This is a genomic window from Pseudarthrobacter sp. MDT1-40-2 (assembly GCF_059383595.1).
In genome coordinates, this window is record NZ_JBWZCL010000003.1 from 226832 (window position 1) to 394857 (window position 168026).

Genomic DNA, 168026 nt, shown 5'->3' on the forward strand with positions numbered 1-168026 from the left:
CCCGGACATCCCGCCCTGCTGGCGGAGGGTGCTGAAGTCCTGCCGGCCGGTCAGCAGTTTGTGGACATAGGACTGATGGCCCGTGTCAAAGACGATGCTGTCCCGGGGGGAGTCGAAGATGCGGTGGACTGCCATGGTGAGCTCGACGACGCCGAGGTTGGGTCCAAGATGGCCGCCGGTCTGCGAGACGTTGCTGATCAGGAAAGACCGGATCTCCGCGGCCAGCTGGTCAAGCTGCTCACGGGACAACTCGCTCAGGTCCTGCGGGTTCCGGATGGTATCCAGGATTCCCAATGGCCCTCCTTCGGATGGTAGACATGCCTATTAACTCTAACGCCTAGGATCGCCCTGGAACGTCAAGGCCCCGGCTGGTCCATGACCAGCCGGGGCCTTGAGGCGCAATGCGCGGGAAGGATATCCGCTAGTTGGCGGAAATCTGGCGCAGGACATACTGCAGGATTCCACCGTTGCGGTAGTAGTCCGCTTCGCCCGGGGTATCGATGCGCAGCACGGCATCGAAGGACTTGACGGAGCCGTCCTCCGCTGTGGCGGTAACCTTCAGCGTCTTCGGCGTGACGCCTTCATTGAGGGCTGTCACGCCCTCGACAGCGAATGTTTCCGTGCCGGTAAGGCCAATGGTTGCTGCGGACTCGCCAGCCGGGAACTGCAGGGGCAGGACGCCCATGCCGATCAGGTTGGAGCGGTGGATACGCTCGTAGCTTTCGGCCAGGACAGCCTTGACGCCCAGGAGCGCGGTTCCCTTGGCGGCCCAGTCACGCGAGGAACCGGAACCATATTCCTTGCCCGCCAGGACCACCAGCGGAGTGCCGGCTGCCTGGTAGTTCTGCGCGGCGTCGTAGACATATGCCTGCGGGCCGTCAGCCTGGGTGAAGTCACGGGTGAACCCGCCCTCCACACCGTCAAGCAACTGGTTCTTGATACGGATGTTCGCGAACGTACCACGGATCATGACCTCGTGGTTGCCTCGGCGTGAACCGTAGGAGTTGAAGTCCTTACGCTCCACGCCGTTGGCCAGCAGATACTGGCCGGCAGGGGTGTCGGACTTGAACGAACCGGCCGGGGAGATGTGGTCCGTGGTGACCGAATCACCCAGCTTCAGCAGGACCCGGGCGCCCTCAATGTCCGTAACGGGAGACGGCGTGGCCTGCATGCCCTCGAAGTATGGGGGCTTCCGGACGTACGTAGAGTTCGGGTCCCAGGCGAAGGTATCGCCTGCGGGGGTATCGAGCGCCTTCCAGCGGTCGTCGCCGTCGAAAACGCCCTCATAGCCGCGGGCGAACATTTCCTTGTCGATCGAGGAATCGATGACCTGCTGGACCTCTACCGGGTTAGGCCAGATGTCCCTGAGGAAAACGTCGTTGCCGGCATCGTCCTTGCCCAGGGGATCCGTCTCGAAGTCGAAGTCCATGGTACCCGCCAGGGCGTAGGCGATAACCAGCGGCGGCGAGGCCAGGTAGTTCATCTTCACGTCCGGGTTGATCCGGCCTTCGAAGTTGCGGTTGCCTGACAGCACTGCGGCGACCGAAAGGTCGTTGGCCTGGACGGCCTCGGAGATTTCGGCATCCAGCGGGCCGGAGTTACCGATGCAGGTAGCACAGCCGTAGCCAACGATATAGAAGCCAAGCTTCTCCAGGTACGGAGTCAGGCCCGACTTCTCGTAGTAGTCGGTGACAACCTTGGAGCCGGGAGCAACGGAGGTCTTGACCCATGGCTTGGATGTCAGGCCTTTGTCCACGGCGTTGCGGGCCAGCAGTGCGGCGGCCAGCATCACAGACGGGTTGGACGTGTTGGTGCAGGACGTGATGGAAGCGATGGCAACTGCCCCGTGGTCCAACTCGAACTCGCGGCCGTCTTCCGTGGTGACCTTGACGGCGTTGGAAATCCGGCCGGCTGCACCGTGCGCCGCAGAATAGATCGGCGGCTCGCGGTCCGTGTCCGTCACGTGGGTGTCGGACTGCGTGAAGGAGGGCGGGTCCGAGGCCGGGAAGGTCTCCTCGAGGGACTCGTCCAATGTGCCGGCGTCGGCATCGTGGGCAACGTAGTTGCGGAGGTCGTGCCGGAACTGGTCCTTGGCCTCGGTGAGCACGATGCGGTCCTGGGGACGCTTCGGGCCGGAGATCGAGGGAACCACGGTAGACAGGTCCAGTTCAATGAACTCTGAGAAGCGCAGTTCGCGGGAGGGGTCGTGCCAGAGTCCCTGTTCCTTGGCGTAGGCCTCGACCAGTGCGACGTTCTCGTCGGAACGGCCGGTAAGCCGCAGGTACTCGAGGGTGACGTCATCGATGGGGAACATTGCAGCCGTTGAACCGAATTCCGGGCTCATATTGCCGATCGTGGCGCGGTTAGCCAGCGGCACGGCAGCGACGCCTTCACCATAGAACTCAACGAACTTGCCTACCACACCGTGTTTGCGCAGCATCTCTGTGATGGTCAGGACGACGTCGGTAGCGGTAGCACCGGCAGGGATGGAGCCGCTGAGCTTGAAGCCAACAACGCGCGGGATCAGCATGGAAACCGGCTGGCCCAGCATGGCAGCCTCGGCTTCGATGCCGCCAACGCCCCAGCCCAGCACACCGAGGCCGTTGACCATGGTGGTGTGTGAGTCGGTGCCGACGCAGGTGTCCGGGTACGCCCGGACGACGCCGTCGATTTCGCGGGTCATGACGGTGCGGGCCAGGTACTCAATGTTTACCTGGTGCACAATGCCCGTTCCCGGAGGAACAACCTTGAAGTCATCAAAGGCGGTCTGGCCCCAGCGAAGGAACTGGTAGCGCTCACCATTGCGCTGGTATTCGATCTCCATGTTGCGTTCCAGTGCGCCGGCGTTGCCGAATGCATCGATCTGGACGGAGTGGTCGATGACCATTTCTGCCGGTGCCAACGGGTTCACCCGGGTAGGATCGCCGCCCAGTTCCTTAACAGCCTCACGCATGGTGGCGAGGTCGACGACACAGGGAACACCCGTAAAGTCCTGCATGATCACGCGGGCCGGCGTGAACTGGATTTCTGTATCTGGCTGGGCGTTGGGGTCCCAGCCGGCCAAGGCGCGTACGTGATCGGCAGTGATGTTCGCGCCGTCCTCGGTCCTCAACAGGTTTTCAAGCAATACCTTGAGGCTGAACGGAAGGTTTTCTGCACCTTCAACGGAGTTCAACCGGAAAATTTCGTATTCGGTTCCGGCTACATTAAGTTTGCCTTTTGAACCGAAGCTGTCCACAGTGCTCATCGCAGGACTCCTCTCGCAACAGTTTTATCTTTGTCGCGCGGTTGTCCGCTAGCTAGTTAGGACTGCCTAATTAGCGGTTCCGGGCATATTGCTTGCCATCAGCTGTGATGGCGGACGCGACAGGACTACTGGGCCCATAGTAGTGGCTTCAGGCCCGGGGAGTCAGCAGCGCCACCGTTTCCAGGTGGTGGGTGTTCGGGTACAGATCGAAGGCTCGGAGCCCGGCCAGCTGCCAGCCACCCTGCCGGAAGTAACCCAGATCACGTGCGAACGACGCCGGATCGCAGGACACATACGCAATGGCCCGCGGCTTCGACTCCATCAACTGGTGCACCACCGCCTTGCCGGCTCCTGCGCGGGGCGGATCCAGCACCACCGCATCGAAGGCATAAGGCTTTTGCCGCAGTACCTTCTCCACTCGCCCCTGGACAATGCTCACCTGCGGCGCCCCGTGCAGGTTCTTGCGCGCGTCGCGGCTGCCGCCGGGCGACCCCTCTACGGACAGGACGGCGCCGGTCTCGCCCACGAGGTCAGCCAGCCTTGCTGTGAACAGGCCGGCCCCTGCGTATAGGTCAGCAACACTGCTCCCGGGCTGGAGGTAGCCGCCGTCGCCAAGGAAATCAGTTACCGCGCCCACCAGGGTCTCGGGGCCGTTCCGGTGAATCTGCCAGAATCCTGCGCCGGTGACCCGGTATGTGTGGCCCACTGCGGACTCCTGGACCCATGTGCGGCCACGGAGCTGCAGGGTTTCGGAGGTCTCGGGATCAAAGGTGGCAACCGATACGTCCTCGGGCAACTGCGCGAGGATGGCGGCCAGGCGTTTGGCCTTGGTGCCGGCGGCCGGCTCCAGCAGAATCAACGGCCGGGACCCGTTTGCCGGTGCAGCGACCTCAACGCGTTCGATGCCCTGAAGGTCCACGTCCCACAGCCGCAGGTTGTTGATGGCACTCACCGCAAGCGGCATCTCCCGCACCGCATAAACCTCGTTGGAGCGGTGGGCGTGCATCCCCAGGCGTCCGCCCCGGGTGACGGAGAAACTGGCGCGGGTACGCCAGCCGAGGCCGGCTGCGGCCCCCGGGTCCTGCAAAGGAACCTCTTCAACTTCAACATCGCGTTCGACGGCGGACTCCAGTCCGCCGAGCCGCTTCAGCTGTTCAGCCAGCACAGCGGACTTGAGCGCGCGTTGCCGCGCGGGGGCAATGTGGCCAAACTCGGCCCCGCCCACCGGTGGATGGCCGTTGGCCCAGGCGCGTCTTGAATCTGCGGTATGCCAGAAGTGATCCACGCGGTCCGGGGATGCCTCAAGAACCTCCACGACATCGCCTCGCCAGAACCGGGCCGACGGCCCGGCCTCGGTCAGGCGCACCCGGACCCGCTCCCCCGGAATGCCATGGCGGACAAAAATCACCCTGCCGTCGAGGCGGGCAACGCAGTGACCGCCGTGGGCTACCGGGCCCACTTCCAGCTCCAGTTCCATGATCTCCTCGGGAGACGATCCCGGGCCTGCCTCCTGCCCGGACTCGACGACGGATGATGTGCTGGTGCTGGTAGTGCTGTTGATGTCTCTCCCAGATGGTGTCATCGCAGGTCCTGCAGGTTCTTGGCTTCTTCGGACGATTTTAGCTGCCACGGCACGCTGGCCACCATCACACCGGGTTCAAAGTGCAGCCTGGTCTTGATCCGGAGGGCCGTCTGGTTGTGGACCAGTTGCTCCCACCATTTGCCCACCACGTACTCGGGAATGTAAACCACAATCAGGTCCCGCGGGGAGTCCCGCCGCATGTTGGTGATGTACTCCATGATCGGCGTCACGGTCTCGCGGTACGGGCTGTCCAGGACGGTGAGCGGCACCGGGATGTCGAGCTTTTCCCAGTCAGCAACGGTATGCGCGGTTTCTTCGGCATTGATATCCACGGTGATTGCGTCAAGCCGGGAAGGCCGGGAGGCGCGGGCATAAGCCAGGGCCCGAAGCACCGGCTTCCGGACGTGGGAGACCAGCAGCACCGCGTGGACCCTGGTGGGCAGGGCCCGGGGCGAGGAATCCTCGTCCACCGCCAACTCCCTGGCCACGTTGTCGTAATGGGCCCGGATGCTCCACATGATCAGGAACAGGATGAACATTGCAAGCAGAGCGAGCCAGGCACCCTGCTCAAACTTTGTGATCAGGACGATGACCAGTACCAGTGCGGTCATGCCGAAACCGACCATGTTGATCGTCCGCGACTTAACCATCCGCCGCCGGAGGTTCCGGTCCTTGGCAAGCTTCAGTTCGCGTCCCCAGTGCCGCACCATGCCCAGTTGGCTGGCCGTAAACGAGATGAAGACGCCAACGATGTACAGCTGGATGAGCTTGGTGACATCGGCGTCAAAGGCAAGAATCAGCACCAGCGCACCCGCCGCCAACGCCAGGACGCCGTTGCTGAAAGCCAGCCTGTCCCCCCTGGTACGCAGCTGGCGCGGAAGGTAGCCGTCCTGGGCCAGAATCGAACCCAGAACCGGGAATCCGTTAAAGGCGGTATTGGACGCGAACACCAGGATGGTTCCGGTGGCAGCCACCACAATGTAGAAGGGAATGGATCCAGGGCCGAAGATCGTCTGGGCAATCTGGCTGATGGCAGGGTTCTGGATGTAATCCGCAGGGAGCGGACTGCCGTTCAGCAGGAATTCGGTGGCGGGATCCAGGACAATGTGGACCTTGGTTGCATTAGCCAGGTAGATGATACCCGCGAGCATGGTGGCGCCAATGACTCCCAGCAGCAGCAGGGTCGTGGCGGCATTCTTGCTCTTGGGAGGCTTGAAGTTCGGTACACCGTTGCTGATCGCTTCGACACCGGTGAGCGCTGCGGCCCCGGAGGAGAAGGCCCGCAGCAGGAGGAAGGCTCCGGCCAGACCGACAAGCCCTTCATCGAAGCCGGCAGCCGGAACGATCTCAAAAGCAGCCGAAGGAGCCTGGCCTAATTGCCCCGTGGCGGCCTGAAAGACGCCCACAGCGGTCATGCCCAGGATGGAGGCCATGAAGATGTAGGCAGGAACCGCGAACACGCTACCTGCTTCCTTGACGCCGCGCAGGTTTACCAACGCCAAAATGACGACTCCGACCGAGGCGATCAGGGCCTGCTGGCCGTGCAGCGCCGGCACAGCGGTAGTCAGGTAGGACGCAGCCGAAGACATGGAAACCGCGACGGTCAGGACGTAGTCCACCAGCAGCGCCGAGGCAACAGTCAGTCCGGCATGCTTGCCCAGGTTGACGCTGGCAATTTCATAGTCCCCGCCGCCGGATGGGTAGGCATGGACGTTCTGCCGGTAGGACGCCACTACGGTCAGCAGCACGACCATCACGGCAAGACCGACCCACGGGGAGAAGGCGACAGCGCTGACCCCCGCCAGTGCCAGGGTCAGCAGGATTTCATCAGGCGCATACGCAACAGAAGACAAGGCGTCGGAGGCAAAGACCGGCAACGCGATCCTCTTGGGTAGCAGAGTATGGGCGAGGCGGTCATTTCTGACAGGCCTTCCCACCAGCACCCTCTTCGCCGCATTGAATATTGTCAGCACTCCACAAAGTTAGTCGCATTCGCCTCCGATGTCATGACGGCGATCAGGACTGTTGCTGCGGAAGGTGTCCGCGCACTGCCGGTAGAGTTCTGACTGCAGCAGGTGGGAACAACAGATTGAGGAGATTGGCGTGGCGCACTTCGTGATCATGGGTTGCGGTCGTGTGGGCGCAACCCTGGCGCATACCCTGGAAGAAGCCGGGCATTCCGTGGCGATCATCGATCAGGATGACCGGGCATTCCGCAGGCTCCGTCAGGGCTTCACCGGACGCAAAGTGACGGGTGTCGGCTTCGACCGCGAAACACTCAAACAGGCGGGCGTTACCGAAGCGTATGCCTTCGCCGCCGTTTCCAGCGGCGACAACTCCAACATCCTGGCCACCCGCGTGGCCCGCGAAACTTTCCATGTTCCACATGTGGTGGCACGCATCTACGATCCCGGCCGGGCTGAAATCTACCAGCGCCTGGGCATCCCCACCGTGGCTGCCGTCCGCTGGAGCGCAGACCAGGTTCTCCGCCGCATCCTGCCTGAACAGCATCTCGCCGGTGAGTACCGTGAGCCCTCCGGGCGGCTGGTGCTCACCGAAATAGATCTTGATCCGGCATGGATCGGGCAGGGCATCGGCACGATCGAGAAAGTCGCCGATGTCCGTATCGCTTACCTGACCCGGTTCGGCGAGGGTATTTTGCCCTCCGCTGCCGCCATTTACCAGGAAGGCGATACCGTGCACGCCATGCTGTCCCTGGACCGGGTCTCCGAAGTGGCCCATGTCCTGGCTAAACCGCCCGTCAAGGAGCTGTAGTGAAAGTCGTTATTGTCGGGGCCGGCAGTGTGGGCTCATCGATTGCCAGGGAGTTGCTTGCGCACAAGCATGACATTCTCCTGATCGATCTCAAGCCCGAGGTCATAGGCCGCAGCGGGCTCCGGGGCGCGCACTGGCTGGTGGGCGACGCCTGTGAACTGAGCACCCTGCAAGGCGCCAGGCTTGAGGATGCCGACGTCGTGGTTTCGGCCACCGGTGACGACAAGGTCAACCTGGTGGTATCGCTCCTGGCCAAAACAGAGTTCGGCGTGGGCCGCACGGTTGGCCGGGTCAACAACCCCAAGAACGACTGGATGTTCAATGACTCCTGGGGCGTTGACGTCGCGGTCAATACACCTCAATTAATGACCGCGCTCGTGGAGGAAGCCGTGGAGATCGGTGACCTCGTCAGGCTGCTGACCCTCCAGACCGGGGTCGCTTCACTGGTGGAGTTCACCGTGCCGCATGACTCGCACGTCATCGGTTCAACGGTGGGTGACATCCAATGGCCTGAAGACGCCACTTTGGTGGCAATCCTCCGCGATCACGCGCCCATCACCCCCAGCCGTGATGACGTCATCGACGGCGGCGACGAACTGTTCTTCGTGACCACCATCGCAGCAGAGGACGACCTCCGGGCGTTGCTGTCACCGGATTCGGCCGAAGCCGGAGCTACAGGCGCGCCTGCTCAGGCTTCAGTGGATGATGCGTTCGACGACGGCTTCGAAGGCTGATCGCCGGCGGGCACGGCAGGCACCGGCCGGGTCAGCAACCAGGCTACCCAAACGCCCAGAATGTACAACGGCGCACCCATGAGCAGTCTGGTTGTGGCCAGGGCAGTCAGTCCCTCGGATCCCATCAGGTAGAGCGGTACCTGCACGATCAGTCGAAGTGCCAGGACCAGGACAATTACCCAGGTTCCCAGCCGGTAAGCCCTTAACCGGGCTGGATCCTTGCGCCAGTCAAGTCCTTCGTTACGGATGAAACCGAACAGCAATCCGGCGATCGGCCAGCGCAGGGCAATCGAAGCAACCATGGCCGCAATGTAGGCGGCGTTGGTGATGAATCCCGGGAGATAGAAATCCTCTGCCTTACCCGTGGTATTGGCGAGCCAGGCCGAAATGCCCACACCCACGATCCCAGCCAGTGCCTGGGTCAGCGGTCGTCGTTGGATCAGCCTCACAACCGTGAATACCGCTGCCGAAGCCAGCGCGGCCACGAGCGAGACGGGTAGGTCGCGCCAGATGGTGAAGACAACCAGGAATACCAGGCCCGGAAGGATGCTCTCGGCGATTCCCTGGATGCCGCCGGCGCTCTTGAGGACGTCAACCTTGCCGTCACTGGACCGGTGGAGCCCGGCCTTCGCGGCGTAGCTGCCCGCAACGGCACCCAGGCTGTCCGGCCGTTGATCTGGCCGGTCCTGCTGCTCGGGATTCATTCTCGCTCCTGTTTGGACAATATTTCGTAGCGTGGATTGAACATGGTGGCCTTGCCCTGGCTGCGGGTCAGCATTCCCTCAAGCTTGATTTCGGTGCCCGCTACCAGCCCGGGTATGCGGCGCCTGCCCAGCCAGATGACCTGGAGCCGTTGGCGCTCGGACCGATGGGCGATGCCCGGGTCCGACACCATGGCGGTAAAGGCCGCAACGCCGCCGGACGGTGCGTACGTCACCGAATCGATGTTGCCACGGCATACCACCCGGCCACGTTCGGGCAGGTCGTTAATCACCAGAACGTTGGCGTTGGCCGGAGGCCGCCGCGCATCGCCGGGTTCAGCCAATGTGAGTGGTCTCCGGCCCGCGTTCAGGCTTATGGAGTTCCGGCTGCTGTGGTTGTGGTGGCTGTGCCGATGTGTCCTTGGGAAGGCGCAGCGGCAGCAGGTCGCGAGGCGGCATGGGGCTGTCGCCCCGGATCACCACGACGCGGCGGAACAGTTCCTCCAGCTCTTGTGCAGCGTCACGTTCCATGGCTGCAGAACCGCCCAGCACACCGCGGAGGAACCAGCGCGGCCCATCGACGCCAATGAAGCGGGCCACCCGGTAGCCCTGGCTGCCGTCGGCAGCAGCCGCAGGCAGTTTTGCCACCAGTTCGGTGCCGAAACCACCCTGGATTTCTTCAACCTGCCCGCCTTGGCTCCCTACAGACTGTCCGATCTGTTCCCGGATGTCGTCCCACAGCCCTTCAGTCTTCGGAGCAGCAAAAGCCTGCAACTGCAGGCTTGAACCGTTCAGATCCAAAGTTACTGCGATGACCCGCTGCGTCTTTTCCTCGATTTCGAGTCGGAGCTGAAGTCCTTCGCTCGGCGCAATGAGGAGGGCGCCCAGATCAACGTAGCCCTCACGGCTGGTGATTTCAGAAATGTCAAAGGGGCCCGTAGTACTGCGGGCGTCATCAGTTCCTGCGGTGGCCGGGGCAGTGGCCTCCGGTTCCAGGGCGGCACCCGCCTCAGCGGAATCCGCCTCAGGGAATTCCGTCTCAGCCTGCTGTTCGTTCCTGGATTTTTTGCCTAGTCCAAAAACCATGGGTCGTCTCCTTCATTGGGATGGTGCGGGCCTTGGCGCTGATGGAAAGCGGCCCGGCCCACCACGGTGCGCTGTGCCGGGGATTCAAGCTCCCGGCGTCGTGAATCCACCGGTTGAACCGAAGCCACCGGCGCCACGGACGGATCCGCTCAATTCGTTCACAGGGACAAACTGCGCATGCTCCACACGCTGGATGACCATTTGGGCTATTCTATCGCCGCGGCGCAGCTGGATGGCGTCCTTGCGATCGGTGTTCAGGAGCGTCACGGCGATTTCTCCGCGGTAACCGGCGTCGACGGTTCCGGGTGCGTTGACCACGGTCAGTCCATGCTTGGTGGCCAGCCCGGAGCGAGGGTGGATGAGCGCCACGAAACCCTCCGGCAAGGCGATGGCCACGCCGGTCGGCACCAGTTTCCGTTCGCCGGGCTCGAGATGGACGTCCGCTGTGCAGCGAAGATCGGCCCCGGCGTCGCCGGGATGGGCGTAGGAAGGAGGTTCAAGGCCACTGTCCAGCATTTTCAGCTGGACCTGGAGGGTGGCTTGGGAGAGTCCTGGAAGTTCAGTCACAGTTCCTCACTCTAACGCGGCGGCGTTGCCGCGGCCTAGCCGTCCTCCACAGGAGCAGGCGCCCGAAGATGAAATGACGGGTCAAAGGTGAAAAGCTGGGGTATGCCTGATTCCAGTCCCACATCCCCCCTGCCTAGCGGTGCCTCGCCGGACCCGAAGCACGGGCAGCCCGTTTTTGACGAGAAGCTACTGCCGTCCCTCTGGATCTGGCTGTTTGCCTTAGGGTTCTCCGGCGCTGGAATCCTGGTGTTCGCGCCCATCAGCCCCACCGCGGGATTCATCGCCGCAGGCGTCCTGCTGGTCATTGTGTCCACGCTGCTGCTGCTCTCTACGCCGCGGATCATTGTCACGGACACAGAATTGACCGTGGGCCGGGCAACGATCAGCCGTAACTTCATTTCCGGGGCGAGCGCTCATCGCGGACCGGACGCCACCCGTGAGCGGGGCACGGGCCTGAACGCCTTGGCTTATCTGTGCATCCGGGGATGGATTGACCCGGTGGTCCGGATAGAACTCTCTGACCCGGCAGACCGCACCCCTTACTGGCTGGCCTCAACACGACGGCCAGAGGAACTGGTCAAAGCGCTCCAGACCTTCCCCGCGAAGTAACTGCTGGACACGTCACTACAGGCTCAGCCTTCACACTCGGCGCAAAACAGCTGGCCGCCCGACTCGCGTACCAGCTGCGAACGGTGATGAACCAGGAAACACGAAGCACATGTGAACTCGTCAGGCTGGGGCGGGAGAATCCGAACCAGCAACTCTTCGCCGGACAAATCCGCGCCCGGCAGCTCGTAGCCACCGGCCAGATCGGTTTCGTCCTCTTCCACCACTGCAGTGGGCTTGTCGATGCGGGCGGACTTGAGCTCCTCGAGTGAATCCGAAGCGAGGTCCTCTTCTGATCTGCGTTGAGCGTCGTAGTCTGTCGCCATGGCGTACTGGTCACTCTCCGTATGTGCCGTTGAACGGGTACTGCCTCAACACAACGCCCGGCGACGCCCTTTTGTGCCCACGCTCCCCTAGAAACAGATGGATTCACCCTGATTTGCCCGGAATTTCGCGGCGCGCCCTTTCCCCTAAGCGATAAACCCCCTGCCAGATGGCAGAGTTTCGAGTGAAAGTAATGCCAGGGTGGAGGATTTGTATGCAGGATCTACGGCTTGTAGGCGTGCACGACGACGGGACTCACCTCCTGTTGACCGGGCCCGGCGGCGAGATGTTCCGGCTGCCGATCGATGAAGCACTGCGATCGGCCAGCCGTCAGGTGCCCAAACCGGCCGGTGGGACGCCGGTGGCTTTGTCGCCCCGCGATATCCAGGCCCGTATCCGTGCCGGGGCCACCGCTTCGGAGGTGGCGGATCTGGCAGGGATTCCGCTGGCCAAGGTAGAGCGTTATGAGGGGCCTGTCCTTGCCGAGCGTGACTATGTTGCCCGGCAGGCACGCAAGATCGAGGTAGCGGCGCCCTCCCCCGGCCACGAAGCGTACCGTGCCGCCTTTGGCGACCATCCCGCCACTTTGGATGACATGGTTTCGCATCGGCTCAGGGCCCACGGTATCGAGGAATCCGCCGTCGAGTGGGATTCCTGGCGGCGCCCGGACGGTTTCTGGACGGTCGTTGCCCGCTTTGAGATCAGTACTGCCCGGCCCGCCGGAATCGGCGAAGAGCCGCCGGCCATGTGGACGTTCAGCCCTGCACGCAAGACCCTGCAGAACGCGAACCGCTGGGCACAGCAACTCAGCGAACTGGAACCCCTCGATGGACCCGTTCCTGCACGCCGGCTGACTGCCGTGACTGACCGGCCCTTTGACTTCGAAGCCGAGGCGCAAGCCCCGGCCGAGCCTTCCGCAACGACGCCCTCCGCTGTAACCGGCCCGGAAGCCGATGGCCTCCTGGATCTCCTCCGTTCCCGGCGCGGCCAGCGCCTGGGAGTGGACGAGGACGGCGACGACACCCTTGCCCTGTTGCTGAGCCAGGGTGTTCCGGCAGCCCATCCGCGGCCGTCGGAAGTGCCGGACGAGCCACGCCCCGCAGGAGATGGTCAGCACAGTGATGATCACGAAACGCCTGCCGCCCACGGGGACACCCGCGATGGCCGGCGTAAGGACGGACGGCCATCCATGATGGCGCGGCTAAGCCTCATCCCGCCGTTGCGGGAGAATATCACCGGTGCAGCAGAATCTCCGGACCGCGAAGACCCGCTGGCACTGCACGACGGCGTCAGCACCGAAACTCGTGAGGTCACCATTACGCCGTCCCCGGCAAAGTCCCCAGGAAACGGTTCTACGGGAAACGGTTCTACGGGCAACACTTCAGGGGGCACCGGTGCAAGCGAAGGCTCCGGCGCGGGCCTCGACGAGCTGCTTGGCGGCGGACAAAGGCGGCGGAACACAGAGCCCGCCTACCCCAGCCCGCACGATCCAGGCCCGGCCCCAACTCCTGAGCGGCCCGCAAAGGCTAAACGGTCAAGCGTCCCCACCTGGGATGAGATCGTTTTCGGTACCCGGGGCGATTAACCCCGCCAGTGGCACGCGTCCACGTCGAAGGGTAGCAACTGGTCCTGTTCGGCCATGATCCTTGCCCCGTGGGCGGTAACGCGCCGCATGTAGTGACGCCGGCACAGGGTCTCATAACCCACCATGGGACCCTGGCCGGGTTCGTGCCCGTCAGGCCCGGGATCGGCGCCCATGTCGACGTCGCCCACCACCACCTGGGCACCCTCAACCACCATGGCTCCATCAATTGTCCGGGCATTATGCGTAGCCCGGCGGCCGCACCAGCAGAGCGCTTCAACCTGAAGCACCTGGACCCGGTCCGCGAGCTCAATGAGACGCTGCGAACCCGGGAAGAGCCTGGTCCTGAAGTCAGCTGTGATACCAAAAGCGAAGACATCGATCTCCACCTCATCGACCAGCCGGGCCAGCTGTTCAACCTGTCCGGGTGAGTAGAACTGGGCTTCGTCGCAAATCAGGTAGTCCACCTGCTGGCCGCGCATACGCCGGGTCATCACCTCATCCCAGAAGTCCGTGTGGTCCAGGACTTCGTTGGCATCGGTCTCGAGTCCCAGTCGGCTGGAAATACGCGATCCACCGGCGCGGTCGTTCCGGCTGAACCGGACGCCGCCACGTCCGCGGGCCCGATGGTTGTAGTCCATTTGCAGCGCCAAGGTGGATTTGCCGCAATCCATGGTTCCTGAGAAGAACACCAGCTCAGCCACGGCGCGACGCCTTTCCCTGGGCAGTGAAGCAAAGCAACGGCACTTCCCGCTCAGCCCGGGTCAGTGAGCCATGCTGACCGATGACATCCAAGGCAGCAGGGCGCACGCGCCGGGTGTCGTAAAGGGCAATACCTTCCCGGGCGGCAACCATGAGATCGCCGATCCTCTCCCCCACGCCGTCGCGGACTTCTCCGAAAAGTCCCGCGCGCACAGCCTCCTCCCGGGTAAAGACCCATGCCCTGTCGCCGAACCGGGACTGCCAGCTCCGGAAGAGCCGCTCCCGTGTGTCACTCCCGGCGTCGGGCTCCAGGTAGAGATGGACCATCCTGGGCTCGCCGGCTGTATGCCGGACTCCCTCTATCAGGGCCGGGTCAGCCGAGTAATCGATGCGTTGTGATTCGGGCACGTCGATCATCCCGTGGTCTGCGGTCAGGACTATGGTGGTTCCCGCCGGCAACCCTGTGTTGAGCCGCTTCACGGTGGCGTCGAGTTCCTCCAGCTGGTGCTCCCACTGCTCGGACGCGGAGCCATGCCGATGCCCGGCTTTGTCCAGCTCATTCAAGTAGTAATACATGAGGGTGGGGCCCTCGCCTGACATGGCCTCGGCGGCCGCCGCAGTGCGGGCGTGGGGCGTCACAGCTGAAACGAACCGGCCACCGCGCAAGGCCGCACGGGTCATGGGAGAGTCGGCGAACTGTGGCAGGCTCACGGTGACCACATCCACAGTTCCGGCAACGTCCTCAAGAATGGTCGGGAACGGCTGCCAGGCCGCCGGATCGACGCCGTCGTCCCAGTTGCCCAGCATGTTTACCACCCGGTCCTGGGCCGGATCCAGCACGTCGTAGCCCACCAGTCCGTGCTGCCCCGGCGGGCGTCCGGTCCCCAGGCTGGCAAGCGAGGCGGCAGTGGTGGAAGGAAAAGCGGAATCCAGCCACACCGGGACGGCTCCCTGGCCCGCCTGGACCACGGAGCGCAAAAATGGTGTGTGCGCAGCCTTTTTCTTGAGCAGGCTCCGTCCCAGGCCGTCAGCCAGCACGACGCAGACTCTCGAAGACGCGGGGAAGGCCAGGTGGTTTGAATAGCCGGCAACACCCAGACTAGCGGCGGCGCTGCCAAGAACCTCAGCAATGGACTGGCGGCCGTACGCGGGCGGCTGTGGAAGGCGGATGGATTCGCTGGTCAGCTCAGGCAGCATGTCAGCGCTGGTGGCCGCGGCCAAGCCGGCTGCCAAAGACCCCTCGAGGCCATGTGGGCAGGGCTTTCGCAGGATGGCCAACCACGCTCGAGGGCCCGGCCGTGCCGGTGTTGACCGCCCTCAAGGCCCGGGCAAAGAGCTTGGCCTCCTGGACTGCCTGCAGGCCGTCGGCTTCGGCACTGATGCGGAGCACAATGTCTTCCTGGGCAATGGTGCCGGTGTAGCCGTGGTCCGCCTCGCACTGCGGATCCCCGCAACTGGCCGGGCCCATATCCAGCCGCTGGCCCCCGGACCAGGCAATCGACAGGGTCACTTCACGTACGGGATCCGACGGCTTGTAGTTGTGTGGCTGTGTGTACATGTAACTGAGCACTACGGACCGGATCTGCGCCACCGGTACGGACTCGGTGGAAACCTGCGCCACCATCTGCTCGCCGGCTTCGTCAAGTTGCTGGTCGTCCACATGCGTGATCACCAGCATGTCGTCGGTCAGCACCAGCACGGTAATGTGGCGGCGCACCTCGGCACGGTCAAAGTGAGTCTCCAGGTGCACCAGATGGGCAACACAGTCCCGTCCATCCAGGGCATCTTCCACGACGTCGGCCACCAGCCGGGGGTAGAAACCCGCCTTCTGCAATGCGGCGTCGAGGCTTTGCCCTTGGGCGCCATGGCTGTGCGTGCCCTGCTGGCGTCCGGCCGGCCGGCCACTGCTCTCCGGTTGCGCCTGCGTTTGCTGCTGGGGCGCGGGTTGCGGCTTTGGCTGCGACGATGAGGGCTGTGGGGTCATGTCCCCATTTTCACAGATCAACCGGACACTTGCTAACTGCCGGCATCCTAGCCGAGCATGGCCCGGCGCGCGCTGTCCGTGCGCTGGGCCGGATTGGCGATCCGTACATCGGCGGCAAGGATCGACAGTCCAGCGGGACCGCAGAGAACCGGGTTGAATTCCACCAGCGCGATTTCGGGATGGTTGTCCTTGAGGAGCGACAGTCGCGCTGCCAGGTCCTCGAGGGCTCCGACATCGGCCGGCGGAAGGCCCTGGTAAGCAAACAGTTTCCGGGAAGCGCGCGGGGCACGGATGAATTCCCTGAGGTCGTCCGTGGTTAAAGGCGGCACCCGGTGGGCCCAGTCATCCAGCAGGTTTACTGCGTCTCCCGACAGACCAAAAGAAACGACAGGGCCCAGGAGCGGATCTTCGATGGCGCGCATGGTGCAGGCCTGCCCCACAGGAGCCATCGCCTGCACTTCCAGGGCGGCAGCACCGTAGCCGGCCAGTGCCCGGCGCATCTGGGCCAGGTTGCGCCGCAGGGAGTCGGCATCCTGGATGTCCAGCCTTACTCCGCCCAGGTCGAGGCGATGGCGAAGGGCCGGGTCTGTGGTCTTCAGGACTACTGGCCAGCCAAGGCGGTCTGCCGCTGCAACGGCCTCGTCATCCGTTTCAAAGCGCGCCGAAGGCAGCACCGAGATCCCGTAATGACCCAGCAGGGTCGCTGCCGCCTCCTCGTCGAGGGCTTTGAGCTGTTCACCGTGCACGTCCCGGAGCAGGACTTCCAGCCCGGCACGGACGGCGTCGGCATCGCAGCCCTCAGGCTCAACGAAGGCTCCGCGGTCGCGCCTGGCCCACTCCGCGTACCAGACGACGGCGGCAAGCGCGCTCACAGCCGCACCCGAGTTGGCGTAGCACGGAACGCCCGGGCTCCTGCCGTCCTGATTCTTCCCGCCTGCCAGCCCCTCAACATAGACGGAAGGGTCCATAATCCCGGCAAAAACCGCGATCACCGGTTTACCGGCTTCAGCAGCACACCCGGCCAGGATGCCGGCGATGTCTTCGACAGTCAGCCCCCGCGCGGGAAGCAGGGTGACCACCGCGGAGTCCACCGAGTCCTCAGCGAGAATGCCAGCCAACTGCTGACGGAGAACCGGAAGCGCAATCGACATGCCGGCGTCGAGGTCCAGGTCCGTAACCGTCCGCTCCACCACCAAACCATTGGCAGCGGCACTATCCGCAACCACCATGCCCAAGGCGTAGGAATTGCTGACCACCGCCACCCGGGGGCCTGCCGGCAGTGGTGCTGCGGACACAATCTGGCTGACATCCATCAGGGCTTCGATAGTCTGCACCCGGATCACTCCGGACTGGCGCAGCATTGCGTCAAGGGCGCCCACTGGCGCCTGGGTGGTGCGGACGGCATGGCCGCGGGGAAGCTGCAGGCCCATGGTGTCTGACTTGGCAACAATCACCGGTTTGGTCCGCGCCAGCCTGCGGGCCAGTCGGGAAAACTTGCGCGGGTTGCCGATGGACTCAAGATAAAGGGCGACGGCGTCGGTATCGGAATCGTCCTCCCAGTACTGCATCAGATCATTACCGGAAACGTCTGCCCGGTTGCCCGCAGACACGAACGTTGACACTCCCACCCGGCGGCGGCTGCAGGCGGCATACAAGGAAACGCCGATGGCCGCAGACTGGCTGAATGCCCCGAGGCCGCCGCGGTTGGGCAGGTACGGTGCCATTGATGCGTTCAGCGAGATGTCCGGGTGCGTGTTGATCATGCCCAGCGAGGCCGGTCCGATCACCCGCATGCCGTTGGCCCTTGCCTTGCGCACCAGCTCCCGCTGCCGCAGCAGCCCGCGCTCGCCGTCGTCAGCGAACCCTGAGGTGGCGATCAAAAGGCCCTTAACGCCTGCAGCTGCGCAGTCGTCCACTACGGAAGACACTTCCTCATACGGTACCGCGATAATCGCCAGCTGGACGGGTTCCGGAATCTCTGACAACCGGGCGTAGGAGAGCATGCCGGCAAGTTCCAGGGCTTCCGGATTCACGGCGTAGACGGGGCCCTTAAACCCGCCTTCAATCAGGTGTTCGAGGAGCTGGTAACCAAGCTTTCCCCACGTCCGGCTGGCCCCGATCACCGCAACGGACGATGGCGCCAGCAAACCCCGCACGCTGCGCGCCTCCGCCCGGTGCTCACGGGACTCCATCACGGCACGGGATTTTTCTGTGGGGTCGATATTGAATTCGAGGCTGACGACGCCGTCGTCGAAATGCCTTTTGACGTCATAACCGGCATCGGAAAAAACCATCAGCATCTTACGGTTTTCGGGGAGGACCTCGGCTGTGAAGCGCCGGATGCCGTTTTCCCTCGCTGCCGCCGCCAGGTGTTCGAGCAGGATGGAACCGATGCCGCGGCCCTGGTGCACATCCGCAATGTTAAAGGCCACCTCTGCCTCAGTCGGATCATCGAGGCGGTCATAACGGCCAATCCCGATGATCGCCCCGCCGATGGTGATAACGAACGCAACGCGGTCACGGAAGTCCACTTCGGTGAACCGTTTGAGTTCCTTACTGCTCAGCCGTGCTTTGAGGGCAAAGAAACGCATGTAAATTGAGTTCTGGGACTGCCCGGTATGGAAGGCCTGGACGGCGTCCACATCCGTTGGGTGAATAGGCCTCAGATGGGCTGTACCGCCATCGCGGAGAACGACATCGGCTTCCCAGTATTCCGGATATACGCCGTCCGCGGGCTGTTCCACCATAGGCTTAGCCTAGCCAAAAAACTCCCGTGCACACCCCCTAAGGATCCATCAGCCCTATGGCCCGCCGCCAAAGCCCCGCCCCTGCCAGTGATCCCGGCGAGGATTACAGCGAAAGAATCGTTGACATCGACGTCACGTCCGAGATGGAGGGCTCCTTCCTGGAGTACGCCTACTCGGTGATCTATTCGCGCGCCTTGCCGGATGCCCGCGACGGCCTGAAGCCGGTACAGCGCCGCATCCTCTACATGATGAGCGAAATGGGGCTGCGACCGGACCGCGGGCACGTCAAGAGTGCCCGCGTAGTCGGCGAGGTCATGGGCAAGCTGCACCCGCACGGCGACACTGCCATCTATGACGCCATGGTCCGGATGGCGCAGGACTTTTCGCTGCGGCTGCCGCTGATCGATGGCCACGGCAACTTCGGGTCTCTCGACGACGGTCCTGCCGCACCGCGGTACACCGAGGCCCGGATGGCTGCCGCGGCCCTCACCCTGACAGACCACCTCGACGAAGACGTCGTTGATTTCGTTCCCAACTACGACAACCAGCTCACCCAGCCCGAGGTCCTGCCGGCTGCTTTCCCCAACCTGCTGGTTAACGGCGCCACGGGCATCGCCGTCGGCATGGCCACCAACATGGCGCCACACAACCTGGGTGAGGTAGTGGCAGCTGCCCGGCACCTGATCGCGAACCCTGACGCCACCCTGGACGACATCATGAAGTTCGTGCCGGGGCCGGACCTTCCCACCGGCGGCAGGATAGTGGGCCTGGACGGTGTGCGTGACGCCTATGCAACAGGCCGCGGTTCGTTCAAGACCCGGGCCAAGGTGGAGATCGAACAGCTCTCCGCCCGCCGCACAGGGCTCGTGGTGACAGAGCTGCCCTACATGGTGGGTCCTGAAAAGGTCATCGAAAAGATCAAAGACGCAGTCAACGGCAAAAAGCTGGCCGGAATCAGCGACGTCGTGGACCTGACGGACCGCAAGCACGGGCTGCGCCTGGTCATTGAACTCAAGAACGGCTTCAACCCGCAGGCCGTCCTCCAGCAGCTGTACCGCTACACGCCGATGGAGGATTCGTTCGGCATCAACAACGTCACCCTCGTGGACGGGCAGCCGCAGACACTGGGGCTGCTGCCGCTGCTCACCGTCTACGTTGACCACCGGATTGACGTGGTCCGGCGCCGGACCGTGTTCCGGCTGGGCAAGAAGAAGGACCGCCTGCACCTGGTGGAGGGCCTACTCATCGCCATCGTGGACATCGACGAGGTCATCCAGATCATCCGGTCTTCGGACGAAGCATCCGCGGCGCGGGTGCGCCTGATGTCCATCTACGACCTCACCGAAATCCAGGCCAACTACATCCTGGAACTGCGGCTCCGCCAGCTCACCAAGTATTCCCGCATTGAATTGGAGAAGGAACAGGACGAACTGCGCCGTGAGATTGCCGAGCTCGAGGCAATCCTGGCCTCCGAGGAACGTCTCCGCGGCCTGGTCTCGGCCGAGCTGGGCGAGCTCGCTGACAAATACGCCACGCCGCGCCGCACCGTGCTGCTTGAATCCGAGGCTGTGTCCCCCACTGTCGCCGCTGCGCTCGCAGGCGCCAACGGCAATGGCAAAGTCAAAGCCGTCCCGCTGGCCCTCGAAGTTGCCGACGATCCCTGCTGGGCCATCCTGACAGCCTCAGGACAGATTGCCCGCACCCTGGCTTTGGAACCCCTCACCGAATCGGGCCCCCGTACCCGCCATGACGTCTTCCGCTCGGTGATTCCGACGTCGGCACGGGGCGAGATCGGGGCCGTCACCTCCAAGGGGAGGATGCTTCGCCTGCAGGTGGTGGACATGCCCGTGTTGCCCACTGTTTCCGGGCTGCCCAACATGGCCGGCGGCGTGGCGGCCAAGGACTTCCTCACGCTGCTCAAGGGCGAGACCCTGGTGGCATTTGCACCGCTGGACCAGGTTTTGGCCTTGGGTACTGTGCAGGGCGTGGTGAAGCGGGTCCAGCCCGACTACCCCTTGAACCGGGAAGACTGGGAGATCATTGCCCTGAAGGACAAGGACTCGCTGGTGGGCGTGGTCCCGGCGGCGCCCGACAATTCCGAGCTGGTTTTTGTGACGCAGCAGGCGCAGCTGCTGCGTTTCCCGGCTTCGGCCGTCCGGCCGCAAGGCCGCACCGCGGGCGGTATGGCGGGCATCAAACTGGCACCGGGCGATGCCGTGCTGTTTTTCGGTGCGGTTGCAGCCGAGGACCCCGCCGCCGTCGTCGTCACCATTGCCGGAACCACCGGCGCCCTGCCGGGCACGGCTCCCGGCACGGCCAAGGTGACGGCCTTCGACGAATACCCAGCGAAGGGCCGCGCCACCGCCGGGGTCCGTGCGCACCGCTTCCTCAAAGGCGAAGACACCCTGCTGCTGGGCTGGGCAGGCCACGGACCAGCCAAAGCATCCTCAGCGGCGGGCGTGGCGCGTTCGCTGCCACAGGAATACGGCAGGCGCGATGGCTCGGGGATTCCCCTGTCTCAGGCTATCGACGCCATCGGTCCCGCCATGGCCTGGCCTGAGCATGTGGCCGAAGAAACCCCGGCTGTTCAGGAAACAATCATTTAGCGCACCGCATGGGAGGTGCCGGGAGGCCGGTCACCTCCCATAGACTGCATCCATGCCGATTATTCCTGATGTGAAGGACTGGACGTGGGTGCTGTCCGAGCGGTGCCCCGATTGCTCCTTCGATCCTGCCACCGTTACGCCCGCTACCGTGCCCGGAACCGTCCGCAGTGTGCTGCCCAGGTGGAGGTCGGCCCTCCGGCGCCCCGACGTAGCCGAGCGGCCCGATGACAGCACCTGGTCAACCCTTGAATACGCGTGCCATGTGCGGGACGTCTTCAGCATCTTCGACCAGCGGTTGAACCTGATGCTCAGCAGCGACAACGCTGAGTTCGAGAACTGGGACCAGGATGCCGCGGCTGTAGAAGCGGATTACCGTACAGCGGATCCTGCGGAGGTCAGCGCGCAGCTCACGGCCGAAGGTGAACAGATCGCCGAAGACTTTGCCCGCGTGCGGGAAAGCGACTGGAACCGCAAAGGCCTCCGGAGCAACGGCTCGGAGTTCACGGTGCTGACCTTCTCACGCTACTTCCTGCACGACGTCGTTCATCACCTTCATGACGTCAAAGGCTGAAGCAGTTTTTCCCAGCTCGCGCTTTGGTTGACGGGCGTGTACCCCATTGCCAGGTACAGGGCCAACGCGCCCGTGGGGTTCGCCGAGTCCACGTCAAGGGAGGCCACGTCCATGCCATCCGCTGCGAAGCGGCGCATCACGTCAGCCAACAAGGCCTGTGCAATGCCGCGTCCACGATATGCCCGCCGGACCCCCAGGAGCTCGGTGTAGCCTTCCTTGAATCCGCGCTCCGTGGCGCTGTCCGGATCGAAGCTCGCCACCTGATACCCGGCTACTTCGCCCGTGGCCTTATCAAGCACCACCGTGGTCCAGTCCGGCCTGGCGAACGGGTGTTCCAGCGTGAAACGCCATGATTGCTCGTCCCGCGGCTCACTCCCCCAGTGGTCGCGGAACGCATCGTTGTGCGCGAGCCGGGCGGCCTCATGCAGCGCCGGGTCCATCAACACCAGTTCAAGCCCATCCTCCAGCGGCACCTCGGGAGCAGGGACACTCACAGGCCTGTGCATCTCGTTGTACCAGCGCACCTGTTGGTAGCCCAAACGCCGCAGGAGTGCAGTCCGTCGCTCCAGCCTTTGCTCGTTGAAAATCCGCAGCCTGGGCAACGCCGCGGTTCCACCGGCAGATTCATTGGCCAGCGCGTCCGCGGCGAAGCGGGCTCGAGTCATGGCCTCTTGCCAGGCCACGATGGCGGTGCCGACGCCCTTCCGCTGCCACTGCGGATCCACGCAGCCCATGGCCTGGGCCTTATCGCCGTGTGGATTCTTGCTGATGCGGCCATAGGCACGCGGCACTCCGGAATCGTCAATGCCCAACACCGTGTGGGTCCGGGGATCATTGTTGCTGTTCTCCAGCACCTGCTCCAGGTCTCCGGCTTTTTCGAACCAGGCAGGATGCTCGACGGCGGCGGTGCGGGCGATCAGCGCAGCCCAGGAGTCCAGGTCCGCGGCCGATGCTGCCCGCCAGTGGAGCCCGGTCACCGGATCCGGCAGCTGGACCGCCACAGGGCGCGTTGATTCGGTCAGCCGATTGCTTGAGGAAGACATGGCAACAGGCTACTGACGGCCGGCCCCCGCTGCCAGCAGCGCCGTGCCGTGGCCTGCCTGGCTCGGCTCGGCGGAGCTTTCCCGGTCCTGTCCCGGCAGCTCCAGCCGGGAGTCGTCAGGATGTATGTCAACAACGTTGTGCGTCACCATCACCACCGTGACGTCCCGTAGCCCCGTCCGCAGCTGGGCCAGCAGCTCCCGGGCCGCGGCCGCGTCCAGGTGGGCTGTTGGCTCGTCCAGCAACAGCACCGGCGCACCGGTGAGCAGTGTCCGCGCCATGGCGAGCCGCTGCCGCTCCCCGCCGCTCAGGAAAGAACCGCCGGGACCGATCCTCGCGTCCAGCCCTTCCGGGACAGCGGCAAGCAGCGGTCCAAGTCCGACGGCGTCCAGTGCCGCCAGGAGCTCACTGTCTGTGGGTTTCCGGTCGGCGGGACGGGCGAGGAGCAGGTTGCCGCGAACCGTGGAATCGAAGAGATGGGCGTCCTGCGGGCACCAGGCCGCCGCCCCCGTGACCCGTGCCGTGCCGTCGTACACCGGCAGGAAGCCGAGCAACACGGACAGCAGCGTGGATTTTCCGGAACCGGATGGTCCGGAAACCACCAGCCAGCGGCCGGGATCCCCCTGGGCGGTAAGGCCACTGAACACCGGGCTGCCGCCGGGCCAGGCCGCAGCGACGTTCTCCAGCTCCAGGCCGGGAAGGCCGAGCAGACGATCGGGAACAGCCACGATACCGTCGCCCTGGCCGTCATCACCGGCCGCAGCTGAAAGGGCACCAGTTCGGCCAAGGCGCTGCAGGACCATTGCCAGGGCCGGTGCCTGCCGGACGGCGGACACCACCGCTGCATAGGGCTCTATGAGTGCCAGCTGCATCAATACGACAGCCGCCGCCAGCCCCGGGACCAATCCGTCCTCCACGGCCGGGGCGGCCAGCACACCCGAGGCCAACGCGGCCAATGTGCATGCCAGGACAGTGGTGGCCTGGCCGATCCCTTCGGCCCAGGCCGAACGCTGGGCAGCTGCCGTTGCCGCCCTGTCGCGGGCGCGCAGTTCGTCGAGCACGGCCGGTGCGAGGCCATTGGCGGACAGTTCGGCCCTGGCATCCAGCGCCAAGGTGATCCGGCGCAACACCAGCGAGCGCAATTGCTGCTCGGCCTGCGCCGCCTTGCGGTCTGCCGCAAGGGCAAGGACCGGGGATACCACGAGGCAAACGAGGGCGCAGATAACCACTGCAGGAACTGCCGGGGGCAACAGAACCGCCGTAGCCACAACGGCGGCTCCCGCGACGATAACCGCCGCAAGGGGTGGCAGGATCACCCGGGGCAGCAGTTCCCTCAGGGTGTCGACGTCGTCAACTACGGTTCCGAGGACATTGCCGCCCCGCAGCAGCCGCCTGAGCTGCAGCGCCCTCCGGCTCAGCGATTCCCACAGTGAGCCGCGAAGCCGGGTCATCCCGGCGAAGACGGCATCGTGTGTCAGCAGGCGTTCCCAGTAGCGCAGCACGGCCCGGCCGATGCCGAAGAACCGTACACCTACGATGGCACCAAGCAGGTACAGGATGGGCGGTTGCTCGCTGGCCCGGATGATGAGCCACCCGGACAATGCGGAAAGAGCTACCGCAAACAGCGCGGCCAGGGCGCCTACGATGCAGGCACCTGCGAGACGTGGCCATACCGGACCCAGGACCCCGGCAAGCGCACGGAAGGTTCCGGGTGGCAGCGGCGCTGACCCCGTATCCGGTGTCACCGCCGTTCCTGCCGGGTTGGAGGGGCGGGCTGCCGGGTGGTTGGCCTGAATGTTGCCATGGCCCGTGCCTGACACCGGCACATCCGCCACTGCTCCGGTTCCGGACGCCGTTACGGGCCCGGTGCCGGGGCCCGCCCCAATGATCACCACGTGGTCCGCGAGCGCACTCGTGTCCGGGTCATGGGCAACGAGGATCACGGTAACCGAATCCGGCAGCGCGATGATGGCGGAGCGCACTGCACCGGCGCTCACGGCATCAAGATGCGTGGTGGGTTCGTCAAGCAACAGGACAGTGGCACCGGCCTGGAGCCGGGCCAGTCCGCGGGCAACGGCAACCCGACGCAGTTCCCCGGGGCTGAGCTCGGACGGGTGCTTTGCCGCCAGATGCGAGGCGGAAACCCTGTCCAGCAGTTCAAGCGCCAGCTGCCCGGCCTCGCCGCTCTCCCACCCCTTTTCTTGTCCTTTTCCTTGCGCCTTTTCTTGCACAGGCACCCAGCCGGGATTGCGGCCGAGGTACAGGAGGACTTCCCCGAGCACGGTCTCTTCGAGCATCACCGGGTGCTGCGGAACCCAGGCGACACCGGCGTCCGGGACACCGGATACCCTGCCGGCCACCGAGGCTCCGGAGCCGTTGCGGATGGTGCCCGCCAGGACGCCAAGAACAGTGCTCTTTCCCGTGCCGCTGGGTCCGGCAAGGGCCGTAATCCGGCCGGCGGGGGCGTGGAAATTGACGGGCCCGACGGCGGCGGCCTCCCGGCCCGTGTACCTCACCAACAGGCCGGACACGTGGACGCCCGGAGCATCGTTCCCCACGCCTGCGGCGGCTTCGGCTGCTGCCGAACCGGCCCCGGCAGGGGTGGCTGCCGAACGCACGCCGCTGCCGGCGTCCGGCTCGCCGGTTCCGTCCAGCACGTCGTTGGCCGACGCAAGTGCCGCGCGGCCGTCGTCACTGGCGTGGTGGGCGGTGCCCAGTTCACGCAGGGGCAGGTAGCAGTCGGGGGCAAGGATGAGTGCCAGCAGCCCGGCCTCCAGCGCCATATCCCCGGCCACAAGCCGCACGCCGATGAAGACGGCCACCACAGCTACGGAGATCGTGGCGATGAGCTCAAGCGCCAGTGCCGAAAGGAACGCCGTGCGCAGGGTACCCATGGTCCGGTGCCGGTATTGCTCGGAGATTTCCTCGAGGGCCGCCCGCTGCTCACTCGCACGGCCAAGGCCCACCAGGACCGGGAGCCCCTTGGCCAGTTCGAGAATGTGGCCCGACAGCCGGCGCAGGGTCGCCTGGGCTTCACCGACCCTGTCCTCGGTGTACCGTCCGATCAGGATCATAAAGACTGGCACCAGGGGCACCGTCAACACAATCACTACGGCGCTGACCCAGTCGGCGAAGAGAATTCTGGCTCCGAGCAACAAGGGGACGGTGGCGCAGTTGATCAGGGCAGGAAGGAACTGGGTGTAGTAATTATCCAGGGCGTCCAGGCCACGTGTTGCCAGGACGGCCACGCCACCGTCGTTCATGGGCGTGCCGGTTCCCACCGCTGCCTGCGGATCCAGCGCGTGGTGCAAGAGACGGGAACGGAGCTCTTCCTTAACCCCAAAGGCTGCCCGCCGGGCCGCAACGCCCTGGGCCCACACTAACGCGGCCCGGAGCATCGCCCCCGCCACCCCCCACACCAGTTCCTCGCGCCAACCGGTAACGCCGCCGGCAAGTCCCGCCAGCATGGCGGCTACGGCCTGTGCCATGAGCACCAGGGCCAGGGCCTTCAGGGCCGCCAGGAAGCCCAGCCAATAGAGGGCACCACGCGTGGCCGTTCCGTTTGGAAACGCCGGCCTCACGGTTGGTCACTGCTCCTGGCGGCAGCCTCGTCGCTGACCAGCACCCTGGCGGCGATCGCCGGAAGGAACCCGTGTGCCGCCGGAATGTGGTCCGCGCTGACGCGGCGGCGGAACACCCAATAGGTCCAGGACTGGTACGCGATGACCAGGGGCAGCCCCACTGCCGCCACGATGCTCATCAGGCCCAGGGTGTAATCCGATGCCGAGGCGTTGTAGATGGTCAGATCGAATTCCGGGCTGATGGTCGACGGCAGCACTACAGGAAAGGCTGCGCCGAAAATGGCTGCGCTGCCCAGCAGCAGGAATGCACCGAGGCCCATAAAGGCCCGGCCTTCATTTCCCCGCCGCGCCGAGCGCCAGGAACAGGCGGCACAGGCGGCCGCCAGGGCGACGGCGAGGGTTGTCCAGATGTTGCCCGTCAGCAACTGGACAGCCAGGGCCCATCCGACCAGCGGCAGCAGAAGGAACGGCAGCAGCCGGGCAAACCAGAGCCGGGCGCGGTGCCGCACGTCGCCGTCGGTCTTCAGTGCAAGGAAGGCGAGGGCGTGCACCAGGGCGAAGCCCACCACGGCCAGCCCGCCCAAAACTGCGTACCAGCTGAACCAGGCGAGCGGGCCACCCTGCCGGTCACCGTTGGCGTTCAGCGGCAACCCGGTTGTGGTGAGGGCGAGGGCGGCGCCCACGCCGAAGGCTGCGAGGAATGAGCCAACAGCTATCGCCCAGTCCCAGCGGTTGCGCCACTGGACCGAATCCACCTTGCCGCGGTATTCGAAGGCCACGGCGCGGAAGATCAGGGCAACCAGCACCACCAGCAGCGGCCCGTACAAGGCGGAGAAGAGGGATGCGTACCAGAACGGGAAGGCAGCGAACGTGGCTCCGGCGGCCGTGAGCAGCCATACCTCATTGCCGTCCCAGACCGGACCGATGGTATTGAGCAGAACCCGGCGTTCTGTATTGTCCCGGGCGAAGGTCTTCATCAGCATCCCCACTCCCAGATCAAACCCTTCGAGGAAGAGGTAACCGGTCCACAGGACGGCGATCGCGATGAACCAGATAGTGGGCAGGAGTTCCATCAGTAGCTTCCCTTGCTCCTAGTAAGCGAAAGCCAGGACGTCATCCCGGTTCCGGTCGTCTTCGTCAGTGTCGCCGTCGTTGCTGTCACCGTCACGGCCCGATGGCGCATGAGCGAGTTCCGGCATCCCGGCAACCACGCCGCCGCGGATGTACTTGACCAGCAGCTTGACCTCAACCACCAGCAACAGCGCGTAGATGGCTGTCAGGACTACCAGCGAGGTGAGGAGCTCGCCGGCGCTTACTCCAGGCGAAACCGCGGCCGCCGTGAACATAAACACCTGGTCGATTCCGTTGAGGTCGGGATTGGGTGCCACCACAAAGGGCTGGCGGCCCATCTCCGTGAATATCCAACCGGCGGCATTGGCGCCAAACGGGGCCAGGATGCCCAGGACAGCCAGCCGCATCAGCCACTGTGATTCCGGGACGGTGCCCTTGCGGGTGATCCACAGGGCTGCCAGGGCGGCGGCCGCCGCCAGGCCACCGAAGCCGATCATCATTCGGAAGCCCCAGTACGTCACTTCCATAACAGGCACGTAGTCGATCTCCTGGCCGGCCCGCTCGCCGTACATGGGATCGTCGGGCAGGTTGGTGCCGTAGTTGGCCTTGTAATCCTCCACGAGGCTGTTGACGCCCCGGATTTCCGTGGTGAAGTCACCCTTGGCCAGATAGGACAGAATGCCGGGGACTTCGATCAGGGCAACGATCTCGTCGCAGTTCTGGGACCCCAGGTTTCCAACGCTCAGCACGGAGAATCCGGTTCCGTCGTGGCAGGCAGCCTCGGCCGCAGCCATCTTCATGGGCTGCTGTTCGAACATCAGCTTGCCTTGGAGGTCACCGGTAAGCGCGGTGCCGGCGAAGGAGATCATGGCCACGACGGCGCCGATCCGCAACGAGCGAATCCAGACCGTGTGGTCTGCCCGGTCGCGGCCCGGGATATCGCTGGTACCAGGCACTGCCTTGCCGTCCGGTCCGATGGTGTCGATGCCGTCCTTGCGGCGTCGCCACAGGTGGTACCAGGCGATGCCCAACAGGAATCCGCCGGCCACGGCCAGGGCGCCAAAGAGAGTGTGCGGGACGGCCACCAGAGCTGTGTTGTTCGTGAACACTGCCCAGGCGTCGACCATCACCGGACGCCCGTCGATCAGCTCGACGCCGACCGGATGCTGCATCCAGCTGTTCGCAACGATAATGAAGTACGCCGAGAAGATGGAGCCGACTACGGCGATCCACAGGCAAGCGAGGTGAACTGCCGGCTTCAACTGCTTCCAGCCGAAGATCCACAGGCCCAGGAACGTGGATTCCACGAAGAACGCCAGCAAGGCTTCAAGGGCCAGAGGCGCGCCAAACACGTCCCCGACGAACCGGCTGTACTCACTCCAGGCCATTCCGAACTGGAATTCCTGGACGATCCCTGTCGCCACGCCCATGATGAAGTTGATCAGGAACAGCTTGCCCCAGAACTTGGTCATCCGCAGGAATTCGGGTTTCCCCGTGCGGTGCCACAGAGTCTGCATGATGGCCACGAGGAGGCCCAGGCCGATGGTGAGGGGCACCATCATGAAGTGGTACACCGTGGTGATACCGAACTGCCACCGCGCAATTTCCAAGGCTTCCAAGCGGGTCCCCTAATGTTGCTCTCCGAGTCGGATGAACTTCTACGCATTGTAGAACTTCCGTCTTCTACAGAGTGTAGAACAGATGGCCGGGGGTGTAAACCGTCGCAGAGCACACGCGCCGCCCTCCTCTGCGCCACGCCGCACCGTTCGTTCTACCTGATGTAGAAAGCCTGGCGGAAAAAGGGTAACTTTAGTTCCAGGTCACGATTATTTGATACCGGACGCTGACAGCACCGGTGCACGGATTGTAAGGATTTGATGAATGGCGAGTCTCGGCGAACTGGAACGGGCGGTTATGGACCTGCTCTGGGCAGGCCAGGAAGCAGCCACGGCCAACACCCTGCGCGACAGGCTGGCCCAAAGCACTGAAGCGGCGGCAGGCACCGCCGGCCACGAGGGCAAGGAACTGGCAGTCACCACTGTTCTTACGGTCCTTTCAAGGCTTGAGAAAAAAGGCCTTGTGGAGCGTGAGCGCGGTATGCGCCCGCACCGTTACCAGGCTGTTTCGAGCCGGGAGGATCACACAGCCGAACTGATGCACGAGGTCCTGGGCTCAGCGCCCGACCGCGAAGCCGTTCTGGCACGGTTCATCGGCTCGGTCAGCCCGAGCGAAGCGGAAAGCCTGCGCAAACTGCTCGGTCGCGACTAAGGCTCCATGTTCTGGGCCTCGTACCTGCTGGCCGCCCTGGCGGTAATACTGGCCTGGCCGGTACCGGTACTCCTGTCCAGGGCACAATGGCCTGCCCGCTCGCCGTTTACGGCAATGATCCTCTGGCAGGCGGTAGGGCTGGCCGGCGGCCTCTCCATGATCGGCGCGATGCTCGTCTATGGCCTGGAGCCGCTGGGTGACAACCTGGTGGCCGGGCTACGGGGCCTGGCTTCCATGGTGCTTTTCAATGCACCTATCACGGCACTTGGCTTCTGGCACCTGTTTGCACTATCCGCTGCCGCGCTCCTGACGGCACACCTGGTGTTTACGCTCCTTCTCACGTACATCAGGATCCAGCGCCAGCGCAAGCGCCACCGTGAACTCCTGGAACTGCTGGCTTCCCCGTCGCCCGGGCGTGCCGGCACCATGGTCATCAGCCACGATTCACCAGTGGCCTACTGCCTTCCCGGCGGAGCGCGGTCCATCACTGTTCTCTCCGACGGATTGATGTCAGCCTTGGAGCCCGACGAACTGCGCGCCGTGTTGTGCCACGAAAATGCCCACCTGGTTCAGCGCCATCACCTGCTGTTATGGGTGTTCGCCGCATGGCGTCAGGCACTCCCCTGGCTGCCCACGACGCTCCTCGCCCAGCAGGCTGTCAACTCGCTGATCGAAATGCTGGCAGACGATGTTGCGCTGAAGGAAGTCAGCCGTCAGACACTCATTAAGGCCATTGCGATAGTGGCTGCCGGCCCGGAAGGCAACCCGGCCATGCAGCCGCCGGCAGCAGTGGCCGGCCGGGCAACCGGCGCGCCAGGGATGAACGGACTGGACGCAAATTCTGCCGCCGGCTCTGTCTCAGCCCGCACCACGGCGTCGCGCGTCAGCAGGCTGCTCTTAACCCAGCCTCCGCTGCCCCGCTGGGTGACAGCTGCCGTCCTGGCGCTCAGCGCCCTGCTCCTTGCCGTGCCGACTGCCCTGCTGATCGTCCCCGGCCTGTTGGGGTAGCTGGTCCCGCCCTCGGCTAGGCGTCGATGCGTTCCCGGTCGAGGCTGGATGCTCCGGCGATGATGAAGTCCTTGCGCGGAGCCACGTCAGAGCCCATCAGCAGGTCGAAGACCGCCTCTGCCTGCTGGGCGTTTTCGATATTGACCTTGCGCAGGGTCCGGTGCCGGGGATCCATGGTGGTCTCGGCCAACTGTTCGGCATCCATTTCGCCCAGGCCCTTGTAGCGCTGGATGGGTTCCTTGTAGCGCTTGCCCTCCTTGGCAAGTCTTGCCAGGAGCGTATGAAGTTCAGCTTCGGAGTAGGTGTAGACCATCTCATTGGCCTTCTGGCCGGCGTTGATGACCTCCACCCGGTGTAGTGGAGGGACGGCGGCGAAGACCCGGCCGTCCTCGACCATGGGCCGCATGTACCTGAAAAAAAGCGTCAGGAGCAACGTTCGGATGTGGGCGCCGTCAACGTCGGCGTCAGTCATCAGGATGACCTTCCCGTAACGGGCTGCCTCGAGGGCGAAGCTCCTGCCTGAACCGGCGCCAACCACCTGGATAAGAGCGGCACATTCAGCGTTGGAGAGCATGTCCCCCACAGAAGCCTTCTGTACGTTGAGGATCTTGCCACGAATGGGAAGCAGGGCCTGGAAGTCCGAGGACCGGGCCAGTTTCGCCGTACCGAGCGCCGAATCACCCTCAACGATGAAGAGCTCTGAACGGCTGACGTCGTCGGTTCTGCAGTCGGCCAGTTTGGTGGGCATGGAGGACGTCTCGAGGGCGTTTTTCCGGCGCTGGGTCTCCTTATGGACCCGGGCAGAGATGCGGGACTTCATCTCGCTGACGATCTTCTCCAGCAGCAGCGCAGCCTGGGCTTTGTCGTTACGGTTGGCAGAATTCAGCCGGGCCGTAATTTCCTTCTCCACCACCCTCGCGACGATCGCCCGAACCGCCGACGTACCCAGAATTTCCTTCGTCTGGCCCTCGAACTGTGGCTCGGCCAGGCGGACCGTCAGGACGGCCGTCAGCCCGGCGAAAATATCATCCTTCTCGATTTTGTCGTTGCCTGCCTTGAGCTTGCGGGCGTTGCTTTCCACGGCCTTGCGGAACGTCTTGACCAGGGCTTGTTCAAAACCGGCCTGATGCGTTCCACCCTTGGGGGTGGCAATGATATTGACGAAACTGCGCAGTGTGGTGTCGTAACCGATCCCCCAGCGCAAAGCAACGTCCACCTCGCAGTCCCGCTCAATCTCGGCAAGCTGGCTGTGGCCCTTCTCGTCGATGATGGGAACTGTTTCCTTGAACTTGCCTGAACCGTGGAGACGCCACACATCAGTCACGGCCGCGTCGATGGCAAGGAACTCAGCAAACTCGGAGATGCCGCCGTCGTGGTGGAAGATCTCTTCATGAGGCCCCGACTCCCCTGGCGTTCCGGGAATTTTCCGCTCGTCCCGGACGGTCAGCTTGAGCCCGGGGACCAGAAAGGAGGTCTGGCGTGCCCGGGCTGCCAATTCCTCGTAGGAAAACTTGGCATCCTGGGTAAAAATCTGCCGGTCCGCCCAGTAGCGGATCCGCGTTCCGGTCACCCCACGCTTTGCTTTACCAATGACATCCAGGACCGAATCATCGACAAAGGCGGTGAAGGGCGCGGCCGGGTCGGAGCGGGTTCCGGTGTCTTTGAAGCGGCCGGGCTCGCCGCGGCGGAAGGACATTTTGTACGTCTTGCCGCCCCTGTCCACCTCGACGTCCAGCCTGGCCGAGAGCGCGTTTACAACGGAGGCGCCAACACCGTGGAGGCCGCCGGAAGCGGCGTAGGAGCCGCCACCGAACTTTCCGCCGGCATGCAGTTTCGTGAAGACAACCTCAACGCCGGTAAGCCCGGTCTTGGGTTCCACGTCGATGGGGATGCCGCGGCCGTCGTCGTGGATTTCAACGGAATTATCCGCGTGCAGGATGATCTTGATGTCGTGGCCGAAACCGGCCAGGGCCTCATCAACCGCGTTGTCGATGATTTCCCAAAGGCAGTGCATCAATCCGCGGGAGTCAGTGGAACCGATATACATGCCGGGCCGTTTGCGCACGGCCTCAAGGCCCTCCAGGACCGAGAGGTGCCTGGCGGTGTAATCAGAACTTGGTGCCACGGGTGATGCGCTCCTTTAAGGCCGGGGTGGATACTGGACGGCTTCCGGCTTGCTGGACGGTCAAAGTGCCGGGAGTCCCGCCCGCGAGGGCTCTTCCTAGGGTAGTCGTCCGGGCGGACATCCTCTGACTGCAACGCCTGCAGTGCCGGAGAACAACTTTGACCGTTACCGAGGTGTGATACGCGGACAGCGAAAGTCACCCATCCTTGGCCTTGTTTGGCCTCGAATGCTGGTTATATAGAGGTACAGATCTACTTAGGAGGCCGACATGACAGCAGCAGTAGCGGATCGAACGCTCAACGCACTTGACCGGTGCGATCGTTGTGGAGCTCAGGCATATGTCCGCGTTGTACTCGAGTCCTCCGGCGGGGAGCTGCTGTTTTGCGGCCACCACGCCCGTGCAGTCGAAGCAACGCTCAAGCCGTTGAGCTCAGACTGGCACGACGAAACCGGGCGTCTCCACGAGAAGGCTCCGGTACCGGTCGACTAGACCCATAAGCCAAAAAGAAAAAGCAGGGTTCCTCCACGGAGGGACCCTGCTTTTTGCATGGTGCGGCAGATGCCACAGAACGCGCCCACAGCAAAGCTGCCGTGGGATCGCTCCCGACGGCGCCTTTGTTGTAGCTGACCCGAAGTGAACCGGGCCGAACGCTTAATCCAGGTAGTCGCGCAGCACCTGCGAACGTGACGGGTGACGCAGCTTGGACATGGTCTTGGATTCGATCTGGCGGATTCGCTCACGCGTAACGCCGTAGACTTTTCCGATTTCGTCTAAAGTCTTAGGCTGCCCGTCGGTGAGGCCGAACCGCATGGCCACAACGCCGGCCTCGCGCTCCGACAACGTGTCCAGGACGGAGTGGAGCTGTTCCTGCAACAACGTGAAGCTGACGGCGTCCGCCGGCACCACGGCTTCGGAGTCCTCGATGAGATCGCCAAATTCCGAATCGCCGTCCTCACCCAGAGGCGTGTGCAGCGAGATCGGTTCGCGGCCATACTTCTGGACCTCGACGACTTTCTCCGGAGTCATGTCCAATTCCAGGGCCAGCTCTTCCGGCGACGGCTCCCGGCCAAGGTCCTGAAGCATCTGGCGCTGGACACGGGCCAGCTTATTGATGACCTCCACCATGTGCACCGGGATACGGATGGTGCGTGCCTGGTCAGCCATGGCACGGGTGATGGCCTGGCGGATCCACCACGTTGCGTACGTGGAGAACTTGAAGCCCTTGGTGTAGTCGAACTTCTCCACCGCGCGGATAAGGCCCAGGTTGCCTTCCTGGATCAGGTCCAGGAAGAGCATCCCACGGCCCGTGTAGCGCTTGGCCAGCGAGACGACCAGGCGCAGGTTGGCTTCCAGCAGGTGATTCTTGGCGCGCTTGCCGTCGTGGATGATGAACTCAAGCTCGCGCTTGAACTTCGGGTCCATGGAACCGTCGTCCTTGGCGATTTTCTCCTCGGCAAAGAGGCCCGCCTCGATGCGAAGGGCAAGATCGACTTCCTGCTCTGCGTTCAGCAGGGCCACCTTGCCGATCTGCTTCAGGTAATCCTTGACGGGGTCGGCCGTTGCGCCGGCGGACATGACCTGCTGGACAGGAGCGTCGTCGTCGTCCGCGTCTGAATAGACGAAACCCGAGCCGGTGGCTGCGGCATCCGTCTTGGCAGCGGGGGCCTCGCCGTCCTCAACGAGTTCGGCCGGGTCGACATCGATATCCTGATCGTCGTCAACGTCAGCATCCTGCGAGGATTTTCCGGCAGCTTCGGCGGCAGCCTTGGCGCCGGGCTTGGGTCCACGCTTTTTGGGGGCAGGCTTGGCGTCAGTGGCTGAGCCTTCGCCGGCGGCATCACGAACAGCCTTATTGGCTGCCCTGGTGGCGGCACGCTTGGCGTTGGTAGCGGCCTGCTTCTCCTCAGGGGTCAGCTCAGCCATGTCGGCGGGGTCCTTCTTCGCGGAAGACGGGGTCACAGAAAACCTTTCTAGCGGCGGTCTGTGGAATCGCCATACGGGCAACACCACTATGACCCTGTCAAGTCCGTGATGAACATCAGATGCAATCGCGGCTTGCAGAGTCTGTTAACTCAACCACCGGAAAGGGCGCTTTGTTCCCGATTAAGGAATTCCAGCGGCACCTGATTCACGGACCCAACCGGGTCTCGGCATCCATTGTCTCATGGTTTTGCCGATAGGCACCGACTGCCCAACCCACTCACCGGAAAACCTTGTGCCCGGCCGCCACCTGCCGGGATGCCTTGCTGTCACCTTGCGATGCCCGCGGGGGATCTCCGCATAACGTCAGGCGGCGTCCGCACCAAACTTCTGCCAGGCCGATTGCGGGTTACCAGCCCAACCGCAAAGCGTTCCCCGGCTAATCATCTCGTGCAGAAGTTCCGCCAGCCTGTACTCCGGAACGAACTCCAAAGCCTGCCGGAGGAAGGCTGCGGCGAAGGAACCCCGGCCGCGGCACCAGGCGATCCACCCCCGACCTGTCGACGCCGCGGCGCCGGCCGAACCCCCGCCATGGTCCATTAGGCGCTGCAGCACACGATCCAGGGCGTTCAGGCTTTTCCAGTGAGGTTTGGCCGGGGCCAGCCCAAGCAGAACCTCGCCATAGCCCGGGATGGTCGGCGCCTCAGGGTCGGCAGGGTCTGGGACATGGTCGCCAGGGTCTGGAACGGCCATACTTGCATCGGCAGCAGACAGAGCAGAACTGCCCGCGCCGGCGTCCCGCCAACCGGCATATGCTGACGCGGTTGCGACCCCCGGCAACCCGACCGACAAGGCAGGGTCATCCCGAGCGGGGTCAAAAATTGCAAACCGTTCTGCCCCGTCCAAAGCAACGGCCCGGCCCGCCGCACACATCACCAGGACCGCGTCACGCCAGGCGGGAACACGCAACACCGCGCGGAGATAAGCCATTTGCTCCTGGTCCAGCCCACCCGACGCCGCCAGATGCAACGCGTACTCCCATGCATCCAACACCAGGACAAACTGGGAACGGCTGGCCGAGCGGCCGGACAGCCTGCCGAACCAGCCGTCCTCCAGCGGGTCCGTATAGTGCATGGAAGACGAAGGTGAGGGCGCTTGCGGGACAGGAGCCGATCCCACGCTGCTGCCCCGGTAAATGAGTTCGGCGTTCAGCCGGCTGTCCCGGATTTCTTGCAGGTCCCTGCCAGGCCAGGGGCAACAGCCTGTGTCCCCACACAACGCGTCCCGCCAATACCGGTTACCGACATACCACGCATCACGGACTCCAAGACCTACTCCCGCCAGCTCTTGTCCCAGTGCCGCCAGCAGCGGCCCGTGTTCACGTGGCAGGTCTTCCCACTCTTTTCCGCTGAATACGGCCAGCACCACGCCGTCAGCCTTGCTGTCAGCCTCCAAATAGCACCTCACAGCGGCGGCGTACTGCATCAGGTCCGCCGGCTGGGTGCTGCGCGGCAGGTCCACGCGCAGGGTGGCGCTGATCCGGTTCCTCTGGAGCGTGATGGCCACCAGGCTGTCTTCTGGCCAGTAGCCCAGCGAATGCGGAATATAGCCCAGAATGTCTTCGGGGCCACTGACTGAAATCGATGCGGAAGCTGTCATGTATCCAGCGTGGTCCACGTCGTCAGGCATCTACAGCAACGGATCCGGCTATGTGGATAAGGAGTGAACCTACATGAGTGTGGAGGAACAGTCTCCTGGATCCCGGGCCCTGCTGTGCGTGGTGGGCTAGTCGGGTGCAGCGCCGGTGTGCCGGCTGGCCAACCGCGCCCGGCGCCGTGCGGCCAGCGTCTTCAATAGTGGCGGAACGTTGACTCCCTGCGCTGCCATCTGGCGGCGCACTTTCCGGCGGGACGCCAGAATGGCGAAAGCTCCAAAGCCCAACAGCAGGAACTGGACGCTGAGTGCGATCCTGAACGGGTCCAAACCATAGAGAGCACCGTTGGAATAGCCAGTGGAGTACAGGAAGTCAAGGACCAGGCCAACCAGGAAGATGCAGATGAGGGCGGCACAGAAACCGCCCACGTTCACGATTCCGGTAGCTGTGCCCATCCGGTGGGCGGGGTTGAACGTCCTTGCGAAGTCGAACCCGATCATGGAACCCGGTCCGCCGATGGCCAGGACCACCACCAGGCCAACAAGCATCCATAGCGGAGCCCTGCCGGGCATCAGCAACACCGTGGCCCAGGCAGCGGCCGTAGCCCCGGCAATCAACAGCACCAGGGTTGACCTTCGCAGCGGATGCCGGGAAACGAATCGGCCAATAAAAGGACCCACCACAATTCCCGTTGCCACGAAGAGTGCCATCAACAAGGCGACTGCGGTGGGTTCCAGGCCCTGGCCGGAGATCAGGAAAGGGTACCCCCATGTCATGGCGAACACGGTGCCGCTGAACTGGATGGTGAAGTGGCTCCACATACCCAGCCGGGTACCCGGCTGGTGCCAGGCCCGCTTGAGTGCGGCTCCCGTCGCCCGCAGGCCTTGCACCGATTCAGCGCGGACAGTTCCAGCGGGCATGTCCCGCAGCAGCACGATCACCAGAACCGCCGCTACACCTGACATCCCGGCCAGCATCAGGAACGCCGGGTTCCAGCCTGCAGAATGCAGCACCATAGCAAACGGCACCACGCTGATTAACTGGCCCAACTGGCCGGACATGCCCGTCAGCTGGGTGATCAGCGGCACCCGGCCGGGCGCAAACCACAGCGGAATGAGCCGGATCACCGAAATAAAAGTCATGGCGTCGCCGGCCCCCACCAGGACCCTGCCCAGAACGCCGCCCGGGATGCTCTCAGCGAACGCCAGCTGCAGCTGGCCGGCCGCCATGAGCACCGCCCCGCCCGCGATCATGATCCGTGAGCCGAAGCGGTCTACGAGCACGCCCACGGGTATCTGCAATCCGGCGTAAACCAGCAGCTGCAACACCGTAAAGAAGGAGATGGCCGAGGCGCTGGCGTTGAACCGCTCCGTAGCCTCCAGCCCCACCACACCAAAAGACGTCCGCTGAGTTACCGCCACCAGGTACGACACAACTCCGATGGTCCAGATCAGCCAGGCGCGGGGTGCAGTCACTCCCTTATTATGCCGAACCGCCTGCCCCTCCCGCCGACGGCGAGGGCTGGCAGGCCCGGCACGGCAGGTTACTGCCCGGGGTTCTCCCGCGCCAGGTAAGCTTCGACGGCCGCGCCCAGAGCATCCGCGTTAGGCAGTTCGTCGTTTTCGTCGGCAAGCAGTGAGCGCCGGACGGTACCTTCGGCCTTCTCGTCATAACGAACTTCAAGCCGCTCCACCACCTGCTGCACATCGACGGAAGCGTTCACCTGCTCGGCAATCTGGCGTCCCACCTCGCGTCCGGCCTCGCGCAGCCGGTCGGTGGGCAGCATCAGGGATGCAGCTGCCCCCAGGTATTCCAGGCCGGCCACCGCAGCAGTGGGGTACTCGGCGTCGGCAAGGTAGTGCGGAACGTGGATCACGTAGCCGGCCACATTGCGTCCCGCTTCGATGAGGCGAAGTTCCAGGATGTGCCCCACGGCGGCAGGTACTTCAACCGTGGGCTTCCATGCCGAAATGCCTTCGATCAGTTCGGGCCTGTTGCCGTGCACGGTCACCCCTACCGGGCGCGTGTGCGGGACCGGCATTGGGATGGAGTGGATCCACGTCACCAGGTTGACGTCCAGCTTTTCCACGAGTCCGACAACTGCACGGGCGAAGCGTTCCCACTGAAGGTCAGGTTCAAACCCGGCAAGCAGGAGGAACGGTTTGCCGAGGCCGTCGAGCAGCCGGTACAGGGCCAACCGGGGCGCCTGATAGTCCTCGATGTGGTCCTCCACAAAGGAGATATGCGGCCGGCGCGACCGGTAGTCAATGAGCTGGTCGGCATCGAAGACGGCAACCGGCTCCGAATCCAGGACGTCGAGCAGTTCGGTATTGATCTGGCGGACAACGTGGCCGGCGTCGGCGAACCCGGTGAACCCCATCACGAGGTTCAGTCCGCGGAGCTCCGGGCTGTGCAGCAACCCATAGTTGCCCGCATAGAGAGCGTCAGGGTCCAACAGGGAACCGGAAATCCGTTCAAGCACGGCACGATCCTTTCGTATAAATTGAGCGCTACAGGGCGTTTAAGATCTACAACGCAAGAGGCCCGCGGGACATTCCTGCCTACGTGATGTCGCAGTCCCGGCCACGGGATTTCCGGGATACGTCCGGCTGCCAGCCAAATCATCCGTGCCGCGCTACGATCGGAAGTGGCCTGCACGGCTGCGCACAGCATTTTTCGGATACTCATCCGGTGGACGTTGCGCCGGTGCGGCCGGACAGCACGGCCTGGCGCAAAACATGCAGCCTTGCCCGGTACATCCCAGAGAATCGAGGACCGAACCCATGGTCAAGAATACTGAAATCAACCTTACTGCTCTCTCCCGCGAGCTGAAGAAGGCAGCTGCCGACGCCGTTGTCGTTGGGGTTGGAAAGGGATCGGATGGTCCGGTTCTGCTGGAGAATCCGCTCAGTGCCAAGGCAGCGGAAACACTGGCCGCCTCGTTCACAGCGCTGGGCGTCACCGGGGCGGCCGATCAGCTGATGCGCCTCCCTGGCCTGCCCGAAACCGGCAATGCCGTCCTGGTGCTGGTGGGCACAGGGGCAGTGGAGGCAAACGGGGCCGTCTCCGGTGAGGCCCTGCGCAGGGCAGCCGGTTCTGCAGTGCGGCAACTTGCCGGCCTGGGGACAGTAGTCCTGGCACTCCCGACGGCGGCACTCGCCGACGTCGCTGCAGTCGCCGAAGGTGCGGCAATGGGCGCCTACTCCTTCACCGAATTCCGATCCGCCCAGGACGGCCTCAAGGATCCGGTCCGCAACGTGGCAATTTTCACCGAGCTGGCCGCGGATAAAGGCCTGCCGGCCGTCCTTCGCCGGGCCCGCGTGGTTGGAAAAACAGTCAACGCCACCCGAACCCTGGTCAATCAGCCGCCCAGCCACCTCTACCCCGAGTCATTTGCTGATGCTGCCCGGGAACTCGCCAAAGGCCTCCCCGTGAAGGTGACCGTCTGGGACGAGAAACGCCTCGAAAAGGAAGGCTTCGGCGGCATCATGGGCGTGGGCAAGGGCTCCACCCGCCAGCCGCGCCTGGTCAAGGTCGAATACGCCCCCTCGAAAGCAACTCAGAAGATCGCCCTCGTCGGCAAGGGCATCACCTTCGACACCGGCGGAATCTCGCTTAAGCCTGCCCTGGGCATGGGCGACATGAAGAGCGATATGGCCGGTGCCGCCGTCGTGCTTAATACTGTCCTGGCCATCGCTGAACTGGGGCTGCCGCTCAAAGCTACGGCCTGGCTGTGCATCGCCGAGAACATGCCGTCGGGAGCGGCTTCCCGCCCTTCCGACGTACTGACCATGTTCGGTGGCAAAACCGTTGAAGTCCTTAATACAGATGCCGAGGGGCGCCTGGTCATGGCAGACGGAATCGTGGCCGCAGGCCAGGAATCCCCGGACGTCATCATTGATGTCGCCACCCTCACGGGAGCACAGTTGATCGCCCTGGGAAACCGGACGGCCGGCATCATGGGAGCAGACTCTGTGACTGCGCCGCTGAAGGCTGCCGCCGACCGCGCCGGCGAGCTTGTCTGGCCCATGCCCCTGCCCGAGGAGCTCCGCCCCAGCCTGGACTCACAGGTTGCCGATCTGGCGAATATCGGCGAACGCCACGGCGGGATGATGACCGCCGCCGTCTTCCTTCAGGAATTTGTGGGCAAGGGCAGGAACGGCGAACAGATTCCCTGGGCGCACATCGACATTGCCGGCCCGGCCTTCAATAACGGCAGCCCCTACGGCTACACACCCAAGCAGGGAACCGGCTGCACGGTGCGTACTCTCCTTGCCTACGCCGAGGACCGCGTAGCGTCCGCATAGGCTCTTCGCCATGGTGTGGCGCGGCCTTGGGACGGCGTCTTGTAGAAAAAGATCCGTTCGCCACAAGGCCGCGTGACACTGGACACAAGCGCTCCACAAACAGGGTGGCAAGGTGGAGCATGGATTAGTGGTTCGCTAAGGTGAACTTTGGTAGTCACAAATGCAAGGGAAATCAGCCTGCTGGCATAATCACGGCAGGAGAGTTTCAAGACCAGATGATGCGTACTCTCGCGTCATCATTCACGCGAGGGAGCGTCTAAGTGGCCGATCAGGCAACTGCGCAAGAATTCGACATCCTGGTACTTGGTGGCGGCAGCGGCGGATACGCCGCCGCCCTGCGTGCCGTCCAGCTGGGCTTCACCGTTGGCCTTGTAGAAAAGGCGAAACTTGGTGGAACCTGCCTGCACAACGGCTGCATCCCCACCAAGGCACTCCTGCATTCGGCAGAGCTGGCCGACCACGCCCGTGATTCCGCCAAGTACGGCATCAATGTCACCCTGGACAGCATCGACATCAACGCCGTCAATGCGTACAAGGACGGCATCATCGCCGGCAAGTTCCGGGGCCTGCAGGGACTCATCAAATCCAAGGGCATCACCGTCATCGAGGGTGAGGGCAGGCTGCAGGGCACCGATACCGTTGTAGTCAACGGCACCGCCTACAAGGGCAAGAACATCATCCTGGCAACAGGCTCCTACTCCCGTTCCCTGCCGGGCCTCGAAATCGGTGGCAAGGTCATCACCTCCGATGAAGCTCTGAAGATGGACTCCATCCCCAAGAGCGCCATCATCCTTGGCGGCGGCGTCATCGGCGTCGAGTTCGCTTCGGTCTGGAAGTCCTTTGGCGTGGACGTCACCATCATCGAGGGCCTCCCGTCGCTGGTGCCGAACGAAGATGCCACCATTGTGAAGAGCCTGGAGCGCGCCTTCAAGAAGCGCGGCATCAAGTTCTCCACCGGGATTTTCTTCCAGGGTGTTGAGCAGAACGACGACGGCGTCAAGGTCACCCTCGTGGACGGCCAGACGTTTGAAGCCGACCTGCTCCTGGTGGCAGTTGGCCGCGGTCCCGCCACCGCGAACCTCGGCTTTGAGGAAGCAGGAGTCACCATTGACCGCGGCTTCGTCATCACCAATGAGCGCCTGCACACCGGAGTTGCCAATATCTACGCCGTGGGTGACATCGTCCCCGGCGTCCAGCTTGCGCACCGGGGATTCCAGCAGGGCATCTTCGTTGCAGAAGAGATCGCCGGACTCAAGCCGGTCATTGTCGAAGACGTCAACATCCCCAAGGTCACCTACTGCGACCCCGAGATCGCGACAGTCGGCTACACCGAAAAGGCAGCCAAGGCGAAGTTCGGCGAGGACCAGATCCAAACGCAGGAATACAACCTTGCCGGTAACGGCAAGAGCTCCATCCTGGGCACCAGCGGCCTGGTCAAGCTCGTACGCCAGAAGGACGGTCCTGTTGTCGGCGTCCACATGATCGGCGCCCGCATGGGTGAGCAGATCGGCGAGGCCCAGCTGATCGTGAACTGGGAAGCCTACCCCGAGGATGTGGCCCAGTTGCTGCACGCCCACCCCACCCAGAACGAGTCCCTCGGCGAGGCCCACCTCGCGCTGGCGGGCAAAGCCCTGCACGGCTGATTTTCCGCAAGACCCCTGGGCTTAGTGCATCCGGCCTGATCCGCCGGGTGCACTAAGCTCAAATCCAGGCAGCAACCATCCGCACTAAACATCAATAAGGAGAACGGGGACGACATGTCTGAATCCGTTAACTTGCCCGCCCTCGGTGAGAGCGTCACCGAAGGAACCGTCACCCGCTGGCTCAAGCAGGTAGGTGACCGGGTGGAAGTGGACGAGCCGCTGCTCGAAGTCTCCACTGACAAGGTCGACACCGAAATCCCCTCTCCCATCGCTGGCGTGATCGAAGAGATCCTCGTCGCTGAAGACGAGACCGCAGAAGTTGGCGCCCCCCTGGTTCGGATCGGCGACGGCTCCGGCAACGGTTCAGCACCCGCCGACGAGGCTCCGGCGGCCCAGGAAGCTGCCCCTGCTGAGGAAGCTCCCGCCGCTCCGGCAGACAATGCCCCTGCCCCCGCAGATGAACCGGCAGCCGAAACACCTGCCGCAGAGGCACCTGCCGCGGAGGCACCTGCCGCAGCCGGAGGGGAAGGCCACGAAGTCACCCTCCCCGCTCTCGGCGAAAGCGTCACCGAGGGCACCGTCACCCGGTGGCTGAAGGCCGTGGGTGATTCCGTCGAGGTCGACGAACCACTGCTCGAGGTGTCCACGGATAAGGTCGACACCGAAATCCCGTCGCCGGTCGCCGGCACCCTCCAGGAAATCCGCGTCAACGAGGACGAGACCGCTGAAGTCGGTTCTGTCCTTGCTGTTATCGGTTCCGGCGCGGCTCCCGCACCGGCCAAGGAAGAAGCACCCGCACCGGCCGCAGCTCCCGCGCCCGCACCCGCCAAGGAAGAGGCACCTGCCCCGGCTCCGGCTGCTGCAGCACCCGCCGCAGCTCCCGCACCCGCCAAGGAAGCGGCGCCCGCCCCGGCTGCTGCAGCTGCGCCGGCAAAGGAAGAAGCACCCGCTGCTGCTGGTGGTAGCGAATCCAGCTATGTGACTCCGCTGGTCCGCAAGCTGGCCAACCAGCAGGGCGTCGACATTGCCTCCGTCACCGGCACCGGTGTTGGTGGCCGCATCCGCAAGCAGGACATTGTCGCTGCTGCGGAAGCAAAGGCTGCCGCTGCGAAGGCTACGGCGGCTTCCGCCGCTCCCGCGGCCTCCGCCTCGGCTGCTCCTGCCGCACCTGCACCGGCAGTTTCCTCGTTGCGGGGTACTGTCCAGAAGGCGCCCCGCATCCGTCAGGTCATCGCCCGCCGCATGCGCGAGTCGCTGGACATCTCCACGCAGCTGACGCAGGTGCACGAAGTGGACATGACCAAGGTGGCCAAGCTCCGTGCCCGTGCCAAGAACTCCTTCCAGGCACAGAACGGCAACAAGCTCACCTTCCTGCCGTTCATCGCCAAGGCGGTCGCCGAGGCCCTCAAGCAGCACCCCAAGCTCAACGCGGCGTACGACGAGGACAAGCAGGAGATCACCTACCACAACGCCGAGCACCTCGCGATTGCCGTCGACACTGACAAGGGCCTCCTGGTTCCGGTCATCAACGACGCCGGGAACCTGAACCTGGCTGGGCTCGCCGCTAAAATCGCCGACGTCGCCAGCCGCACCCGCGACGGCAAGATCGGCCCGGACGAGCTGTCCGGCGGTACCTTCAGCATCACGAACATCGGATCGGTCGGCGCACTGTTCGACACCCCGATCATCAACCAGCCGCAGGTGGCCATCCTGGGCACCGGTGCCATCGTCAAGCGTGCTGTGGTGGTCTCCGATGAGAACGGCGACGATTCGATTGCCGTCCGCTCCATGATGTACCTGTCCCTCACGTATGACCACCGCCTGGTCGATGGTGCGGATGCCGGCCGGTTCCTGCAGACGCTGAAGGCCCGCCTTGAGGTCGGCGCCTTCGAGGCAGACCTGGGCCTGTAACCCGCGTCCTCCGGCTATGCCGGGCGGCACCCAACGCCGGATATTTGCGATTCAGTTCGCGAACATCCGGCGTTTTGCCGTTTCCCCTGAAAGACCCACGCCGCGCCAGCCTTCTGCTACGCGTCGTAGAAAGCTTCTGGCTAAGCTGTGAACATGACCATTCTCTACAACATCCTGGTGTTCCTCCACGTCGTCGGCGCAGCCATGATCGTGGGTTACTGGATCGCAACCCTGAAAGAACCTACTGTGCATCCGCGTCAACGCGACGGTGCCTTCCTGCAGTTGTTGACCGGCATCGCCATGATGGGAATCATCCCCGTGATGCCCGACGCCGACCCCAACTACTTTAAACTGGGCATCAAATTCGCGATCGCCGCAGCAGTAGCCGTCCTTGCCGTCATCGCGACACGCAAGATCAAGAAGGGCGAGCCAGTCTCCACCGGGCTGGCCCACGGCGTAGGCGGACTTGCATTGATCAACATCGCCATCGCCACCATCTGGAATTAGTCCACGGGAACAACCGGTAGGCTGCGTCGGCCGAAAGCCTGCGGGTCACAATCCACTGAGAGCGGACAGCCCGTGCGTGGGCCTGCAGGAGTGCCTAGGATTGAACCCGGCGGGCCCGGCAGCAGCCTGGCCTGACATTATCGATAGACAAGACTTGAGGAGTGGACATGGCAGCAACACGCACCGCACACACTGTTTGGAACGGCGACCTGATGGCCGGTTCCGGAGCCACCACACTGGACAGCTCCGGCCTCGGAACCTACGAGGTCACCTGGAAGGCCCGCACCGAGGCTTCCGAAGGCAAAACCAGCCCGGAAGAGCTGATCGCCGCCGCCCACTCCGCCTGCTTCTCGATGGCATTCAGCCACGCCCTGGCACAGGCCGGCCACGCCCCGGAAGAAGTGAACACCAAGGCTGATGTCACGTTCGTTCCTGGCACGGGCATCACTGGCAGCCACCTCACCATGTCGGCCCGGGTTCCCGGATTGTCGGAAGACGAATTCCAGAAGATCGCCAACGAAGCAAAGACTGGCTGCCCTGTTTCCGGTGCACTGGCCAGCATCGAGATCACCTTGGACGCCACGCTTCAGTCCTAGCTTTTCGCAACAATGCAAAAGGCCCTGGCTGCAGTCGTTTCGACGGCGGCCGGGGCCTTTCGCATGCCTTGGTTGTTCAACCTCAGCCCTCAGCAGGTGAGAGGACTACCTGCGGGCCGGCAAGGGCGCAGGCTTGAGCTGCCGGTAGCCAACACGCGCCGGGGGCCTGTCCGTGGGAAGCTCCTCGATCATCTCCTTCAGCGAAGAGATTGCGTGTTCAAGTTGGGGGTCCCTGCCGGCTGCATACGCATGCGGTGGGAACAGCACTTCAATATCCGGTTCGACTCCGTAATTCTCCACCTGCCAGCCCACGCCTCCGGAGAACCAGGTAGCGTAACGCGGCTGGGTCACTCCGGTACCGTCGGCGAGCGAGAAGCGGTTGTCGATGCCCACCACGCCACCCCACGTACGGGTACCAATGACAGGACCGATCCCCCGCAGCTTGGCAACCTGAGTGATGATGTCGCCGTCGGATCCTGCGAATTCATCGGCAAGGATGATGACAGGACCGCGGGGCGCATGGTGGGGATAGGTGCGCGGCCGCTCGCCACGGGGCATGCTCCATCCGGTGACCTTCCGGCCAATGAGTTCAGCGACAAGCTGTGAAGTGTGTCCCCCGCGGTTGCGGCGGACATCCACGATCAGGCCGTCCAGGGCTGTCTCGGTGTCAAGATCGCGGTGCAGTTGCGCCCAGCCGTTGGCCATCATGTCAGGCACATGCAGGTAACCGAACGCACCCTTGGACGCTTCGCGGACAGTCCTGCGGTTGGCAGATACCCAATCCTGGTAACGAAGGCGTTCCTCGTCCCCGATCGGGACCACTGCAACGCGGCGTTGGTCTCCGGCGCCTTCGCCATGCAGCGGTCCGTTGCGCACCGTCAGTTCCACGGCCTTACCGGCGGCACCTGCCAGCAGCATGGCCGGTGTTACCCCGGGGCCCAGGGGCTGGCCGTCAATGGCAAGCAGGACGTCCCCGGCGCGGACATCCACTCCCGGGCGGGTCAGCGGCGAGGTCGCGAGCGGGTCCGAGGACTCCCCCGCCAGGATCCGCGTGATTTCCCAGCCGGAGTCCGTCTGCGCGAGGTCTGCGCCGAGCCTGCCCTGCGGACTGCTTCCATTCTCTTTTACCGGGCCAGGCCGGACGTAGGCGTGGGATGTGCCCAGTTCACCATGGAGTTCCCACAACAGGTCCGTCAGGTCGTCATGGGAGCCCAACCGTTCTACTACGGGCCGGTAGCGGTCCCTGATGCCTGTCCAATCCTGCCCAGCCATATCTTCGGTCCAGAAGAAGTCCCGTTGGAGCCGCCAGGCTTCGTCGAATGCCTGGCCCCAGACACTTAGCGGGTCCAGCTGAACCCTGATCCTGCCAAGGTCCACCGTGACGGCCTGGCCCGAGTCCTCGTCAGCCTTGGTCGTGGAGGGCACCACAGTGACCTTCTGCTCGTGGATCACCACCAGCTTCTTTCCGTCCCCGGACAGACGGTAACTGCCTGCGGAGTCCACAAGGGTGGTCTTCTTGCGCTTTTCCAGGTCAAAACGGACCAACGACGGCGGCGCGTCCTTGTCCTCCTGCGTGGCCCGGCCGTCGCCGGTCACCCCGGCCAGGGCCTGGTCCAGCCATAGAAGGCCACCGTCCACTGCCCGCAGTGCAGAATAATTGCCCTGCGCCACCGGGACGGTGATAACCCGGTGTGCGAGGCCTTCGGCGTCCACGACGGTTTTGGCGGCACCCTTTGCAGGTTGACCGGAGACCGGCGTGCCGGCGTCGGTTGTGTTGGCGATGGGCTCCTGGTCAGCTTCCGTCGGGTGGACGGCTGGGCCGAACGGCGACGGCGTACCTGCAGCGAGGGCCACCAGGTACGGCTTAATGGGACTGGGGAAGGACAGATCGAAGGAGTGCCCGTCATAAACCGGGTCGAAGCTTCGGTTGGACAGGAACGCCAGGAATTTACCGTCGGGGGTGAAGGAAGGCGACCGGTCACCAAAGCGGCCATCAGTGACATCGATGATGTCCCGGGCCGCGGCATTCACGGCGGCCAGCCGGAGTTTGCTGCGGGACCCGAAGGATGTCACCGGTTCAGACCAGCCCAACCAGTGCGAATCCGGCGACCATGCGAGGTCGGTGACACTTCCCTCCCCAATGCTGCTGAGCAGCGAGATGGTGCCGGACGTCGTGTCTGCCAGGTAGACGGCACCGAACGGGGTTCCCAGTGCCAGCCATCGGCCGTCGGGGCTGGCTTCCATTGAGCTGGCGCGCACCGGCTGAGGGAAATCGAGCCGGAGCGGCTGGGCAACGGGGACGTGAGCCTCCGCTGCTTCTTCAGGGGCAACGTCGGCTCCTTCGCTCCCCTGCCGGGAGTCGTCCTGCGGATGCACGGTGTCGACGGCGGCCGAAGCTGCAGAGGATGCCGGGACGGGGCGGGGCAATTGCTGTTCCTGCGATACCTCCGGCTGCCCGGGTTTCTCTGCCTGGATGCCGGGTTCGGCTTGTCCGTCCGCTGAGGCTACGGATGACAGGCGGTCAACCGGTGCAGCGTCGGGGATTGCGGCAAAGAGATCCCGCACATAAAGTGCTTCCTCGCCGCCGTGGTCAGCGAGGTAGGCGATGCGGCCACCCGCAAGCGGTCGGGGCAACCTGCCGCGTACACCGGGCGTGCCCTCGATGACCCGGGAGGGTCCGTCTTTATGGCGCAGCCAGTGAATGGTTCCGTGCGCTTCCACAGCACTCGCATCGCCTTTGGCATCCGGAATCACCGAGCCGAGGTGCTTGGCAGCCTGGAGCATGGCAGGCCGGCGTGACTGCGAGGCCGAACCTAAAGTGACCGCCAGCGGCTCTGCTTCCGAGTCGAGGTTCTTAAGGATCCAGAGTTCCCCTGCGGATTCGAACACAATCCTCCGGCCGTCCGTGGACGCGTGCCGGACATAGAAGTCCTGGTGGTCCGTGTGCCGGCGAAGGTCCGAGCCGTTGGGCAGGACGGAGTACAGGTTTCCATAGCCCTCGTGGTCGGATAGGAAGGCAATGCGGCCGGAAACCCACATGGGGTCCGTCAGGTTGCCGTCCAACTCCGGCACCAGCCGCTCGAATTCCCCGTTGCCGTCAGCATCGATCCATAGCTTCCCCGCAGTTCCGCCACGGTACCGCTTCCACCAGGCCGGTTCCCGGGACAGAACGCTGGAGAGAACCACAGGGCGTTCGTCGCCAATTTCCGGTCCGAAGGCCACGCACTCCACCGGGCCGAATGGCAACTCTTCCGCCCAGCCGCCGTCCAATGGCACGCGGTAAGCGTGCGTATGCCGGCTCTCTGCCTGGCGGAAGGCGCTGGTCACGACGGCGTCACCGGAGGGCGTAAAACCCTTGACCCGGGTGCTCGCGTGGCCGAAGTAGGTCAGCTGCCGGTAGCCGCCACCGTCGACGTCGGACGTCACCACCTCCGGAGCGGTACCCTGCACCACTGTCCAGACCAGCCGCTTGCCGTCCGGACTGAACCGCGGATTCCTGGCGGGGAGCTGCAGAGCCGAAACGCGCCAGGCCCGGCCGCCTGCCAAGGGTGCCAGCCAGACGTCGTCCTCGGCCACGAAAGTGACCAGATCGCCATGCAAATGCGGAAATCGGAAGTAGCTCGAAGAGGTCATCGTTCGATCATAGTCAACGCGGATATCGGACTTAACGCAGCGCCCCGGTGGCACAGGCATGGTGAGATGGATCATGCATATTGTGATCTCAGGCGCCTCGGGCTTCCTCGGCAAAGAATTGCAGCGCACCCTGCGGGAATCCGGACACACCGTTGCCGCGCTGGTACGCAGGAGTCCGGCCAATGCCGCGGAGATCCGATGGGATCCGGCGCGCCACGAGCTGGATCCCGCGGCTCTCGCCACGGTAGATGCGGTGATCAACCTGTCCGGGGCAGGCATCGGCGACCGGCCCTGGACGCATAAGCGCAAGGCTGAACTGTTCAATTCCCGGCTGGATGCCACCAGAACCTTGACTGCGGCGATGGCACGCATGGATACGCCCCCTGGCGTCTTCCTCAGCCAGTCCGCCTCCGGGTACTACGGGGATGCCGGAGACGCCGTTCTGCGTGAGGACCACCCGAGCGGCAACGGCCTCCTGCCCCGATTATGTGAGGAATGGGAGGCGGCGGCGCTTCAGGCGCCTCCTGGGGTAAGGGTGGTAACTCCCCGGACAGGCGTAGTGCTGAGTCCTGCAGGAGGCGCGCTGGCGAGGCTTCTGCCCCTGATGCGGCTGGGGCTGGGCGGCCCGCTCGGGGATGGACGCCAATACTGGCCCTGGATCACTTTACCGGACCTGACTGCTGCCTTTACGTTCCTGTTGACGGCTGAGCTACGGGGTCCGGTCAACGTGTGCGGACCGAAAGCTGCGGACCTCAACACGCTGATCCACGGGCTCGGCAAGGCCCTGCACCGGCCCACGGTTGCCAAGGTGCCGGCCTTCGTCCTGAAGCTCGTGATGGACGGGCTGGCATCTGAGTTGCTCCTGGCCAGCCAGCGGATGGAGCCCGCGGCGCTGGCGGAAGCCGGATTCCGGTGGCAGCACCAGGACATCGAGGCAGCGACGGAGTGGGTGGCTGCCGGAATCCGAAGGAAGTAGGCGCCGGGAGGGACAGGCTTTCCGCAAATCAGCCGGGAAGGATCCCGGAAATCCGCCAGCGCCCGTCGGACCGTTCGAGCTGGACCGTCAATCTCTTGGAGGAGGTGGCAGCACGCTCAGCCCCCTCTTCTCCTGCCGTCGTCAGTTCCCGATAGGCAGTGGTGGCTGAATCGACTCCCACCAGGGCACGGCTTTCCGTGCCCCCGGGCCGGACGGCAACGCCGCGCAGTTCCATGGAAAAGCCTGCCAGCACCTGCCCTGAAGCCTGGAGACCTTCCATGATGCGGGCGTCCGCAGTCCCGGCGGGCGAGCCTGCCACGTTGACCTGGTCCAAGAGTTCCGGTCTGCCCTCACGGAAGGCTTCAGAACGCAGCCAGGCCAGGCCGAGGACCGCCAGGGCAGGGTCAGGTGAGCGAAGCTGCACCTCAACGCCCGCCGGAATACCTTTGCCGTCATCTCTCTGGTCCGCGGAATCCTGGCTGCCGGCGGCAGCCGGGGAGGTGGCCGGAGATGCGGGCCGGGCAACGGGGCCCCCGTGGAGCAATTCGTCCGGCCCATTCGGCACGCGGCCGAGTGCCCAGAAGACAACTGCCGCAACAAGACCGACAGCCAAAGCCGCTAATACACCGGTCACGACAATCCGCGGCAGCCTGGCGTGCGGGCTCCGGCCCTTTACTGCACCCGCTGCCCGGCGGGGAGTGCTGCTGACGCCTGGAGCGCGGGTGTCGGCACGACGGCGTTGTTTTACATTCCCTGGCGTGCGCAACCACGTCAGGCGCCGCCGCCACGCCTGAAGCTTCCCGCGCAGACTCCCTGGAGTGGAGTCGGGCAACCGACGCCGGGTCAGCAGTTCCGGGATGACGCTGGGGTGCACCGACGTGGACAGTCCGACGGCGGCGGGCGCGGCGCTCCTGTAGACCGCTGTCGCGAAGCCGGCCGCCGTGGGACGCTGGCGCCGGTCCTCATTGAGGCCGGATTCCAGGGCGGACGCCAGGGCACCAGGAACCTCAGGATGGATCAGGGGCAGCGGCGGGCGGTCGCGCGTAGCCGGCGGAACCTCGCCCGTCAGGCAAAACCAGCCAAGAGCGGCGAGGGAGTAGAGGTCCCGCTCCGGCTGCAGGCCTATCCGCATACTGTCCACCGGGGACGGGTCGCAGAACCCGGGGGTTCCCGCACGCGCGGCAGAAGCGGGATCTCCCACCATGCGCGCTATGCCGACGTCGGCCAGCAGGGGTTTGCCCTCAGCTGAGAACAGGACATTGCCGGGAGAAACGTCTGCATGGGTAAACCCGTTGGCATGCAGGTAAGCCAGCGCCTGCGCCAGGGGGGTCAGGACAGTGACCGTTTCGCCCACGGTGAGCCGGCCGCGGGCTGCCACCAGCTGTGCGAGTGACCCGCCGGCTGCGAAGTCAAGCAGGATTCCGAGCTGCTGGGCATCACCCCCACCCAGCCGGACGACGTCGTGCGCCTTGACCAGATGCGGGTGGTCCAGAACGGACAGGATCCGGATTTCACGGCGCACGTCCTCTTCAGACAGTCCAGCTGCCGGTTCCCCGGTCAGGGCAGGCCTGGAATGACCCTGTTGATAAAAGCATTTCAAGGCAAAGCGGCGGCCCGTCTTTGGTGCCTCCACAAGCCAGACGTCTGCGCTGCCGCCCCGGCCGAGTTTCCGCCCCACCGAGTATCCCGGTACCTCGGGAGGAGTGGTGTCCTGTAGTCCGCCTGTGTTCATGCTTAACAATTACCTGACGTGTTGATCTGCCGCAGAAGTTATCCACAGGCGGTCATATGCGGTCAGGAATGCGAGCTTGGACACTAAACCGGTCACGACACCGGCCGGGGACTAAGCTGGTGGGCATGACTCTCGAGTTTAAGCAGTTGGGTCTTGCCCCCGATTACGTCGACTACCCGCGTGCTTGGGATATACAGCGCGAACTCCACGACGCCGTGGTCGCAGGCAAGGCGCCGAGCACAGTCCTGTTCTTGGAACACTCCGCCGTATACACGGCGGGTAAGCGCACGGAAGACCACGAACGGCCTTTTGATGGGACGCCGGTAGTCGCCGTTGACCGCGGCGGGAAGCTCACGTGGCACGGCCCTGGGCAACTGGTGGGATATCCGATCATCAAACTAAAAAACCCTGCCGGCATTCGCGACTACGTCGAACGCCTCGAGGCAGTGATGATCGCGGTGCTCGCAGACTATGGCATCACCGCCGAACGCATCAAAGGACGGGCGGGCGTCTGGATCAATGCCGATGACCGCGGCCCGGCGCGGAAGATCGCGGCTATTGGTATTAGGGTTTCCGAGGGCGTGACCATGCACGGCTTCGCCATCAACTGCAACAACGATCTCGCGCCCTACGCCCAAATTATCGCGTGCGGCATCACCGACGCCGGTGTCACCACGATTTCCCAGGAGACCGGCCGCAATGTGGCCCCGGCAGACCTGGTTTTCCGCATCACCGAGGAACTGCGCAAGAATGAAGACGCCCTAGTCGCCACCCATGAAGGAGCACTGCTGTGACACTGGCACCAGAAGGCCGAAAAATGCTGCGGATCGAGCAGCGGAACGCGGCCGTACCGGTGGAGCGGAAACCGGAGTGGATCAAGGCCAAAGTCCAGATGGGCCCTGAATTCGTAAACCTGAAGAACCTGGTAAAGAAGGAAGGCCTGCACACCGTATGTGAAGAGGCCGGATGCCCCAACATCTTCGAGTGCTGGGAAGACAAGGAAGCCACCTTCCTGATCGGCGGCTCCGAGTGTACGCGCCGCTGTGACTTCTGCCAGATCGATACAGGCAAACCATCACCGGTGGACATGTTCGAACCCACCAAAGTTGCACGTTCGGTCCAATCCATGCAGCTGCGCTACGCCACTGTCACCGGCGTAGCCCGTGATGACCTCGCGGACGAAGGCGTCTGGCTCTACGCCGAGACCGTGCGTAAGATCCACGAGCTCAACCCCGGTACCGGCGTCGAACTGCTGATTCCGGATTTCTCCGGCAAGCCGGAACACATCGAGGCAATCTGCGATTCGAAACCCGAAGTCTTTGCCCACAACGTGGAGACAGTACCCAGAATCTTCAAGCGGATCCGGCCGGCCTTCCGGTACGAGCGCTCCCTGGATGTCATCACCCAGGGCCGCAACCTGGGCATGGTGACCAAGTCCAACCTGATCCTGGGCATGGGCGAGACCCGCGAAGAAATCTCGGAGGCGCTTCGGGATCTTCATGAGGCAGGCTGTGACCTCATCACCATCACGCAGTACCTGCGTCCGTCCGAACGCCACCTGCCCGTGGACCGCTGGGTCAAGCCGCAGGAGTTCGTCGAACTGCAGGAGGAAGCGGACGCCATCGGCTTCCTCGGCGTGATGAGCGGTCCTCTGGTCCGTTCGTCCTACCGCGCCGGCCGCCTGTGGGCCACCGCAATGCGGAAGAAGGGCTGGGAGATCCCCGCGCACCTGGCCCACATCGAAAGTTCAGGCAGCACCCGCCAGGAAGCAAGCTCGCTGATCGCGGCACATTCCTAGGCTTTACCATTATTTTGCACGGCCTGGGGCCGGGCGTCGGGACTTCCCTGCGTCCGGCCCCCTGCCGTGAATCACGTAGAATTAGGGCACTATGGCTAAATCCCCAGATTCCAGCAGCGGCGCCTCTGCGCCCGCCGAAAAAACCAAGCGCGGCCTCTTTTCCCGGAAGCCCAAAGAGGCAAAGGTCAAGAAGCCGAGCCGGGTAAAGCAGATCGTCGAGGTCTTCCAGATGACCCGCCGGCATGATCCCATGGTTCCGTGGCTGATGCTGCTGGTATTCCTGGGCATCGTGGCAATCGGCCTGGTCGTCGGCCTCCTGCTCGAGAACTGGATCACCGGCCTCCTCATCGCAGTTCCGCTGGGCCTGCTTGGCGCCACGCTGATTCTTTCCCGGCGGGCTGAACGTGCCGCCTTCGCGAGGATTGAAGGACAGCCGGGAGCGTCCGGCGCCGCCTTGGGAACTCTCCGCCGCGGCTGGATCACCGAAGAACAGCCGGTCGCGGTAAATCCGCGCACACAGGATGCCGTGTTCCGCGCCATCGGCCGTCCCGGCGTCGTACTGATCAGCGAAGGCCCCACCCACCGGGTGAGGCCCCTGCTCGATGCCGAGCGCAAACGCCTCAGCCGCATCCTTCCAAACGTCACCATCCACGTCATCGAAACCGGCCGCGGTGAGGGTCAGGTCCCCATCAGCCAGGTAGCCAAGAAGATGGGCAAGCTCAAGAAAGAGCTGACCAAGGTGGAGGTCAGTGCTGTGTCGAAGCGGATTTCCTCCCTGGGAACCAAGCTGCCAATCCCCAAGGGCATCGACCCCTACAAGGTCCGGCCCAGCCGCGGGCGCTGACCCTCAGCCGCTGCCGTTCCCCGGTCTGAGGGAGCAGCGAAGACGCCACTAAGAACCGCCCCGGCCCCTGGCTCTATGTCAGGGAACCGGGGCGGTTCTTTGTGTCCTGGCGTGCCGCCAAATCAAAGGTACTGGTTTGAGAGGTAGGAAAGATCAGCGGCGAAGGAGCAGCGTGTTCATAGCCTTGTCGTGCAGGCCACGGTGATCGGGATCGAAGATAACGGCAGGAATCACCAGGCAGATCAGGACCGCCCGCACCAGTCCTGCCAACAGGCCGGGAGTACCGCCACCGGCCCGCACCACATGGATTCCCACGATCCGGTGCCCGATGCTGTAGCCCAGCGTGCCCACCAGAAGTGTTTGTTCAATGGCAAAGATAGCCAAAGTGGCCCAGGAGTTCCCGGCAAAGACAAAGTTGCTGATCAGCAGCGCCACCCCCCAGTCCAGCACCAGGGCAACGATCCTGCGTCCTGCGCGGGCTATGGATCCGGGACCCGATTCCGGCAGTCCCAGCCGCTCACCGGGGTATTTTGATATGCCGGAGGTATCCGGTCCGCTGAGCCAGGAACCAATGTCTTTGCGATCTACCACCATCTAAGCTTACCGACTCACCACGGTTCACACTGTGGAAGCGGTTAGACCACAGTGTGGACACCGGGTACGGTTTCATAGCAAGGCATTCTGTAACCTCCCCGAAACAAAGCGGACATGGACGGGAAATCCCATATCCCTAGGGTGGTACAAGTTGCAAGCGGCCAGATGACCGGAAGCTATCGTTTTCCCGGTTTCCGGATTGCGCTGGACCAGCTGGCTCTCAGCCAGAGATTCAATATGCATAAGGAGCATAGATGTTCAAGACTGCGGACGAAGTCCTCGAGTTCATCAAGAACGAAGACATTAAATTTGTCGATATCCGCTTCACCGACCTCCCCGGCGTCCAGCAGCACTTCAATGTGCCCGCCAAGAGCGTCGACGCCGACTTCTTCATCAACGGCCAGCTTTTCGACGGTTCCTCCATCCGCGGCTTCCAGGGCATTGCAGAGTCCGACATGCAGCTGATTCCTGATGTCACCACGGCATTCCTGGACACCTTTCGCATGGAGAAGACCCTCGCGCTGAACTTCTCGATCGTCAACCCCCGCACGGGCGATCCGTACCACCGCGACCCCCGTGGCGTTGCCGAGAAGGCCGAAGCGTACCTCGCCTCGACCGGCATCGCCGACACCGCGTTCTTCGCTCCCGAAGCAGAGTTCTTCGTGTTCGACAACGTTCAGTACCAGTCCTCCCCGCAGGGCAGCTTCTACAAGATCGACTCCGAAGAAGCACACTGGAACACCGGGCGTGAAGAAGAGGGTGGAAACCTCGGCTACAAGACTCCGGTCAAGGGTGGCTACTTCCCGGTTTCCCCCACGGACAAGCAGGCCGACCTTCGCGACGCCATGTGTGTTGCCCTGGACGAGGCCGGCCTTGAGGTCGAGCGCAGCCACCACGAAGTCGGCTCCGCCGGCCAGGCTGAGATCAACTACAAGTTCACCACCCTGACCCACGCTGCCGATGACCTGCAGAAGTTCAAGTACGTCATCAAGAACACTGCTGACGCCTGGGGTAAGTCGGTTACCTTCATGCCGAAGCCGGTCTTCGGTGACAACGGCTCCGGCATGCACTGCCACCAGTCCCTGTGGAACGGCAGCGAGCCGCTGTTCTACGACGAAAAGGGCTATGCCGGCCTGTCCGACACCGCCCGCTGGTACATCGGCGGCCTGCTGAAGCACTCGTCTGCTGTTCTTGCCTTCACCAACCCGACGGTGAACTCGTACCGCCGCCTGGTCAAGGGCTTCGAGGCCCCGGTTAACATGGTCTACTCGCAGGGCAACCGCTCTGCCGGTATCCGTATCCCGATCACGGGTTCCAACCCGAAGGCCAAGCGCATCGAGTTCCGCGCACCGGACCCCTCCTCAAACCCGTACCTGGCCTTCGCTGCCCAGCTGATGGCCGGCATCGACGGCATCCGCAACCGCATCGAACCCCCGGCGCCGATCGATAAGGATCTCTACGAGCTCCCCTACGAAGAAGCCAAGGACATCCCCAAGGCTCCGGGCACCCTGGAAGAGGCACTTGAGGCACTCCGCGAGGACAATGAGTTCCTGCAGGCCGGCGGCGTCTTCACCCAGGACCTGATCGACACCTGGATCGAGTACAAGTACGAGAACGAGATCCGGCCGCTGTCGCTGCGCCCGAACCCGTACGAGTTTGAGCTCTACTACGGCGTCTAGCCGGAATACGCGGCTGGAAGCGGTCATACCCCGCTGACAGTCCTAAACAGGCTGCATCAACAAGGCCGGTCCAGTTCAGAACTGGACCGGCCTTTTTGCGCCCCGGAGCGGGGCTGGCTCAGTCGCTCCGTTTGCTTGGCTGCTCCCCGTGTCCGGAAGGTTCCTGCCCATCTGCAGGCTGGTCCCGGTAAACCTTTCGAGGCATCTTGCCCTCAAGGTCAGCAGGTACGGGAGGGTCCTTCTCATCATCAGTAGACATGGCCCAAGCATAAGGCGCCAGCAAGGTTCGCCGGGTGCCACAGGCTGGGCCCGTTCCGGCCGCTCCCCTTAAAAGGGCCGGTACATAACCCGCTGCGGGCCGGCACGTCCGCCCAGGTACTCGCCGACGTCGGAGAACCCGGCGCGGAGGTATGCGGCCTTGCCTGCCGGGTTGCGTGAGTTGACGGAAAGGACCACGCCCGACTCGCGGCTCTCGGAGCGCCGGCTGAGGTTCCTGGCCGCCCTGACCGCAGCAACAGTTGCGGCAGTGCCCAACCCCTCGCCTTGCCGCCGGCGGTCAATCAGGAAACCGCGGAGCAGCCAGGCAGAATCGTCATCGTGCCAGCCCGCGAGGGTGGCAGCCGCGCGCTGCAGCGTCAGGACTCCGACGGCGGCACCACCGTTCTCGATCACGTGCGGATAGCGCGTCGCGTCTTCAAGGGCAGCCATGACCATACGCAGCGGCTCCCCTACAAAGTCCAGCTGGCCTGGTGCCAGTTCCAGCTCCGCCACTGCACCGAGCTGGATGTCCCTGGCATCGGAATCGAGGTCCTTGAGGGGAATGAGCCAGACGGTGGAATCCATTAGTTCAGCTTATGTCCGCAGACCATGTGAAGGACCATCCAGCACCAAGCTACCGGCCGTAGAACACCCTTTCGAAAACTCCCCGCGCCCGCCGGCTGATCCTGAGGTAGTCCTCTTCCAGGACGGCTGCCTGCCCGGGTTCATAACCGCACCAGCGGGCCACAGCTTCGAGGTCGCGGCGCGAGGACGGCAGCAGGTCAGATGCCCGGCCCGTCCAAATGACGTTCGCGGACCTGATGCGGCTTGCCAGCCGCCACGCGGTGCTGAGCAGCGCCGCCTCCTCAGGCTCCAGCAGCCCCAACTCAGCGGCGGCGGCCAAGGCCTGGACCGTTGACGCCGTCTGCAGTTCAGGGTGCCGTGCGGCGTGCTGGAGCTGCAGCAGCTGCACCAGCCATTCGACATCGCTCAGGCCGCCCCGGCCCAGCTTTACATGGCGTGCAGGATCGGCGCCGCGCGGCAGCCGCTCGGCCTCCACCCGTGCCTTCACCCTGCGGACTTCCCGGACATCCTGCTCACTCACGGACTCCGGATACCGGATCGGATTGATGACGTCCATGAAAGCCTGGGCCAGGGCGTCGTTGCCCGCCATGGGACGGGCACGCAGCAGGGCCTGGGCTTCCCAGATCAGCGACCAGCGACGGTAGTACTCGGCAAAGGAGTCGAGGGACCTGACCATGGCGCCATTCTTGCCTTCGGGGCGGAGATCGGCGTCCACCTGCAGGACCCGCTCGGCCTGGATGGCAGGCTTGAGCGGCTGCGTCAACAGGCTGGACAACTTTCCCACTATGCGAACGGCCTGTTGCTGGGCTTCTTCCTCACTGAAGCCAGGCAGTGCCCTGTGCACGTAGATAACATCGGCATCCGAGCCGTAGCCGATCTCCCGGCCGCCCTGGCGGCCCATGGCCACCACCACCACCGACGTCTTCAACGGCTCACGCGCTGACACCACGTTTTCGGCGACGCGGAGGGCACCCAGCACGGCTGCCCGGTCCGCATCAGAAAGCGCCTGGCCGACCTGGTCCTGGTTAAGCAGGCCGGCCGAATCGGCAATTGCCGTTCGCAGGATTTCCCGGCGTCTGATCAGCCGGATCAGCCGCATGGCACTTTCCGGATCAGAATGCCGGGACATCTTGGCGGTGATTTCCTGCCACTGGGCCTCGTAGCTGATGGGTGTCAGTTCTTTGTCCGAGCCCAACCAGGCCACCGATTCCGGTGACACCTCCATCAAGTCCGCTATGAGCCGGGAGTTGGACAGCACATGGCACAGCCTTTCGGCCGCGGCTGACGAATCACGGAGCAGGCCCAGGTACCAATGCGTGGTTCCCAGCGCCTCACTGACCCGGCGGAAGCCAAGCAATCCCGCGTCAGGATCCACGCCTTCGGCCAGCCAGTCCAACAAGACCGGCAGCAGCTGGCGCTGCAAGGCCGCGCGCCTGCTCACGCCGCTGGTCAGTGCCTGGATGTGTCGCATGGCTCCTTGCGGGTCGCGGTAGCCCAGTGCCGCCAGGCGCCCTTCGGCAGCTTCCGGACTCAGCCGGGCGTCTTCGGTGCTCAACTTCGCGGCGGTATTCAGCAGCGGGCGGTAGAAGATACGCTCGTGGAGTTCACGGACGGAGCGTTTGGTTTTGTGCCAGGCGCCCATCAGTGCGTCCGGGTGCGGCCGCTCCGTCGAAAACGGTCCCAGCACCGCTTTGGCCAACGAGCGCAGGGCGTCATCGCGAACCGGCATCAAGTGCGTACGCCGCAACTGGAACAACTGGATCCGGTGTTCCAGGAGCCGGAGATAGCGGTAAGCACGGTCAAAATTCGTGGCGTCCGCCCGGCCGATGTAGCCGCCGGCCGATAGCGCGGCGATGGCTGACGTTGTGTCCCGGACCCGGAGTGTTTCATCCGATTTGCCGTGGACCAGCTGCAGCAGCTGGACGGTGAATTCGACGTCCCGCAGCCCGCCGCGGCCAAGTTTGATTTGCCGCTGCTCCTCCGCGGCAGGGATATGTTCCGTCACCCGGCGGCGCATTGCCTGGACCGACTCCACGAAGCCGTCACGGCCTGCCGAGCTCCATATCAGGGGCGCTACGGCCTCTTCATACCGCTTCCCCAGGGCAACGTCGCCGGCGATCGTTCTGGCCTTCAGCAAGGCCTGGAACTCCCAGCTTTCGGCCCACCGCGCGTAGTAGCTCTGATGCGACGCCAGCGTCCGCACCAGCGGCCCGGACTTTCCTTCCGGACGAAGGTTGGCGTCCACTTCCCAGAGCCCGGGCTCCCGCCCCACTGCCGAGATGGCCCGGGAGATTCCGCTGGCCAGTGCCGTGCCAATAGTGGAGGCGTGCGCATCCTCCAGTCCGCCGTCGTCAATCACGTAGATAACATCGACGTCGGAAATATAGTTCAGTTCCCGGGCCCCGCACTTACCCATACCAATCACCGCAAGTCCAACAGCGGCAACGTCCGCGGCACCGAACTGGTCAGCCACCTCGGCCCGGGCCACGGCGAGGGCAGCCTCGATCGCCGCCCCTGCGAGGTCAGCCAATTCGGCGCCGGCAAAGGGCAGGAAGTCCAAGGGGTCAGCCGCGCACATGTCCTTCACCGCCAGGTCCACCACGCCGCGCCGGTAAGCCGCTCGCAGCGCAACGTAAGCGTCCGGTCCGGCCAATGCCGCCACTGGCCGGGGAGAACGGGGATCAGCCTGCACGGACCTCAAGAGCCGGGTCCGCAGGTCCTCCGGATCGGCACCCGAGGGCTCCGGGCTGGGCCGGACATCGAAGGCATTAAGGTGCTCCGGGTGTCGGATGAGGAACTCCCCCAACGCCTCAGAGGCACCCAGCACCCGGTACAGGGGCTCGCTTCGCTCAGGACCTGCCACAGCCAGTTCCCGGAGCGCCGGGTGCTTCTCGATCAGGCGGACCAGCGACTGCAGGGCGACGTCCGGGTTGGCCGCCATCTGCAAGCCTTCGAACAAACGGTCCTGGTCAAGGCCATCGAGCTCGCGGGCGGCCAGGAAGCGTTCACCTTTTTCAAGGTCGCTGAAGCCGGTTGCGATCAGGCGTCGAGCAAAACTCACGGGGCGGGCTTACAGGATGCCGAGATTGCGCTGCAACTCGTAGGGCGTGACCTGGAGCCGGTAGTCCTGCCATTCTGCGCGCTTGTTGCGCAGGAAGTGCTCGTAAACCTGCTCGCCCAAGATCTGCGGCATAAGCTCGGAGTCTTCCATGGCGCGGATGGCGTCGTGCAGGCTGGCCGGAAGGGGATCATGTCCCATGGCACGGCGTTCGGCCGAGCTGAGCGACCACACATCGTCTTCCGCAGCTGCGGGCAGTTCGTAACCTTCTTCGATTCCCTTGAGGCCTGCACCAAGCAGTACTGCGTAGGCCAGGTAGGGATTTGCGGCAGAGTCGATGCCGCGGTATTCGATCCGGGCCGACTGGCCCTTGCCCGGCTTGTACAGCGGAACCCGGACCAGCGCCGAACGGTTGTTGTGGCCCCAGCTGAGGTAGCTGGGGGCCTCGCCGCCGCCCCACAGGCGCTTGTACGAATTGACGAACTGGTTGGTCACCGCGGTGAATTCCGGCGCATGCTTGAGGACGCCGGCGATGAACTGCTTGGCCGTCTTGGACAGCTGGTACTCCGCGCCGGCTTCATAGAAGGCATTGGTGTCGCCTTCGAAGAGCGAGAAGTGCGTGTGCATGCCCGAGCCCGGGTGGGCCGTAAACGGCTTGGGCATGAAGGTGGCGTAGGTGCCCTGCTGGAGCGCTACTTCCTTGATGACGGTGCGGAACGTCATGATGTTGTCAGCTGTCTGCAGCGCATCAGCGTACCGAAGATCAATTTCGTTCTGGCCGGGACCGGCTTCATGGTGGCTGAACTCCACGGAGATTCCGACTGACTCCAGCATGGTGACCGCGGTGCGGCGGAAGTCCTGGGCAACGCCACCCGGGACATGGTCGAAGTAGCCGCCCTCATCTACCGGGATGGGCGAACCATCCGGGCCCGGCTGCTGGGACTTGAGCAGGTAGAACTCGATCTCAGGGTGTGTGTAGCAGGTGAAGCCCATGTCCGCGGCCTTCGCCAGCGTGCGCTTGAGAACGTTGCGGGGATCGGCGGCGGAGGGCTCGCCGTCCGGGGTAAGAATGTCGCAGAACATCCTGGAGGTCTGTTCGGTTTCGCCCCGCCAGGGCAGAATCTGGAAGGTGGCCGGGTCCGGCTGCGCCAGCATGTCCGATTCAAAGACACGCGCCAGTCCTTCAATGGCCGATCCGTCAAAGCCCAGGCCTTCCTCGAAAGCGCCTTCCACCTCAGCCGGCGCCAGGGCGACGGACTTGAGGGAGCCGACCACATCGGTGAACCACAGGCGTACAAAACGTACGTCGCGCTCTTCGATTGTGCGCAGAACAAACTCTTGCTGGCGGTCCATGGTGGCCTCTCTCGCGTCTACAGTCATGCCCCGGGTCCGTCATGAGAAAGCCGGCAGCAGTTCACGAATCACTTTACTAAGCTTCGCACCGAATGCGGGCACGCAAACGCCGCCCGGTGGATATGGAAGGACACCCGGCATTACGCTCTAGCCATGTCCACAAGCAATAATCCTGAGTCCAGCGCGTCCACCGAAGTACCCGCACCTTATGGCAGCGGTCCGGCCGGACCGGCTGCGGCGGCGCCACCGGCGGACGCCCCTAAAGCACCTGCACGGGTGCGGACGCACCACCTCCAGCAGGCCAAGGACAACGGCCGGCGCTTTGCGATGCTGACGGCGTACGAGCAGTACACGGCCGAGATCTTTGACCAGGCCGGCGTGGAGGTGTTGCTGATCGGCGACTCCGCGTCGAACAACGTCTTCGGCAATGACACCAGCATTCCGGTCACCGTGGACGAACTGCTCCCCCTGTGCCGCGCCGTTGCGAGGTCCGCCCGCCGCGCGCTCATTGTCGCCGACCTGCCTTTTGGCAGCTACGAGGTTTCCCCGCAACAGGCCGTGGCCACCGGAGTCCGCTTCCTGAAGGAAGGCCTGGCCCACGCCGTCAAGATCGAGGGTGGCCGGTTCTATGCGGAGACCGTCCGGGCCATGGTGCAGGCCGGGATCCCCGTCATGGCCCACATTGGCTTTACGCCGCAAAGCGAACATTCCCTGGGCGGGTACCGGGTCCAGGGACGGGGCGGGGACGCACAGCGACTCATTGACGACGCCGTCGCCCTGGCAGATGCCGGGGCCTTCAGTGTGCTGATGGAAATGGTTCCAACAGAGACTGCGGCCGCCGTCGACGCCGCTGTCCGCGTCCCCACAGTGGGCATCGGCGCCGGAAACGCTACAACAGGCCAGGTGCTGGTGTGGCAGGACATGGCTGGCCTGCGCGGAGGGAAGATGGCCAAATTCGTCAAGCAGTACGCCGACATCCGCTCCACCCTGCGCGATGCGGCCACGGCTTATGCAGATGACGTCCGCTCCGGCCAGTTCCCCGGACCGGAACACTCCTTTTAAACGGCCGCAGCCGGGGCCGCCTCAGTCGTCCTCGTCCTGCTTGTCCCAGGCGTCGTTGCGCGCCCGCACCTTCTCCATCGCGTGCTCGGCTTCCTGGCGGGTCTTGTAGGGCCCAATCAGCTGGCTCCAGTCTGACAGGGAGTCTTCCTCGACTTCATGTGTGTTGACGTTGTACCAGTACTCGGTCATTGCTCTGCCTTCAGTTATAGGTGTTACGCACCGCCTTATATGATCAATCTATGCCTTCCCTTGCCTCGACCGCACCCCCCGGTACGCTGACCCGCGGGACCGTGAACCCGCAACTGCCGGTGCCGGCATCCATCCCCCGTCCTGAGTATGTGGGTAAGCCTGCCCCGGCGAAATTCACCGGCTCCGAGGTCAAGTCCGCCGAGACGATCGAAAAGATCCGGATCGCAAGCAGGATCGCGGCACAGGCAATCGTGGAAGTGGGTAAGCACATCAGGCCCGGCGTCACCACGGACTCCCTCGATCGTGTGGGCCACGAATTCCTGCTGGACCACAAGGCTTACCCGTCCACACTGGGCTACCGGGGCTTTCCGAAGTCGCTGTGTTCGTCACTTAACGAAGTTATCTGCCACGGAATCCCGGACTCCACGGTGATCCAGGACGGCGACATCATCAACATCGACATCACCGCGTTTATCAATGGCGTCCATGGCGACACCAACTACACCTTCCTGGTCGGTGACGTTGACGAGGAGTCCCGGCTGCTGGTCGAGCGCACCCGGGAGTCGCTGAACCGTGCCATCAAGGCGGTTGCCCCGGGCCGTGAGATCAATGTCATCGGCCGGGCGATCCAGTCTTACGCGAAGCGCTTCGGTTATGGAGTAGTGCGCGACTTTACCGGCCACGGAGTCGGTGAAGCCTTCCACACCGGGCTGATCATCCCGCATTATGATGCCGCTCCCGCTTACAACACGGTAATTGAGGCCGGCATGGTGTTTACCATTGAACCCATGCTGACCCTCGGTACCATCGAGTGGGACATGTGGCCGGACGACTGGACAGTGGTCACCAAGGACCGCAAACGGACAGCGCAGTTTGAGCACACGCTGCTGGTCACCGAGTCCGGCGCCGAGATCCTTACCCTCCCCTGATCCCTGCGGGAAACCGCCAGCATCGCCACCCTTGCCCACCCCTGCCACGAACGGAAACACATTGGCCAAGAAGGATGAAAAGTCCCATAAAAACTCCCCGCTGATCGGCATCGACATTGGCGGTACGGGGATCAAGGGCGGCATCGTCGACCTCAAGAAGGGCAAGCTGCTCGGCGAACGTTTCCGCGTACCTACACCGCAGCCGGCCACCCCTGAGGCAGTAGCAGACGTTGTGGCCCAGGTGGTTGCCGAACTCGCCCTGCGCGATGACGCACCCGACCCCCAGGCTCCGGTGGGCGTCACCTTCCCCGGCATCATCCAGCACGGCGTGGTCCTCTCCGCGGCCAATGTGGACAAGTCCTGGTTGAACACGGACATCGACGCCCTCTTCACCAAACGCCTGGGACGGCCGGTGGAAGTAATTAACGACGCCGATGCCGCCGGCCTTGCAGAGGCCCGCTACGGCGCGGGTAAAGGTGTGGACGGTACGGTCCTGGTGATCACGCTGGGCACCGGAATCGGCTCTGCCTTCATTTTCGACGGACGGCTGGTTCCCAACGCCGAATTGGGCCACCTGGAGATCGACGGTTTCGACGCCGAAAGCAAAGCCTCAGCCGTCGCCCGCGAACGCGATGGCCTGACTTGGGATGAGTACAGCGTGCTCCTGCAGCGCTACTTCTCGCACGTGGAATTCCTGTTCTCCCCGGAGCTCTTTATTGTGGGCGGCGGCATCTCCAAGCGGGCTGACGAATACCTGCCCAACCTCAGGCTTCGGACGCCGATCGTACCGGCTGAGCTGAAGAATGAAGCTGGAATCGTCGGCGCAGCCCTCGAGATCGCTGTTAAGCACAAACTCAGCAAGTGACGCTCCGCACAATGGGCCCCTCTGGCCCTTCTGAATCATCGACAGCAAACGTACCGACCGTGGCGATCGTCACGGGCGCCAGCCGCGGCATCGGCGCTGCCATCGCCGAGCGGCTAGCTGCTGCGGGCCACGTGGTAGTGGTGAACTATTCCGCCGATGCCGAAGGCGCCCGATCCGTGGTGGGCCGGATAACCCACGACGGCGGGACGGCAGTGGCTGCGCAGGCCGACGTCAGTGATCCGGCCGCCGTGAGGGAGCTCTTCAGCCTTGCCGGATCGCTGGGCCAAGTGACCGCCGTCGTTAATAACGCCGGTATTACCGGGAACCTGATCGGGCCTTTGGTGGACGTACCCGCAGAAACCGTGCAGCGCGTCCTTGACGTGAACGTGACGGGCATGGTGTACATGTGCCAGGAGGCCGTCAGGAGGCTCAGCACGCAGCACGGCGGTCAGGGAGGGTCCATCATCAACATCTCCTCCACCGCCACCAAGGCGGGGTCGCCCGGTACCTGGGTGCACTACGCAGCGTCCAAGGGTGCCGTGGACGTGCTCACGTGGGGGCTGGCTGCCGAGGTTGCCCGGGAGGGTATCCGGATAAACGCAGTGGCACCCGGCAGCACCAACACGGGGCTGCATGCCGCCGCCGGGATGCCCGACAGGGTGGAACGGCTCAATCCAACAATACCGATGGGCCGGGGCGCCGAGCCGGACGAGGTTGCCGCTGCCGTGATGTGGTTAATGTCCGCTGACGCCGGTTACATCACTGGCGCCGTTCTTCCCGTCTCCGGAGGGCGCTGACGACTTCCGGCGCATGCCGGACGGTGGCCGGTGGCGGCTGCGGCTTCCCCTCCGCTGCCGCCACCGGGATTTAGAGGGCGCTTTTCTCCGGGTTCCGCGGCGCCGCGGACTCAGGTCCGGATTCGGCCTCGTGCCGGAGGATGGCGATGGCCGTTTCAAAATCCTCAAGGGATTCGAACGCCTGGTAAACGCTCGCAAAACGCAGGTACGCCACCTTATCCAGCTTCTGCAGGGGGCCGAGGATCACCAGGCCGACTTCATGGGCATCAATTTCGGCTGCGCCCGAGGCACGGATGTTCTCTTCGACTTCCTGGGCCAGCAGGGCAAGATCATCCTCGCTGACAGGCCGGCCCTGGCAGGCTTTACGGACACCGTTGATGACCTTGCTGCGGCTGAACGGTTCGCCAACGCCTGATCGCTTGATCACCGACAGACTGGTGGTTTCAACGGTGGTGAACCTGCGGCCGCACTCCGGACACTGCCTGCGCCTGCGAATGGACGAGCCATCATCCGCCATCCGGCTGTCCACCACGCGGGAATCGGGATTGCGGCAGAAGGGACAGTACATTCGTGATTCCCCGTTCCGACAGAAGACTTTTCCGGATGCAATTTTACAACTACATGTTGCGGAATAACAAGCCTGTAATTACTACATGTAGTAGTCAGGTCAGGTCTATTGTGGCCCGGCAGCGTCGAAGCGGACAGCGACGGCATCGCCATGGGCCGGCAGCCCCTCGGCCTTGGCCAGGCTGACAATGTGCCCGCCGACCTTCCGAAGCGCGTCCGCGCTGTAATTGATGACCTGGATGGCGCGGAGGAAGGTGGTGACGTTCAGCCCGGAGGAGAACGCTGCCGTTCCGCTGGTAGGAAGCACATGGTTGGACCCGGCGCAGTAGTCACCCAGGCTGACGGGACTGTAGTCGCCAATAAAGATGGCACCGGCGTTGCGTACCCGGGCGGCAACGGCCGCGGCGTCAGCAGTCATGATCTCAAGGTGTTCCGCTGCATAGGCGTCACAGGCGGCGATTCCCTGGTCCAGGTCGTCAACCAGCACAACACCGGACTGGGCCCCCGACAACGCGGTCCGCACCCTCTCCGCGTGCCGGGTGGAGCCTGCCTGGCGTTCCAGTTCGGTCCTGACCGCCGCTGCGAGGTCTTCAGAGTCGGTGATAAGTACCGAGGCCGCGCCCGGATCGTGCTCGGCCTGGCTGATGAGGTCCGCAGCGACCAGGTCAGCCCGCGCACCGGAATCGGCAAGAATGGCAATCTCAGTGGTACCGGCCTCAGAGTCGATCCCCACAGTGCCTTTGACCAGCCGCTTGGCAGTGGCCACAAAAATGTTGCCCGGCCCGGTCACTACATCCACGGGCTCGATGGCCGGCCCGGACTCGTCCGCCGGAACGCCGTAGGCAAAGGTGGCGATTGCCTGCGCCCCGCCAATCGCATAGACCTCCCTGATGCCCAAGAGTGCAGCGGCTGCGAGGATTGTGGGGTGCGGCAGTCCGCCGAAATCTTTCTGCGGAGGCGATGCCAGTGCAATGGAAGGCACACCCGCAGCCAGTGCCGGCACCACGTTCATCACCACTGACGATGCCAAGGGCGCCAAGCCGCCGGGAACGTACAGGCCCACCCTGGAAACCGGGACCCAGTTCTGACTGACCACGGCACCGTCGCCAAAATCAACGTCCACGTTACGGGGCCGCTGCCGGTCCGCAAATTCGCGCGCCCTCCGGATCGACTCTTCCAGCGCATTGCGGACGTCGGCAGGCGCAGCGGCCAGGGCTTCCGCGAGGGCAGCTTCCGGAACCCGCGGGTGAAGCTGCTCCACGCCGTCGAAAGTACTGGCAAGCCGACGGAGCCCGGAGAGTCCCTCGCTGCGGACGGTCGAGATGATGCCCAGGACAGCTTCCTCGGCATCTGCCGTGGTTTCCTGCCGGACACGGGGTACCGCGGCCCGCATTTGAGCCAGTCCCAGGCTCTTGCCCCGAAGGTCAATGGTACGGAAGGTCAAGGTGGATTCAGGCTGTCCTGCGGAAACGTCAGAAGAAAGGCTCACCCAAGCCATTTTACCCATCCGCGCCGTGGTTGGTGGATGCAGGGCGCCCGACGCGGCTGAGCAGGCTCGTCACGAATGTTGCTATAGCCGTGGCCGCGGGCCACACCAGGAGGACCGGGAGGGACCGCAGGGAAAAAGCGATGCTTGCATTGGCTGTTGCATCCAGCGGCTCCCCCCACCACGCCGCTGCCAGCATCCCCGTACGCCATGCGATGACAGCTCCCAGGAGCCCGCCGGCCAGCGCAAAGGCGAACTTCAGCTGGCTGAACCGCACTATCTTTCCGGCAAGCACAAGGCCGGAGAGGCATCCGGCAAAAAGGAACAATCCCGCAAGCGTCAGGTCGCGGGGCAGCCAGGCGGCGGTGTCCAGCCCGGTGGCCAGGGCCGGGTCACCCCCGGTTACCACGTTCAACCCCGCAGGCGCCAGAATCCACCACAACGGACCAATAGCCACTCCAGCCACCGCGGACCAGGCCAGCCACCGCCAGGGAAGACCTGATCGCTTCCCGTGCCGGTGGTTCGCCGGCTCCGGGTCAACACTGTTGTGGAGTTGAGTCATGGAACAAACCTTAACAAACCTGCCGACCCATGCCCGCCACGACGTCCCGGGTAACCAAGTACCGCCGGGCCCTTAACGGTCATAGGCTTGGTGCCAGACTTAAGAGCAGGGATACGGATAGGCAGGGAGTTCAAACGGTGGCGCCAGACCAGCCGGCCTACGGGGTGATGTTCCGGGAGATGTTCCGCCGCCATGCGGCCGGGGTGGCCATCATCACGGCCAACTTAAACGGCAAGCCGTTCGGATTCACGGCAACATCGGTGGCCTCACTGTCCGCCGAACCACCCCGGTTCACGTTTAACATGGCGCGGAGCTCCAGTTCCTGGCCGGCTGTGGCAAATTCAAGCTACATCGGCGTCCATATGCTGGGCCTGGAAAACCGCGGACTGGCCGACAGATTTGCCAGGACCCGGGACCGTTTCGAAGGAGACCACTGGGCCGAGGGTCCGCACGGCGTCCCCATCCTGAAGGACGTAGCGGGCTGGCTGGTGGGCAAGATCCAGATGCGGATGTCGTTCGAAAACAATGCAGTAATTGTGGTTGAAGTGGTCGACGGCGAGGTGGGTGGCAGCGGTTCCCCGCTGCTCTACCACTCCGGGGGCTACAGTCAGCCGGTGCCGCTCGACTACGAAATTTAGCTGTCCAGGCAGGCCGGGCCGAGCAACACCTTCAGGTCTCCGAACAGTGACGGCGTGGGGTTAACCCGCAGGTGGACCGGCAGCGCCATGACCTCGATCCGCGAATCCCCCATCAGGTTCAGGCGGACCTCGGAATTGCCGCGGTGGTTCTTCAGGACATCTCCCAGCTCCGTAACCACCATCTCAGTGGCCTTATGGGTGGGCATGGTGATCACTACCGGGCCGTTCGTCCCCTCGGTAAGGTCCGGTACGGACAGTTCCATGCAGTTCAACGTCACGGCTCCATCGTCGCGGCGCTGGAGCCGTCCTTTGACCACCACAATCAGGTCTTCAGCAAGCACTGAGGCGATGGGCCCGTACACCTGGCCGAAGAACATCACTTCGATGGAACCGCCCAGATCCTCAATTTCTGCCCTGGCGTAGGCGTTGCCGCTGGCCTTCGCAATCCTGCGGCTGAGGGAAGTGATCATCCCCGAGATGGTCACGATGGCACCGTCGTGAGGGCCGTCGTCGGCGATCAGTGACGTGATTGACTGATCGGCGTGCTGGCTCAACACCCCTTCCAGCCCCTGCAACGGGTGGTCCGAGACGTAGAGTCCCAGCATGTCCCGCTCGAAGGACAGCTTGTCCTTCTTTTCCCACTCGGGAAGGTCAGGAATCTCGATGCTCAACGAAGCCTGGGATTCCGCCTCCTCGAAGCCGGCAAAGAGATCGAACTGGCCGATTGCCTCGTTGCGCTTGAGCGTGATCACGGAATCGATGGCTTCTTCATGGATCATCACCAGGGAGCGGCGATGGTGGTTCAGCGAGTCGAAAGCGCCCGCCTTGATCAAGGACTCGATGGTCCGCTTGTTGCAGACCACAGCCGGGACTTTCATCAGGAAGTCCTTGAATGAGGTGTATGCACCCTCTTCTTCACGGGCGGCCACCATAGCTTGAACCACGTTTGAGCCCACGTTGCGGATGGCCCCCATGCCGAAGCGGATGTCGTTGCCAACAGGGGTAAAGTTCAGCGACGATTCGTTGACGTCCGGCGGCAGCACCGTAATACCCATCCGGCGGCACTCGTTGAGGTAGATCGCTGACTTGTCCTTGTCGTCACCGACGGAAGTCAGCAGTGCAGCCATGTACTCCGGGGCATAGTGGGCCTTCAGATACGCGGTCCAATAGGAAATCACGCCGTAAGCGGCGGAGTGGGCCTTGTTGAAGGCGTAGTCGGAGAAAGGAAGCAGGATGTCCCAGAGCGTCTTGACCGCTTCCATCGAGTAGCCGTTGTCCTGCATGCCCTGGGAGAAGCCGGCGAACTGCTTGTCCAGCTCGGATTTCTTCTTCTTACCCATGGCGCGGCGCAGGATGTCGGCCTGGCCCAGGGAGTACCCGGCCAGTTTCTGGGCTACGGCCATGACCTGTTCCTGGTACACGATCAGACCGTATGTACCGCCCAGGATCTCTGCCAGCGGTTCCTTAAGCTCCGGGTGAATTGGAATGACTTCCTGGATCCCGTTCTTGCGCAGCGCGTAGTCCGTATGGGCATTGGCGCCCATGGGTCCGGGGCGGTAGAGGGCCAGGACGGCGGAAATGTCTTCGAAGTTGTCAGGCTTCATCAGCTTGAGCAGCGAACGCATCGGACCGCCGTCGAGCTGGAAAACGCCCAGGGTGTCGCCACGTGCCAGGAGCTCGTATGATGCTTTGTCGTCCAGCGCCAGGGAGTCCAGATCCAGGTCATGGCCGCGGTTGAGCTTGATGTTTTCCAGGGCGTCCGAAATGATCGTCAGGTTTCGAAGGCCCAGGAAGTCCATTTTGATGAGGCCAAGGCCTTCACAGGTGGGGTAGTCGAACTGCGTGATCACCTGGCCGTCCTGGATGCGGCGCATGATCGGAATGACGTCGATGATGGGATCCGAAGACATGATGACACCGGCTGCGTGGACACCCCACTGCCGCTTCAGGCCTTCAATGCCAAGGGCCGTCTCGAAGACCTTGGCAGCTTCCGGATCAGTGCTGATCAGTTGGCGGAAATCACCGGCTTCGCCGTACCGCTTGGAGTCGGGGTTCTGGATGTCCGCCAGGGGAATGTCCTTGGCCATGACCGCCGGCGGCAGTGCCTTGGTCAACTGCTCGCCCATGCTGAACGGGTAGCCCAGCACGCGGGAGGAGTCTTTCAGCGCCTGCTTGGTCTTGATGGTGCCGTAGGTAACGATCATGGCGACGCGCTCATCACCATATTTGCGCGTTACATAGTCGATCACCTCGGAGCGCCGCCGGTCATCGAAGTCGACGTCGAAGTCGGGCATGGACACGCGGTCCGGGTTCAGGAAGCGCTCAAAGATGAGGCCGTGTTCCAGGGGATCAAGGTCCGTGATGCGCATGGCGTAGGCCACCATGGAACCGGCACCGGAGCCACGCCCGGGACCTACCCGGATGCCGTTGTTCTTGGCCCAGTTGATGAAGTCGGCCACCACCAGGAAGTAGCCCGGGAAACCCATGGACGTGATCACTTCAAGTTCGTAGTCTGCCTGCGTGCGCACCTTGTCCGGAACACCGCCGGGGTAGCGCACGGCCAGTCCCCTGGCCACCTCCTTGACCAGCCAGGACGTCTCATCTTCACCGGGCGGGCAGGGGAACCTGGGCATGTAGTTCGCCCCGGTGTTGAAGGAGACTTCACAACGTTCGGCGATCAGAAGGGTGTTGTCGCAGGCGTCGGGATGATCGCGGAAGAGTTCGCGCATTTCCTGTGGAGACTTCAGGTAGTAGCCACTGCCGGAGAACGCGAAGCGCGAACCGCCGTTGTCATACGTAGGTTCCAGGAGCGTTGAGCCTGACTGGATGGCCAGCAGCGCCTCGTGGGCCTTCGCGTCATGCTCATGGGTGTAGTGGAGGTCGTTGGTGGCCACCAGCGGCAGATTGAGTTCCTTGGCCAGCCGGAGGAGATCCCCGGTAACCCGGCGTTCGATATCCAGGCCGTGGTCCATTAGCTCGCAGAAATAGTTCTCTGCGCCGAAGATGTCCCTGAATTCTGCCGCTGCCTCCAGGGCTTCCCGGTATTGGCCCAGCCGCAGGCGCGTCTGGACTTCACCGGACGGGCAGCCGGTGGTGGCGATCAGGCCCTCCGAATACGTGTTCAGCAATTCCCGGTCAAGACGGGGCCACTTGCCGAACACCGCGTCCAGGGAAGCGATGGAGGAGGCCCGGAAGAGGTTGCGCATGCCGGTGTTGTTGTAGCTCAGCAGCGTCATGTGGGTGTAGGAACCACCGCCGGAGATGTCGTCCTTGCGCTGGTGTTCTTCACCCCAGCGCACACGGCTCTTGTCCGTTCGGGCGGTCCCCGGAGTGACGTAGGCTTCGACGCCGATAATGGGCTTGATGCCCTGGTCCGTGGCGCGTTTCCAGAAATCAAAGGCACCAAACAGGTAGCCGTGGTCTGTGGTTGCCAGCGCAGGCATCCCCAGGCGCTCAGTCTCGTTGAACAACTCCCCCAGCCGGGCGGCGCCGTCCAGCATGGAGTATTCGGTGTGGTTGTGGAGATGGACAAACGAGGCATTGCTGGAAGTCACCGGGACAGTCTACCGGTCGCTTGCAGCCCCTGCGGGTAGGACACGTAAGACCCGGCGGTCAGGCCTGGCCGCTTTCCAGGAGCTCCAGCGCATACCTTAGATCAGCGGGATATTCGCTGGTTACCTGCACGGGCTCGCCGCTGCGGGGGTGGGCGAAGGTGAGGCTGCGCGCGTGCAGCCACTGACGGGTCAGGCCAAGATTGGCCGCCAGCCGCGGATCGGCGCCGTAGGTCAGATCACCTGCACATGGATGGCGAAGCGCCGAAAAATGGACCCGGATCTGATGGGTACGGCCCGTTTCCAGATGCACTTCCACCAGGGTGGCTTTGCCGAAAGCTTCCAGTACCTCGTAGTGCGTGACGGACGGACGGCCGTCTTCGATCACCGCAAAGCGCCAATCGTGGCCGGGGTGGCGGCCGATCGGGGCATCGATGGTGCCCTCGAGCGGATCCGGGAGTCCCTGGACCACGGCGTGGTAAACCTTCTCCACGGTGCGCTCCTTGAAGGCGCGCTTGAGAACTGTATAGGCGTGCTCGGTTTTGGCCACCACCATAACCCCGGACGTCCCAACGTCCAGCCGGTGCACGATGCCGGCCCGCTCCGATGCCCCGGAGGTGGAGATCCGGTAGCCGAGGCCCGCAAGCCCGCCCACCACAGTGGGGCCAACCCAGCCCGGCGACGGGTGGGCTGCTACCCCCACCGGCTTATCAATGACGACAAAGTCCTCGTCATCGAACAGGACGTTCAGGCCTTCCACAACTTCCTCCACAACATTCAGCGGGTCCGGGCGTTCCGGAATGGTGACCTGCAGTACGGTTCCTTCCTGGAGCCTTGCCGACTTTCCCACCGGACGGCCGGCATCCAGGACGTTCCCTTCGGCCAGCAGGACTGCGGCGGCAGAACGGGAGATCCCCAGCAGCCCGGCTACAGCGGCATCGGCACGCAGTCCGGAGTGGCCGGCGTCGACGATGTATTCCTCACTCATGGCCGGCTTCCTTGGCTGGATCCTGTCCTACACCATCAAGCGGTATCCCTCTGAGGGTCAGCAGACAGATGATGACCACCGCGGACACCACAGCGGAATCGGCAATGTTGAAGATGGCGAAGTTGGGCAGCTGGATGAAATCCACCACGTGCCCCATGCCGAAGGACGGTTCCCGGAAAAGCCGGTCGGTCAAGTTGCCCAGCGCTCCGCCCAGCAGTAGCCCAAGAGCCAGGGCCCACCACTTTGACCCCAACTTCCGGACCTGGAACAGAATGGTCACGGAGACGGTGGCCATCACGATGGTGAACACCCAGGTGATGTTCTCGCCAATCGAAAAAGCTGCGCCCGAATTACGGATGAAGTACCAGTGCAGCAGTGGCGGCAGGACCGGGATCTGCTCGCCTTCGACCATATTGGCCGTCACCCAAAGCTTGGTGAGCTGGTCAAAGACGTAGGCGAAGACGGCAAAGCCCGCAAAAAGGCTAATGAGGACCTTCCGCTGAGGCCGTCGGGCGGCGGATGTTGATGGGGCGTCGTCGACGGTGTCGTCTGTCATGGTGCTTTCATTCGGCGTAAAACCTGAAGGACTGGAACGGCGAGGTAAAACTGAAGGCCGGCGGCCGAGGAATCCTCAGCCGCCGGCCTTCAGAATACTTGCTGGTGAATCAGTTGGCGTCGCTGGACTCAGGGGCAGCAACGGAACCGCGTGCGTCAAGGTCGCGCAGTTGGCCTTCGATGTAGGCCTTGAGGCGTGAGCGGTAGTCACGCTCGAAGCCGCGAAGCTGCTCCACCTTGCGCTCCAGGACCGACCGCTGCTGTTCCAGGGCGCCGAGGATTTTGCGGGACTTCTCCTGTGCATCGTTGACCAGGCTGCTCGCTTCGATCTGCGCCTCGGCGATGATCTTGTCCTTAAGCTCCTGGCCATCGGCAACGTGGCGGTCGTGCATCTGCTGTGCCATAGCGAGCAGGCCTGCAGCGGACTCAGCCGAAACCGAACCGGCCGCTGCCGTGGCGGGCGCCTGCGCGGAAACAGCTGCAACCGGCTCCACTTCCTTCTTTTCCGCCTTGGGAGCGGGCTCAGCCTTGGCTTCCTGCTGCTTCTCCGGCTTGGCGGGAGCGGGTACGCTCTCAACAACCGGTGATGCTGCCGTGGTGTTAGCGCTGGTACCGGAACCGGCTTCGGCGAGCTTCTTGCGAAGTTCGTCGTTTTCCTGGTTCAGGCGCCGCAGTTCGACGACGATTTCGTCCAGGAAGTCGTCAACCTCGTCCTGATCGTAGCCTTCGCGAAACTTGGTCGGCTGAAAGCGCTTGTTGACAACGTCTTCTGGCGTCAAAGCCATCTGGTCACCTCTTGGTCTAGTTAGTCAGTAGGGCCTTCCGGCCGTCCAAAACTACGGTACCTAAATATCGTGTGCTTACTCTAATTCAACACCGTAGTGTCAAACCCGGGTTTTTCCGGAAATTTACGCCAGGCCCCGCGTGATGCCCATCGCGATACTGACCGCGATGAACAGCAACAGGAAGCCCAGATCCAGGCTGATTCCACCCAGTCGCAGCGGCGGGATCAGGCGTCGCAGGACTTTCAAGGGCGGGTCAGTGATGGAGTACACCGTATGCGCCGTGACAAGAGACACGCCCCGTGGCCTCCATTCGCGGGCAAACATCTGCACCCAGTCAAATACCAGGCGGATAATCAGCGCCACGAAGAACAACAACAAAGCAATGTAGACAAGCCCGAAGACTAAACCCATGACTTAACCCATAACTCCGTGTTGATCGCGGACAGACCTGCTGCCCTGGTGGTGGTGTTTCTATTCCAGCACGGATGCCAGACAGTTTCCTGCCTGGCATCCGCGGTGGAAAGCTATCAGGTTCAGCTCTGGTTAAAGAAGCTTGCCTGCGTCTCGCTGACCTTTTTGTCATCGCCGATAACTTCAATGTACGACGGCGACAGCAGGAAAACCTTATTCGTGACGCGTTCGATGCTGCCCCGGAGGCCAAACACGAGGCCGGCAGAGAAATCGACCAGCCGCTTAGCGTCTGACTCCCCCATATCCGTCACGTTCATGATGACGGGAATGCCGTCCCGGAAACTCTCGCCGATCAGCTTGGCATCGTTGTACGAACGCGGGTGGATCGTCGTGATCTGGCGCAATCCGCCAGTCTCTTCGCGGCTGGAGGCCGCACGTTTGATAGGAGTCACAGGTGCGCGGTATTCCTCTTCGGCGGCATGGGATGATTCGCGGACGACCTCGCGAACAGGCGCCGGTGCACGGCGTTCCTCGCGGTCATGTTCCATCGATTCGTCCCCGTCCTTCTGGTGGGTGTGGATCTCGGACTCGTAATGCTCATCGCCATCGGCGAGCCCAAGATAGATCATTGTCTTGCGCAGAGCGCCGGCCATGGTCGACTCCTAATCGTGTCCGAAGGCGGGCCTGCCCATGTGTAGGCAACCGGAGCCCGGCCATTCACTTCCAATACCACGACGCTACCCCACGGCCGGACGCGATCCGAGAATATCGGACCCTATCCTCAGGTGTGTCGCCCCGAACCGCATGGCTGATTCGAGGTCCTGGCTCATGCCGGCGGAAATACCTGCGGCGCCCGGGTGTTCGGACTGCAACCGCGCAGAAATCCCGGCAAGTCTTTCGAACGCTGCATCGGCGGGTGCCCCCAGGGGAGCCACTGCCATCACTCCTGCCAGGCGAAGCAGCGGGGATGAGGAAATGCGCTCTGCCAACTCCGGAACAACATGCGGCGCAGCACCGCCACGCTGCAGATTTCCCGGGTCACGGGCCCGATCATCGGAGCCTTCGTCGAGGTTCACCTGGATGAAGCACTCCAAGGGGGCCCGGCCACTGCGCTCAACCTCGGCCGTCATGGCCTTGTCCAGCGCGCCGGCCAACTGAAGGCGGTCCACCGAGTGGACGGAATGTGCATACTTCACCACAGATTTGGCCTTATTGCTCTGCAGTTGCCCAATAAAATGCCAACGAACCGGACCGGTGATGTCAGGGAACCCGGAAACGTCCGCGGCCTTGGCAGCAGCCTCCTGGTCGCGGTTCTCACCGAAATCGTGGATACCCAGCGAAGCCAGCAGGCTTACATCGGCGGCCGGATGGAACTTCGTCACGACGATCAGCTGCGGGGCCGGCCCGTCGCGGAGGGCGGCCGCAGCCGCAATGCGGCCCTGAACGGCGGCGAGTTTCCTGGCAAGCTGCTCACGGCGGTCCACATCAGGAACACCTTCAGCCATGACTCCACACCAGCCCCGCAAATCGTCCGGCCTGCTGGTTACGGCGGTAGGAGTAAAGCTTCGGTGTTTCAAGAGTGCAGGGCCCCGAGTACTTGATGTCGATGCCGGCAGCTTCCAGTTGGCTCCGGACCCCCTGTGGCAAGTCAAGGGCAGGTGTCCCCCAGCTTGTCTCGGAGGCGGTCCCGGGCACGGCCTGATCCACTTCGGCCTGCATGGCAGGAGGAACCTCGTAGCAACGCCCGCAAATAGATGGGCCAAGCCACGCACTGATCCGCCCTGCCCCTGCTCTGCGCATCTGCACAACTGTGCGCGGGATAACGCCAGCGGCGAGGCCGGGCCGGCCGGCATGGGCGGCGGCCAGAACCGCCGGCCCTGACGTGGTCTCGCCCACCATGATTACCGGGACGCAGTCGGCCACCATCACGGCGAGCGGGACCGCAGAGCTCACCATGGCATCCACAGCAGGCGCGGGGCCGGCAGGTCCGTCCAGCACCGCAACGTCAGCACCGTGAACCTGGTTCATGAACTGGAAACGGCGGGGTGAGATTCCAGCGGCCAACTCAACGGCAGCACGACGCCGGGCAACATCCGCCGCGTCGTCTCCAACGTGCAGCGCGAGGTTCCCAGCGCCGGTGTCAGTGAAAGCGACCGAAACCCCAGGCAGGGCTTCGCTACGCCACAAGAACAAGTGGTGCCTACTTCAGGAAGTCAGGGACATCCAGGTCGTCCGAGTTGCTGCCCGAAAGGTCTGGCTCAACGACTGCGGGAAGGTCGACGTCGAATCCTGAGTCTGCGGGAACGGCTGCCGGACGCTGCTGTCCCCAATTGCTTAGGCCCGCGGCACCCATTCCGGCGTGCACTGGCTGAACCTGCGACAAACGCGAATCAGCCTGCTGGGAAGGAGGTGCGGCAGGTGCGGCAGGACGCTGCGGAGCCGACTGCGGCAGCGACTGGTCCATGGACGGCGACGTGGCTTTGACGTCATCAAATCCGGCGGCGATGACGGTGACACGGGCTTCGTCGCCCAGCGCATCATCGATGACGGCGCCGAAGATGATGTTGGCCTCGGGGTGCGCAACTTCCTGGACCAGTCGTGCGGCCTCGTTGATCTCGAAGAGGCCAAGGTCCGAACCACCCTGGATGGAGAGCAGCACGCCGTGGGCGCCGTCGATGGATGCCTCCAGGAGCGGCGAGGCGATGGCGAGCTCGGCGGCCTTCACCGCGCGGTCCTCACCGCGGGCGGAGCCAATGCCCATCAAAGCCGAACCGGCACCCTGCATGACTGACTTAACGTCGGCAAAGTCGAGGTTGATCAAGCCGGGAGTGGTGATGAGGTCCGTGATGCCCTGCACGCCGGACAGCAGGACCTGGTCCGCTGAACGGAAGGCGTCCAGGACGGAGACGTTGCGGTCGCTGATGGACAGCAAGCGGTCGTTGGGGATGACGATGAGGGTATCGACTTCGTCCCGGAGCGCGTCGATGCCGGCCTCGGCGGAACCGGCGCGGCGGCGGCCCTCGAAGGTGAAGGGACGTGTGACGACGCCGATGGTCAGCGCGCCCAGAGAACGTGCGATCCGTGCGACGACGGGGGCACCGCCGGTTCCCGTGCCACCACCTTCGCCTGCGGTAACGAACACCATGTCAGCCCCGCGGATGACTTCCTCGATCTCATCGGCATGGTCTTCCGCGGCCTGCTTACCCACCTCCGGGTTGGCGCCGGCCCCGAGGCCCCTGGTGAGTTCCCGGCCAACGTCAAGCTTGACGTCGGCGTCACTCATAAGGAGGGCCTGGGCGTCGGTGTTGATGGCGATGAACTCGACTCCGCGGAGGCCAACCTCGATCATCCGGTTGACTGCGTTCACGCCACCGCCGCCGATGCCGACGACCTTGATGACGGCCAAGTAATTCTGCGGTGCTGCCACGTTACGTGTCCCTTGTTCGTGTCCTGTTGCGAAATCTGCTGGAGTCGAGCTTGAAGCCAGCAACCTTAACCCTCGACCTGAAGGTTACAGTTATGTCAAGTAACTCTTGTCTGTGACGCTATTTCCTATGCTTCCCACATTCAATAACCGCCCCCGCGTGTCGTGGTAATCCACAGTATTTTCGCCGCTTAGCGGGTTACGGGGTTGCGGGGCGCGCTGACATCGTAGATCCTCACTGGATTCTCCGGGTCCACCGGGACCTGCAGCAGCGCCTGCAATACCTTGGCCTTCAGCTCGCGCTCCTCCGCGTTGCCCCAGACCACCGTCTGCCCGTCGATGAGTTTGAGCTCCACGGCGTCCACCGACTGGGCTGTTGCATTCGAGAGCCGGGCGAGGATTTCCGGGGGCAAGGCGCCCAACACCGCCGCCGTTGCCTGGAACAGCTCCTGTCCAATGGCTCCGGCGCCGCCATCGATCACAGGGAGGGCCGTTGACGCCGGGTCCGCGATGGTGGCCAGCTGGACGCCATCAACATCAACCATCAGGTACTGCTCCCCCTGCTTGACCAGCGCCACCGGCACCCGCTCCTGGATTTTCACCACCAACTCGGACGGCGGCCGTGCCTGCACGCTGACGTCCTTCACCTGGACCAGCGGCACAAGAAGCGCCTTTACCTCAGCCTCTGCCACCTGCGGCAACGGAACGCCCTGCACCGGCTGGAGTGCCGCCTGGACCTGATCGGCAGTGAGCAGCTGGGTGCCGGAGACCGTGACCGTCCGGATAGCCAGGACCGGCGAAAACACAGCAGCAGCAATAATTCCGGCCGTCAAGGCCGCTGCAATGCACGCTGCCAGAAGGATGTTGCGACGCAGCCGCTTTCCCCGGGGTTCAGGAAAGGCGAGGATGCTTGCTCCTGCCGGACTCCCCGGCACTTTGCTGCTGACGGTGGAATCGGGCGGGCCGGGAAGATCCCTCGACGCCGAAATAACACCGGTGCCAGCGGATTTCCCGGCGGTACCGGTGGAGCTTCGAGTACCGGAACTGTCGCCGTCCGGGCCGGCGTACTTGTCCCGCGGAACGGGCGGTTTCCGTCCGCTAGCCATCCAGCGCCTCCACGATCAGTGGCCCGTAAGAGGTGACGTCGCCCGCGCCAACCGTCAGGACAATGTCACCGTCGACGGCGACAACTGCAACTGCGTTGACGGCATCCCCGGCGCTCACCAGCCGGCCGCCCGCGCCGAGGCGCCGGGTGATCAGTTCACTGCTCACCCCCGGAATCGGGTCCTCCCGGGCGGGATAGATGTCCAACACCAGGGACGAATCCGCAAGCTTCAACGCCTCCGCGAATTCATCAGCAAATTCCCTCGTCCGTGAAAACAGGTGCGGCTGGAACAGGACATGGACCTTGTTGTTCCCCGCCACACTCCGGGCGGCCGCAATAGCCGCCCGGACTTCGGTGGGGTGGTGTGCGTAGTCGTCGTAAACCCGAACACCCCGGGCAGCGCCCTTGAACTCGAACCTGCGCGAGGCGCCGGAGAACTGCTCGAGGGCGGCGGCAGCAGCGTTCAGGGGTACACCAAGCTCCAGGGCAACTGCCACCGCTGCTGCGGCGTTGAGGGCATTGTGCCGCCCCGGCACTTGCAGCTTGAGCGGGTAGCGTGCTTCACCTGCACTGACCCACACCTGCCCCGGGCCGCCGTCATCAATTCTCACGTCAGCGTCCTGGCCTGTCCCATAGCGGACCACACGGCTACTTCCCCGGGCGGCCGTCCGGGAGGCCAGGGCTTCTGCCCCGGCGTCATCAGCACAGGCAATGAGCGTCCCGTCCGCGGGAAGGAGCTCACTGAATTTGTCGAAGGATGCGTAAACGGCCTCCGCCGTGCCGTAGTGGTCCAGATGGTCGGGCTCAACATTCGTCACGACGGCGATCTGCGGCCGGTAGTTCAGGAAGGAACCATCCGACTCATCGGCTTCGGCAACAAAAATGTCCGTGGTACCGTCAGCAGCGTTTACGCCGAGTGCCGGGACGTTGGCACCGATGGCGAACGACGGATCCAGTCCGGCGCCGCGGAGCAGCACGGTGATCATGGACGTAGTGGTGGACTTGCCATGCGTACCGGCAACGGCAACTACTGTATCGGTGGACATCACAGCGGCCAGGGCCTCCGAACGGTGCAACACCGTGAGGCCGGCTTCCCGCGCGGCCGACAGTTCAGGGTTGTCCTGCCGGATGGCCGAACCCGCTACTACCGTCGTGGCATCACCAAGGTTCGCAGCATCGTATCCAACGGTGATCCGGGCACCCGCCGCGGCGAGCTCTGTCATGACAGGCAGGTCCTTGGCGTCCGATCCGCTGACGGGCACCCCCCTGGCCACCATGATGCGGGCTACCGCGGACATCCCCACGCCACCTACGCCGATGAAGTGGATCCGGCCCAGGGAACTGATGCCGTCTGAGGCTGGTGTTGTCATGCTGATACCGCTTCCAGGACAAGATCAGCCATCCGCTGATCAGCGTTTCGGATTCCTAAGGTGTAGGCCGCGCTGCTCATCGCCTTAAGCCGGGCTGAATCCCGGAGCAGGGGCAGCAGTGACGCCTGGACCCACCCGGGCGTGAACTCCCGGTCCGCCACGAGTACAGCTCCGCCTGCGCGAACCAGTCCCCCGGCATTGAGGGCCTGCTCGCCGTTGCCGATAGGCAGCGGAACCAGGACAGCGGGAAGGCCCACTGCGGCCACCTCGCTGACCGTGGCTGCGCCCGCCCGGGCCAGCAGCAGGTCAGCCGCGGCATAGACCTGTTCCATGCCGTCCACATATTCAATTTGGTGATAGTTGGCTGCCGCCAGCAAGGAGCCGTCCCCGGCAAGCACAGCCTTGCCGCGACCCGTGATGTGGAGGGTTTGGATTCCGGCGGCGGCAAGTGCCGGCAGGGACGCAGCAATGGTCCTGTTGATCGATTGCGCGCCGGATGAGCCGCCGGTCACGATCAAGGTGGGAAGATCCGGGGCCAGGCCCAGTGACTCGCGGGCTGCCGCCTGGGCAGCTGTCCTGTCGAGGCCGGATACGCGCGTACGCATGGGCATGCCAACGTGCCGGGCCCCACGCAGGGGCGTACCCTCGAATGCAACGCCGACATGCGTGGCAAACAGGGCCCCCACCCGGTTTGCCAGGCCTGGCCGGGCGTTGGCCTCGTGGACGACGATGGGAATCCGTCTTTTCCGGGCTGCCAGGTACATCGGGGTACAGACGTAGCCGCCCACGCCCACCAGGACATCGGCCGCTGCCTCATCAAGAATCGCACCGGCCTGCCTGACAGCTCCGGCCATCCTGCCCGGCAGGCGCAGCAGGTCGATGGAAGGGCGCCGTGGAAACGGCACGCGGTCGATGGTCTGCAGCGGCAGACCGGCCGCCGGGACCAGACGCGTCTCCATGCCGGCGGCCGTGCCAACGGCCACAAGGCGGACGTCGGTCCGGGCAGACTGCAGGGCGGCTGCGATGGCAAGCAGGGGGCTGATATGTCCTGCGGTGCCCCCGCCTGCGAGGACGATGGACGGTGCTGTGGAAGTCATGGAAATTACTTACGCTTTCTTGCGGCGGATTGTTTCGCGGGCCCGGTCCCTGCAACTGCTGCGCTGCCAAACCCCAGGAGGCGCTTTGAACGGATCACTGGATCCATCTGTTCCCTGGCGAGCGATAGGACCACACCAATGGCGCACAGCGACATCAGCAACGCCGACCCGCCGTAGGAGATAAAGGGCAGCGGCACGCCGATCACCGGCATCAGGCCGGTCACCACCGCCATGTTGACGGTGGCCTGGCCGAGGAGCCACACCATGATGGTGCCGGCGAGGACGCGGTGGAAGGGGTCCTGCTGGGCCACCACCACGCGGTAGATGGCGGCACCAAGGATGGCAAACAGGATCAGTACGACGCCGGTACCCACCAGGCCGAGTTCCTCACCGATGATGGCGAAAATGAAGTCGTTGTGGGCTTCAGGAATCCAACTGTACTTCTGCCGGCTCTGTCCAAGTCCTACGCCGAACCAGCCTCCCGATGCCAGGCCGTAGAGGCCGTGCATTGCCTGATAGTTGGCGTCTGTATCGGTGGCGTCCTCGCCTGTCCACCAGGAGGTGATGCGGCGCACGCGGTTGGCGTTGGTCAGCGCCATCACCAAAACCCCGACGATCGCTGCGATGGCTGCTATACCGAAGAAGTACAGCCTGACTCCGGCGAAGAACAGCGCCGCGGCGGCAACCATGACAATGATCATGACGGTTCCGAGGTCTTTCCCCGCAAGTACCAGGCCAATGATAATTCCGGCAACGGGAACGACCGGGATGAAGGCGTGCCATCCGCGCTCCACGAGCCGGCCCTTCCGCGCCAATACGGTGGCCATCCACAGTGCCAGGGCCAGCTTCGCCGCTTCCGAAGGCTGGAACGTGAATCCCTCGACTTCAATCCAGTTCTTGTTTCCGTTAACGTCTTTACCGATCAGCAACACCAGGACCAGGAGCGCGCACGCCAAACCAATGGCCGGCCAGGCAAGTCGCTTCAGCCAGGTGACATTGATGCGGGACAGGATAAACATCACTGCCAGGCCGACGATTGCGAAGATTCCCTGTTTGATGGCATCACCGTAGGGAGATTCACCGGCAGCAATGGATTCGACGCTGGAGGCGGACAGCACCATCATGATGCCGATCGCGGTGAGGGCGATCGTTGAACCGAGGATCAGGTAGTAAGTGGAGCCATTCCGGGAGGTACCCGTACCTTCCAGTGCAGCCCAGAAATTCCGGTACCACTCCATCGGGTTCACCGCCATGGCCCGTTTTGTGGGAGTGCTTGCCATCGTCACTCCTCGCCGGTGTGGGCCTGCCCTTCCACCAGCTCGCGGACAGCTTCGATGAAGGCGTCACCACGGTGAGCATAGGAAGAGAATTGATCCATTGATGCAGCCGCCGGGGCCATCAGGACGACGTCCCCTGGTGCGGCAAGCTGCGCTGCTGCCGCCACGGCCCGGGACATCACCGCTTCACCGGATTCCTCGGGACCTGTTGCCGTAGCGCGGTCTCCGCCCGTCGTGGCAGTCTGCATATTTTCAGTCTGGCCCGCCGAAGCCGTGATCACCGGGACATCAGGCGCGTGTCTCCGAAGCGCCTCCTGCAGCGGGGCCGGGTCCGTGCCCAGCAGGACAACGCCCTTCAACCGGCCGGAGTGGTCCCGCACCAGGTCCTCATAGCTCACGCCCTTGGAGAGTCCACCGGCAATCCAGACCACGCCGCTGAAAGAAGCCAACGAGGCTGCAGCAGCGTGCGGATTGGTGGCCTTGGAGTCGTTGACCCAGAGGACGTCGTTCATCCTGGCGACGGGCTGGATACGGTGATCACCGGGGAGGTAGCTGCGGATCCCCTGCCTGACGGCGTCCGGAGCGACCCCGTAGGCGCGCACGAGGGCGGCAGCAGCAAGGGCATTGGCCACCATGTGCCGCGGGGCTACCCTGCCCAGGTCCGGGATGGAGGCAAGCTCGGCTGCACTGTCCTTGCGCTGTTCAATGAAGGCGCGGTCCACCAGGAGGTCTTCGACGAGACCCAGCATGCTGACCGCGGGAGTGAGCGTCGTGAAGCCTACCGCCCGGCAGCCCTCGACGACGTCGGCGTTTTCCACCATCCGTTCGGTTTCAATCTGCTCCGCGTTGTAGATGCAGGCCTTCTGGGTATGTTCGTAAACCTTCGCCTTGTCCGCCAGGTACGAACCATAGGAACCGTGCCAGTCCACGTGGTCTTCGGCGACGTTCAGGCAAACGCTGGCCACGGGAGACAGGGAATGCGCCCAGTGGAGCTGGAAGCTGGACAGTTCCACCGCGAGGACGTCGTACTCCACGGGGTCGCGCAAAGCGTCGAGGATTGGCGTGCCCACGTTTCCTACCGCTATCGCCTTCAGGCCGGCGGCCTGAAGCATGGATTCGGTGAGGCCCACAGTAGTGGTCTTGCCATTGGTTCCCGTGATGCAAAGCCAGTCGGCGGTCTTACGGCCGGCCCGTTCGCGAACGCGCCAGGCCAGCTCCACATCTCCCCACACCGGAATATGCCTGCGCGCTGCGGAGGCGAGCAGGGCCTGGTCAGGACGCCACCCTGGCGAGGTCACGATCAGTTCAGGCCACTCGCCGTCGACCTTTGGGACAGACTGGACGGCATCCTCGCCGAGGAGGACATCCGCGGCACCCACAATGCGCAGGGTGTCTGCCTGGGCTTTGGCCCGTTCGGTAGTGGCCGCGTCCGCCACCACTACCCTGGCACCCAGTTCAATGAGGGTGTCGGCGGCGGCGAACCCGGAAACACCGATGCCCGTGACCACTACTTTCAGCCCTGCCCAGTCGGCGTCCCAACTGGTGAGGTTATTCAGTCTATCGATGATGGCGGAGTTCACAGGAGGACGACCCATTCGGCGTAGAAGATGCCCAGTCCCATGGCAACGAACAGGCCACCGAGGATCCAGAACCTGACCACTACGGTGACCTCGGCCCAGCCTTTAAGTTCGAAGTGGTGCTGCAAGGGCGCCATCTTGAAGAAGCGCTTGCCACCAGTTGCTTTGAAGTAGCCCACCTGGATGATGACGGAAAGGGTGATCAGGACAAACAGGCCACCGATGAACCCGAGCAGCAGTTCGGTGCGCGAAAGGATGGCAAATCCGGCCACTGCCCCGCCAATAGCCAGTGAGCCTGTGTCACCCATGAAAATCTTGGCCGGCGAGGTGTTCCACCACAGGAATCCAACGAGTGCAGCGCTGATGATGGCTGCCAGCAGCGCCAGGTCCAGGGGATCCCGCACCGTGTAACAGCCACCACCTGCCTGGCGGGGTGAGCCACAGGCCTGGTTGCTCTGCCAGATTCCCATCAGGGTGTAGGCGCCGAAGACCATGACCGAGGCACCGGCGGCAAGGCCGTCCAACCCGTCGGTCAGGTTCACGCCGTTGGTGGCTGCCGTGACGATCAGGTTGGACCACAGGACAAACAGAATGGCGCCCAGCACCGTGCCGCCAAAGGCAAGGTCCAGCCATGGAATATCGCGGACCAGGGATATCCGGGTTGACGCGGGCGTCAGGCCGTCCTCATCGGGAAAGTTCAGCGCCAGGACGGCGAAGATGATGCCCACCGCCCCCTGCAGGATCAGTTTGGCCTTGGCGTTCAGGCCCAGGCTGCGCTGCCGGGAAATCTTGATGAAGTCGTCCAGGAACCCCACCAGGCCCATACCGACCATCAGGAACAGGAGGATCAACGCCGAGACTGATGGTCCGGGAGAGCTCGGATTAATCATCCACATGATCACGTGCGTCAGTCCGTAACCCAGCAGGACAGCGCCAACCACCACGGTTCCGCCCATGGTGGGTGTACCGCGCTTGGTGTGGTGGGAGGTGGGTCCGTCATCCCTGATGAACTGGCCGTAGCTTTTGCGCACCAGGAGCCGGATGAACAGCGGGGTTCCTACCAGTGCCAGGAGCAAAGCCAGCCCGGCGCCAATCAAAAGTGCAATCACAGCAGGGCGCTCCCGTCGTGGGCTGTAGCTTCGGCGTGTGGAGGTAATGCTATCCGATCGCCCAAATGCCTCAGGCCGATGTCGCGGGATGATTTGAACAGGACAAGGTCCCCCGGGAGCAGTTCTGCTGACAGGATCTGGTAGGCCTCGTCAAGGGTTTCGGCGAAGATGCATTCGTCGCCCCAGGAACCTTCCTGGACTGCGGAGACATAGAGGGCCCGGGCTTCCCGGCCCACTACCAGGAGGCGTGAGATATTCAGCCGGACCACCTGTGTGCCCACAGCAGTGTGCTCCCGGATGGAGTCCTCCCCCAGTTCCAGCATGGCGCCGAGGACTGCCCAGGTGCGGCGTCCCTGGCCCAGATCCGCCAGGGTACGCAGTGCGGCCCTCATCGATTCAGGGTTGGCGTTATAGGCGTCGTTGATGACGGTCACGCCGTCGGCACGCTCCGTGCGCTCCATCCGCCAACGACTGGCGGTCCCCTGGCTGCTCAGTGCAGTGGCGATCCGGTCTGCAGGAACCCCCGCTGCGTGCGCGGCGGCAGCGGCGGCCAGGAGGTTGGCTACGTGATGGACGCCGATCAGCTGACTCGCCACGGCCACCGATTCGACGGCGCCCGGCACGAAGAGCTCAAAAACCGGATTGCCGGCCTCGTTTGTATCAACGGCAGCAGCCCGCAGGACGGCGTTGTCCTGAACCACGTTTTTCCGTTCCGCATCCTGGATTGCAGTGAACCCCAGCACCTTCGCCCGGGTGCGCGATGCCATGGCCGCCACTCGCTGGTCATCGAGGTTCAGCACCGCCGTACCGTCTTCGGCAAGGGCTTCGACCAACTCACCCTTTGCCTTGGCAATGTTTTCGACGCCGCCGAACTCGCCGGAGTGGGCGGAGCCAACGCCCAGAACCACTCCAATGTCAGGGGCCACCATTCCGGCCAGGTATCTGATGTGCCCGATTCGTGTAGCTCCCATTTCGATCACCAGGTAGCGGGTGTCCGCGTCTGCCGCCAAAACAGTCAGCGGGACGCCAACTTCGCCGTTATAGGAGCCCTGGGGAGCCACGGTTGGACCCTCCGCGGAGAACAGGCCGGCCAGGAGGTCCTTGGTGGTGGTCTTCCCTGCGGATCCCGTAATGCCGATCACCGTGAAGTCCGCGCCTGCTGCGGCGCGCTCCGCCCGGATGCGTCGAACGGCTTCGCGGGCAAGGTCGCCCATGGCCAGCACGGCATCAGGCACGATCACTGCGGGGTAATCACTGCCATCAGGCGACGGGACAGGCCGCTCGGCGAGCGTCAGTACTGCTCCACGCTCGAAGGCGGCGGCGGTAAAATCATGCCCGTCCGCGTGCTCGCCGGGCTTGGCCACGTACAACGCGCCAGCGCCCGCTTCCCGCGAGTCGGTCACAATCGACGTCGGCACAACGGCCGGGTCTGCAGTGAGGCGGCCATGGGTGATATCGGCGATTTCCGCCGCAGTAAATGCAATCATCTCGGTTTAGGACTCTATCCGCTCGTCTTGGAGAACGTTGAATCCCCTGGCTGTCAAGGCAGCCCGCAGCTCAACTCTGTCGTCGAGGGCCAGGTTGACTCCTTTGACTTCCTGCCACACCTCATGCCCTCGGCCGGCCACCAGGATCGTGTCAAGAGGGCCTGCCAGCTCCACGGCCCGACGTATGGCTTCTGCGCGCGGGAAAATGTCCAGGATCACGCATCCGAGGTTCTGCTCGTCCCGTGCCTTGATGGCACCGGCGAGGACGTCGGCGCGGATTGCTGCGGCATCCTCGTCGTGCGGATCATCGTCTGTGACAATCACAACGTCCGCGCCCTCGGCTGCAATGGCACCCATGCCGGGCCGCTTTCCCTGGTCCCGCTGGCCGGTGGCGCCAAAGACAACAATCAGCTTCCCTTCGGCGGCGGGCGGACGCACGGCTTCCAGGGCCCGGGCAAGGGCGTCGGGGTTGTGCGCAAAATCGACGACGGCGGCGGGCCGGGTTGCCACCAGCTGCATCCGTCCGGGGACGGCAACCATAAAGGGATCATGGGTGTCCAGCGTCCGCTGGAGCTCATCCGGAGCCACACCGGAGGCCAGGACCATCAGGGTGGCGAGGGCGGCGTTGGAGACGTTAAAGGCCCCCGGAAGGCCGCAGTGGACTGTGACTTCCACCCCGTCCGGCCCACTCAGGGTGAACTCCGTACCCAGGTCCCTGGGCCGCTGGGTCGAGACAGTCCAGTCAGCGGCAGTCGTTGCCCCGGAACCTGTGGCAAGTGTCACTACAGGTATCACGGCCTGGCCTGCCAGTTGCCTTCCCCAGGCATCATCCACGGTGACAACGGCCGTCCGCGCCCTGGCCGGAGTGAACAGCTCCGCCTTGGTACGGAAGTACTCCTCCAGCGTTCCGTGCAGGTCGAGGTGATCCTGCGTCAGGTTGGTAAATCCGGCAACATCGAAGGTCACTGCGTCCACGCGATGGAATTGCAGCGCGTGCGAAGAAACTTCCATCGACGCTGCATCGAGGCCGCGTTCCCGCATCAACGCCAGGAGGGCATGAACGTCCGGCGACTCCGGCGTGGTGAGGAGGCTGGGGATCGGGGCGGCTCCTGCCAGGATTTCGATCGTGCCGATCAACCCCGGCCTCTTCCCCAGTGCGCGAAGGAGAGAGTTGATGAAGTACGTCGTAGTGGTCTTGCCATTTGTACCGGTGACCGCGAACAGCCGGAGGTCACTTCCGCTGGACTGGCCGCGGTAAATCCGGGCAGCGAGCCGGCCGACATCACGGCGTGGTTCACTGGCCACCACCACCGGCACCTTCATGCCTTCATCCAGCGCAAGGATGCGTGCACCGGCGTCGTCAGTCAGAACGGCGGCGGCACCCCGCTCCACTGCCTGCGCCACAAAGTCGGCTCCATGACGCGAAGCGCCCTGCAGGGCCACATAGAGGTCACCTGGCTGCACCGTGCGGGAGTTCAGGGAAATACCGGTAACGGCAGCGGCACCGGTGGCGCCAGCCAGTTCCACGCCGACGACAGCGGCCAGTTCAGCCAGCGGGACAGGGCGGACCGATGAAGGCCGGAAGGCGGAACCGCCCTCGCCCTCAGGCGCTGGGGCTTTCGCCGCTTCCGGGGACGGGCCACGTCCGTTGGTGCCGGGCATTACTGGTTCTGACAAAAGGGTCTCCGATGGCGCTAGTCATACTTCCCTGCCTGCGGGGTAGTCCCCGCAGGCAGGTCATGCTGGATAAAAACGAACCTTGTGCCCGGCAAGCGGAAGCGGGCATAGCCGGCTTGGCAGGCCCGGCCCCGCCTACTCGGCGAACTGCGGGAGCCGCACTGGTTCTCCGGTGGACGGCTGGACGTTGTGGGTCCGCAGTACCTGGCTCATCACTGACCGGAACACCGGCCCCAGTGAGAAGGTTGTTAATTTGGGCTGTGGCCGTTGCACCACTACCTCAACAATAAACTGTGGGTCGTCCATGGGAGCCATCCCCACAATTGACGACGTAAACCCGCAGAACCCCAAGCCGTTGTCGCACGGGGATTCAGCGGTTCCCGTTTTAGCGCCCACGCGGTAACCATCGATGGCCGCGTCCTTGATGCGGCCTTCGGTAACGGCGCTCTCCAGCATGTCCTGGACCTGCTGGGCCGTTTCGTTGGATACCACCTGCTGCGCAGGCTTGGCCTCTACCTTTTCCTCGGTCCCATCAGGGCCAATGTAGCTGTCTATCAACCTGGGCTGAAGCATGACGCCGTTATTCCCAATGGACTGATAGGCGCGGACAGTCTGCAAGGTTGACTGGGAAACACCCTGCCCGAACATCACCGTCAGTTCCTGCCGCTCATCCCACTGTTCCCATGAGCTGAGGATGCCTGAGGCCTGGGAGGGTAGCCCAATGTCTGGAGCGTCGCCTATGCCAAACTTCTTGAGCCAGTTATAACGCTGCTCCTTGGTCAGGGCCTGGCCGGCTGCCACGGTACCGGTGTTCATGGAGTAACCCAGAATGCCCGCCAGTGTCCTCGTCTCCGGGCCGTGTTCGAAAGAGTCACCGATAGTCTGCCCGTTGAAGTTCATTTCGTGGGAAGGCAGTGAGTATTCGGACAACGGCGTCGCTTTGCCCTCCTCGATCAGCGCTGCAAGGGTCATCATCTTTTCCACTGATCCGGGCTCATAGGCGGCTGTGACCGACCGGACGCCACGGTCTTTGGCATCCACGGCACCAGGATTGTTCGGGTCCGGAGCGTTGGTGTCTGCCATCGCAATAATGTTGCCGGTCTTGATCTCTGTGACAACAAGTGAGGCCCACTCTGCACCCAGCGCTTCCTTCTGCGTCTGGATCGCCTGCTGGGCAAAATACTGGAGATCCGCGCTCAAGGTCAGTTTGACGTCCTTGCCGTCCACTGCCGGCGTCAGTTCGTCGATGCCCACCGGGATCCGGAGGCCGTCGGCGCCGATCTCAAAGAGCCGTTCACCGTCCTTGCCTCGAAGCACCTCATCCTGGGTCTGCTCCAGGCCGGCCTGGCCGGTTCCGTCTACAAGGAAACCAACAATGCCGCCGGCTACGGACCCGTTGGGATAGACGCGCTTACTGACGCCTTCAGTGACCAGGCCCGGTATACGAAGCTTGGAAATCCGGGCTTCCACGTCCGGCTCCACGTCCTTGGCGAGGATGGTGTAGCGGGACTCCCCTGTCACTGCCTGGCGGACGTCCTCCACTTTCAACCCCAGGAGTGCTGCCAGCTCCCCGATGCCCTGGTCACGACTGACCTCCACCAGCTCGCCATTGTCGTTGAGCCTGTAGAACGAGTCATTTTCAGTGTTACGGAGTTGGTCCACTACTACGTTGTAGCGGATCACGCTGTTCGCCAGCACGGTTCCATCGGCGTCCAATATGCTGCCCCGTTCGGCCAGGAGCACGGCAGGCTGCAGGCGGTTCTTCAACGCAGCTTCAGCCATCCCACCCACGTCCAGCCCCTGCACCATGAACAACCTTCCACCCACCACGAGGAGGAGGACCAGCATTATTCCCAGTCCCATGCGCAGGCGACCACTGGCCCCCGGAGGCTGGGGCCGACCATTGGAACGGGCGCGGGCTTTGCGTTGTCCGGCCTTGGATCCGGTTGCAGTTCCGGCCTTGCCCAGCGGTCTGGCCTGCCCCGCGGTGGCGGACAGCCGCGGCTTCTTTCCTGATGCTCCAGGTTTGCCGGTATCTTGCGCCACGATTATCCCTTGCTGCCTGGTGGGGCCGATCGTTGGTTACTGTCCTGGAGTCCGCTGTTCCGGTTCCGGCACCGAACCGCCGTTCAATTCGACAGCTGGCGCCGGCGCCGCAGGGGGCTGACCTTCTGGCGCGGCTCCTGTCCCCGCTGCAGTACCCGCTGCCGGCACCTCCGGAGATTCCGGAGCGGTGTCGGCGGGTTCCGACGCCTCAGCCGGGGCCCGGTTCTCCAGGGGCTCACCCGAAGTGGCGGGCGGTACGACGCTGAGTTGTCCGGCGACGGCCGGAGCAGGGATGACTGCCCCGCCCGGAACACCGGACGCTGCCGGAGTGGCCTTTCCGGTGACCTTAAGCGTGGAAAGGTCGATCTGACCCTTACTTGGGGAGGCAACCATACCCAACTGGGTGGCCTTGGCAGCCAGGTTCTGTGGAGCTTCAAAGTTCTGCACCTGCTGTGCCAGTTCCTGATTTTCCTTCGTCAGGGTGGACTGCGTGCTTTTGAGTTGAACCAGGCTGTACTGCGCTGAGGAGACCTGGATGTTCAGGACGAGAACGGTCACCAGGGCAAGCGCCAACAGAGCAAAGCACATCACCACAAAAGGTGTGCGGCGCTTCCGTGGCACCGACCGGACAACGGAGAGCGGGGTACGCTCCCGGCGGCGACCCGGGTCCAGGCTGCGGGTGCTGCCGCCTGGAGACAGGGGCAAGTTTGGTGCTGCTGCTGAGCTCATGCGGACCTCCCGGGCTTGATCCGTTCGACTGCGCGCAGCCGGGCTGACGCGGCACGAGGGTTCTCTTCGATTTCTGCCGCAGTGGGCACCTCAGTTCCCTTGGTCAGGGTTTTCAGATGCGGTTTGTGTTCCTCCAGTTCCACCGGAAAGCCCAGCGGTGCGGAGGACTTGGAACCGGCCTGGAAGACGGACTTAACAATCTTGTCTTCCAGTGAGTGATACGACATCACCACTACGCGTCCGCCGAGCGCCGTCGCAGCGACCGCAGCGGGCACGGCCCGCTGAAGGACATCCAGTTCTTCATTGACCTCGATGCGAAGGGCCTGGAAGGTCCTTTTGGCCGGATGCCCGCCGGACTTGGCGGCACCGGCGGGAACGACGGCCCGAATGACGTCCACCAGTTGGCCGGTGGTAGTAAATGGCTGTGAGACGCGGGCAGAGACTATCCGGTTGGCAATCCGGCCCGCGAACTTCTCCTCGCCCCACGTTCGGATAATCCGCACCAGGTCTTCTTCGCTGTAGTTGTTAACCACGTCCGCTGCAGTCTGCCCCCGGCTGGTGTCCATGCGCATGTCCAGCGGTGCGTCGAAGGAGTATGCGAAGCCACGCTCGCGCTCGTCGAGTTGCAGTGAGGACACGCCAAGGTCCATCAGGACGCCGTGGACTTCAGCAAAGCCAAGATCGTCCAGTACGGCTTCGATTTCGTCGTAAATGGCGTGGACCAGGTCCGTCCGTTCCTGGTAAGGAGCCAGCCTGGCTCCTGCCAGCGCAAGGGCTTCTTCGTCGCGGTCAATGCCGATCAGGTGCAGGTCCGGGAAGCGCTGGAGCATGGCCTCGGAGTGGCCGCCCATACCGAGCGTCGCGTCGATCGCTACGGGCGTCTCGCCCCGTTTCCGTGCAGCCTCGAACCCGGGAGCCAGCAGATTGATGCACCGGTCCCGCAGGACCGGTACATGGCGTTCGGACGTTGGCTTGGGCTGGTCTGTCATGCCTTCGTCCTCCTGTCGACTCGGTGAAGTGGAATTCTGGACACTGAGCTGGTTCTTAAACCGGATCCCCATCCGCGCCTATCCCCTGCGTCCGCCTGGCTCCGGGGAAGTGAGTCAGGTGGAGCGTTGGATGGGCGGCTGGAGATCCCATTCAAGAACCCTCCGGCGGGCTGCTTCCGGTGATCACAGGATTCCCGGAATAGCGTCGTCGGTTTCGGAGAAGGCAGTTTCCTGCTCCGCGAGGTACTGGCTCCAGGCTTGGGCATCCCAGATCTCAGCGCGCGTTCCGGCTCCGATAACGGCCAGCTCGCGCCCCAATCCTGCGTACTCCCTTAGCGCGGGCGGAATGGTTATCCGCCCCTGCCTGTCGGGTACCTCGTCAGAGGCTCCAGAAAGAAAGACGCGGATGTAGTCACGGGCCTGCCGGGAAGAGATGGGCGCCTCCCGCATTTGCTCGTGTACCCGCGAGAATTCCTTCTCGCTGAAGACGTAGATGCAACGCTCCTGGCCCCTGGTGAGGACCAGACCGGCCGCAAGTTCCTCGCGAAACTTGGCCGGCAGGATAATCCGCCCCTTCTCATCAAGCCGCGGCGAATGAGTGCCCAGAAACACTGGCCCACCGCCCGTCTGATGTTAGGGATTGCACTCCTGCGCTGCCACTACCCTCTTATGTCCTCCACATTACTCCACTTTCCTCCCCAGTCAACGCGACACGGGGCAGATGGCTGCGGGAAGACGCAACAAATCCGCGCAGGCACTGGGCAAACGTCGGTGGTGGGAAGTGGAGGGCCGGGGCGCCCCTCCTCGACGCCTAGGAACCTGAGAGTGCCAAAGGGCCCGTTAAATGGCGAAGGACCCGCCGGAGCGGGTCATTCGATGCCTGTCAACAAGAAGGGCGGGATGCCCAGGGAGGAAAGTGGAGCGTCGGCCTAGGGTTCGCCGCGGCGCCTTTCATCCCAGCGTTCTTCGAGGCTGCTCATAAACGAGCTGCGCTGCTTGGCACCTTTGGCAGAGCGTCCAGCACCCTTACCGGATTTGCCGGCTGAGCTGCGGAGGGTGGCAAAATAAACGCCTGCGCCCATGATGATGAAACCGAGGACCCCCACAAAAATGTTTTGTATGGTCACGCCGACGAGCAACAACAAGATTCCGGCCAAGGCACAGAACACACCCATAATGATGTGCCGCGTTGACCAAGAGCGCGCAGGATCGGATCCCATGGAGCTGGCAAACTTGGGATCGTCCTCATGCAGTTGCTTCTCGAGCTGTTCCAGCAACTTCTGTTCGTGCTCCGAGAGCGGCATCACGACCTCCTTAATGTAGGCCAACGTCCGGCCAGGCCCAGCAAATACTTCCGCTTCCTTAACGCCCGGTCACCCGACTTGGTTCCCCTTCGCCGTCACTGGCGAAGAAACCGCAGACGCCCGGACCCCAAAGCAGCAGCCACTATTGCGATAGCTCCTGAACCATGTCCAAACGTTCGAAAATCTATGTACAAATAAGGATAGTTTGTCCGGGCCGGAACTGAAAGACACCTGGGATTTCGGCTGGCTGGGATTTCACCTGGAAGAGTCAGCCCGATTCCCCGGGAGTGTCCAGCAATCTGGCCGGAAGGACGGATTTGTTGCCAAAACGTCGGGTGACTTCATCAAGTGCTTCCTCGGCCGCACGCCAGTTGTCATCCCGCCGATCAAGGCTGAGTTGGAGCGCTGTGAGCGATTTGGGCTCAAGCTGCTCCGCACGCACCCCTACCAGCCGGACAGCCAGGGGACGCGCGCCCAGGCCGGCCAGCAACTGGACGGCCACTTCATAGACCAGCTGTGCGCTGTCAATGGGTGTGGGAACCGTCCGGCTCCGCGTAACAGTCGAAAAGTCGGAGTAGCGGAGCTTCAGGGCCACGGTCCTTGCCAGCATCCCGGAATTACGCAGCCTCGACGCGGTGCGGTGCGCGAGCCGAAGCAACTCGCGGTGGAGGAGGACGTCGTCAAAGGTGTCAGTGGTAAACGTCTCTTCCGCCCCAATGCTCTTTTCTTCCCTGACGGGGGTTACCGGCCGGGAGTCGATCCCCCAGGCGAGGCGGTGGATGTGTTCACCGGTGGCTCCGAGGGATCTCTTAAGGGACGACGCCGGTGTGGCAGCGACATCCGCGACGGTCCTGATCCCCATCCGCGCCAGCACCTGGGCGGTCTTTTCACCAACACCCCAAAGCGCTCCCACCGGGAGGGAGTGCAGGTATGGAACGGTTTCTTCGGGCTCGATCACCAGCAGCCCGTCCGGCTTGCAGCGGGTTGAGGCAATCTTCGCCACGAACTTGTTGACGGCTATTCCTACCGAAGCGGTGATCCCTAGTTCGCTGGACACCCGGCGGCGGATGAGGGCGCCGATCTCCGCAGGAGGACCAAGCCGGCGGATGGCGCCGCTGACGTCCAGGAAGGCTTCATCCACGCTCAACGGCTCGACCAGGTCCGTAATGGATTCAAAGAGCGCCATCAACTGAGCGGAGACCTCGTAATAGAGGCCGTGGCGGGGTTCGATCACGAGGGCCTGCGGGCACATCCGGACCGCTACTGCCATCGGCATCGCCGATTTCACGCCCGAAGAACGCGCTTCATACGAGGCGGACAGCACCACCGAGCGTTCGCCGGGAAACCCCACAATGATGGGTTTGCCGCGCAGCTCCGGGCGGCTGCGAAGTTCAACCGATACGAAGAACGCATCCATATCCACGTGCAGAATGGCACTGCGGCGGCCCGGCCCGGCCGGCGTCGATGGCAGGCCGACACCATTCTCCTGCACCCTGCCGATCTTTCCGCTTCTGTCCCTATCCACGCGCACGCTGCAATCCTATGTTGGGGGACTGACTAAACTGGAGGCAGTATCCCGTTTTTCAACGTCCGTTTTACAACTCCAGGAGGAACTGCCCTGTGACGACTATTGGTATGAAGGCGCCGCTTCGCGTGGTGCTGCTCGCCACGGGGGCCGTCCTGGCGCTAACCGCCTGCACGTCCGGCGGCCCGGTTCAATCATCCCCTCCGGCCCCGTCCGCCACAACGTCAGTGGACCCGCTGCCCACCCCGACCGCAGAGAAGGAGGACGGCGGACAACCCACTGCTTCCGCAACAGTGGGGACCGTCGTCGAAGGTTTCCCGACCGCCCTGCTGCCGCTGATGCCTGGGGCAACCGTCGTTTCCAGCAGCTTCGACAAGTCATCGGTCCCTGCCAACGCGGCACTGGTGGCCAGCATCCCGGGGCAGCCTGCCGCCGTCGTCGAGTTCTACACTGCGGCCATCGGCGGGCAGGGCTTTACGGCCGTCCCCGGAGAGTCGGTCGGAAGCGTGACGTCAAAGGACTTTATCCGCGGCACCAACGAGACCATCAACCTGTCTGTGGTCGAAGCCGGCGGCACGTCTACCTTCACCCTCGGCGCGAACGTCGCGCCTGAGTCCATCAAGTGACGGCGGCCGAACAGCTCCTTGTTGAGCAAGCGGACTACGTCGCAGCAGTGGCAGCCAGGCTGCGCGGGTTCCTGGCAGGCCGCCACGAGATTATGGCTGCCATCTCCCCCGACATCGATCCCATCATGGATTCCATTTCCAACCTGGTCACCGGGGGCAAGCGGCTTCGAGCCCTGATGTGCTACTGGGGATGGCGGGGTGCCGGCGGCAGCGCCGACGCAGAGGAAATTGTCACTGCGGGTGCGGCCCTGGAACTCTTCCAGGCTGCGGCATTGATTCACGACGACATCATTGACCGTTCGGATACCCGCCGCGGTGGCCCCAGTGTCCATCGGCGGTTCGGGCACCTGCATCAGGAACAGGGATGGGCGCTGGACGGTGAACGGTTTGGCCAGGCAGCCGGAATTCTTGCCGGCGATCTGTGCCTGTCTTTCAGCGAAGAGGCTTTTACCGACATCGGCCCCAGGGCCGCCTCAGGGAGCCGTGCGCGGTTGATTTTCAACCTCATGCGGGCAGAGGTCATGGCCGGGCAATATCTTGACATCCTGGAAGAAGTGGCCGGACCGGTCCGCGACAGGGCGCAGGCCGTGACACGCGCGCAGTCGATCATCCGCTTCAAATCCGCCAAGTATTCCACGGAACACCCGCTGGCGCTGGGCGGTGCGCTGGCCGGTGCACATGACGACCTTCTCCGTGGCTACTCAGCCTTTGCCCTGCCATTAGGCGAAGCTTTCCAGCTGCGGGACGATGTCCTGGGAGTCTTCGGCGACCCCGTCACCACCGGCAAGCCTGCTGGTGATGATCTGCGGGAAGGCAAGCGCACGGTTCTTGTTGCCCTCGCCCTGGAGCAGGCCAACCCAACGGAGTCGGCGTTCATCGACCAGAAACTGGGTAGCCCTGAGCTTGATGCAACAGATGTGGAAGAGATCCGCCGGATTATCATGGACTGCGGCGCACTGCGAGCGACAGAGCTGCTCATCAGCCAGTTTGCCGATTCAGCACTGACGGCCCTGGCGGAAATGCCGGTGGATGAATTTTCCCGTACCGCACTGCGGAAGTTAGCAGAGGCTTCCGTCAGCCGCGCTTCCTGAGCGGCGGCCGGCCCGTCAGAGCCGGGCCGGCTTCCGTGGGTTCGCGATGCTGGGCCGGCCGGACGGCGAAGCTGCTACCAGGCCAGCGTTTGCGCGCGGCGTCGGATTTCAGTCTTGCGGCCCTCACGAAGGGCATCAATGGGCCTTCCACGCAGAGATTCGTCAGGCGTGAACAACCAGCTGATGAGGTCTTCGTCTGAATATCCGGCGTCGGATAACACCACGATGGTGCCCCTAAGGCTGTCCACCACTTCACCATCCTGGATGAAGGCGGCCGGAACTTTACGGATATTCCTGTCGCCAACGCGCAGAGCCGCGAGGGACCGCTCATCCAACAGGCTGTGAACCCGGGTGATGGAAACATTCAGGAGTTCGGCGACATCTGGCAGGGGCAGCCACTCGCCCACGAGGCTTTCGATATTACTCACGACACAAGGTTGCCATGCGCCCTGCCCGGGCGCCTAGTCGGAGCCCGGCGGGGGCCCTGCCAAAGCCCGACACACCGCCTGATCAGGAATTTCTCCCTTAAGCCGATTTCTTGTGCTAGCGGTAAATTCGTGAGACATTCGCACTAATCACTTTAACAACTTCAGTAACATGAGTAACAGCAGTACCCCCAAGCCGCACCCCGAAGATACCCGAGTCATCAACACGTGCCAGCAGCAGCCCGGCCGAGAAGAGGAACCTCCTTCCATGACCCCGTCACGTCTGCCCCAACAGCCGAACCGTCCACGTCTGCCCATCATGGCCGCGGCTACCGCTGCCCTTCCCGCCGTGATGCTTTCCTCCCTGGCGCTGGCTCAGCCCGCCCAGGCCCAGTCACCTGCCCGATCCCTGCCCGCCTCGCTCGATGCGGCAATTAAGGCGCAGACCCAGGCCGCAAGAGCAAAGACGACAATTCCCGCCTCGGCCGTCTCTTCTGCCCTTCCCAAGTCCTTCCTGCCGGCCGCGCCCTCCACCCCTTCTCAGTACACGGTGGTCCGCGGAGATACAGTGACGGCCATCGCCGCGAAATTCGGCCTGAACACAGCAGAAGTACTGTCCCTGAACAATCTCTCGCCCAACACGCTGATCTATCCGGGCCAGAAGATCAAGCTCACCGGCCAGCCCGGATCATCGGCGACTGCACCAACAGCCGCCGCCACGGCAGCGCCGGCGCCGGCCGGGACCGCCAGCTACACCGTCCGCGCCGGCGATACCCTGAGTGGCATCGCTGCCCGGCACGGGGTGTCCTTGTCCGACCTCTTGAGCTGGAACCAGCTCTCACCCGCGAAGTTCATCCACCCGGGCCAGCAGATCAAGGTATCCAGCCAGCCGGGCGCGCCAGCACCCGCACCGGCACCGGCACCAACTGCCGCACCGGCGCCCGCGCCAGCCCCCGCCCCCGCTGGGGCTGCCAGCTACTCCGTCCGCGCCGGCGACACACTGTCCGGCATCGCCGCTAAGCATGGCGTGTCCCTGTCTGACCTGCTGAGCTGGAACCAGCTCTCCGCCACGAAGGTCATCCACCCGGGCCAGCAGATCAAGGTCTCGGCTTCCGGCGCCGCCGCCGCCCCGCTTCAGCCGGCGTCCACCGTAGCGCCGCTGGTTCCCAGTTCCTTCCTGGGCTTCGAGTACCCCGCAGCAGTAGTGAGTTCGGCGAACGAGAACAAGGCACTCCTTAATGCCTCACCGGTTCCCAGCCGGGACGAGATGCGGGCTATCGTCGCCAACACAGCCCGCTCCATGGGTGTCGATCCCGCGCTGGCCCTGGCCTTTGCCTTCCAGGAATCGGGCTTCAACCAGCGCGCCGTTTCGCCGGCTAACGCCATCGGCACCATGCAGGTGATTCCGAGTTCCGGGGAATGGGCCTCGGACATGGTGGGCCGCCGCTTGAACCTGCTCGATCCCCACGACAACGCCACAGCCGGAGTTGCCATTATCAGCAGGCTGCTGGCCACGAGCAACGGCATGGAAAATGCGATCGCCGGCTACTACCAGGGGCAGTACTCGGTCAGCAAAAACGGCATGTACGACGACACGAAGGCCTACGTGGCAGCCATCCTGGCGCACCAGAAGAACTTCCAGTAACCGTCGGCGCGGGCAGCCTGGTGCAAAGGTTGATCGGCCCGTCCATCCCGGCCGGCCGGTGCAGCGGAACAATAACGATACGGTCCGGGCCCGTCTGTCGGCTGGGGCCCTGATCCAGTCAGGATTAGGATCGTAAGGTGCAGGAAAACCTCTATGACGCCCTGGTGGGAACGGCAGTGGATCATCGCTATGCTATCCGCTCCCGCATTGCCCGCGGCGGCATGTCCACTGTCTACCTGGCCACGGACCTCCGACTTGACCGTGACGTTGCGCTAAAGGTTCTGCACCCGCATCTGGCCCACGACCAGAACTTCCTGGACCGGCTGGGGCGTGAAGCGAAGGCGGCCGCGAGGTTGTCCCACCCCCACGTTGTTGGAATGCTTGACCAGGGTTATGACGGCAACACGGGGTACCTGGTCATGGAGTACATTGACGGCCACACCCTGCGTGACGTGATCACCGAAAAAGGCGGGCTGACCACCCGGCTGGCACTCGCGCTGATAAGCCCTGTTGTCGAAGGGCTGGGAGCTGCCCATCTGGCCGGTCTTATTCACCGGGACGTCAAGCCGGAGAATGTACTCATCGCCAAGGACGGCCGGATCAAGATAGGCGACTTCGGCTTGTCCCGCGCTGCTACCACATCCACCAGCACGGGCGCGCTGCTGGGCACCGTTGCCTACATTTCCCCTGAGCTGGTGCTCGGCAAGCCGGCAGATGCGCGCAGCGATATCTACTCTGCGGGCATCATGCTGTACGAAATGCTCACAGGCCGGCAGCCCTTCCAGGGCGATGTCCCCATCCAGGTGGCGTACCAGCATGTCAACGGCGTGGTCCCGCCGCCGTCGCAGCTGGTGCCGGGGCTGGCCGCAGACGTTGACGAGCTGGTTCAGTGGTGCACGGCTAACGATCCGGAAAACCGGCCGGTAGACGGACTGGCCCTCTTCGAGGAGCTCAGCCACATCCGCACGCGCTTGACAGACGAGGAACTCGACGCCCGACCTGCCGCCGCGACGGCCGGCCATCAGGTACCCAAACCTGTCCAGCCACCAAGCCACGCCCTGCCCCCGGCTCCATCCAGGCCGCCCGGAACGGAACCCCGGCAACACACTGAAGTCATTTCTGCCACCAGCAATCCCACGGCTGTCTTCCCCTCCAATGCCCTGAGGGCAGGCGCCCCCTACCTCCCCCGGGAGTACCCCACAGCACAGATCGAGTCTGTTCACGGGCAATCCGGGAGGCCGGGTGTATCCGGGCCACAAGTGCCGCCATCCGACATGGGTGGAGGCAGTGGCTGGCCCGGCCCATACGCAGGTCAAGCGCCGGAGGCTCCGGCCCCCCGCCCGCCCCTGGGCAAACGCGCGCAAAAGAAGGCTGCCCGGGAAGAGGACAAGGCCCGCGCCAAAGCAGCCGTCACGCCGGTGCGGAACCTCCGCGAAGGAAACCCCCGCCGTCGTGGGGTGCTTTGGATTATTGTCCTGATCCTGGTGACCGCACTGGCTACTGGAGCAGGTTGGTTCTTCGGAATGGGACCCGGCTCTCCTGGCGTCATCCCCCAACTGGTCAACAAAACAGAGGACGCCGCCAAGCTGGAGCTTACCGAAGCAGGCTTCCAGTACAGCACCGCCCGCGCCTTTGACGACGCCGTACCCTTGGGTCACGTTATCGGCACGGAACCGCCAGGGGGTACTGAAATCCGGCGCTTCGAACTGATCTCCCTGATTGTCTCCCGGGGCCCGCAGCTGTTCCCGCTTGAAGATCTGGCCGGCGGCTCGCTGGATGAGGCAAAATCCGCGCTGAACAGCATGGGAATGGCGCTGGGGCCTGTTACCGAGGTCTTCGATGAGACGGTGCCTGCGGGGACCGTCCTGAGCCAGGACCCGGCCCCCGCTACCGAAGTCCGCCGCGGGACTCCCATTGCCCTGACGGTTTCCAAGGGACCGGAACCCATCGCAGTCCCGGTCGTGACGGGCATGGAGAAGGACGCTGCAGAGGACGCCATCGAGGCAGTTGGCCTTGAAGCCGAGGTAGTGGACGAGGTCAACGACCCTAACGTGCCCAAGGACAGCGTGGTGGCGCAGGCACCGGCCAACGGCACCCTGGTGCGTGGTGGAACAGTGGAACTGACCATCTCCAAGGGACCGAAAATGGTGAAGGTGCCAAATTTCGTGGGCAAGCAGGCCAACGTGGCCGCGGCCGAGCTCAGGGAACTGGGCTTCGACGTCAGAATCAACGAGGTCCTGGGCGGATTGTTCGGCACTGTCCGCGCCCAGGAACCCGGAGATAAGGAACTCCCCGAGGGCTCGGTCATTACCCTGACAGTGGTTTAGATTCCTTAACAAAACTGCGCCTGCCGCTTCCGGAGTCCGGGAGCGGCAGGCGCAGTTTTTCACGCTGTCTTCGGTGGCTACTTCTTGGAAAGCGCCCCTGCAACCAGGAAGGCCATCTCAAGGGACTGCATGTGGTTGAGCCGCGGATCGCATACCGATTCGTAGCGGTCCAGGAAAGCATCCTGGTCGATGGGGTCGGCGCCGCCAAGGCACTCGGCAACATCGTCACCGGTCATCTCGACGTGCAGGCCGCCGGGCACCGTTCCCAGTGCCTGATGCACTTCGAAGAAGCCTCGCACCTCGTCAATGACATCGTCGAAATTCCGGGTCTTGTAGCCGTTCGGCGACGTGACGGTGTTGCCATGCATGGGATCGGTAACCCAGAGGACCTTGGCGCCGGAGGCTGTGACCTTTTCGACGACGGCGGGCAGTTTCTCGCGGATGTTACCGGCACCCATCCGCGTGATGAAGGTCAGGCGGCCAGGTTCGCGGTTGGGATCAAGCTTGTCGATGAGGCGCAGTGCGTCGTCTCCGCTGGTTCCGGGGCCCAGCTTGACGCCGATCGGGTTGCGTACCCGGGACAGGAAGTCCACGTGTGCGTGGTCCAGTTCGCGGGTGCGTTCACCGATCCAGAGGAAGTGCGCCGACGTGTCATACGGCAGGCCTGTCCGCGAGTCGATGCGGGTGAGGGCGCGCTCGTAGTCCAGGAGCAGGGCTTCATGGCTGGCGAAGAACTCGACCCTCTTGAGGGCCTCGAAGTCAGCGCCACAGGAGTCCATGAACGTGATGGCACGGTCGATCTCGCGGGCCAGGGATTCGTAGCGTGCATGGGCAGGGTTTTCCGTGAATCCCTTGTTCCAGTGGTGGACCAAGCGGAGGTCTGCAAAACCACCCTGCGTGAAGGCACGGATCAGGTTCAGCGTGGAAGCGGATGTGTGGTAGGCGCGGAGCATGCGGGAGGCATCGTGGCCGCGGGATTCAGGGGTGAACTCGTAGCCGTTGACAATGTCCCCGCGGTACGCCGGCAAGGTGACACCTTCGCGGGTCTCGTCGTTGGAGGAGCGCGGCTTGGCGAACTGCCCGGCCATCCGTCCCATCTTGATGACGGGCATGGCCGCCCCGTACGTGAGCACTACCGCCATCTGGAGGATCGTGCGGACGCGGGCGCTGATCTTGTCAGCCGTGGCGGCCTCAAATGTTTCGGCACAGTCTCCGCCCTGGAGCAGGAACGCTTTGCCCTGCGCGGCAGCGGCGAGGCGGTCACGAAGGATGTCCACTTCACCGGCGAACACCAATGGCGGCACCACCGATAGTTCACGCACCGAGGCGTCAAAAACCGCTTTGTCCTGCCAGTTGGGCTGCTGCGAAATGGGCAGATCACGCCAGTGATCAAGCCCCGGATAGTCTGCGGCGCCGCTCTGGGCGGTACTGGACAGGGAAAAGACAGGTTTTGCGGATAGCTCAGTCACCATACAAGAGTAGTATCCTCCGGCAGGATCTGCGTACAGGCGCCGTCATCAGGGGTACCCTGGCGTCACACTCAGCTGCCGGCGTCGGGCGTTTTTGGCGGGTCGGCGATGTCTCCGGAGTCAGGGCCGGAGCCGTGGTCCGGGCTGGCAGGACCGGCCCCGCTTAGCCGAAGCTTGACGACGGCGGCGTACTCGTCCACGTATTCCTGGCCGGAGAGGCGCATCAGCCGGGACATGATCTGGTCAGTCACCTCGCGTTGCACTGCACGGTCCTCCGACTGGCCATGGTACTGGCTGAAGTCCAGCGGTTCACCGAAAATCATGCCAATCCTGCGGATGTTAGGCAGCCTCTTGCCGATGGGCTGGACCTTGTCAGTGCCGATCATGGCTACCGGGATTACCGGAACCCCGGCTTCCAGAGCCAGCTTGGCCACGCCGACCTTGCCGCGGTAAAGGCGGGCATCCGGGCTGCGCGTTCCTTCGGGGTAGATTCCCAGCAGGCCGCCGTTGCGCAGCACGTCCATGCCGGCGTTGAGCGAGACGGCCGAAGCGGCTCCTCCCGAGCGGTCCATGGGCAACTGGTTGGTCAGGCGAAAGAACATCGCCGTGAGGCCGCCCTTGATGCCGGTCCCCGTGAAGTACTCGGACTTGGCGAGGAAAACCACTGGCCGCCGCACCATCAACGGCATAAAAATGGAGTCCGAAAAAGACAAGTGGTTTGACGCCAGGATTGCCGCGCCATGCTCCGGAATGTTATCCAGGCCCTTGACCCATGGCCTGAAAAGCACCTTGAGGACCGGCCCGAGGAAGATCCTTTTCATGACCCAATAAAACACGCGATGCACCTCTCCGGACGGCAGCAGCCCGGCTCAACAGGCCGCTGGGCGGGAATCCACTGCCACCCTACTCTAGTGAGAATTGCATCGAACAGTGACACGATGGAGCCATGACGGAAAGCAGCGAGCAGCGAACCCGGGCCGGGTTCAGCTACCCCGGCCATGGCGCCAATGCTTCGATCGGTGTTGCCGTTTGCCACGGCTTTACGGGCAGCCCCCTGAGCATCCTGCCCTGGGCTGAACACCTGGCCGGCCAGGGCTTCGCAGTTTCCGTCCCGCTGCTGCCGGGCCACGGAACCAACTGGCAGGAGCTGGCCGGCTCACGCTGGCGCGATTGGCACCTCACCTTCGAAGAGGCCTACCTGGAACTGGCCGCCACCACACGGACGACCTTCGTGGCCGGGCTGTCGATGGGCGGCGCCATTGCCCTTTTAACGGCCTCACGCCATCCGGTAGCCGGGGTATCAATCGTGAATCCGGGCCTGAGCTTTTATGACAGACGGGTCCGGATGATCGGCGTCCTCAAGCACTTCCAGCGGACCACCATGCCCATCGTGGAAGAGAATGTCACCGCGGCGCCCACTGATGACGGCGACTACTCACGTACTCCGCTGGCCGCGGTCCACGAGCTGAAAAAGCTGTTTGGTGCCGCCACGCGTGCCCTCCGCAGCGTCACAGCGCCCGTGCAGGTATTCCGATCCATGACCGACGTCGTGGTACCTCCCACCTCCCTTGCCATCCTTCAGCGCAGACTTCCAATGCCACCAACGGTCACCGATCTTCCCGCCAGCGGACACGTGGCAACCCTGGACGCTGATGCCGCCACGATTTTCGCCGGTTCAGTAGATTTCTTCCTTAAGCAGGCCGGTCGTGGTACCCAACCTTCAACGGTCAATAAAACCGAGTCTTATGTCCAGGAATCAACGAAGGAAACCCGGTGAAAGTAATTCCTGACCATAGCCCCTTCAGCAGTGCCTTTCGGGGCGAGGGTCCCACCGTGGGCGTTGTACTGTCCCATGGCTTTACCGGAAGCCCGCACGGGCTCAGAAACTGGGCCACCGCGCTGGCCGACGCCGGATTCGCTGTGCGGATGCCGCTGCTCCCCGGCCACGGCACCACGTGGCAGGAACTCGCCCGGACAAACTGGCGGCAGTGGCATGAGGCCGTGGACAACGCGTACCTGGAACTCGACGCCGAATGCGGGCAGGTGTTTTCGGCCGGGCTCTCCATGGGAGGGGCCCTGGCCCTCCGGCTGGCCGCCACCCGGCCGGTTGCGGGCGTATTGCTTGTCAACCCGGCGCTGCGGATCGATGATCCCCGGTCCTCCTTGTCGGGGCTGCTGAAATTCGTCCTGCGGAGCACACCCGCCATCGCCAACGACATCATGAAGGAGGGAATCGACGAAGGCGCGTATCCCCGGACGCCTGTAGCGGCGGCACACCAGCTGCACCTGATGTTCAAGGACACGGTCCGGCTGCTGCCCAGAATCGCGGCGCCCGTTCGGGTTTTCCGGTCCACCGTGGACCACGTTGTCTCGGACGCCTCCTTGAACCTGCTCCGCGACCGCCTTACCGGAGCGTCGTTGGACGTAAGCTACTTGGAAAACAGCTACCACGTGGCCACCCTGGACAACGATGCCGCCAGCATCTTTACCGGCTCCGTGGACTTCATTCGTCGCCAGGCCGCAACCGGCCAGGCAACACTTCCGGAAGGCACGGCAGGATGAACAGACCGGATCCAGGATCACCTGATCAGGGCGCCAACCAGGACGACGCCGTCTGGCTGGATCTGGTATCGCGGCTGCAGGGAGAGCCGCAGACTCCGCCGCATGAGCAGGATGCCTCGGCGGCGTCCGGTACGGAACAGGCAGCTGGAACACCAGAACCACCGTCTGCGGGGCCTTTGCCGCCAGACGCCGCCACCAGTGGGCGCCGGCCCGGATTCGCCGACTTCGATCCACTGGGCCTCGCTGGTTCTGCCCGCCGTGAGCCGTCCGCCGCGGAGCGTGCCCAGGCAGCCGGATCTATGGGCTCCGTTGGGCCAGGGCCGCGTGACTATGAAACCGATGACGCCGGGGACGAATTCGTGCCGGAAGATCCACCCAGCCTCGCCGGGACAGAGCCGCTGACCATGCTGGCCTGGCTCGGGGCGCTGGGCGGACCGATCACGTTGCTGCTGTTCGCGATGTTCTGGCGTGCGGCGCCGCTCCTGGCGATCCTGGGTGTTATTGCGGCTTTCGTTGCTGCCGTTGGCTACCTGATCATGAGGCTGCCCCAAGACAAAAACGACTCCGACGACGGCGCCCGCGTCTAGAAGTGTCAGCGCCGGCTGCGGCTGCTGACACGGGAAAGGTCGGCCGCGCCGATCAGTCCGGCGCTCGGCCCAAGTGCCGCACGTTCGATCGTGGCGGCCGGCCGGAAACCACGCCCCGTAAGGTTGCGCGCGAAGGCTCTCCGCGCAGGTTCCAGCAAAAGCTCGCCGGCCGAGCAGAGCCCGCCGCCGATGACGAACATTCCGGGGTCGAGGGCGGCTGCCAGGTTTGCCAGGCCCAGCCCCAGCCATTCGCCGACGTCTTCGACCAGTTCAATGCAGGCGGCATCCCCGGCAAGCGCAAGCTCGGTCACGACGGCACCCGTGATCCGTTCCGGATCGCCTTGGACTGCGGCCAGGAGCTCCTTGGCGATCGGCGAGTTGGCTTCCGCCAGCGCCCTCGCTTCGCGGCCCAGGGCGTTACCGGAAGCGTATTGCTCCCAGCAACCACGGTTTCCGCATTGGCAGCGGTGGCCGCCGGGCATCATGATCTGATGGCCGAACTCCCCCGCGACGCCATACATGCCCCGCTCGACCCTGCCGTCCATCACCATGGCGCCGCCGATTCCCGTTCCAAGCGTGATGCATACCAGACGGCGCTGCCCCTGGCCGCGGCCGAACCGCCATTCGGCCCAGGCGGCAGCGTCGGCATCGTTACTGATGAACACAGGACGCCTCAGGAGCCGCTGGAGGTTTGCCCGCAACGGTTCATTCCGCCACGCCAGATGGGGGCTGAAAAGGACAGTCCCGCCGTCGACGTCCATCCATCCCGCAGCGCCGATCCCTACGGTACCCACCCTGTACTGCGATGCCAGTTCCCCAACGAGCTCCACGATCACGTTTTCAACCGCCCGCGGGTCGTTCCCAGGCGTGGACCTCCGGGCCCCGCAGAGGATCCTGCCGCTGGCGTCGACGACTCCTGCGGCCACCTTGGTGCCGCCGATGTCGATGCCGATGGCCAGGCCGCGCCGCCCCAGCCGGAGACGGGGACCTGACGGTCGGCTCCCGGCGAGCGGGGACACTGCAAGGGGCGCGGGAAGGCGGGACTTCCGCCGCCAGCCGCCGGGGCGGAGATTTGTTCCGGGGTCCTCCCCGGGAAGCGTGGCGCTCATAGTTCTTCAGTCTAGGCCGCGCGCTGCCCGAATCCGCAGGTCAGGGCGTTGACCTGCTTGTTACTGGCCAGTAGCTTTTAAGTCTGCACATGCGCTGCACCTGCGTACTAGTCTTAGACCAGTAGTCGCAAGGGCAGTCTGATATCAAAGGAGCTACAGTGCGCGAATCCAGTGTTCCGCCCCTGGTTGTTGTCCCGCCGGAGACGAACATCACTGACCTGGTGGTCAAGCAGGCCGAAAAAGCCAGCAACCCTGCCCTTTTCTCCAAGATTGGTTCTTCCGGCACGTGGGAAGACATCCGCGCCCGTGATTTCCTGGCGGACGTTTCGGCGCTTGCCAAAGGCCTGATGGCCAGCGGTGTAGGCCCGGGCGACCGCGTAGGCATCATGTCAAGGACCCGCTATGAATGGGCGCTGGTGGACTTCGCGATCTGGTTCGCGGGCGGCATCTCGGTACCCATCTATGAAACCTCGTCGCCCTCGCAGGTCGCCTGGAACCTTGGTGACTCCGGTGCCGTCGCTGCTTTCGGTGAGACCGCCCACCACGAGAACATCATCCGCCAGGCGGCAACCTCTGAAGGGCTTTCCGCACTGCAGCACGTGTGGCAGCTGGAAGGCGCCGGACTTGACGCATTGCGCCAGGCGGGCACGGGTATCGACGATGCGGAACTGGAAGCACGGCGCAGTGCGGCCAACCTCGCCGACGTCGCAACCATCATCTACACCTCGGGGACCACCGGCCGGCCCAAGGGTTGCGAACTCACCCACGGCAACTTCGTCGAACTGTCCGAGAACGCCCTTGAGATCATTGGCGAGATCGTTAATGAGAACGCCAAAACCATTATGTTCCTGCCCCTCGCGCACGTTTTTGCCCGGTTCATTTCTGTCCTCGCCGTGGCCGGAGGAGCTACCGTGGCCCACACACCGGACATCAAGAACCTTTTGGCGGACCTGCAGAGTTACCAGCCCACCTTCATCCTGGCGGTGCCACGGGTTTTCGAGAAGGTTTACAACTCGGCATTGACCAAAGCGGAGGACGGCGGCAAGGGAGCCATCTTCCACAGGGCGGCGGACACCGCCATCGCCTACTCCAAGGCGCGCGAGTCCGGCCGGATCGGCCTTGGTCTTAAGCTCAAGCATGCTTTGTTCGACAAACTCGTCTACGGGAAGCTACGTGCCGCCATGGGCGGCAATGTGGCACATGCGGTCTCCGGCGGCGGCCCCCTGGGTGAACGGCTTGGCCACTTCTTCCAAGGCATCGGACTGCAGATCCTTGAAGGTTACGGGCTCACCGAAACCACAGCGCCCGTCTCGGTCAACACTCCGTCCCGGATCCGGATCGGCACCGTGGGCAAGCCGCTGCCCGGTAACTCGGTAAGAATTGACGACGACGGCGAGATCCTGGCCAAGGGCGTCTGCGTGATGAAGGGCTACTACAAGCGCGAAGACCTCACCTCGGAAACCTTTACTGACGGTTGGTTCAGGACCGGGGACATCGGGCAGTTGGACGACGAAGGCTTCCTGCGCATCACCGGCCGCAAAAAGGAAATCATTGTCACTGCCAGCGGCAAGAATGTAGTCCCCGCACTGCTGGAAGATCAGATCCGCGCCGACGCATTGGTTTCCCAGGTGCTGGTGGTGGGTGACAACCGTCCGTTCATCGGCGCGCTGGTCACCCTTGATCCGGAGGCACTCCCCGGCTGGCTTCAGCGCCATGGCCAACCTGCGGACACCACCATGGACCAGGCAGCGGAAAACGCCGTCGTGAAGGCCGCCGTACAGGAACTCATCACCAAGGCCAACGACTCGGTCTCCCAGGCCGAGGCCATAAAGTCCTTCCGGATTGTGCCGTCCGACTTCACCGAGGCGTCCGGTCACCTGACGCCATCGATGAAGGTCAAGCGCGCACAGGTGGCCAAGGATTTCGAAGCGGTCATCGAAGAGATGTACGCGGCGCCGCGGGTCTAGAATCCCGCACCTGGCAGGCTAACAACACATAAAACAGGAGGCCCAACCGGTGCAAACCGGTTGGGCCTCCTGTTTTAGTTGCCTTTGTTACTCCACGACGAGCAGCAGGTCGCCGCCCTGCACCTGCTCGATTTCCGCGACCGCGAGCCGGGAAACCTTGCCGCCCACCGGCGTCGTGATGGACGCTTCCATCTTCATGGCTTCGATGGTGGCGACTGTATCGCCGGGGTTGACTTCGTCGCCCGGACGTACGGTGAGCGTTACGGCACCGGCAAACGGCGCCGCCACGTGGCCCTTGTTGGTCGGGTCTGCCTTTTCTGCAGCCTTGACGTTGCTGTCCACCGACTGGTCGCGGACCACGACGGGACGCGACTGGCCGTTGAGCTTGCACATCACGGTGCGCATACCCTTCTCATCCGGCTCGGAGACGGCTTCCAGTTCAGCAATCAGGCGCACGCCACGCTCGAGCTGGATGACGTGCTCCTGGCCAAGCTGCAGGCCGTACAGGTAATCCCGGGTGTCCAGAACCGAGACGTTGCCGTAGGTTTCCTGGCTCTTCTCGTAGTCCTTGGTGGGGCCCGCAAACAGCAGTCGGTTCAAGGTCCGCTGCCGCGTCTTCGAATCCCCCGCCAGGGCTTCGCTGTCTTCCTGGCTCAGCTCGGCGTCGCGCACCTTGACGGTACGCCCCTGCAGGGCCTTGGTGCGGAACGGCTCAGGCCAGCCTCCAGGAGGATCACCCAGTTCGCCGGACAGGAACCCGATCACAGAGTCCGGGATGTCGTAGTTCTGCGGATTTTCCTCGAAGTCGGCGGGATCTGCGTCCAGGCCCACCAGGTGCAGGGCGAGGTCGCCCACCACCTTGGAGGACGGTGTGACCTTGACCAGGCGCCCCAGGATCCGGTCCGCCGCGGTGTACATGTCCTCAATCGCCTCGAACCGTTCGCCCAGGCCCAGCGCCATCGCCTGCTGGCGCAGGTTGGACAGCTGACCGCCGGGGATCTCGTGCTGGTAGACGCGGCCTGTGGGGCCTGGCAGTCCGGACTCGAAGGGAGCGTAGACCCGGCGCACTGCTTCCCAGTAGGGCTCCATGGAACTGACTGCGGCCAGGCTGAGGCCAGTGTCACGCGGGGTGTGTTCGAGCGCGGCCACGAGGGCCGAGGCCGATGGCTGGCTGGTGGTTCCAGCCAGCGAAGCGGCAGCGACGTCCACTGCGTCAACACCTGCGTCGACCGCTGCAAGCAGCGTGGCGAGCTGTCCGCCTGCTGTGTCGTGGGTGTGCAGGTGCACCGGGAGGTCGAACCGCTCGCGGAGAGCAGCAACAAGCTTGGCGGCTGCGGCGGGGCGCAGGAGCCCTGCCATGTCCTTGATGGCCAGGATGTGTGCCCCGGCGTCGACGATCTTCTGCGCCAGTTCCAGGTAGTAGTCCAGTGTGTAGAGCTGCTCTGCCGGATCCAGCATGTCGCTGGTGTAGCACAGTGCCACCTCGGCCACGGCAGTTCCGGTTGCTCGAACGGCGCGGATTGCCGGGGCCATCTGGTTGACGTCGTTGAGGGCATCAAAGATGCGGAAGATGTCGATGCCGGTAGCTGCAGCCTCATTGACGAAGGCTTCGGTGACTTCCTCCGGGTACGGCGTGTAGCCCACGGTGTTGCGGCCGCGCAGCAGCATCTGCAGGCACACGTTGGGCATGGCCTTCCGCAAGGCGGCCAGCCGGTCCCAGGGGTCCTCGCCCAGGAACCGCAGTGCGACGTCGTAGGTGGCGCCGCCCCATGCTTCCACTGACAACAGTTCGGGCAGGAGGCTGGATACGGCCGGACCTGCCGCCAAAAGGTCCCGGGTGCGGACCCGGGTGGCCAGCAGGGACTGGTGGGCGTCACGGAATGTGGTGTCCGTGACTGCGACAGCGGTCTGTTCGCGCAGTGCCCGGGCAAACCCTTCCGGACCGAGGTCCAGGAGCCGCTGGCGCGATCCCGACGGCGGTGTTCCTTCGGGCAGTGCCGGCAGCTTTTGGGCGGGATCGGTCATGACCTTGAGTTCGCCGTTGGGCTTGTTAACGGTGACCTCTGCAAGCCAGGTCAGCAGCTTGGTGCCTCGGTCAGCGGAGACCCGGGACTTAAGCAGCTCCGGGCGCTCATCAATGAAGGAGGTGGCGATATTGCCGGCAATGAATTCGGCATCATCAAGGACCGCCTGCAGGAACGAGATGTTCGTGGACACACCGCGGATGCGGAACTCAGCCAGGGCGCGGCGTGCGCGGGCTACGGCTGCAGGGTAATCGCGTCCACGGCACGTCAGCTTCACCAGCATGGAGTCGAAGTGCGGGCTGATCTCGGCACCAGAGTAGACGGTGCCGCCGTCGAGCCTTACACCCGCGCCGCCTGCGGAACGGTAACCGGTGATCTTTCCAACATCGGGGCGGAACCCGTTGGCGGGATCCTCGGTGGTGATGCGGGACTGCAACGCAGCGCCGCGAAGCTGCACGGTGTCCTGGGACAGGCCGAGGTCTGCCAGCGTCTCCCCAGAGGCAATCCGCAGCTGGGCCTGCACCAGGTCGACGTCGGTGACTTCCTCGGTGACTGTGTGCTCCACCTGGATGCGGGGATTCATCTCGATGAAGACGTGCTGGCCTGCCCGCTCGCCCACCGTGTCCACGAGGAACTCCACGGTACCGGCGTTGACGTAATTAAGGGCCTTCGCAAACTTGACGGCGTCACGGTACAGCGCCTGCCGGATGCCTTCGTCCAGATTGGGTGCCGGCGCAATTTCGATGACCTTCTGGTGGCGGCGCTGGATGGAACAGTCGCGCTCGAACAAGTGCATGACATTGCCCTCGGCGTCGGCCAGGATCTGCACTTCGATGTGCCGCGGGCGGAGCACTGCCTGCTCAAGGAACATGGTGGGATCACCAAAGGCCGCATCCGCCTCACGCATGGCGGCTTGCAGAGCGTCGGGGAGGGCCTCACGGGTGTCAACACGGCGCATCCCACGGCCACCGCCGCCGGCTACAGCCTTGGCGAAGATGGGGAAGCCGATTTCATCAGCCGCGGCAATGAGCTCGTCCAGGTCCTTGGAGGGCGCACTGGACTTCAGGACGGGCACGCCGGCGGCCTTGGCTGCTGCCAGGGCGGATACCTTGTTTCCGGCCAGTTCCAGGACCTCCGCGGGTGGTCCGACAAAGGTGATTCCCGCCGCCGCGGCGGCCCGCGCCAGATCCGGATTCTCGGATAGGAAGCCGTAGCCGGGGTAGATTGCGTCAGCGCCGGCTTCCTTGGCCACCCGCACCACTTCGTCCACGTCCAGGTAGGCGCGGACCGGGTGTCCCTCTTTACCGATCAGATAGGCCTCGTCGGCCTTCTGGCGGTGAATGGAGTTCCTGTCCTCATGCGGAAACACGGCGACCGTCTTGGCGCCCAGTTCATAGCCGGCGCGAAAGGCGCGGATTGCAATTTCGCCACGGTTGGCCACCAGAATTTTAGAAAACATGCTGCTCCTGCATCATTGCGGGTGGATCGGTAAGTGGTCACAGTGTCTAAGACCGCTGCCAACAAACACAAATACTTGTGGTCACCGTCACATCCACAACCGTCATGTGCACAGCACAATCCGGACATGCGTCGCGGTGGCCTCACCAGTCTGCCATGCCGGGCCTGCCGAAGCGCCAATTCGCTGACACGTCAACATATGATGGGGGATGCGGGGATCCGAATTGCCTTCGGTAATCTATCGGTAGTCCTGCCCCAACTCGGCATCCGGCGTTAGGTCTTGGTTTTCACGTGCAAGTAGTCAGCATCAGCAGCCTCAAGGGCGGAGTCGGTAAAACGTCCGTCACCACTGGATTGGCGTCAGCGGCGCTGGCCGCGAACATACCCACCCTGGTGGTGGACCTTGATCCGCATGCCGACGCGACCACTGCTCTCGGCGTCCAAAGCAACGGCCATCTGGACATCGGTCGAATGCTCAAAAACCCCCGCCGGGCCCGCCTCGCGGACAACGTCGCTCCCAGCGGCTGGGTGGCCGGCGCTGCGGCGAAGGGAAACGCCGGCCCGGTCCTCGATGTTGCAGTCGGTTCCGCCTTCACCGGTATCTACGACCGGCCCGACCTGGGCAAGCGCGACCTCCGCCGGCTGTCCACAATTCTGTCCGGAGCAGAGCACTACCAGCTGATCCTGATCGACTGCCCGCCCTCCCTTAATGGACTGACCCGGATGGCGTGGTCCGCCAGCGACAAAGTGGCGCTGGTGGCCGAGCCCGGCCTCTTCTCAGTTGCGGGCACCGAACGCACCATGCGGGCCATCCAGCTGTTCCGGCAGGAATTTGCACCGGGCCTTTCCCCCGCCGGCATCGTGGCCAACCGGGTCCGTACCGGGTCATCGGAGCACGCTTTCAGGCTCTCGGAAATGGAAACGATGTTTGGCGGCATGCTGCTGGAGCCCCGCATTCCGGAGCAGGCCAACTGGCAGCAGATCCAGGGCGCTGCCCATCCGGTCCACAGCTGGCCCGGAGACTCGGCCAAGAACGCTGCCGCTCTGTTTGACACTCTCCTGGCGAACATCATGGGCGCTGGCCGGGCGTCCCGCCGGGCGCAGCGCTAGGACAACTACTGCGGACATGAAAAAGGTGGGACGTCCTGACCGGACTCCCACCTTTTCGGCGTTTCCCCGCAGTTGGGGAGCCGCCGGCGTCGTCAGCTGATCTTGCGTGCAGCGCGCCGTTTGCTCAATTCGTCGTCGGGAAAGGACTGCTCCGCTGCATGTTCGCTGGGCAGCGAGGCGAGGCTCCCTTCCACTTCCCGCCAGACCCGGCCGACTGCAATTCCAAAAACGCCCTGGCCGCCTTGGACGAGGTCGATGACTTCGTCCGCCGATGTGCACTCGTACACGCTGGCACCGTCGCTCATCAGGGTAATCTGGGCCAGGTCCTCCACGCCACGCTCGCGCAGGTGTTCGACGGCGGTACGGATCTGCTGAAGCGAGACGCCGGTGTCGAGAAGGCGCTTGACGACCTTCAGGACCAGGATGTCCCGGAAACCATAGAGCCGCTGGGAGCCGGAACCGGCTGCACCGCGGACGGCAGGTTCCACCAGGCCCGTCCGTGCCCAGTAGTCCAGCTGCCGGTAAGTAATTCCCGCCGCCTTACAGGCAGTGGGACCCCGGTATCCGGCGTCTTCGTCCAGAACCGGAAGGTCTTCGGTAAACAGCAGCCCCTGGGCCCCGCTCACGGGCGCAGCCTTGCCAGCCTTCGTAGGCTGCTTGAGCTGGCCTGAATCGCCTTTGGGACTCACCTGGATCCTCCTTGTCCTAAGCTCCCCGGGGATTCCAAACAGCCACCGGCCCGCGATAAAGGCCATGCATGTAATTCCGCAGAGAACGCACTTTCCAGTGTGACTTGCGGGACCGCTGTAAGCAATGGGAACTTGATACTTCGACGTTAGGCGTGCTGCGCCCCAAGGTCAAAGATCTAGGCACCATCTGCAGGGCGTGTCGAAACTTTCAGGCTCAACTTTAACCTTAACGTGACCTAACCGTCGAAGTCTTCCGGCTCAACATCGTCCAGGAACTCGCGGAAGCGCCGCAGTTCGCCTTCTTCATCCACGCTGGGTGAGGGCTCAGCGTCTTCGCCCTCGTCGTGCTCGGTGATCCGTACCCCTGCCTCGTCCATGACGGCGTCAGCACACCAGATCCGGCATTTCGCACGCAGCGCCACAGCGAGTGCATCTGATGCGCGGGAGCTGACAGTAGTGCCATTCTCAAACTGCAGTTGGCCATAGAAGATGTTGTCTTCCACAGCCACAATGTTGACGCTGACGACCGAATGCCCCAACGACTCCACGACGTCCACAAGGAGGTCGTGCGTCATGGGACGCGGCGGGGTGATGCCCTGCTGCGCCAAGGCGATGGCGCTGGCTTCAGGAGTACCGATCCAAATGGGTACGTGGCGTTCTCCGTGGAGTTCACGAAGCAGCACCAACGGCTGGTTCGACGGCAGTTCGATCCGGACTCCGACTATCTCGACTTCGATCATCACAGTTCCATGCGTGAGATGTGGTCCTGCACCAGGGCGCGGTGCAGGGTGAGGCACAAGTCGCTGATCTCGCGGGCCGCCTCTGCTGCCCGCGCCTGTGAGGCCGCGTCTTTACGGGAGGCCAACGGTGCAACAACGCGTTCCACCAGGCCGAACTCCCGTTCCGCGGCAGCCTGGAACGGCCGCAAGTGCCGCGGTTCCAAGCCATGGCTTTCCAGCTGGACGCATGCTTTGGCGACCTGGAGCGAATGTTCATCAAACAAGCCACCGGTGTGGCCGATCAGGCCGAAGCTCAACAGCGACTGCAGGAGCGGAACGCTGGCGCCGGATTCGGCACGCAGCTGTTCTTCGCTGAGCTTGCGGCCCCGGTTCTTGAGTTCTGCCGCAAGCTCATCCGAGACGATCCGTGGAGACACCACCACGCCCGGCGGAAGGTTTTCCGGCCGTTCGCCGCGGTCGATGGCATCCAGGTAATCCTTGATGACTTTGAGCGGCAGATACTGGTCCCGTTGCAGTGCAAGGACAAAACGCAGGCGTTCAACATCGCCGTCAGAGTACTGCCGGTAACCCGCCGGCGTGCGGCGCGGGTTGATCAGGCCCTTTTCCTCAAGGAACCTGATTTTTGAGGCCGACATACCGGGAAAATCATCGCTGAGCTGAGCGAGGACTTCCCCAATGTTCAGGACCTGGGGACCGCGCCGGTCCGGCTGCGCCATTGCCACAGGCGGGCCCCGTGATCAGGAACGGCCTGCTGCGCGGGCAGGACTCAGGTAGAAGGTGAGGCGGAATTTACCGATCTGGACTTCGCTGCTTGAGCGCAATTCAACCTTGTCCACGCGATCGTGGTTAACGTAAGTACCGTTCAGGCTTCCGGTGTCCACCACATCGAAGCTGCGTGCGGTCCGGCGAAACTCCACGTGCCTACGCGACACCGTGACGTCGTCGAGGAAGATGTCGGCATCCGGGTGCCTGCCTGCCGTGGTGACATCGGAATCCAGCAGGAACCGGGCCCCCTTATTGGGACCGCTGTGGGCAACCAGCAAGGCGGAACCGGCGGGCAGCGCCTCAACAGCCGCACGCTCCTCCAGGGAAAGCTGCGGCGCGATCGCCGGCTCATCCGTTACAGGCGGGAGATGGATCGAAGTGGTCTCCGAAGATGTTTCTGCGCCTGCGCCTTCACGACCATTGGCAGAGTTCACATCGTGGCCAACCATGGGTTCCTCCTCTTCCGCTGCAGCGCCTGCTCCTGCAATCAACACTTACCTCCGGACCGGCAATCACGCCCCTGACGTGCGGCTATGCGAAACAAAGCCGCTCGCCGTCATTGCGTCGGGACGCGAAAACCCGGTTAGCTTCAGCCTACCTGCTGTTCGTACTCCGATGCACTGAGGAGGGTGTTTACGGCGTCCGCTTCTGCCAATCGGACTTCCAGGAGCCAGCCATCGCCGTACGAATCGGTATTGATCAGGGCTGAATCCGTGTCCAGGGACTCGTTGCGGGCCACCACTTCCCCACTGACGGGCGCGTAGATGTCGCTGACGCTTTTGGTCGACTCGACCTCGCCGATGACCTCCCCGGCCCTGACGGCAGTGCCCGGCTCAGGCATCTGGGCGTAGACGACGTCACCCAGGGCATCCTGTGCGAAATCGGTGATGCCGATGCGGACAACGCCGTCTGCCGTGGGTTCCGAGACCCATTCATGCTCGGCGGTGTAGTACAGGTCTTCGGGAATGTTGCTCATCAGGGGCCTTCCATAGGGTCAATCAGCAATGTCACCGGGGCCAGAACAACAAGCCGCCGGTGAAAGTATAGGCACATCCGCTTACGCCTCAAGGGGTTCTGTCATGATGGTGCCATGACAGAACCTACACAGGCACAGCCGGTGAAAAAGACCAACTGGGCGGCCCGGATCATCTTCGGTGTGGTGACACTGGTAATCCTCGTCCTGGCGTACTTCATCCTCGCCGCTGTCCTGCCGGTCTGGTGGGCCACGACGATCGGCAACCAAGTGCAGGGTGATCTCGCAGCCGGGGTGTGGATGGGCATGTTCTATGGCTTCGTTTTCACACTGCTGCCGCTCATGATTGCCTGGCAGGCGACGCACAGAAAGGTCTCCTGGGCCTGGAAGCTCGTGCTGATCCTGCTGGCAGTGGTTATGGCGTCGCCCAACCTCCTCACCGCCGCGATCCTCATCAGTAATTCCGAACCGGCCCACAACGGCCAGCGGATCCTGGGCACCGAGGCCACATGGTTTCCCATCTGGACCCAGATCTCAGCCGTGGCCGCTGCAGTGGCCTTTGTTGCCGGCGTCGTGCTGTGGAGGATCTGGCGGCAGCGGGGCCGCAAGATCAAGGCGTTCAAAAAAGCCGAGGCGGAGCGCACCCTCGCCGCGAAGAACACCGAACGGGACGCGCAGGATACGACAACGACAACGTCACCAGCCAAGGCACGCGAAGGCGCCGACGACCATGCCGGCGGCTCCGGTCCGCGCCACTGATCGGTAAGAGTGTGATCCATGCCTGAACTGCCAGAAGTCGCCGCGCTTGCTTCCTACCTGAACAACCGGCTCAAGGGAGTTGGCATCAGCAAGGTGCAGGTCGCCTCCATCGCGGCCCTCAAAACAGCCGATCCGCCGTATTACGCGTTGGAAGGCCGGACGGCCACCGGGGTGAGCCGTTTTGGAAAGTTCGTCTGTATCGAGGCGGACGGACTGAACTTCGTCTTCCACCTGGCCCGCGCCGGTTGGGCCAGGGTTCTCGAATCGCCGTCTACTGCGCCGCTCAAGCTGGGCAAAGGGCCGATTGCCGCGCGGCTGCGCTTCCACCCGGCCGACGGCGGGACCGACTGGGGATTGGACCTCACTGAAGCCGGAACGCATAAGGGGCTCGCACTTTACGTGGTGAACGATCCCCAGGATGTTCCCGGGATTGCCGCGCTGGGGCCCGATCCGTTCGCAGACGGATTCGATCTGGACACCTTCGCCGGCATTCTGGCAGCAGGCGGCCAGCAGATCAAAGGTGTGCTCCGCAATCAAAGCCTCATCGCCGGAATAGGCAATGCCTACAGTGACGAGATATTGCACGCCGCCCGGCTCTCCCCGTTCGCCGTCGCCAACAAACTTGACGCAGTGGCAGTCCGCACCTTGTACGAGGCCATGCACGATGTCCTGGGAGCAGCCATCCTCGAGGCCAGCGGCAAACCTCCCAGCCAGCTCAAGGACTCCAAACGCGGCCACATGCGCGTCCACGGCCGCGCGGGCCAGCCCTGCCCGGTATGTGGAGACACTGTGCGGGAGGTGTCCTTTGCGGATTCGGCACTGCAGTACTGCCCCACCTGCCAGACCCACGGCAAGATCCTGGCGGACCGGCGGACTTCAAAGTTCCTGAAGTAAACCAGGGCGCGCCGGCGTCACCATCCATCGGAGACTCCGGCGTGCACTTCCGAGCCGGTGACCTTCCGGAGGAAAGCGACCTGTTCCACCATGGCCTGCCTGGCCTGTAGCGTGTCCAGGGCAAGTTGGTACTCATGGCCCACCGTGTCCGGCGTGGTTTCGGCGTCGAAGAAAAGGGTGGTCACGTCCACTCCCGCAGCGCTCAGCGCAGCCACCCATTCCTGGTTCTGCTTAAGTAGCGGATCCGCAGGCCCGGTTGAGATGAACGACGGCGGGTAGTTCCCTTCCACGTGCTCCGGCAGCGCGGCGTAGAGGAAATGGTCGTCTTCGAGGAACGACTTGGTCCCGGAGTAGGACCACATCACCGTGCGCATGAAGAATCCGAACGACTCGTTGTCGTACTTCACGGCAGTGGGATCATAGGGGCCGCTGAACAGGACCGTGCCGAGTAGCTGGTCAGGGGCGATCGCTGCCGGCAGACCTGCCGCGGACGCGTAGTCCGGCTGGGCGATTGCCATCGCCGTCTGGGCCGCGATGTGGGCGCCTGCAGAGTCGCCCGCAAGCACAATGCGGTCCGGGTCGACGTGGAACTCGTCCGCGTGCTCCAGGACGTGCGCGATTGCCTGATCGACCTGTTGCACCGGGCGCGGGTAGGTGGCCTCAGGTGCGTGGGTGTATTCGACGTTCACCACGGTGAACCCGTGCGAGGCCAGCACGGGGAGGTAAGTGCGCAACGGTTCCTTTTGCCCGGCGATGAACGCTCCGCCATGCACCCAGAACACCACGGGCAGTGCGGCGCCAGCATCGTCCGGGCGGAAGACGTCCAGCCGACCCTCGGTGGAGGTTTCGTCGTACACCACGTCCAGGTCTGAGTGGATGCCGTCCGGCACGTACTTCGCTGCGGCTTCGGCGTTAGCGAGGCCGGCAGGATCAGGCGCCGAACGCAGCAGCCAAACGCTGGGCCAGGGGCTGACATTCCAGAAAATCACGCCCGCAACGATGAGGACGACGATGACGCCGCCGATCCATGCGAGAACACGCCCCATTCGTTTCACGCCGTCTGCCCTTTCTGATTGACGGACCAGCTGCAGGATCGTTGATTCCGCACCAAGACTAAAGCCTGAGCCCGCCCGCCGGGAGTCAAATTGCTGATGTTGGGGCAGACTGGTGGCGTGAGCGAAAACAGGTGGGTGCTGCACGTGGACCTCGACCAGTTCATTGCGGCGGTCGAAGTGCTCAGGCGGCCGGAGCTTGCGGGCAAGCCGATCATTGTCGGCGGCCGGGGCGATCCCACGGAACGGGCTGTAGTGTCAACGGCGTCCTACGAAGCCAGGGCGTTCGGCGTCGGGTCCGGAATGCCTTTACGCATTGCCGCCAGGAAAGTGCCTGACGCTGTGATCCTTCCTGTGGACCAGGAGGCGTACCTCGCCGCGTCCGAGACGGTCATGGCCACCCTGCGCGCGCAGCCCGGGGCCACGGTGCAGGTGCTGGGGTGGGATGAAGCCTTTGTCGGGACTGCAACAGAGGACCCGGAAGCCTATGCACGGCAGCTGCAGGCAGCGGTCCTGGAACGAACCCAACTGCACTGCAGCGTGGGAATCGGGGACACCCTGGTGCGGGCCAAGGTAGCCACCGGTTTCGGCAAGCCGGCCGGAGTCTTCCGGCTCACAGCCGGGAACTGGCTCGACGTTATGGGCAGCCGGCCCACCAAGGAGCTGTGGGGTGTGGGAAACAAAGTGTCAGGCCGGCTGGCCAAGCTCGGCATAAACACAGTTGCCGAGCTTGCCGCGTCCAACCCCCAGGACCTGGTCCCGGAATTCGGGCCTAAAATGGGCCCCTGGTACGCGGAGCTCGGACGCGGGGACGGCGCCAGCATAGTGGACGACACCCCCTGGGTTGCCCGCGGGCACAGCCGGGAGACCACCTTCCAACAGGACCTGACCGAGCCCGCCCAGGTGGAGGACGCCGTCAAGGAACTGGCAGCGCGTGTCCTGGAGGACGTTGTGGCCGAGGGCCGGCCCGTGATCGGGCTGACCCTCAAGGTCCGGTACGCGCCGTTTGTCACTAAAACCCACGCGCGGAAGATTGCCCGGACCTTCGACCGGAGCGAAATCCTCGCACAGGCCCTGGACCTCACAGCCGCGATCGAAGCGGACCGTCCCATCCGGCTCCTGGGGCTGCGTGCCGAAATGGCAATGCCCGAGGACGCCCGCAAGGGACACACGCCAACGCGCGGCGGCTGGTGACGCAACAGTGCCGCTGCGGCCGCTTGGCCTCGGCAGGAGCGTAGGAGCGGACGTCACACAACGCCATGGCATCCGGATCCGGAGAGGCAACGCCCTACCCTAGTCAGGTGACTTTGACTAAACTCCGTACCGCCGCCGCGAGCTCACTCGCCGCCGCGGGTCTGCTCATTACTCTGGCCGCCTGTTCCGCGCCAGCCACCAGCCAGCCATCCGATTCTGCCGCCCCGACCACCGCGTCGTCCGCCTCCTCCGCCGCTGCCTCCGAGCCATGCGCCGGCGTGCTGGTCTCTGTTGATTCCAGTGCCCTGAAGCAGGGCGGCACCGACTCCGCGCCCGTCTGCGTGCCGGTGGATGCCACCACCCCCGCGTCCAAGGTGCTGGCCGAGGCCAAGGTGGAAACTGAAGGCACCACCGCCTACCCCACAGAGCTGGTATGCCGGGTCAACGGCGTCCCCGCTGCCGACGTCGACATCGCCCACAAGGGCGGCACCTACCGCGAGGAATGCAAGGAAATGCCCGCGGCCTTCGCCTACTGGTCGATCTGGGTGAAGCCCGCCGCCGGCGAATGGGGTTATGCCCAGGAAGGCCTTGCCACCCTGCAGGTTTCCCCGGGCGACAGCCTGGAACTGCTCTACACGGTTGACGGCGCGCCGGCCGCACCGACGGCGTGACCTTTCGGCCCGCGCCGTTACGCGCAGCGGCGGCTCTCGCCGTCGTCTTCATCGCGGCGCGGGTCATCTACCGCATCCTTTTCAACGGGGCGGGCGTGGGTGACACGCTCCTGCTCAACCTGCCGCCGGTGCGGTTGCCCGGGCCCTTCGCCCATGTGGCGGTCCTCGGCCCGGTAACGGCAGAAGGACTGGGGCAGGCCGCACTGTCCGCCCTGCCGATTGCCGGCATGATCCTGGGCTTTGGCCTGCTCAACTCCGTGGTGGACGTGGCCCGCGGCTTTGTGGTCATGGCCCGCGGCGGTCCCCTGCAGGGCATCGCCCGGATGCTCGTGGTGGCCTGGGCGGCGTTGCCCGCACTGTATGACGCTGTGCGTGCTGTGCGCCTGGCCTTTCGATTGCGCGGCGAACGGTTCGGACCCCGGGCTCTTGTTCCCGTGTTGGAGCGCACCCTGGAACACGCCGCCCGGGTGGCCGCGGCCTTGGAATTGCGCGGCTTTGGCAGCCGGACATCACAACAATCCGACGGCGGCCTGCGCCTCACGCACGCCAGCTCAGCGCCGCTTCTGGTCCGGAATGCACAATTCCGGATCGCCGATGCGCAAGTGCGCGTAGCAGAGTTTGCGCCGCCGCCCGGCTCAGTTTCGGTCATCACAGGCGCCACGGGGTCCGGCAAATCCACGATCCTGAGAGGACTCGCCGGCCTGCTCTCCCACGTGGACGGTGGAGAGCTCGCTGGCACGGTGCGCGTTGCAGGAATGGACCGGGCCATTACGCCGCCGCGTGATACCGCCCGCTTCGTCGGCGTCGTCTTACAGAATCCCCGCGCCGCGTTTGCCACTACCCGGGTCCGCGACGAAATCGGCCTCGCGCTCGAACTGCGCGGCGTGACGCCTGCGGCCAGAAAGGCCCGGGTATCGGAGGTCGCAGAGCGTATCGGTGTCACGGCGCTGCTGGACCGCGATGTCAGTACCCTCTCGGCTGGTGAGGCAACACTCGTGGCGATCGCTGCTGCCGTAGTGCAACATCCGGTGCTGCTCCTTGTTGATGAACCGCTGGCCGACCTTGACACCGCAGCGCGCGAACGCGTTATCTCCGTGCTCAGCGCCCTCGCCCGGGAAGCCGGTGTTTGCGTCATCGTGGCGGAGCACCGGGCCGAAGCCCTGGTGGCCGTTGCTGACGCCTGGTGGAGCATCGACGACGGCGCCCTGGTACCAGGCGCCGCCCCATCCGTTTCGGTTCCCGTGGCTGCCCATCCGACGCCGGGACGGCCAGCGGAACACGCGCCCGTGCTGGCCGCAGCAAATCTTTCCGTAGACCGCAAGGGGAAGCCACTGGTGCACGACGCATCCGTGACACTGCACAAAGGTGAAGTGGTGGCACTGGTGGGGCCTAATGGCGCCGGAAAATCATCCCTGCTGGTGGCACTGGCACTTGACGGCGGCCGCGTAGCCCTCGTCCCGGACGCTTCCGACGACCTCTTCACCCGGGACACCGTCGCGGCAGAGCTCCGCGCCGCAGACCGACGGCAGGCACGCGCGTCCCGGCGCCTTGATCGACTGGCTGCAGAATCCGAGCCTGCTGAAGCACGCCTTGCCCGCCTGCGCGGAGGCGGCGGGATGCCCATTGGACAGGAGCATCCCCGGGACCTTTCTGCCGGCGAGCGCCGGATCCTTGCCATCGCGCTGCAGACCATCGACGATCCGGAAGTGCTCCTGATCGATGAACCCACCCGGGGACTGGATCCTGCGGCGCGCACGGCAGTCTCGGCGGCGCTGCTGGCCGCAGCTGACGCCGGCGCGGCGGTCCTGATCGCCACCCACGATCTCGATTTTGCGCACAGCCTGGGCGCCCGCATCCTTCCCATGCGCGACGGCGTCGCCCCCGCGGCTGTGCCCGCGGCTGCCGATGCAGCACCGGTCCACGCGTCACTACCCCTGAATACTTCACGCTGGCAGGTAGACAGTTCACGCTGGCAGGCCGCAGACGCTGTGGCACCACAACAAACAGTCGACCGCGAGGACGTTTCAGTTACTAAGCCGCGCAGGATCCGACTACCCCGGACTGCGGAACTGCTTGTGCTGGCGGCAGCGAACCTGCTGGCTCTGGGTGCCTTCTGCTGGCCACTGCTGGCGGCGGCGCTCCCGCAGGACGCCGCCGCGGCAGTCCCCTACGTGGCATTGGCTATCGCTCCCCTTGCCGCCGTCGCCATCGCCGTATCGCTGGACGGCTCTGTCCGCTCCGCGCACACCGTGGCGTTGCTCGGCGTCCTGGCCGCAGTCGGTTCGGCGGTGCGGGTGGCGAGTACCGGCGTCGGGGGCGTTGAAGCGGTGTTCATTCTGCTGATCCTGGCCGGCCGTGCCTATGGTGCCCAGTTTGGTTTGCTGCTGGGGGCAGCCACTATCGCACTGTCCAGCGCATTGTGGGGTGGAATTGGCCCGTGGACGCCGTTCCAGATCTTCGCGTGCGCGTGGGTGGGCGCCGGGGCAGGGCTGCTCCCCCACCGGGTGCGGGGGAAAGCCGAGCTGTGGATGCTGTGCGGTTATGGCGTGGTGGCGTCCTACCTGTTCGGCCTGCTCACCAACCTGTGGTTCTGGCCGTTCGCCGTGGGTGCGGGCACGGGCATCTCCTACGTTGCGGGCGCACCGCTGGGCACCAATCTGAGCAGCTTCCTGCTCTACTCACTGTTGACCTCGACGGCGGGATGGGACACCTTGCGTGCCATCACCACGATCGTGGGCATCTGCCTGGTGGGCCGGGCCATCCTGGCCGCGTTCCGCCGGGTGAAGCCGGTATACAGCAACGGCGGGCAGGGCACTGTGGCCCTGCCCGCCGTCGTCCCTGAAATGGAACGGATCAGGCGTTAGTTTTCCGCTTGAGCCAACCCCACACGGCGGTGGCCACAAACAGGATCAGGCCGAGGAAAGCCAGCCAGAGCAGGCCCTTCACCACGAAGCCGAGGATCGAAAGGGCAAGCCAGATAACAAGTAGCGCAATGATGATCTTCATAGTTGAACCCTAGGCCCTGTTCCTGCCTGAACAGGCACCAGGGCCCACCACCATGGTGCAGATCACAGGCGCCGCTCACACCTTGAAGTACTTCGCCTCCGGGTGGTGGAACACAAACGCGTCGGTGGACTGCTCAGGGTGCAGCATCAGCTCATCGCTCAGGACCACGCCCATCCGCTCGGGCTTCAGCAGTTCGGTCACCTTGCGGCGGTCCTCCATGTCCGGGCACGCGGGGTAGCCGAGCGAGAACCGGGCGCCACGGTAGTCAAGCTTGAAGTACCCTGCCGTGTCCTTGGGCTCCTCGGCAGCGAAGCCCAGCTCCTTGCGGATCCGCGCGTGCCAGAACTCCGCGAGCGCTTCGGTGAGCTGCATGACCAGGCCGTTGAGCTCGTAGTAGTCGCGGTACTGGTTGGCGTCGAACATTTTGGAGGTGAACTCTTCGATCTTCGAACCGGCGGTGACCAGCTGTACCGGCAGGACGTCGATCTGCCCCGACTCGCGGGACTTCACAAAGTCGGCCAGGCACAGGTGCCGGTCGCGGCGCTGGCGTGGAAAATCAAAGCGCAGCCGGTCGGTGCCGATCGGGCCGCCTGAACCACCGTCCGGGGCGAGCAGCCCCGGCGTGCCCAGTACGCCGTCGGGGTCTTCACCGTGGTGCAGAACCACCACCTGTTCCCCCTCGGCGACCACCGGGAAGTAGCCGAAGGCGACGGACGCATCGAGCATTCCTTCGGCGAGGATCCGGTCCAGCCAGTACCGCAGGCGTGGCCGGCCTTCGCGTTCCACCAGTTCCTCATAGGAGGCGCCGTCCTCACCGCGGCCGGGCTTGAGGCCCCACTGGCCCATGAACGTCGCCCGCTCATCGAGGAAGGCAGCGAAGTCGTGGAGTGCAACGCCGCGCACAATGCGGGTGCCCCAGAACGGCGGTGCCGGCACCGGGTTGTCGGTAGCGACGTCGGACCGCCCGGGCATTGCCTCGGGCTCAGTGACGGTGAACTTGGCGCCGCCCTTGTGGATGCGCTTCTTCAGCGGCGGCAGGCCGACGTCGTCCGGGGATTCACCGCGGGCAACCCGCACCAGCGGTTCCATGAGCGCCAGGCCTTCGAAGGCGTCCTTGGCGTACCGGACGACGCCGTCGAACTGCTCTGCCAGGTCCTGCTCCACGTAGGCGCGGGTCAACGCAGCGCCGCCGAGGATGATGGGCCACTTCTTCGCCAGGCCGCGGGACTGCAGCTCGGCGAGGTTCTCCTTCATGACCACTGTGGACTTCACCAGCAGGCCGGACATGCCGATGACGTCGGCGTCGTGCTCCTCGGCTGCGGCCATGATCTCGGCGATGCCCTGCTTGATGCCGATGTTGATGACCTTGTAGCCGTTGTTGGTGAGGATGATGTCCACCAGGTTCTTGCCGATGTCATGCACGTCGCCGCGCACGGTGGCGATCACCATGGTGCCCTTGCCGGAGGAATCCGACTTCTCCATGTGCGGCTCGAGCAGGGCCACGGCGTTCTTCATTACCTCTGCGGACTGCAGCACGAACGGCAGCTGCATCTCACCGGCGCCGAAGCGTTCACCCACCACCTTCATGCCCTCGAGCAGGTAGTCGTTGATGATGCCGAGCGGGGTCAGGCCTTCGGAGCGCGCCAGGTCCAGGTCCGCTTCGAGGCCCTTGCCCTCGCCGTCGATGATGCGCCGTTCCAGGCGGGCCCCGGTGGGCAGTGCCGCGAGTTCGGCGGCACGCTGGTCCTTGAGGGCTGCGGTGTCGACGCCGGCGAACATGTCCAGCATGATGGCCAGCGGATCGTATGTGGTGTTGCCGTCGGCGTCGTATTCGCGGCGGTCATAGACGAGGTCCAGTGCCACCTTGCGCTGATCCTCCGGCAGCGAAGCTAGCGGCACAATCTTGGCGGCGTCGATAATGCCGCTGGTCAGGCCCGCCTGCACGGCTTCGTGCAGGAACACCGAGTTCAGGACCATTCGTGCTGCCGGGTTCAGGCCGAACGACACGTTGGAGACGCCCAGGGTGGTGTTGATGCCGGGGTACTTCGCGCTGATCTGGCGGATGGCCTCGATGGTTTCGATACCGTCCCGCCGGGTTTCCTCCTGGCCGGTGGCGACCGGGAAGGTCAGGGCGTCGACGATGATGTCCTCTACGCGCATGCCCCATTCGTCTATCAGCGCGTCAACCAGGCGGGAGGCGATGGCTACCTTGCCCTCGGTGGTGCGTGCCTGGCCCTGCTCGTCGATGGTCAGGGCGATCACGGCGGTACCGTGTTCCTTCACCAGCGGCATGATGCGCGCGAAGCGGCTGTCCGGGCCGTCGCCGTCCTCGTAGTTGACGGAGTTGACCACCGGGCGGCCGCCGATGAGTTCCAGCCCTGCCTGAAGTACTGCCGGTTCGGTGGAGTCCATGACCAGCGGGAGCGTGGAGGCCGACGCGAAACGGGAGACGATCTCCTTCATGTCCGCCACGCCGTCGCGCCCCACATAGTCGATGCACACGTCCAGCAGGTTCGCGCCAACCCGGACCTGGGCGCGGGCAATATCCACGCAGTCGCCCCAGCGCTCTTCGAGCATGGCCTGGCGGAAGGCTTTGGAACCGTTGGCGTTGGTGCGCTCACCAATGGCCAGGTAGGACAGCTCCTGGTCGAAGTTCACGTGGTGGTAGAGGGAGGCGACGCCGGGCTCCCGCTCGGTGGGGACGCGCTTGTTGGTTCCCTCCGTCTTTTTAGTGCGGAAGGGGGCAAGACGTTCGACGACGGCGGCCAGGTGTTCCGGCGTCGTACCGCAACAGCCGCCCACCAGGCCCAGGCCGAATTCGCGCACGAACTGTTCGTGGGCAGTGGCGAGTTCGGCGGGCGAGAGCGGATAGTGCGCGCCGTTGGGGCCAAGGACGGGCAGGCCGGCGTTGGGCATGCAGGCGATGGCGACGGAGGACTGCTTGGAGAGGTGGCGGAGGTGCTCACTCATCTCATCCGGGCCGGTGGCGCAGTTCAGGCCGATAGCGTCGACGCCGAGCGGTTCGAGGGCGGTGAGCGCGGCGCCGATCTCGGAGCCCATCAGCATGGTGCCGGTAGTTTCTACCGTCACCTCGACGAAGATGGGGAGGCGGATGCCGCGGGTGACGATGGCCTGTTTGCAGCCGTTGACGGCGGCTTTGGTTTGCAGGAGATCCTGGCTGGTTTCGATGAGGAAGGCGTCCGCTCCCCCGTCGATGAGGCCCTCGGCCTGCAGGGCGAAGGTCTGCTTGAGGTAGTCATAGCTGGTGTGCCCGAGGCTGGGCAGCTTGGTGCCCGGGCCCATCGAGCCGAGGACCCAGCGCATCCGGCCGTCTGTTGCTTCCGCCGCTTCCGCGCGTTCGCGGGCGATCCTGGCGCCCTTCAGTGCCAGTTCTGTGATCCGGTCATCGATGCCGTAATCAGAGAGGTTGGACCAGTTGGCGCCGAAGGTATTGGTCTCGACGGCGTCGATGCCCACCGCGAAGTACGCGTCGTGGATGTCCGCAATGACGTCCGGACGGGTGTCATTGAGGATCTCGTTGCAACCTTCCAGGCCCTGGAAGTCTTCCTCGAGCGATAGATCATGGCCCTGCAGCATGGTGCCCATGGCGCCGTCGGCAATGACGACCCGCTGGTTTACGGCATCCAGCAACTCCTGGGCGCGGGCCGGGCGAGGGACAGAGTCAATATCAAGCGCAAAACGAGGCATCCAAACAGATTACGTGTGGGGGCCGTTACGTTGCGCTGTGTGTCTGTGTACTACGGGGAGGGTCAGTGGGCTGGCTCGCTGGGATCTTGACATCGCTCCCGGGCACAAACGAGGAAGTCGTTGGGAAAGCACTCCCGGCGCCAAGGACAAAGTTGTCATCGCAACGAAGCTCGATCGTGCGGGATTCAGACAATAGGATCGCTCGCCAAATCGGAGTGCCGGACACCAAAGCCGTGACCATATCTCTTGCACACCTTATGGATTAGGTCGCTTACCCAGTCCGGAGCATCCGGTGCGACGTGCACCGCTTGTATCAATTTTTTTAGGTCGACGGGAATGGGTATGACAGGAGGCTCGGGACCCAGCGAGATGGCGCTATGTTCCTCCGTGGGATGCGGGATACTTCGCCCCGTCATCATGATGAGGCGAACTTCGCGTTCGTGAGCAAAACTTAATCGCTTGTGCATGAAGCGATCAAAAAAGTTGCCTTCCGGGATGAAAGTCGTTCTGTAGTCGACGTAATTAACTCGGCCGCCGAAGATGCTCCGATCGGACCCAATACTCGCAACCAGACTTTTCCACGTTGTCTTGACAGCGACTCCGCGGCCCTCACGTTGGTAGATGTCCCACATGGCTGCGGACTCGACAGGAGACTCGTGCCAACAGTTGACGTGAGTCGTCTTTAGCCCTGATTCGTGCATGATCGGGTACTGGCGATTCATGTCTTCAAACAACTCACCATAAAGCTTGGGGCGCATATCCACGTTGGCCTGGCTGTATGAACCCTCCCACTTGTCACTCATCTGGTCTGCTCGCGCAAAATAGATCGCTTCGTCCTCGAGCAAGGCGAGGAACCGGGCAAGATCCATATAGCGCCAAAGCACGTCGTCGTCTTCAGGCTGATTGGTGAAGCTGGGGTGAAATTCCGTTACGAACACTTGGCTAGCCTATCGGCAGGCGCTAGAGCAACGGTCTATAGACGTCTTTGAGTGGCAGGCCAAGTTCACTCGTCTTATCAGGAGTGACACCGTCGACGCCAAATCCACTGAATCGTGCGTTTCAGTAATCTGGGCAAACGGAGGGCTTGCCAGACTCAACGCTATTATCACTTCGGCAGCAGATCGACGTGACGAGCGAGTACTGTCATCGGTGCGTTCACCTAACGCCCCGGCTGAAGCTGGAATCGAGGTTTGACGTGGCCCGCGCGCGGATGATTCCCGCGCTCACTGTGGGGCAGATACAGAAACGCCAGGGACTGATCCCCGTGGGAAACCACCACGGCGGCCAGCAGAAGGGGCTCTCCCCCGGGCAGCGTCTCATGATCAAATAGGAGGGTTGAAGCGGCTGCCCGAGTCCGACCACGGCCTCGGCCACACGGAAGGAAGCACATGACCGATCGTCCGGAACACCCCCCGATCCCCACCCCCGGAAGTGCCCAAGGCCTGGACAGCAAGGTTGAAGGCGGGTGTCCGGTGGCACATGGCAGCGTCACCTCGCACGGCAGCGAGAGTGAAAACCCAGCGATCGACCCGCCGCAGCCCAAGGGGCACCGGCCGCGGACCGTCGCGGATTGGTGGCCCAACCAGCTGGACCTTTCGGTGCTTCACGCCCACCACCCGGCGGGTAACCCGCTCGGCCCCGGCTTTAGCTACCGGGAGGAATTCCAGAAGCTCGACGTCGAGGCGCTCAAGCAGGATATTACTCAGGTCCTCACCACGTCCCAGGACTGGTGGCCTGCTGACTTCGGCCACTACGGCGGCCTGATGATTCGGCTGAGCTGGCACGCCGCCGGCACCTACCGCGTCCAGGACGGCCGCGGCGGTGCAGGGGACGGCAGCCAGCGGTTCGCGCCGCTCAACAGCTGGCCGGACAACGCCAACCTCGACAAGGCCCGCCGTCTGCTGTGGCCCGTCAAGCAGAAGTACGGCCAGAAGCTCTCCTGGGCCGACCTGCTGGTCCTCGCGGGAAACGTCTCCCTCGAGTCGATGGGCTTTAAGACCTTTGGTTTCGCTTTCGGCCGCGAGGACGTGTGGGAACCCGAGGAGATCTTCTGGGGACCGGAAGACGCCTGGCTCGGCGACGAACGCTACATCGGTGAAGGTCAGATGTCGGAGGACGTCGGCTCCACTGAGATGGGCCTGATCTACGTCAACCCCGAAGGTCCGATGGGCAACCCGGATCCCAAGCTCGCGGCAGCGTTCATCCGCGAGACCTTCAAACGCATGGCGATGAACGACGAAGAGACCTTCGCGCTGATCGCAGGCGGCCACACGTTCGGCAAAACCCACGGCGCCGGTGACGCCGACGCGCACGTCGGCCCCGAACCCGAAGGCGCCAACCTCGAGAACCAGGGACTGGGCTGGCTCAGCACGTATGGAACCGGCAAGGGTGCGGACACCATCACCTCCGGCCTCGAGGTCACCTGGACGGACCGGCCCACCCAGTGGAGCAACCGCTTCCTTGAAATACTGTTCGAGTACGAGTGGGAGCTGACCAAGAGCCCCGCCGGCGCGCACCAGTGGGTGGCCAAGGACGCCCCGGAGATCATTCCGGACGCTCACGACCCGCAGAAGAAGCACCGGCCCACCATGCTGACCACCGACCTGTCGTTGCGTTTCGACCCTGTCTATGAGGAAATCGGGCGGCGCTTCCTGAAGAATCCGGATGAATTCCAGGTCGCCTTCGCCAAGGCCTGGTACAAACTGCTGCACCGCGACATGGGACCTGTGGGCCCGCACATGCTCGGGCCTTGGGTTCCGGAAGCTCAGCTCTGGCAGGACCCAGTTCCCGCCGTGGACCACGAGTTGATCGGCGAGGAGGACATCGCCTCGCTGAAGGCATCACTTTTGGATTCGGGCCTGTCCGTCTCGCAACTGGCAACCACGGCTTGGGCCGCCGCGTCCACCTTCCGCAAGACCGACCGCCGTGGCGGGGCCAATGGCGCGCGGATCCGGTTGGAGCCGCAGCGCGGCTGGGAGGTCAATGAACCCGAGCAGCTTTCGACGGCGTTGCACGCGATTGAGAGTGTGCAGCAGCAGTTCAACGCTGCCCAGGCCGGAGGCAAGAAGGTCTCGCTGGCTGACCTGATCGTTCTTGGTGGCTGTGCCGCGGTGGAGAAGGCCGCGCGGGACGCCGGGTTCCCCGTCACCGTGCCGTTCCGCCCGGGCCGCACCGATGCCGCCCAGGATCAGACCGACGTCGAACAGTTCCAGTACCTCAAGCCGCGGGCTGACGGGTTCCGTAACTACGTGCGCCCCGGCGAGAAGCTCCAACCGGAAACTCTCATGCTGGACAAGGCGTACATGCTGGACCTCTCCGCGCCGGAGATGACGGCGCTGGTCGGCGGCATGCGCGCCATGGGCGCCAACGTCGGCGGCTCCAGCCATGGCGTCCTCACCGACAGGCCCCAGGTGCTGACTAATGACTTCTTCGTCAACCTGCTCTCCCCCGGCACAAAGTGGAAAGCATCGGAGACAGACGAGAACGTCTACAACATCACCGATGTCGCCACCGGCGAGCTGAAGTGGACCGCCACACCGGTGGACCTGGTCTTTGGCTCCAACTCCCAGCTCCGTGCACTGGCCGAGGTCTATGCCAGCGAGGACGGCAGGGAGAAGTTCGTCAACGACTTCGTGGCTGCCTGGGTGAAGGTCATGGAACTGGACCGCTTCGACCTGCGCTAACCAGTGCGTCCGGGCCGGCTGCAGGCTCGGCTTTATCTCCACCGGCTTCATCCACTATTCGGCTCACCATTGCTCTTCTGCTTAGAAATGGCTCCACGAAAGGTGGCCTAAGGACGATAAATCCACCGTAATCGCCAGCGGCAACAGCGAGTTTCCCGGGTCTCCGATGTCGTGGTAGCGGCGTAATATCTGCTCATCTGGTCTAGGCTGCGGTTAGGTTTAGTCGGGGGAAATTTTTATTCATGGGGTGAGCGTTTGTCTGAAAACAGTGGCACGGGTCGTGGTGTTCCTTCTGGGCCTTTGGAGTCTGCGACCCTCGCTACATTCGCGCGACTTCCTTCCGACCCCACCGGAACCATCACTTTTCAGCGCTTCGTGTGGCAGGCCAAGCTTTCTGTCAGGAATTGGCTCGCTACACTTGCTCCCGCTGGCCCAGTGGCGGTCATCTGTGAACACGTTGAAGACCTAGTAGTCGTCGAAAAAGATATGCTTCGGTTCGCGCAACTCAAGACAAGAGATAAGGGCTCTTGGACCGCGGCAAAGATCTGCCAACCTGGACACGCAGTAGACACCCTCGTGAACTCCTATCTCGCAGCCAAGGAAGCGGGAATTCTCGCTGTGTCCAGATTCGAGGTTTGGCTGGAAGGTCCGCAGTCTGAAGAATCTGACACAGTCACCTTCTTTCGAGATCCGAACCAGGCTTCCGATCGGATTAAACGAAAAATTCGAGCAATGGGGCTAGCGGGTGCCAACCTTAAAGACTTTCTTGGACGCCTAGAGGTGCGATGCCAACAGCCTTCTCGAGAATCCATCGACGCCGTGGTAATGAAAGCCATCGGGGCCGTATGGCCGCACCTGTCCTACACACAGATAGAACTTTTGTATGAGAAGTTGCTCAGCGCCGCCACGGCCGCGCAATCCTCATCAGTACAGCAGGTGGCTTTTCGCTCCGCCGTTGCAGCGGCGGGACTCAACCCCGAAGATATCGAATGGGAACCAATTAGCGCGCAGGCTCTCACAAGGGAACAGCTTCGTGCACTTTGCCCCCCGCTAGGCTCTGACACCAATGAAAGGCTATTTGAGCGTGCCGCCGCAGGCGAAGCCTCTTTACTCGAACTGAAATTGGTCCGGGCCGGCGCAAAGGAGAGAACGATAAACGCAGCCAAGCTAGCGAGAGCTGAAGCGGAGGTCGCTGCCACGACCGTGCTGGCTGCTGGCGTTGTTAATGAGGGCGCACTACACGCTTTGGATCAGAGGATTCTGTCCATGGCGGATTCGCTTCTAGCCCTCGGCACTTTGGGAGGAACTAACTTCGCCAGTCCCGCGGAGTTTATCTACCACAGCCTGATGACCCGGCCAACTGACGTTAGCGCAACAGACGCCATGCAGGTTTATGGTGGCGATCATCGGCTGGTCGTGGGGCACCTTTGCAACATTTCAGATCAGTGCCGCTTTAACTGGGGTCTTTCGTGACCATTCATCAGCCAGCGGCAGCAAGCAGGCGTGATTCGTACCGCTATAGAAGTAGCCGCGAAGCAGAGTCCCGCATTCTCCTGCTGATTGATGGGTTCAGCACGGACGCCTCTGGACCGCGAAGTCTTGAGGGTAGAGTCAAGCTCGCCAAGCTGGACTTCCTGCTCCGTTATCCGAGGCACTTAGCAACTATTCTCGCAAGCCGTGGTCTTCGTGAATCCACGCTTGCTGAACTGGAACACCAAGATAGTCCCCTCGAATCCCGCATGGTGCGATACCGGTATGGCCCCTGGGACCCTAGCCACTTCGCTGTCCTTGGATCCTTGGTGGGCCGAGGGCTTGTTGAAGTCATCCCCGCCTTTGGCACCAATGCACTCGGCTACCGCACCACGAGGGAAGGCCTACGTCTGGCTACTGCCCTCAGAGAGGATGGCGCCTTCGATGACCTCATTGGTCGCATTAAGCTCTTGCGTCGGCATCTGGATCTCACGGGCGAAGGTCTCAAGAAAATCGTCTATCAGCTGCCTGAAGTAGCCGATGCAGCGTGGAACAAGGAGCTGGAATGACTGATCGCTCAAGTACAGAGATCGACGGGAAGAACATCGTGTCGCACAGGCTCCAGGTCAACTCGATTGAATTGCTCGGAGGCAACAGAACCGTCGATCTACGGCCAGGTTTGAATCTTATCCGTGGGGATATCACGACGGGCAAGACCACCCTCGTCCGCCTACTCCGCGGGCTATTAGGCAACATTCCCAAGAATCTGCCGCCAGAGATGGCTGAAGTGCGGGCACTAAAGGGACAAGCTGTTCTCGGCGATCGACCTTGGAGGCTCTACCGCCCGATGGTCACCACCAAGGACGCCCCGGTTGAAGTAGCAGAGGTGAATTCCGAGGAGGGGGCAGAGGGTCTTGCCCTTCGTCTCCCGGCCACAGGTACAGGCGGTTACGGGGAGTTCGTACTGCAGCAACTTGGTTTGCCCGTGATATATGTTCCCCGCGCTAGGCAGGAGCCGACTTTAGATCTCACGCCAGTAACCATCAACGACTGGTTGAACTACTGCATTGTCACGGGTGACGAGTTGGATGTTCAGGTGTTCGGTCATCGTGAGACCTTTCGTGATCACAAAAGACGATGGGTGTTTGAGATTGCGTATGGACTATATGACGAAGAGCTTGCCCGGCTCTCGGCACAAGCTCGGCAAGTAGCCCTAGCTATCCGAGCTGCAGAGGCCGAGCATGAAGTCGTACGGGCATTCCTCTCCGAGGCAGAATTCGGGAGCAAAGAAGAACTAGAGCATGCACTGGAGGTCCAAGAAGAGGAACTCACTGCCCTCCAGGGAAACCAAAAGGACATTCACAATCTGAATGTAGACGAGCCCGCTAGTGAGATTGCTGCTCTCCGAGAATCAGTGCTGAGCTTCCGGCACCGGATTGATGCTGATCGAGCCGAGATTCGGCAACATGGGGCACAGATTCGTGACCTCTCCGACCTTGATCGCCAACTGGTGAGCGTATCCAAGCGGCTCACCCGCTCAATTGTTGCGGACGAGTGGATGGTTGATTTTGATTTCATCGTTTGCCCCCGTTGTGGCAATGATGTCGATCGACACCGTGCAGAGCATCTTAATTGCTACTTATGCCATCAACCTGAGCCCACTGTTTCTCCGAATAGGGAAACCCTTCTTCGCGAACAAGACCGGGTAGCATTTCAGATCGCCGAAACGAAGCAGCTGATCGCAGACAGGCAGGATAGCCTTGCACGAGTGCGCAACGAGAACGACGAAGCAATTGAACAGCTCCGTATGCTCTCAGTGCAGCTTGATCATGCAACCGAACAATTTGTGTCGAGCCAAGCATCAGAACTCAAGGCTCGGGCAGCCGAAGCCGCAACATTGGAGGCAAATATTGCTTGGCTAAGACGCTCCCTGAAACTTTTCGCGCATCAAACGAATCAGCAGGAACGCCTTGACATCCTACGTGACCGCAAAGCCGAGCTGGAGGCTTCCATTGAGGCGCATGACGGCGGAGTCCTTCAGGCCGAGGAGAACATAACTGCTCTTGAGACGCGGATGCTCGATTATCTCCAGCGCCTCCATATACCCACCTTGGGCAATTTGTTGACCGTCAGAATAAACCGCACTAATTATCTCCCTGAGGTCAGCGGGCGTACGTTTGGCGAGCTTTCTAGCCAGGGACTCAAGACTCTCGTGAATGTGGCTCACGCGTTAGCACACCACACGGTGGCTATTGACAGGGGCCTTGAACTGCCGGGATTCATCGTGCTCGATGGCGTGTCGGCAAATTCAGGTAAAGAGGGTCTCGATGGGGAGCGCGTCCTCGACATGTATAAACTCTTCGCTGAAGTATCTGCCTCTTACGGTACTGATCTTCAGATTCTCGTAGTCGACAACGAGCTCCCCTCAGAAATTGTTGCCACTTTGAACGACCGGATCGTGCTGACTCTTTCTCAGGGTGACCGGCTAATTGTCGGTAGAGGTGAGAACTCCCTATTTACTGATGTCGAACGCACGTGAGCGATCGGATCGACGTGAGCTTTTGAGGCCAGAGAGATTGACCACTGACAGGGTCGTTTCGCAGAGCAACGTGCATGGGGTCGCTTCGAGCGTCAGCCGCCGCGCATCAATCTCGCTGTTGCGCTGTCTTCTCCGCCCCTGTCGGTACGACCATTGCCACCGTACGCCCCGGGCCTATGGACCCGAGGACCCAAGGACCCAATTCATCCGACCGTCTACTACCTCGGCCGCTTACGCGCGCTCGTGGGCAATCTTGGCGCCTTCAGTGCCAGTTATGGGATCCGGTCATCGATGCCGTAGTCGGAGAGGTTGCACCACGTGGATGCGATCAAGCCCCACTCCCGTCCACTTTCGTCGACTCGAGGCGCAGGGCGATTGCACGTTCAATCAGCCCACGGTTCGTCACCGAAGCGTTGTCGACAAAGACTCGCCTCCGAAACTCCAGCTCACCCATGCCTGCCGCTAGCTTGGCCAGCACCTCGTCCGCGAAGCTGGAAGAAACGACTCCCACGCCCTTAAAGTCGAGAACAACGTACTGGGCGCCAGCATTGAGGTAGTTGTCCAGCCGTGTACGAATTTCAGCGCCGAGTTTTCGCGATCCTAGGGCCTCTTCAATCTCGGAGACATTAACCCGATGGACGCCATGTTCATCCTCGATAGTCTCCAGGAACTCGCTCGACAGCGGGGGGCGACCGAGGGCTTCATCGATACGGACCTTCGTCGAGCAGTCCAGTTGCCAGTCAACCAAAGTCGCTTGACGGTCCTCCCGATCGACAAGCGGCCGATGGCGGTCGGTAAATGATTCAATTTGCCCCTTTCGCAGGGACCAGTTCCCCCACCCGGATCTGATGTTGAGTTGCCCGCCGTTAATTTCCACAGCCTTCCGCAACCCATAAAGACCATTTCCTTGATTCTGACCACCTTTGCTGGTGACACCCTGCTCCAAAGAGTGGCCAATGGCTCGTGCCGGATCGCGGAGGACATCAAAAGGAGCAGATCTGGTGGTTGCAAGCGACTTTTGGATACCAATCCCTGTATCGCCGACTGCTATGCTGCACTGCCGGCGCTCACGGTGCAACTGCATCATTACAAAGCCCGCATCGGCGTGACTATGCTGAAAGACGTTGTCCATAACCTCATAGAGGCACCACGTGATGGAGTCGATGACTCCCTCCTCACAATGCACTTGATCCGTAAGTGCCTCCATGAACAGTTCCGCAATTCGCTGAGCCTCGGACTCGGTGTCGTACCGCCAAACTGAATGTGTCAGTGTGTGTCCCTCAAAACGGTCGTAGGTGTCGACCGTTAGTGGTTCATCCAAGCGCCGCAGCCTTGAGTCGTCGGGAAGGCGGAGGGTGATTTTCTGCCCTGAATTCCGACGAAGGTCCGCAAGTACGGAGGCAAACGGAACGGCACCATTCGGATAGACCTCACGCACACGAGAAAGGTCTAGTACGAGGTCTCGATCAGCGTGGTCGCGGGCGGTCTCGAGTAGCTGGGTCGAACGTTTTGGACTTCGCAGATCCCGAATATCCCAAACCCATGGTTCCCGCCAAACTGCCATCCGTGCCCCCGTAGTCCCTATTTAGTAACTGGATAATCTTGCCATAGAACACGAGCTGGCACGGCCGGGTGCATGGCCACTAATATTCGACCCAGACAATGGTCGTCGCGCGTCAATCAGTGAATGGTAGATCGCCTTTTTGCTCTTAAAGGCGAGACCTGGCACGGCTACTGGAAGTTGTCACCAATTTCACCACCGCCACTGGTCCAGCCGTTGAACTTGGCGACTTATGAGGGAAACAACGTAGTACGCCCTGATCGAAGCCACAAGGTTTGCTTGAAGACGCCTGCCAGACGCTTCTCCAAGTTTCGAACTGTCTCCGCGAGCCCACATCAGTCGGCAATGGAGAACTGATGGAGACACGGACGTCGCGACACTACTGCCACTGTTGCCGATGATGAAATTTGGCATCGAGACCGAGGCCTCGTCGTCGCGGATGTCCACCCAGACGTACGGCTGAGCTGCATCAATCCTCGGCTGCCGTTGGATCATGGTTAGCTCCCGCGATGCCGGTGAAAAGTAGGACCACGAAGGCGATGACCACGGCCACGCGAGATATCCAGGTTTCCGGAGAAAACGTAGCGAGTCAAAATTGAGCTCCATGGTGCAACCCTCTTATAGCGGTACTCAGGTTCAGGCTCCGAGAGTCAGTCACCTGCTACTGCCACCGGCGGGTCTGTGGCGCACATCAACGCGCCCGGGCCATAAAAAGAAAAGAGCCGGAATCCCGCGTTTCCGCGTAATTCCGGCTCTTGCTGGTCGGGCTGACAGGATTTGAACCTGCGACCCCTTGACCCCCAGTCAAGTGCGCTACCAAGCTGCGCTACAGCCCGCTGGTTCCGCCGTTCTCCGCTGCAACAAATACCCGTGTTTCCACGAAATTCATCTCAGCAGTCCGGCCGAACCACCTTGAAAAGCTTACACGATTCCGGCAGGTGCCAATGACCAAATGGCTAGCCTTTCCGGCTTCTCTTTCGCGGACGAGCATGCTGAGCCGGATGGCACGACTTCGAAGCCGAACGTTTCGGTCAGGCCCAGGTAATCTGGCGCAGCAAGCTCACCCATAACGAATTCAACGTCAACGCCGGCACAAGTAACCTACAGCACCGCGTACAGGGACCACTCAAAATGGAGGCGGGTCGGAAGTAGTTCCGGGCTCACGATGACGTCCCGGTACCCGTGTTCGACTGACGTAAGTACCGCCGATGTTTGTCGCCGGAGCCGGCGGGTGGTCCGTGTAACTACGGCCAGTAGGGCTGGTCCATTCCAGTACCCCTCCACCGGTTTGCTTGATCTTCCAGCGTGAATGGTGCTTGAGCATGTGGTGACGCCTGCAGAGCCCGGCGAGGTTGCCCGTTTCCGTAGCACCGCCTAGGGCAGCATCGTGCGTATGGTCCAGGTCGAGGTCGCGAGCTTTGATTCCGCAGCCAGGGAAGCGGCATCGGGAATCCCGGGCCGTTAGCAGCCGCTTGAGGTCCTCGCGTGGCCGGTACCGGTCCACGGCAAGCAAGGCACCGGTGAACGGGTCCGTCAGAACCCGGTTCCAGGCAGTGGCCTGCCCAGCCAAAGCACGGGCGGTGGCAGGGTCGATCGGGTGGCGGCCGTCTATCTCGGCGGGAACCCGATCAGCACCAGCGGCAGTCAGGCCGGGCCCGCCACTAACCAGATTCGAAACAGGAATTGTCACGTCCACCCGCCCTTGGATAGCCGCCAGCAACCCATCAGGGGTGTCATGGCCCAGCGGTGCCCCGCAGAGCAGCAATTCAGACAGTAGATCGGCACGAAGCTGATCCATAGTTCGGGACGGACCAGCACCAGAAGGAGAGGCCGCAGAAGAAGCATGAGCCCGGGCCATCTGAGTCAGCCGGTCGTGGATGCCATAGGCGACTGCAGCAGGCAGCACCGCCGCCAGCTCGGCCATACCGTCCGGCAACGGTGCCACCCGGACATGGCGCTCCACCGCGGCCCGCTCGTGCCGGTCAGCCAGCAACGAGGGCTGGGCCTTCTCGGCTTCGCGGACAGCCAGCCGCCTCACCCGGCCGGGCGCCTGCTGTTCGGCACAAGCCACCACCACGGACTCGTACCGGGACAAAGCCGCGGGGCAAGCAAGCACGGTCCCGGCATCCTGGATCACCCGCACGTGCGCCTGACTGATCCGGCCCTCAGCAAAGGCCTGGAACGTCACCGGGAACCGGTCCAGCAGTTCAACTGCCTCGCCCATCTGCCGCTGCACGGTGCGGTCGTTAGCGCGCGTGGCGGTGGCGATCTCCGCCGCTACGGCCCGCTGGGATAGCTCCGCCGAGCGTGAATCCAAGCCCGCAGCTGTGAACCCGGGCCGCGCACCGCCGTCGTTCATGACGTCCGCCAGCCGCGACGCCATGGCGAGCGTGCGCTCCCGCAGAGCCTGCAACCCGGCAATCGCCGACTCCACTGACTGCAGTGTGGAGACCATCCCATCCAGCACCACCAGAGGATCTGGCACCGCAGAATGAAGCGGCGTCCCCTCGCTCAAACTGCTGGTGATCTCCATGAATCAATCACATCACCGACCACTGACATTTCCAGCCCGCCCCGAAGACAGAGGAAACGGAACCCAACACAAACGGCGCGCCTCCCCAAAGGGAAGGCGCGCCGTCGTCAATCAGTACGGTCTGTTGAAAAACCTACTTCTTCCGGCTCCGCTTTTCACGGACGCGCATGCTGACCTCGATGGGCGTGCCCTCGAAGCCGAACGTCTCGCGCAGGCGGCGGGTGATGAAGCGGCGGTAGCCCGGATCAAGGAACCCGGTGGTGAACAGCACGAACTTCGGCGGCCGGCTTGAGGCCTGCGTGCCGAACAGGATACGGGGCTGCTTGCCGCCACGCACGGGGTGCGGGTGCGCTGCGACGAGCTCGCCAAGGAAGGCGTTGAGCCGGCCCGTGGCGATCCGCTTGTCCCAGCTCTCCAGGGCAATGTCCAGGGCCGGAACCAGACGGTCCTTGTGCCAGCCGGTCTTGGCGGAGATGTTCACGCGCGGCGCCCAGGCCACGTGTGCCAGGTCCCGCTCGATCTCCGTCTCCAGGTAGCTACGGCGTTCCTCGTCCAGCAGGTCCCACTTGTTGAAGGCCAGCACCAGGGCGCGGCCGGATTCAATCGCCAGCTGCAGGATGCGCACGTCCTGTTCGCTGAGCACTTCATCCACTGCCAGAAGCACGACGGCGACCTCCGCCTTCTCCAGCGCGGCCTGCGTCCGGAGGGAGGCGTAGAAGTCGGCGCCCTGTGCCATGTGCTGGCGGCGTCGGATGCCCGCGGTGTCCACGAAGCGCCAGGTGCGATCGCCCAGTTCAATGAACTCATCAACCGGGTCACGGGTGGTGCCTGCGGTGTTGTCCACCACAACGCGCTCCGTACCCGCCAGCTTGTTCAACAGTGATGACTTGCCCACGTTGGGGCGGCCGATCAGCGCGATGCGGCGCGGCCCGCCGGAGCGTTCCACGCCTTCGATGGTGGAGTATTCCGGAAGCGTGTCGATGACGTGGTCCAGGAGGTCGGCCACGCCGCGGCCGTGCAGCGCGGATACCGGGTACGGCTCACCAAAGCCAAGGCCCCAGAGCGAGGCGGACTCCGCTTCCTGGGCGAAGTCATCCACCTTGTTGGCCACCATGATGACCGGCTTCTTGGACTTGCGCAGCATCTTCATGACGCCCTCGTCCGTGGCGGTGGCGCCAACGGCGGAGTCAACAACGAACAGTACGGCGTCGGCAAGCTCCACGGCCATTTCGGCCTGCTCGGCAACCCGGGCGTGGATGCCGCGGGCGTCGTGCTCCCAGCCGCCGGTGTCCACCACCGTGAAGTTCTGGCCGTTCCAGCTGGCCGAGTACATCACGCGGTCGCGGGTTACGCCGGGGGTGTCCTCCACCACTGCTTCGCGGCGGCCCAGGATACGGTTCACCAGGGTGGACTTGCCAACGTTCGGCCGGCCGATGATGGCCAGGACCGGATCGAGCTTAACCGGGCCGTCCAGGTCCTCGTCGTCGTAGTCACCGCGCAGCAGCGCGGCGTCCTCGTCGTCCAGATCGTAGTCTTCCAGCCCGGCGCGGAGGGACGCGGCACGTACTTCGGCCTCGTCGTCGCCGATCGCAGCCAGCCGCTCAGCCACCTGGTCCGTGCCGGTGGGCGTGTAGTCTTCTTCGCCGGAACCTGACGGGCCGGAGTTGGGAGTCGAATCGCTCATTGCACTTTCCTTAGATGGTCATCTGCCGGCGTCCCGGCTACTGCTGTGGTGGTTGCGTTGTGCTTCGCCGTAGGCAAAGAATCGGGCAAAGACTGCCCGCTGTGCGCAATTGCTTGCTCGACCGTGCCGGCCAGCGCGGCGCGGATTTCCGCAGCCACCCTGTCCATTGAAGCACGGCCGGATTCCCCGTCATGGCGTCCTACGCCAATGGTAGGGCCGAAATAAACATTGAAACGGCGCCCCGGCTTGGGCACTGAATCGAGGTGGTCCGTACCGGTCCTGGTGCCAAGAATGGCCACCGGAACCACAACTGCCTGCGAGTTCAGCGCCAGCCAGGCTACGCCGTTATTGATGGCCGCGGCGCTGCCTCCGCCGCGGGTTCCTTCGGGAAGGATTCCTACGCAGCGGCCGGCGTCGAGCACGTCCTTGCTGAGCTGCAGCGCGGCCCGGTCACCGGAACGGTCTACGGGCAACTGCCCGGCGGCCCTGAGGACCAGCCCAAGGAAACCCTTGAACATCTCCTTCTTGACCAGGATGTGCATCCGCCGCGGCGCCGCCCCGAAGAGCACCGGTCCGTCCAGGAAGCTGATGTGGTTGGCGGCAAAGATCACCGGCCCGTTGACGGGAACGTTCTCACGGCCTGTCACCGTGGTCCGGTACACCACGTGGTCCAGAATCCAGCCGACGACCCGGCTCCAACCCATGGTGAGCGGGGACGGTATCCGGCGCTCAGTCACGGTTAAGGACCTTACTGACAATCACCAGTGCCGCCTGCACGGTTTCCTCGAAGTCCAAGTCCGAGGAATCCAGCGTCACCACACCATCGGCGGCCTGGGTGAAATTCACGACGGCGGAGTCCCGGGCATCGCGCTGCGTCACCTGGGCTGCCAGTTCGCCGGCAGTCTGGGTACCGCCAAGCTGGGCGCCGCGCCGGCGAAGGCGGGCTTCCTCGCTGGCGGTCAGGAGCATCCGCACCTCGGCGCCCGGGGCTACGACGGTGGTGATGTCGCGGCCTTCAACGACGATGCGCCGGTGGTGCTCCTCGATGATGGCGCGCTGCCGGCGGATCAGCTCGGTGCGGGCGCCGAGCGTGGTGGCCACGGCGCTCACGGCCGAGGAGATAGCTGGTTCGCGGATAAGATCCGTAACCTCCACGCCGTCCACCCGCACATATTCCTCGCGAGGGCTAGTACTCATGTCCAGCACCAGGTCCCGCGAGGCCTGTTCAACGGCTGCTGCGTCATGAAGATCGATCCCGGCGTCCAGGCAGTGCCAGGTCAGGGCCCGGTACATGGCGCCGGTATCCAGATAGGCCACCCGGAGGCGCCGGGCCACTTCCTTGCTGACGCTGGATTTGCCGGAACCGGACGGTCCGTCGATGGCGATAACCAGCGAGCGTCCTACCCGGAGGGCAGGCATGGTGTCGATCAGTTCCTGTGTCATCACTGCAATACCCGCCATCCACGGTCGTTCAAAGCTTCGATCAGGTGGTCATGCTTGTTGGGCAGCACGGAGATTTCCACCATGCCAACGTTTTGTCCGGACGAGTGGTCCAGCCGCAAATCCTCAAGGTTCACGCCGATCTCGCCGATCTCGGTCAGCAACTGCGCGATCTGGCCGGGACGGTCATCCACCAGCACCGTCAGCCAGGAATACGCCTGGGGCGGGCCGCCGTGCTTGCCCGGTATCCGGGCCTGACCGGCGTTGCCTTCGCTGATGAGCTGGGCCAAATCCAGCCGTGCCCCGGGAGCAGTGGGATCTTCCAGCGTGCCGATGAGGCGGTTCAGGTCCTCGCGGACGCCGTAAAGGATCTCCACAACCTTCGCCGCGTTGCTGCCGAGGATCTGCACCCACAGCGACGGATCGCTGGCTGCGATCCTGGTGACATCCCGCAGTCCGTTGCCGGCCAGCGACAACGCATGCAGCGGAGTCCCCTGCAGCCGGCTGGCCAGCAGTGAGGACATCACCTGGGGCAGATGGGACACCAGCGCCACGGCTTCGTCATGCTCTACAGCGGTGAACTGCGAGACCACGGCACCCAGGTCCGTAGCCAGTGCCCTGGCAGTCCCCAAGGCTTTGGCCGACGTTTCATCGGCCGGACACAGAACCCACGGCATCGAGGTGAAGAGCTCACCGCGGGCCGCCACGGGACCGGATTTTTCCCGGCCGGCCATGGGATGGGTTCCCACGTAACGGCTGAGGTCCGCTCCCCTGCCGCGAAGGTCCGCCTGGATGGCAGCCTTCACGCTGGCAATATCCACCACCACGGCATCCGGGTAGCTCTTCAGGGCATGCTGAACGACGTCGGCAGTAACGTCCGGCGGTGCGCCCACCACTACGAGTTCAGGCGCACTGCCGGCAAGCTCACCCGCAGGCCGTCCGGCGCCAATATCGACGGCGACGGCCTGGTTGGTGGGCGAAGGATCAGAAAGGTAAACCGGAACGCCGCGGCCGCGAAGCCCCAAGCCAATGCTGGTGCCGAGCAGCCCCGTACCGATCACCAGGACCGGGCCCTTTAACTGGCCCGGGCCCTGGGCACGGAACGCGGACATCCCTCAGAGCCCCACTGATGCCATCAGGTGGCCGACTTCCTGCCTGCCCAGGTTGCGGATGCTGCCCTGGCGCTGGTCGCCCAGGCCAATGGGACCAACCTTGACCCTGACCAGCCGGATCACCGGGAAGCCCACGGCGTCGAACATCCTGCGGACGATCCGGTTCTTTCCGGAGTGCAAAACCACTTCGATCAGCACGTGGCCCGGGGTGGAGTCCACCAGCTTGAAGGAGTCCACTGCCGCGATGCCGTCTTCGAGCTCCACGCCGGAGCGGAGCTTTGCGCCCACACCCTGCGGGAACGGGCCCTTGACCTGGACCAGGTACGTCTTGGGTACCTCGTAGGAAGGGTGCGTCAGGCGGTTGGCCAGTTCGCCGTCGTTGGTCAACAGCAGCAGCCCCTCGGTGGCGACGTCGAGCCGGCCAACGTGGAAAAGCCGTTCGCCATGCGTGTTGCGCACAAAATCGCTGATGCAGGGGCGGCCTTCGGGATCCTCCATGGTGGAGACAACGCCCTTGGGCTTGTTAAACACCATGTAGATGAGGCTTTCATCCAGCTGGATACGGATGCCGTCCACGTGGATGACGGCCTCGGCCGGATCTACGCGCATGCCGAGCTCGGTGACGACTTGGCCGTCAACCTCCACCCGGCCTTCCGCGATCATCTCTTCGCAAACGCGACGGGAAGCCACGCCTGCCTGAGCCATCACCTTTTGGAGGCGGACGCCGTCCTCATCATGCAAGTCGGACTGCGGCACGGGACCCTGGGGGCCGCGCTTGCGGCTGGGCTTGCGGACCGGGCCGAGGTTCTGGCCAAACCGCTCGCCGCCGAAGGCACGTGTACCGAATGTCTTGGCCGTGGCAGTGCGCGGCTTGGGAGCGCCCGGCGAACCGGGAACCTTGCCGGCGCCCGGCTTCCCGGCGCCTGCCTTGCGTACTCCGGAGCGGCCGGTGGCCGGCCTGCGGTTCGACTGTTCAGCAGCCTCGGTGGGCTGCTCGTCCGGATCGATAAAGCGTTCTTCGCGGGGCTTTGGCGCCCGCTGCGGGCGGCCCGAGCCGCCGAATCCTTGACTGCGTCCCGTGGCGCTGTTCCCCGAGCCGCGGCCTGCGCCGCCCTGCTGGGGGTTTCGAGAGTTTTGTCCGGAACCATTACGTCCCGAACCGTTACGTGGTGAACCCTGGCGTCCCGCCTGTGTCATGACCCGTCCTTCGTTGATGATGCCTGGCAAAGGCTGTCCGGAAACAACCCTAGCCAGCCGCGCAGAATTCGTCTGCACGGTTGGTGAGTAAATTCGCAGGCGGGATTTCCCGCCTACATGGTTCCGGCGTCGTAAAACTCGTCGATTCCTTCCAGCCCCGGGAGATGGGGCGAAAGGTGCGGCAAATCGGCAACCGAACCGATTCCCATTCTTTCAAGAAAGTAGGAAGTGGTCCGGTACAGGACCGCACCGGATTCAGGATCAGTTCCCGAATCTTCGATCAGTCCGCGCTGGGTCAGCGTCCGCACGACGGAGTCAACATTGACGCCACGAATCGCAGACACCCTGGCCCTCGATACCGGTTGCCGGTAGGCAATCACCGCCAGTGTCTCCAGTGCCGCCTGTGTCAGCCTTGCTGTTTGCCCCTCAAGGACAAAACGGCCAACTACGTCGGAGAATTCGGCGCGTGAATACAGTCGCCAACCGCCGGCTATGTTCCGCAATTCGAAACCCCGGGGGCCGGTTCCTGGTCCGGCGGCGCCTGATTCCCTGGTAACTGCTTTATCGAGGAGTTGGCTGCCGCCGTCGGAATCCGTATCCGGGGCTTTAACAGTATAGCCGTCATACTCCCGCTGCAGTTCCGCCAGCAGTTCCTCCACTACCGGAATCGTCAGCTGTAGGCCCGCGGCAAGTTCCGCGGCAGTGGCCGGCTGGTCCAGGACCATCAGCACCGCCTCCAGGGCAGCCTTCCGGCCCCCGGGCAGATCAGCGTACTGGTCTTGGTGATCGAGCTGGTCCTGGTGATCGAGCTGGTCTTGGTGATCGAACTGGTCCTGGTGATCGAGCCTGTCGAGATCCTCTTGATCAACCTGCCCTTGGCCAACTGCCTCTTCTGTCATGGCTGCTCCTCGTACTCTTCACTCAGGTTGCCGCTGCTCCACTCATCAGGCCCGGCACTCCAACGCACCGTCAGCTCACCCAGTGGCTGGACCTGGTCGAAGGCCACGGCGCGGTCCCGGTACATTTCCAGCAAGGCCAGGAACCGGGCCACCACCACCAGGGTTGATTCGGCGTCGGCAATCAGGGTACGGAAGGACAGCGCGCCGCCCTGCTGGAGCAGCAGGCCCAGGATCTCGGCCTGCTCGCGGACGCTGACGTTGCCGCCGTGGAGGTGGGCGATGCCGACCTCGGTGGGCGCAGGCTCTTTGGGTTCCAGCGCCTTCCGGGCCAGCTCCGCAAACTGTTCGGGCGTGTGCCGCCAGATAAGTTCCGGCAGCATCGCGGCGAAATGTTCCTCGAGGGCAACCTGCCGCGGGTACCGGGCGGCCTCCTCTTCCAGGGTCCGGGCCATCATGGCCGCGATTTCCTTGAAGGCCTTGTATTGCAGGAGCCGCGCGAACAGCAGGTCCCTGGCTTCGAGGAGGGCTATGTCCTCCTCGTTTTCCACCTCACCGGCGGGCAACAGCCGTGCCGCCTTGAGGTCCAGCAGGGTGGCCGCGATGACCAGGAACTCGCTGGCCTCATCCAGCGCCCACTCCTCGCCCAGCTTCTGGAAGCGGCGGATGTACTGGATGAATTCGTCAGTCACGGTGGCGATGGCCACTTCCGTGATGTCCAGCTCATGCTTGGCGATCAGGCCGAGGAGTAAATCGAAGGGGCCGGTGAAGTTTGCCAGCCGGACTTCGAAGCCGGCTTTGGTTCCAGCCACTGCCCCTACGGCGCGCCGCCGCGCGAGATCAGTTCCTTGGCCAGCCGGCGGTAGGCGTCGGCACCGATATGGTTGCCCGCGTAGCTGGTGATAGGTTCGGCGGCGACGGTGGCGTCCGCAAATTTGATGGACCGCTTGATGACTGTTTCGAAGACCTTATCCCCGAACGCTTCCACCAGACGGGTGATGACCTCGCGGCTGTGCAGGGTGCGGGCGTCGTACATGGTAGCCAGGACCCCGTCCACCTGGAGCCGCGGGTTGAGCCGGTCCTGGACTTTGTCGATGGTTTCCACCAGCAGGGCAACGGCCCGGAGCGCGAAGAATTCGCAGATCAACGGGATGATCACACCGTGGGCTGCGGTCAGCGCGTTGACCGTGAGCAGGCCAAGGGAGGGCTGGCAGTCGATGAGGACGACGTCGTAATCGTCTTCGACCTTCTTCAGGGCACGGTCCAGGACCTGCTCGCGGGCTACCTCGTTGACCAGCTGCACCTCAGCCGCGGAGAGATCGATGTTGGCGGGCAGCAGGTCAACATTCTCGACGCCGGTCTGCTGGATGGCGTCCCGGATGTCCACTTTGCGGTCCATGAGGACGTTGTAGACAGTCAGATCCAGTTCGTGCGGGTTCGCGCCGAGGCCTGCGGAGAGGGCGCCCTGCGGATCGAAGTCAACCAGCAGGACACGCCGGCCGTATTCTGCCAGGGCCGCTGCGAGGTTGATAGTGGAGGTGGTTTTACCCACTCCGCCCTTCTGATTCACCATGGCAATCACCCTGGCAGGACCGTGTGAGGCCAGCGGTGCGGGCTCGGGGAACTCCCGCAGCGGCCGCCCGGTGGGGCCCATGACGGACTCTTCCAGATCGGTTTCCGTGCCTTCCAGAGTTGCTGAACCCTGTTCGCTGCTCACGTATCTATCCACACTTTCGATGACGGCGATTGTCTTGCTGGCTGAGTGCCGCTGGATATCCAGCGCCGATCCTGCTTTCCCCCTAGGCTACAGCTCCCGACACGGTATTCGGGGGAACTTGACTTGGCCGGACTTTTGAGCCTTTACCTTCTAGTAGAGGTCGAAGGTTGCCTGCGCTTGAACGGCAGAACCGCCCGTGCACGGGGACCTGTGCACGGGCGGTTCTGCTGGTTCTACTGCGTTTTTCCGGTCCTTCCGGGTTTCCTTCCAGAAGGGGCGCGCCTGGCTAGACGCCTGCCCGGACCGGCTCAGGAACCGGGCTGGAGGCCGCCGGGGCCTGTACCTCTTCGCCGTGTCCTGCAATCATGGTCTGCTCGTCGAAGGGAAGCTCGCCGGAGAGCACTCGGGTGACCTGTCCGCCGTCGATCTCCTTGACCCAGGTTCCCACCAGGACGGTGGCCACGGCGTTGCCCGTGAAGTTGGTGAGCGCGCGGGCCTCGGACATGAACCGGTCGATGCCAACAATCATGCCCACGCCTCCCAGGAGTTCGGGCTTGTGGGCCTGCAGGCCTGCGGCCAGGGTGGCCAGGCCGGCGCCGGTGACGCCTGCGGCTCCCTTGGAGGCGATGATCATGAAGATCAGCAGCGACAGCTGGGCTCCGAGGTCCAGCGGGGTCCCCATGGCGTTGGCCACGAAGAGGGAAGCCATGGTCAGGTAGATGGCCGTGCCGTCAAGGTTGAAGGAGTAACCGGTGGGTACGGTGACCCCGACGACGGGCTTGGAGACTCCCAGGTGCTCCATCTTCGCGATCAGGCGGGGCAGTGCGGCCTCGGAGGACGAGGTGGAGAAGATCAGCAGGTATTCGCGGCCCAGGTACTTCATGAGCTTGAAGATGTTGACACCGGAGACTGCCTTGAGCAGACCGCCCAGGATAATCACGATGAACAGGGCGCAGGTGATGTAGAAGGCGGCCATCAGGGTGAACATGCTCACGATGGCCTGGAAGCCGGTGGCTCCGACGACGGCTGCGATGGCACCAAAGGCTCCCACCGGAGCGAGCCACATGATCATGATGAGGATGCGGAAGACGAGGACCTGCCCGTGGCCGATGGCCTTGAGGATGGGGGCACCCTGCGGACCCATCTTTTGCAGGGCGAAGCCTACGAGGAGTGCGGCGAAGAGCGTCGGCAGGACTGGAATGTCCCCGGGGATGATGCCCAGCAGGAAGGCGACGGTGCTGTCCACCTCGGCCTTCTTGGTGGGATCGTAGGGAGCAAGCTTAAGCCCCTCGCCCGGGTGGATCAGGTTGCCCACCACCAGGCCGATGGCGAGTGCAAAGGTGGACATCAGGACGAAGTAGCCCAGCGCCAGTCCGCCAACCTTGCCGACGGTTGCCGCCTTGGCGATGGAGCCGATGCCCAGGACGATGGTGCAGAAGATGATCGGGGCGATCATCATCTTGATCAGCTTGATGAAGCCGTCACCGAGCGGCTTGAGGGATTTTCCTACCTCGGGGAACATCAGGCCGATGACGGCGCCGAGGATAACTGCGGCGATGACGGCGATGTAAAGGTAGTGGGATTTGTCGATGCCTTTGCGTGCTGCTTTGGCAGGCGCGGCTGACTCTCCTCGTTGAGAAGCCATGGTGTGTCTCCTTATGGATAGTCTGGTGGACGCTGCCGCACAGTCTCTGGGCTCATCACGTCGTCCGATGTGATATCCATCATTAGGCACGGCGTGACACGGCTCACTGTTGCGTTCATATTGGTCATGGGAGGTACTGATGATCCACCGCTGGAGCATCGCCCGCCGCTTGTTTGTGGCCAATCTGCTCATAGTTCTTGTGTTCACGGCGGTCGTGGGGGCGGCCACGTTCGTTGACGCCCGCGACCACGCCTACGAGGAGGCCGGGCGCCGGATGGCGGGCGTGGCGGCCGCCGTCGCCGCGAATCCGCTGGTGCTCCAGGCCGCCGATTCGCCGGATCCGTCGGCAGCGCTGCAGCCGTATGCCCTCGATGTGATGGCCGGGGCAGGAGCCGACTTCCTCACCATCATGGCTCCGGACCGCACGCGGTGGACCCATCCCCGGGAAGAGGAACTCGGCAAGCCCTACATCGGTTCCATCGACGCTGCGGTGAACGGCGAGGTGTTTACCGAAGTTACGGCTGGAACCCTGGGCCCGTCCGTGCGCACCATCGCCCCCGTGACGGATGCCGCCGGAAAGGTGCGGGCCCTCGTGGCGGCCGGCATCACGGTGCGCACAGTGGACATCGCCCTCTCCAGCCGGCTGCCGGCCTTGCTGGCCATCAGTCTGGCGCTCCTCATCGGCGGGTCGCTGGCCGCCTGGCTCCTGGGCCGCTACCTGAACCGGGTCACCAGGGGGTGGGGACCTGAACAACTCGCCCAACTCTTTACCTATTACGAATCCGTGCTGCATTCGGTCCGCGAGGGACTCATCCTGGTTGACACCCGGGGCAGGGTGGTGATGTACAACGACCAGGCGGCCGAACTGCTGGGACTCCCGCCCCATAATTCGGGCAGTAATCCAGTCCACCCCCAGGCACTTGCCGAGTTGCCGCTGAGCGCCAGCCTCAAGGAACTTTTTGAATCCGGGCGTATTGCCCACGACGAAATCCACTTCACCGGCCCGCGGATTGTGGTGGTCAACCAGGGCCCGGCCGTTGGTCCGGACTCCCCCGGCGGCCGCCGTCCCGCCATCTATGGCACGGTGGCTACCCTCCGCGACCGTACCGAAATCGAATCGCTGGGCAGCGAACTGGAAACCATGCGGACGCTCTCCGACGCCCTCCGGGCCCAGACCCACGAACATGCCAACCGGCTTCACACCATGGTGTCCCTGCTTGAGCTGGGCCGCACCCGGGAAGCCCTGGAGTTTGCCACCCAGGACCTGGAACTCAGCCAGCAGCTCACCGACGAAATGATCAGCTCAGTAGACGAGCCCGTCCTCAGCGCGCTGATCATGGGCAAGGCGTCCGAAGCCAACGAACGGGGCGTGAAACTGACCCTGCACACTGAGGGATCAGCCTCCGTTGCCGGCCTGGCGGTACAGGACCTCGTGACCATCCTCGGTAACCTGCTGGACAACGCCATTGATTCCGCCGCCGAAGGTCCCCTCCCCCGGAGCGTGGAGCTAACCGTGGAGTCTGACGACGAAGGCCTGGACCTTGGCGTCCACGATTCGGGCCCCGCGATCGATGCACGGGAAGTGGACAACATCCTGAGGCATGGCTACAGCACGAAACCCGGAGCCAAGGGCACGGGTGGGCGCGGGATAGGCCTGGCCCTGGTCCGGCAAGCCGTCCAGCGGCTGGGCGGCACCCTGGCCATCAATGGGGTCCGCGGCACCAAGTTCCAGGTCTTCCTGCCGGCCCGTGCCAGCGGACCCGAAGCCCACCATCAGCAACAGGAGAACCAGCATGGGTGACATCCGCGTCCTCGTTGTTGAAGACGAAGCCGTCGCTGCGGCCGCCCATGCCGCCTACATCGGCAGGCTTGAGGGCTTTACGCTGGCAGGGACCGCTCCCGACGGACAATCGGCATTGCGCCTGCTGACCGAGTTCTCCACGGCAGGCTCGCCGGTTGACCTGGTGTTGCTGGATATGAACCTGCCGGACCTCCACGGCCTGGATATTGCCCGGCGGATGCGCTCGGCCGGGCTCTTCGCAGACATCATTGCCATCACAGCTGTCCGCGAGTTGCACATAGTGCGCAGTGCCGTTTCCATTGGCGTGGTGCAGTACCTCATCAAGCCGTTCACCTTCGCTACCTTCGCCGACAAACTCACCAGCTACCGGGCGTTCCGCGAGCAGTTGGCAGGTTCCCTGACCGGGGCATCGAAGGGCGGGGCCTCTCAAAGTGACGTCGACCAGGCCTTCGCAAGCCTTCGGGCCCCCACCGAACTGCCGCTGCCCAAGGGCCTGTCCCAGTCCACCCTGGAGGCCGTCAGCACTTACCTCAAGCAGCAGGGGGCGCCGGTATCGGCCAGCGAGGTCATGGGGCCGCTTGGCATGTCACGGGTGACTGCGCGCCGGTACCTGGAGTACCTCGCCGACGCCGGTATCGCCACCAGGGCGCCGCGCTATGGCACACCGGGACGCCCGGAGAACGAATACGGCTGGAACAAGGCATAGCGGACCGTGCCGGTCGAAGCACGTGACTGTATACACAGCATCCCATCCGTGGCCAACCGTAGCGCCGAAACGAGGCTGGTGTATACACTGAGGGCATGCGAGCCAGTGACCGCGCCTACAACGCCCTCCGCGAGGACATCGTTGAATGGCGTCTGCGGCCGGGCACCGTCCTGGCGGAAGTCGAACAGTCCGAGCGGCTCGGCGTCTCACGCACTCCCCTGCGGGAGGCACTAAGCCGGCTCACCGCTGAAGGACTGACGACGGCGGCAGGTGGGCGCGGCGTCGTCGTCACCGATATTTCACTTGAGGACATCGACGAACTTTTTGAGCTCCGCGAAACACTGGAGTGCAAGGCGGCGGCCCTGGCCGCCCAGCGGGGCGACAACGCAGTCTTCGAGCAGCTCCGCAAACAGTTCCTTGAAGCGCCGTCCCTGCTGGGCGAAGGCGATCCGGGCCGGCACAGCTACTACACCCTGGTGGCCGAACTGGACGCCGCCATTGACGGCGCCATTGGCAACGCCTACCTGGTCCAGGCGATGCGCAGCCTGCGCGTACACCTGGTCCGCGTCCGCCGGCTTGCCGCTGATGATCCTGCACGCTTGCTGAACGCCGCTGCGGAACACGCCGCGATCGCCGACGCCATTGCCCTGAGAAATCCTGCGTTGGCCCAGGCCGCCACCACTTTGCACCTCTATCGAAGCCTCAGCCACGTCAAAGCCACCCACTCGCCGCACTAAGAAGGAATGCCCATGGTTAAGCTCCACCACGTCCGCGTTTACAAGAGCGAAGAAAAACTTCCCCGCGAAGAGCAACTGGCCCACAAGATCGCCGCCGTCGCCGTCGACGATGTTGCTGTCACGCCGGAGGTCACCGAAATGGTGATCAACCGCATCATCGACAATGCCTCCGTTGCCATCGCCTCACTGAACCGCGGACCCATCGTCGCCGCCCGCGCCCAGGCACTGGCCCACGGCCCCAGCACGGGCGGCGTTGGCGCCCAGGTGTTCGGCATCGGCGAGCGCGTCTCGCCGGAATGGGCAGCGTGGGCGAACGGCGTTGCTGTCCGTGAACTGGATTACCACGACACCTTCCTGGCGGCCGATTACTCGCACCCGGGAGACAACATCCCGCCCATCCTGGCCGTTGCCCAGCACCGGGGCTCCACCGGAGCAGAGCTGATCCGCGGCATTGCCACCGGTTACGAGATCCAGGTGAACCTGGTTAAGGCGATCTGCCTCCACAAACACAAGATCGACCATGTTGCCCACCTCGGCCCCTCCGCCGCCGCCGGAATCGGCACCCTCCTTGGCCTCGACGTCGAGACCATCTTCCAGGCCGTGGGGCAGGCGCTGCACACCACCACGGCCACCAGGCAGTCCCGAAAGGGCGAGATTTCCACCTGGAAGGCGCACGCCCCCGCCTTTGCCGGCAAGATGGCCGTTGAGTCAGTGGACCGTGCCATGCGGGGGCAGACCTCCCCGGTGCCGATCTACGAAGGCGAGGACGGTGTGATCGCCTGGCTCCTGGACGGCCCGGATGCCTCCTACGAAGTTCCCCTGCCCGGTCCTGGCGAAGCCAAGCGGGCCATTATGGACACCTACACCAAAGAGCACTCCGCCGAGTACCAGGCTCAGGCCTGGATCGACCTGGCCCGCAAACTCCACCGCGAGCACCCCGAGGCCACCGACCCGGCCAACGTGGCGTCCGTGCTGATCAAGACCAGCCACCACACGCACTACGTCATCGGCTCCGGCGCCAACGACCCCCAAAAATACGATCCCACTGCCAGCCGCGAAACACTGGACCACTCCATTCCCTACATCTTCACCGTTGCCCTGCAGGACGGTTCCTGGCACCACGTGGATTCCTACTCCCCCGAGCGCGCAGGCCGCGCCGACACCGTGGAGCTCTGGCACAAGGTCACTACCGAAGAGGACACGGAGTGGACGCGTCGCTACCACTCGCTGGACATCAGCGAAAAGGCGTTCGGCGGTTCCGTACACATCACCCTGACCGACGGAACGGTCATCACGGACCAGATTGCCGTCGCCGACGCTCACCCGCTGGGGGCCCGGCCCTTCGCCCGGGAACAGTACGTCAACAAGTTCCGCACTTTGGCTGCGGGCCTGGTGGACGAAGCCGAGATCGACAGGTTCCTCGCCGCCGTCGAACGCCTCCCGGAGCTGGCCGCCGGGGAACTGGACCAACTCAACATCACTGCCGCGGCCGACGTGATCGATCCCGCCGCCGGGCCGAAGGGGCTGTTCTAGATGTTGTACTCGGCCACCACAGCGGAGCAGAAGCGCATCCGGCTCCGGGAGCTCCTCGCGTCCGGCACCATCGCGCAGTTCCCCGGCGCCTTCAATCCGCTCTCTGCCCGGCTCATCGAAGAAAAGGGCTTTTCCGGCGTATACATCTCCGGTGCTGTCCTGGCCAACGACCTGGGCCTGCCTGACATCGGATTGACCACACTCACCGAAGTAGCCCAGCGTGCAGGACAGATCGCCCGGATGACGGAGCTGCCCGCCCTCGTTGACGCCGACACCGGATTCGGCGAGCCGATGAACGTGGCACGAAGCATTCAGGAACTCGAGAATGCCGGATTGGCCGGCTGCCACATCGAGGACCAGTTCAATCCCAAGCGCTGCGGGCATCTCGACGGCAAGAACGTGGTGGACGACGACACCGCGGTGAAACGTATCCGGGCGGCGGCAGATGCCCGACGGGATCCGAATTTCCTCATTATGGCCCGTACAGATATCCGTGCCGTGGACGGCCTCCAGGCAGCACAGGAGCGCGCCCGTGCCCTGGTGGATGCCGGCGCGGATGCGATCTTCCCGGAAGCGATGAGGGATCTTTCAGAGTTCAAAGCCATCCGTGACGCCGTGGATGTGCCGATTCTGGCCAACATGACCGAGTTCGGCAAGAGCGAACTCTTTACGGTGGACCAGTTGCAGGACGTGGGGGTGAACCTGGTGATTTATCCGGTAACCCTGCTCCGTAGTGCTATGGGCGCAGCCGAGCGTACGCTGGATTCCATCAAGGCAGACGGCACCCAGCAGGCCCAGGTGCCGGCAATGCTGACCCGGACTCGGCTCTACGAATTGGTTGACTACGAGGCCTATAACCGCTTCGACAGCGGCATCTTCAACTTCCGCATTCCAGGAAAGTACTAGCAGCGCGACCCCAAGATCAGGAACAAAGGAGTTTCAATGGCTGATGAAGAGATCCGCAAAGGCCTTGCCGGTGTGATAGCTGACTACACGGCTGTGTCCAAGGTCAACCCGGAGACCAACTCACTGCTGTACCGCGGCTACCCCGTCCAGGAGCTGGCCGCCAAATGCAACTTTGAGGAGGTGGCGTACCTGCTCTGGCACGGTGAACTTCCCACTGACGCCGAACTGGCGGACTTCACTGCCCGAGAGCGCGGGGCCCGGGCATTGGATCCGGTGCTCAAGCAGGTTATTGACGCCCTTCCCCCGACGTCACACCCCATGGACGTCTGCCGCACCGCGGCCTCGGTCCTGGGCGCCCGGCACGCCTTGGCCGAGGATTCCTCGGTGGAGGCAAACCTGTCAAAGGCCATTGACCTTTTCGCCGCAATGCCGGCTGTCGTAGCCTACGACCAGCGCCGCCGCCACGGACAGGAACCCGTTGCTGCCCGCGATGATCTGGACTACTCCGCCAACTTCCTGTGGATGACGTTCGGCGAAGAAGCAGCGCCGGAGGTGGTGGAGGCCTTCAACGTCTCCATGATTCTTTACGCAGAGCACTCCTTCAATGCCTCCACCTTCACTGCGAGGGTGGTGACGTCCACCCTCTCAGACCTGCATTCTGCGGTGACGGCAGCCATCGGCGCACTCAAGGGTCCGCTCCACGGCGGCGCCAACGAAGCGGTAATGCACACCTTCGACGAGATCGGCATCAGGTCCAGTGAGTCACGCGAGGAAGCGGCAGCACGGGCAAAGACCTGGATGGAGGAAGCGCTTGCTGCAAAGAAGAAGGTGATGGGCTTCGGTCACCGCGTCTACAAGCATGGCGATTCACGGGTGCCCACCATGAAGGCCGCCCTGGACAAGATGATTGCCCATTACGGGCGGCCGGAACTGCTGGGGCTGTATGACGGTCTTGAGGCGGCCATGGACGAGGCGAAGGCCATCAAGCCAAACCTCGATTACCCGGCCGGTCCCACCTACCACCTGATGGGCTTCGATACGCCTACGTTCACACCGCTGTTCGTGGCCAGCCGTATCACGGGCTGGACCGCCCACATCATGGAGCAACAGGCGTCCAATTCGCTGATCCGGCCGTTGAGCGCCTACAACGGGCCCGACGAGCGGCACCTTGACCGGTAGAAGCACAGAGAGCTACATGCTCAGCGCTGGGTGAAGGAGCGGACCGTTTCGTTGTCGTCGTTGAGGGTCACGGTGACGTCCAACAGTTGCCCGCCCAGTGCCAGGGGCAGCCAGCGGCCCGCATCCTGCCACATGTCCGCAAACGGCAAGTTGCCGACGTCGAACCATTCCGGGCGGATCTCACTGGTTTCCATGGGTTCGCCGCTCCAGCGGCGGGCCACGAAGAGTCGGGTGGACATGTTCCATTCGGGCCTGGCCGGGAAATCGAAGAGCACCAGCCCGGCATCTTCAAGGTCGCGTTCCAGGACCACCACGCCGGATTCTTCGAACACCTCGCGGCAGGCTGCCTGTGCATCACTTTCTCCGGGCTCCACGTGCCCGCCCAGCCCCACGATCTTGCCGCTCCCAAAGCCGGTCTTTTTCATGCCCAGCAGTACCTGCCCGGACTCAGGGCTGCCGCGCAGCAGGAAGCAGAGGGTGACAGCTGCCATGCCTACCCCAACGCCCGTGGGTGGGCGGCGGCATAAATCTCCCGCAGGGTGTCCGCGGTGACCAGGGTGTAGACCTGCGTGGTGGTCACCGACGCGTGGCCCAGCAGTTCCTGGACCACGCGGACATCTGCTCCGCCCTCAAGGAGGTGGGTGGCAAAAGAGTGGCGAAGTGTGTGCGGGGAAACGTCCTTGGTGATGTTCGCCTTCTCCGCCGCGGCCTTCAGGATGGTCCAGGCACTCTGCCGGCTGATCCGCCCGCCGCGGGCGTTGAGGAACAGGGCGGGAGTGCCTTTCCCCTTGGCGGCCAGTTGCGGGCGGCCGCGTACCAGGTAGGCCTCCAAGGCCCGTGCCCCGTAGGATCCCAAGGGCACCAGCCGCTCCTTGGATCCCTTGCCGAACAGCCGGACCACGGCAGGGCCGGGTTCATCGCCAGCCAGACTGAGATCGTCAACATCGAGTCCCACGCCTTCACTGATACGTGCACCGGTGGAATAAAGGAATTCCAAGAGCGCGCGGTCGCGCAGGCCTGTGGGGGTATCCGCACCGCATGCTTCCAGGATGCGCGTCACTTCGGAAACGCTGATGGCTTTGGGCAGCCGTTTTCCGGGCATGGGCGGGTGGACGTCGCTGGCCGGGTCGGTTGGGGTCAGTCCTTCCAGCGCCCAGAACTTGTGAAGCCCGCGGACGGCGACCACAGTCCTCGCCGCGGAGCGCACCCCCAGGGCTGTCCCGCCGTCGGAACCGTCCGAAAGCGCCTGGACAAAACCCGTGACGTGGTGCCGGGTGATGTGGGCCGGTTCAGTACAACCTTCCGCCTGCAGATAGGCGGCGTAGCGGGCAAGATCGCGGCGGTATGCGGAGAGGGTGTTAGCGGCCAGGCCCCGTTCCACGCCCATATGTTGGAGGTAGTCCCCCACCGCGTTCTGTACCGCAGTTCGCACTGCCGCCGGTGCCACACCGGTCATCAACGCTGCTTAGGGTGTGCGGGCCAAGGGGCATCGGCCGGGCGCAGGTCCCGGTAACCATTTGAGCGTGCGGCGGCCGCTGCAAGGACTCCGACGACGGCGGACGGGTTATGCAGGTGCCCCGCCAGCACGGCCGCGACGGCGTCGTCGAGGCTGATCCAGTGGAACTCGATCTCCGCTTCCTCCTCCGTCCGCTCATGGCGTTCATGATGAGGAATGTCCGTAAGGTCCCTAGCGAGATAGATGCGGATGGCCTCGCTGGAGGAGCCGGGCGAGTTGAAAAAATCCGCCAGCACGTGCCAGGTGCCGGCAGCGATGTCCGCTTCCTCAGCCAGCTCACGGGCAGCACCCACAACGAAATTTTCGCCTTCAATGTCCAGCAGGCCGGCAGGGATCTCCCAGAGGTCCATGCCCACCGGGTGGCGGTACTGCCTCAGCAACAGGATCTGACCGGCGTCGTTCATAGGCAGTACAGCCACGGCGCCGGGGTGGTCGATGAAATCGCGGGTCAGCACCCCGGAATCCTCGCTGAGCTGGAAGTCCTCGCTCACGACGTCCCAGATCCGGCCCTCGTAGACCTTCCGGGAAGACACCAGACGGCGCGGACTCGGCGCATCCAAAACCAGCCGTTCAGAAGAAGGGGTTCCAGAATTACCGGGCATCGCGCCGTCCTTTGTTGTGGTGTCTACTTGGCAGCAGCCGCGCGGGATTTCCCTGCGGCAGCCGACTCAGCGGCCGGAGTGGCCGGCACCTTCTGATGGTCCAGGGCAGCCTTGACCAGCCCGGTGAAGAGCGGATGGGGGCGCGTGGGGCGCGAGCTCAGTTCCGGGTGGGCCTGGGTGGCCACATAATACGGGTGGACCTCCCGCGGCAGCTCAACATACTCCACCAGCTTGCCGTCAGGAGATGTGCCGGAGAAGACCAGGCCCTCCGCGGCAATCTGGTCACGGTACTTGTTGTTGACCTCGTAGCGGTGGCGGTGACGCTCGCTGGCCGTGGTGGCGCCGTACGTTTCCGCGACGACCGATCCGGCGTCCAGCTTCGCTTCGTAAAGCCCCAGGCGCATGGTGCCGCCGAGGTCTCCCTTGCCTTCAACGATGTCCAGCTGCTCTTCCATCGTTGCGATCACCGGGTACTTGGAATCCGGCTCGAACTCGGAAGAGGACGCGCCTTCCAGGCCCACCACGTTCCGGGCGTATTCGATGACCATGCACTGCAGGCCCAGGCACAGGCCCAGTACCGGAAGTTTGCTTTCACGCGCAAATTTCAGTGCGCCAAGCTTGCCTTCGAGGCCACGGATACCGAATCCGCCGGGAACACAGATGGCGTCAACGCCGGCGAGGGATTTCAGGGCGCCTTCATGGGTTTCGCACTCGTCTGACGGGACCCAACGGATGCCGACTTTGGTGTCGTTGGCGAAACCGCCGGCGCGCAGGGCCTCGGTCACGGACAAGTAGGCGTCCGGGAGGTCGATGTACTTGCCGACCAAAGCGATTTCCACGTGGTGCTTGGGATTATGGACTGCTTCGAGGAGCTTGTCCCAGCTGGTCCAGTCAACGTCCTTGAACGGCAGGTCCAGGGCGCGGACGATGTAGGAGTCCAGGCCCTGGGAGTGCAGGGTCTTGGGGATGTCGTAGATACTCGGGGCGTCGGCAGCATTAACGACCGCGTCGACATCGACATCGCACATCCGGCCGATCTTTTCGCGCATGGCGTCCGGAACTTCGCGGTCCGAGCGGATAACGATCGCCTCCGGCTGGATGCCGATGGAGCGCAGTGCAGCTACGGAGTGCTGGGTGGGCTTGGTTTTCAGTTCCTGGGAGGGGCCGATGTACGGGACCAGGGAAACGTGCAGGAAGAAAACGTTGCCGCGGCCGATGTCCTGGCGGACCTGGCGGGCAGACTCGAGGAATGGCTGGGACTCGATGTCCCCCACCGTTCCGCCGATCTCGGTGATAATGACGTCCGGTGCGTTCTTTGCCTCGGCCGGCAGCCGCATCCGCCGCTTGATTTCATCGGTGATGTGCGGGATGACCTGGACGGTGTCGCCGAGGTACTCGCCCCGCCGTTCCTTGGCGATGACAGTCGAGTACACCTGGCCGGTGGTGACGTTCGCTGATCCTTCAAGGTTTTCGTCGAGGAAGCGCTCATAATGCCCAATGTCCAGGTCGGTCTCGGCACCGTCGTCGGTAACGAAGACTTCGCCGTGCTGGAAGGGGTTCATCGTGCCCGGATCCACGTTCAGGTAGGGATCGAGCTTTTGCATAGTTACAGACAAGCCGCGTGCCCGCAGGAGGTGGCCGAGGCTTGAAGCCGTCAGTCCCTTACCGAGCGAGGACGCCACACCACCGGTGACGAAGATGTGTTTGGTCGTCTTAGAGGAGCCCGGGAACCGGGAATTTACACGGGAATTTGATCGCTGCACCACGGAATTCGAGCTTATCATCAATTGAGCCTTCCACTGGCCGTGCGGGAGATTTCCCAAATGATTCAGTGTGCCGGGCCCGAGGGCTAGGATCAAGGGGTGACCACGCCTCGAGTGCCAAACCCGGGCCCGGACGCTGACAAGGAATCCCTACCGGCATTTCGTTCCTTGGCGTTCGCGGACATCCCTGAACCGGACTATGCGGATGTGATTGTCCGGCCAGTGCCTGCCGCAGCGCAGGCCGTGCCGTCCGACCCGGAACTCTGGGCGGAGACCATCTTTTCTTTGCGGACCATGCCTCGATGGGTGCTCGCGCTCCTGGGGCTCCGCGAGGCCGTGGTGGGGTTGGTCGGCATCAAGCGCGCCGTCCCGGACACCTTCGATGTTGTGCGGGTCCAAGGCGATGAAGCGCTGCTCAGTACCGACGAAAACCACCTGGATTTCCGCTGCGGTGTGGCTTTCGACGCCGGAACCCGACTTCTGCGCGTCACCACGGTTGTGCGCCTGAAAGGTTGGCGGGGCCGGCTCTACTTCCTTCCCGTACGCCTGCTGCACCCCCTGGTGGTGAACGCCATGATGGCGCGCGCCATCCGCACCCTGACGACTGCGTAGCACTCAAGCCCGCTGCGGCAGCAGCTTCGCGTCGTCCAGCAACTCCTGCGCATGGGCCTGCGCCGATTCCGAATCCTCCTGGCCAGCCAGCATCCTGGCCAGCTCCCGGACCCGTTCAACGCCATTAAGCAGCCGGACGTCACTGGACGTGAACCCGGTGGCGGTGCCGCCGTCGGCTCCCCTGACAGACGTTTTGGTGACGGTAATGTGCTGGTCCGCGAACGCTGCGACCTGCGGGAGGTGGGTAACCACCAGGACCTGCACGTGCTGTGCCAGCATGGCCAGCCTGCGGCCGATTTCGACGGCGGCACGTCCGCCAACGCCGGCGTCAACCTCGTCGAAGACGAAGGTGGGTACGGGATCCACGGCAGCCAGGACCACTTCGATCGCGAGCATCACCCGGGACAGCTCACCCCCGGAAGCGCCCTTACCCAAGGGCCTTGCCGGTGCACCTGAGTGTGGCTGGAGGAGGAAGGTGATCTCGTCGGCACCATGGGGTCCAAGCTGCCCGGCGGCATCAAGGTTGATGACGAGCGTAGCGTCGGCCATCGCCAGGGCCTTCAGTTCCGCGCTTACCCGGGATGCGAGGTCCTTGGCTGCCTTGGCCCGGATTTTGCTGATGGCTGCCGACTGCTTCTTCAATTCGGCTTCCATACGGACCACTTCTGCTTCCAGGGACTCGATCCGGGTGGAATCGTCCTGCAGCTCATCGAAACGGATGCGGGCGTTCTCCGCCCAGACCAGCACTTCATCGATGCTTGGTGCGTACTTGCGGACCAGCTTGGCGAGGGCGGCACGGCGATCTTCGATCTCGGCAAGGCGCTCCGGCCCTTCTGAATCCAGTCCGGCCTGGTAGCTGGCGAGTTCAGCTGCGATGTCGTTGAGCAGGAAGCCGACTTCCGCCAGCCGGGCAGCCGCCGAACCCAGCTCGGCATCGTGTTCGGCCACGTGTTCCAGGGTTCGTTTAGCTGCGTCCACCAGGGTGGTGGCGTCGCCTGCATCGCCAAAGTCCTCCGCGATCAATGCCTGATGTGCGGTGTTCGCGGCAATTCTGAGCTCTTCCACATTGGCCAGCTTTACGGCTTCGGCCTTGAGGGACTCGTCCTCCCCCGCCTGCGGATCCACCTCGTCGATCTCGGCGAGGGCGATCTCCAGTGACTCCGCCTCGCGAAGCCTGTCCCGGGCCGCGCCGCGCAGGGTGTCCAGCTCCGTCTGGCTGGCCTTCCACTGGCTGTACACGGCCTGGTAGGCGGACAGCGGGCCGCTCAGCGAGTCGCCGGCAAACTTGTCCAGCGCACCGCGCTGGGCTACTGCGCCCTTGAGCCGGATCTGGTCCGACTGGCCGTGAACCACCACCAGCGTCTCGCCGATCTCGGCCAGGACGCCTACGGGCGCTGCCCGCCCGCCCAGGAAGGCACGGCTGCGGCCATCGGCACCAAGGCGCCGGGCGAGAATCAGCTCGGCGCCGCCGTCGAACTCTTCCACTTCGGCGCCGGCCTCCACTGCCCGCACCACGGCGGGGTGCCCGGCGTCGAGCTTCACCACAGCCTCGGCGTTGGCGCTCTTGGCGCCGCTCCGGACGGCGCCGGCGTCCGCCCTGGCTCCCAGGAGGAGACCGACGGCGGTTACCACCATGGTCTTGCCGGCACCGGTCTCGCCGGTGACCACGCTCAGGCCAGGGCCAAGCGGGAGGGTGGCATCGGTAATAACGCCGAGATCACGGATTCGCAGTTCTTCAAGCATGGGTCACTGTGCTTTCGGAGGGTCAGTTTCTGCTGGCAGGTCAGTGTGGGGCGTTGGCAACGGCGGCATGGGCCTGGGCGTCCGGATGACCGGAACAGGCCCGGTGTGGACAGCTTCAGCCTGGGCTACCGGTCCGCGCCAGCCGTGGATCGGCAGTTCAAACTTGCGGACCAGGCGGCCGGAGAACGGCGTCTGGTGGGTGCGGGCCAGCCGGACGGGTGTGTTCGACTTCGTGACCTCTACGCGCGAGCCCGGCGGCAGGTCCACGGAGCGTCGGCCGTCGCACCACAGGACGCCCCAGGCATCCGTGCGGTTCAGCACTTCCACGGCCAAGCGGGAGCGGGGCGAAACGACCAGCGGTTTGGCGAAGAGGGCATGGGCACTGATGGGAACTATGACGAGGGCCTCCACCTCGGGCCAGACCACGGGCCCGCCGGCAGAGAAGGCGTAAGCCGTAGAACCGGTAGGTGTGGCCAGGACCACGCCGTCGCAGCCGAAGGAGGTCAGCGGGCGCTCATCGACTTCCGTGACCACCTCCAGCATCCGTTCCCGGTTGCCCTTCTCGATGGCGGCCTCATTCAGGGCCCAGGTGTGCCAGATTTTGCTGCCCCGCACCCATACCTGGACATCGATGGTCATACGTTCTTCAACCGTGTATTCGCGGCGCGCAATCCACTCAACAGTTTGCGCCAGGTCCGCCCGCTCACTTTCCGCAAGGAAGCCCACATGGCCCAGGTTCACGCCAAGCAGCGGAACATCCACTTCGCGGACCAGTTCGGCTGCGCGGAGGATGGTGCCGTCGCCGCCGAGGACCATGACCAGCTCGACATCAGGCAGTTGGACATGATCGTGGAGGACTTCAACCGGCTGTTCAAGCTGGCCGAAAAAGCGCACCATGTCATCCAGTTCGGAATCCTGCATCACGGGCACAATCCCGAAGGCATGCAGCTGCACACAGGCCTCCCACGCGGCCTTCAAGGATTCCTCCCGGCCGGTATGGGCAAGGATCAGTACTCGCCTGCTCATCGCTTCGCTCTCTTGTGGTTTTTCGGTGGTGGAATCAGGACTGCTTGCGGAGCTGTTGCTTTTCAGGACTGCGGCCAGACCTGTCCAAGCAGACTGGCGATTGCCGCCTCCCGCTCCTCGATCTTAGGCACCCCGTGTGACATCCGGCGCTTTATCCACAGGAAGAATTCGACGTTTCCGTCCTGACCGGGCAGCGGACTGGCTGCCAGTCCCTTCAACTCGAGTCCGGCGTCGAGTGCTGCGTTGGCCACCTTCTCCACCGCCATCCGGCGTTCGCGTTCCGAGGTCACCACGCCGGTCCGGCCCAGGCGGTCCTTGCCTATTTCGAACTGCGGCTTGACCATCAGCACCAGGTCTCCCCCGGGTTCGGTGCTCAGCCCAAGCGGAAGCATCACCAGCGTCAGCGAGATGAAGGACAGGTCCGCGACCGTCAGTGCGGCCGGACCGCCAATGTCCTCGGCATTCATATACCGGACATTGAGGCCTTCATGGACGGCGACGCGGGGATCTTCCCGGAGCTGAGGCACCAGCTGGCCATGCCCGACGTCGACAGCCACCACGTGTGCTGCACCGCGCCGGAGCAGTACCTCAGTGAAGCCCCCCGTAGACGCCCCGGCGTCCAGGCACCGCTTTCCCGCGACGTCAATCTCCGAAAAGGTGTCCAGGGCACCGGCCAGTTTGTGGCCGGCACGGCTGACGTAGGAATCGGTCTCATCAGCGGCAACTGTGATGCTTCGCTCATCATCGACCTGCAGGGACGGCTTGGAGAGGACCTGGCCGTGCGAACTCACCTTGCCCTCCGCGATGAGGGCTGCCGCGTGGGTCCGGGAACGGGCGAGCCCCCGGCCCACCAGCGCCTGATCCAGACGGGCCACGTCAGCGCCCGCCCGGACGGGGTGCACTGTCCGTTGTTGCCTCGCCCGGGATGCCGGGAGCGTCGTTATTCAACGCTGCAAGCAAGGCGTCGTGGATGGCAACAAACCGGTCAGGGTGTTCGGCCACGGGGAGGTCCGGGATGTCCTGGATCAACTCGACGGCCCTGGCTACAACCTGATCCTGGCCGACTGCTGGATTTTGCCCTTGATTGTCCAGGTCGGGCCAGGCAGTTTCAGCCTCAACGGCAGGATGGAACAGGTAAGTCATTGCTCCAGTCTAGTGACTATGCCGTGGCCAGCCGGTCATTGACGGGAGCAGTCCAGGCGACCTTGGGCACGGCCGGTTCGGCGGCATGGGGGTTTGCTGCCCACCATGCACCGCAGGCGGCACGCCAGGAGTCGAGGTCCTCGGTGGAGCCCGCGATAGTGACTGTACCGTCGATGACACTGGCGGATGCGGCACCACAACGGAACATCCCGCCGTCGTCCGTTACGTCCGGATAAGGACGGTAGAGATCGGTGAGGTCCTCAAGCAGGTAGGTCGGACGTTCGGCAGTCTTCGCGGCGAGAATGGATTCACGCGTGTCGACGCCGGTCAGGACCGCTGCCGTGGCGAAGCCCGCCCGGTTGCCGCCCAGGATGTCAGTGTCCAGTCGGTCACCCACCACCAGCGGGCGTTCGGCGGCGAGCCGATGGGCAGCGGTGTGGAACAGCGGAGCCTCGGGCTTGCCCGCCACGGTGGGAGCAACACCGGTTGCTGCAGCGACAGCGGCCACCAGGGTTCCGTTACCCGGTGCAATCCCCCGCGCCTGGGGAATGGACATGTCCGTGTTGGTAGCCACCCATGCTGCCCCGGCAGAAATGACGTAAGCAGCCTCCGCCAGGTCCTTCCAGCCGATCTCCGGATTGAAGCCCTGCACTACGGCCACCGGATCCTCTGCCTGGCTGTGCACCGGACGAAGGCCAACAAGTTCAATTTCTTGGGCCAACGCAGCACTTCCAGTGACCAGCACCGGCGAACCTGGCGGCAGCATGGAAGCCAGCAATGCTGCGGCAGCCTGCGAGGAGCTGACCACCTGATGGTCTTCGGCAGGCGCCCCAAGCTCGCGCAGGTGGGCTGCTACCTGGGCCGGGGACCTGGAGGCGTTATTGGTGACATACCCGAGGCCAATTCCATACCCGGCCAGGTCCTGCAACGAATCGATCGCTCCGGGTATGGCATGCGGCCCGGCGTAGACAACACCGTCAAGGTCCGCGAGGACGGCATCAAAACCCGAAATCAGCGCGCCTGCCATCCGGTTTAGTCTTCCTTGTCCTGAAGGTCTGCGTTGCTGCCTTGTTCGAGTTCGTCCCGTTCCACAGAATCTTCGTCCGACTCGAGGTCGTCCGGTTCGAAGGTGTCCGCATCGGCGTCATCGGCATGGTCGCCGAGTTCATGCCGTGCTTCGTGGGCCTTGGGGGCCTCGGCTTCCTCCTGAACCCGGGCAGGCGCCGGAGCTGCAACGGCCGCAGCGGGCGCGGGGTTAGAAGTGGCAGACGGCACGGCAGCCAGGCGGCGGCGGCGTTCCTTCTCTTCGCGTTCCTCTTCCTCCTGGTCCCAACCGAGGTCCATGATCTCCGGCTCCTCGTCGACATCGACGCCAAGGGCGTTTTCTGCGACGGCTGCCTGCTTTTCCCAGCGCACGGCTTCCTCTGCCCGGCCGGCGGCGGTCAGTGCGTTGGCGTAGGCGCGGAAGAGACGGGGACTGTACGAGAACGCACGGTTGATGTCCAACTGCGGAATTTCCAGCTCGGCGACGGCGGCGTCCAGCTGCTTCAGATCCGAGCGTGCGCCGGATGCCACAATGGCGAGTTCAACCTTGCCGGGAGCATCAAGGTCCTTGGCCTCCTCGGAGCGGGCCACGTCCAGGGCACGGTCCGGGCGGCCCAGTCCACGTTCGCAGTCGGCCATCACGGGAAGGTGCACGTTGGAGCCGCTGATCCGGCGGTAGGTACGGAACTCGCGAAGCGCTTCACCATAGTGTCCGGCCGCATAAGCGGTCAGGCCAACGGCTTCGCGCACAACGGCCAGGCGGCCGCCGCGGCGGCTCGCTGCCAGTGCGTGCTGGAATGAGAGCTCGGGCTCGATGTCAATCAGGCGGCCGGCCATCACGAGGTGCCTGGCAACCCACTCGGCACTGGCACCTTCGAGTGTCTTAATCTGGTGCTGCGTGGCACGGTCGAGCTCCTTGCCCGTGACGTCCTCGTCGATCTCAGGAGAACGCTCGCGGTCCGGCCGGTTGGAACTGCGCAGATCTGCTGCATTGGGGACCCGCATGGGACGCGATTCACTACGATCCGATCCGAACTGGCGCGGACCACGGTCGTTGCGCTCACCGCGGTTGTCCCGGTCGCCGAAGGAGCGACGCTCACCGCCGCCTTCACGCTGCGGACGGTCACCGAAAGGCTTGCGGTTGTCGCGGTCACCGAACGAACGGCGCTCACCGCCGCCTTCACGCTGCGGACGATCACCAAAGGGCTTACGCTCACCGCGGTTGTCGCGGTCACCGAACGAACGGCGCTCACCGCCGCCTTCACGCTGCGGACGATCACCAAAGGGCTTACGCTCACCGCGGTTGTCGCGGTCACCGAACGAACGGCG

The 168026-nt window shown here is 63.7% G+C and carries 141 protein-coding genes and 1 tRNA gene (1 of these 142 cut by a window edge); 49 read left to right on the forward strand and 93 right to left on the reverse strand.

Features of this window, described 5'->3' with window-relative positions:
• The 4 genes from dxs to AC50X5_RS11780 form a co-directional block, all read right to left on the reverse strand.
• On the reverse strand, window positions 1-294 hold the 5' portion of the coding sequence (dxs, locus tag AC50X5_RS11765; protein WP_494976274.1) for a 1-deoxy-D-xylulose-5-phosphate synthase. 1680 nt of this gene lie to the left of the window's left edge; the window shows 294 of its 1974 coding nt (coding positions 1-294); its start codon is at window positions 292-294; its stop codon lies beyond the left edge, outside the window.
• Window positions 295-421: 127 nt separating this feature from the next.
• A complete protein-coding gene (locus AC50X5_RS11770; RefSeq protein ID WP_494976275.1) occupies window positions 422-3247 on the reverse strand; it encodes an aconitate hydratase in 2826 nt (941 codons plus the stop codon).
• Window positions 3248-3395: 148 nt separating this feature from the next.
• Window positions 3396-4829, reverse strand: coding sequence for a class I SAM-dependent RNA methyltransferase (locus AC50X5_RS11775; protein ID WP_494976276.1), 1434 nt, complete (start codon window positions 4827-4829; stop codon window positions 3396-3398).
• A complete protein-coding gene (locus AC50X5_RS11780; RefSeq protein ID WP_494976277.1) occupies window positions 4826-6802 on the reverse strand; it encodes an APC family permease in 1977 nt (658 codons plus the stop codon). The genes AC50X5_RS11775 and AC50X5_RS11780 overlap by 4 nt, the downstream gene beginning before the upstream one ends.
• Window positions 6803-6932: 130 nt before the next feature.
• Between AC50X5_RS11780 and AC50X5_RS11785 the strand changes: the two genes are divergently transcribed.
• Together AC50X5_RS11785 and AC50X5_RS11790 are read left to right on the forward strand one after the other, a co-directional pair.
• Window positions 6933-7604: a potassium channel family protein gene (locus AC50X5_RS11785; RefSeq protein ID WP_494976278.1), complete on the forward strand. Its 672-nt coding sequence runs from the start codon at window positions 6933-6935 to the stop codon at window positions 7602-7604.
• Window positions 7604-8338 (forward strand): potassium channel family protein, encoded by a 735-nt coding sequence (locus AC50X5_RS11790; RefSeq protein ID WP_494976279.1) that lies wholly within the window; start codon window positions 7604-7606, stop codon window positions 8336-8338. The genes AC50X5_RS11785 and AC50X5_RS11790 overlap by 1 nt, the downstream gene beginning before the upstream one ends.
• Here the strand turns inward: AC50X5_RS11790 and AC50X5_RS11795 are convergent.
• From AC50X5_RS11795 to dut, 4 genes are all read right to left on the reverse strand, one after another.
• On the reverse strand, window positions 8293-9042 hold the full coding sequence (locus tag AC50X5_RS11795; RefSeq protein ID WP_494976280.1) for a DUF3159 domain-containing protein: 750 nt from the start codon (window positions 9040-9042) through the stop codon (window positions 8293-8295). The two genes, AC50X5_RS11790 and AC50X5_RS11795, sit on opposite strands and share 46 nt — an antisense overlap.
• Window positions 9039-9383: a single stranded DNA-binding domain-containing protein gene (locus AC50X5_RS11800; RefSeq protein ID WP_494976281.1), complete on the reverse strand. Its 345-nt coding sequence runs from the start codon at window positions 9381-9383 to the stop codon at window positions 9039-9041. The genes AC50X5_RS11795 and AC50X5_RS11800 overlap by 4 nt, the downstream gene beginning before the upstream one ends.
• On the reverse strand, window positions 9376-10125 hold the full coding sequence (locus AC50X5_RS11805) for a DUF3710 domain-containing protein (RefSeq protein WP_494976282.1): 750 nt from the start codon (window positions 10123-10125) through the stop codon (window positions 9376-9378). The genes AC50X5_RS11800 and AC50X5_RS11805 overlap by 8 nt, the downstream gene beginning before the upstream one ends.
• Before the next feature lie 84 nt (window positions 10126-10209).
• A complete protein-coding gene (gene dut, locus AC50X5_RS11810) occupies window positions 10210-10692 on the reverse strand; it encodes a dUTP diphosphatase (RefSeq protein ID WP_494976283.1) in 483 nt (160 codons plus the stop codon).
• Between the two features lie 102 nt (window positions 10693-10794).
• Here dut and AC50X5_RS11815 point away from each other — a divergent pair, with 102 nt between their 5' ends.
• Window positions 10795-11301 (forward strand): DUF3093 domain-containing protein, encoded by a 507-nt coding sequence (locus AC50X5_RS11815; protein WP_494976284.1) that lies wholly within the window; start codon window positions 10795-10797, stop codon window positions 11299-11301.
• 23 nt (window positions 11302-11324) lie between these two features.
• Here AC50X5_RS11815 and AC50X5_RS11820 read toward each other — a convergent pair whose 3' ends face one another.
• Entirely contained in the window at window positions 11325-11624 is a 300-nt protein-coding gene (locus AC50X5_RS11820; RefSeq protein ID WP_494976285.1) for a DUF4193 domain-containing protein, read from the reverse strand.
• 212 nt (window positions 11625-11836) lie between these two features.
• Here AC50X5_RS11820 and sepH point away from each other — a divergent pair, with 212 nt between their 5' ends.
• Window positions 11837-13207, forward strand: coding sequence for a septation protein SepH (sepH, locus tag AC50X5_RS11825; RefSeq protein WP_494976286.1), 1371 nt, complete (start codon window positions 11837-11839; stop codon window positions 13205-13207).
• On the opposite strand, the gene AC50X5_RS11830 is transcribed toward sepH, so the two are convergent.
• From AC50X5_RS11830 to AC50X5_RS11845, 4 genes are read right to left on the reverse strand one after another with little or no spacing between them, the layout of a single operon-like run.
• The gene (locus AC50X5_RS11830; RefSeq protein WP_494976287.1) at window positions 13204-13908 is read right to left on the reverse strand and encodes a thymidine kinase; all 705 of its coding nucleotides are present in this window, start codon (window positions 13906-13908) and stop codon (window positions 13204-13206) included. The two genes, sepH and AC50X5_RS11830, sit on opposite strands and share 4 nt — an antisense overlap.
• The gene (locus tag AC50X5_RS11835; protein WP_494976402.1) at window positions 13901-15103 is read right to left on the reverse strand and encodes an alkaline phosphatase family protein; all 1203 of its coding nucleotides are present in this window, start codon (window positions 15101-15103) and stop codon (window positions 13901-13903) included. Before AC50X5_RS11835 ends, AC50X5_RS11830 begins: the two co-directional genes overlap by 8 nt.
• A 1-nt stretch (window position 15104) precedes the next feature.
• A complete protein-coding gene (locus AC50X5_RS11840) occupies window positions 15105-15890 on the reverse strand; it encodes a DUF5998 family protein (RefSeq protein ID WP_494976288.1) in 786 nt (261 codons plus the stop codon).
• A 47-nt stretch (window positions 15891-15937) separates the two neighbouring features.
• A complete protein-coding gene (locus AC50X5_RS11845) occupies window positions 15938-18637 on the reverse strand; it encodes a bifunctional acetate--CoA ligase family protein/GNAT family N-acetyltransferase (protein ID WP_494976289.1) in 2700 nt (899 codons plus the stop codon).
• A gap of 56 nt (window positions 18638-18693) precedes the next feature.
• Between AC50X5_RS11845 and AC50X5_RS11850 the strand changes: the two genes are divergently transcribed.
• On the forward strand, window positions 18694-21243 hold the full coding sequence (locus tag AC50X5_RS11850) for a DNA gyrase/topoisomerase IV subunit A (protein WP_494976290.1): 2550 nt from the start codon (window positions 18694-18696) through the stop codon (window positions 21241-21243).
• Window positions 21244-21295: 52 nt separating this feature from the next.
• On the forward strand, window positions 21296-21814 hold the full coding sequence (locus AC50X5_RS11855; RefSeq protein WP_494976291.1) for a DinB family protein: 519 nt from the start codon (window positions 21296-21298) through the stop codon (window positions 21812-21814).
• Here the strand turns inward: AC50X5_RS11855 and AC50X5_RS11860 are convergent.
• From AC50X5_RS11860 to AC50X5_RS11875, 4 genes are read right to left on the reverse strand one after another with little or no spacing between them, the layout of a single operon-like run.
• A complete protein-coding gene (locus tag AC50X5_RS11860) occupies window positions 21796-22857 on the reverse strand; it encodes a GNAT family N-acetyltransferase (RefSeq protein WP_494976292.1) in 1062 nt (353 codons plus the stop codon). The two genes, AC50X5_RS11855 and AC50X5_RS11860, sit on opposite strands and share 19 nt — an antisense overlap.
• Before the next feature lie 9 nt (window positions 22858-22866).
• The gene (gene cydD, locus AC50X5_RS11865) at window positions 22867-26436 is read right to left on the reverse strand and encodes a thiol reductant ABC exporter subunit CydD (protein ID WP_494976293.1); all 3570 of its coding nucleotides are present in this window, start codon (window positions 26434-26436) and stop codon (window positions 22867-22869) included.
• The gene (gene cydB, locus AC50X5_RS11870) at window positions 26433-27509 is read right to left on the reverse strand and encodes a cytochrome d ubiquinol oxidase subunit II (protein ID WP_494976294.1); all 1077 of its coding nucleotides are present in this window, start codon (window positions 27507-27509) and stop codon (window positions 26433-26435) included. Before cydB ends, cydD begins: the two co-directional genes overlap by 4 nt.
• 18 nt (window positions 27510-27527) lie before the next feature.
• Window positions 27528-29126: a cytochrome ubiquinol oxidase subunit I gene (locus AC50X5_RS11875; RefSeq protein ID WP_494976295.1), complete on the reverse strand. Its 1599-nt coding sequence runs from the start codon at window positions 29124-29126 to the stop codon at window positions 27528-27530.
• A 262-nt stretch (window positions 29127-29388) separates the two neighbouring features.
• Here AC50X5_RS11875 and AC50X5_RS11880 point away from each other — a divergent pair, with 262 nt between their 5' ends.
• Together AC50X5_RS11880 and AC50X5_RS11885 are read left to right on the forward strand one after the other, a co-directional pair.
• On the forward strand, window positions 29389-29775 hold the full coding sequence (locus tag AC50X5_RS11880; RefSeq protein WP_463937617.1) for a BlaI/MecI/CopY family transcriptional regulator: 387 nt from the start codon (window positions 29389-29391) through the stop codon (window positions 29773-29775).
• 6 nt (window positions 29776-29781) lie between these two features.
• A complete protein-coding gene (locus AC50X5_RS11885; protein ID WP_494976296.1) occupies window positions 29782-30783 on the forward strand; it encodes a M56 family metallopeptidase in 1002 nt (333 codons plus the stop codon).
• A 16-nt stretch (window positions 30784-30799) separates the two neighbouring features.
• Here AC50X5_RS11885 and AC50X5_RS11890 read toward each other — a convergent pair whose 3' ends face one another.
• Window positions 30800-32908 carry a DNA gyrase/topoisomerase IV subunit B gene (locus tag AC50X5_RS11890; RefSeq protein ID WP_494976297.1) on the reverse strand — a complete coding sequence of 703 codons (2109 nt, stop codon included), beginning with the start codon at window positions 32906-32908 and terminating at the stop codon, window positions 30800-30802.
• A 268-nt stretch (window positions 32909-33176) separates the two neighbouring features.
• On the opposite strand from AC50X5_RS11890, the gene AC50X5_RS11895 reads away from it, so the two are divergent.
• Window positions 33177-33398 (forward strand): DUF7455 domain-containing protein, encoded by a 222-nt coding sequence (locus tag AC50X5_RS11895; RefSeq protein ID WP_463937614.1) that lies wholly within the window; start codon window positions 33177-33179, stop codon window positions 33396-33398.
• Window positions 33399-33560: 162 nt separating this feature from the next.
• Here AC50X5_RS11895 and AC50X5_RS11900 read toward each other — a convergent pair whose 3' ends face one another.
• The 4 genes from AC50X5_RS11900 to AC50X5_RS11915 form a co-directional block, all read right to left on the reverse strand.
• A complete protein-coding gene (locus AC50X5_RS11900; RefSeq protein ID WP_494976298.1) occupies window positions 33561-34868 on the reverse strand; it encodes an RNA polymerase sigma factor in 1308 nt (435 codons plus the stop codon).
• Window positions 34869-35195: 327 nt separating this feature from the next.
• Window positions 35196-36488: a DUF4192 domain-containing protein gene (locus AC50X5_RS11905; RefSeq protein ID WP_494976299.1), complete on the reverse strand. Its 1293-nt coding sequence runs from the start codon at window positions 36486-36488 to the stop codon at window positions 35196-35198.
• 126 nt (window positions 36489-36614) lie between these two features.
• Complete coding sequence (locus AC50X5_RS11910; RefSeq protein WP_494976300.1) at window positions 36615-37958, reverse strand: MFS transporter; 1344 nt, start codon at window positions 37956-37958, stop codon at window positions 36615-36617.
• Window positions 37959-38026: 68 nt separating this feature from the next.
• On the reverse strand, window positions 38027-38965 hold the full coding sequence (locus AC50X5_RS11915) for a proteasome assembly chaperone family protein (RefSeq protein WP_463937610.1): 939 nt from the start codon (window positions 38963-38965) through the stop codon (window positions 38027-38029).
• A 301-nt stretch (window positions 38966-39266) separates the two neighbouring features.
• Here AC50X5_RS11915 and AC50X5_RS11920 point away from each other — a divergent pair, with 301 nt between their 5' ends.
• From AC50X5_RS11920 to AC50X5_RS11940, 5 genes are all read left to right on the forward strand, one after another.
• Complete coding sequence (locus AC50X5_RS11920) at window positions 39267-40790, forward strand: leucyl aminopeptidase (protein ID WP_494976301.1); 1524 nt, start codon at window positions 39267-39269, stop codon at window positions 40788-40790.
• A 260-nt stretch (window positions 40791-41050) separates the two neighbouring features.
• Entirely contained in the window at window positions 41051-42433 is a 1383-nt protein-coding gene (lpdA, locus tag AC50X5_RS11925; protein ID WP_494976302.1) for a dihydrolipoyl dehydrogenase, read from the forward strand.
• Between the two features lie 114 nt (window positions 42434-42547).
• Window positions 42548-44344 carry a 2-oxoglutarate dehydrogenase, E2 component, dihydrolipoamide succinyltransferase gene (gene sucB, locus AC50X5_RS11930; RefSeq protein ID WP_494976303.1) on the forward strand — a complete coding sequence of 599 codons (1797 nt, stop codon included), beginning with the start codon at window positions 42548-42550 and terminating at the stop codon, window positions 44342-44344.
• 153 nt (window positions 44345-44497) lie between these two features.
• A complete protein-coding gene (locus AC50X5_RS11935) occupies window positions 44498-44851 on the forward strand; it encodes a hypothetical protein (protein ID WP_494976304.1) in 354 nt (117 codons plus the stop codon).
• A gap of 167 nt (window positions 44852-45018) precedes the next feature.
• Window positions 45019-45447 carry an OsmC family protein gene (locus tag AC50X5_RS11940; RefSeq protein ID WP_463937605.1) on the forward strand — a complete coding sequence of 143 codons (429 nt, stop codon included), beginning with the start codon at window positions 45019-45021 and terminating at the stop codon, window positions 45445-45447.
• A 105-nt stretch (window positions 45448-45552) separates the two neighbouring features.
• Here AC50X5_RS11940 and AC50X5_RS11945 read toward each other — a convergent pair whose 3' ends face one another.
• Window positions 45553-49080, reverse strand: coding sequence for a S41 family peptidase (locus tag AC50X5_RS11945; RefSeq protein WP_494976305.1), 3528 nt, complete (start codon window positions 49078-49080; stop codon window positions 45553-45555).
• Between the two features lie 73 nt (window positions 49081-49153).
• On the opposite strand from AC50X5_RS11945, the gene AC50X5_RS11950 reads away from it, so the two are divergent.
• The gene (locus AC50X5_RS11950) at window positions 49154-50056 is read left to right on the forward strand and encodes a TIGR01777 family oxidoreductase (RefSeq protein ID WP_494976306.1); all 903 of its coding nucleotides are present in this window, start codon (window positions 49154-49156) and stop codon (window positions 50054-50056) included.
• 28 nt (window positions 50057-50084) lie between these two features.
• Here AC50X5_RS11950 and AC50X5_RS11955 read toward each other — a convergent pair whose 3' ends face one another.
• Window positions 50085-51788, reverse strand: a complete 1704-nt coding sequence (locus AC50X5_RS11955; protein ID WP_494976307.1) for a protein kinase domain-containing protein — start codon at window positions 51786-51788, stop codon at window positions 50085-50087.
• A gap of 125 nt (window positions 51789-51913) precedes the next feature.
• Here AC50X5_RS11955 and lipB point away from each other — a divergent pair, with 125 nt between their 5' ends.
• The 3 genes from lipB (at window position 51914) to AC50X5_RS11970 (ending at window position 54430) form a co-directional block, all read left to right on the forward strand.
• On the forward strand, window positions 51914-52582 hold the full coding sequence (gene lipB, locus AC50X5_RS11960; RefSeq protein WP_494976308.1) for a lipoyl(octanoyl) transferase LipB: 669 nt from the start codon (window positions 51914-51916) through the stop codon (window positions 52580-52582).
• Window positions 52579-53586 carry a lipoyl synthase gene (gene lipA, locus AC50X5_RS11965; protein ID WP_493985686.1) on the forward strand — a complete coding sequence of 336 codons (1008 nt, stop codon included), beginning with the start codon at window positions 52579-52581 and terminating at the stop codon, window positions 53584-53586. Before lipB ends, lipA begins: the two co-directional genes overlap by 4 nt.
• Window positions 53587-53677: 91 nt before the next feature.
• Window positions 53678-54430 (forward strand): DUF4191 domain-containing protein, encoded by a 753-nt coding sequence (locus AC50X5_RS11970; RefSeq protein WP_494976309.1) that lies wholly within the window; start codon window positions 53678-53680, stop codon window positions 54428-54430.
• Window positions 54431-54583: 153 nt separating this feature from the next.
• On the opposite strand, the gene AC50X5_RS11975 is transcribed toward AC50X5_RS11970, so the two are convergent.
• The gene (locus AC50X5_RS11975) at window positions 54584-55021 is read right to left on the reverse strand and encodes an RDD family protein (protein ID WP_494976403.1); all 438 of its coding nucleotides are present in this window, start codon (window positions 55019-55021) and stop codon (window positions 54584-54586) included.
• Window positions 55022-55278: 257 nt separating this feature from the next.
• Between AC50X5_RS11975 and glnA (AC50X5_RS11980) the strand changes: the two genes are divergently transcribed.
• Window positions 55279-56703, forward strand: a complete 1425-nt coding sequence (gene glnA, locus AC50X5_RS11980) for a type I glutamate--ammonia ligase (RefSeq protein ID WP_463937597.1) — start codon at window positions 55279-55281, stop codon at window positions 56701-56703.
• A gap of 118 nt (window positions 56704-56821) precedes the next feature.
• Here glnA (AC50X5_RS11980) and AC50X5_RS11985 read toward each other — a convergent pair whose 3' ends face one another.
• The 4 genes from AC50X5_RS11985 to glnA (AC50X5_RS12000) form a co-directional block, all read right to left on the reverse strand.
• Window positions 56822-56962, reverse strand: coding sequence for a hypothetical protein (locus AC50X5_RS11985; RefSeq protein ID WP_494976310.1), 141 nt, complete (start codon window positions 56960-56962; stop codon window positions 56822-56824).
• Between the two features lie 68 nt (window positions 56963-57030).
• Window positions 57031-57546 (reverse strand): GNAT family N-acetyltransferase, encoded by a 516-nt coding sequence (locus AC50X5_RS11990; RefSeq protein WP_494976311.1) that lies wholly within the window; start codon window positions 57544-57546, stop codon window positions 57031-57033.
• A gap of 49 nt (window positions 57547-57595) precedes the next feature.
• Window positions 57596-60607, reverse strand: coding sequence for a bifunctional [glutamine synthetase] adenylyltransferase/[glutamine synthetase]-adenylyl-L-tyrosine phosphorylase (locus AC50X5_RS11995; RefSeq protein WP_494976312.1), 3012 nt, complete (start codon window positions 60605-60607; stop codon window positions 57596-57598).
• 9 nt (window positions 60608-60616) lie between these two features.
• Window positions 60617-61957, reverse strand: coding sequence for a type I glutamate--ammonia ligase (gene glnA / locus AC50X5_RS12000; protein WP_463937593.1), 1341 nt, complete (start codon window positions 61955-61957; stop codon window positions 60617-60619).
• A gap of 153 nt (window positions 61958-62110) precedes the next feature.
• Between glnA (AC50X5_RS12000) and panB the strand changes: the two genes are divergently transcribed.
• A complete protein-coding gene (gene panB, locus AC50X5_RS12005) occupies window positions 62111-63019 on the forward strand; it encodes a 3-methyl-2-oxobutanoate hydroxymethyltransferase (RefSeq protein ID WP_494976313.1) in 909 nt (302 codons plus the stop codon).
• A gap of 21 nt (window positions 63020-63040) precedes the next feature.
• Here panB and AC50X5_RS12010 read toward each other — a convergent pair whose 3' ends face one another.
• A complete protein-coding gene (locus AC50X5_RS12010; RefSeq protein WP_494976314.1) occupies window positions 63041-63208 on the reverse strand; it encodes an SPOR domain-containing protein in 168 nt (55 codons plus the stop codon).
• A 50-nt stretch (window positions 63209-63258) separates the two neighbouring features.
• On the opposite strand from AC50X5_RS12010, the gene map reads away from it, so the two are divergent.
• The 3 genes from map (at window position 63259) to AC50X5_RS12025 (ending at window position 65799) form a co-directional block, all read left to right on the forward strand.
• Entirely contained in the window at window positions 63259-64137 is an 879-nt protein-coding gene (gene map / locus AC50X5_RS12015; RefSeq protein WP_493985694.1) for a type I methionyl aminopeptidase, read from the forward strand.
• A gap of 61 nt (window positions 64138-64198) precedes the next feature.
• On the forward strand, window positions 64199-65002 hold the full coding sequence (ppgK, locus tag AC50X5_RS12020) for a polyphosphate--glucose phosphotransferase (RefSeq protein ID WP_494976315.1): 804 nt from the start codon (window positions 64199-64201) through the stop codon (window positions 65000-65002).
• 11 nt (window positions 65003-65013) lie between these two features.
• Window positions 65014-65799 (forward strand): SDR family oxidoreductase, encoded by a 786-nt coding sequence (locus AC50X5_RS12025; protein ID WP_494976404.1) that lies wholly within the window; start codon window positions 65014-65016, stop codon window positions 65797-65799.
• Between the two features lie 70 nt (window positions 65800-65869).
• On the opposite strand, the gene nrdR is transcribed toward AC50X5_RS12025, so the two are convergent.
• The 3 genes from nrdR to AC50X5_RS12040 all read right to left on the reverse strand — a co-directional run bounded on the left by nrdR (window position 65870) and on the right by AC50X5_RS12040 (window position 68414).
• Window positions 65870-66367, reverse strand: coding sequence for a transcriptional regulator NrdR (gene nrdR / locus AC50X5_RS12030; protein WP_463937588.1), 498 nt, complete (start codon window positions 66365-66367; stop codon window positions 65870-65872).
• 105 nt (window positions 66368-66472) lie between these two features.
• The gene (gene hisD, locus AC50X5_RS12035) at window positions 66473-67855 is read right to left on the reverse strand and encodes a histidinol dehydrogenase (protein ID WP_494976316.1); all 1383 of its coding nucleotides are present in this window, start codon (window positions 67853-67855) and stop codon (window positions 66473-66475) included.
• A gap of 10 nt (window positions 67856-67865) precedes the next feature.
• Window positions 67866-68414, reverse strand: coding sequence for a hypothetical protein (locus AC50X5_RS12040; protein ID WP_494976317.1), 549 nt, complete (start codon window positions 68412-68414; stop codon window positions 67866-67868).
• 167 nt (window positions 68415-68581) lie between these two features.
• Between AC50X5_RS12040 and AC50X5_RS12045 the strand changes: the two genes are divergently transcribed.
• Entirely contained in the window at window positions 68582-69052 is a 471-nt protein-coding gene (locus AC50X5_RS12045; RefSeq protein ID WP_494976405.1) for a flavin reductase family protein, read from the forward strand.
• On the opposite strand, the gene dnaE is transcribed toward AC50X5_RS12045, so the two are convergent.
• The 23 genes from dnaE to dinB form a co-directional block, all read right to left on the reverse strand.
• The gene (gene dnaE / locus AC50X5_RS12050; protein WP_494976318.1) at window positions 69049-72606 is read right to left on the reverse strand and encodes a DNA polymerase III subunit alpha; all 3558 of its coding nucleotides are present in this window, start codon (window positions 72604-72606) and stop codon (window positions 69049-69051) included. The two genes, AC50X5_RS12045 and dnaE, sit on opposite strands and share 4 nt — an antisense overlap.
• A 58-nt stretch (window positions 72607-72664) precedes the next feature.
• The gene (locus AC50X5_RS12055; RefSeq protein ID WP_494976319.1) at window positions 72665-73591 is read right to left on the reverse strand and encodes an RluA family pseudouridine synthase; all 927 of its coding nucleotides are present in this window, start codon (window positions 73589-73591) and stop codon (window positions 72665-72667) included.
• Entirely contained in the window at window positions 73584-74147 is a 564-nt protein-coding gene (lspA, locus tag AC50X5_RS12060; protein WP_494976320.1) for a signal peptidase II, read from the reverse strand. The genes AC50X5_RS12055 and lspA overlap by 8 nt, the downstream gene beginning before the upstream one ends.
• A 109-nt stretch (window positions 74148-74256) precedes the next feature.
• On the reverse strand, window positions 74257-74931 hold the full coding sequence (locus tag AC50X5_RS12065) for a DivIVA domain-containing protein (RefSeq protein ID WP_494976321.1): 675 nt from the start codon (window positions 74929-74931) through the stop codon (window positions 74257-74259).
• 123 nt (window positions 74932-75054) lie between these two features.
• Window positions 75055-75342: a YggT family protein gene (locus AC50X5_RS12070; protein ID WP_493985701.1), complete on the reverse strand. Its 288-nt coding sequence runs from the start codon at window positions 75340-75342 to the stop codon at window positions 75055-75057.
• A 122-nt stretch (window positions 75343-75464) separates the two neighbouring features.
• A complete protein-coding gene (locus AC50X5_RS12075; RefSeq protein ID WP_493985702.1) occupies window positions 75465-75995 on the reverse strand; it encodes a cell division protein SepF in 531 nt (176 codons plus the stop codon).
• A gap of 84 nt (window positions 75996-76079) precedes the next feature.
• On the reverse strand, window positions 76080-76847 hold the full coding sequence (locus tag AC50X5_RS12080; protein WP_494976322.1) for a YggS family pyridoxal phosphate-dependent enzyme: 768 nt from the start codon (window positions 76845-76847) through the stop codon (window positions 76080-76082).
• Window positions 76840-77535, reverse strand: coding sequence for a purine nucleoside phosphorylase YfiH/LACC1 family protein (locus tag AC50X5_RS12085; RefSeq protein ID WP_494976323.1), 696 nt, complete (start codon window positions 77533-77535; stop codon window positions 76840-76842). The genes AC50X5_RS12080 and AC50X5_RS12085 overlap by 8 nt, the downstream gene beginning before the upstream one ends.
• Window positions 77536-77542: 7 nt before the next feature.
• Entirely contained in the window at window positions 77543-78769 is a 1227-nt protein-coding gene (ftsZ, locus tag AC50X5_RS12090) for a cell division protein FtsZ (protein ID WP_494976324.1), read from the reverse strand.
• A 188-nt stretch (window positions 78770-78957) separates the two neighbouring features.
• A complete protein-coding gene (locus AC50X5_RS12095; RefSeq protein WP_494976325.1) occupies window positions 78958-79872 on the reverse strand; it encodes a cell division protein FtsQ/DivIB in 915 nt (304 codons plus the stop codon).
• Window positions 79865-81241 carry a UDP-N-acetylmuramate--L-alanine ligase gene (murC, locus tag AC50X5_RS12100; protein WP_494976326.1) on the reverse strand — a complete coding sequence of 459 codons (1377 nt, stop codon included), beginning with the start codon at window positions 81239-81241 and terminating at the stop codon, window positions 79865-79867. Before murC ends, AC50X5_RS12095 begins: the two co-directional genes overlap by 8 nt.
• On the reverse strand, window positions 81238-82338 hold the full coding sequence (gene murG / locus AC50X5_RS12105; RefSeq protein WP_494976327.1) for an undecaprenyldiphospho-muramoylpentapeptide beta-N-acetylglucosaminyltransferase: 1101 nt from the start codon (window positions 82336-82338) through the stop codon (window positions 81238-81240). The genes murC and murG overlap by 4 nt, the downstream gene beginning before the upstream one ends.
• Window positions 82339-82343: 5 nt before the next feature.
• Complete coding sequence (gene ftsW, locus AC50X5_RS12110) at window positions 82344-83618, reverse strand: putative lipid II flippase FtsW (RefSeq protein WP_494976328.1); 1275 nt, start codon at window positions 83616-83618, stop codon at window positions 82344-82346.
• Between the two features lie 2 nt (window positions 83619-83620).
• Window positions 83621-85210, reverse strand: coding sequence for a UDP-N-acetylmuramoyl-L-alanine--D-glutamate ligase (murD, locus tag AC50X5_RS12115; protein ID WP_494976329.1), 1590 nt, complete (start codon window positions 85208-85210; stop codon window positions 83621-83623).
• Window positions 85192-86301: a phospho-N-acetylmuramoyl-pentapeptide-transferase gene (mraY, locus tag AC50X5_RS12120; RefSeq protein WP_494976330.1), complete on the reverse strand. Its 1110-nt coding sequence runs from the start codon at window positions 86299-86301 to the stop codon at window positions 85192-85194. The genes murD and mraY overlap by 19 nt, the downstream gene beginning before the upstream one ends.
• Window positions 86298-87788, reverse strand: coding sequence for a UDP-N-acetylmuramoyl-tripeptide--D-alanyl-D-alanine ligase (locus AC50X5_RS12125; protein ID WP_494976331.1), 1491 nt, complete (start codon window positions 87786-87788; stop codon window positions 86298-86300). The genes mraY and AC50X5_RS12125 overlap by 4 nt, the downstream gene beginning before the upstream one ends.
• Window positions 87789-87794: 6 nt before the next feature.
• On the reverse strand, window positions 87795-89450 hold the full coding sequence (locus tag AC50X5_RS12130) for a UDP-N-acetylmuramoyl-L-alanyl-D-glutamate--2,6-diaminopimelate ligase (protein ID WP_494976332.1): 1656 nt from the start codon (window positions 89448-89450) through the stop codon (window positions 87795-87797).
• A 150-nt stretch (window positions 89451-89600) separates the two neighbouring features.
• The gene (locus AC50X5_RS12135; RefSeq protein ID WP_494976406.1) at window positions 89601-91328 is read right to left on the reverse strand and encodes a peptidoglycan D,D-transpeptidase FtsI family protein; all 1728 of its coding nucleotides are present in this window, start codon (window positions 91326-91328) and stop codon (window positions 89601-89603) included.
• Window positions 91329-91547: 219 nt separating this feature from the next.
• On the reverse strand, window positions 91548-92240 hold the full coding sequence (ftsL, locus tag AC50X5_RS12140; protein WP_494976333.1) for a cell division protein FtsL: 693 nt from the start codon (window positions 92238-92240) through the stop codon (window positions 91548-91550).
• A complete protein-coding gene (gene rsmH / locus AC50X5_RS12145) occupies window positions 92237-93229 on the reverse strand; it encodes a 16S rRNA (cytosine(1402)-N(4))-methyltransferase RsmH (protein ID WP_494976334.1) in 993 nt (330 codons plus the stop codon). The genes ftsL and rsmH overlap by 4 nt, the downstream gene beginning before the upstream one ends.
• A gap of 183 nt (window positions 93230-93412) precedes the next feature.
• Window positions 93413-93841 (reverse strand): division/cell wall cluster transcriptional repressor MraZ, encoded by a 429-nt coding sequence (mraZ, locus tag AC50X5_RS12150; RefSeq protein ID WP_494976335.1) that lies wholly within the window; start codon window positions 93839-93841, stop codon window positions 93413-93415.
• A gap of 317 nt (window positions 93842-94158) precedes the next feature.
• Window positions 94159-94533, reverse strand: coding sequence for an SCO2097 family morphological protein (locus tag AC50X5_RS12155; RefSeq protein WP_494976336.1), 375 nt, complete (start codon window positions 94531-94533; stop codon window positions 94159-94161).
• A 268-nt stretch (window positions 94534-94801) separates the two neighbouring features.
• Window positions 94802-96025: a DNA polymerase IV gene (dinB, locus tag AC50X5_RS12160; RefSeq protein ID WP_494976407.1), complete on the reverse strand. Its 1224-nt coding sequence runs from the start codon at window positions 96023-96025 to the stop codon at window positions 94802-94804.
• Between the two features lie 128 nt (window positions 96026-96153).
• On the opposite strand from dinB, the gene AC50X5_RS12165 reads away from it, so the two are divergent.
• The gene (locus AC50X5_RS12165; protein ID WP_494976337.1) at window positions 96154-96684 is read left to right on the forward strand and encodes a hypothetical protein; all 531 of its coding nucleotides are present in this window, start codon (window positions 96154-96156) and stop codon (window positions 96682-96684) included.
• On the forward strand, window positions 96681-97775 hold the full coding sequence (locus AC50X5_RS12170; protein ID WP_494976338.1) for a polyprenyl synthetase family protein: 1095 nt from the start codon (window positions 96681-96683) through the stop codon (window positions 97773-97775). Before AC50X5_RS12165 ends, AC50X5_RS12170 begins: the two co-directional genes overlap by 4 nt.
• A 74-nt stretch (window positions 97776-97849) precedes the next feature.
• Here AC50X5_RS12170 and AC50X5_RS12175 read toward each other — a convergent pair whose 3' ends face one another.
• Window positions 97850-98203, reverse strand: coding sequence for an Rv2175c family DNA-binding protein (locus tag AC50X5_RS12175; RefSeq protein ID WP_494976339.1), 354 nt, complete (start codon window positions 98201-98203; stop codon window positions 97850-97852).
• Between the two features lie 265 nt (window positions 98204-98468).
• Between AC50X5_RS12175 and AC50X5_RS12180 the strand changes: the two genes are divergently transcribed.
• Together AC50X5_RS12180 and AC50X5_RS12185 are read left to right on the forward strand one after the other, a co-directional pair.
• Window positions 98469-99845: a LysM peptidoglycan-binding domain-containing protein gene (locus AC50X5_RS12180; RefSeq protein WP_494976340.1), complete on the forward strand. Its 1377-nt coding sequence runs from the start codon at window positions 98469-98471 to the stop codon at window positions 99843-99845.
• A 137-nt stretch (window positions 99846-99982) separates the two neighbouring features.
• Window positions 99983-102172, forward strand: coding sequence for a Stk1 family PASTA domain-containing Ser/Thr kinase (locus tag AC50X5_RS12185; protein ID WP_494976341.1), 2190 nt, complete (start codon window positions 99983-99985; stop codon window positions 102170-102172).
• A gap of 77 nt (window positions 102173-102249) precedes the next feature.
• Here AC50X5_RS12185 and AC50X5_RS12190 read toward each other — a convergent pair whose 3' ends face one another.
• The gene (locus AC50X5_RS12190; protein ID WP_494976342.1) at window positions 102250-103644 is read right to left on the reverse strand and encodes a class II 3-deoxy-7-phosphoheptulonate synthase; all 1395 of its coding nucleotides are present in this window, start codon (window positions 103642-103644) and stop codon (window positions 102250-102252) included.
• A 68-nt stretch (window positions 103645-103712) separates the two neighbouring features.
• Complete coding sequence (locus tag AC50X5_RS12195; protein WP_494976343.1) at window positions 103713-104477, reverse strand: lysophospholipid acyltransferase family protein; 765 nt, start codon at window positions 104475-104477, stop codon at window positions 103713-103715.
• 110 nt (window positions 104478-104587) lie between these two features.
• Here AC50X5_RS12195 and AC50X5_RS12200 point away from each other — a divergent pair, with 110 nt between their 5' ends.
• From AC50X5_RS12200 to AC50X5_RS12210, 3 genes are read left to right on the forward strand one after another with little or no spacing between them, the layout of a single operon-like run.
• On the forward strand, window positions 104588-105418 hold the full coding sequence (locus AC50X5_RS12200; RefSeq protein ID WP_494976344.1) for an alpha/beta hydrolase: 831 nt from the start codon (window positions 104588-104590) through the stop codon (window positions 105416-105418).
• A complete protein-coding gene (locus AC50X5_RS12205; RefSeq protein ID WP_494976345.1) occupies window positions 105415-106203 on the forward strand; it encodes an alpha/beta hydrolase in 789 nt (262 codons plus the stop codon). Before AC50X5_RS12200 ends, AC50X5_RS12205 begins: the two co-directional genes overlap by 4 nt.
• On the forward strand, window positions 106200-106790 hold the full coding sequence (locus tag AC50X5_RS12210) for a hypothetical protein (RefSeq protein ID WP_494976346.1): 591 nt from the start codon (window positions 106200-106202) through the stop codon (window positions 106788-106790). The genes AC50X5_RS12205 and AC50X5_RS12210 overlap by 4 nt, the downstream gene beginning before the upstream one ends.
• Window positions 106791-106795: 5 nt before the next feature.
• Here the strand turns inward: AC50X5_RS12210 and AC50X5_RS12215 are convergent, their stop codons facing one another.
• Window positions 106796-107899, reverse strand: coding sequence for an ROK family glucokinase (locus AC50X5_RS12215; protein ID WP_494976347.1), 1104 nt, complete (start codon window positions 107897-107899; stop codon window positions 106796-106798).
• A gap of 158 nt (window positions 107900-108057) precedes the next feature.
• Here AC50X5_RS12215 and AC50X5_RS12220 point away from each other — a divergent pair, with 158 nt between their 5' ends.
• Window positions 108058-109866 carry an AMP-dependent synthetase/ligase gene (locus tag AC50X5_RS12220; RefSeq protein WP_494976348.1) on the forward strand — a complete coding sequence of 603 codons (1809 nt, stop codon included), beginning with the start codon at window positions 108058-108060 and terminating at the stop codon, window positions 109864-109866.
• An 87-nt stretch (window positions 109867-109953) separates the two neighbouring features.
• On the opposite strand, the gene AC50X5_RS12225 is transcribed toward AC50X5_RS12220, so the two are convergent.
• Window positions 109954-113349, reverse strand: a complete 3396-nt coding sequence (locus tag AC50X5_RS12225; protein ID WP_494976349.1) for a pyruvate carboxylase — start codon at window positions 113347-113349, stop codon at window positions 109954-109956.
• Window positions 113350-113639: 290 nt separating this feature from the next.
• On the opposite strand from AC50X5_RS12225, the gene AC50X5_RS12230 reads away from it, so the two are divergent.
• The gene (locus tag AC50X5_RS12230) at window positions 113640-114458 is read left to right on the forward strand and encodes a ParA family protein (protein WP_494976350.1); all 819 of its coding nucleotides are present in this window, start codon (window positions 113640-113642) and stop codon (window positions 114456-114458) included.
• Window positions 114459-114550: 92 nt separating this feature from the next.
• Here AC50X5_RS12230 and AC50X5_RS12235 read toward each other — a convergent pair whose 3' ends face one another.
• From AC50X5_RS12235 to gcvH, 5 genes are all read right to left on the reverse strand, one after another.
• A complete protein-coding gene (locus tag AC50X5_RS12235) occupies window positions 114551-115147 on the reverse strand; it encodes a MerR family transcriptional regulator (RefSeq protein ID WP_493985731.1) in 597 nt (198 codons plus the stop codon).
• Window positions 115148-115383: 236 nt separating this feature from the next.
• Window positions 115384-115887: a bifunctional nuclease family protein gene (locus tag AC50X5_RS12240; RefSeq protein WP_463937548.1), complete on the reverse strand. Its 504-nt coding sequence runs from the start codon at window positions 115885-115887 to the stop codon at window positions 115384-115386.
• Window positions 115887-116603, reverse strand: a complete 717-nt coding sequence (gene ftsR, locus AC50X5_RS12245; protein WP_463937870.1) for a transcriptional regulator FtsR — start codon at window positions 116601-116603, stop codon at window positions 115887-115889. Before ftsR ends, AC50X5_RS12240 begins: the two co-directional genes overlap by 1 nt.
• Window positions 116604-116624: 21 nt before the next feature.
• Window positions 116625-117101 (reverse strand): FHA domain-containing protein, encoded by a 477-nt coding sequence (locus AC50X5_RS12250; protein ID WP_494976351.1) that lies wholly within the window; start codon window positions 117099-117101, stop codon window positions 116625-116627.
• A gap of 140 nt (window positions 117102-117241) precedes the next feature.
• Window positions 117242-117628 (reverse strand): glycine cleavage system protein GcvH, encoded by a 387-nt coding sequence (gene gcvH / locus AC50X5_RS12255; protein WP_494976352.1) that lies wholly within the window; start codon window positions 117626-117628, stop codon window positions 117242-117244.
• 114 nt (window positions 117629-117742) lie between these two features.
• Between gcvH and AC50X5_RS12260 the strand changes: the two genes are divergently transcribed.
• The gene (locus AC50X5_RS12260) at window positions 117743-118384 is read left to right on the forward strand and encodes a hypothetical protein (RefSeq protein WP_494976353.1); all 642 of its coding nucleotides are present in this window, start codon (window positions 117743-117745) and stop codon (window positions 118382-118384) included.
• Between the two features lie 18 nt (window positions 118385-118402).
• Entirely contained in the window at window positions 118403-119278 is an 876-nt protein-coding gene (locus AC50X5_RS12265; protein ID WP_494976354.1) for an Fpg/Nei family DNA glycosylase, read from the forward strand.
• Window positions 119279-119295: 17 nt separating this feature from the next.
• On the opposite strand, the gene AC50X5_RS12270 is transcribed toward AC50X5_RS12265, so the two are convergent.
• Entirely contained in the window at window positions 119296-120324 is a 1029-nt protein-coding gene (locus tag AC50X5_RS12270; RefSeq protein WP_494976408.1) for an alpha/beta hydrolase, read from the reverse strand.
• 105 nt (window positions 120325-120429) lie between these two features.
• Between AC50X5_RS12270 and AC50X5_RS12275 the strand changes: the two genes are divergently transcribed.
• The 3 genes from AC50X5_RS12275 (at window position 120430) to AC50X5_RS12285 (ending at window position 125059) form a co-directional block, all read left to right on the forward strand.
• Window positions 120430-121524, forward strand: a complete 1095-nt coding sequence (locus AC50X5_RS12275; RefSeq protein WP_494976355.1) for a DNA polymerase IV — start codon at window positions 120430-120432, stop codon at window positions 121522-121524.
• 107 nt (window positions 121525-121631) lie between these two features.
• Entirely contained in the window at window positions 121632-122195 is a 564-nt protein-coding gene (locus AC50X5_RS12280) for a hypothetical protein (RefSeq protein WP_494976356.1), read from the forward strand.
• On the forward strand, window positions 122192-125059 hold the full coding sequence (locus AC50X5_RS12285) for an ATP-binding cassette domain-containing protein (RefSeq protein ID WP_494976357.1): 2868 nt from the start codon (window positions 122192-122194) through the stop codon (window positions 125057-125059). The genes AC50X5_RS12280 and AC50X5_RS12285 overlap by 4 nt, the downstream gene beginning before the upstream one ends.
• Here AC50X5_RS12285 and AC50X5_RS12290 read toward each other — a convergent pair.
• From AC50X5_RS12290 to AC50X5_RS12300, 3 genes are all read right to left on the reverse strand, one after another.
• On the reverse strand, window positions 125049-125201 hold the full coding sequence (locus AC50X5_RS12290; protein ID WP_463937539.1) for a hypothetical protein: 153 nt from the start codon (window positions 125199-125201) through the stop codon (window positions 125049-125051). The genes AC50X5_RS12285 and AC50X5_RS12290 overlap by 11 nt on opposite strands.
• A 75-nt stretch (window positions 125202-125276) precedes the next feature.
• Window positions 125277-128909 (reverse strand): methionine synthase, encoded by a 3633-nt coding sequence (gene metH / locus AC50X5_RS12295; protein WP_494976358.1) that lies wholly within the window; start codon window positions 128907-128909, stop codon window positions 125277-125279.
• 185 nt (window positions 128910-129094) lie between these two features.
• Window positions 129095-129847, reverse strand: a complete 753-nt coding sequence (locus AC50X5_RS12300) for a DUF2971 domain-containing protein (protein WP_494976359.1) — start codon at window positions 129845-129847, stop codon at window positions 129095-129097.
• A 450-nt stretch (window positions 129848-130297) separates the two neighbouring features.
• Between AC50X5_RS12300 and katG the strand changes: the two genes are divergently transcribed.
• The 4 genes from katG to AC50X5_RS12320 all read left to right on the forward strand — a co-directional run bounded on the left by katG (window position 130298) and on the right by AC50X5_RS12320 (window position 136601).
• The gene (katG, locus tag AC50X5_RS12305) at window positions 130298-132592 is read left to right on the forward strand and encodes a catalase/peroxidase HPI (RefSeq protein WP_494976360.1); all 2295 of its coding nucleotides are present in this window, start codon (window positions 130298-130300) and stop codon (window positions 132590-132592) included.
• A 255-nt stretch (window positions 132593-132847) separates the two neighbouring features.
• Window positions 132848-134065 (forward strand): dsDNA nuclease domain-containing protein, encoded by a 1218-nt coding sequence (locus AC50X5_RS12310; RefSeq protein ID WP_494976361.1) that lies wholly within the window; start codon window positions 132848-132850, stop codon window positions 134063-134065.
• 266 nt (window positions 134066-134331) lie between these two features.
• Window positions 134332-134631, forward strand: a complete 300-nt coding sequence (locus AC50X5_RS12315; protein WP_494976362.1) for a hypothetical protein — start codon at window positions 134332-134334, stop codon at window positions 134629-134631.
• A complete protein-coding gene (locus AC50X5_RS12320) occupies window positions 134628-136601 on the forward strand; it encodes a hypothetical protein (RefSeq protein WP_494976363.1) in 1974 nt (657 codons plus the stop codon). Before AC50X5_RS12315 ends, AC50X5_RS12320 begins: the two co-directional genes overlap by 4 nt.
• Window positions 136602-136929: 328 nt before the next feature.
• Here the strand turns inward: AC50X5_RS12320 and AC50X5_RS12325 are convergent, their stop codons facing one another.
• The 13 genes from AC50X5_RS12325 to AC50X5_RS12385 form a co-directional block, all read right to left on the reverse strand.
• Window positions 136930-137922, reverse strand: a complete 993-nt coding sequence (locus AC50X5_RS12325) for an STAS-like domain-containing protein (RefSeq protein ID WP_494976364.1) — start codon at window positions 137920-137922, stop codon at window positions 136930-136932.
• A gap of 432 nt (window positions 137923-138354) precedes the next feature.
• Window positions 138355-138768 (reverse strand): DUF8453 domain-containing protein, encoded by a 414-nt coding sequence (locus AC50X5_RS12330; RefSeq protein ID WP_494976365.1) that lies wholly within the window; start codon window positions 138766-138768, stop codon window positions 138355-138357.
• Between the two features lie 153 nt (window positions 138769-138921).
• Window positions 138922-138998, reverse strand: a tRNA-Pro gene (locus AC50X5_RS12335).
• A 290-nt stretch (window positions 138999-139288) separates the two neighbouring features.
• Window positions 139289-140695 carry an HNH endonuclease signature motif containing protein gene (locus tag AC50X5_RS12340; protein ID WP_494976366.1) on the reverse strand — a complete coding sequence of 469 codons (1407 nt, stop codon included), beginning with the start codon at window positions 140693-140695 and terminating at the stop codon, window positions 139289-139291.
• 133 nt (window positions 140696-140828) lie between these two features.
• Complete coding sequence (gene der / locus AC50X5_RS12345) at window positions 140829-142379, reverse strand: ribosome biogenesis GTPase Der (RefSeq protein ID WP_494976367.1); 1551 nt, start codon at window positions 142377-142379, stop codon at window positions 140829-140831.
• On the reverse strand, window positions 142376-143083 hold the full coding sequence (locus tag AC50X5_RS12350) for a lysophospholipid acyltransferase family protein (protein WP_494976409.1): 708 nt from the start codon (window positions 143081-143083) through the stop codon (window positions 142376-142378). The genes der and AC50X5_RS12350 overlap by 4 nt, the downstream gene beginning before the upstream one ends.
• 25 nt (window positions 143084-143108) lie before the next feature.
• A complete protein-coding gene (cmk, locus tag AC50X5_RS12355; protein ID WP_494976410.1) occupies window positions 143109-143822 on the reverse strand; it encodes a (d)CMP kinase in 714 nt (237 codons plus the stop codon).
• Window positions 143822-144931: a prephenate dehydrogenase gene (locus tag AC50X5_RS12360; protein WP_494976368.1), complete on the reverse strand. Its 1110-nt coding sequence runs from the start codon at window positions 144929-144931 to the stop codon at window positions 143822-143824. The genes cmk and AC50X5_RS12360 overlap by 1 nt, the downstream gene beginning before the upstream one ends.
• 3 nt (window positions 144932-144934) lie before the next feature.
• The gene (locus AC50X5_RS12365; RefSeq protein WP_494976369.1) at window positions 144935-146128 is read right to left on the reverse strand and encodes a pseudouridine synthase; all 1194 of its coding nucleotides are present in this window, start codon (window positions 146126-146128) and stop codon (window positions 144935-144937) included.
• A 113-nt stretch (window positions 146129-146241) separates the two neighbouring features.
• The gene (gene scpB, locus AC50X5_RS12370) at window positions 146242-146853 is read right to left on the reverse strand and encodes an SMC-Scp complex subunit ScpB (protein WP_493985803.1); all 612 of its coding nucleotides are present in this window, start codon (window positions 146851-146853) and stop codon (window positions 146242-146244) included.
• 170 nt (window positions 146854-147023) lie between these two features.
• Window positions 147024-147836, reverse strand: a complete 813-nt coding sequence (locus tag AC50X5_RS12375; RefSeq protein WP_494976370.1) for a segregation and condensation protein A — start codon at window positions 147834-147836, stop codon at window positions 147024-147026.
• 5 nt (window positions 147837-147841) lie between these two features.
• Window positions 147842-148741: a ParA family protein gene (locus AC50X5_RS12380; RefSeq protein WP_494976371.1), complete on the reverse strand. Its 900-nt coding sequence runs from the start codon at window positions 148739-148741 to the stop codon at window positions 147842-147844.
• A 286-nt stretch (window positions 148742-149027) separates the two neighbouring features.
• Window positions 149028-150386 carry a cation:dicarboxylate symporter family transporter gene (locus tag AC50X5_RS12385; protein WP_494976372.1) on the reverse strand — a complete coding sequence of 453 codons (1359 nt, stop codon included), beginning with the start codon at window positions 150384-150386 and terminating at the stop codon, window positions 149028-149030.
• Window positions 150387-150525: 139 nt separating this feature from the next.
• On the opposite strand from AC50X5_RS12385, the gene AC50X5_RS12390 reads away from it, so the two are divergent.
• From AC50X5_RS12390 to AC50X5_RS12415, 6 genes are all read left to right on the forward strand, one after another.
• Window positions 150526-152187 carry a sensor histidine kinase gene (locus tag AC50X5_RS12390; protein WP_494976373.1) on the forward strand — a complete coding sequence of 554 codons (1662 nt, stop codon included), beginning with the start codon at window positions 150526-150528 and terminating at the stop codon, window positions 152185-152187.
• Complete coding sequence (locus AC50X5_RS12395) at window positions 152180-152893, forward strand: response regulator (protein ID WP_494976374.1); 714 nt, start codon at window positions 152180-152182, stop codon at window positions 152891-152893. The genes AC50X5_RS12390 and AC50X5_RS12395 overlap by 8 nt, the downstream gene beginning before the upstream one ends.
• A gap of 95 nt (window positions 152894-152988) precedes the next feature.
• Entirely contained in the window at window positions 152989-153630 is a 642-nt protein-coding gene (locus AC50X5_RS12400; protein ID WP_494976375.1) for a GntR family transcriptional regulator, read from the forward strand.
• A 12-nt stretch (window positions 153631-153642) separates the two neighbouring features.
• Window positions 153643-155163, forward strand: a complete 1521-nt coding sequence (locus tag AC50X5_RS12405; RefSeq protein WP_494976376.1) for an MmgE/PrpD family protein — start codon at window positions 153643-153645, stop codon at window positions 155161-155163.
• Window positions 155164-156069 (forward strand): methylisocitrate lyase, encoded by a 906-nt coding sequence (prpB, locus tag AC50X5_RS12410; protein ID WP_494976377.1) that lies wholly within the window; start codon window positions 155164-155166, stop codon window positions 156067-156069.
• A 36-nt stretch (window positions 156070-156105) separates the two neighbouring features.
• The gene (locus tag AC50X5_RS12415) at window positions 156106-157248 is read left to right on the forward strand and encodes a bifunctional 2-methylcitrate synthase/citrate synthase (RefSeq protein ID WP_494976378.1); all 1143 of its coding nucleotides are present in this window, start codon (window positions 156106-156108) and stop codon (window positions 157246-157248) included.
• Between the two features lie 20 nt (window positions 157249-157268).
• On the opposite strand, the gene AC50X5_RS12420 is transcribed toward AC50X5_RS12415, so the two are convergent.
• Genes AC50X5_RS12420 through pyrG form a run of 4 tightly spaced genes read right to left on the reverse strand, consistent with a single transcriptional unit; the run spans window position 157269 to window position 161150 of the window.
• A complete protein-coding gene (locus tag AC50X5_RS12420) occupies window positions 157269-157739 on the reverse strand; it encodes an 8-oxo-dGTP diphosphatase (RefSeq protein ID WP_494976379.1) in 471 nt (156 codons plus the stop codon).
• 2 nt (window positions 157740-157741) lie between these two features.
• Entirely contained in the window at window positions 157742-158704 is a 963-nt protein-coding gene (gene xerD, locus AC50X5_RS12425) for a site-specific tyrosine recombinase XerD (protein WP_494976380.1), read from the reverse strand.
• Window positions 158704-159366: an NUDIX domain-containing protein gene (locus AC50X5_RS12430; protein ID WP_494976381.1), complete on the reverse strand. Its 663-nt coding sequence runs from the start codon at window positions 159364-159366 to the stop codon at window positions 158704-158706. Before AC50X5_RS12430 ends, xerD begins: the two co-directional genes overlap by 1 nt.
• A 23-nt stretch (window positions 159367-159389) precedes the next feature.
• The gene (gene pyrG / locus AC50X5_RS12435) at window positions 159390-161150 is read right to left on the reverse strand and encodes a CTP synthase (protein WP_494976382.1); all 1761 of its coding nucleotides are present in this window, start codon (window positions 161148-161150) and stop codon (window positions 159390-159392) included.
• Window positions 161151-161228: 78 nt separating this feature from the next.
• On the opposite strand from pyrG, the gene AC50X5_RS12440 reads away from it, so the two are divergent.
• Window positions 161229-161741 (forward strand): DUF2867 domain-containing protein, encoded by a 513-nt coding sequence (locus AC50X5_RS12440; protein WP_494976383.1) that lies wholly within the window; start codon window positions 161229-161231, stop codon window positions 161739-161741.
• Window positions 161742-161744: 3 nt separating this feature from the next.
• Here the strand turns inward: AC50X5_RS12440 and recN are convergent, their stop codons facing one another.
• From recN to AC50X5_RS12470, 6 genes are all read right to left on the reverse strand, one after another.
• Window positions 161745-163484, reverse strand: coding sequence for a DNA repair protein RecN (gene recN / locus AC50X5_RS12445; RefSeq protein WP_494976384.1), 1740 nt, complete (start codon window positions 163482-163484; stop codon window positions 161745-161747).
• Window positions 163485-163487: 3 nt separating this feature from the next.
• The gene (locus AC50X5_RS12450) at window positions 163488-164510 is read right to left on the reverse strand and encodes an NAD kinase (protein ID WP_493985778.1); all 1023 of its coding nucleotides are present in this window, start codon (window positions 164508-164510) and stop codon (window positions 163488-163490) included.
• Window positions 164511-164572: 62 nt separating this feature from the next.
• Window positions 164573-165385: a TlyA family RNA methyltransferase gene (locus AC50X5_RS12455; RefSeq protein WP_494976385.1), complete on the reverse strand. Its 813-nt coding sequence runs from the start codon at window positions 165383-165385 to the stop codon at window positions 164573-164575.
• A gap of 1 nt (window position 165386) precedes the next feature.
• Window positions 165387-165653 carry a hypothetical protein gene (locus AC50X5_RS12460; RefSeq protein ID WP_494976386.1) on the reverse strand — a complete coding sequence of 89 codons (267 nt, stop codon included), beginning with the start codon at window positions 165651-165653 and terminating at the stop codon, window positions 165387-165389.
• Between the two features lie 16 nt (window positions 165654-165669).
• Window positions 165670-166680 (reverse strand): HAD-IIA family hydrolase, encoded by a 1011-nt coding sequence (locus AC50X5_RS12465; protein WP_494976387.1) that lies wholly within the window; start codon window positions 166678-166680, stop codon window positions 165670-165672.
• A 5-nt stretch (window positions 166681-166685) separates the two neighbouring features.
• Window positions 166686-168026 (reverse strand): hypothetical protein (locus AC50X5_RS12470; RefSeq protein WP_494976388.1); only part of this gene is annotated, 1341 nt, incomplete at its 5' end.

Coding starts and splice junctions, on each gene's coding strand:
- AC50X5_RS11770 (WP_494976275.1), bottom strand. CDS start 3,247: ATGAGCACTGTGGACAGCTTCGGTTCAAAAGGCAAACTTAATGTAGCC.
- AC50X5_RS11775 (WP_494976276.1), bottom strand. CDS start 4,829: ATGACACCATCTGGGAGAGACATCAACAGCACTACCAGCACCAGCACA.
- AC50X5_RS11795 (WP_494976280.1), bottom strand. CDS start 9,042: ATGAATCCCGAGCAGCAGGACCGGCCAGATCAACGGCCGGACAGCCTG.
- AC50X5_RS11805 (WP_494976282.1), bottom strand. CDS start 10,125: ATGGTTTTTGGACTAGGCAAAAAATCCAGGAACGAACAGCAGGCTGAG.
- AC50X5_RS11815 (WP_494976284.1), top strand. CDS start 10,795: ATGCCTGATTCCAGTCCCACATCCCCCCTGCCTAGCGGTGCCTCGCCG.
- AC50X5_RS11820 (WP_494976285.1), bottom strand. CDS start 11,624: ATGGCGACAGACTACGACGCTCAACGCAGATCAGAAGAGGACCTCGCT.
- sepH (WP_494976286.1), top strand. CDS start 11,837: ATGCAGGATCTACGGCTTGTAGGCGTGCACGACGACGGGACTCACCTC.
- AC50X5_RS11835 (WP_494976402.1), bottom strand. CDS start 15,103: ATGCTGCCTGAGCTGACCAGCGAATCCATCCGCCTTCCACAGCCGCCC.
- AC50X5_RS11840 (WP_494976288.1), bottom strand. CDS start 15,890: ATGACCCCACAGCCCTCATCGTCGCAGCCAAAGCCGCAACCCGCGCCC.
- AC50X5_RS11845 (WP_494976289.1), bottom strand. CDS start 18,637: ATGGTGGAACAGCCCGCGGACGGCGTATATCCGGAATACTGGGAAGCC.
- AC50X5_RS11850 (WP_494976290.1), top strand. CDS start 18,694: ATGGCCCGCCGCCAAAGCCCCGCCCCTGCCAGTGATCCCGGCGAGGAT.
- AC50X5_RS11855 (WP_494976291.1), top strand. CDS start 21,296: ATGCCGATTATTCCTGATGTGAAGGACTGGACGTGGGTGCTGTCCGAG.
- AC50X5_RS11860 (WP_494976292.1), bottom strand. CDS start 22,857: ATGTCTTCCTCAAGCAATCGGCTGACCGAATCAACGCGCCCTGTGGCG.
- cydB (WP_494976294.1), bottom strand. CDS start 27,509: ATGGAACTCCTGCCCACTATCTGGTTCATCGCGATCGCCGTCCTGTGG.
- AC50X5_RS11880 (WP_463937617.1), top strand. CDS start 29,389: ATGGCGAGTCTCGGCGAACTGGAACGGGCGGTTATGGACCTGCTCTGG.
- AC50X5_RS11885 (WP_494976296.1), top strand. CDS start 29,782: ATGTTCTGGGCCTCGTACCTGCTGGCCGCCCTGGCGGTAATACTGGCC.
- AC50X5_RS11895 (WP_463937614.1), top strand. CDS start 33,177: ATGACAGCAGCAGTAGCGGATCGAACGCTCAACGCACTTGACCGGTGC.
- AC50X5_RS11905 (WP_494976299.1), bottom strand. CDS start 36,488: ATGACAGCTTCCGCATCGATTTCAGTCAGTGGCCCCGAAGACATTCTG.
- AC50X5_RS11920 (WP_494976301.1), top strand. CDS start 39,267: ATGGTCAAGAATACTGAAATCAACCTTACTGCTCTCTCCCGCGAGCTG.
- sucB (WP_494976303.1), top strand. CDS start 42,548: ATGTCTGAATCCGTTAACTTGCCCGCCCTCGGTGAGAGCGTCACCGAA.
- AC50X5_RS11935 (WP_494976304.1), top strand. CDS start 44,498: ATGACCATTCTCTACAACATCCTGGTGTTCCTCCACGTCGTCGGCGCA.
- AC50X5_RS11940 (WP_463937605.1), top strand. CDS start 45,019: ATGGCAGCAACACGCACCGCACACACTGTTTGGAACGGCGACCTGATG.
- AC50X5_RS11945 (WP_494976305.1), bottom strand. CDS start 49,080: ATGACCTCTTCGAGCTACTTCCGATTTCCGCATTTGCATGGCGATCTG.
- AC50X5_RS11950 (WP_494976306.1), top strand. CDS start 49,154: ATGCATATTGTGATCTCAGGCGCCTCGGGCTTCCTCGGCAAAGAATTG.
- AC50X5_RS11955 (WP_494976307.1), bottom strand. CDS start 51,788: ATGAACACAGGCGGACTACAGGACACCACTCCTCCCGAGGTACCGGGA.
- lipB (WP_494976308.1), top strand. CDS start 51,914: ATGACTCTCGAGTTTAAGCAGTTGGGTCTTGCCCCCGATTACGTCGAC.
- AC50X5_RS11970 (WP_494976309.1), top strand. CDS start 53,678: ATGGCTAAATCCCCAGATTCCAGCAGCGGCGCCTCTGCGCCCGCCGAA.
- glnA (WP_463937597.1), top strand. CDS start 55,279: ATGTTCAAGACTGCGGACGAAGTCCTCGAGTTCATCAAGAACGAAGAC.
- AC50X5_RS11985 (WP_494976310.1), bottom strand. CDS start 56,962: ATGTCTACTGATGATGAGAAGGACCCTCCCGTACCTGCTGACCTTGAG.
- AC50X5_RS11990 (WP_494976311.1), bottom strand. CDS start 57,546: ATGGATTCCACCGTCTGGCTCATTCCCCTCAAGGACCTCGATTCCGAT.
- glnA (WP_463937593.1), bottom strand. CDS start 61,957: ATGGACCGCCAGCAAGAGTTTGTTCTGCGCACAATCGAAGAGCGCGAC.
- panB (WP_494976313.1), top strand. CDS start 62,111: ATGTCCACAAGCAATAATCCTGAGTCCAGCGCGTCCACCGAAGTACCC.
- AC50X5_RS12010 (WP_494976314.1), bottom strand. CDS start 63,208: ATGACCGAGTACTGGTACAACGTCAACACACATGAAGTCGAGGAAGAC.
- map (WP_493985694.1), top strand. CDS start 63,259: ATGCCTTCCCTTGCCTCGACCGCACCCCCCGGTACGCTGACCCGCGGG.
- AC50X5_RS12025 (WP_494976404.1), top strand. CDS start 65,014: ATGGGCCCCTCTGGCCCTTCTGAATCATCGACAGCAAACGTACCGACC.
- nrdR (WP_463937588.1), bottom strand. CDS start 66,367: ATGTACTGTCCCTTCTGCCGCAATCCCGATTCCCGCGTGGTGGACAGC.
- AC50X5_RS12040 (WP_494976317.1), bottom strand. CDS start 68,414: ATGACTCAACTCCACAACAGTGTTGACCCGGAGCCGGCGAACCACCGG.
- AC50X5_RS12045 (WP_494976405.1), top strand. CDS start 68,582: ATGTTCCGGGAGATGTTCCGCCGCCATGCGGCCGGGGTGGCCATCATC.
- AC50X5_RS12055 (WP_494976319.1), bottom strand. CDS start 73,591: ATGAGTGAGGAATACATCGTCGACGCCGGCCACTCCGGACTGCGTGCC.
- lspA (WP_494976320.1), bottom strand. CDS start 74,147: ATGACAGACGACACCGTCGACGACGCCCCATCAACATCCGCCGCCCGA.
- AC50X5_RS12065 (WP_494976321.1), bottom strand. CDS start 74,931: ATGGCTTTGACGCCAGAAGACGTTGTCAACAAGCGCTTTCAGCCGACC.
- AC50X5_RS12070 (WP_493985701.1), bottom strand. CDS start 75,342: ATGGGTTTAGTCTTCGGGCTTGTCTACATTGCTTTGTTGTTGTTCTTC.
- AC50X5_RS12075 (WP_493985702.1), bottom strand. CDS start 75,995: ATGGCCGGCGCTCTGCGCAAGACAATGATCTATCTTGGGCTCGCCGAT.
- AC50X5_RS12080 (WP_494976322.1), bottom strand. CDS start 76,847: ATGGCTGAAGGTGTTCCTGATGTGGACCGCCGTGAGCAGCTTGCCAGG.
- AC50X5_RS12095 (WP_494976325.1), bottom strand. CDS start 79,872: ATGGCTAGCGGACGGAAACCGCCCGTTCCGCGGGACAAGTACGCCGGC.
- murC (WP_494976326.1), bottom strand. CDS start 81,241: ATGACAACACCAGCCTCAGACGGCATCAGTTCCCTGGGCCGGATCCAC.
- murG (WP_494976327.1), bottom strand. CDS start 82,338: ATGACTTCCACAGCACCGTCCATCGTCCTCGCAGGCGGGGGCACCGCA.
- ftsW (WP_494976328.1), bottom strand. CDS start 83,618: ATGGCAAGCACTCCCACAAAACGGGCCATGGCGGTGAACCCGATGGAG.
- murD (WP_494976329.1), bottom strand. CDS start 85,210: ATGGGTCGTCCTCCTGTGAACTCCGCCATCATCGATAGACTGAATAAC.
- AC50X5_RS12125 (WP_494976331.1), bottom strand. CDS start 87,788: ATGATTGCATTTACTGCGGCGGAAATCGCCGATATCACCCATGGCCGC.
- AC50X5_RS12130 (WP_494976332.1), bottom strand. CDS start 89,450: ATGCCCGGCACCAACGGACGTGGCCCGTCCCCGGAAGCGGCGAAAGCC.
- AC50X5_RS12135 (WP_494976406.1), bottom strand. CDS start 91,328: ATGGGACTGGGAATAATGCTGGTCCTCCTCCTCGTGGTGGGTGGAAGG.
- ftsL (WP_494976333.1), bottom strand. CDS start 92,240: ATGAGCTCAGCAGCAGCACCAAACTTGCCCCTGTCTCCAGGCGGCAGC.
- rsmH (WP_494976334.1), bottom strand. CDS start 93,229: ATGACAGACCAGCCCAAGCCAACGTCCGAACGCCATGTACCGGTCCTG.
- AC50X5_RS12155 (WP_494976336.1), bottom strand. CDS start 94,533: ATGCCGCTCTCGGAGCACGAACAGAAGTTGCTGGAACAGCTCGAGAAG.
- AC50X5_RS12180 (WP_494976340.1), top strand. CDS start 98,469: ATGACCCCGTCACGTCTGCCCCAACAGCCGAACCGTCCACGTCTGCCC.
- AC50X5_RS12190 (WP_494976342.1), bottom strand. CDS start 103,644: ATGGTGACTGAGCTATCCGCAAAACCTGTCTTTTCCCTGTCCAGTACC.
- AC50X5_RS12200 (WP_494976344.1), top strand. CDS start 104,588: ATGACGGAAAGCAGCGAGCAGCGAACCCGGGCCGGGTTCAGCTACCCC.
- AC50X5_RS12210 (WP_494976346.1), top strand. CDS start 106,200: ATGAACAGACCGGATCCAGGATCACCTGATCAGGGCGCCAACCAGGAC.
- AC50X5_RS12215 (WP_494976347.1), bottom strand. CDS start 107,899: ATGAGCGCCACGCTTCCCGGGGAGGACCCCGGAACAAATCTCCGCCCC.
- AC50X5_RS12225 (WP_494976349.1), bottom strand. CDS start 113,349: ATGTTTTCTAAAATTCTGGTGGCCAACCGTGGCGAAATTGCAATCCGC.
- AC50X5_RS12240 (WP_463937548.1), bottom strand. CDS start 115,887: ATGATCGAAGTCGAGATAGTCGGAGTCCGGATCGAACTGCCGTCGAAC.
- ftsR (WP_463937870.1), bottom strand. CDS start 116,603: ATGGCGCAGCCGGACCGGCGCGGTCCCCAGGTCCTGAACATTGGGGAA.
- AC50X5_RS12250 (WP_494976351.1), bottom strand. CDS start 117,101: ATGGTTGGCCACGATGTGAACTCTGCCAATGGTCGTGAAGGCGCAGGC.
- gcvH (WP_494976352.1), bottom strand. CDS start 117,628: ATGAGCAACATTCCCGAAGACCTGTACTACACCGCCGAGCATGAATGG.
- AC50X5_RS12260 (WP_494976353.1), top strand. CDS start 117,743: ATGACAGAACCTACACAGGCACAGCCGGTGAAAAAGACCAACTGGGCG.
- AC50X5_RS12265 (WP_494976354.1), top strand. CDS start 118,403: ATGCCTGAACTGCCAGAAGTCGCCGCGCTTGCTTCCTACCTGAACAAC.
- AC50X5_RS12270 (WP_494976408.1), bottom strand. CDS start 120,324: ATGGGGCGTGTTCTCGCATGGATCGGCGGCGTCATCGTCGTCCTCATC.
- AC50X5_RS12275 (WP_494976355.1), top strand. CDS start 120,430: ATGTTGGGGCAGACTGGTGGCGTGAGCGAAAACAGGTGGGTGCTGCAC.
- AC50X5_RS12290 (WP_463937539.1), bottom strand. CDS start 125,201: ATGAAGATCATCATTGCGCTACTTGTTATCTGGCTTGCCCTTTCGATC.
- metH (WP_494976358.1), bottom strand. CDS start 128,909: ATGCCTCGTTTTGCGCTTGATATTGACTCTGTCCCTCGCCCGGCCCGC.
- katG (WP_494976360.1), top strand. CDS start 130,298: ATGACCGATCGTCCGGAACACCCCCCGATCCCCACCCCCGGAAGTGCC.
- AC50X5_RS12315 (WP_494976362.1), top strand. CDS start 134,332: ATGGTGCGATACCGGTATGGCCCCTGGGACCCTAGCCACTTCGCTGTC.
- AC50X5_RS12320 (WP_494976363.1), top strand. CDS start 134,628: ATGACTGATCGCTCAAGTACAGAGATCGACGGGAAGAACATCGTGTCG.
- AC50X5_RS12330 (WP_494976365.1), bottom strand. CDS start 138,768: ATGGAGCTCAATTTTGACTCGCTACGTTTTCTCCGGAAACCTGGATAT.
- AC50X5_RS12340 (WP_494976366.1), bottom strand. CDS start 140,695: ATGGAGATCACCAGCAGTTTGAGCGAGGGGACGCCGCTTCATTCTGCG.
- der (WP_494976367.1), bottom strand. CDS start 142,379: ATGAGCGATTCGACTCCCAACTCCGGCCCGTCAGGTTCCGGCGAAGAA.
- AC50X5_RS12350 (WP_494976409.1), bottom strand. CDS start 143,083: ATGGGTTGGAGCCGGGTCGTCGGCTGGATTCTGGACCACGTGGTGTAC.
- cmk (WP_494976410.1), bottom strand. CDS start 143,822: ATGACACAGGAACTGATCGACACCATGCCTGCCCTCCGGGTAGGACGC.
- AC50X5_RS12360 (WP_494976368.1), bottom strand. CDS start 144,931: ATGTCCGCGTTCCGTGCCCAGGGCCCGGGCCAGTTAAAGGGCCCGGTC.
- AC50X5_RS12365 (WP_494976369.1), bottom strand. CDS start 146,128: ATGACACAGGCGGGACGCCAGGGTTCACCACGTAACGGTTCGGGACGT.
- scpB (WP_493985803.1), bottom strand. CDS start 146,853: ATGGTCCTGGACCAGCCGGCCACTGCCGCGGAACTTGCCGCGGGCCTA.
- AC50X5_RS12385 (WP_494976372.1), bottom strand. CDS start 150,386: ATGGCTTCTCAACGAGGAGAGTCAGCCGCGCCTGCCAAAGCAGCACGC.
- AC50X5_RS12390 (WP_494976373.1), top strand. CDS start 150,526: ATGATCCACCGCTGGAGCATCGCCCGCCGCTTGTTTGTGGCCAATCTG.
- AC50X5_RS12395 (WP_494976374.1), top strand. CDS start 152,180: ATGGGTGACATCCGCGTCCTCGTTGTTGAAGACGAAGCCGTCGCTGCG.
- AC50X5_RS12400 (WP_494976375.1), top strand. CDS start 152,989: ATGCGAGCCAGTGACCGCGCCTACAACGCCCTCCGCGAGGACATCGTT.
- AC50X5_RS12405 (WP_494976376.1), top strand. CDS start 153,643: ATGGTTAAGCTCCACCACGTCCGCGTTTACAAGAGCGAAGAAAAACTT.
- prpB (WP_494976377.1), top strand. CDS start 155,164: ATGTTGTACTCGGCCACCACAGCGGAGCAGAAGCGCATCCGGCTCCGG.
- AC50X5_RS12415 (WP_494976378.1), top strand. CDS start 156,106: ATGGCTGATGAAGAGATCCGCAAAGGCCTTGCCGGTGTGATAGCTGAC.
- AC50X5_RS12420 (WP_494976379.1), bottom strand. CDS start 157,739: ATGGCAGCTGTCACCCTCTGCTTCCTGCTGCGCGGCAGCCCTGAGTCC.
- xerD (WP_494976380.1), bottom strand. CDS start 158,704: ATGACCGGTGTGGCACCGGCGGCAGTGCGAACTGCGGTACAGAACGCG.
- AC50X5_RS12430 (WP_494976381.1), bottom strand. CDS start 159,366: ATGCCCGGTAATTCTGGAACCCCTTCTTCTGAACGGCTGGTTTTGGAT.
- pyrG (WP_494976382.1), bottom strand. CDS start 161,150: ATGATAAGCTCGAATTCCGTGGTGCAGCGATCAAATTCCCGTGTAAAT.
- recN (WP_494976384.1), bottom strand. CDS start 163,484: ATGCTTGAAGAACTGCGAATCCGTGATCTCGGCGTTATTACCGATGCC.
- AC50X5_RS12450 (WP_493985778.1), bottom strand. CDS start 164,510: ATGAGCAGGCGAGTACTGATCCTTGCCCATACCGGCCGGGAGGAATCC.
- AC50X5_RS12460 (WP_494976386.1), bottom strand. CDS start 165,653: ATGACTTACCTGTTCCATCCTGCCGTTGAGGCTGAAACTGCCTGGCCC.
- AC50X5_RS12465 (WP_494976387.1), bottom strand. CDS start 166,680: ATGGCAGGCGCGCTGATTTCGGGTTTTGATGCCGTCCTCGCGGACCTT.